The 230,686-nt window shown below is 33.9% G+C and carries 206 protein-coding genes, 2 pseudogenes and 2 riboswitches (2 of these 210 running past the window's edge); of the genes and pseudogenes, 100 read left to right on the plus strand and 108 right to left on the minus strand.

Features of this window, described 5'->3' with window-relative positions:
• Positions 1–1,209: the 3' portion of a glycoside hydrolase family 3 C-terminal domain-containing protein gene (locus ASF10_RS17025; protein ID WP_056251532.1), read on the plus strand. Its footprint begins 1,008 nt before the window's first position; only the last 1,209 of its 2,217 coding nucleotides appear in the window; its start codon lies off the left edge, out of view; it ends in the stop codon at positions 1,207–1,209.
• Between the two features lie 257 nt (positions 1,210–1,466).
• The gene (locus tag ASF10_RS17030; RefSeq protein WP_056251533.1) at positions 1,467–2,609 is read left to right on the plus strand and encodes an acyltransferase family protein; all 1,143 of its coding nucleotides are present in this window, start codon (positions 1,467–1,469) and stop codon (positions 2,607–2,609) included.
• A gap of 144 nt (positions 2,610–2,753) precedes the next feature.
• On the opposite strand, the gene ASF10_RS17035 is transcribed toward ASF10_RS17030, so the two are convergent.
• Both ASF10_RS17035 and ASF10_RS17040 read right to left on the minus strand, forming a co-directional pair.
• Positions 2,754–3,860 (minus strand): NADH:flavin oxidoreductase, encoded by a 1,107-nt coding sequence (locus tag ASF10_RS17035; RefSeq protein WP_056251536.1) that lies wholly within the window; start codon positions 3,858–3,860, stop codon positions 2,754–2,756.
• A 6-nt stretch (positions 3,861–3,866) separates the two neighbouring features.
• Positions 3,867–4,169 carry an ArsR/SmtB family transcription factor gene (locus ASF10_RS17040; RefSeq protein ID WP_055097872.1) on the minus strand — a complete coding sequence of 101 codons (303 nt, stop codon included), beginning with the start codon at positions 4,167–4,169 and terminating at the stop codon, positions 3,867–3,869.
• Between the two features lie 282 nt (positions 4,170–4,451).
• Between ASF10_RS17040 and ASF10_RS17045 the strand changes: the two genes are divergently transcribed.
• The 3 genes from ASF10_RS17045 to ASF10_RS17055 all read left to right on the plus strand — a co-directional run bounded on the left by ASF10_RS17045 (position 4,452) and on the right by ASF10_RS17055 (position 5,927).
• Complete coding sequence (locus tag ASF10_RS17045) at positions 4,452–4,946, plus strand: TlpA family protein disulfide reductase (protein ID WP_056251540.1); 495 nt, start codon at positions 4,452–4,454, stop codon at positions 4,944–4,946.
• 74 nt (positions 4,947–5,020) lie between these two features.
• Positions 5,021–5,425 carry a lysozyme inhibitor LprI family protein gene (locus ASF10_RS17050; protein ID WP_056251542.1) on the plus strand — a complete coding sequence of 135 codons (405 nt, stop codon included), beginning with the start codon at positions 5,021–5,023 and terminating at the stop codon, positions 5,423–5,425.
• 22 nt (positions 5,426–5,447) lie between these two features.
• Positions 5,448–5,927, plus strand: a complete 480-nt coding sequence (locus ASF10_RS17055) for a hypothetical protein (RefSeq protein WP_056251545.1) — start codon at positions 5,448–5,450, stop codon at positions 5,925–5,927.
• Between the two features lie 87 nt (positions 5,928–6,014).
• On the opposite strand, the gene ASF10_RS17060 is transcribed toward ASF10_RS17055, so the two are convergent.
• Complete coding sequence (locus ASF10_RS17060) at positions 6,015–6,404, minus strand: hypothetical protein (RefSeq protein WP_056251548.1); 390 nt, start codon at positions 6,402–6,404, stop codon at positions 6,015–6,017.
• 223 nt (positions 6,405–6,627) lie between these two features.
• Here ASF10_RS17060 and galA point away from each other — a divergent pair, with 223 nt between their 5' ends.
• From galA to ASF10_RS17090, 6 genes are all read left to right on the plus strand, one after another.
• Complete coding sequence (galA, locus tag ASF10_RS17065) at positions 6,628–9,459, plus strand: beta-galactosidase GalA (protein WP_056251550.1); 2,832 nt, start codon at positions 6,628–6,630, stop codon at positions 9,457–9,459.
• A 549-nt stretch (positions 9,460–10,008) separates the two neighbouring features.
• Positions 10,009–10,881 carry a helix-turn-helix domain-containing protein gene (locus ASF10_RS17070; protein WP_056251553.1) on the plus strand — a complete coding sequence of 291 codons (873 nt, stop codon included), beginning with the start codon at positions 10,009–10,011 and terminating at the stop codon, positions 10,879–10,881.
• Between the two features lie 281 nt (positions 10,882–11,162).
• A complete protein-coding gene (locus tag ASF10_RS17075) occupies positions 11,163–11,486 on the plus strand; it encodes a cupin domain-containing protein (RefSeq protein WP_241774973.1) in 324 nt (107 codons plus the stop codon).
• A gap of 96 nt (positions 11,487–11,582) precedes the next feature.
• Positions 11,583–11,987 carry a cupin domain-containing protein gene (locus tag ASF10_RS17080; RefSeq protein WP_056251557.1) on the plus strand — a complete coding sequence of 135 codons (405 nt, stop codon included), beginning with the start codon at positions 11,583–11,585 and terminating at the stop codon, positions 11,985–11,987.
• Between the two features lie 228 nt (positions 11,988–12,215).
• Positions 12,216–13,088 carry an AraC family transcriptional regulator gene (locus ASF10_RS17085; protein WP_056251560.1) on the plus strand — a complete coding sequence of 291 codons (873 nt, stop codon included), beginning with the start codon at positions 12,216–12,218 and terminating at the stop codon, positions 13,086–13,088.
• Positions 13,089–13,206: 118 nt separating this feature from the next.
• Positions 13,207–14,568 (plus strand): amidohydrolase, encoded by a 1,362-nt coding sequence (locus ASF10_RS17090; protein WP_056251562.1) that lies wholly within the window; start codon positions 13,207–13,209, stop codon positions 14,566–14,568.
• Between the two features lie 251 nt (positions 14,569–14,819).
• Here the strand turns inward: ASF10_RS17090 and ASF10_RS17095 are convergent, their stop codons facing one another.
• Positions 14,820–15,407 (minus strand): DUF4142 domain-containing protein, encoded by a 588-nt coding sequence (locus ASF10_RS17095; protein ID WP_056251565.1) that lies wholly within the window; start codon positions 15,405–15,407, stop codon positions 14,820–14,822.
• A gap of 174 nt (positions 15,408–15,581) precedes the next feature.
• Here ASF10_RS17095 and ASF10_RS17100 point away from each other — a divergent pair, with 174 nt between their 5' ends.
• From ASF10_RS17100 to ASF10_RS17130, 7 genes are all read left to right on the plus strand, one after another.
• Positions 15,582–16,481, plus strand: a complete 900-nt coding sequence (locus ASF10_RS17100; protein ID WP_056251567.1) for an XAC2610-related protein — start codon at positions 15,582–15,584, stop codon at positions 16,479–16,481.
• Positions 16,482–16,866: 385 nt separating this feature from the next.
• Entirely contained in the window at positions 16,867–17,205 is a 339-nt protein-coding gene (locus tag ASF10_RS24180) for a hypothetical protein (RefSeq protein WP_131726550.1), read from the plus strand.
• A gap of 374 nt (positions 17,206–17,579) precedes the next feature.
• Entirely contained in the window at positions 17,580–19,256 is a 1,677-nt protein-coding gene (gene tssD / locus ASF10_RS17110) for a type VI secretion system tube protein TssD (protein ID WP_262487337.1), read from the plus strand.
• Complete coding sequence (locus tag ASF10_RS17115) at positions 19,234–19,767, plus strand: hypothetical protein (protein WP_131726551.1); 534 nt, start codon at positions 19,234–19,236, stop codon at positions 19,765–19,767. The genes tssD and ASF10_RS17115 overlap by 23 nt, the downstream gene beginning before the upstream one ends.
• A gap of 37 nt (positions 19,768–19,804) precedes the next feature.
• Complete coding sequence (locus ASF10_RS17120) at positions 19,805–20,362, plus strand: hypothetical protein (protein WP_056251579.1); 558 nt, start codon at positions 19,805–19,807, stop codon at positions 20,360–20,362.
• Positions 20,363–20,398: 36 nt separating this feature from the next.
• Complete coding sequence (locus ASF10_RS17125; RefSeq protein WP_131726552.1) at positions 20,399–20,941, plus strand: hypothetical protein; 543 nt, start codon at positions 20,399–20,401, stop codon at positions 20,939–20,941.
• Positions 20,942–21,016: 75 nt separating this feature from the next.
• A complete protein-coding gene (locus ASF10_RS17130; RefSeq protein ID WP_131726553.1) occupies positions 21,017–21,421 on the plus strand; it encodes a hypothetical protein in 405 nt (134 codons plus the stop codon).
• A gap of 93 nt (positions 21,422–21,514) precedes the next feature.
• On the opposite strand, the gene ASF10_RS17135 is transcribed toward ASF10_RS17130, so the two are convergent.
• Positions 21,515–21,748 (minus strand): hypothetical protein, encoded by a 234-nt coding sequence (locus ASF10_RS17135; RefSeq protein WP_056251593.1) that lies wholly within the window; start codon positions 21,746–21,748, stop codon positions 21,515–21,517.
• A gap of 444 nt (positions 21,749–22,192) precedes the next feature.
• On the opposite strand from ASF10_RS17135, the gene ASF10_RS17140 reads away from it, so the two are divergent.
• The 4 genes from ASF10_RS17140 to ASF10_RS17150 all read left to right on the plus strand — a co-directional run bounded on the left by ASF10_RS17140 (position 22,193) and on the right by ASF10_RS17150 (position 24,760).
• The gene (locus tag ASF10_RS17140) at positions 22,193–22,432 is read left to right on the plus strand and encodes a hypothetical protein (protein WP_055097844.1); all 240 of its coding nucleotides are present in this window, start codon (positions 22,193–22,195) and stop codon (positions 22,430–22,432) included.
• Between the two features lie 234 nt (positions 22,433–22,666).
• Complete coding sequence (locus ASF10_RS17145) at positions 22,667–23,752, plus strand: DNA topoisomerase IB (RefSeq protein ID WP_056251596.1); 1,086 nt, start codon at positions 22,667–22,669, stop codon at positions 23,750–23,752.
• A gap of 109 nt (positions 23,753–23,861) precedes the next feature.
• Complete coding sequence (locus ASF10_RS23975; RefSeq protein ID WP_082421327.1) at positions 23,862–24,023, plus strand: DUF1328 family protein; 162 nt, start codon at positions 23,862–23,864, stop codon at positions 24,021–24,023.
• Between the two features lie 89 nt (positions 24,024–24,112).
• Complete coding sequence (locus tag ASF10_RS17150) at positions 24,113–24,760, plus strand: DUF5661 family protein (protein ID WP_056251599.1); 648 nt, start codon at positions 24,113–24,115, stop codon at positions 24,758–24,760.
• 180 nt (positions 24,761–24,940) lie between these two features.
• Here the strand turns inward: ASF10_RS17150 and ASF10_RS17155 are convergent, their stop codons facing one another.
• Together ASF10_RS17155 and ASF10_RS17160 are read right to left on the minus strand one after the other, a co-directional pair.
• A complete protein-coding gene (locus tag ASF10_RS17155) occupies positions 24,941–25,459 on the minus strand; it encodes a hypothetical protein (protein WP_056251602.1) in 519 nt (172 codons plus the stop codon).
• Between the two features lie 193 nt (positions 25,460–25,652).
• A complete protein-coding gene (locus ASF10_RS17160; protein WP_056251605.1) occupies positions 25,653–25,961 on the minus strand; it encodes a hypothetical protein in 309 nt (102 codons plus the stop codon).
• Positions 25,962–26,147: 186 nt separating this feature from the next.
• Between ASF10_RS17160 and ASF10_RS17165 the strand changes: the two are divergent.
• The 4 genes and pseudogenes from ASF10_RS17165 to ASF10_RS17180 all read left to right on the plus strand — a co-directional run bounded on the left by ASF10_RS17165 (position 26,148) and on the right by ASF10_RS17180 (position 28,909).
• Positions 26,148–26,721 (plus strand): annotated as a pseudogene (locus tag ASF10_RS17165) (ferritin-like domain-containing protein).
• A gap of 76 nt (positions 26,722–26,797) precedes the next feature.
• A complete protein-coding gene (locus ASF10_RS17170; protein ID WP_056251607.1) occupies positions 26,798–27,529 on the plus strand; it encodes a DNA-formamidopyrimidine glycosylase family protein in 732 nt (243 codons plus the stop codon).
• Positions 27,526–28,239 carry a DUF72 domain-containing protein gene (locus ASF10_RS17175; RefSeq protein WP_056251610.1) on the plus strand — a complete coding sequence of 238 codons (714 nt, stop codon included), beginning with the start codon at positions 27,526–27,528 and terminating at the stop codon, positions 28,237–28,239. The genes ASF10_RS17170 and ASF10_RS17175 overlap by 4 nt, the downstream gene beginning before the upstream one ends.
• A 361-nt stretch (positions 28,240–28,600) precedes the next feature.
• On the plus strand, positions 28,601–28,909 hold the full coding sequence (locus tag ASF10_RS17180; protein WP_056251613.1) for a GIY-YIG nuclease family protein: 309 nt from the start codon (positions 28,601–28,603) through the stop codon (positions 28,907–28,909).
• A 351-nt stretch (positions 28,910–29,260) separates the two neighbouring features.
• Here the strand turns inward: ASF10_RS17180 and ASF10_RS17185 are convergent, their stop codons facing one another.
• On the minus strand, positions 29,261–29,761 hold the full coding sequence (locus ASF10_RS17185; protein ID WP_056251616.1) for a pyridoxamine 5'-phosphate oxidase family protein: 501 nt from the start codon (positions 29,759–29,761) through the stop codon (positions 29,261–29,263).
• Positions 29,762–30,019: 258 nt separating this feature from the next.
• On the opposite strand from ASF10_RS17185, the gene ASF10_RS17190 reads away from it, so the two are divergent.
• Complete coding sequence (locus ASF10_RS17190) at positions 30,020–30,451, plus strand: response regulator (RefSeq protein ID WP_056251618.1); 432 nt, start codon at positions 30,020–30,022, stop codon at positions 30,449–30,451.
• An 8-nt stretch (positions 30,452–30,459) separates the two neighbouring features.
• Here the strand turns inward: ASF10_RS17190 and ASF10_RS17195 are convergent, their stop codons facing one another.
• Positions 30,460–33,666, minus strand: a complete 3,207-nt coding sequence (locus tag ASF10_RS17195) for a PAS domain S-box protein (protein ID WP_056251620.1) — start codon at positions 33,664–33,666, stop codon at positions 30,460–30,462.
• 224 nt (positions 33,667–33,890) lie between these two features.
• Here ASF10_RS17195 and ASF10_RS17200 point away from each other — a divergent pair, with 224 nt between their 5' ends.
• Positions 33,891–34,229: a hypothetical protein gene (locus tag ASF10_RS17200; protein WP_056251624.1), complete on the plus strand. Its 339-nt coding sequence runs from the start codon at positions 33,891–33,893 to the stop codon at positions 34,227–34,229.
• Positions 34,230–34,541: 312 nt separating this feature from the next.
• Complete coding sequence (locus tag ASF10_RS17205; protein ID WP_056252239.1) at positions 34,542–35,372, plus strand: hypothetical protein; 831 nt, start codon at positions 34,542–34,544, stop codon at positions 35,370–35,372.
• A gap of 152 nt (positions 35,373–35,524) precedes the next feature.
• Here ASF10_RS17205 and ASF10_RS17210 read toward each other — a convergent pair whose 3' ends face one another.
• Complete coding sequence (locus tag ASF10_RS17210; protein WP_056251625.1) at positions 35,525–35,785, minus strand: SemiSWEET family sugar transporter; 261 nt, start codon at positions 35,783–35,785, stop codon at positions 35,525–35,527.
• 212 nt (positions 35,786–35,997) lie between these two features.
• On the minus strand, positions 35,998–36,846 hold the full coding sequence (locus ASF10_RS17215) for an SDR family oxidoreductase (protein WP_056251627.1): 849 nt from the start codon (positions 36,844–36,846) through the stop codon (positions 35,998–36,000).
• Positions 36,847–37,154: 308 nt separating this feature from the next.
• Between ASF10_RS17215 and ASF10_RS17220 the strand changes: the two genes are divergently transcribed.
• The 5 genes from ASF10_RS17220 to ASF10_RS17240 all read left to right on the plus strand — a co-directional run bounded on the left by ASF10_RS17220 (position 37,155) and on the right by ASF10_RS17240 (position 43,909).
• A complete protein-coding gene (locus ASF10_RS17220) occupies positions 37,155–38,369 on the plus strand; it encodes a response regulator (RefSeq protein WP_056251631.1) in 1,215 nt (404 codons plus the stop codon).
• Positions 38,370–38,384: 15 nt separating this feature from the next.
• Positions 38,385–41,954, plus strand: coding sequence for a response regulator (locus ASF10_RS17225; protein ID WP_056251633.1), 3,570 nt, complete (start codon positions 38,385–38,387; stop codon positions 41,952–41,954).
• Positions 41,955–42,157: 203 nt separating this feature from the next.
• Complete coding sequence (locus tag ASF10_RS17230; RefSeq protein WP_056251636.1) at positions 42,158–42,523, plus strand: response regulator; 366 nt, start codon at positions 42,158–42,160, stop codon at positions 42,521–42,523.
• Positions 42,524–42,530: 7 nt separating this feature from the next.
• The gene (locus ASF10_RS17235) at positions 42,531–43,340 is read left to right on the plus strand and encodes a CheR family methyltransferase (RefSeq protein ID WP_056251638.1); all 810 of its coding nucleotides are present in this window, start codon (positions 42,531–42,533) and stop codon (positions 43,338–43,340) included.
• On the plus strand, positions 43,322–43,909 hold the full coding sequence (locus ASF10_RS17240; RefSeq protein WP_056251641.1) for a chemotaxis protein CheB: 588 nt from the start codon (positions 43,322–43,324) through the stop codon (positions 43,907–43,909). Before ASF10_RS17235 ends, ASF10_RS17240 begins: the two co-directional genes overlap by 19 nt.
• Positions 43,910–43,912: 3 nt before the next feature.
• On the opposite strand, the gene ASF10_RS17245 is transcribed toward ASF10_RS17240, so the two are convergent.
• Positions 43,913–44,686 (minus strand): porin family protein, encoded by a 774-nt coding sequence (locus ASF10_RS17245; protein ID WP_056251643.1) that lies wholly within the window; start codon positions 44,684–44,686, stop codon positions 43,913–43,915.
• Positions 44,687–44,696: 10 nt separating this feature from the next.
• Positions 44,697–45,818: a hypothetical protein gene (locus ASF10_RS17250; RefSeq protein ID WP_056251645.1), complete on the minus strand. Its 1,122-nt coding sequence runs from the start codon at positions 45,816–45,818 to the stop codon at positions 44,697–44,699.
• 318 nt (positions 45,819–46,136) lie between these two features.
• On the opposite strand from ASF10_RS17250, the gene ASF10_RS17255 reads away from it, so the two are divergent.
• The 5 genes from ASF10_RS17255 (at position 46,137) to ASF10_RS17275 (ending at position 54,750) form a co-directional block, all read left to right on the plus strand.
• A complete protein-coding gene (locus ASF10_RS17255) occupies positions 46,137–46,460 on the plus strand; it encodes a DUF6660 family protein (RefSeq protein WP_241774974.1) in 324 nt (107 codons plus the stop codon).
• Positions 46,461–46,555: 95 nt separating this feature from the next.
• Positions 46,556–49,708, plus strand: coding sequence for an efflux RND transporter permease subunit (locus ASF10_RS17260; protein WP_056251648.1), 3,153 nt, complete (start codon positions 46,556–46,558; stop codon positions 49,706–49,708).
• Between the two features lie 11 nt (positions 49,709–49,719).
• On the plus strand, positions 49,720–51,072 hold the full coding sequence (locus ASF10_RS17265) for a TolC family protein (RefSeq protein WP_082472453.1): 1,353 nt from the start codon (positions 49,720–49,722) through the stop codon (positions 51,070–51,072).
• A gap of 2 nt (positions 51,073–51,074) precedes the next feature.
• Entirely contained in the window at positions 51,075–52,316 is a 1,242-nt protein-coding gene (locus ASF10_RS17270; RefSeq protein WP_056251651.1) for an efflux RND transporter periplasmic adaptor subunit, read from the plus strand.
• A gap of 427 nt (positions 52,317–52,743) precedes the next feature.
• Complete coding sequence (locus ASF10_RS17275) at positions 52,744–54,750, plus strand: heavy metal translocating P-type ATPase (protein ID WP_056251653.1); 2,007 nt, start codon at positions 52,744–52,746, stop codon at positions 54,748–54,750.
• A 260-nt stretch (positions 54,751–55,010) separates the two neighbouring features.
• On the opposite strand, the gene ASF10_RS17280 is transcribed toward ASF10_RS17275, so the two are convergent.
• From ASF10_RS17280 to ASF10_RS17320, 9 genes are all read right to left on the minus strand, one after another.
• The gene (locus ASF10_RS17280; RefSeq protein ID WP_056251655.1) at positions 55,011–55,412 is read right to left on the minus strand and encodes a tautomerase family protein; all 402 of its coding nucleotides are present in this window, start codon (positions 55,410–55,412) and stop codon (positions 55,011–55,013) included.
• A gap of 112 nt (positions 55,413–55,524) precedes the next feature.
• On the minus strand, positions 55,525–57,096 hold the full coding sequence (locus tag ASF10_RS17285) for an arylsulfatase (RefSeq protein WP_056251658.1): 1,572 nt from the start codon (positions 57,094–57,096) through the stop codon (positions 55,525–55,527).
• Between the two features lie 206 nt (positions 57,097–57,302).
• Positions 57,303–57,956 (minus strand): VOC family protein, encoded by a 654-nt coding sequence (locus tag ASF10_RS17290; RefSeq protein ID WP_056251661.1) that lies wholly within the window; start codon positions 57,954–57,956, stop codon positions 57,303–57,305.
• Positions 57,957–58,260: 304 nt separating this feature from the next.
• Positions 58,261–59,403, minus strand: a complete 1,143-nt coding sequence (locus tag ASF10_RS17295; protein WP_082472454.1) for a cytochrome-c peroxidase — start codon at positions 59,401–59,403, stop codon at positions 58,261–58,263.
• Positions 59,404–59,548: 145 nt separating this feature from the next.
• On the minus strand, positions 59,549–61,012 hold the full coding sequence (locus ASF10_RS17300; protein ID WP_056251664.1) for a hypothetical protein: 1,464 nt from the start codon (positions 61,010–61,012) through the stop codon (positions 59,549–59,551).
• Positions 60,999–62,459, minus strand: a complete 1,461-nt coding sequence (locus ASF10_RS17305) for a RagB/SusD family nutrient uptake outer membrane protein (protein WP_056251668.1) — start codon at positions 62,457–62,459, stop codon at positions 60,999–61,001. The genes ASF10_RS17300 and ASF10_RS17305 overlap by 14 nt, the downstream gene beginning before the upstream one ends.
• A gap of 4 nt (positions 62,460–62,463) precedes the next feature.
• A complete protein-coding gene (locus tag ASF10_RS17310) occupies positions 62,464–65,817 on the minus strand; it encodes a SusC/RagA family TonB-linked outer membrane protein (protein WP_056251672.1) in 3,354 nt (1,117 codons plus the stop codon).
• A gap of 10 nt (positions 65,818–65,827) precedes the next feature.
• Positions 65,828–66,931: a FecR family protein gene (locus tag ASF10_RS17315; protein WP_056251675.1), complete on the minus strand. Its 1,104-nt coding sequence runs from the start codon at positions 66,929–66,931 to the stop codon at positions 65,828–65,830.
• Positions 66,932–66,998: 67 nt separating this feature from the next.
• Positions 66,999–67,598 (minus strand): RNA polymerase sigma-70 factor, encoded by a 600-nt coding sequence (locus ASF10_RS17320; protein ID WP_056251679.1) that lies wholly within the window; start codon positions 67,596–67,598, stop codon positions 66,999–67,001.
• A 274-nt stretch (positions 67,599–67,872) separates the two neighbouring features.
• Between ASF10_RS17320 and ASF10_RS17325 the strand changes: the two genes are divergently transcribed.
• Positions 67,873–70,077 (plus strand): alpha-galactosidase, encoded by a 2,205-nt coding sequence (locus ASF10_RS17325; protein WP_056251682.1) that lies wholly within the window; start codon positions 67,873–67,875, stop codon positions 70,075–70,077.
• A 55-nt stretch (positions 70,078–70,132) separates the two neighbouring features.
• On the opposite strand, the gene ASF10_RS17330 is transcribed toward ASF10_RS17325, so the two are convergent.
• From ASF10_RS17330 to ASF10_RS17355, 6 genes are all read right to left on the minus strand, one after another.
• Positions 70,133–71,479 carry a DUF3526 domain-containing protein gene (locus ASF10_RS17330; RefSeq protein ID WP_056251684.1) on the minus strand — a complete coding sequence of 449 codons (1,347 nt, stop codon included), beginning with the start codon at positions 71,477–71,479 and terminating at the stop codon, positions 70,133–70,135.
• A gap of 1 nt (position 71,480) precedes the next feature.
• Positions 71,481–72,932, minus strand: coding sequence for an ABC transporter permease (locus tag ASF10_RS17335; protein WP_056251687.1), 1,452 nt, complete (start codon positions 72,930–72,932; stop codon positions 71,481–71,483).
• 5 nt (positions 72,933–72,937) lie between these two features.
• Positions 72,938–75,232, minus strand: coding sequence for a TonB-dependent siderophore receptor (locus tag ASF10_RS17340; protein WP_056251689.1), 2,295 nt, complete (start codon positions 75,230–75,232; stop codon positions 72,938–72,940).
• Positions 75,233–75,262: 30 nt separating this feature from the next.
• Positions 75,263–75,958, minus strand: a complete 696-nt coding sequence (locus ASF10_RS17345) for an ABC transporter ATP-binding protein (RefSeq protein WP_056251692.1) — start codon at positions 75,956–75,958, stop codon at positions 75,263–75,265.
• A gap of 331 nt (positions 75,959–76,289) precedes the next feature.
• Positions 76,290–76,607, minus strand: coding sequence for a hypothetical protein (locus ASF10_RS17350; RefSeq protein WP_241774975.1), 318 nt, complete (start codon positions 76,605–76,607; stop codon positions 76,290–76,292).
• Positions 76,608–76,785: 178 nt separating this feature from the next.
• Positions 76,786–77,217: a DUF1810 domain-containing protein gene (locus tag ASF10_RS17355; RefSeq protein ID WP_056251696.1), complete on the minus strand. Its 432-nt coding sequence runs from the start codon at positions 77,215–77,217 to the stop codon at positions 76,786–76,788.
• 581 nt (positions 77,218–77,798) lie between these two features.
• Between ASF10_RS17355 and ASF10_RS17360 the strand changes: the two genes are divergently transcribed.
• The 3 genes from ASF10_RS17360 to ASF10_RS17370 all read left to right on the plus strand — a co-directional run bounded on the left by ASF10_RS17360 (position 77,799) and on the right by ASF10_RS17370 (position 80,482).
• The gene (locus ASF10_RS17360; RefSeq protein WP_056251699.1) at positions 77,799–78,548 is read left to right on the plus strand and encodes a 4-hydroxy-tetrahydrodipicolinate reductase; all 750 of its coding nucleotides are present in this window, start codon (positions 77,799–77,801) and stop codon (positions 78,546–78,548) included.
• Between the two features lie 162 nt (positions 78,549–78,710).
• Complete coding sequence (locus ASF10_RS17365; RefSeq protein ID WP_056251702.1) at positions 78,711–79,151, plus strand: MarR family winged helix-turn-helix transcriptional regulator; 441 nt, start codon at positions 78,711–78,713, stop codon at positions 79,149–79,151.
• A 2-nt stretch (positions 79,152–79,153) separates the two neighbouring features.
• A complete protein-coding gene (locus tag ASF10_RS17370) occupies positions 79,154–80,482 on the plus strand; it encodes a S41 family peptidase (RefSeq protein ID WP_056251705.1) in 1,329 nt (442 codons plus the stop codon).
• A gap of 97 nt (positions 80,483–80,579) precedes the next feature.
• Here the strand turns inward: ASF10_RS17370 and ASF10_RS17375 are convergent, their stop codons facing one another.
• From ASF10_RS17375 to ASF10_RS17385, 3 genes are all read right to left on the minus strand, one after another.
• Positions 80,580–83,495, minus strand: a complete 2,916-nt coding sequence (locus ASF10_RS17375) for a PQQ-dependent sugar dehydrogenase (protein WP_056251706.1) — start codon at positions 83,493–83,495, stop codon at positions 80,580–80,582.
• 155 nt (positions 83,496–83,650) lie between these two features.
• A complete protein-coding gene (locus ASF10_RS17380) occupies positions 83,651–84,754 on the minus strand; it encodes a hypothetical protein (protein WP_056251709.1) in 1,104 nt (367 codons plus the stop codon).
• Positions 84,755–84,891: 137 nt separating this feature from the next.
• Positions 84,892–85,254 (minus strand): winged helix-turn-helix transcriptional regulator, encoded by a 363-nt coding sequence (locus tag ASF10_RS17385; protein ID WP_056251712.1) that lies wholly within the window; start codon positions 85,252–85,254, stop codon positions 84,892–84,894.
• Between the two features lie 156 nt (positions 85,255–85,410).
• Here ASF10_RS17385 and ASF10_RS17390 point away from each other — a divergent pair, with 156 nt between their 5' ends.
• Positions 85,411–86,022 carry an FMN-dependent NADH-azoreductase gene (locus ASF10_RS17390; protein ID WP_056251714.1) on the plus strand — a complete coding sequence of 204 codons (612 nt, stop codon included), beginning with the start codon at positions 85,411–85,413 and terminating at the stop codon, positions 86,020–86,022.
• 238 nt (positions 86,023–86,260) lie between these two features.
• On the opposite strand, the gene ASF10_RS17395 is transcribed toward ASF10_RS17390, so the two are convergent.
• Positions 86,261–87,541: an acetyl-CoA C-acetyltransferase gene (locus ASF10_RS17395; RefSeq protein WP_056251716.1), complete on the minus strand. Its 1,281-nt coding sequence runs from the start codon at positions 87,539–87,541 to the stop codon at positions 86,261–86,263.
• A 227-nt stretch (positions 87,542–87,768) separates the two neighbouring features.
• Here ASF10_RS17395 and ASF10_RS17400 point away from each other — a divergent pair, with 227 nt between their 5' ends.
• Complete coding sequence (locus tag ASF10_RS17400; protein ID WP_241774976.1) at positions 87,769–90,207, plus strand: TonB-dependent receptor; 2,439 nt, start codon at positions 87,769–87,771, stop codon at positions 90,205–90,207.
• A gap of 233 nt (positions 90,208–90,440) precedes the next feature.
• On the opposite strand, the gene ASF10_RS17405 is transcribed toward ASF10_RS17400, so the two are convergent.
• The 3 genes from ASF10_RS17405 to ASF10_RS17415 form a co-directional block, all read right to left on the minus strand.
• A complete protein-coding gene (locus tag ASF10_RS17405) occupies positions 90,441–91,463 on the minus strand; it encodes an LLM class flavin-dependent oxidoreductase (RefSeq protein ID WP_056251723.1) in 1,023 nt (340 codons plus the stop codon).
• A gap of 159 nt (positions 91,464–91,622) precedes the next feature.
• Positions 91,623–92,030 carry a DUF1634 domain-containing protein gene (locus ASF10_RS17410; protein ID WP_082472456.1) on the minus strand — a complete coding sequence of 136 codons (408 nt, stop codon included), beginning with the start codon at positions 92,028–92,030 and terminating at the stop codon, positions 91,623–91,625.
• Positions 92,017–92,853 carry a sulfite exporter TauE/SafE family protein gene (locus tag ASF10_RS17415; protein ID WP_056251726.1) on the minus strand — a complete coding sequence of 279 codons (837 nt, stop codon included), beginning with the start codon at positions 92,851–92,853 and terminating at the stop codon, positions 92,017–92,019. The genes ASF10_RS17410 and ASF10_RS17415 overlap by 14 nt, the downstream gene beginning before the upstream one ends.
• A gap of 245 nt (positions 92,854–93,098) precedes the next feature.
• On the opposite strand from ASF10_RS17415, the gene ASF10_RS17420 reads away from it, so the two are divergent.
• Both ASF10_RS17420 and ASF10_RS17425 read left to right on the plus strand, forming a co-directional pair.
• Entirely contained in the window at positions 93,099–93,557 is a 459-nt protein-coding gene (locus tag ASF10_RS17420) for a peroxiredoxin (protein ID WP_056251729.1), read from the plus strand.
• A gap of 57 nt (positions 93,558–93,614) precedes the next feature.
• Positions 93,615–94,196 (plus strand): Crp/Fnr family transcriptional regulator, encoded by a 582-nt coding sequence (locus ASF10_RS17425; protein ID WP_056252252.1) that lies wholly within the window; start codon positions 93,615–93,617, stop codon positions 94,194–94,196.
• An 88-nt stretch (positions 94,197–94,284) separates the two neighbouring features.
• On the opposite strand, the gene ASF10_RS24255 is transcribed toward ASF10_RS17425, so the two are convergent.
• From ASF10_RS24255 to ASF10_RS17485, 13 genes are all read right to left on the minus strand, one after another.
• Positions 94,285–94,449 (minus strand): hypothetical protein, encoded by a 165-nt coding sequence (locus ASF10_RS24255; RefSeq protein WP_157849069.1) that lies wholly within the window; start codon positions 94,447–94,449, stop codon positions 94,285–94,287.
• 182 nt (positions 94,450–94,631) lie between these two features.
• Entirely contained in the window at positions 94,632–94,850 is a 219-nt protein-coding gene (locus ASF10_RS17430) for a hypothetical protein (RefSeq protein WP_056251732.1), read from the minus strand.
• 247 nt (positions 94,851–95,097) lie between these two features.
• On the minus strand, positions 95,098–95,529 hold the full coding sequence (locus tag ASF10_RS17435) for a DoxX family protein (protein WP_056251734.1): 432 nt from the start codon (positions 95,527–95,529) through the stop codon (positions 95,098–95,100).
• Between the two features lie 40 nt (positions 95,530–95,569).
• Complete coding sequence (locus tag ASF10_RS17440) at positions 95,570–96,646, minus strand: hypothetical protein (RefSeq protein WP_056251737.1); 1,077 nt, start codon at positions 96,644–96,646, stop codon at positions 95,570–95,572.
• Positions 96,643–97,920 carry a glutamate decarboxylase gene (locus ASF10_RS17445; protein WP_056251740.1) on the minus strand — a complete coding sequence of 426 codons (1,278 nt, stop codon included), beginning with the start codon at positions 97,918–97,920 and terminating at the stop codon, positions 96,643–96,645. The genes ASF10_RS17440 and ASF10_RS17445 overlap by 4 nt, the downstream gene beginning before the upstream one ends.
• Before the next feature lie 34 nt (positions 97,921–97,954).
• Positions 97,955–98,773 (minus strand): hypothetical protein, encoded by an 819-nt coding sequence (locus ASF10_RS17450; RefSeq protein ID WP_056251745.1) that lies wholly within the window; start codon positions 98,771–98,773, stop codon positions 97,955–97,957.
• A 17-nt stretch (positions 98,774–98,790) separates the two neighbouring features.
• Positions 98,791–100,026, minus strand: a complete 1,236-nt coding sequence (locus ASF10_RS17455; RefSeq protein WP_082472457.1) for a TolC family protein — start codon at positions 100,024–100,026, stop codon at positions 98,791–98,793.
• Positions 100,027–100,048: 22 nt separating this feature from the next.
• Positions 100,049–100,261 carry a hypothetical protein gene (locus tag ASF10_RS17460; RefSeq protein WP_056251749.1) on the minus strand — a complete coding sequence of 71 codons (213 nt, stop codon included), beginning with the start codon at positions 100,259–100,261 and terminating at the stop codon, positions 100,049–100,051.
• Between the two features lie 104 nt (positions 100,262–100,365).
• Complete coding sequence (locus ASF10_RS17465; RefSeq protein WP_056251752.1) at positions 100,366–100,758, minus strand: hypothetical protein; 393 nt, start codon at positions 100,756–100,758, stop codon at positions 100,366–100,368.
• A 31-nt stretch (positions 100,759–100,789) separates the two neighbouring features.
• Positions 100,790–101,245, minus strand: a complete 456-nt coding sequence (locus ASF10_RS17470; protein ID WP_056251755.1) for a DUF2589 domain-containing protein — start codon at positions 101,243–101,245, stop codon at positions 100,790–100,792.
• Between the two features lie 19 nt (positions 101,246–101,264).
• Positions 101,265–101,546, minus strand: coding sequence for a hypothetical protein (locus ASF10_RS17475; RefSeq protein ID WP_056251759.1), 282 nt, complete (start codon positions 101,544–101,546; stop codon positions 101,265–101,267).
• Between the two features lie 27 nt (positions 101,547–101,573).
• Positions 101,574–102,242, minus strand: a complete 669-nt coding sequence (locus ASF10_RS17480) for a DUF2589 domain-containing protein (protein WP_198529601.1) — start codon at positions 102,240–102,242, stop codon at positions 101,574–101,576.
• A gap of 54 nt (positions 102,243–102,296) precedes the next feature.
• A complete protein-coding gene (locus tag ASF10_RS17485) occupies positions 102,297–102,896 on the minus strand; it encodes a hypothetical protein (RefSeq protein WP_056251760.1) in 600 nt (199 codons plus the stop codon).
• Positions 102,897–103,965: 1,069 nt separating this feature from the next.
• On the opposite strand from ASF10_RS17485, the gene ASF10_RS17490 reads away from it, so the two are divergent.
• Positions 103,966–104,712 carry a LytR/AlgR family response regulator transcription factor gene (locus ASF10_RS17490; protein WP_056251763.1) on the plus strand — a complete coding sequence of 249 codons (747 nt, stop codon included), beginning with the start codon at positions 103,966–103,968 and terminating at the stop codon, positions 104,710–104,712.
• A 78-nt stretch (positions 104,713–104,790) separates the two neighbouring features.
• Here ASF10_RS17490 and ASF10_RS17495 read toward each other — a convergent pair whose 3' ends face one another.
• Positions 104,791–105,099 carry a winged helix-turn-helix transcriptional regulator gene (locus ASF10_RS17495; RefSeq protein ID WP_241774977.1) on the minus strand — a complete coding sequence of 103 codons (309 nt, stop codon included), beginning with the start codon at positions 105,097–105,099 and terminating at the stop codon, positions 104,791–104,793.
• Between the two features lie 141 nt (positions 105,100–105,240).
• Here ASF10_RS17495 and ASF10_RS17500 point away from each other — a divergent pair, with 141 nt between their 5' ends.
• Positions 105,241–106,119, plus strand: a complete 879-nt coding sequence (locus ASF10_RS17500; RefSeq protein ID WP_056251765.1) for an NAD(P)H-binding protein — start codon at positions 105,241–105,243, stop codon at positions 106,117–106,119.
• A gap of 160 nt (positions 106,120–106,279) precedes the next feature.
• Positions 106,280–107,293 carry a zinc-binding alcohol dehydrogenase family protein gene (locus ASF10_RS17505; protein WP_056251768.1) on the plus strand — a complete coding sequence of 338 codons (1,014 nt, stop codon included), beginning with the start codon at positions 106,280–106,282 and terminating at the stop codon, positions 107,291–107,293.
• An 89-nt stretch (positions 107,294–107,382) separates the two neighbouring features.
• Here ASF10_RS17505 and ASF10_RS17510 read toward each other — a convergent pair whose 3' ends face one another.
• On the minus strand, positions 107,383–108,870 hold the full coding sequence (locus ASF10_RS17510) for a hypothetical protein (RefSeq protein ID WP_056251772.1): 1,488 nt from the start codon (positions 108,868–108,870) through the stop codon (positions 107,383–107,385).
• 47 nt (positions 108,871–108,917) lie between these two features.
• Positions 108,918–110,729, minus strand: a complete 1,812-nt coding sequence (locus ASF10_RS17515) for a T9SS type A sorting domain-containing protein (protein WP_056251774.1) — start codon at positions 110,727–110,729, stop codon at positions 108,918–108,920.
• A gap of 106 nt (positions 110,730–110,835) precedes the next feature.
• Between ASF10_RS17515 and ASF10_RS24260 the strand changes: the two genes are divergently transcribed.
• Complete coding sequence (locus ASF10_RS24260; RefSeq protein ID WP_157849070.1) at positions 110,836–111,012, plus strand: hypothetical protein; 177 nt, start codon at positions 110,836–110,838, stop codon at positions 111,010–111,012.
• 591 nt (positions 111,013–111,603) lie between these two features.
• On the opposite strand, the gene ASF10_RS17525 is transcribed toward ASF10_RS24260, so the two are convergent.
• The 16 genes from ASF10_RS17525 to ASF10_RS17600 all read right to left on the minus strand — a co-directional run bounded on the left by ASF10_RS17525 (position 111,604) and on the right by ASF10_RS17600 (position 131,855).
• Complete coding sequence (locus ASF10_RS17525) at positions 111,604–112,008, minus strand: response regulator (protein WP_056251780.1); 405 nt, start codon at positions 112,006–112,008, stop codon at positions 111,604–111,606.
• Positions 112,008–113,264: a sensor histidine kinase gene (locus ASF10_RS17530; RefSeq protein WP_056251782.1), complete on the minus strand. Its 1,257-nt coding sequence runs from the start codon at positions 113,262–113,264 to the stop codon at positions 112,008–112,010. The genes ASF10_RS17525 and ASF10_RS17530 overlap by 1 nt, the downstream gene beginning before the upstream one ends.
• A gap of 1 nt (position 113,265) precedes the next feature.
• Positions 113,266–113,565, minus strand: coding sequence for a circadian clock KaiB family protein (locus ASF10_RS17535; protein WP_056251786.1), 300 nt, complete (start codon positions 113,563–113,565; stop codon positions 113,266–113,268).
• Positions 113,566–113,571: 6 nt separating this feature from the next.
• Positions 113,572–113,868, minus strand: a complete 297-nt coding sequence (locus tag ASF10_RS17540) for a circadian clock KaiB family protein (RefSeq protein ID WP_055092894.1) — start codon at positions 113,866–113,868, stop codon at positions 113,572–113,574.
• 6 nt (positions 113,869–113,874) lie between these two features.
• Complete coding sequence (kaiC, locus tag ASF10_RS17545; protein ID WP_056251789.1) at positions 113,875–115,545, minus strand: circadian clock protein KaiC; 1,671 nt, start codon at positions 115,543–115,545, stop codon at positions 113,875–113,877.
• Positions 115,546–115,734: 189 nt separating this feature from the next.
• Positions 115,735–116,976 carry an RNA polymerase sigma factor gene (locus ASF10_RS17550; RefSeq protein WP_056251791.1) on the minus strand — a complete coding sequence of 414 codons (1,242 nt, stop codon included), beginning with the start codon at positions 116,974–116,976 and terminating at the stop codon, positions 115,735–115,737.
• A 223-nt stretch (positions 116,977–117,199) separates the two neighbouring features.
• On the minus strand, positions 117,200–117,538 hold the full coding sequence (locus ASF10_RS17555) for a YciI family protein (protein WP_056251794.1): 339 nt from the start codon (positions 117,536–117,538) through the stop codon (positions 117,200–117,202).
• 113 nt (positions 117,539–117,651) lie between these two features.
• Positions 117,652–118,104, minus strand: a complete 453-nt coding sequence (locus ASF10_RS17560) for a carboxymuconolactone decarboxylase family protein (protein ID WP_056251797.1) — start codon at positions 118,102–118,104, stop codon at positions 117,652–117,654.
• 121 nt (positions 118,105–118,225) lie between these two features.
• The gene (locus ASF10_RS17565; protein ID WP_056251800.1) at positions 118,226–118,870 is read right to left on the minus strand and encodes a hypothetical protein; all 645 of its coding nucleotides are present in this window, start codon (positions 118,868–118,870) and stop codon (positions 118,226–118,228) included.
• A gap of 696 nt (positions 118,871–119,566) precedes the next feature.
• Positions 119,567–120,325, minus strand: a complete 759-nt coding sequence (locus ASF10_RS17570) for a LytR/AlgR family response regulator transcription factor (RefSeq protein ID WP_056251803.1) — start codon at positions 120,323–120,325, stop codon at positions 119,567–119,569.
• Positions 120,326–120,384: 59 nt separating this feature from the next.
• A complete protein-coding gene (locus ASF10_RS17575) occupies positions 120,385–121,704 on the minus strand; it encodes a RagB/SusD family nutrient uptake outer membrane protein (RefSeq protein ID WP_056251806.1) in 1,320 nt (439 codons plus the stop codon).
• A gap of 11 nt (positions 121,705–121,715) precedes the next feature.
• Entirely contained in the window at positions 121,716–125,051 is a 3,336-nt protein-coding gene (locus tag ASF10_RS17580; protein ID WP_056251809.1) for a SusC/RagA family TonB-linked outer membrane protein, read from the minus strand.
• Between the two features lie 25 nt (positions 125,052–125,076).
• Entirely contained in the window at positions 125,077–127,677 is a 2,601-nt protein-coding gene (locus tag ASF10_RS17585; protein WP_056251811.1) for a zinc-dependent metalloprotease, read from the minus strand.
• A gap of 106 nt (positions 127,678–127,783) precedes the next feature.
• Positions 127,784–129,241, minus strand: a complete 1,458-nt coding sequence (locus ASF10_RS17590; RefSeq protein ID WP_241774978.1) for a sensor histidine kinase — start codon at positions 129,239–129,241, stop codon at positions 127,784–127,786.
• A gap of 499 nt (positions 129,242–129,740) precedes the next feature.
• Positions 129,741–130,952 (minus strand): NO-inducible flavohemoprotein, encoded by a 1,212-nt coding sequence (hmpA, locus tag ASF10_RS17595; protein ID WP_056251818.1) that lies wholly within the window; start codon positions 130,950–130,952, stop codon positions 129,741–129,743.
• Between the two features lie 348 nt (positions 130,953–131,300).
• Positions 131,301–131,855, minus strand: a complete 555-nt coding sequence (locus ASF10_RS17600; protein WP_056251820.1) for a GNAT family N-acetyltransferase — start codon at positions 131,853–131,855, stop codon at positions 131,301–131,303.
• Between the two features lie 600 nt (positions 131,856–132,455).
• Between ASF10_RS17600 and ASF10_RS17605 the strand changes: the two genes are divergently transcribed.
• Positions 132,456–133,430 (plus strand): ribonucleotide-diphosphate reductase subunit beta, encoded by a 975-nt coding sequence (locus ASF10_RS17605; protein ID WP_056251824.1) that lies wholly within the window; start codon positions 132,456–132,458, stop codon positions 133,428–133,430.
• A 16-nt stretch (positions 133,431–133,446) separates the two neighbouring features.
• Positions 133,447–135,144, plus strand: a complete 1,698-nt coding sequence (locus tag ASF10_RS17610) for a ribonucleoside-diphosphate reductase subunit alpha (RefSeq protein ID WP_056252255.1) — start codon at positions 133,447–133,449, stop codon at positions 135,142–135,144.
• Between the two features lie 314 nt (positions 135,145–135,458).
• On the opposite strand, the gene ASF10_RS17615 is transcribed toward ASF10_RS17610, so the two are convergent.
• From ASF10_RS17615 to ribB, 8 genes are all read right to left on the minus strand, one after another.
• A complete protein-coding gene (locus tag ASF10_RS17615; RefSeq protein ID WP_056251827.1) occupies positions 135,459–136,673 on the minus strand; it encodes a hypothetical protein in 1,215 nt (404 codons plus the stop codon).
• 68 nt (positions 136,674–136,741) lie between these two features.
• Positions 136,742–137,545, minus strand: a complete 804-nt coding sequence (locus ASF10_RS17620) for a 5'-nucleotidase, lipoprotein e(P4) family (protein ID WP_056251830.1) — start codon at positions 137,543–137,545, stop codon at positions 136,742–136,744.
• A 54-nt stretch (positions 137,546–137,599) separates the two neighbouring features.
• Positions 137,600–138,532: a DUF4625 domain-containing protein gene (locus ASF10_RS17625; protein WP_241774979.1), complete on the minus strand. Its 933-nt coding sequence runs from the start codon at positions 138,530–138,532 to the stop codon at positions 137,600–137,602.
• A 1-nt stretch (position 138,533) separates the two neighbouring features.
• Positions 138,534–140,729 (minus strand): TonB-dependent receptor, encoded by a 2,196-nt coding sequence (locus tag ASF10_RS17630; RefSeq protein WP_056251833.1) that lies wholly within the window; start codon positions 140,727–140,729, stop codon positions 138,534–138,536.
• 9 nt (positions 140,730–140,738) lie between these two features.
• A complete protein-coding gene (locus ASF10_RS17635) occupies positions 140,739–141,212 on the minus strand; it encodes a DUF4625 domain-containing protein (RefSeq protein ID WP_056251835.1) in 474 nt (157 codons plus the stop codon).
• A gap of 472 nt (positions 141,213–141,684) precedes the next feature.
• Complete coding sequence (locus ASF10_RS17640) at positions 141,685–142,035, minus strand: hypothetical protein (RefSeq protein WP_056251838.1); 351 nt, start codon at positions 142,033–142,035, stop codon at positions 141,685–141,687.
• A gap of 153 nt (positions 142,036–142,188) precedes the next feature.
• The gene (locus ASF10_RS17645) at positions 142,189–142,761 is read right to left on the minus strand and encodes a Crp/Fnr family transcriptional regulator (protein WP_198529602.1); all 573 of its coding nucleotides are present in this window, start codon (positions 142,759–142,761) and stop codon (positions 142,189–142,191) included.
• 3 nt (positions 142,762–142,764) lie between these two features.
• A complete protein-coding gene (gene ribB, locus ASF10_RS17650) occupies positions 142,765–143,427 on the minus strand; it encodes a 3,4-dihydroxy-2-butanone-4-phosphate synthase (protein WP_056251843.1) in 663 nt (220 codons plus the stop codon).
• Positions 143,428–143,544: 117 nt separating this feature from the next.
• Positions 143,545–143,777, plus strand: a riboswitch (cobalamin riboswitch).
• A 303-nt stretch (positions 143,778–144,080) separates the two neighbouring features.
• Here ribB and ASF10_RS17660 point away from each other — a divergent pair.
• Entirely contained in the window at positions 144,081–145,715 is a 1,635-nt protein-coding gene (locus tag ASF10_RS17660) for a PKD-like domain-containing protein (protein WP_056251849.1), read from the plus strand.
• A gap of 76 nt (positions 145,716–145,791) precedes the next feature.
• Here ASF10_RS17660 and ASF10_RS17665 read toward each other — a convergent pair whose 3' ends face one another.
• Positions 145,792–146,358 (minus strand): cysteine hydrolase family protein, encoded by a 567-nt coding sequence (locus ASF10_RS17665; RefSeq protein ID WP_056251852.1) that lies wholly within the window; start codon positions 146,356–146,358, stop codon positions 145,792–145,794.
• A 75-nt stretch (positions 146,359–146,433) separates the two neighbouring features.
• Positions 146,434–147,456 carry a GlxA family transcriptional regulator gene (locus ASF10_RS17670; protein WP_082472460.1) on the minus strand — a complete coding sequence of 341 codons (1,023 nt, stop codon included), beginning with the start codon at positions 147,454–147,456 and terminating at the stop codon, positions 146,434–146,436.
• Positions 147,457–147,692: 236 nt separating this feature from the next.
• Between ASF10_RS17670 and ASF10_RS17675 the strand changes: the two genes are divergently transcribed.
• From ASF10_RS17675 to ASF10_RS17685, 3 genes are read left to right on the plus strand one after another with little or no spacing between them, the layout of a single operon-like run.
• A complete protein-coding gene (locus tag ASF10_RS17675; RefSeq protein WP_131726554.1) occupies positions 147,693–148,454 on the plus strand; it encodes a Swt1 family HEPN domain-containing protein in 762 nt (253 codons plus the stop codon).
• Between the two features lie 10 nt (positions 148,455–148,464).
• Positions 148,465–149,265 carry a GIY-YIG nuclease family protein gene (locus ASF10_RS17680; RefSeq protein ID WP_056251862.1) on the plus strand — a complete coding sequence of 267 codons (801 nt, stop codon included), beginning with the start codon at positions 148,465–148,467 and terminating at the stop codon, positions 149,263–149,265.
• A gap of 46 nt (positions 149,266–149,311) precedes the next feature.
• On the plus strand, positions 149,312–149,698 hold the full coding sequence (locus tag ASF10_RS17685; protein ID WP_056251865.1) for a hypothetical protein: 387 nt from the start codon (positions 149,312–149,314) through the stop codon (positions 149,696–149,698).
• Between the two features lie 118 nt (positions 149,699–149,816).
• Here the strand turns inward: ASF10_RS17685 and ASF10_RS17690 are convergent, their stop codons facing one another.
• Entirely contained in the window at positions 149,817–150,230 is a 414-nt protein-coding gene (locus ASF10_RS17690; RefSeq protein WP_056251867.1) for a helix-turn-helix domain-containing protein, read from the minus strand.
• A gap of 440 nt (positions 150,231–150,670) precedes the next feature.
• Between ASF10_RS17690 and ASF10_RS17695 the strand changes: the two genes are divergently transcribed.
• The 5 genes from ASF10_RS17695 (at position 150,671) to ASF10_RS17715 (ending at position 157,103) form a co-directional block, all read left to right on the plus strand.
• Positions 150,671–151,417 carry a hypothetical protein gene (locus tag ASF10_RS17695; RefSeq protein ID WP_056251871.1) on the plus strand — a complete coding sequence of 249 codons (747 nt, stop codon included), beginning with the start codon at positions 150,671–150,673 and terminating at the stop codon, positions 151,415–151,417.
• On the plus strand, positions 151,417–152,499 hold the full coding sequence (locus tag ASF10_RS17700; RefSeq protein ID WP_056251876.1) for a PAAR-like protein: 1,083 nt from the start codon (positions 151,417–151,419) through the stop codon (positions 152,497–152,499). Before ASF10_RS17695 ends, ASF10_RS17700 begins: the two co-directional genes overlap by 1 nt.
• A complete protein-coding gene (locus ASF10_RS17705; RefSeq protein ID WP_056251879.1) occupies positions 152,496–153,305 on the plus strand; it encodes a hypothetical protein in 810 nt (269 codons plus the stop codon). Before ASF10_RS17700 ends, ASF10_RS17705 begins: the two co-directional genes overlap by 4 nt.
• Positions 153,306–153,562: 257 nt before the next feature.
• A complete protein-coding gene (locus ASF10_RS17710) occupies positions 153,563–154,330 on the plus strand; it encodes a methyltransferase domain-containing protein (RefSeq protein ID WP_056251882.1) in 768 nt (255 codons plus the stop codon).
• Positions 154,331–154,688: 358 nt separating this feature from the next.
• Entirely contained in the window at positions 154,689–157,103 is a 2,415-nt protein-coding gene (locus tag ASF10_RS17715) for a TonB-dependent receptor (RefSeq protein ID WP_198529603.1), read from the plus strand.
• Between the two features lie 418 nt (positions 157,104–157,521).
• Here the strand turns inward: ASF10_RS17715 and ASF10_RS17720 are convergent, their stop codons facing one another.
• A complete protein-coding gene (locus ASF10_RS17720; protein WP_056251886.1) occupies positions 157,522–158,640 on the minus strand; it encodes a LytTR family transcriptional regulator in 1,119 nt (372 codons plus the stop codon).
• A gap of 332 nt (positions 158,641–158,972) precedes the next feature.
• Between ASF10_RS17720 and ASF10_RS17725 the strand changes: the two genes are divergently transcribed.
• The 5 genes from ASF10_RS17725 (at position 158,973) to ASF10_RS17745 (ending at position 162,747) form a co-directional block, all read left to right on the plus strand.
• Complete coding sequence (locus tag ASF10_RS17725; protein ID WP_056251889.1) at positions 158,973–159,929, plus strand: heme-binding domain-containing protein; 957 nt, start codon at positions 158,973–158,975, stop codon at positions 159,927–159,929.
• 2 nt (positions 159,930–159,931) lie between these two features.
• Positions 159,932–160,405 (plus strand): hypothetical protein, encoded by a 474-nt coding sequence (locus ASF10_RS17730; protein WP_056251892.1) that lies wholly within the window; start codon positions 159,932–159,934, stop codon positions 160,403–160,405.
• A gap of 33 nt (positions 160,406–160,438) precedes the next feature.
• Positions 160,439–161,197 (plus strand): alpha/beta fold hydrolase, encoded by a 759-nt coding sequence (locus ASF10_RS17735; RefSeq protein WP_082472461.1) that lies wholly within the window; start codon positions 160,439–160,441, stop codon positions 161,195–161,197.
• 401 nt (positions 161,198–161,598) lie between these two features.
• Positions 161,599–161,967 carry an STAS/SEC14 domain-containing protein gene (locus ASF10_RS17740; protein WP_056251895.1) on the plus strand — a complete coding sequence of 123 codons (369 nt, stop codon included), beginning with the start codon at positions 161,599–161,601 and terminating at the stop codon, positions 161,965–161,967.
• A 9-nt stretch (positions 161,968–161,976) separates the two neighbouring features.
• A complete protein-coding gene (locus ASF10_RS17745) occupies positions 161,977–162,747 on the plus strand; it encodes a Ku protein (protein ID WP_056251898.1) in 771 nt (256 codons plus the stop codon).
• Here the strand turns inward: ASF10_RS17745 and ligD are convergent.
• The 4 genes from ligD to ASF10_RS24640 form a co-directional block, all read right to left on the minus strand.
• Positions 162,744–165,308, minus strand: a complete 2,565-nt coding sequence (gene ligD, locus ASF10_RS17750) for a DNA ligase D (RefSeq protein WP_056251901.1) — start codon at positions 165,306–165,308, stop codon at positions 162,744–162,746. The genes ASF10_RS17745 and ligD overlap by 4 nt on opposite strands.
• Complete coding sequence (locus ASF10_RS17755) at positions 165,295–165,777, minus strand: hypothetical protein (RefSeq protein ID WP_056251904.1); 483 nt, start codon at positions 165,775–165,777, stop codon at positions 165,295–165,297. Before ASF10_RS17755 ends, ligD begins: the two co-directional genes overlap by 14 nt.
• A gap of 109 nt (positions 165,778–165,886) precedes the next feature.
• Positions 165,887–166,360, minus strand: a complete 474-nt coding sequence (locus ASF10_RS17760; RefSeq protein ID WP_056251907.1) for a hypothetical protein — start codon at positions 166,358–166,360, stop codon at positions 165,887–165,889.
• 21 nt (positions 166,361–166,381) lie between these two features.
• Positions 166,382–166,507: a hypothetical protein gene (locus ASF10_RS24640; protein WP_262487333.1), complete on the minus strand. Its 126-nt coding sequence runs from the start codon at positions 166,505–166,507 to the stop codon at positions 166,382–166,384.
• 297 nt (positions 166,508–166,804) lie between these two features.
• Between ASF10_RS24640 and ASF10_RS17765 the strand changes: the two genes are divergently transcribed.
• The 3 genes and pseudogenes from ASF10_RS17765 (at position 166,805) to ASF10_RS17775 (ending at position 169,290) form a co-directional block, all read left to right on the plus strand.
• Positions 166,805–167,260, plus strand: a complete 456-nt coding sequence (locus ASF10_RS17765; protein WP_056251912.1) for a hypothetical protein — start codon at positions 166,805–166,807, stop codon at positions 167,258–167,260.
• 188 nt (positions 167,261–167,448) lie between these two features.
• Positions 167,449–168,293, plus strand: a pseudogene (locus ASF10_RS17770) (oxidoreductase).
• A 217-nt stretch (positions 168,294–168,510) separates the two neighbouring features.
• Positions 168,511–169,290 (plus strand): polysaccharide deacetylase family protein, encoded by a 780-nt coding sequence (locus ASF10_RS17775; protein ID WP_056251915.1) that lies wholly within the window; start codon positions 168,511–168,513, stop codon positions 169,288–169,290.
• 120 nt (positions 169,291–169,410) lie between these two features.
• Here the strand turns inward: ASF10_RS17775 and ASF10_RS17780 are convergent, their stop codons facing one another.
• Complete coding sequence (locus ASF10_RS17780) at positions 169,411–170,352, minus strand: proline dehydrogenase family protein (RefSeq protein WP_056251919.1); 942 nt, start codon at positions 170,350–170,352, stop codon at positions 169,411–169,413.
• Between the two features lie 523 nt (positions 170,353–170,875).
• Between ASF10_RS17780 and ASF10_RS17785 the strand changes: the two genes are divergently transcribed.
• A complete protein-coding gene (locus ASF10_RS17785; RefSeq protein WP_056251921.1) occupies positions 170,876–173,056 on the plus strand; it encodes an HAD-IIB family hydrolase in 2,181 nt (726 codons plus the stop codon).
• Between the two features lie 151 nt (positions 173,057–173,207).
• Positions 173,208–174,716 carry a glycosyl hydrolase family 32 gene (locus ASF10_RS17790; RefSeq protein ID WP_056251925.1) on the plus strand — a complete coding sequence of 503 codons (1,509 nt, stop codon included), beginning with the start codon at positions 173,208–173,210 and terminating at the stop codon, positions 174,714–174,716.
• A 22-nt stretch (positions 174,717–174,738) separates the two neighbouring features.
• Here ASF10_RS17790 and ASF10_RS17795 read toward each other — a convergent pair whose 3' ends face one another.
• From ASF10_RS17795 to ASF10_RS17810, 4 genes are all read right to left on the minus strand, one after another.
• Positions 174,739–174,987 (minus strand): hypothetical protein, encoded by a 249-nt coding sequence (locus tag ASF10_RS17795; RefSeq protein WP_082472463.1) that lies wholly within the window; start codon positions 174,985–174,987, stop codon positions 174,739–174,741.
• A gap of 415 nt (positions 174,988–175,402) precedes the next feature.
• Positions 175,403–175,792: a RidA family protein gene (locus tag ASF10_RS17800; protein WP_056252266.1), complete on the minus strand. Its 390-nt coding sequence runs from the start codon at positions 175,790–175,792 to the stop codon at positions 175,403–175,405.
• A gap of 173 nt (positions 175,793–175,965) precedes the next feature.
• Positions 175,966–176,529 (minus strand): Crp/Fnr family transcriptional regulator, encoded by a 564-nt coding sequence (locus ASF10_RS17805; RefSeq protein ID WP_056251927.1) that lies wholly within the window; start codon positions 176,527–176,529, stop codon positions 175,966–175,968.
• Positions 176,530–176,602: 73 nt separating this feature from the next.
• Complete coding sequence (locus ASF10_RS17810) at positions 176,603–177,031, minus strand: hypothetical protein (RefSeq protein ID WP_056251930.1); 429 nt, start codon at positions 177,029–177,031, stop codon at positions 176,603–176,605.
• Between the two features lie 294 nt (positions 177,032–177,325).
• Between ASF10_RS17810 and ASF10_RS17815 the strand changes: the two genes are divergently transcribed.
• The 6 genes from ASF10_RS17815 to ASF10_RS17840 all read left to right on the plus strand — a co-directional run bounded on the left by ASF10_RS17815 (position 177,326) and on the right by ASF10_RS17840 (position 182,686).
• The gene (locus tag ASF10_RS17815; protein WP_056251932.1) at positions 177,326–177,958 is read left to right on the plus strand and encodes a ferritin-like domain-containing protein; all 633 of its coding nucleotides are present in this window, start codon (positions 177,326–177,328) and stop codon (positions 177,956–177,958) included.
• Positions 177,959–178,400: 442 nt separating this feature from the next.
• Positions 178,401–179,231 carry an STAS domain-containing protein gene (locus ASF10_RS17820; protein ID WP_056252269.1) on the plus strand — a complete coding sequence of 277 codons (831 nt, stop codon included), beginning with the start codon at positions 178,401–178,403 and terminating at the stop codon, positions 179,229–179,231.
• 19 nt (positions 179,232–179,250) lie between these two features.
• Entirely contained in the window at positions 179,251–179,649 is a 399-nt protein-coding gene (locus tag ASF10_RS17825) for an STAS domain-containing protein (RefSeq protein WP_056251937.1), read from the plus strand.
• The gene (locus ASF10_RS17830; protein ID WP_056251939.1) at positions 179,630–180,046 is read left to right on the plus strand and encodes an anti-sigma regulatory factor; all 417 of its coding nucleotides are present in this window, start codon (positions 179,630–179,632) and stop codon (positions 180,044–180,046) included. The genes ASF10_RS17825 and ASF10_RS17830 overlap by 20 nt, the downstream gene beginning before the upstream one ends.
• Positions 180,039–181,052, plus strand: a complete 1,014-nt coding sequence (locus ASF10_RS17835; RefSeq protein ID WP_056251944.1) for a SpoIIE family protein phosphatase — start codon at positions 180,039–180,041, stop codon at positions 181,050–181,052. Before ASF10_RS17830 ends, ASF10_RS17835 begins: the two co-directional genes overlap by 8 nt.
• A gap of 5 nt (positions 181,053–181,057) precedes the next feature.
• Complete coding sequence (locus ASF10_RS17840; RefSeq protein WP_056251947.1) at positions 181,058–182,686, plus strand: sensor histidine kinase; 1,629 nt, start codon at positions 181,058–181,060, stop codon at positions 182,684–182,686.
• A gap of 263 nt (positions 182,687–182,949) precedes the next feature.
• Here the strand turns inward: ASF10_RS17840 and ASF10_RS17845 are convergent, their stop codons facing one another.
• Together ASF10_RS17845 and ASF10_RS24645 are read right to left on the minus strand one after the other, a co-directional pair.
• Positions 182,950–183,690, minus strand: a complete 741-nt coding sequence (locus tag ASF10_RS17845; protein WP_056251950.1) for a transporter — start codon at positions 183,688–183,690, stop codon at positions 182,950–182,952.
• A gap of 4 nt (positions 183,691–183,694) precedes the next feature.
• Complete coding sequence (locus ASF10_RS24645) at positions 183,695–183,820, minus strand: hypothetical protein (RefSeq protein ID WP_262487334.1); 126 nt, start codon at positions 183,818–183,820, stop codon at positions 183,695–183,697.
• 294 nt (positions 183,821–184,114) lie between these two features.
• Between ASF10_RS24645 and ASF10_RS24375 the strand changes: the two genes are divergently transcribed.
• Positions 184,115–184,285, plus strand: a complete 171-nt coding sequence (locus tag ASF10_RS24375; RefSeq protein WP_198529604.1) for a hypothetical protein — start codon at positions 184,115–184,117, stop codon at positions 184,283–184,285.
• Between the two features lies 1 nt (position 184,286).
• Here ASF10_RS24375 and ASF10_RS17850 read toward each other — a convergent pair whose 3' ends face one another.
• The gene (locus ASF10_RS17850) at positions 184,287–185,360 is read right to left on the minus strand and encodes a BamA/TamA family outer membrane protein (protein WP_056251952.1); all 1,074 of its coding nucleotides are present in this window, start codon (positions 185,358–185,360) and stop codon (positions 184,287–184,289) included.
• Positions 185,361–185,832: 472 nt separating this feature from the next.
• Positions 185,833–185,932, plus strand: a riboswitch (SAM riboswitch).
• 251 nt (positions 185,933–186,183) lie between these two features.
• Here ASF10_RS17850 and ASF10_RS17855 point away from each other — a divergent pair.
• The 7 genes from ASF10_RS17855 to ASF10_RS17885 all read left to right on the plus strand — a co-directional run bounded on the left by ASF10_RS17855 (position 186,184) and on the right by ASF10_RS17885 (position 197,569).
• Entirely contained in the window at positions 186,184–189,354 is a 3,171-nt protein-coding gene (locus ASF10_RS17855) for a SusC/RagA family TonB-linked outer membrane protein (RefSeq protein WP_056251955.1), read from the plus strand.
• An 18-nt stretch (positions 189,355–189,372) separates the two neighbouring features.
• Positions 189,373–190,830, plus strand: a complete 1,458-nt coding sequence (locus ASF10_RS17860) for a RagB/SusD family nutrient uptake outer membrane protein (RefSeq protein ID WP_056251958.1) — start codon at positions 189,373–189,375, stop codon at positions 190,828–190,830.
• Positions 190,831–190,944: 114 nt separating this feature from the next.
• The gene (locus ASF10_RS17865) at positions 190,945–191,934 is read left to right on the plus strand and encodes a TlpA disulfide reductase family protein (protein WP_056251962.1); all 990 of its coding nucleotides are present in this window, start codon (positions 190,945–190,947) and stop codon (positions 191,932–191,934) included.
• 145 nt (positions 191,935–192,079) lie between these two features.
• A complete protein-coding gene (locus tag ASF10_RS17870; protein WP_056251965.1) occupies positions 192,080–193,324 on the plus strand; it encodes a M14 family metallopeptidase in 1,245 nt (414 codons plus the stop codon).
• Between the two features lie 12 nt (positions 193,325–193,336).
• Positions 193,337–195,505: an alpha/beta hydrolase family protein gene (locus ASF10_RS17875; protein ID WP_056251966.1), complete on the plus strand. Its 2,169-nt coding sequence runs from the start codon at positions 193,337–193,339 to the stop codon at positions 195,503–195,505.
• Positions 195,506–195,531: 26 nt separating this feature from the next.
• Positions 195,532–197,013: an aminotransferase class V-fold PLP-dependent enzyme gene (locus tag ASF10_RS17880; RefSeq protein ID WP_056251969.1), complete on the plus strand. Its 1,482-nt coding sequence runs from the start codon at positions 195,532–195,534 to the stop codon at positions 197,011–197,013.
• A gap of 109 nt (positions 197,014–197,122) precedes the next feature.
• Complete coding sequence (locus ASF10_RS17885; protein WP_241774980.1) at positions 197,123–197,569, plus strand: VOC family protein; 447 nt, start codon at positions 197,123–197,125, stop codon at positions 197,567–197,569.
• A gap of 161 nt (positions 197,570–197,730) precedes the next feature.
• On the opposite strand, the gene ASF10_RS17890 is transcribed toward ASF10_RS17885, so the two are convergent.
• The 8 genes from ASF10_RS17890 to ASF10_RS17925 form a co-directional block, all read right to left on the minus strand.
• Complete coding sequence (locus tag ASF10_RS17890) at positions 197,731–198,321, minus strand: hypothetical protein (protein WP_056252272.1); 591 nt, start codon at positions 198,319–198,321, stop codon at positions 197,731–197,733.
• Positions 198,322–198,503: 182 nt separating this feature from the next.
• Positions 198,504–198,938 (minus strand): META domain-containing protein, encoded by a 435-nt coding sequence (locus tag ASF10_RS17895; protein WP_056251973.1) that lies wholly within the window; start codon positions 198,936–198,938, stop codon positions 198,504–198,506.
• Between the two features lie 99 nt (positions 198,939–199,037).
• Positions 199,038–200,504, minus strand: a complete 1,467-nt coding sequence (locus tag ASF10_RS17900; RefSeq protein ID WP_056251976.1) for a glycoside hydrolase family 130 protein — start codon at positions 200,502–200,504, stop codon at positions 199,038–199,040.
• Positions 200,505–200,883: 379 nt separating this feature from the next.
• Positions 200,884–201,894 (minus strand): TQO small subunit DoxD, encoded by a 1,011-nt coding sequence (locus ASF10_RS17905; RefSeq protein WP_056251978.1) that lies wholly within the window; start codon positions 201,892–201,894, stop codon positions 200,884–200,886.
• An 82-nt stretch (positions 201,895–201,976) separates the two neighbouring features.
• Positions 201,977–202,333, minus strand: a complete 357-nt coding sequence (locus ASF10_RS17910; protein ID WP_056251981.1) for a hypothetical protein — start codon at positions 202,331–202,333, stop codon at positions 201,977–201,979.
• A gap of 97 nt (positions 202,334–202,430) precedes the next feature.
• The gene (locus ASF10_RS17915; RefSeq protein ID WP_056251983.1) at positions 202,431–203,345 is read right to left on the minus strand and encodes a phytanoyl-CoA dioxygenase family protein; all 915 of its coding nucleotides are present in this window, start codon (positions 203,343–203,345) and stop codon (positions 202,431–202,433) included.
• A 21-nt stretch (positions 203,346–203,366) separates the two neighbouring features.
• On the minus strand, positions 203,367–203,933 hold the full coding sequence (locus ASF10_RS17920) for a contractile injection system tape measure protein (protein WP_056251987.1): 567 nt from the start codon (positions 203,931–203,933) through the stop codon (positions 203,367–203,369).
• A 96-nt stretch (positions 203,934–204,029) separates the two neighbouring features.
• A complete protein-coding gene (locus ASF10_RS17925; RefSeq protein ID WP_056251990.1) occupies positions 204,030–204,572 on the minus strand; it encodes a GNAT family N-acetyltransferase in 543 nt (180 codons plus the stop codon).
• A gap of 126 nt (positions 204,573–204,698) precedes the next feature.
• Between ASF10_RS17925 and ASF10_RS17930 the strand changes: the two genes are divergently transcribed.
• The 3 genes from ASF10_RS17930 (at position 204,699) to ASF10_RS17940 (ending at position 207,331) form a co-directional block, all read left to right on the plus strand.
• Positions 204,699–205,283 carry a Crp/Fnr family transcriptional regulator gene (locus ASF10_RS17930; protein ID WP_056251992.1) on the plus strand — a complete coding sequence of 195 codons (585 nt, stop codon included), beginning with the start codon at positions 204,699–204,701 and terminating at the stop codon, positions 205,281–205,283.
• Positions 205,284–205,367: 84 nt separating this feature from the next.
• A complete protein-coding gene (locus tag ASF10_RS17935; RefSeq protein ID WP_056251995.1) occupies positions 205,368–206,468 on the plus strand; it encodes an SDR family oxidoreductase in 1,101 nt (366 codons plus the stop codon).
• A 479-nt stretch (positions 206,469–206,947) separates the two neighbouring features.
• Positions 206,948–207,331: a GreA/GreB family elongation factor gene (locus tag ASF10_RS17940; protein ID WP_056251998.1), complete on the plus strand. Its 384-nt coding sequence runs from the start codon at positions 206,948–206,950 to the stop codon at positions 207,329–207,331.
• 84 nt (positions 207,332–207,415) lie between these two features.
• On the opposite strand, the gene ASF10_RS17945 is transcribed toward ASF10_RS17940, so the two are convergent.
• From ASF10_RS17945 to ASF10_RS17955, 3 genes are all read right to left on the minus strand, one after another.
• Positions 207,416–208,957: a hypothetical protein gene (locus ASF10_RS17945; protein ID WP_056252001.1), complete on the minus strand. Its 1,542-nt coding sequence runs from the start codon at positions 208,955–208,957 to the stop codon at positions 207,416–207,418.
• 427 nt (positions 208,958–209,384) lie between these two features.
• Positions 209,385–210,122 carry a hypothetical protein gene (locus ASF10_RS17950; protein WP_056252003.1) on the minus strand — a complete coding sequence of 246 codons (738 nt, stop codon included), beginning with the start codon at positions 210,120–210,122 and terminating at the stop codon, positions 209,385–209,387.
• 223 nt (positions 210,123–210,345) lie between these two features.
• The gene (locus tag ASF10_RS17955; protein ID WP_056252006.1) at positions 210,346–210,729 is read right to left on the minus strand and encodes a hypothetical protein; all 384 of its coding nucleotides are present in this window, start codon (positions 210,727–210,729) and stop codon (positions 210,346–210,348) included.
• Between the two features lie 520 nt (positions 210,730–211,249).
• Here ASF10_RS17955 and ASF10_RS17960 point away from each other — a divergent pair.
• Together ASF10_RS17960 and ASF10_RS17965 are read left to right on the plus strand one after the other, a co-directional pair.
• Positions 211,250–213,484, plus strand: coding sequence for a DUF6055 domain-containing protein (locus ASF10_RS17960; protein ID WP_056252008.1), 2,235 nt, complete (start codon positions 211,250–211,252; stop codon positions 213,482–213,484).
• 289 nt (positions 213,485–213,773) lie between these two features.
• Positions 213,774–214,802 (plus strand): rod shape-determining protein, encoded by a 1,029-nt coding sequence (locus tag ASF10_RS17965; protein ID WP_056252011.1) that lies wholly within the window; start codon positions 213,774–213,776, stop codon positions 214,800–214,802.
• 156 nt (positions 214,803–214,958) lie between these two features.
• Here ASF10_RS17965 and ASF10_RS17970 read toward each other — a convergent pair whose 3' ends face one another.
• A complete protein-coding gene (locus tag ASF10_RS17970) occupies positions 214,959–216,293 on the minus strand; it encodes a lytic transglycosylase domain-containing protein (RefSeq protein ID WP_056252014.1) in 1,335 nt (444 codons plus the stop codon).
• Between the two features lie 410 nt (positions 216,294–216,703).
• On the opposite strand from ASF10_RS17970, the gene ASF10_RS17975 reads away from it, so the two are divergent.
• Complete coding sequence (locus ASF10_RS17975; RefSeq protein WP_117611389.1) at positions 216,704–217,348, plus strand: GNAT family N-acetyltransferase; 645 nt, start codon at positions 216,704–216,706, stop codon at positions 217,346–217,348.
• Positions 217,349–217,420: 72 nt separating this feature from the next.
• Here ASF10_RS17975 and ASF10_RS17980 read toward each other — a convergent pair whose 3' ends face one another.
• On the minus strand, positions 217,421–218,206 hold the full coding sequence (locus ASF10_RS17980) for a hypothetical protein (protein ID WP_056252017.1): 786 nt from the start codon (positions 218,204–218,206) through the stop codon (positions 217,421–217,423).
• A 329-nt stretch (positions 218,207–218,535) separates the two neighbouring features.
• Here ASF10_RS17980 and ASF10_RS17985 point away from each other — a divergent pair, with 329 nt between their 5' ends.
• The 5 genes from ASF10_RS17985 (at position 218,536) to ASF10_RS18005 (ending at position 223,728) form a co-directional block, all read left to right on the plus strand.
• Positions 218,536–219,057 (plus strand): RNA polymerase sigma factor, encoded by a 522-nt coding sequence (locus ASF10_RS17985; RefSeq protein WP_056252019.1) that lies wholly within the window; start codon positions 218,536–218,538, stop codon positions 219,055–219,057.
• 46 nt (positions 219,058–219,103) lie between these two features.
• Positions 219,104–219,313 (plus strand): hypothetical protein, encoded by a 210-nt coding sequence (locus ASF10_RS17990; RefSeq protein ID WP_056252022.1) that lies wholly within the window; start codon positions 219,104–219,106, stop codon positions 219,311–219,313.
• Between the two features lie 11 nt (positions 219,314–219,324).
• On the plus strand, positions 219,325–220,167 hold the full coding sequence (locus ASF10_RS17995) for a FecR family protein (RefSeq protein ID WP_056252278.1): 843 nt from the start codon (positions 219,325–219,327) through the stop codon (positions 220,165–220,167).
• A gap of 98 nt (positions 220,168–220,265) precedes the next feature.
• The gene (locus tag ASF10_RS18000; RefSeq protein ID WP_056252025.1) at positions 220,266–222,884 is read left to right on the plus strand and encodes a TonB-dependent receptor; all 2,619 of its coding nucleotides are present in this window, start codon (positions 220,266–220,268) and stop codon (positions 222,882–222,884) included.
• A 4-nt stretch (positions 222,885–222,888) separates the two neighbouring features.
• Positions 222,889–223,728, plus strand: a complete 840-nt coding sequence (locus ASF10_RS18005) for a DUF4249 family protein (RefSeq protein WP_056252281.1) — start codon at positions 222,889–222,891, stop codon at positions 223,726–223,728.
• Between the two features lie 90 nt (positions 223,729–223,818).
• On the opposite strand, the gene ASF10_RS18010 is transcribed toward ASF10_RS18005, so the two are convergent.
• Both ASF10_RS18010 and ASF10_RS18015 read right to left on the minus strand, forming a co-directional pair.
• Complete coding sequence (locus ASF10_RS18010; protein ID WP_056252027.1) at positions 223,819–224,247, minus strand: hypothetical protein; 429 nt, start codon at positions 224,245–224,247, stop codon at positions 223,819–223,821.
• A gap of 24 nt (positions 224,248–224,271) precedes the next feature.
• Positions 224,272–227,559 carry a chemotaxis protein CheB gene (locus ASF10_RS18015; protein ID WP_056252030.1) on the minus strand — a complete coding sequence of 1,096 codons (3,288 nt, stop codon included), beginning with the start codon at positions 227,557–227,559 and terminating at the stop codon, positions 224,272–224,274.
• 171 nt (positions 227,560–227,730) lie between these two features.
• Between ASF10_RS18015 and ASF10_RS18020 the strand changes: the two genes are divergently transcribed.
• Positions 227,731–227,967 carry a hypothetical protein gene (locus ASF10_RS18020; RefSeq protein ID WP_056252032.1) on the plus strand — a complete coding sequence of 79 codons (237 nt, stop codon included), beginning with the start codon at positions 227,731–227,733 and terminating at the stop codon, positions 227,965–227,967.
• 45 nt (positions 227,968–228,012) lie between these two features.
• Here the strand turns inward: ASF10_RS18020 and ASF10_RS18025 are convergent, their stop codons facing one another.
• Complete coding sequence (locus ASF10_RS18025; RefSeq protein ID WP_056252034.1) at positions 228,013–228,387, minus strand: response regulator; 375 nt, start codon at positions 228,385–228,387, stop codon at positions 228,013–228,015.
• A 694-nt stretch (positions 228,388–229,081) separates the two neighbouring features.
• Positions 229,082–229,324, minus strand: a complete 243-nt coding sequence (locus ASF10_RS18035) for a hypothetical protein (RefSeq protein WP_056252040.1) — start codon at positions 229,322–229,324, stop codon at positions 229,082–229,084.
• A gap of 363 nt (positions 229,325–229,687) precedes the next feature.
• Here ASF10_RS18035 and ASF10_RS18040 point away from each other — a divergent pair, with 363 nt between their 5' ends.
• Complete coding sequence (locus ASF10_RS18040; RefSeq protein ID WP_056252044.1) at positions 229,688–230,266, plus strand: Crp/Fnr family transcriptional regulator; 579 nt, start codon at positions 229,688–229,690, stop codon at positions 230,264–230,266.
• A 168-nt stretch (positions 230,267–230,434) separates the two neighbouring features.
• Positions 230,435–230,686, plus strand: the 5' portion of a protein-coding gene (locus tag ASF10_RS18045; protein WP_056252047.1) for an SDR family oxidoreductase. Its footprint extends 606 nt past the window's final position; only the first 252 of its 858 coding nucleotides appear in the window; the start codon lies at positions 230,435–230,437; its stop codon lies off the right edge, out of view.

Below are 230,686 nucleotides of genomic sequence, written 5' to 3' on the forward strand. Positions count from 1 at the left end.
ACTACAATGGATAGAAACAGACCTTTTGGATCTTTTGGTACAGAAGAACACGCAAAAGCAGGTTTGAAAATTGCTGAAGAAGGAATTGTATTGCTTCAAAACAACAATAATATTTTGCCAATTAATCTTTCTAAAACAAAGAAAATCGCTGTTATTGGAGAGAATGCCATCAAAATGATGACTGTAGGCGGAGGAAGTTCTTCGCTTAAAGCAAGATATGAAATTACGCCTCTTGAAGGATTAAAGAAAAGAATTGGTAATCAGGCTGAAATCGTTTATGCCCGTGGTTATGTTGGAGATCCAACAAGTAATTATAACGGAGTTATTGCGAAAGTAAGTTTAGAAGAAAAACGTTCTCCGGCTGAATTGACTGCAGAAGCTCTTCAAGTAGCCAAAGATGCAGATATTGTAATTTTTATTGGAGGTTTGAACAAAAGCGAAAATCAGGATGACGAAGGACATGACCGTAAACAACTAGGTTTGCCATATGGTCAGGATAAATTAATTACAGATTTAGTTAAAGTAAATAAAAATGTAGTTTTTGTAAATATTTCAGGAAATGCTGTGGCAATGCCGTGGGTAAAAGAAGTTCCGGGAATATTACAAGGATGGTTTTTAGGTACAGAAGCAGGAAATGCTTTAGCAAACGTTTTGGTTGGAGATGTAAATCCTTCGGGAAAATTAACGTTTACTTTTCCTGTAAAATTAGCAGATAACGGAGCACATGCTTTAGGAGAATTTCCTGGTGGAGACGAGGTAAAATATAACGAAAGCATCTTTGTAGGATACCGTTGGACAGACAAACAAAAAGTAAAACCGTTGTTTTCTTTTGGTCACGGATTAAGCTACACGACTTTTGAATATGGAAAAGTAACAGCTGACAAAAAACAAATTGCTTCCGGAGATCAAATTACATTTTCTGTTAAAGTAAAAAATACAGGATCAAGAGAAGGTTCTGAGATTGTTCAGCTTTATATCAGCGATCTAAAATCTTCATTGCCACGTCCGGTAAAAGAATTAAAAGGATTTGATAAAGTTTCGCTTAAAGCAGGAGAAGAAAAAACAGTGACTTTTACAATAGACAAAACAGCATTAAGCTTTTTTGATGATAAAAAACACGACTGGGTTGCTGAACCGGGTGCTTTTGAAGCAATCGTTGGAGCATCTTCTACAGATATAAAATCTAAAGTAAGTTTCTCACTTCAATAATTTCATTATTTCTAAATTGGTTGGTTGTAAAGCTGCAATTGTAAAAAATTGCGGCTTTGCTTTTAACATTCAAATATAAAAATAAATTTTACCATTAAAAGATTAAGACAATTAATCCGGTTTTGATTAAACTTTTTAATGACGGTGTTTTAGATACTTTATGCTTAAATCATTACATATAAAAATTGTCTAAAAAATACTACTTTAGCTTACGCCAAAAAAATAAACCTAACCTTTAACCACCAAAAAATATTTTTATGAGTTCACCTTCTATTGATATTAAACCAAAAAAACATTATGAAATTCTGGACGGATTACGTGGAGTAGCCGCAATTTTAGTAGTTATTTTTCACATATTTGAAGCACATAACGGAGGAAGCCGATTTGCACAGATTATCAATCACGGGTATCTTGCTGTAGATTTCTTTTTTCTTTTATCAGGATTTGTAGTTGCTTATGCTTACGATGATCGCTGGGGGAAAATGTCTCAATGGGAATTTTACAAACGACGCTTAATTCGTTTACAGCCCATGGTTATTATGGGAATGATCGTTGGCGCAATTTTTTACTATTTTCAGGCTTCGGGTATATTTCCGCAAATTGCCGGAATGGAAGTTTGGAAAGTTATTTTAACAATGGTTATTGGTTTTACTTTGCTCCCAATTCCACCATCATTAGAAATTAGAGGCTGGGGCGAAATGCATCCGCTTAACGGACCTGCGTGGTCATTGTTTTTTGAATATATTGCCAACATTTTGTACGCTTTATTCTTCCGTAAATTTTCGAATAAAGTTCTTGGAATCTTTGTTTTCATTTTTGCGTTAATGTTAATCAATTATACAGTTTATGGACCAAAAGGCGACGTTATTGGCGGATGGTCTTTAAATCTTGAACAATTGAATGTTGGTTTTACCCGTTTATTATATCCGTTTTTTGCCGGAGTTTTACTTTCCAGATTAGGAAAATTAATTCATATAAAAGGCGCTTTCTGGGTTTGCAGCATTTTGATTATTGTTATTTTTTCGATACCAAGAATTGGTGGTGAAAACAGCTTGTGGATGAATGGTTTGTATGAGTCTTTCAGTATCATTATATTGTTTCCTATAATCGTTGCGATTGGTGCAGGAGGAGAGATAAAAAATGCACTTTCGATTAAAATATGTAAAGCACTGGGAGATATTTCATACCCAATTTATATTACACATTATCCGCTAATTTATTGGTATACGGCTTGGGTTATCGATAATAAAGTATCGCTAAAAGAGGGTTACCTTACTGGAATCGGAGTTTTAATTGCCAGTATTTCTATTGCTTTTTTATGTTTGAAATTCTACGATGAACCTGTACGCAATTGGCTTCAGAATAAATTTCAAAAAAGAAAATCGGTTACAATAGAATAATGAAATTGAATTTCTAATTTGTTAGTTATTAGCTATTAAAAAAAAAGGGATGAAACATTATTTGTTTCATCCCTTTTATATTTAGTTCAATAAGGAAACCTTTGTTCCTCTAAACCTTAGCGTCTTTGTACCTTTAAAAAAAACTTATTCTAAAACCAAAGCCCCTAAAGCTTCTTTACTGAATCCTTTTAACTCATCAGTTTTTCCGGCTTTAATTTTTGCAACCCAATTCGGGTCAGATAAAAGAGGTCTTCCTACAGCAACCAAATCAAAATCGCCTCTGTCGAAACGTCTGTTTAATTCCTCTAAAGAAGTTGGTTGAGAACTTTCTCCGGCAAATGCACCAAAGAAATCTCCGGATAAACCAACAGAACCTACAGTAATAGTTGGCGCTCCCGTAACTTTTTTAGCCCATCCTGCAAAGTTCAAATCAGATCCTTCAAATTCAGGTTCCCAGAATCTACGTTGAGAACAATGCAAAATATCTACTCCTGCATCAACAAGAGGAGTAAGCCAAGCTTCTAATTCTTGCGGATTATGTGCTAGTTTATAGTTATAATCAGAAGGTTTAAATTGAGAAAAACGCATAATCACAGCGAAATCATTACCTACTTGTTTTCTAATTTCTTTTACAACTTCAATAGCAAAACGATTACGTTCCGGTAACGTTTTCCCGCCGTATATATCTTCACGTAAATTAGTTTCGGCTCTAAAGAACTGATCGATTAAATAACCGTGAGCTCCGTGAATTTCGATAGTATCAAAACCTAGTTTTTTAGCATCAGCGGCAGCTTTACCAAAAGCAAGAATCGTGTCTTCTATATCTTTTTCAGTCATTGAAACTCCGTTTCTAAAATCCGGACGGTTTAATCCTGATGGTCCTTCAAAAGGAACCGGCGGTACCCATCCTGAATGGTGATTATCCATGATTCCCATATGCCAGATTTGTGGTCCCATTGAACCTCCGGCAGCGTGAACTTCATTGATTACTTTTTTCCATCCGTTTAATGCTGCTTCGCCATAAAAATGCGGCACATTTGCGTCGTTTGATGATGAAGCTCTGTCAATAACAGTTCCTTCAGATAATATTAATCCAACTTCGCCTTCAGCTCTTTTTTCATAGTAAGAAGCTACTTCATCAGTTGGAACTCCGTTTGGAGAAAATGAACGCGTCATAGGCGCCATTACGATTCGGTTTTTAAGATTTAACGTTTTTAAGTTAAATGGCGAAAACAGGTTGTTTGTACTCATAGTAATTTACAAATTAGATTGAATTAAGTTACTGAGTGCTTCAAAGGCACCTTCGTTACGTTTATAGTAAGTCCATTGTCCAACACGCTTAGATTCTATAAATCCTGCGCGTTGTAAAATAGAGAGATATTCAGAAACAGTTGATTGCGTCAAACCAGCCTTAGCTTGAATTTGTCCAACGCAAACCCCGTGCTCAAATCCTGCATGCTGGAGTTGATCCGGAAAATTGATTTCAGGTTCTTTTAACCATTCCAGCATTTGCAATCTGGATTTGTTAGAGAGTGCCTTAAAGATTTCTATTGGTTCCATGGCGCAAATATATCGACTTTTCCCGATATACCAATCTAAAGAAAAATATTTAGCAAAAAATTAAGATAGAGGAGATATATTTATTTGAGAAGTATATATATTTGTTTGCTACTAATATCGCAAGTTCAGACACAATATTGTCATTTCGACGAAGGAGAAATCTTCGAAGAAACTCCGTAAAGAAAAGTCAAACTTTGTGTATTTTCGAGACAATTCAATCTAATTTGAAAATAAAATTAAAACCAAATAGCCTCAATTTATCTAAATAAACTTAATCAAACTATGAAAAAAACTTTACTTATTTTAGGATTTTTATGTTGTGTAATCACAAGCACAAAAGCACAGGTTGTAGGAACTGATATTGGTGATATTGCTCCTGAAATTGATCTTCCGGATACAAAAGGAAATAACGTTGTACTTTCTTCATTAAGAGGAGAAATTGTTTTGGTTGACTTTTGGGCTTCCTGGTGCGGACCGTGTATTAAAGAACAACCGGAATTAATAAAATTATACAATACTTACGCAGGTAAATTTTCGATCTACAGTGTTTCTATGGATACAAAAAAGCCACTTTGGTTAGCTGCAATCGCAAAGCAAAAACTTCCGTGGACACAAGTAAGTGATTTAAAATACTGGCAATCTCCGGTTATTGGCGATTACATGCTTCAATCTGTACCATTAAACTTTTTAATTGACAAAAACGGAATTATTCTGGCAAAAAATATTCACGGAAATGCATTAAATGAAATGCTTAAAAGTTTGTTGCCGGCACAGTAAAATTTGAAACTTATAAAACTTTGATTATATTGCTATTGTGAAACTAAACCGTCAATAATAAAATTCAATTAATCATGATAAAAAAGTCGCTGCTATTATTTGTTCTCTTCTTTTCATTTTATTGTAATGCACAGACCATAGAAACAATTAATAAATTAAAAAATACTTATCATCATTGCTTAGACAGCGGAAGCGGCATGAAAGATTGTTCGATTGGGTATTATAATCAATCAGATAGTTTACTGAATGTTTCATACAAGAATTTAAAATTAAAATTGAGTTCTAAAGAGCAATCAAAGCTAAAAAAAGAACAATTAGACTGGTTAAAAAAACGTGATTTGTATTTTGAAAAAGTATATTCAGACACTAAAAAAGAAGGTCATTTTATAGAAGGAAGCAGCGATTTTGATATGGTAGTTTTTGATGAAAAAGCAAATTATGTTTTTGCGAGAGTCAAAGAACTTATAAAAAGAATATAGTTTGCCCGAAATAATTACTTAAATGGAATCAAAGCTCAGTTTATCTGAATTTCGTAGAAGATTAGAAAACAATACAGAAATTGGTTCTCTAAAAGTAAACTTAAGTCTCTTTAGAATATTTCCCCGTTATGGAGAGACAAAGCCTTTTTATGGACTTTTTGATGAAAAAAGTTTTAGATTAACTATCAACTCAAGAACATCGCCAACTTATTTTATTATAAGAGGAAACTACAAGAATATCAATAATATAGTTAAAGTAAGTTATATCGTTGAGCCCAACAGTAAATTTCAGTTAGTCTGGACACGATTTTCTCCCGTAGTATTTCTGATCGCAATTAATGTATTCTTTCTTTTTTTTGGAAGAGGACTTAGAAGAGCAACAACAATTGTTAGTTTGTTTCTGCTTATTATCATTTTCTATTCGAGATGGAAAGAGGAAAGAAAAAGGAAAAAATTAGAACAAAAATTCATAAGGATTTTTGAAATTAAAAGAGACTTATAAGTATTTAGACCAGCTTTTTCAAAGTTGAAACTTTGAAAAAGCTAACCTGAAACCTGAAACCTGAAACCTGAAACAAAAAAACTAATGTTAATTTAATCTTTCTTCGTGATTTCTTACACCTCCAAAACTATTCTTTAATAATTCTCTAACCTGAAATTGTGTTTTGTTTCGGGTGATATTATTCCATTCCTTAAAATCAAAAATATGTATTTCTTTTGCATTCGGATTTGTAACAAACGAAAGCCTTGCAATCGAATACTTATAATATTTTAATTCGTGCGATATATGTCTATTGGGTACGACAACAAGTATGGTTTCCCATTTTAAGAAATCTGCAGCCGGTGGAATATCTTCTCTTTCTGTTAAGCCAAGTGATTCAAAAAAAGCAATTATTTTTTGATCATTTAGTTTGTCAATTTTTTGATCAATGCGCTTAATAGTGTTAAGAAGTGTGTTTTCGTCTTTAATAACACTCATGTGATTGTACTTTTTAGTTGAATTAAAGATTAAAATTACATTAAAACAGAATAAATTCAGAAACTATAGCCCGTAGAATGATTCTAAATTTTTACCCACTAATTTTTAATGATACTTAGAAAAGTTTATTCGATCATATTTTGATAAAATACTATTATTTTAATCAGGCTAAAAACAATATTTTTATCGTTACTTGCTAACCATTTTTGCTAACCACATTATTATGAAAATTATTTCTACCAAAGAAATACTGTTGTATTTTACTTTTTTGCTATCTATCACCTTATTTGCCCAAAATAAATCAGATCGGGAATTGATTTTAATCGATAAAGACTGGCGTTTTTCGCTTGGTCATTTGTATGATACCCAAAAAGATTTTGGTCATGCCGAAGGTTACTTTTCCTATTTAGCAAAAACCGGTTTTGGTGATGGTCCTGCAGCGCCGGGATTTGATGATCGCGCCTGGAGAAAACTAGATCTTCCGCACGATTGGGCCGTAGAACAATCTTTTAGCGAAAAGGCAAGTTTTAGTCACGGATTTAAAACAGCCGGAAAAGGTTTTCCTGAAAAAAGTATTGGCTGGTACCGAAAAAAAATCACAATTGCGCAAAGCGATCAGGGAAAAATCATTTCATTAAAATTTGATGGAGTTTTTAGAAATTCGAAAGTGTTTTTTAATGGTCATTTCCTCGGAACAGAAGAAAGCGGTTATAATGGTTTTGAATATGATGTTACGGCATATGTAAATTATGGCGGAGAAAATACGATCGTTGTTCGCGCAGATGCTTCGATGGAAGAAGGTTGGTTTTATGAAGGCGCAGGGATTTACAGACATGTTTATCTCCAGAAAACAAATCCGTTATATGTGATACAAAACGGAACCTATGTAACTTCTGAAATTAAAAATGATACAGCAGAAGTTACTGCTGAAGTTACAATAGAAAATAAAGGAAATTATAAAGGAAATATTGAAATAGTACAAACCATTTTTGATGCTTCGGGAAAAGATATTTCGAATACTGTAGAAAATGCAGCAGCACCGGATTTCTATAAAACAGCAAAATACACCTCAAAAATTAAAGTAAGAAATCCATTATTATGGGATCTTGATACTCCAAATTTATACCGTTTGCTTACTGAGATAAAACAAGAAGGCAAAGTTATAGACAGTTATGAAACTAATTTCGGGATAAGAACGATTAAGTTTGATCCGGAAAATGGTTTTTTCCTTAACGGAAAATCGGTTAAACTAAAAGGCACAAACAATCATCAGGATCATGCCGGAATAGGAACAGCTCTGCCTGATGAATTGCAATATTACCGTATAAAAAAACTCAAGGAAATGGGATCGAATGCGTATCGTTGTTCTCATAATCCGCCAACTCCTGAATTGCTTGATGCGTGCGATAAGTTGGGAATGCTGGTTATTGACGAAACCCGTTTAATGGGAATTAACGATTATCATCTCAATGATTTAAAGCGCTTAATCGAACGTGATCGCAATCATCCCAGTATATTTTGCTGGTCTGTAGGAAATGAAGAATGGAATATCGAAGGCGGAATCGTGGGTGAACGCATTACCAATATAATGCAGGGATTTAGTAAAAGCATAGATCCTACGCGACCTGTAACGGTTGGAATTAGCAGTGGTTTTAAAAGCGGAATATCTTCTGTTGTAGAAATTATGGGCTATAATTATATAGGTAATGGCGATATCGACGCGCATAGAAATGAATTTAAAAATCAACCCGGAATGGGCACAGAAGAAGGTTCTACTTTTGCAACACGAGGGATTTATTTTACAGATGATGCCAAACATTATCAAAGTGCTTATGACAAAAAGCCTAGACCAACTTTTTATAGTATCGAAGAAGGCTGGAAATTTTATGCATCACGTCCGTATCTGGCAGGAATGTTTATCTGGACCGGTTTTGATTATCGCGGAGAACCAACACCTTATGGCTGGCCATCTGTAACGTCTTATTTTGGAATGATGGATGTTTGCGGTTTTCCAAAAGACAATGTTTTTTATTTAAAATCATGGTGGAAAAACGAACCTGTTTTACATCTTCTGCCACATTGGAACTGGAGTGGGATGGAAGGGAAAGAAATTGATGTCTGGGCTTATTCTAATTGTGATGAAGTAGAACTTTTCCTGAATAAAAAGAGTTTAGGCAAAAAGAAAATGGAACAATACGGGCATTTAGAATGGAAGGTAAAGTACGAACCCGGAACTCTGGAAGCAATTGGATACAAAAACGGAAAAAAAATCCTGACCGAAGTTCAAAAAACAACCGGAAATCCTGAAACGATAAAGTTATCCTTAGATCAGGAAAGTCCTTCAAAAGCTACTGTTTCTGTAATAACTGTTGAGGTTATGGATAAAAATGGTTTGCATGTTTCTACAGCAAATAATGAAATTACATTTTCTATAAAAGGCGGAAAGATTTTAGGGGTAGGAAATGGCGATCCAACATCATTAGAAAAAGATCAGTTTCTGGATGATATTAATCTTGTTCCCATTACTAATTTCGAAGAAAAAAAGAATGTATCGGGTGACAATGCAAATCAATCTGCTTTGAATGATGAAAAAGATTGGAAAGAAGCTTTTAAAGACCGAGATTATAAAAATCAGGCGTCGGCATATATTTATAGAGGAAGATTTGAGTTGAAGAATAACCTGCAATCTAATATTGTAGATTTCTTTTATAAAAAAATTGGTGCAAACGAGTCCGTTTTTGTCAACGGAAATTTAATTAATGCAAGTACAGATGATCCTCAAAAATACCATCTTGATAAAGCTGTTTTAAAAGAAGGAACCAACGTTATTAGTATAAGAGCTTCGCCTTTGCAAAAAATAAAAGATTGGGACGTTATGAATACAGATCCCGGAATTATCAGGATAATTACACCATCGCAACCCTGGAAACGTAAACTTTTTAATGGTTACGCACAGATTATTATTCAGAAAGGTGAAAACGAAAACGCAGCCGAAGTAATTTTATCGGCTTCCGCCAAAGGATTACGCGCGGGAAATAGCTTAAAGTTGAATTAAAGTTTTGAGGATAAAATTTTACCGCGAAGTGCGTAAAAAATTTACCGCAAAGTGCGCAAAGATTTTATAATAGATTGTGCTTAAAAACGCAAAGAACGCAAAGCTTTGAGGATAGAAATTTTACCGCAAAGTGCGCAAAAAATTTACCGCAAAGAGCGCAAAGATTTTATAATAGATTGTGCTTAAAAACACAAAGAACACAAAGCTTTGAGGATAAGAAATTTACCGCAAAGTGCGCAAAAAATTTACCGCAAAGAGCGCAAAGATTTTATAATAGATTGTGCTTAAAACGCAAAGAACGCAAAGCTTTGTGGATAAAAAATTACTGCAAAGTGTAATTTATATAAATTATATTAAAAACTATAGTCATCATAAAGCTTTGCGCTCTTTGTGTTTTTTTAAACCTTACATAATAAAATCTTTGCGCTCTTTGCGGTAAAATTCCAGATTCCAGATTCCAACTTTCTCACTTCAAACCTGAAACCTGAAACCTGAAACTTCGAACCAAAAAAAATCCTAAAACTTATTTGATTTTCATAACTTTGCATTATGAAGGATCAATTAGAATTTCAGGCATCGGAACTTGGTTTAAACGATTTAAAACTAAAAGGTTTTAAAGTATATGAGGTAAATGGTGATGTTAGTAAAATCCCAACATACAATCGCAGGGATTTTTATAAGATTTGTATAAATACCAGCGAGAGTCTGATTCATTACGCAGACAGAGGTATAGAAACCAACGGAACTATATTATTTTTTGGAAATCCTCATATTCCATATTCGTGGGAAATTATTTCTCCGGTTTACGAAGGATATGCCTGTGTTTTTACCGAAGAATTCCTAAAAGTAAACGACCGTTCTGAAAGTCTTCACGAATCGCCTTTGTTTAAAATTGGCGGAACACCTATTTTTTCGTTATCACCTGAACAAAAAGTCTTTATCGATTCTTTATTTAAGAAAATGATAGAAGAACAAGACACTGATTATGTCTTTAAAGATGATTTAATACGCAATTATATCAATCTTATTTTACATGAATCAATGAAAATGCAGCCTTCAGAGAATTTCTTTAAACACAAAAATGCTTCATCCAGAATTACATCGTTGTTTTTAGAATTATTAGAAAGACAATTTCCTATTGAGACAAAAAACGAACCTTTGGCATTAAAAACTCCGCAGGATTATGCGCAAAGTCTTGCTGTACATGTCAATCACCTCAATCGCTCCGTAAAAGAAATAACAGGAAAATCAACAACTGCACATATTACCGAAAGGATTATTGGCGAAGCAAAAGCATTGTTGCAACACACAGACTGGAGTATTTCTGACATTGGTTATTCCCTTGGATTTGAATATCCAAGCTATTTTAATAATTACTTTAAAAGACTAACCGGAACGATTCCGAAATCGTTAAGAATGTAAATTGTTTCATATTCTTAATTTTTTGTTTGATTATTGTTATTTCTGATTGTCATTGCTAAAGTAATTTTGCCCTGAAATAATTAGTATTAACCACCTATCGGTTTTTTGCTGACTAAATATAACTTCTATAAAGCGCATTCCAGCTTTCAAATTTAGTTTCCGGCACTGATACATAAAAACAAATAATTATAAAAGCAACTCAAAATCAATTACAAGACACCATTTTTCCTCAAGGAGATTTAGCATCTGCAGATTATTTTACAGGAAAAGCATGGGTAAAAATGCTGGTTCCTAACGATCCTGTTTTAAATACAGCCGTTGGTAATGTCGTTTTCGAGGCTGGGGCAAGAAACAATTGGCACACACATCCCGGAGGACAAATCCTGATCGTAACACAAGGAACCGGATATTATCAGGAAGAAGGAAAACCAATTCAGTTGCTTAACGAAGGCGATGTGGTAAACATTCAGCCAGAACTAAAACATTGGCACGGAGCTTCTCTTGATAGCGAATTTACTCATATCGCAATAAGTACAAATACTGAAAAAGGTATTGTAGACTGGCTTGAACCAGTAACAGACGAACAATACAATAGCATTAAATAATTAAGGTAAAGGTGTTGTTTGTCGATCTGATAAATAAGTAACGGCTTTTTATTGGATCATTTTAAATAAAAAATCAATCTCAAAAAATAAATTTTTATGTCAACACTTTATACTTCTGTTATTGAAGAGGGAAAAATCCCGAACACCTATATGACTGGCGATGTTTCGTATAAAAAACAAACCAGCAACATTCATCCCGATAATACGGTTATTAAAGAAGTTTCTTTTGAGCCGGGTTCAAGATGCAAATGGCACGTTAATCCCACTTTACAATTATTTATCGCAATAGACGGAATTGGCTATTTTCAGGAAAAAGGCTCGTCGATACGATTACTTCATAAAGATGAGGTTGTAACCATTTTACCAGGCGTAGAACACTGGTATGGCGCAACACCGTTTAGTAGATTTTCACATATTTCAATCATTACAGAAATTGATAAAGGAACCGGAATTTGGCTGGAAAGCGTAACGGATGAAGAATATAATAATTTTGGAAAATAGCTTTAAAAGGTTCTAAGGCTCTGAGTGACTAAGTTGCTCAGTTTTTAAAACTTTGTCTTTGTGATTTAAAACAAGCTCCAAAATAAAGGACAAAAAAGGTTTGGCTTTCAATAAAAGTCAAACCTTTTTTGTTTTGAAAGTTATTCTAATTAGAAAAAAAGAATGGGTTTCAAACTTTATAAATTTTAATTCTATAATTTTGAAATTGAATAATCAACAACACTTGTTTTGGACAAACAATCGATTCCTGTTTTATCTGTTGGCAATATACTTGGAGAAGAAACTTTGGGTATTACTTTATTTCGCCATAGCGTAAAAGGGAGAAACGAATTCGAACAGCCACATAAACATGATTTTTATATGGTGTTTTTTGTCGAAAAAGGTTCAGGAGTTCATAATGTCGATTTTACACAATATAATGTAGCGGATTATCAGGTTTATTTCATCCGTCCGGGTCAAGTGCATAACTGGTCACTTGATGTTGATACAACCGGTTTTCAGCTGATGCTTTCAACAGAAGTAGTTACTGTTTTTTCGAATCTGGGACAATTTCCTTTTTTTGGACAAAATGTTCCGTCTTGTCTTTCTTTGACTAAAAAGGAATTTCTGGAATTTAGAAATCATTTACATGAAATAGAAATAGTCCTTGCTGATACTGATATCCTTATTAAAGAAATCGTTTTACTGCGTTTGCACTTACTTCTAAAACTATTGCAAAAGGATTATTTAGTACAATTTCCGGAGCATGATTCTTCTACTAAACCCGAAAAGATAATTAAAAACTTTACTGCCTTTATCGATGAATATTTTAACCACGAATCTTCGGTAAATTTCTATGCTGATAAATTAAATATTACACCAAATTATCTTAATATCCTTTCCCAGAAATATTTAAAAATGCCCGCTGGCGATGTCATCAAAGAAAGAACTATTCTCGAAGCAAAAAGATTGCTAACCAGTACCGATTTATCTATAAAAGAAATCGCCTATCAACTTGGTTTTAATGATAATGGCTATTTTACAAAAGTATTTAAAAAATACGCCGGTAAAACTCCGGGTGATTTTAAAGAAAGTTATAATTTTTACCATCCTTATCCGTAATATTACTATTATAGGTTTTAGTTTATAAACGATTTTTGCAATGCAATAAATACTGTAATACTATTAAAGTGTTATTGTAAAAATCTATAACAAACTCAAGGCAAGTAAAATATAATTTATGGAAGACAATAAAATAAGCAGAAAAAAATTCTTAGGATTAGGCGCTGCAGCAACCGGAGCAGCTTTATTTTCAGGAATTGGCGGAAATGCAATGACCCAGGTATTGCAAGATAATAATAGCGCGGCCTTAAAAGAATATATTTTAATTAATGTGCGATTAGAAGATGGTTTTGAATACAATGAAAAAAATGAAGTAATTGCCACCAAAACAGCTTTATACAACATTCATATTTTAGATGGTAAAATTAAAAGTATCACCACCGGAAAATCAATTTTGAAACTAAAAACAATTGATGCCAAAGGACTTTTGATGCTACCGGGATTAAGAGATATGCACATTCATATTGATAAAACCTATTATGGAAGCGGAACCTGGAATGCAGCGCCACGAAAAGGATATACTGTAAAAGACATGATTACGCTGGAGCAAAAGTTAATCCCGCAATTATTACCGGATTCTCAGCACAAAGCCGAAGAAGCAATCAAACTAATGCAAAGTCAGGGAAGTTATTTTGCGCGTTGCCAATGTAATATAGATCCTGTAAGCGGATTAAAAAGTCTGGAACATTTACAGGCAGCTTTAGATAAAAACAAAGATAGTTTTGGTTGGGAAATTGTTGCTTTTCCGCAACACGGAATTTTATATTCAAAGTCAGAACCTTTATTAAGAGAAGCGGCAAGTATGGGAATTGATTTTATTGGCGGGCTTGATCCAACAAACGTCGATGGCAATATGGAAAAATCTCTTGACGTAATGTGTCAAATTGCTTTAGATACCAATAAAGGAATCGATATACATTTGCATGAAGCGCCACCGTCTGGAAAAGCAGCAATTGAATATATCATCAAAAAAGCCGAAGAAAACAAACAATTACAAGGCAAAACGTATATAAGTCACGGTTTTGCTTTGGCAAAAATGGACCCAAAAGATCTGGAAAAAATAGCAGAACAAATGGGAAGTCTGGGAATAGGAGTCGTGTCAGGAATTCCGATTGGGAAAACAATAATGCCAATCCCCACTTTAAAAAATTATGGTGTAAAACTAATGACAGGAACAGATAGTATTGTCGATCACTGGCAGCCTTTTGGTACTTGCGATATGCTTGAAAAAGCAAAATTATGCGCGCAGCTTTATGGCTGGACAGACGAATATAATTTAAGCCGAGCGTTGCATATTGCAACAAAAGACGAGATTTTACCACTTAACGATTCCGGAACAAGAGTTTGGCCCGCAGTAGACAATGAAGCAAATTTTATTTTGGTAAAAGCAACCTGTTCTGCCGAAGCCGTTGCCCGTTTACCCAAAAGAGAAGGCGTTTTTTATAAAGGAAAAATGATTGCCGGCACAATAGGTTCATAGATGTAGTCAAAGGGACAAAGGTTCAAAGGCAGAAAGGTTTTCCCGTAGAGACGCACAGCAGTGCGTCTACATTCCAATTGAAAAGGCACAAAGGCACAAAGGTTTTTCCATAGAGACGCAATGCGTTTACATTCCAATAGAAAACCTTTGTCCCTTTGCAACTCTGCACCTCTGAACCTAAAAAAAGAAAACCCCTTAAGCAATTCAACTCTTAAGGGGTTTTTTGAAAAATAAATAATAACCAATTAAATTTATTTTTTATCTAAGTCTTGTTTTAGCAATTTCGCATGCTCCAAATGAGCTGTTAGCGGTGCTATATTATTTGATGCCCAAAGTTTAACATCTTGGTCTTTTGCATCTTCTGTAGCTTTTTGCAATTTATCAATCGCTTTTTGATGTCCGTCGATCATCATATCAGCGAACTTTTTATCAAAGTCAAGACCTGATTTCTCATTCAGTTTGTTGTATTCCTCTTTTCCATCTTCGGTAAGTGAAGAAGGTAAAGTGAAGTTTTTAGCTTTAGCCAAAGCACTTACTTCAGAAGCCGATTTGGTATGCTCATCAACAAGCATTTTTCCAAATTTCTTAACCTCAGGATTTGTACTTTTTATTTGTGCCAATTTTCCAATTTCGATTTCAGCAAGATTTACTTCTGCGATATCAACTAAAAATTCCGAATCATCTTTTTTATCATCAATTGAGTCAAATTTAGCTTCATTACTATCTTCAGCAACTTCTTTTGGATCTTCTTGTTTAGTTTCATTTTTACAAGAGTTCAGGGAAATGATTAATAATCCTGCTCCTAAAATTGCTTTTCCGGCTAATAGTATTTTTTTCATGATTTTATAGTTTAAATGTTATAATGTAAAATTATTCAGATTGTGTGAAGAATGTCTTACAGTATTTTTGGATAATTTTATATGATTTGGATTTGTGAAAAATTAATATGTAATACAATTAGTATTATATTCGCAAAGCAAAAAATAATCATACCTATATATAACCAACCCTTCATGATTGCTAAAACCCGGAATACAGTAAACCGAAAAATTATAATAACATTACTTTTTTTAATTTCAATTCATCTAACTGCACAAACCACTTATACTGGATTTATTGATAAATACCCAATAGAATTTGTTACTGATGTTGATTCTGATGGTTCAGGAAGTGCTATTTATGCGTATTCAAATTATGATACACCAATCCAAGTACGCGGCACGCTAAAAAATAAAGTATTGACTTTTTTCGAAAAGGATAAAATGGATAAGAAAACTGCTAAAATAGTTTTTGAGAACTTCAACCCTAAAAGCAAAAAACTGGAAGGAACCTGGATTGATTTAAATACCAAAAAAGAACTTAAAATAAGTTTGACAAAAGTATTTGATATCGATTATGGAGATAAAATCGAATGGAAAAACAGAGAAATTCTACAGGCTGTTTCTCTAAAGGGAAAATATTTTAAACTGATTGTTTCAAAATCAAAAGACGATTTTTATGCAAGAGTTACCGGATTCAAAATTCTGGAAAAAAAGACTGATAAACTCCTGCAGCAAATAGATGTGGAATGCCAGCTTTGGGGTTTAAACAATATAAGTACGGACGATTATAATTTTGACGGAATCGAAGATTTCTCTGTTTTCGAAGCAAGTGCTGCCGGACCTAATACTACGAGTTTGTATTTTTTATATAACCCAAAGACAGGAAAATATTTCGAAAGCAGTTTTAGCGGCACTTCATTAGAGTTCGACAGTAAAACCAAAAGAATTCATGAATACAATCAATGTTGTGCCGGAGCAAGCCAGATGAATGCTGAGTACAAAGTGGTGAATAATAAATTGGTTTTGATAAAGAAAAGCTGCCTTGAATTAGATATTAAATCCGGAAAATTGAAAAAGGTAAAATGCGATTAATATTTAATGTGTGAATGAAAAAATAATAAAAGTATCAGCTTAAATTCTGTAAAAAATATAGAATTTGATACAAAAGAAACTAAAACAATCTATTAACTAAAGAAGCTATCACAGATATTTTGAATCATAATAAAATTGGGATATTCTTTAGAGGTCAAATAAAAATAAATATTAAGTAATGAGAAAAATATCAAGATTTTCGGTATTGAGTTTTATTTTTTGGTCATCTTTAATATTGATAAACTTTTTTTACTTTCAACCATTTGTAGATAATACTTATTTTCATTCAGATGTTTTGTTTTTTAAAAATGATTCATGGAAATATTCCATTATAGTTTTTATTTTAATTTTAATAGTTTTTGTTGTTTATGGTTTTAAAACGAATATGATTAAAATAAGAATTTGGAATTTTGCTTTACTAGCCTTATTCTCATTTTTTCTTTCTAGTTTGCTTAAAAATTTTACAGATAATTTTTTACTCTATATAAATAAAAAAATAAGTCACAAAAGCATTTTAATTGTTTATAAAGTAATTGAAAATAAAGAAAATGAAGTTTTTGAATTATATGATTATAAAAACTTTATCACTTATAAAGAAGAATTAGATAAAATCAATAATCAAAGAATCAACAATAACCTTAAATCGGTTTATGATTATAAGAATAATGACACTCTTCAAGTCAGTTTTAATTATGGCTTCTTAAAAGTTAAATATCTTGAATAAAAACAAGGAAGATATTACTTACTAAAGCTGTTATTTTTTGCTCGCGCGAGCGTCTCGCTCGTGAACGCAATCCTGTCTCGTCCTGAAATAAGTTTACAGATTTAGATTTAATCCTAAAAACAGATTCTACATCTCAGATTCTTGCCCGTTTTTAACGAGTGGTCGAGAAGCTTAATGAACCATGCAGAAACAATTTAGCTCGTAATTGTAGTTTGTATTTATTAAAACATCTCTTATTTGTATTAGATTTTATCCTAAAACTGTTAATTTTCAAAGGTTTGTCTTAATCTAATAGTTTAATGTCTTATACAGCCTGTTGTCGAAAAACCATCGGAGTAATTTTATTGGATTATGATTCAATAAACCATAAAATTATGACATCGGCTAAGCTATTTATGTTCGGAGAAGAGCGCGAATTATTGTGGGTATATACCAATTATTACAGACATATACATGTAAATGGAATGCCAACCAGTGATACCGAAGGAGGTTTTCTTACTTTTGGTTTTACATCGCAGGAAAGCGATGATTTATTCTGGCGCAATATGACTAAACCTATCGAAAAACATACAGACCGAATGGAAAAAGGAGAAATCCGTTTTTACAGCAAAGGTGAAAAAGATATTGCCCATAGAATATATAAATTCAACGACGCTTATGTTGTGCGTTATTCAGAAACATTCGATGCTTATGACACCGGAAACATGCAAACTGTTGTAATGTTGTCGCCGGCGATTCAAAATTATGGTTATACACATGATTTTGTAAAATATTGGCAAATATCCCAAGTTCCCGTAGAACCAGTTTATTATGTACCTAAAAAAGAGGAGAAACAAACCAAGGTAAAAACAATACAATTAATGACTACGCTGGATTTGGGTTCTGCAAATGATAATTCAGGAACAGAAACCCAGGAAGGAATGTTGTATGGCAATACATATGAATTTAAAGTTGTAGCTTTTACCGAGGAAACTCCCGCAGATAAAACGGTAATAAATTGGATGTATAAATACCACAGTTTATCTGAGAATAAATGGATCGAGAAAAAACTTGCAGTAACAGGCGACACGCTAAAGTTTACACTAAACGAAAAAGACATGTGCGGACGCGTCATACATATGCGTGCTTATATTAAAGATCCGGAAAACGAAGGAGAACTTAAAGTCTGGAAACATAACAGGTTTAGATGGTTTGACAGAAAGAAAGTGCACAACCAAATAAAGAATCGTATCAATGATCCGTGGAAAATTAATCAGGCACAAACTTCGCTTTGCGGTATGGCTGCACTTTATTATGCCATGATAAAAAGAGATGCAAAAGCATATGAGAAACTGGCAAAAGAATTGTTTAGAACCGGAGAATATACAATTGGCAGTTATGTGATAAAACCGCATGAAAAAGCCTTAAGCATGTATGAAGTCAATACAAGTTATGACAATTATATTGCCTTAGAAATTGCAGAAATAGACTGGATCGTACTTGCCACAACCCGAAGTAAGGAAAGTTTAAACAGCCAGTTTGTATATAACGGATTTGAAAATGACGAAATTGACATGCTAAAAGGAGCAAACTGGCCAGAAATGCTGACCAGAATGTGTAAGGAAGTTGCAGGATTCACCTCTGCTGAAGCGATTGATTTAGGAATGCTTCAAATTTCAAACAAAAAAGGAATATCCGGAAAATTAAACGATGCTATTGGAGGTTTTGATATTATGCACCTTAAAATTATAGATAGAAAATACAAACAAGGACATACTATTTTAATGATGATTGATAGTGACATGATTAAGGATAAAGTAAATTATGACCTGAAAGCTTTAACAACAAATGTACATTGGGTTGTTTATGAAGGAGGTTTAAGTTTTATTGATGTAGGGGAAAGTAAGTTTGTAGGTTTTAGTATTTATACTTGGGGATTAAATCCTATAACACAAAAAAATGAAGTAGGACTTTCTGATGAAAAGCATAAGCGACCTCTCATTTATAAAAAACAACGCATTTCTATTGAATCTTTTAAAAGTAACTATTATGGATACATTGAAGTTTATTAGTGTTATTATCTTAAGTTTCTTTTTAATTAATTGCAGACGAATTACTTATGAAAAAAGTGATGAATCTTTTTATTATATTATTTTAGAAAATTGGAATTCATCAAAATGCCCTAAAAAAATCGTCTATGAACGATATGTTAAGAATTCAAATTTTAAAAATAAAATTAAAAGTGATTCTGACTTTACCATTAATTGTGATGATGATTCTTCTAATAATAATCAAAGAATATTATTTCCTAATAAGATTTATATTGGGAAGATTGATTATGATATCAGACTAATTATTGATGACAGTATTGAATATAAAATAACAGAGATACAAAGCAAAATTGATACTGTTTTTTTAGGTGGTCGACCTGGAGATAACACTATAACGAATAGCATAAAATCATTAATTGTAAATGAACATCAATTGGATAACTCGATAGTTAAACAATCTGTTATTCATTTACCAAGTAAAGTAAGTATCTATATCCCAACAAAAATAGGAAAGGTTATAAAGAAAAAATAAAGATGTATTTCTATTCAATCTTTTTCAAGTAATTATTATGGCTATATTGACATTTCTTAAATATTCTTCAATATTATTAATGATTACTTCTTGTAATAAATACGAAGAAGATACAAAGATTTATGATTTTATTGCCATAAAAAATTGGGAGACTAAAATTGCGGACAATGAAAAGGGGTTGATAAATATTAATATTAAATCCAAATTATTCTATTACGAGAAAAATACGAATTTTAAAAAACTAACAAAAATAGATTCGATTTTTGAAGTAACCAGAGAATTAGATAGCGGTACAGAAAAGAATCCCACAAAATCATATTCTTTGATAATTACTCCAAAATTTGAAAATGATAAGTCAATTAATGATGACATGATTCTTTTATTAAATGATAGCATTGAATATCGATTTACTAACGTTTGTTTTATTAAAGACACTGTAAAAAGACCAACCTTTATTGGATATAAATTCACTATCAGATATAATCTTAAAGCAACAGTTAATGATAAGCAAATAAATTATGCAGATACTTTGAAATCAGCACATCAGTCCTCATATATATCATTAGATGCAACATTAGGAAAAAGAATTAAATAGATAAAAACAATATTAAGTCTTAAAAAAACAAGTATTATGGTTAAGTTCAAGTTCATTACCACATTTTGTATTGTATTTATATTCATCAGTTGCCATGAAACTGAATATGCAACAAAAGATCAATCATTTAATAATATTTATCTTAGAGGTTGGAATTCAACAAGATGTCCGTCAAAAATTGTTTTTGAAAAATATGAAAAAAAATCAAATTTTAAAAATTTGATTGATAGTACTTCTGGTTTTGATATAAATATTAACTGTTTGCCAAAATATGATAAGTTCAATAATATAATACCAACTTCACCTTATAATGACCAAATGATACTAACTCCTTATGTTCCTTATAATGGTAAAATAAACTACGATATCAAATTAGTCATTGATGATAGTCTTGTGTATAAAATAACTGATATAAAAGATGGAATTGATACAGTTTCAGCAAGGTCTGGTCCAGGAAAATGGATAATAATGAATAATATAAAATCACTAGTTGTAAACGGTAAAAAGTTAGATAATAAAAATGCACCATTAAGCATTGAAATCCCAACAAAATTAGGGAAGGTTATAAAGAAAAAATAAAGACATATTTCTATTCAATTTTTAAATGTAACTATTAAAGCTATGTGTAAGGGAAATAAATTTATGATTTTACTGATGATTATTTTTACAGGCTGTAATAAGAATGTTGAATGTAAAGAAGAAGGTATTAATGAGATATATTTTAAAGGCTTTAATATTTTAAAAATAAAAAAAATTTCATTTGAAGATTTAAAAGACAGTAAAAACAATTTAGAATACATTAATCCAAATTTTGATTCTACAGATCTTGGAATAAAAGAATTCAAAACCAATCAACTCACATCGCGCTTCATGGTGAATGGTTTTATCGTTACAATTAATGACACTATTAAATATAAAATAAGCAATATAAAAATGGAAGAAGTTTATATAGAAAAGAAAACTATGTGGAATGCAAAATTATATGGATGTAGTTTAAAAGAATATGAGCTAAATGATTCATTGATTCAAACTCACTCAGATATAGTAATATATAAATAAAACGTAATTTTAATTCAAGCATAAATTGTTGCTTAATAAAAAACCCTCGATCTTTTTAGATCGAGGGTTTTTGTTTATTATAAGCATAGGGTTTTATTCTACATCCAGATAAGGATTTAAAATTTCGGCTAATTCGTTGAGCCAGTAAAAACTGCTTTCTAATCTGGTTACTTCTTGCTGAAGCGTTTCGTTTTCCCTCATAATTCCTAAAGCCATGACGTAGTTTACTTGTCTTAAGGCTTTTGCCATTCCTTTTGGGTCAATTTTGTTGTTGAAGAAATTCATTAGCCTTGTTTCGGCTTCTTTTGAAAGGGTGTTTGTACTCATATCTTGACATTATTAGTGAATATAAAACCTTTGTTATAAAATTTGGTAGGTTATTAATTAATACCGTTCTCCTGTTACAAAGGCAAAGTTTATTAATTCTTAATGTGAAGATTTAAGAATGGTAAATATAATGAAAATCTTTATTTTATAATAATTTTCTTATGTAAATAGTACCTAGCCCTGATTGGAGTGAAAATCCTTTTTCTTGCTTCTTTAGCAAGTAAAAGATTTGGAAGGAAAGCAGGAAATAGCTCCTAAACAATAACAGATTCAGGCAAAGCAAACAGTTCCTAAATATTCTAAATAATTATAATTCCTGAAAACGTTCTAGGGTAGAGTTAATTATGAAAATAAATCAAAGAATTGTATAACGCCTTATTCTTACTTTTTGAGGAATTTTGATATAATAATTTTCTGAATCACTAACCTCAAAATTTTTCAATCATGCCAGATGCAAGAATTAAAAACGAAAAGCAATATCAAGCACTTTTAGAAATAGGATATAGTAAAGAAAAAGCAGCTCGAATTGCCAATACGCCTGATGCAGGTGAAAAAGGCGGAAATGCAAAACCATACAACGAATGGACAAAAGAGGAATTGTACCAACAGGCCAGAAAAGTTGGAATTTCAGGACGTTCGTATATGAGCAAGAAAAATCTAATCGATTCATTGCGTAATAACTAAAATCCTTTCAAAGCGATATTATCACTAAAAGTAAAACAGCCAGGAATTAAAGATTAAAAGAAATCTGCCTAATCTGCAAAATCTGCGAGAGAAAATATCAGCAAAAGAAAATAAGTACGCAACCAAATAATTTTTTGAAACAATAAATGCCACAGATGACGAAGATGGATAGAATATATCGGAAAAAATCTTTTAAATCTTTTAATCTGTGGTAATATAAATAAAGAAACGACCATGAATGCAGCAGCAAAGACCGAAAAACTAATGAATCAATTGATTAAGACACCTCATTTGGTGATCGAAAAATTAGATTTAGTTTATATCAACAATCAAAGGCTGCCAATAGAAAGATGTAAATGCGAGGATGGTTTTGTTTATAAAAAAAACGGACGCTGCATAAAACGAAAAAGCGATTTAAAACGCATTAGCAGTTTGGTGCTTCCGCCGGCTTGGGTAAACGTTCAGATATCTGATTTGCCAAACGGACATTTGCAAGCAGTAGGTTTAGACGATAAAAACAGAAAACAATACAGATATCACCCAAAATGGAATTTGATCAGAAATCAAACTAAATTTTATAAAATAGCTGAATTTGGAACAAAATTACCTTTGATTCGAAAAAAAGTCGACGAAGATCTTGAAATAAAAGAATGGTCGAAAGAAAAAGTTGTCGCACTCGTGATTCGGTTAATGGAAGAAACCCATATACGAATTGGAAACGAAAAATATGCGAAAGACAATAAATCATACGGACTTTCGACTTTAAGAAAACGCCATATCAATATCAATAAAAATTCTTTGAAATTTGAATTTACCGGAAAAAAAGGAGTAAAGCACACGATTACAACCAGAAACAAACAACTGGTAAAATTGGTTAGCCGCTGCGAGGAAATTCCGGGTTGGGAAGTTTTTAAATATTATGATAAAAACGGCGAACGAAAAGTGCTCGACAGTCATATGGTAAACGAATATTTACATGAAATATCAGGCGAATATTTTAGTGCAAAAGATTTTAGAACGTGGTCAGCATCGATTGTATTTTTCGAAACCCTGATGGAAATAGGAATTACAAGCGACGAAAAAGAAATTAAAAAGAATATTTTGACCGCTTTTGATGCGACTGCCCAAGCGCTGGGAAATACCAGAAATGTGTGCAAGAATTATTATGTACATCCATTATTGGTTTCGACTTATGAGGACGGTTCTATCCAGCAATATTTTGACAGGGCAAAAAAATGCCGAAGCAATAAAGAGCATTTTTCGCATAGCGAAATTGCGTTTTCAGAATTAATACAAAACTATCAGATCAATTTATCATAAATAAGGTTTTATAGTGCTAACAATATAATGTTTAGAGTTAATACATCTCTTTAAAAAGTATGAAATTTGAGTAACAAACAAAATCATTATTAACTAAAATCACAAGCTTATGTTACGTTATACAGTCATTTTTATTATTCTTGCAATCATTGCCGGAATATTTGGTTTTGGTGGAATTGCTGCCGGAGCCGCAAGTATCGCTAAAGTTTTATTCTTCATATTCTTAGTCTTATTTATTATATCTCTAATTAGCGGAAGAAAAAGTATTTAAACAGCAAATAAAATAACAATTAAAAAAACGACACATATATCCAGGTAAATGTGTCGTTTGTATTTTCAATAAAAAATAAAAATAAAATTATGGGAACTAAAAGCGGTGCTTATCAGGACGTTTATATCAAAAGAGACGATGCAATGGTGAGCTTAAAAAACGATGTAACAGATTTCTGTGAAAAATATATAAAACCTGTTCATCCTGAAAATTGGGATTGGTCGATACGTGATTTCGATAATCCGGATAATGACCCAACCGTTGCCGAAGCCAGAGCAATAGGAAACGTGGTTTTTAATGATCTAAGCGAAAACAAAGAAACAGATGTAGATCTTTCGACCATGAACAATGTCGAGGCGATAAAAGCATATTTAAATCCTCAGAGCAAATACGAAGCTTTTAATATGGAGGAATTTGCTTTTGCCTTGAAAGTCGAACTCGAACACGGTAAAATTAAAGATGTAAATGTTACCAATAATCATCCGTTTTTAACCGCAATGATTGCATTGGCACACATGACCGAAAGTTTAACCTATTACAAAAGACTAAAAGTAATGGAAGCGGAAGGTGAGATTTACGAAATCATGCGTAAAATCGAAAAAGTAACCACAGGAAAAGACAAATTGCTAGAAGATCTTATAGCTGCCGAAGAAGAACTAAAAGAAGCAAGGGCAGGACTCGCAGAGCGCCTGGAAAAAATGGATGATATCCCAGTTCTGGAAATCATTGGGGATTAGGTTAAAAAAGGTTCAAAGGAGCAGAGGTTCAAAGGAACAAAGGTTTTGTTGAAGGTTTTAGAGTTTTTTAAACTGATAAAAAAAAGGTTCAAAGTTGCAGCGCTACTTTGAACCTTTTTTTCTTCTATACTCTTTATTCTATAGTCTTTAATCTTTCTTCTATAATCTTTACTCTTTCTTCTAAAATTTTCTAGGATCGTTATCCGGATATTCTACATCTTCTTCTTCTTCCTGAACATCATCTTCGATATATTCGCTTTCGTCTTCCTCATCTTCCTCGTCATCGATATCTTCAAGATCATCTTCGGTTTCGTTAAAATCATCTTCGATATCTGCAATATCAGATGGGTTATCAAGTTCGTCGTTTACATCATCGACATTTTTGCCGTTCATATCCAGTTCCTCTTCGTATAAATCATCGTTGCTCGACTTAAGATCATTCTCGCTATGAAAATCATCCGTCAGGTCATCTTCGTCATCGGTAAGTTCGTCAGGATTTGGTTTATTAGGATCAAAACCATTTCGAACCGTATAACCGCGCTCTGCGATTTCGCTGTTGTCATTATCGCTTTCTTTCATATCATCGATATCATACAATTCTTCGTTCATAAGATTGTTTTTATCCGTCGTATTTTGATTCTGATTTCCAGGAACTCTGTTTCCTCTAATCATGCTGTCTTTTTGGTCTGTAGTATTCATGATAATTAGCTTTAAATAGTTTTATAATACAAATCTAATCATGATAATAACCAATTGCCTTATAGAATTTTAAAACGTAATTGTATAATTAACAGCTATTTATAATAATAGCCCAAACATTGGTTTTTGGGCATAAAAAAACCGTCATTGGCAATAACGGTCTTTAAATTTTGGCTTTAGAAAGTAAAAAACATTAATTATCGTTTCTTTCTAAATCGTCATCGTCAAAATGATCTTCATCCTCGATATGTTCCTCTTCGTCATTATCAACGTCGATGATTTCAAATTCCTCATCAGGATTATTCGTGATATAATCATCCTCGTTAACAACTTGCTCCTCATTTGGGATATTTTCGTTTCTGGCAATATTATCTCTTTTAAGAAGTGTATCGATAGCCTTATCAATCAACATTGCAGTATCGATATCGAGATGACCTCTTTGGTATTTTTGTTGAAAGTAAATTTCTGCTTCTTCGTATGTATAGTCAGTGTAAGTTTCCATTATAATATATTTTTAATTCTATACTACAAAGCTATCCCGCATTACAAAAAAAACTCTTATAGAATTACAAAATGTAGTTGCATAATATACAGGTGCTTAGAATGAAATTTATACGAATAATGATATAACTCGCCTGATAATCAAGATAGTAATTTTAACCTGTATTAATTATCAAAAACTATTACCATGAAAACTACAGATAGTAAAAAAGAAACCACTCCTAAAGAAGAAGTGAAAAAAGGAGTAACAAAAACCAAAATCAAATGCCGCATCCGGACTAACAGAATTGTTTGAAGATGGACTGAAAGACATTTACTGGGCAGAGAAAGCATTGACAAAAGCTTTACCATTAATGGCAAAAAATGCAACCTCACCGGAATTGATCGATGCGATAAACAATCATCTAATCGAAACAGAGGAGCAAATCGCGCGTTTAGAGAAGGTTTTTGAAATTATAGGTAAAAAGGCATCGGCAAAAAAATGCGACGCCATGGAAGACTTAATTGAAGAAGGAAAAGGAATTCTTGAAGAAACCGAAGTTGGAGTAGTGCGTGATGCCGGAATTATTGCCGCAAGCCAAAAAATCGAACACTACGAAATTGCTACTTACGGAACTTTGAGACAATTTGCAGAAACACTGGGTTTACCTGAAGCTGCCGCATTATTAGAGGAAACTCTTGATGAAGAAAAAGGAGCCGATAAAAAACTAACAGAAGTTGCTGTAAATGCCGTAAACCTTGAAGCTGCAGAAGCAGATTAATCTATCAAATCTACCAACTAAAAAAGTGCAGCTGTAAGTTGCACTTTTTTTAGCTTAAAAACCTAAAAGTTATATTATGCCAGAAGGACCATCGATATTAATATTAAAAGAAGAAGTGCAGCAATTTGCAGGACATAAAATACTTTCAGCTTCCGGAACCAGCCCAATAGATATTCAGCGATTGGAGCATAAAAAAATCTTGGAATTTAAAACCTGGGGAAAACACTTCCTGATTTGCTTTGATGACTTTACCGTCAAAATTCATTTGCTCATGTTTGGAACTTATCGCATTAATGACCGAAAGGAATTACAGCCCAAACTAAGTATGTTTTTTACAAATGGTGAACTTAATTTTTATACCTGTTCCGTAAAAATCCTCGAAGGTGATATTAACAATCATTATGAATGGAGCGAAGATGTAATGAGCGAAATGTGGGATCCTAAAAAAGCAAAAAATAGTCTTGACGAAATTCCGAAGGACATGATTTGCGATGCCATATTAGATCAGAATATATTTTCAGGAGTAGGGAATATTATTAAGAATGAAGTTTTGTACAGATGCAGGATTCATCCTGAATCGCTGATTGGAAAAATCCCATCTAAAAAATTAGATGAACTCATTTCTGAATGTTCAATCTATAGTTTTGAATTTCTTTATTGGAAGAAAAAAAACGAATTAAAGAAGCATTGGCTCGCTTATAGCAAAAGTACATGTAAGCGTTGTAATCTTCCCATCGAAAAGAAGAACACCGGAAAGAGAAATCGCAGCAGTTTTTTTTGTACCAATTGTCAAAAGTTACACATATGAAAAATCAAATTTTAATAGGCTGTTCCAGTTACAATAATAGGTTTTGGAAGGGAATTTTCTACCCTGACAACCTGTCATCTTCGAAGTGGTTTGAGTTTTATTGCCAGTACTTTAGCACGTATGAGTTCAACGGAAGCTTTTACAAGTTTCCAACAGTAAGAATATTTGAAAATTGGTATAAAAAAACGCCTGAAAATTTTATTTTCTCTGTAAAAGCGCCAAAAGAAATCACTCATTTTAAAAAATTTGTTGATTGCCAAGACCTAATTTCAGAGTTCTATAATGTATGCGAAACTGGTTTAAAAGAGAAATTAGGCTGTATTTTGTTTCAGTTTCCGCCCAGTTACCATTTTACAGCAGAAAAACTGGCACAAATTATCGAAAACCTGGATTTAAAATTTAAAAACGTAGTCGAATTTCGTCACGAAAGTTGGTGGAATCAAGAAGTGTGGAATGCTTTCAGAACGAACAATATTACGTTCTGCAGCGTTAGCCATCCGCAATTACCCAACACAATTTTTACCGATTTCCCCCTAATTTTCATCAGACTTCACGGAACTCCCAAGATGTTTTACTCCAGTTATTCACCTGAAGAATTACTTTATATAAAGAATGCAATAGATTCAAAATCAGCATTTGTTTATTTTAACAATACAGCAAGTGAAGCAGGTATTCTCAATGCTTTAGCGTTAAAACATATGTTGGAATAACCTGTTTTTGGAAATTTTTAATTAACTCGGTTTGTCATTTCGACGAAGGAGAAATCACATCCAAATATTCCACAATTTTTATAATCTAGTGTGATCTCTCCTTCGTCGAGATGACAAAAACTAGCGTGTATTCTAGATAAAAAAAGCAAATTATTTTAAGGGTTTTTAACTCAGTTTGTCATTTCGACGAAGGAGAAATCGCATCCAATATTCTACAATATTTTATAATCTAGTGTGATCTCTAGTTCGTCGTGATGACAAAATAAGACTCCTAATTATTGCGAAATAACTATAAAAAGAAGAATCAATTTTAAAATAAAGTCTATAGCTATTATAGGTATATTTGTGTTAAAATTTAATCATGCTAAATTCGCAAAAAGGCTTTCATTCCTATTATATTTATATTTTAACAAACAAATATCGATCAACTTTTTATATAGGAGTAACCAATAATTTAAAATTAAGATTGCAAAAGCACAAAGAAAATATTGAAACAAAAGCCAATACTTTTGCAGCAAAATACAACATTGAATTCTTGGTTTACTACGAAAAATTCATCTGGATTCATGAAGCAATTGCAAGAGAAAAAGAACTGAAAAAATGGAGAAGAGATAAGAAAATTGAACTTATTAAAGAATCAAATCCAACTTTTGAATTTCTTGATTTTTAAGTTTTTTAACTCAGTTTGTCATTTCGACGAAGGAGAAATTCAATCCAATATTCCACAATATTTTTATCATCTAGTGTGATCTCTCCTTCGTCGAGATGACAAAAACTAGCGTTGTATTTAGGTCAAAAAACGTAAATCATTTAAAGGGTTTTTAACTCAGTTTGTGATTTCGACGAAGGAGAAATTCAATCCAATATTTCACAATATTTTTATCATCTAGTGTGATCTCTCCTTCGTCGAGATGAAAAAATAACGCTACATTCAAGCAAAAAAAACGCAAGGTTGCAAAGAAATAAATCTTTGCAACCTTACGTTAATTATAGTAAACTTGTGGTAAAATCTAAAAAAAAACTACAATTTCAAGTTTCCTTCGATACCATCATCCATTGTTTTACCGCTTACAAATGCAGCGGCCATTTTTGCAATAGCGACCATTTTTCCGTTTTTATTATTCCAGTAATAACCATCTTCCGGAACTACTTTTATAACACTTAAATTTGGATCATCTTCGCCTCCTGGCATCCATACTTTTACAATTGGATCCCATAATTCTTTAATTTTTTCTCTATCATATGAGATACTTGCGCTCCCGTGTAAAGTCAGGAATTTATCGTGTGGCTCAGAGAAAAATAATTCAACTTGTGGATTAAGACTTATTTCAGCATTTTGACTGCTGTTTCTGTCTGATAAGAACCAAAGCTGCCCCAAATCATCAATTTTCTGAACAGACATTGGACGCGATTGAAGTCTGTATTCGTTATAAGTACAAAACATACACGTTTTAATGTTTTCTGCAAGGTCTTTTATTTTATCTACAGCAAATTCGTTTGTAAGGTCTTTATGATCTCCCATGGCTTTATATTTTTAAAATTTATACAATGATTTTTTTATAAATTCTCATTTTATGATCGTTAAAATCAAGTATATGATGAAAATTATACTAATAGTAAAGTTGCCATTTTTATGCTTTTTGGGCTTACATAATTAAATTTTTAAATTATGAGATTTCAATTATTAATATTTTGGGTCATATTCAAAAAGCTATTGATTTTATCTATTAATTTGGTTACCTTTGATGAGGAAAAAAAATCCTAATTCACAAGATACCACATGACTGATTTTACTATTTTTTATACTGATGATGATGAAGACGATTTGAGTATTTTTGCAGACGCAGTAGAATCGTTACCTAAAAAAATCAGACTTCAGACTTATAGCGGTGGAGAGAAATTATTGAATGCAATTTACAATCCGCCACCAACTCCTCATGTAGTTTTTTTAGATTTGAATATGCCCGGTAAAAATGGATTTGATGTTCTTACGGAACTTCGAAATTCTGAGGTAAAAAATGATATTCCCGTGATTATTTTTTCGACATCAAATGAGCCAAGTATTATAGAAAAATGCCGCACTTTAGGCGCTAATTTATTTATTACAAAGCCAATTTTGATGAAAGATATTATAAAATCTATTGATCATGCACTCGAAATCGATTGGAAAAAATTTACTCCAACCGATAAAACCTTTGTTTACAAGTCATAATTAAGCTCTTATAACTCCGGAATATAAATATCAAAAGTTGCCCCTTTGTCTTTTATCCCACTGGCAGTAATGATTCCTTTATGGTTTTCTACAATCTTTTTTACAATTGCCAGTCCAATTCCGGTTCCGGAAAATTCACTTTCAGTATTTAAACGTTGAAAAACTTCAAAAATACGCTCGTTGTATTCCGTATCAAAACCAATTCCGTTATCTGAAATTTGAAGATGATAATACAGTTTATCCGGAAAATCAACGGCTTGTTTAATCTTATATCCTTCGATTAAATTTGCTTTTACCTTGATTACAGGAGTAACGTCATTCTTAGTGAATTTGAGCGCGTTTCCAATCAAATTATGTAATAACTGTCTAAACTGAAACGGAATAATTGTTGCTTCGCCCAAAGGATCAAAATAAATCTGGGCATTTTTTTCTTCAATGCGCTCAGAAAAATCACTTTTTATTTCCTCGGCAATATCGTCAAGATTTGATCTTACAAAAACTCTGTCGGCAGAATTTGTTCTGGAATATTCCAGTAAATCCTGAATTAAATTCTGCATTCTTTTGGCAGAAACCTCAATTCGGTTTAAATATGTTTTGGCTTTCGCCGAAATATTTTGTTCGTCCAAATCAGATAATCGGCTTGCAAAAGTCTGGATTTTTCTAAGAGGTTCCTGTAAATCATGACTCGATATATAGGCAAAAGACTGAAGTTCGATATTCATATTGATCAAATCCCTGTTTTTGCTTTCCAGTTCTTCCGTACGTTCAGAAACTTCTTTTTCTAGTTGATCGGTAAAATTCTTCTGATCCTGAATATCAGTACTTGTACCAACCCACATCTGAATCCTTCCTTCGGCATCTTTTTGTGCAATTGCACGGCTTAATTGCCACCTGTATTCACCATCATGACGTCGAAAACGATGTTCTGTTAAAAAGTCATTTCCTGTTTTTACAGCTTCCATCCACGCATTTATATTTTCTTCGCGATCATCAGGATGCACAATTTGAAGCCAGCCGTATTTGTCAACTTCTTTTTGTTTTATACCGGAATAGGTAAAAACAGATTTATTAAAATAATTAAGATTTCCCATTGGATCGCTTGTCCAGATATGCTGAGGCATAGAATCAGCAAGAAGCCTGAATTTTTCTTCGCTTTTTATCAAAGTTTCCTGATTGTTTTTTTCATCAGTAATATCCATGACCGTACCAAGCATTTTTACCGGCTGCTTATTTTCGTCAAAAAATATCTTGCCATGCGCTCTGATCCACGCAATAGAATTATCAGGTTTAATAAAACGCGATTCATATTTGTAAATACTTGTGATAAGGGCACGATTATATGCTTCTTCTACTATTGGTATGTCATCAGGATATATTTTACTACGGATTTCCGGACGTGTAAGTTTTGTTGTCTTTTCATAACCAAAAACGGTAGCCAGATTCTCTGAATAAATCAATTCCTGAGTAGCAACATTCAGGTCCCAGGTTGCAATTTGGGCAATTTCTGAGGCTAAACGAGCACGTTCCTCTGCATCTTCTACTTTTTTGCGGGCTTCTACTTTTAAGGTTACATCGTTTACGGTAACCATAACCCCTGATGCTTCACCATCTTTTTCAAGAAGCGGAGTATATTGATAATCCAGATAAAACTTTTTAAGTTCGCCTTTGACATTGACATAAGCCAGTGATTCATTTTCCCGAACAATTTTTTTATTCTGAACAACCTGATCCAGTAATTCAGGATATTTTTGTTCCAGTAATTCCGGAAATACCTCCAGGATTGGTTTTCCAATGGTTTCGCTTTTCTTTTTTTGCCAAATTGTTTTTCTCATGGCATCATTTGCCATTTCGATAATATGATCTTTTCCTCTAAAAATTGCCATCGCAATAGGGGAGCCCATTACTAATTTTCTAAATGCTTTTTCGCTTTCCGTTAAAAGGTGTTTGGCTTTTACAGCTTCTGTAACCTCATGAGTCACAATAATAACACCTTCAATAGTATCATTTTCGGCTTTTAAAGGATGAAAAACTAAATTAAAATAGCAAAGTTCCTGTTTGCCGTATCGATTTAAAGTCACCTCTAATTCATCTGTATAATACGGAATTCCGTCTTTATAAACCTTTGCCAGTAAAGGATAAACGGTATCTTTAGCTTCAGGAACAGAAGAAAAAACAGGTTTATTAAGGATTTCCTCTTCCGTTTTATCAATAATTTGAAGGTAAGTAGTATTAGCCATTTCGATAACTAAATCAGCCCCTTTAAGAATCGCTATTCCCAATGGAAGCTGCTTTACAGTATGCCTGAACCTTTTATCACTTTCTTCAACCGCTGTTCTCGCAATAACCTGTATCGTAACATCATTTGCAATTGCGACAATTCCTGAAATTGTTCCGTCAGGTTCTTTTAATGCTTCATAAACAACATTGATAAAAGTATTTTCGACTTTACCATTACGAGTCAGTTTAACCGGAAGTTCATAAGCTGTAAACCGTTCACCTGTTGTATAAACATTAAGCAAAATTTCTTCCAGACCCTGACCGGTAACTTCTGGTAAGGCTTCAAAAATGGGTTTGTTTATAACCTGATCTATTTTTCGCTCCCAAATTTCGAGCATTAATTCGTTTGCTATTTCGACTACATAATTTTTACCCCTAAAAATGCACATCGCATTTGGAGTCTGTAATATATTGTTTAAGTAACGTTCATTGCTGTTTTCCAGATTTTTAAGTATAGATAAGTTTTCTGTAGTTTCATTACAGATTACAAGTACGCCATCTATTTTTCCCTGATCATTATTAACCGGACTATAACTAAATGTCCAGTAAACATCTTCCATTTTTCCGTTTCTGTAAATAGGCAAAAGTTGGTTTTCATGCCAGGTTGCTTCACCGTGAGTCAAAACCTGATCGATTAATGGTTGTATAAAGTCCCAGGTTTCCTGCCAGAAATCAGCACCTTTTTCTCCTAATATTAAAGGATGTTTTCCGTCGTTTCCAAGACTGGGGCGATAGGCATCATTGTAAAAACAAATATGATCCGGTCCCCAAAATAAAAACATCGGAAATTTTGAGTTCAAAAGAATTCCTAATGTTGTACGCAAACTTTGAGGCCATAATTCAGTTGAACCAATTGGGGATTTATTCCAGTCTTTGGCTCGCATTAAAGCGCCCATTTCGCCTCCATTAGCAAGAAAGTCTTGATTTGTAGTACTCATTAAAAAGGTATTTCGTTTTTGGTTAAAGCTAATAAAGCTAAGGATTGATAGGATTATTTATAAGCCAATTTTAGATAGTTGTTAAAATTACTAAAATAATTATTGATTTTATTTTGAATTTTTGAATGAGCTAATTTTTAAATCAATTGAGTTAATTTTATCTGTTAACATTGATGAAATTTGAATAAGTAATAGATTTTAAAAAATCTTAATTCAATGAAATCATGAAAAAGGAACAAAAACACGAAACCGACTATATAAAGAAATATCAGGACGAAGGGTATATGACAAATTATTTGTTTGACAATGGCTGCCTAATCGATTCAGAATCAAAATATGCCTATAAGCCGGACGAGATTTTTATTGTAGCCCATCATCGATACGAAGGTATGAGCGATCCTGATGATATGTCGATTTTATATGTAATAGAAACAAAGGATCAGAAAAAAGGAACTCATTTAATAGGATACGGTCCAATCGCAGATCTGGAAGAAGCCGAATTTTTTAAAGATATACCGAAGGCAAATTATTCTAAAAATGCCGACATAAACGAACTTACATAGATAAGTATTTTTTATTTTGCTGGGGAGCAGTTGTTTCAGATTTATCTGGGGCAGCTGCTTTTTTTTGTGGTCATACGCCAAAACGCGCTGGTTTACTATTTTTTTATTGGATTGATACATTCTGTCAATATATATATAAGTGTTCAGAAGGTAAAAATGGGCTCTGTAATAATTATGAAAAATCTCACTGAAATTGTATAATAAATTGATTAGCAATATGTGCGAAATTTGAATTATCAAAATAAGATAAAAAACCAAAACTAAAATTTGTACGTAAATAAATACAAACCAGTTTTATTAAACCAGACCAACATGAAAAAACTATACTTAAATACAGGAAGATTTGATACTATTTTTAATGATCTTAAAGATAGTTTTGATGGTGAGTTGATCACCAATAATAACGAATACAATTTGATCATAAAATCAAAATGGGCAAAAGGAACTATTAGCGGAGTTTGTTTAAATAACAGAATGTCGCATTTGAGTTTTGACCTTGTATTAAATCAGGATGTAAGCTTGAGTATGGAATCTTTTCAATCTGCGCCAATATTTTTTGTGTATTGCGAAAACGGAAAACTAGCACACAGTTTTGGGGCAAATGGAGAGAAAAAGAGCCTTAAAAACAATCAAACAGGTATTTTGAGTAATACTTCGGTTATAAACAGTGTATTGTATTTTGAAAGCCACAAACGTATTCAGTTCTCATTAATAGGAGTGCCAACCGAAGCAAATATTGAAGATGAGAATTTTGAAATGATCTCTCAGTTAAAAAGAAGATTCATGACGCAATCCGGAAACTATATTTATACAGGATCTGAGAATTTTAAAATTGCCGAAAAATGGCAGGAACTTAAAGCGCTTCCTCAACAAGGAATCGTTAAAAATTTACTTAAAAAAGTAATATTAAAAGAAATTGTAGATATGGAGGTAGCGCAACATAGTTATAACTATATCAAGACATTTGAACCTATTTTAAACTTGGCAACAAAGCAAATCAACGAGATTAAAAGAATTTCGAATATCAATATTTCTGATGTTATAAATGCCGCTGGATTAGCCGGAAGACACTATTTGCCACGTATTTTTAAAGAAAAATACCATTTATCATACAAGCCATACAATCAAAAACTAGCTAGCTAATAAGCATCATATATCACTTCTACATTACGAAAAAACAGCTTTTACGGGCTGTTTTTTTATTTAATATATTTTCAAAAAAAGGATTTTTAAATACAATCTCTCAGAATCTCAGTCTCTCAGAACCTTAGTAACTTAGTACTTTTTCAATAAACTCACTCCTTTTCATAATAAATAATAAAATAAACCATGATTAAATTCAGGCATAATGAAACGCTGTTGGTTAGTATAATGGGTAAATCTTCTTTTAAGATGCCATAAATAATCCAGATTAGTATTCCAAAAGTAAGGATACCAAAGGTTTTAAGCGAAATTTGCTTTACCTTTTTAGTTTTCCAAACTTTTATAATTTGCGGAATTACGGATATCGTAACACAAGTTCCGGCAAAGAGTCCAACAACATCTATTAAATTCATTTTTTAGTTTTTTTTAGTTTCTAAGTGACTAAGTTTTTTTAAATCGCATAATTCAGATGTTTATTCAGGAGCAAGATTGTCTTTTTAATTATATGAGTTTATCTAAAAGTTAGTAAGAAAAAAAACTTAGCAACTTAGTATCTAAGAACCTTAGCATCTCAGAACCTTAGCAACTTAGTATCTAAGAACCTTAGTAACTCTAAAAGAAAACCTTATCCGCCAATCATTTCACCTCCATTAATATGAATAAATTGTCCCGTGATGTAACTACTGTCCTCGCATGCCAGGAATACATAAGCAGGACCAACTTCTGAAGGCTGACCGGCTCTTTCCATAGGATTATCTTTTCCAAAATCAGCTAAGTTGTCAAAACTGGCAACGATTAGCGGTGTCCATATCGGACCGGGAGCAACGCCATTTACTCGTATTTTCTTTTTGGCAAGCATCGTCGATAACGATCTGGTAAAGCTTACAATTGCGCCTTTTGTACTGGAATAATCTGCTAAATGTTCACTGCCTCGATAGGCTGTAACTGAACTTGTATTGATTATGGTATCGCCTTCTGAAAGAAATGGCAATGCAGCTTTAGAAATATAAAAATACGGATAAATATTGGTTTCGAATGTTTTATGAAGCTGCGCAGCCGTGATGTTTTCTAATTCGTTTTGAGGAAATTGTACGGCAGCATTATTTACTACAATGTTTATTTTTTTAAATACACTGTGGCATTTTTTTATGGCACTTTTACAAAATTTCTCCTCCTTTAGATCTCCGCTTATAATAAGACATTCGCGTCCTTCTTTCTCGATAAGTGCTTTGGTATCCTTGGCGTCTTTATCTTCTTTAAGGTAAACAATGGCAATATTAGCACCTTCTCTGGCAAAATGTACGGCAACACTACGGCCAATACCACTGTCTCCGCCAGTTATAAAGGCAACTTTACCTAAGAGTTTTCCGCTTCCAACATAATTTTCTCTAATAATTTCAGGCTCAGGATTCATTTGATGTTCGTTACCCGGAAGATTTTGCTTTTGTTCCGGAAATTTTTTTATCGTTTTCATAGTACTTACTTTAGAGTTAATCATACTTTAAAAATAACGATTACATGCCTAAACTATTAACTGAAACAAATCTAAAATTGTCTCAATAAAACTTATAGAATTATCATTTACAAAGGTTATTTAACATGGGAATTATGTAACTAATTTCATATCCAATAAAATTTCTTTCTCCTTTTTTTTTATAAATTTGAAGGTTTTGCCACAGGCGCTAATACTAGGATCAGATAGTGTTAAATGTCATTTTATAAAATAATACAAGACTAAAAAAAACAAATTTTATTCATAAAACTTTACTCCCCCACGACAGTATGGTATTAATCGTAGACGATATAAAGGCAAATATTATTGCCCTGAAAAAAACATTAGAGCTGCATAATATTGAAGTAGATACTGCTGAATCCGGGGAAGAAGCCCTGAAGAAAATTCTTAAAACAAATTACTGTCTTATTATAATGGACGTTCAAATGCCGGGACTTGACGGTTTTGAAGTAGTAAAAATTCTTTCAGGCAATAAACGCACAAAGGATATACCGGTTATATTTTTATCAGCATTAAATATCGAGAAAAAATATATTTTTAAAGGATATGAAACCGGTGCGGTAGAATATATTACGAAACCTGTAGACACAGATTTACTGATTTTAAAAGTAAAAACTTTCCTGAAAATCTACGAGCAGCAAAATGAATTAAAAGGAATAAAAGAATTACTGTCTAAAGAAATAAAAATCAGGAAAGAAGCACAGGATAATCTCGAAATTAAAATCGCCGAAAGAACCAAGGAACTGGTTTCGAAAAACGAAGAATTAGAGATGAAAAATCACGAATTGCAGCAATTTTCATGGGTTGTATCGCATGATTTAAATGAACCCATCCGGAAAATCCAGATTTTTATAAAAATCATCAAAGAGCTTTATCTCGCAGATGATGCAAAAGCGGTAGATTATGTAGATCGTACGATTAAATCAGCAGAAAGAATGCAGACTTTAATTACCGATTTATTGGCATATTCAAGATTATCATCTCAGGTAAAACCGGAATCTACAGACCTGAATGTGGTTTTGCAGGAAGTACTTTCTGATTTTGATTATCTTATCGAAAGAAAAAATGCTACCATAAAAACCAGTGAACTTCCTACCATAGATAGTATTCCGAGCCAGTTGAGGCAGGTTTTTCAGAATTTGATCGGGAATGCATTGAAATTCTCCGGAAATTCACAAAAACCTTTGATCGAAATTACATCTGAATTAATTTCAGAAAAATCCTTTGAAAGTTCAACTTCTCCGGAAGGAAAATTTTGCCGAATCACGGTAAAAGATAACGGAATAGGTTTTGATGAAATTTACCTCGATCGGATATTTATTATTTTCCAGAGTTTAAACGATCGCCAATCTTATGAAGGAACCGGAATTGGATTAGCAATCGCTAAAAAAATCATCGAAAAACATAACGGATTAATCACAGCAAAAAGTCAGGTTGGACATGGTGCCAGCTTTATTATTATACTCCCTTTAAAATACGAATAATTATAATTTAAATGTATGAAGAGCAATTTTAGAAGAAATTTACTCATAAGTTCTACTGTTTCATTACTGGTTTTAATGATCAGTTCTACAGCTTCTTATCTAAGTATAAAAAGCTTATTAAGCAGTAATTTTTGGGTCAATCATACCCAGGAAGTAATTTATAACCTGAACGAAGGTTCAGCTATAATTACAGAGGCACAAACCAGTATGCGGGGATATTTGATTACCGGCGACGAGCAATTTGTGCAGCGCTATAATGATGCAGAGATAAAATCGAATTCGTATTTTGAAAAAGTTAATGAACTTACTGTAGATAATCCGTCGCAGCAACAGCAGTTAAAAGAATTAAAAACGCAAAGAAGTAATTTTTTTAAATATCTCAACAATCAAATTGTAAAAAAACGATTAGGAAAAGATGCCGTAGTATTTGATCTCAACGAGGGGAGAACAATGATGAACGACTTGCGTTCTCAAATTAAAACAGTCGAAAATACAGAACAAAATCTTTTAAAAGAACGCAACCAAAACTCAGAACGATACGGAATGTACAGTATCATTTTGATTATTGTTGCTTTTATAGTCGCTTTTCTGATTTCGATTGTCTTTTTAATCCGAATTTTAAAAGATTTTAATGAGCGTGCTTTACTTCAAAACGAATTAGAGAGAAAAGACATAGAAACAGCGCAGAGAATTGAGGCGATTAGTACAATAGCGAGTAATATTTCGAGCGGAAATTATGATATTCGTGTAGATGATACAAAAGCTGATGCATTAGGCAGCGTAGGTGAATCGCTGAATAATATGGGAGTTTCCCTAAAAAGTTCTTTTGATCTGTTATCGCAAAAAGAATGGATGCAAACTGGTGTTGCGAATCTTAATAATGTCATGCTGGGAGATAAAACGCTTCAAAAACTATCAAAAGATGTTATTGAATTTGTTTGTCAATATACTAACAGCAGCGCGGGAGTTTTGTATGTTCTGGAAGAAAATGAACTTTATGTAAGCGGAGGATACAGTTATATCCCAAGTAAAAACCGCGAGCGTATTCAAAAAGGGGAAGGCTTAATTGGGCAGGCAATTATTTCAGGAAAATTATTGGAATTAAAAACATTATCACCGGACGATATTCACATTAATTATGCATTAGGACAAATAAAACCAACTCATATTGTGGCAGTTCCATTGTTAGATACAAGGATAGAAGGCGCTCTTGAGCTGGCAAGTATTTACGGATTTTCTGACTTGCATTTAGAGTTTTTAAGAACGGTTTCGAATAATATTGGAATCGCAATTAAATCTACTCAAAACAGAAAAAGGGTAATGGAATTATTAGAAGAAACCAAATCCCAGTCTGAAGAACTTCAGGTTCAGCATAGCGAATTAGAAGCTATTAATGCAGAGTTGGAAGCTCAAACAGAAAAACTGCAAGCTTCTGAAGAGGAACTAAGAGTGCAACAGGAAGAGTTGGAACAAACCAACGAAGAATTGTCTGAAAGAAGTGTTTTACTGGAAGAAAAAAACAACGAAATCCAGAAAAAATCTGAAGCACTTGAACTTACAACACGTTATAAGTCAGAGTTTTTGGCAAATATGTCACACGAATTAAGAACACCTTTAAACTCAATCCTGCTTTTAAGCCGATTGTTATCTGAAAACAATAACAAAAGCATGGTTTCTGAAGAAATTGAGTTCGCCAAAGTAATTCAGAGTTCAGGAAACAGTTTATTGGGATTGATCGACGAGATTCTGGATTTATCTAAAATTGAAGCAGGTAAAATGGAACTTGAATTCCTGGATGTTTCAACAAAAGAAATCACAGATACTTTATGGAACTTATTTAATCAGGTTGCTAAAGAAAAAGGAATTAAGTTTGAAATTATTTCTAAAGATGCGCCAGTTGTCATTAAAACAGACAAAATGCGTTTAGAACAAATTCTAAAAAACCTGATTTCCAACGCTATTAAATTCACGGAAAAAGGAACAGTTAGTATAGAAATAAAAATAAATACTGACGATGATAAAGTGATTTGCTTTATTGTAAAAGATACCGGAATAGGAATTCCGTTAGACAAACAGCCTTTAATTTTCGAAGCTTTTCAACAAGCAGATGGTTCAACAAAACGTAAATATGGCGGAACCGGTTTGGGATTATCAATCAGCAGGGAATTAGCAAAACTGCTTCGTGGTGAAATAATCCTGCACAGTAAAGTAAATCAGGGAAGTACGTTTACTTTATGCCTTCCTGTTTTTGGATCTGCAATGCATAAAATCAATGTAGAAAAAATTCCTCCAACAGAATTTACTGAGGTGTCAGAAGAACAAGAAAAACCTGTAAAGAGAAAATACATAAGCGAGACTATTCCGGCTGAAATCGAAGACGACAGAGATTCAATTGAAGATGGAGATAAAGTAATCCTTATTGTAGAAGACGATATTAACTTTGCCAAATCACTTTTGAGTTTTACCAGACAAAAAGGATATAAAGGTGTTGTTTCTGTTCGTGGTGATTATGCCCTGAACTTTACCTTACTTTATAATCCGGTTGGTGTTTTGTTAGACATCGAATTACCAATAAAAAGTGGCTGGGAAGTACTGGAAGAATTAAAAAATCATTCAGAAACCAAACATATTCCGGTTCATATTATGTCATCGCATAAACTAAAACAGGAAAGTTTACTAAAAGGAGCAGTTGATTTCTTAGATAAACCGGTTGCGTTTGATAAAATTCCGGATGTGTTTTTAAGAATTGAACACATCATAAATAAAGACGCACAAAAAGTCCTGATTATCGAGGACAATCCAAAACATGCTAAAGCATTGGCATATTTCCTGGAAACATATAATATCAACTCTGAAATAAAAAGTGAAGTTTCGCAAGGATTAGAAGCTTTAAATAAAACAGAAGTAGATTGTGTTATTCTTGATATGGGAATTCCGGATAAACACGCTTATCAAATTTTAGATGGTGTAAAAAAATCTCCGGGATTAGAAAATCTTCCGGTAATTGTATTTACAGGAAAAAGTTTGTCGATGAAAGAAGAAGTGAAAATTAAAAAATATGCGGATTCGATTATTGTAAAAACGGCGCATTCTTACCAAAGAATGTTAGACGAAGTATCACTTTTCCTTCACTTGGTAGAAGATAAAAAAGATGGAAAAGACAAAAAAGAAAGCCATAAAAAGCTAAATTTACTAAACAATATCCTGCATGATAAAAAGGTATTGATTGTAGACGACGACGTTCGTAACATTTATTCTCTGACAAAAGCGCTTGAAGTCTTTAAAATGAACGTTATTACCGCTTTTGATGGTAAAGAAGCAATTAAAATTTTAGGTGAACATCCTGATACTGATGTTGTTTTACTGGATATGATGATGCCAAATATGGATGGTTATGAAACAGCCGAAAAAATTAGAAGCATTCCTAAATTTTTAAGCTTACCATTAATCGCCGTAACAGCCAAAGCAATGACAGGCGACAGAGAAAAATGCATCAAAGCCGGAGCATCAGATTATATTACAAAACCGGTAGATATTGATCAGTTACTTTCGCTATTGAGAGTTTGGTTGTATGATAAAATCTAGATAAGAGGAAAGAGGAAAGATTATAGAATATAGAAGAAAGAAGAAAGAGTAGAGAATAAAGAGAAGTGCTGCAGATTAATTTAAAAAATCTTTTGAATCTGTGAAATCTGTGGCAAAAGAAAAATTAGCTACACAAACATTAAAAAAATAATTCGTGCAAATTCGTGGAATTCGTGGCGTAAAAAAAATAAAAGGTGGACGAAATGAATAAAAAAAGACTCTTAATTATTGATGATGATTCTAGAAATATTTTTGCTTTAGAACACACTTTACGTGCAAAATCATACGATTGTTTGTCTTGTTTAAGTGCTGAAGAAGCTTTAAAAATATTGAGTACAGACGAGCCTGTCGATGCAATTTTAATCGATATGATGATGCCGGAAATGGATGGCTACGACGCAATTCCTATAATTAAGGCAATTCCAGAAAGACGATCTGCCTATATTGTTGCTGTTACAGCGCAGGCAATGATAGGCGATAAAGAAAAATGTCTGGAAGCAGGAGCAGATGCGTATATCTCAAAACCGGTAGATGTAGATAAATTACTTGCTATTTTGAGCAAAATTTGAGGAGATTATGATTGAGGATATCGAATTAGAAACACTTATTAATGATGTATACGAATATTATGGATTTGACTTTAGCAGTTACTCCCGTGCTTCATTAAAAAGGCGTGTAAACAGAGTAATGCATTTAGATGGATTTACCCATTTTCATGAATTTCTTTCTAAAGTTCGTTACGATCAGGAATATTATAAAAGGATGGTCGATGAAATTACCGTAAATGTTACGGAGATGTTTCGCGATCCTGCTTTTTATACCATCGTTAGAAATGAAATTTTACCCCTTTTAGGCACAAAACCTTTTATTAGATTGTGGCATGCAGGATGTTCTACCGGCGAAGAAGTGTATTCTATGGCTATAATGCTAAAAGAAGCAGGTTTGCTGCATAAATCCTTAATTTATGCAACAGATATTAATGCAACTGTATTAGAGACAGCAAAAAAAGGAATTTTCCCTTTGCGAATGATGAAAGAATATTCAGAAAACTATAGGGATTCCGGCGGGCTCGAAGATTTTTCAAGTTATTATATTGCCAATTACGGTATCGCTAAATTTAATGCTGAACTGGCTGAAAAAATGGTTTTCTCACAGCATAATTTAGTTTCAGATACATCATTCAATGAATTTGATATGATATTATGCCGCAATGTTTTAATTTATTTTGATAATAACCTTCAAAAAAGAGTTATTAATTTATTCGATGAAAGTTTAGCCACTTTAGGTTTTTTAGCACTTGGTACAAAAGAAACCATAAAATATTCTATTAGTATGAGTAAATACAAACAGTTGGATAAAGAAAAAATATGGAGGAAGATAAAATAACAATATCAAACTGTAAAGTACTTATTATAGGCGGATCTGCAGGAAGCTTAAATGCTTTAATGCAAATCCTGCCTGATTTGCAAAATATAAACGGGTTTGCAATCGTAATCGTATTGCATCGCAAAAGCACAGATGATCAGACATTAGAAGAGCTTATTATACTAAAATCGAATATTGAGGTTAAAGTAGTCGAGGACAAAGCGCCACTTCTCGCAGGATTTATCTATGTTGCTCCGTCAAATTATCATTTATTATTCGAAAAAAACGAAACACTTTCTTTAGATATTTCAGAAAAAATCAATTACAGCCGTCCCAGTATAGATGTTTCATTTGAGTCAGCCGCAGAAATTTACGGCGATTCCTTAGTGGGAATTTTATTATCAGGATCCAATACTGATGGAACGTATGGTTTGAAAGCTATTAAAGCCGCAGGAGGAAAAATTGCGGTTCAAAATCCTCTTTCTGCAGATATGCCTTTTATGCCCAACAACGCTATTTTAAATGCAAATCCTGATTTTGTTTTAACAAATGAAGAGATCCTGACATTTATTAGTAACATCAATACTTAAGATTTATTTTTTAGGTTTCACTTCTTCATCCTCCGGAAGGATTACTTTATTCAATTCTGCTTCTTTTTCAGCCCTTCTTTGTGCTGCTTTTCCTTTACCAATAGGTAAACCAGCCGTTACATACAAAGACCTGTTGTATACATTAGGTCCGTCGCCCTTCATAACGGGAACAAGTCCGTAATAATATTGAACCGTTACATTGAGTCCGTTTCCAACATTCATGTGATAGCCTACGCCAAGAGCAACCCCGGCATCAATAACCCGTATTTGATCGCGAATATTCTTTTTATAAATCACATCATCTTTATCGTATTCTTGCTTGAATTCATCAAAAGCCTTGGCAAGTAAGCCCAATTGAGGCCCGGTTTTAAGATAAATATTATTTTTAAACTGATATTTAATTAAAATAGGCACATTAAAATAGCGTATTTCACGATTTACACTTCCTCCCGCAAATGTATTATCCAGATTAACATCGTTTAAAGAATAAACCGGAATTCCGTGCGCACCCATAGGAGATTTTACAATTACGCCCGTATTAATCATCCAGGCAGGATTTTTTTTAGAACGAATATCAAAATAAAAACCCAGATTAAAACCTACATTAGTTCCTGAAGATTCCAGATCAGAAATTGTAGAGAAATTTACCCCGCCATCCAGACCAAATTCAAGAAAAGGAGAATTTAGTTTGTCTCCAAAAATTAAGGAAATTAAAACTTGCGAGCGTGCCGTAGAAATGCAAAACAATGCGATAAGTAATAATAAACCTTTTTTCATATAATGAGAATTAAAGTCCAAAGCGATATTGCAGACCGGCTAAATATTGTGTACGAGAACCCAAAAATCCAGCTTCGAGTCTAAACATGATATGTTTATTGTATTGAAATTGAGATCCAACAATAAAGTTCCACATATCTTTAGGTGATTTTTGTAATGAATATTGTACCGTTGATGATCCTGCAGTACTCAAAGCACCATCAAGAGTCGTTAAAAAAGTTCCAGCAGATTCTAAAGCTCTGTTTGCCGTATTATGTTTCGCAATATTGGCGGGATTTTTTTGCTGAGACGCCGTTAATCCGTCCCACCAGGTATCTACTTTTGTTTGGTTTTCAGACACTTTTGTTAATCCGGTATCTACTTTTTCCTGAGCGTTATCCAGATTCAAAACATCAGATAAAGCGATGTTTCCCTGCGTGTTTCCTTCAATATGAACTCGGAAACCACCAACCCAGACTGCAATATTTCGTTCCGGTTTACGCAGTTTGAACGTTTTACCTAATCTTGGACCAAAAATATACGAGAAAGCAGGTTTATCCAGAGCACTAACATCACTCCAGGACATATTCATATCCAGCGCCAGCCATCCTCCGCCAATACCAATTGTAGGCGTTAATCCAAAACCAAATGTAGTGGCATCAAAATTAGCTTTAGTACTAAAACTGGCAACTTGAGACCAGTTATTATCCGCGTCAGGAATCCAGATTCCCGCATTTATCTTAGTTGTAGGTTTTGCTTTTCCAAAAATTCCGTACACATTTAAAAACGGAAGCAGCCAAATATCTGGTCGGATAGTAATCGCTCCAACTTCGACAGAAGATTTATCAAAACGTACAATTTCATCCAGGTTATATAATGGTCCGTTATTAAAACCAACTTGCAGATTTTTGATGTTTATTTCAGAATCCTGCCAGAAATAATTTACTGAAAGCCCCGCAGAATAAGGCAATTTATATCCTTTTTGAGCTACTTTTTGTCCCCAAATAGGTAAAGCATATGGATATTCCTCGACTTTAAGACTGTCTTTTAATTCCTGATTTTTCGCTCCTACAATTTTTTCAGTGTATACCTGTCCAAAAATCTGCATACTTAAAAATAAAAAAAAGACTGATAGTAGTGTATTATATTTCATTGACTTTCGTTTTTAAAATTGTTAATTAATAGAAATGCGTAAAATAAACAGGGACTAATAGATTTTTAGCGGAAGTGGCGTTTAAGTTTTTGTTTTATAAACAATTAGGAATTTTGGCTTTAAAAGTATGAACTGAATTTATATGTTAATTATTGTTAAAGTTAACTAAATTTTCTTACCAGTTCTAATATTTTTTTAAGAAAGTATATTTTTAGGAAAATGCATTTTAATGAAATCCGAAGGAAGTTTATCCTTTTTCATTTCCATCATTTTCAATTATTTAGATTTTGTATTAGAAATAAATACTATTTTTGTTTTGTGAAATGGATTACAATTATATTGTCACTTTATTTAATCGCGCTTTCAAATATGCCTTGTGCAGATATGGAAGTAGATAGTGCTGTACATAAAACTGCTCAGTTTTCATCAGAAGCAAATCATACGCATGATAAAGACAATGATTTATGTTCGCCGTTTTGTGCCTGTAATTGCTGCGGAGCACAGGTTTTAAGTTATCAAAGCACAGTAAGTTTTGATTTTCCTGCTGCATATACCATTATTTCAATCCCATTACCCAATTATAATTCTGTTTTTGCTTCTAATTTCTACGGAAGCATTTGGCAACCCCCACAAATAGCATAATGATGCCTGATTAAATTCAGGTTAGAGAGTTGTGGATTTTCCACAAAAGTAATAGACAAACCTTGTCTAATTTCTCACGCCATTATACCATTAAAATGTTAGATAAAATCATACAGTTTAGTATACGGAATAAGTTCGTCATACTATTACTTACCCTTGTATTAATAGCTTGGGGAAGCTATTCGCTCAAACAATTACCACTAGATGCCTTGCCGGATATCACCAATAATCAGGTGCAGATCATTACGACAGCGCCTACATTGGCAAGTCAGGAAGTCGAACAATTAATTACATATCCGCTGGAACAAGCCGTAAAAACAGTTCCGGATATTATAGAACTTCGCAGTATTTCGCGGTTTGGATTATCAGTTGTTACCGTTGTTTTCGAGGACGACGTAGATATTTATTGGGCAAGAGAACAAATATTTCAACGCTTAAAACAAGCCGAAGAAAATATTCCCGCCTATGCCGGTTCACCAGAATTAGCGCCAATTACCACAGGTTTAGGAGAAATTTACCAATACGATGTTTATGCCAAAAAAGGGTATGAAAACAAGTACGACGCCATAAAATTAAGAACCATTCAGGATTGGATTATTATTCCGCAATTGCAAGGCGTTAAAGGTGTTGCAGATGTGAGTACCTGGGGCGGAAAACTAAAACAATATGAAATCGCCGTAAACCCAAATACCCTTAATAGTTTGGGTGTTACGATTACAGAGATTTTTAATGCCTTAGAAAAAAACAACCAAAATACAGGCGGCGCTTATATCGAAAAAGATCAATTAGCGTATTTTATTCGTGGTGTAGGAATGGCAAAAGGAACGAATGATTTAGGAAATGTGGTCGTTAAAAACCGAAATGGTTCACCCGTTTTAGTCCGTGATGTTGCCGAAGTCCGCGAAGGTGTTGCCCTGCGTTACGGCGCATCAACAAAAGACGGAAAAGGAGAAATTGTTTCCGGAATGGTTTTAATGCTAAAAGGAGAAAACTCCAGCGCCGTTGTCGACAGAATCAAGGAAAGAATGATCCAGATTAATAAAAGTCTGCCCGAAGGGGTAGTTGCCGAAGCTTTTATTGATAGAGGAAAACTAGTCGATAATGCAATAGGAACCGTTACAAAGAATTTATTAGAAGGCGCTTTAATCGTGATTTTTGTCCTGATTTTGTTTTTGGGGAATCTTCGTGCAGGATTAATCGTTGCCTCGGTAATTCCGTTGGCGATGCTTTTTGCTGTTATATTAATGAATGCTTTTGGCGTAAGCGGAAATTTAATGAGCTTAGGGGCAATCGATTTTGGAATCATTGTCGATGGAGCCGTAATTATTGTCGAAGCCACCATGCATCATTTACAACAACTGAAACGCAAAAAAAAATTATCGCAAACCGAAATGGATGTCGAAGTGTATAATTCGGCTTCAAAAATCAGGAATAGTGCAGCTTTTGGAGAAATCATCATTTTGATTGTTTACTTGCCAATTCTCGCTTTGGTTGGTACCGAAGGAAAAATGTTCAAACCCATGGCAATGACCGTTGGTTTTGCCGTTGCCGGAGCTTTTATCCTTTCCCTGACTTATGTGCCTATGATGAGCGCTTTGTTCTTATCTAAAAATACTGAGCACAAAGAAAATTTCAGCGACAGAATGATGGCTTGGCTAGAGTCATTTTATACGCCATTATTAGAAAAAGCGTTGCAATTTAAAAAGATCGTTTTAGGAATTTCACTTGGTTTGTTTGCATTCGGATTAATTGTTTTTAATAGTATGGGAGGAGAATTTATCCCAACTATCGAAGAAGGAGATTTAGCTATAAATGCGACTATTATGACCGGAAGTTCGCTTACGCAGATGGTAGAAACGACCACAAAATACGAGCAGATATTAAAAGCAAAATTTCCCGAGATAAAAACCATTGTAACCAAAATAGGAAGCGGGGAAATCCCGACAGATCCCATGCCTATAGAAAGTGGTGATTTGATTATTGTTTTGAAAGACAAAAAAGAATGGGGACGAAAATATCACAATTGGGAAGAATTGGCAAATGCCATGAAAGAAGAAATGGAAGTAATTCCCGGAGCCAATATTGAGATTTCGCAACCCATACAAATGCGTTTCAACGAATTAATGACCGGAAGCCGAAGCGATATTGCCATTAAAATTTTTGGTGATGACTTAGAAATTCTGGATGCTAAAGCAAACGAGTTAATTTCGAAGATTAAAAGCATTGAAGGCATTGGAGATTTAAAAGCGGATAAAGTAACCGGATTGCCTCAAATTACCATTAAATACGATTACAATAAAATTGCTTTATACGGATTGAATATTTCAGACATCAATCAAATTATTCGTTCGTCGTTTGCCGGAGAAAGTGCCGGAAAAATCTATGACGAAAGCAAAAGATTTGATGTCGTAGTAAGAATGAATCAGGACAATCGCGCAGATATTACAGATGTAAGTAATTTGTTTATTCCGTTGCCAAACGGACAGCAAGTACCGCTTTCGCAAGTAGCAACGGTCGATTATGAGCAAGGTCCGGTGCAGGTCACGCGTGAAGACGGAAAACGCAGAATTACCGTTGGTTTAAATGTTCGTGGTCGCGATATTAAAAGTGTTGTAGAGGAAATTCAGCAAAAATTAGATAAAAATTTTAAACTTCCTGCCGGTTATTACGTAACCTATGGGGGTCAGTTTGAGAATTTAATCGAAGCGACAAAACGACTTTCGATCGCATTGCCAATGGCGTTAGGTTTAATCTTGGTTTTGCTTTATTTCACCTTTAAAAGTTTCAAACAAGCGGCATTGATTTTTACTGCAATTCCGTTATCCGCAATTGGAGGTGTTTTTGCACTCTGGATGCGCGGAATGCCGTTTAGTATTTCGGCAGGAATTGGTTTCATTGCTTTATTCGGAATTGCCGTTTTAAACGGAATCGTATTGATTTCGTATTTCAATCAACTCAAAACCGAAGGAATTTTGGATCCGTTGCATAGAGTTTTAATAGGGACCAAAACGAGATTACGTCCTGTTTTAATGACTGCGGCTGTTGCCTCTTTAGGATTTTTGCCAATGGCATTATCAACGAGCGGAGGAGCAGAGGTTCAGAAACCTTTAGCAACTGTAGTAATTGGTGGTTTATTTTCTGCAACATTATTAACGCTGATCGTTTTACCGATTTTGTATTTGCTTTTAGAGAAGAAGTTTAACCGCAAAGAGCGCGAAGATTTACGCGAAGAACGCAAAGAAGATTAAAAAGAGACAAGATGAAAGACACAAGATATAACTTAGACAAAACAAACTTTGCAATAATTCCTTTGCGAACTTTACTTTTAAAACTTTTATTACTGCATTCAAAAGAAAAAGCCTTTGCGAACTTTGCGAATCTTCCTTTGCGCTCTTTGCGGTTAAACACGCTCCAATTGGCCAATAAAACATTGTGGTTAATTGCATTTCTATTGATCACTACATTTTCGCAAGCACAAGGAAAAATCAGCTTAGAAAAAGCAATCGAACTTGCCAAATCAAACAACATCGATTTAAAAATTGCCGATAAAGAAATAGAAAAACAAACCGTTCTAAAAAAGACAGCATTTCAGCCGGAAGCGCTTCAGGTGCAATATCAGGGCGGACAATTTAATAGTGTAGATTTTGATCATAATGTTTCGATTCAGCAGTTTTTCCCGATAGGAAACATCACAAAAGCCAATCGTCAATTGCAGGAAGAACTGGTAAAACTAGCCGAAAAACGAAAAGCATTATCTTCTTATGAAATAGAAAAAGCCGTAACGTTATCGTATTATCAATATTTATATGGCGTTTCGATTCAGAAATTAAACTCGGAACTCAATGATATTTACACTAAGTTTTTAAAGAATGCAGAACTGCGTTTTCAAACCGGAGAAAGCGGAAACATTGAAGTTATTAGCGCTAAAGCGAAAGTAAAAGAGATCGAAACGCAAAAAGCACAATTAGAATATGATTTGGCGATTTACCAAAAGCAATTGCAATTTTTTGTTCAGACCAATGAAAATATCATTCCTGACGATCAAACATCGTTGCAATATACCGTTCTAAAAGAACAGGAAAATACGAAAGCAGAAAGTTTATTGACGGATTATTATGAGCAGCAAATCTCGGTTTATCAAAAAGAAGCCAATACGTATAAAGCCATGCGAACGCCAAAATTAGGTTTGGGTTATTTTGCTCAAACTATTAATACTCAATCCTTGTTTCAGGGTTTTACCGCCGGATTGCAAATTCCGTTGTTTGGTGGTGTGAATACCGCAAAAGCTCAGGCATCGGCAATTAGTATTTCGCAATCACAGTTGGCTTTGGATAAAAATAAATTAACGCTGAACCTGCAAAAACAAGAATTGCAAAACAATTTTGCCAAGCAGCAAAAAGCATTAGAATATTATCAAAATGAAGGTTTGCAATATGCCGATCAGATTATTAATACAGCACAAAAAAGTTATGCGAATGGCGATATGAGTTATTGGTCGTACATCAGTTTTTTGAATCAGGCAATTGATATTAAAAAACAATATACAGAGGCAACTCATACTTTTAATCAAAGCGCTATAGAACTTCAATTTCCAATCCTCAAAAACAATTAAAAATGAAAATAAATTTAACCGCAAAATTCACAAAGATTGTATCGCAAAGTTCGCAAAGAAGATTAGCTTATAGCTTATTGCTTATAGCCTACAGCGGAATATTAATTTCCTGCAATGAAAAGAAAACAGAAGAACCTCAGGAAGAAGAAAAGTCCCAAACAGAAGTTGCCTTAAACGAATCTCAATATAAAACTGTTGGGATCGAAACTGGATTTGTAGAGAACAGAAACCTGAATAAAGTCATAAAAGCAAATGGTTACACAACCGTTCCGCCACAAAATTCTGCCGAAGTTTCGACTTTGATAGGAGGAACTGTAAAGGATATTTTTGTTCTGGAAGGCACTTTTGTCAACAAAGGAAAAGTTTTGGCTACGATTCAGAATCTGGAAGTTATCGAAATGCAGGAAGATTATCATTCGGCTACAGCCAATATTGAATATTTGCAATTAGAATACAATCGCCAGAAAACCTTAAGCGATGAAAATGTAAATCCGAGGAAAGTTTTTCAGGAAGTAAAATCAAAATTGGCGGCAGAAAGAGCCAGAGCACAAGCCGCAAAAAACAAATTAGATGCTTTGCATGTGAGTACAAAAGGCAGTACTTCGTTAGTGCCAATTGTAGCGCCAATTAGTGGTTATGTGGGTAATATAAAAATCGCAAAAGGCGCTTATGCACAAACCGGAGTTGCCTTGTTTGAGGTAGTAGATAATAGCCAGATGCATCTGGATCTAAATGTTTACGAGAAAGATTTAGGTTCTATCTCGATTGGGCAGATAATTGATTTTGTGCTCACAAATCAATCAAACAAATCGATTAAAGGAAAGATATTTGGAATTAATAAATCCTTTTCTAACGAAAGTAAAACGGTCGCGGTTCATGCTAAAATCGAATCGGCAGATGCAAAAGGATTGATTCCCGGGATGTACGTTTCGGCGAATATCAACATCACAAATGCCACCGTTCCTGCGTTACCAAAAGATGCCGTGGTTCGAAATGCTGATAAGTATTTTGTTTTTGTTCAGGAAGATGAACACGCAGAACATCAGGAAAATAAATCTGAAGAGGGAAAAGCTCATGAAAAAGAAATTCATTTTAAAGCCATTGAAGTGATTCCCGGAACGACAGATTTAGGGTTTACAGAAGTAAAGTTTGTAGACAAAATTGATTCTGATGCTAAAATTGTGACAAAAGGAGCTTTTTATTTACTTTCTGCAATGAAAGGCGGAGGAGAGCACGGGCACTGATTTTTTTTAAGGTTCTAAGTTACTAAGATTCTAAGGTGCTGAGGTTTTTCTATCTTACTTATATTTACCGCACTATTTGTCATTTCGACGAAGGAGAAATCTTCACGAGAAGCTCGACAAAGATTGAATTATTTTTTAATTCAGCGGTTGATAAGCCGCTGGCTTTAGCCAAAACATTTCAACTAAAGCCTCCCAAATTGATTTGATAAAATCTCCAGCTAAAGCTGAAGGCAATTTAATTATAGTTTTGAAATCAGTGGAAACTTAAAAACTTTGTGACTTTGCGTCTTTGGGAGATTAAAATTGTTCAACTTGAAAACATTTGCAACAAAAATTGTAAATTTAGAAAGTATTTTAATGGCTGTTAAAACAACTATTACAGGTAAACTTGAAACAAAGAAAACCTGAAACCTGAAACAAATTTTTTATGGAACATACACATACAGAAGAAAAAATAATAAAAAAGAAACCAAAACAATCCAGTTGCTGCTGTTCGCATGAGGAACCGGTACATAATGAAAATGACGGACACGATCATGGACACGATCACGATCATGAACATAATGCAGAAGGAGGATTATTCAAAATGTTCTTGCCGGCGATTATCTCATTTGTCTTATTGCTTATAGGTATTGGGTTTGACAACTATTTTCCGCAAACCTGGTTTACCGGTTATGTTAGAATTGCCTGGTATATTGTGGCATATTTGCCTGTAGGATTACCGGTTTTGAGAGAAGCGTACGAAAGCATTACAAAAGGCGATGTTTTCTCAGAATTTTTCCTGATGTGTATTGCTACGATTGGAGCTTTTGCCATTGGCGAATTTCCTGAAGGTGTTGCGGTTATGCTGTTTTATACCATTGGAGAAAACTTTCAGGGATTGGCGGTAAGTCGTGCAAAATCGAATATAAAAAGTCTACTCGATCAGCGTCCGGACGAAGTCAGCGTTTTAGAGAATAATGTTGCCACAAAAGTCAAAGCGGCTGATGTTGCCATAGGATCGATTATTCAGCTTAAAGCGGGAGAAAAACTAGGTTTAGATGGAGAATTATTATCAGATACAGCTTCGTTTAATACGGCTGCTTTAACAGGCGAAAGTAAACCTGATACCAAGGTAAAAGGAGAAACGGTTCTTGCAGGAATGATCAACGGAAACACGATTGCACTGGTAAAAGTAACAACGGCATATAAAGACAGTAAACTTTCTAAGATTTTAGAAATGGTACAAAATGCGACGACCAAAAAAGCGCCAGCCGAATTGTTTATCCGCAAATTTGCCAAGATTTATACGCCAATCGTAGTATATCTGGCAATTGCGATTTGTTTGTTGCCATGGCTTATTGTAGATAATTATGTCTTTAGCGATTGGTTATACAGAGCTTTGGTTTTCCTGGTAATTTCATGTCCTTGCGCTTTGGTTATTAGTATTCCGTTAGGGTATTTTGGCGGAATTGGCGCTGCAAGTAAAAACGGAATTCTGTTTAAAGGAAGTAATTTTCTGGATAGTATTTCGACGATTCAGAATGTGGTGATGGATAAAACCGGAACCATGACCGAAGGTGTTTTTAAAGTTCAGGAAGTCATTATTCAGGAAGGTTTCGATAAAGAAGAAATCTTAAAATTAGTCAACGTTTTAGAAAGCCAAAGTACACATCCGGTGGCAACGGCAATTCATAATCATGTAGGTAAAATTGATGCTTTAATCGAATTAAAAAATGTAGAAGAAATTTCAGGGCATGGTTTAAAAGCGGTAATAAACGGAAAAGAACTGCATGTTGGGAATTTTAAATTAATGGATAAATTCAATATAAAATATGATTTAGATCCCAATGAAGTTGTCTATACCACAATTGCAATTGCTTACGATAATAAATTTGCCGGATATCTGACTATTGCAGACGAAATTAAAGAAGATGCACAAGAAGCGGTGAATAAACTAAAAGCCTTAGGTGTTAAAGTAACAATGCTTAGTGGTGATAAAACGAATGTTGTACAGTTTGTAGCTGATAAATTAGGAATCACAAATGCGTACGGAGATTTACTTCCGGAAGATAAAGTGAATAAACTAAACGAGATTAAAGCCAAAAATGAAACCGTAGCTTTTGTGGGCGATGGTGTAAATGATGCTCCGGTAATCGCTTTAAGTACGGTGGGAATTGCAATGGGAGGTTTAGGAAGCGATGCTACAATCGAAACTGCCGATGTGGTGATTCAGGATGATAAACCAAGCAAAATTGCAATGGCAATAAACATTGGGAAACAAACGAAAAAAATCGTCTGGCAAAATATCACTTTAGCTTTTGTCGTAAAAGCTTTTGTACTAATTCTTGGTGCCGGCGGACTTGCTACAATGTGGGAAGCTGTTTTTGCCGATGTTGGAGTCGCATTATTGGCAATATTAAACGCTGTGAGAATCCAGAAGATGAAGTTTTAATTCAGCATTTCATTATAAATATAAAAATCCCAATTCATTTGTTTGAATTGGGATTTTCTATTTATTATAATTAAACTGTTGGATGTAATCCAAAAAAAATAATTAAACACATAGAAACATAGGTTTTAGATGTTTAAAAGAGTGTAAAAAAAGAAACTAGTTTCTTCACACATACCTATGTTTGTTAATGTGAGTGAAACGCCTTTTATAAGTTTACAGAATCTATGGTTCTATGTGTTTTAAAAAAAAGATTCAAGGGGTTACAACTTCTTCAAATGTTTTTGTTCCTGAATTTCTCCATTACCAAAAGACCAATTCTCCAGACCATTATTTTCTAATAAAACAATGATCACGTTATTAATCAAAATTTGGGTCGATGCAGCAATTCTGGTCACAATTTGATGGTATAATTTCTTTTTTTGTTCTAAAGATCTTCCTTGTCCTGCTGTAATTTGCACATAAATAATTTCATCAGAATGTGAAATCCCAAGGTAACTTTCAGGATATTTTATTTGATGCGTTTCCAGTTCTTCAATGACATGAAAATAATCAGCTGCGGGAATATTAAATTCTTGTATTAAAGATTGATGTATAGCTTGAGAGATATTGTTTTTAGTTTCAAGTGAAAGTTTTTTAGGAAGGCTTATTCTAACAAATGGCATTTTAGTATAATTTAATAATGTACTAACAAAGATAAAGGCTCTTTTTGAAAGAGTAACACCATTTAAAAGAAAACCCCGAAATATTACTTTCGGGGTTTTGTATTTAGAGCTATTATCGTTCGATTTGTGGTTTTGGCAATTTGGCAATAACTTCATCTATTGAGAATGTTGCCGGCGCCTGACGCGGTGGAAATTTACGGTAGGTTTCCAGATACGCAGCGACTTTTGATACTGCGGGTAAAATCAAAAATGCACGATCAATCATCCATTTTTCATATCCTATAGAGCCATCAACGGCATATTCAAAAGGATCTGCTAATAAATCAATTATAAACGGACCTCTTAATTTGACCATTGGGTCGCGCCATATTTCCATTCCTTTTGCATATTGAGCCGCAAAAGTATATTTAAAACGATCATCACGATAAGCCACCAAATTACCATCATCATCAAAATAGATAAAATCATGGCGATTACTTGCAGTTTGACCTTTTAGATACGATAATTGATTGTAACCGTCTAAATGCACTTTGAAGTTTTTACCACCTTCCTGAACACCATTTTGTGCACTTTGCACTAAGTTTTGATCACCTCCAGCTGCAGCAACAAGAGTAGGCAGCCAATCTTCGGCAGAAAATAGTCCGGTTAAATTGCTTCCGGGTTTAATAACTCCTGGCCAGCGAACAACGGCGGGAGCACGATAAGCGCCTTCCCAGTTCGTGTCTTTCTCAGAACGAAAAGGAGAAGAGCCTCCGTCAGGCCATTGATTTTTCATTGCGCCATTATCTGTAGACCAGATTACGATGGTATTATCGGCAATTTTAAGATCGTCTAATAATTTTAAAAGTTCGCCTACCATTGCATCATGTTCCACCATTCCGTCAGCCTGAGTTCCAAGACCTGTTTTTCCTAAAGATGAAGGTTTTAAATGGGTAAAAACGTGCATTCTGGTACTGTTAAACCAGGTAAAAGATGGTTTTCCCGCTTTAGCTGATCGTGTAATAAAATCTTTGGCAGCAGCTAAAAATTCTTCATCAACCGTTTCCATTCTTTTTTTAGTCAGCGGTCCTGTATCTTCTACTTTTCCTCCTGCAGTTGCTTTTAAAACTCCACGAGGACCAAATGCTTTTTTAAATTCTGCACCTTTTGGATAATCCGGATTTTCTGGTTCTTCTTCAGCATTTAAGTGATATAGATTTCCAAAAAACTCATCAAATCCATGTTCTGTTGGCAAATATTTATCCTGATCTCCAAGATGGTTTTTACCAAACTGGCCGCACATATAACCTAATGGTTTTAGGAATTCGGCAATAGTTGGATCTTCTTTCTGCAAACCAACAGGCGATCCCGGTAATCCAACTTTCGTTAATCCGGTTCGATAAGGAGATTGTCCTGTAATTAGTGCTGCACGACCTGCAGTACAGCTTTGTTGGGCATAATACTGTATAAAAACAGCTCCATCATTACCTATTTTGTCGATATTGGGAGTTGTAAATCCCATTAATCCACGGCTGTAGGCGCTTACATTTGTAACTCCAACATCATCACCAAAGATGATAAGAATATTGGGTTTTGATTTGTCTTTTTGTGCAAGACCATCTATTGAAATTCCGAATAACAATAAAGCCATTAACGCAAATTTCATTATTGATTCGTTACGTTTTAATCTTTTAAATAAATTCATAAAATTGTTTTTAAGAAGTTTGTAATGGAAAATATGGGGAAGCAAAAGATGTAAAAGAGTAGATGTAAAGTTATCTTTTTTAAGTAATTGGCTTATTAGAAAGTATGTTCCATTTTATAAAATGAAACAAAAAAAGTTAGAAAATGAAACATAAAAAAAAGCCTGATACTTTAGAATCAGGCTTGCAATTAAAAATATTTTATTGATCAATCAAAAGACAGTTCAACATGGTTTTTGTCGTTTTCTATTCGAATATCTGTTTTATTATTTTCAGATGGTGTTAGCGTAGGATACCAGTTTCTATTAGGCTGTACCAGAATCAATAAACCTTCATCATCGCCAACGGCAGCAAAAAAATCGCTATTGGCATTTTTAGAAAAAAACTCTAATCCGTGTTTTGCGATTAATTGTTTTCCCAGTTCTAATGGATTTTCATTCACGATTCCGATCTCGCTGATATTCAAAATAGATTTAGAACTAAAAGCTTCCGTTTGTGCATTATTGAGATCATGTCTGGCAATAAATTCTAATAAATTACCATTGTTGTCATAGAAATAAACGGCGTTTGCATTCCAGTTTTCAAAATTGGTAATGACTTTTTGATCTTCAATAATAATTAATTCTACTTTACTTTTGCACCAATCAATGGCTTCATCAAGTTTGTTTTCCGGAATATTAAAAGCAAAATGATGAATAGATTTAAACTGAAGATTTTTAATAAATTTTAAAGTTGAATTTCCTGCCTGAATTGTAACTGAATCTGAGGTTTTTTCTATAGTTGGAAGTTCAAGAATATCTTGATAAAATGATGCTGTTTCTTGAATATTGTTTGTCTGGATCTGGATGTGTTGTAACTTCATGATGGTATTTTTTATAAAAGAAAAAAGACTTCTTTTCGTTTTAAACAAATTTAAAAAATGAATACCGGATTACGATTGACAAGCTATTTTATACTTCAATGAAAGAATAGTAAATTATGATAAGAATTTCTCTTATTGTAACACGTTATTTTTTAAACATATAAAATTTATTTGGAGTGAAATGTCTTCTACATTTTATTTGAACTAGTTTCTATGTGTTTAAAATAAAAAAAGCCCATTTCATAAAGAAACGGGCTTTACAGATCTGCAATTTTGGGGGCAATGTACAAATCGGTTATTAAGTTTATTTTGGCATTTCAGGCACCATAATTCTTCTTGTTGGCGTACTTAAAGTTTCTATAAAGGCTAATAAATCGCTTATTTCGTCTTTGCTTAACTCTAATTTTTTAAGCATAGGATCTACTTTCGGGATTAGAGAATCTCTTGGCGTTCCCAGATATTTTTTCTGGACGGGTGAAGGATTTCCCAAATTGTATAACTCGACAACATCTAATAAAGACGGAAAATGTCCGTGATGCATCCACGGTTTTGTATTGGCAACTTCACGAAGCGTTGGCGTTCTGAATTTGCCAATATCTTTTACATTTTTTGTGACATTATAACGTCCAAAATCTTCATTTTTTGTTCCAAATAAAGTCTGACCGTCGTTATGAAACTGATTGTCGCTAAAATAAGGCGTATTATGACAATTGATGCATTGCGCTTTTGTCCTGAACAAATGCAGTCCTTTTACCTGCGAATCTGTATAAGCTTCAGATTTTCCGCTAACGAAGTTATCAAATTTACTTTTTGGGCTGTTTATTGATCTTTCAAAAGTGGCAATTGCATATTGTATGCGTTGCAGATTGACTTTTTTATCTCCAAAAGCCGCTTTAAAAAGTTCGTTATATCCTTTTATTTTGGCAATTTTATCAACGGCAATAGTCAGTTTTTCGTTCATTTCAAGAGGATCTCCAATCGGGAACTGCGCCTGATCTTCGAGACTTGAAGCGCGTCCGTCCCAAAATAAAGAGGTGGCATACGCCGAGTTTAAAATCGTCATCGAGTTTCGTTTGCCCGTTTGGCGATCGTGACCAAAAGAACGTGTTAGATTATCTGTCCAGCCCAATTCAGGATTATGGCACGAAGCGCAGGCAATTTGTCCGCTGGTCGATAATCTTGGATCAAAAAATAATATTTTGCCCAGACTTTCTTTCTCTTTCGAATACGGGTTATAATCCGGATACGGAACCGCAGGAAGAACGCCAATATCCTGAAATGTTTTTTTATCGATTCTTGCATTCAAATCTGCCGCTGGCCATTTTGATGAATCTCCACTCGAATATAGCTTTCGCAATTCCTGAATATCAATATAATCTGGTTGTTCGACACTTTTATATGCCGTTAAACTCAGCAAAAGCAGAATAGGGAAGATGAGTTTTTTCAATTTTTGTCTTGTTTAGTTTTTTTTGTTTCAGGTTTTAAGTTTTAAGTTTCAAGTTTTCAGTCTCAGTTTTCAGGCTTTCAGTAACTTTTTCATAGTTTTAAACTTTGAAAAAGTTACTGCGACTGCGACTGCGACTAAAAACTCTTTAAAGCGTAACTTCTTTCGGACACGGAATGCTTAATGCAGCAGGTTTTGGATAAACTCTGTTGTTATACATTCTGTATTGTGTCGAAACTGTTCCTCCAAAAAGTTTATCGTTTGTTAGTTTTAACTCAAATGAAATCTCATATAAACCTGCACTGATTTCTTTGTATGTTCCGTCGCCGGAAATGGCAATTACATGCGTATTTGTTGCGCTTGAACCAATCGTAATGTCTTGCGGAATCACTAATACTGTTCCCTGGGTTTTGCTGTTTCCGTTTGCCGGGAAAAATTCTAATGCTGAGGTGATATTAAATCCGGGAGAAACGGCAGCCGAATTATTCTCATTAGAAAACCATCTTTTTAAACCAAAAGAATTGATTGTATTGGTTCCGGTTGCAACATTAAAACCAATTTTGAAGGCATCGTGATACACATCATCATTTGGGTTTGTCGTTCCTTTATCGCTGTACAATATAGCATTTTCGTTGTCTTTTGTTACCACAACCGGAAATGTCAAAGCATTAAAAGTCTGCCACGAACATGTACCGTTGTTATTAAACCAATGTTCTCCATAAGTTAAATAAAACGCATTTGTTGGGTCAGAAAATTTAGACGCAGGATTTGCCAGAATATCTCGCGGAGATTTTATAGGTTTTACAATTGTCAGGTTGATGTTTCCGGCAGCAGTATAATTTGGAGCATTGATTAAGGTTATTTTAGATTCGTAACGCGCATCATCGTTCTGAATATCTTCCAGAAGTTTTAAATGGTAGGTTATTGAACTTCTGTTATCGCCATAATCATCATGCGTTAATGAATATTCAAAGCCATTTTGGAATTTAAAAATAGAAGCTTTTTCTATTTCCGAAGGGAAAAACCCGTTAGGGAAATTAACTTTAAAATCGATTGTTTCGCCAACTTCTCCTTTTAGAAGATATTGCGTTACCGGAAAAGTATAAAAAGTTGAAATTGTTCCCAAATCTATCTTGAAAGTATCATTGGGATATTCTGTATTCAGGTTTCCAATATGAATTTCCGGATCTGATACCGTCTCTAATTTTAAACTAATGCTTTGATTTGCAGTCCATCTTTTATCAAAAGAGACAAAAATAGTATCTGTTATTTTACTGCCTTCAAATACCAATTGATTAACCGGATTTACAGTAAAACTTTCATTATCATTTGTTGACGATACAGCGCTAAAATTGACCGTTACAGGACTTTTTAGGGAACTGGTTGTTAAAGCCACAGGAACTTTCAAAGTTTTTATGGAACTGTTGAGATACGTTGATTGTGGCAATATGCTTCCGTTTACGGTAGGATATTCTAAAGGGATATTATCTTTTGTTAGAAAATTAAACCTTATAAACGGATCTATTTCAGTACCTAATCTATAATCGTCTTTCGAGCAGGAATTGAATAACAGGGCTATAAACAATATGCTTAATATCTTAATACGATTCATTTTGTTGTAAGTTAGGGTTAAGATTGGTGTTGTATGTTGGTATTGGCAGTACAAATTTTAAAGACGGATAAATCAAACTGCACGTAGAGGAAATACAACCGTCGATTCTGGAAATGTTTTTATGATTGCGTTTGAGATCAAAGAATAACTGACCTTCAAAACAAAGTTCTTTTCTTCTTTCTAAAAGAATATTTTCCTTCAGATTCGTTGTACTGGTTAGTAAAGTCGCATTTGCACGTGCACGAATACTATTGATATCTGCCAGAGCTACGTCGTTTCTGTTGGTTTCTAAAGCTGCTTCGGCACGAATTAGATACATTTCACTTAATCTAAAAGCGACATAACCGGCATTATTCTGGAACTTTTTAGTAAAATTATAATTTACATTTGTAAGAAGCCCGTTTACCAAAGTCTGAAGCGGTTGTGTAAGGAACAATTGCTTTCTTAAATCGGCATTTTCATATAGATTAAACAAATCATTAGACGCTGCATAAGCCTGATAGCTAGTAGCCGAAGTATAACCATAAACCTGCGACATTGAGGATGAAACAGAACCTTCTGAATCTTTTTTAAGAGCAAATTCCAATAAGATTTCAGAAACTGGAAGATCTGCTTTTTCCCATTCCGAAATTAGATTTGCCTTGTTTGTTAATGCCACACCAGAATTTGTAATCACATCATTGGCAGTTTCATAAGCATTATTCCAGTCGTTTTTTTGCAGATAAACTCTTGCCAGTAACGCTTTTGTATTATTTTTATTAAAAAGAGAATACGCGGCACCTGTTAGCAGGGATTTATCACCATAATTATCAATTGCCGTTTTTAAATCGGTAATGATAAGATTGTACGTATTGGCGGCAGTTTCTCTGACAGGATATTGTATTCCGGTTTTAATTGATTTTGTGTTGTAAACAATCCCTAAATGCGAAGCATCTGCGGTATAACTATAATCCTGACTGTACACCTGAGATAAAAGAAAGTGCGCATACGCTCTTATGGCTAATGCTTCTGCCTTAATCTGATTTTTTTCCTGTTCCGTTGCATCGGTTAGGGAAGGCGTATATTCTAAAATTAAATTAGCCTGATTAATGATATTGTAGCTTTCATCATAAAATGTCTTGAAATTGCTTGTCTGTGCCATATCTGCAAAAGAATAGACTTCTCTGGTATTTAATGCCGGAGAAATTTGACCTCTGCTGCTTCCGGAAGCGGTTGGCGTAAATTTTATATTTCCTCCTTGTAAATCTGCATAAACGGCAAAACGTTCTCCTCGCACATTTTCTTCAAGTTCTGTATAAACTCCTGTTAGAGCAGTTAATACGCCTTGTTTATTTTGCAAAAGTTCGTCTATAGAGGTTTGTGTTCCTGGTTCTTGTTCGAGAAAATCACTACAGCTCTGTAACGAGAAAATCAGGAAAAAAACTGTTATGTATTTTGAATATTTCATTTGTTTAAAATTTTGCGTTAACTCCCAGCGAGATCGTTCTTGCCTGTGGATAGATAAAACTGTATTCACGTACGCCGTTCATGCCTTTTGGACTTTTTGATTTGTACCAATATGCCACGTTCGAAGCATCTGCAAAAACAGTAAGAGCATCCAGAAAAGTATTTTTGAGCGGAACATTATAACTTAAATTAATATTGCTGATTCTTGCATAAGTCCCGTCATAAACATATTTGCTTAAATTAGGAATAATAGGAGAAGTTACAGCTGCTGACTGAGATACGATATCACCCGGATTTCTCCAGTGATCATTAGCATTTACAGAAAGATTTCTATTTATGGTATTCGAATATTTATCGATCAAAGCATCAGTAACAAATACATCGCCACCAATTTGAAAATCTCCTCTCACAGAAAGTGTCAGGTTGTTATAAAAGGTAAAATTGTTATAGAAACCTCCATATGCATCTGCTTGCGAGTCACCAATAGGTTCCCAGTCTGCAACAGTATACAGATCATTATAGGTTTTGGCATCATATGTTTTTCCGCCTTTTTGCACCAGATCACGACCTGTTGCAGGATCGACTCCAATCCATTTTACGCCCCATAATGTCGTTGTGCTGTAGCCTATTTTTTGTGCGAGTGCTATATTTCCTAATGCATAATCACTTCCTAAACCTTTTAGGTCAGTCACTTTATTTTCTACTGTAGAAATATTGAATGTCGTAGTCCACTTAAAAGCATTACTTTTTATCCATTTGATTCTTGTAGTAAGTTCCCAACCTTTATTGTACATACTTGAAGCGTTTAATTGTACAGAACTATATCCTGTTTCAGTAGGAATATCTCTTGTAGTAATCAAATCGGTTTTGTTATCGTAGTAATATTCTAAGGTTAATTCGATTCGTTTAAAAATATTAAAGTCAAAACCAACATTGAATTTTGTGTTTTTTTCCCAGCTTAAATCCCCATTTGGAGCTGCTCCTGTAGTGGCTCCAACTGCGCCATTATAATAATTTTGGTTAATGTTGTAGATACCTTTTGATCGGTAAGAACCAATTCTTGAATTTCCTGTAGAACCATAACTGGCTTTAAATTTCAGGAAATCAATCCATGTGTTCGACTGCAGGAAATTTTCGTTGCTTGTAATCCAGCTTAAACCCGCGCCGCCATTCAGGGCAACATTTGTATCATCGCCAAATACAGAGCTTTCATCACGTCTTAAATTGGCTAAAACATAATAGCGTTTTTTATAATTGTAATTTACCTGAGATAAAAATGAAACTCTTGAGTTGTAACTAATCTCGCTTCTGTAACTTTGTCCGCCTTTTGATTCATCGACTAAAGGAGTTGCCGGATTGTCGTCTCTAATGGCATCAGTTACTTTATTAATTTGATTTGGATTAACAAATCCTACTCCTGATTTAAAATTAAAATCTGTTTTATCTTCAGATAATTCAAAACCCGCAACACCATCAATTTCATGATTTTCATTCAATTGTTTATTAAATAAAACCTGTCCCTGCCAGTTCCATTTTGTAGCATTTCTTTGGTTTAAAAGGCGTCTTCCCCATGCAGGATACAAAATTCCGTCAAGTGTAAAAGAGCCATTAAACTGACCGCTTTCGTTTTGACCAGAAAAATAACGATCTTGCTCCTTATCCGTATAATCCATTCCAAAAAGTGTCGAAAACTTTAGGGCTTTACTAAGCTGGTAAGACAAATTCAAACTTCCAAGAAGACCAAATGTCCTGGCTTGGTTTTTATTTTGTTCAATAGCAGCCATCGGATTTCCTCTTGTAATACCGCTTACGCCTAAATCTGCATACGAACCGTCCGGATTGTAAACAGCAAGAGTAGGCAAATAAGCAAAACTCGAAAAAATATTGGGTGCATCTTTTTCTACATAACTTGGATTCAGCATTAAGTTTACGCTCCATTTACCGGAATTGAAACCCAAATTAATTCCTGCGTTTAATTGTTTGGTATCATTACCCAATTGAGGTTCATCAATTTTTAAATAACTAACATTTGTACGATAAGAGAATTTTGAAGTTGATCCTGAAACATTAAAATTGTATTTGTTGTAAATACCGCTTCTGTTCAAAATCTCGAACCAATCTGTGTTTACGCCGTTGTAAGCAACAGGCGTATAGTTTGTTGTGGTATTTTTCATGAACTCATTTCTAAGTTCCGTAAATTGTTCTCCGTTAAGATATTTAATTCTGTTAATCGCAGATGATATCCCAAGTTGATTCGAAAATCCGAATTGTGTTTTTCCTTTTTTTCCTTTTTTTGTAGTAATCAAAATTACACCATTTGCACCATCGGCACCATAAATACCTACGGCAGCGGCATCTTTTAGAACAGATATAGTTTCGATATTTTCAGGAGCAATTTTCATTAACGGGTTGGCTAAATTTTCTGCCGTATCACCACTTCCGTCAAAAGAACTGCTGTCAATTGCATATTCTTCGCTCATTACCACACCATCAATAATTATTAACGGTTGTGTCGAAGTTCCTGTTTTTGCTCCGGTCAAAGATGATAACGTTCCCTGTCCTCGAATATTGATTTTTACCGGACCACCAACACCAGACGTATTTTCGACCATAACGCCGGCAATTTGTCCCGTGATCATTTTATCGATACTTTCTGAGGCTTGTTCTACAGCTATATCTTTTGCATTTATAGTCGAAATACTCCCAACAATTTCCTCTTTTAATTTTGTTGTACCATAAGACGAAGTGATTACAACCGGATTTAATTCATCTGTTATTTCCTGCAGATAAAAAATAAACTGCTTTTTATCATCTGCTTTTTGCGATTGCGTCTGCATGCCTAAAAATCCAACTTCAAGTACCAGATTATTAATATTATTGCCTTTTAATTCATAGACAAATTTTCCGTTAAAATCAGTTATAGCGCCCATTCCCGTACCTTTTATACGAATTGTGGCTCCTGGAAGCGGTTGTTTGTCTTTGGCATTATAAACGATTCCGCTTATGAATCTTTCTTTTTCATCAGGATTTAATGTCGAAGCAGGAGCAGAGTTGGTCAGTAAAACCTGTTTTTTCTGGATGTAAAACGAAATGTTTTTTCCGGCAAACAATTGCGTCAAAGTAGTTTCTAAACTCGCCTTTACAACATTAATATCTGCCAATTGATCGGCGTCAATTTTTCTGGCATTATAAATAATCCTAAAATCAGTTTGTTCTTCAATCGATTTAATAATCAGGCTTATAGGTTTGTTTTTTAACTGTAATGTTATTCCATTATTCTGAGAAAAACCTTTAAAACAAGATATGAAAAGGGCTAGGAAAAATAGAATTTTCCTTAAATTGGGTATCGTAAAAGTCATGTTTATTTAGTTATGGAAGATTGGTAATGGTAATAGTATTTTCTTTAATCGAATAATTAAACGGCGTGTCACGTTTTAGAAGTTCCAGAATGTTTTCAACACTTGATTCACTGATATTGATCGTACCCGTAAAATTCTGTTTGGCCAAAACAGTATTTTCATTGATAATTTCGACATCATAAGTACGCTGAATTATTTTAGCAATTGTTGAAAATGGAGTATCCTTAAAAGCAAGTTCCCCTTTTGTCCATGCTGAATAAAAAGTAGGATCAACTGCTTTTGTTGTAATTTTTTTAGAGTTATTATTCCAGGTTGCCATTTGGTTTGGCTTAAGCAAAACTGCATTTAGTTTGTTTTCGACTTCATACATTTCGATACTTCCTTCGACCAAAGTACCGTTAACACTTGGATTTTCAGGATAAGCACTCACGTTAAATTTGGTTCCAAGAACTTCAATATCAACCTTATTGGCGTTAACAATAAACGGATGTTCCTTGTCTTTGGCAACTTCAAAAAAAGCTTCTCCGGTCAGGTAGACATTTCTTTTTCCGTTAAGTCCAAATTGCTCCGGATAACGTAAAGTCGTTCCTGAATTTAAACTTACAACAGTTCCGTCAGAAAGGATAAGTTTGAATTTTTTACCGTACGGAACTTTAAGTGTATTGTAAACGACTTGCTGATCCTCGACTTTTCCGAAATAAATAATTTGGTTTGGAAATTTTTTGGCAATCAAATCGCCTTTATCGTTTACCAATTGGGTTTGGTTCTCTTTTGAGATATTTTCTGAGCGACCGTCTGCTAGTTCCAAAATAATTTCTTTTGATGAATATTCTTTTTGACTAAAATCGAAAGCTAATTTTCCTAATCCGCATAAAACCACAAAAACAGCAGCATATTTTAAATACTGAATTGTTTTATTTTTTGACTTAATTGAAATTACCGGAGTATAATCGCTGGAAACCTCACCGGAAAGTGCCGCTAAAGCCCAGGTTTTCTTTAAAGCGATAAATTGTTTTTTGTTTTCTTCAGAAGCATCAATCCATTCAAAAAGAGTTTGAACTTCTTGTTCTGAAGCTTCGTTAGAAAGGTATTTATCAATAATTTCGGTAATCATATTTTGGTTTTTAAACTTCTGGTTATAGTAAGTACACTTCAGAAATAAAATACCCTACCTTTTATTTTTAATTATTACAAATAAGAATAAAAATTAAGAACAAATAATCGGATAATTTCGTTTTTAAAATCTTCAAAGCCTTTGTCATATGGGCTTCGACAGCTTTTAAGGTTACTTGCATTTCTTCGGCTATTTCTGCATTTTTTTTATTCTCAAAACGTTTTTTTATAAAAACTTCACGAGTTTTTGGCGGAAGATCGCTTATGGATTCGTGAATTAAACGTTCTAATTCTGTTAATTCTAAAGTGTCAAATTGCACCGAGTTCAGGATTTCGATATCCAGTTCTCTTTCTTTTTGATTTAAAACATCGTTCTTGAATTTATCCTTCACTTTATTGTGTCGGATCATATTCAGGCATTTTGATTTGGCATACGTATACAAAAAAGATTGTATGCCGTTAATAGATTCTACAGCTTCTCTGGTTTGCCATAAATGCAAAAGAGCTTCCTGCGCGAGATTTTCGGCTTCGTCCTGATCATAAATAAACTGAACGCTAAAAGATGTTATTCTGCGAAAGTATTTGTCGTAGAAATAAGTGAAAGCAGTTTCATCTCCTTCTTTGAAAGATTCAAAAAGATTTAATTCGAAACTGTTATTGTTGTTCATCAAACGAAATTTACTTAGAAAGAGCAATATTGGTAAATATAAAAAACTACCAAGATTTGCCGGGAAAGCGGCAAATATAAAAGTTTATTTATATTAATTCTAAATAAAATTCAAATAAAGATTGTTTGAAAAAATATTATTCAGAATAAGTGTAAATTTTTTACATTCGGTATGTTATAGTATTAAATTTAAAGCTCGGATTCAGTTCTATAGGTTTATTGAAAAGCTCAAATTAAAAAAACGGCTTTAATGTGAACGCAAATAAATAATAAAAATGAAAAAAAACAGTATCACTTTAAAGGAATCTTTTGCGATTGCATTTTTTATTCTGGCAAGTTATTGCAACCCAATTTTGGCTCAACAGATTATCACCGTAAAAACAAAAAGCAATGCGCTTGTTTTGCAGGTAACTCCGGGAAAAGAAGTGAACACCATTTATTTTGGAGAGAAATTAGCAAACGATTTTGATTACGCAAAAGTAGAAAACCAGTTTCGTCAGGGAACAGATTATACAGGAATTTACAACTCTGCTTATACGCCATCAGGTTCAAAAAACTTGTTAGAGCCTGCAATTGCCGTAACGCATATTGATGGTAATACTTCGCTGGATTTGTTATATGCAGATCATAAAACGACAACGATTAGCGCAGGAGTTTCTCAAACCGAAATTACTCTTAAAGACAATGTTTATCCTGTTGAGGTTCATTTGTTTATCCTGGCTTATTATGATACTGATGTTATCGAGCAATGGACAACGATTAAGCATAACGAAAAGGGAAATATTGTTTTAAACAAATATGCTTCGGCAAATTTATATTTAAAAGGGTACAGTAATTTCTGGCTGAATCAATATCACGGAGAATGGGCAAAGGAAATGCAGCCCGAAGAAACGAAACTGACTCACGGCATAAAAGTTTTGGATTCTAAACTGGGAACCCGCGCGAACTTATTTCAGCCATCAGTATTTATGGTATCCTTGGATAAACCAGCTACAGAAGACGAAGGAAAAGTGTTGTTTGCGGGATTAGAATGGTCCGGTAATTTCAGGACAGATCTGGAACTGGATCCCTTAAATAATCTTCGTGTTATTTCCGGAATTAACAATGCCGCAGCAGCGTATACATTGCCTAAAAACGAAGTATTTATAACGCCTAAATTTTGGTACACGTTATCGACAAAAGGAAAAGGAAATGCAAGTCGTAATTTGCACGATTGGTCCAGAAATTATAAAATATTAGAGGGTAAAGGAAGCCGTTTAACGCTATTGAACAATTGGGAAGCTACTTATTTTACTTTTGATGAAGAGAAACTGAAAGTGCTTATTGGCGATAGCAAGAAATTAGGCGTAGATATGTTTTTACTGGATGACGGTTGGTTTGGCAACAATTATCCGCGTAATAATGACAATGCAGCTTTAGGAGATTGGGAAGTCAATAAAAAGAAATTACCAAACGGAATTGGAACTTTGGTAAAAACGGCAAAAGACCATCAGGTAAAATTTGGGATCTGGATCGAACCGGAAATGGTAAATCCGGCGAGTGATTTATATAAAAAACATCCGGAATGGATCATTAAACAACCCGGAAGAGCAGAGCATTATTTTCGTAATCAACTGGTTTTAGACCTGTCGAACCCACAAGTTCAGGATTTTGTTTATGGCGTTGTAGACCATCTTTTTACTGAAAACCCGGAATTGGCGTACATCAAATGGGATTGTAATGCTGTGATATACAATGCATATTCTACTAATTTGAAAGACAAACAGTCTAATTTTTATACGGATTATGTAAACGGACTTTATAAGGTTTTAGAACGCATTCGTGTAAAATATCCAAAAGTGCCTATGATGCTTTGCTCCGGCGGCGGCGGAAGGGTAGATTATGCCGCTTTGAAATACTTCACGGAGTTCTGGCCAAGTGATAATACAGACCCGTTAGAGCGTGTTTATATACAATGGGAATACTCGTATTTTTATCCTGCGCTAACTCTTGCAGCTCACGTAACAGATTGGGGAAAACAGCCTATAAAATACCGCACGGATGTTGCCATGATGGGCAGACTTGGTTTTGATATTGTGGTTAAGGATTTAAACGAAAAAGATTTGGCTTTTTGCCAGCAGGCAATAAAAAATTATGGCGCATTGAGTAACACAATCTGGCAAGGAGATCAATACCGTTTACAAAACCCGTGGTATAATGATGCTGCAGCTGTAATGTTTGTGAATAAAAATGGTAACGAAGCCGTGGTATTTAATTATGCTGTTAATTCCCGTTACGATGCAGGAACACATCTTCCGGTAAAATTAAAAGGTTTACAAGCCACACAAAACTATAAAGTAGAAGAAATAAATGGCTATCCGGACAAAAAACCGGCAATAGAAACAGCTGTTTATTCCGGTGATTTTTTAATGCAGATTGGGATTAACCCAAATATAAATGCTGGAAATACAAGTGTTGTATTAAAAATTACAAAAGCTTAAATAAAAGTCCTGACAGGTTTCTAAAACCTGTCAGGACTTTGTTATAATTTTAAATCTAGAAACCGTTACGGTTAAAATTCCTCCATCCAAAACCTATCAATAATAAATTGAAAAGTAGCAATGGTAAAAATGCTTTGGCAAAGCTTATTTCTGATGGATCATTGAATGTTTCAACCTTAAATTTAGACCAGTTTTCTTTATTTACGGCTGTATTATCAAAGATTTTTGGATAGAAATACAAACGCATTTTTTCATGAAATTGCTTTGTTGCTTTCAAAAACAAAAGCTGGTTTCCTAAATCAGATTGGGCAATTTCATTGAGCTGAAGCTGAGTATGCAAAGTAGGAATAAATTGCGCAATAAGCTGACTGGCTTTGTTTCGCTGGTACAATTTAGTTTCTAATTCCTGAGATTGTTTGGCTGAGTCATCGTCGCCGGCTTGTTGCATGGCATAATACCAAAGCCAGCTAAACTCAGTATTTGGCAACGGATAATGTGCAAATTGAGGATAATGCTGATAGAACTTATCCATCGTAAATTTTTTATCCATATCCCATTTTTCATGATATGCATTTCGTTGTTTTACAGTAAGTTCCAAAGCTTCTGGAATTGGATATTTATTAACGATATACGTATTGATTATAGCCGGTAAAATAATAATCAGAAACAACCAGATCGTCAGTAAAATAACAGCATTGAAGTTGGAGTTTTTCTGTAACGAAACAATAAAAAAACTGATGGCAAACCAAAACAGAATGTATAAAATCCCAAGCCCGTAAAAAGTAAAAAGCGATTTATTAAACGGAAGATTCAGAAATAATACAGCAATAAAAAGCACGATTGTTAGTACTACAATCAAGCTTAAAATTCGGATATAGAACAATTTAATGATGTATAAAAAAGTGTTTTGGCTTTGAGTTGCGACAATTTTCCAGGTGCCGCTTTCTTTTTCTTCTGAAACAAGATTGTACGAAAATGCAATAATCAAAAGCGGAAATAGATAAATCAAAACAAAACTAAAATCCATATTTCCGGATAACAGATTGTTTGGGTTATTAAGTTCTGCATCATATTTCTGACCTTCAAGTCCACGAATTGTAACACTTTGTATCGACGGGTTTACATCTCTCTGACCAATTGCCAGACTATTAACCGGCAAGGTTTTGTTTACCAGTGAAAACTTGATGTAATAGAGCAGAAGCCCAATTTCGTCTTTATGAAAAGCAGCATTTCTGGCAATATGTTCTTTTTGGTAAATTGCTGTTTCCCTAATATTGTTTTGCTGTTTTTGCTGAAATTGCTGTCCAATTAAAAGACTTATAAAACAGGTAATTAAAAGAAAAATCAGTCCAATTTTAGTTCCCTTGGATCGTATAAAATTTTTAAAAAGTAATGCTAACATATTAAATGGCTTTAAGGTTTTTAGCTGCAATTCGAATCAAAACAAACAGCATAATAATCCAGAGAGTAATAGAAAGAACAGAGACAATTTCGGATTTTAAAACATCCCAAATTCCTTTTGGTTCATAATGAAATTCAGCCACATCAGCCCAATGTTCTTTGTTGATTGTTAAAGGTTTATCATTAGGTCCAGGTTTTTTGTTGCTGATGTATTTTACCTGCAAAGCATTCATTTTTTGCGCCATATTATACCTGTAATCTTCGGCTTGTTTCTGGAAATCGATATACGAATCATAATCTGTATTTGATAATCCCATCGATAAATTCTTCATTGCGATATAAGGATTTATAAACGAAACAGTCTTAGAAAAACTGTTTTGCTTTTCGTAAACCTGAAGTAAAGCGGCCAAATGCTGGTTGTATATTTTAGAACTTATTCTCTCGCCTTCAGTCATGATAAATCCCGAATAATTAAAAGGAAGTTTCTGTACAGAATCGACTTTGTAAACACGCAAAAGCGAATCCTTTATGGCTTTATAATGGAAATCATTTGGGTTATGGCTGTCTCCCTGCTTGAGAATATCCTTCTCGATATCGCTCTGAAACTGAACTTTAGACGGAGCTTCATAGATATAAGCGCCAATTGCCTGAGTCGTTCTTGGCAGGATTATCGTAAAAACCAACCAAATCCCAATTAAGGTAATCAATGCTTTTTTTGATGTTTTACTTGATGCAGAAACCAGGACAGCGATAACACAAAAGAACATTAGATACATAAAATGAAACCCGATAAACAGAAGCATTTTGATGGTTTCATCTCTCGAAATACTAAAATCCTGAAGCAACAGCCAGATAAAAACAAGAACAATAATAGTGGGAACAAAAAGAAGCATGATAACGCTTGCAATGCCCAATGTTTTACCAATTAAAAGTTGTTTCCAGTTGATTCCCTGACTTAAAAGGAGTTTTAAAGTTCCGTTTTCTCTTTCGTATGCGATGGCATTAAATCCTAGAAAAAAGATCAATAAAGGCAGTAAAACCTGTAAAACCATTGCAATACTAATTTCTCCAAAACGAAGCATACTATTCGAAAATCCGGCTTCAGAGAAATTGGCGGTATTTTGTTTGTGCGCTTCCAGAAAAATAGCATTCCCAAAAAACGGTTCCATTCCAAATTCAAAAACACTTAAAGGCGTACTTTTTCTAAAGGCAAAATTACCGTAATGTGCCATTCGGTGTGGATTTTTATCCGGATTTTTTAGCCAGTCTTCTCTGGATTCGTGTTGGTATTTTTCGCTGGTTTCATTTTGATTGGTGTAATTTTTCCAACCTGAAAATGCAGCATAAAGCAAAATAATCCCAATAAAAAGTGTGATAATAAAAACTGCCGAATTCTTAAAAACGGAGTTCTTTAAATGTTTGGCGATTAAAATTTCTTTGTGTAATGATTTCATACCAATTAAAATTTATAAGTTACAGTCAGGCTAAAATTTCTTGGAGCTCCGGGAAACAATCTCAAATAATTTTGTGCGCCTAACCAATAGGTTTTATTGAATAAATTACCAGCATTCAGCGCAATTTGCATGTTGCTTTTGTTGGGTTTATAATAAACAGCGGCATCAAAAACGGTAAAATCAGGAAGTGTAAAATCACGGGTAAACCAAGGCACTTTGCTGCTTTGATATTGCATCCCGAAACCAATTCCTAAATCTTTTAAGGCAGAGTCTGAATTAAAATTATAGCGTGTCCATAAATTCGCGCTGTTTTTTGGCGTGTTTTGTTTTCTCGCGCCAATTAAGGAAACATCGCGATCGTTGGTAATTTCCGCATCTATGTAGCTGTACGAAGCATTTATTTGCCAGTCTGCAGTGATATAACCCGCTAAATCACACTCGAAACCACGACTTCTTTCAGCGCCTCTGGTTACGAGTAAATCAGGATTTGCAGGATCATTGGCATTCATCAGGATATTACGTTGATTGATTTCGTAAATCGCAGCATTAAAACTCATCGAATTATCGAAGAAAGTCGCTTTTATTCCAACTTCTTTAAGATTACTTTCAAGCGGATCAAACAAACTTCCGGCAGGCAAAGAGCCCGTTTGAGGCATTAAAGTCACCGTATTCGATTGTGGCTGATAACCTTCGAGATATGTCGTGTAAACATTGATTTCGTTATTTACAGCATAAGTTACTCCCACACGAGGCAATAAGGCTGATTTTTTGACTGTTAACTCATTATTCGATTCGTAATTAGTAATATCTTCAAACCAATCTTGTCTTAAACCCAGTAAAAAAGTAAATTTTTCCCACTCAATCTGATCCTGAATATAAAGCGCATTTGTAGTCGTTAAAGCTGATGGCAGAGCCGTTCTCACATTCAACGTATAATCATTGGCACTTGTTACCGTATAAGTTGGATTGTTTAGGTTGAAATAAGTAACATTTGGTTTTGGCAAAACTACACCGTCAATTGTTGTGGTTTGATAATTAGCAGCATTTGCTACAACAAAAGTACTTGCCACAGTTCCGTCCTTTAATAGATAACCTCTTGCTGCATTTTGTCCGCCGCCTTTGGTTTTATTCCAGGCACTTAAATCGTATCCAGCCAATAATTTATGTTTAAGTTTTCCGGTTTTTAAATTAAAATTAAAATAAGTACTCAGGTTATCAACGTCCCAATATTGCTGGCGCTGTACAAATTGCATCATTGCCAGACTCGTTACAGGCTTATTGTTCATATCAACTGCAAAACCGTTTGTAGTTCTGTGTTCCTGAAGATTTTCTGTCCAGGATTGTTTCATGTATTGCGCATTAAAACCAATCTTAGAGCTGAATTTATGTGCGAAACTCGTTGTAAAAATCATTTCTTTAGATTTAAAAAAATCACTTGGCGCACCCAGATTTAAACTGATTGGTGTTTTATTTAAATTTGTAACTCCGGCAACAGCGCCAAATATAGGCTGACCTCTGTCGAGAATTCCGGTCATGTCGCTTAAAATCAACTCTGTATTTATAGCCGTTTTTTCGTTTGGGATATAACTAAAAGACGGAGAAATCAAAAACGACTTATTACTTACCAAATCCCGAAATGATTTCGCTTCCTGATAAGCCCCGTTTATACGATACAAAAGAGTTTTTGATTCGTTAAGAGGTCCTGTAAAGTCTAAACTTCCTCGAAAAGTACTAAAACTCCCAACGCTCAGACTAACTTCTTTTCGATCAATTGCCAAAGGTTTTTTGGTAACCAAATTGATGCTTCCGCCTGGATCTACAGAGGAAAATGTGGCACTCGACGGTCCTTTAATCACTTCTACACGTTCGATATTATTGGTCAAAGGCTGTAAAAAGTAATATTGACGCGTTCGCATTCCGTTTATAATCTGACCTTCCTCATTTTGACTAATTCCGCGAATTGTGTATTGATTGTAATAACTCGCCGGAATCACGCCGCTTGTCATTTTTACAGCATCGGCAAGATAAAAAGCACCTTTATCTGCAATTAATTCTTTGGTAATCGTCGATATAGATTGCGAAATATCTTTGTTGAGTGCCGCAGTTTTTGTCGCAGCAAACGAATAATCGCTGTTGTATTTTTTTGATGAACGGCCTACGATTTCAACCGTTTGCAATTCATTTCCTGCCATTTTTATGGAATCGGAAACAATACTGTCAGCTACTTTTTTATTAACAGTTTGGGATTGTGAATATTGTGTTCCAATAAGTAATAATAAAAAGGGATATATGTGTTTCATTTTTATGATGATGGAAAATTATACTTCCTTTTATACCGTTTGTAAATACAAATCTTCCAGTTCGTTTGCTGAAATTTTATCAGCTTCGATCACCGTTACTAAGTTTCCTTGTTTCATGATCCCAATATGAGACGCTACTTCTCTGGCTCTGAAAATATCGTGTGTTGCCATTAAAATAGCGGTTCCGTCTGCAGAAAGTTCCTTCAGGATTTGAGAAAACTCATTTGATGCTTTAGGATCTAAACCGCTCGTAGGTTCATCTAACAACAACACTTTTGCTTTTTTTGCAATCGCAATCGCAATACCCACTTTTTGACGCATTCCTTTAGAATATCCGCCCAGATTTTGGTCGTGTGCCGCAACTTGCAATCCTGCTTTGGTCAGGAAATAGGTGAGTTCTCCGGTAGAATATTTAAATCCGGCAAGCGACGAGAAGAATTTCAGATTTTCTAAACCCGTTAGATTTGGGTATAACATTACGGTTTCAGGAATATAAGCGACATATTTTTTGGTTTCCTGCGCGTTATCAATTACAGATATATTGTTGATTTTCAGTTCTCCGTCTGTTGGTTCAATAAAACCGAGAAAAAGGTTAATTGTAGTGGTTTTTCCTGCACCATTTTGACCTAAAAGGGCAAAGATTTCACCTTCTTTAATTGTCAGGTTCAGTTTATTTAAAGCAGTATGATCGCCATAATTTTTGGTCAGATTTTCAGCTATAAGCATAGTTTTTATGTATTTGGAGTTATTGTTTTAATTTTTTGTCTCAGTCTCAGTCTCAGTGACAGTCTCAGTGACAGTCTCAGTCTCAGTCTCAGTCTCAGTCTCAGTCTCAGTTTAGTCTTAGTGACAGTAATTGTGGGAATAGGGATGTTACTACGGTTCTGTAGAAAGAAATTTATTGATATTTGAAAATAAGAATAGCCTTGTCGTTTATTCGAAACGATTTCTTGTAGGGATAAAGCGCGTCAAATAAAAAATGCAATTCATTTCCTTTTCCAATTATGACAATAGGAAAGAGGGTAATTTTAATTTTCGAAAAATAAAATGTAGTAAACTAAATTAAAGCTGGAGGCGCTCTAAGCGAAAAAAGACTTCCTTTAAAAAAAGCTGAAACACTTTTTGTATAAAAGAATACATAAGAAGTCTCAATAGTTGCTTTATAAAAGGATAAAGCCTGAAATGTGTTTGGAATAAATGTACTAAAAGCAAAGTGGCAAACGTGGCAATTTGTATCAACACTATGACTGTGCGTAATTTGCTTTTGACCTTCAACATATTGATGATCACAACGTTTCTCTGTTAATTGCCTGTAAACATGCTCGTAAGAATGTAGCGTCTGAAACAGCATTGCGAACAATACGGTTAGAGACATAAAAAGATTAATTAAGAGAAATTTCTTTTTCATTCTTGTTTAAAAATCCCTGTGTTTAAAAGGACTTTCTGAGTTTTTATCTAATGCAACTTGGTTGCAAATATAAATATCTTATTTTGAAATAGCCTAAAATCGGGTAATATTTTAAAATTATTTCAACTTTACTTGTACTGAATGTCTAGAAATTATACAACAATTGTAAGGTATGAAAATCTGAAGATCCATCAAAATACTTGTCTAATACGTCATTAAATACAGGTTCAGAATTTTGAATGCTGGCAAATAAAGTCATACACGATTGCAGTTTTTCATTATCAGGATTTCCGAAAATTTCTTCTGCTGTTTTTTCGTCAGTTTTGATTAATTCGGCAGTAATTTCGATCAGATGTTTTCCCAAAATAGGATGTTCTAAAAAGGCTATGGCTTCATCAGCATTTTTAATCTCGTAGAATTTAGAAGTATCGCAAGATCCAAGCCCTTTTATTTGTGGAAAAATAAACCACATCCACGGAGATTCTTTCTTCCCTTTTTTAATTTCTGAAAGTGCAGACAGGTATAATTTATTTTGCGCGTCTAAAAAGCGAACTAATTCTTTAGTATTGTAAGCCATTATTTACTGATTTTATTTGGGACAATCAGGTCGTAAATCTACTGAAAATATATGTAGTTGTACATTTCTAAAGTTTTTTTTACGTCTATTTTTTTCTATATATTAAGCGAATAAAAAGCTGTAGTATTTATCGGAAATTTTTGTTGAATTCCTAAAAAGAGAAATTAAAAATTAGAGAAAAATCAGGAAAAAATTAATCTCGCTTTCGTCATCCTGAGCGAAGTCGAAGGACACATAAGTAACTCCGTAACGAAAGTCAATTTTTGTAGATTAATTTATGCGATTAACTTCATCTGTTCGCTATCGCGTCGTATAATTTCAAGAAGAACAAGATTACTATAAAGAAAATCCATTAGCATAAAATTTCAGCAAACTAAAAATTTCACATTATTATTCCTGTTAACAAGACTCTGTATTGTTACAAATCTCAGTAATTTCTAGACATCACGTTATAATATTTCTATTTTTACGAATAGAGTGTCATTATCAACTTAGATAATAATTAAATTTTTGAATTGACATTAGTTTCAAAAAATGTCAATTTCTGTTAACGGGCGTTCTGTCCAATAAAAAAATAAATTATGAAAATAGGATTAATCGGATTCGGGAAGACTGGAAAATCAGTAGCATCAATACTACTGGAAAACAAGAAATTTTGTTTGGAGTGGGTTTTAAGACAAAGCACTGTTTTAGAACATAGATCAGTTCCCGAATTTTTTGGAATTCAGTCAGACGAACCCGGATTAATATATTCCAGTTCTAAAACCACAATGGAAGAGTTGTTAGACAAACATCCGGTTGATGTAATTATCGATTTTTCGTCTAATGAAGGGATTTATACTTACGGAGAACTTGCAGCAAACCGAAATATTAAAATAATATCTGCAATTTCCCATTATAAAGATAAAGAGTTGCAATTGCTTAAAAAGCTGGCTCATAAAACCACCGTATTTTGGTCTCCAAATATTACGCTTGGTGTGAATTATTTACTTTTTGCTGCTAAATTTCTAAAGAAAATTGCGCCTTGGGTTGATATCGAAGTGAACGAAGAGCACTTTAAAAAGAAAGAAGGAACATCCGGAACAGCCGTGAAAATTGCAGAAGCTTTAGATATTGATAAAGAAAATATCAATTCAGTCAGGGCAGGAGGGATTGTTGGTAAACATGAAGTAATCTTTGGTTTTCCTTATCAAACCGTTCGATTGATTCACGAATCGATTTCCAGGGAAGCTTTTGGAAACGGAGTTGTTTTCGTTGCAGAAAATTTAGAACACAAGCAAAAAGGATTATACAATTTTGAAGATATTCTGACTCCTTATTTTACCGTTTAAAACATTTAGCATTTAAAGATACTGATTTAAACATTCCAAACCCGACAGGTTTTTAAAACCTGTCGGGTTTATTGTATGGATAAAATTTAAATAAATACTTGATATATCAAATAAATAATTATATTTGATATATCAAATAAATTTAAAGCTAAGGAATTTAATATGAGTCTGAAAACCCCAACCGGAACGGTTCTTTATACGATAGAACAAGCGATAAAAGAATATAGAAAAGTTTGTCAAAAAAATATCCAGAAAGTGGTAAGCGATATTACTGTTGACCAGTGTTTGGTGTTAATTATCTTAAATGATAATGCAAAAATTTCTCAAATAGAGATTGCCAGACTAATTTTTAAGGATAATGCATCGGTTACAAGAATAATTGAATTGATGGTTAAAAAAGATTATCTGACACGAGAAACTGATGAATTGGATAAAAGAAAAACAAAGCTGGAAATCACTGAAAAAGGAAAAAAAACGATTGTATTGCTAACTCCTGTTTTTAAACTCAATCGTAAAACTGCTCTTGACGGATTATCACCTGATGAAATCGAATTACTGGACAAAATCTTAAATAAAATAATTTTAAACTGTAAAACTTCATAATGATGAAAAAACTATTAGCCTTATTATTTCTAACATTTTCAATTGGTTCTTATGCCCAGGAGTCCATTCTTAAAGAAGATCTTAATCTTACGGAATCAAATAAAAAACAAATTATTGATTCACTGACAAAAGAACTGGAAGGGTTTTATATCCGACCAAATGCTGTTGGGGATATTAAAAAGAAACTGAATGAGAATTACAAAAAAGGGCTTTATAAAGACATTGGCAAACCAAATGAATTTGCCCGTAAACTAAGCGCAGATCTTATTGAGGTTAGTAAAGACTTGCATTTTTCAGTAATGTATGATCCGGAATGGTCAGAAAACCAGCTTAAAAAAGAAGATAATGAAGTACAGAAAAAAATTAAAGCAGAGGAATTATCAGAAGCAAAAAAGAAAAATTTCGGGTTTCAGCAAGTGCGAATTTTAGAAGGAAATATAGGGTACTTACAGTTTGATTATTTTCAGGATCCTGCGATAGCAAGCGAAAAGGCAGCGTCTGTAATGCAGTTTTTAAACAATACAGATGCCCTGATTATAGATTTGCGCAGGAATAATGGAGGCGCTATGGAAATGGGACAATTTCTAAGCAGTTATTTTTATTCTGATAAAGAATTACCGCTTTATAAATATTATTATTACGAGAAAAACAGGAAAAAGGTAGAAAGAGAAATGTGGTTACTGCCTTCAGTTCCCGGGAAACGTATGGAGGATATCGATATTTATATTTTGACAAGTTCAGTTACATTTTCGGCTGCTGAATGGATGAGTTATTCTCTTCAAAATTTAAAACGTGTTACAATTGTGGGAGAAAAAACGGCTGGCGGAGCGCATCCAATAGATCGAAAGGTATTGCCAAATGGTTTTTCTGTAAATATTCCGTTTGGAGAAGTAAAAGATCCAATTACCAACACAGATTTTGAAGGAAAAGGGGTTGTGCCGGATGTTTTGTGCAAAAGCGAAGAAGCTGTAAATACATCTCATTTATTGGCTTTACAAAAATTAGCATCAAAAAATAAAGACGAAGCAAATAATCTGAATTGGTTTATTCCTATCGTTAAAAACAGACAAAAACCGGTAACTATTGACAGTGCAATTTTAAAATCATATCAGGCAAAATATGGCAAATCTGAATTGAAATATGAAGACAATAATTTGTATTATAACTGGAATAATATAGCGACTTTTTTATTGGTTCCTCTTGAACAGGATTTATTTAAGATTGATGGAATTGACGAATTTAGAATAAAAGTAATTTTAGAAAATAATGCTGTCACAGGAATTAAAAGAATCTATCAGGACGGACAGGAACGAATTTACAAAAAAGATTAATCGTGAAATGGCTTAATTTATAAGCACAAAAAAAATCCTAAATCTTCATTAGATTTAGGATTTTTGCTTTTATACAAAAGTTTGTGCCTTTTGTTTACTATTGTTTACTAATCGAAATTGCTTTGCTTCCGGCAGTTGTTTTTACAAAATAAATACCTGACGGATGTTCTGTAATAGAGATTAAATTGCCTGATCCTTGTTTAACTTTAATTCCTAAAGGTGAATAAACGGTCCATTCTAACTCTTTTGATATATGAAATATTCCGGTTGAAGGATTAGGAAAAATGCTGATTTTATTCGATTCCTGATTTGGATCCGTGATACCAAGATTACAATTATGAATCATGTATGCGGTTTCTTTTTTATTGTTTCCAATTGTGTTGTTTACGGTCAATGAAACGGTTTTTGTTCCTTCGGTACCATAAATTACAGTATGAGGACCAACTCCTGTGGCGGTTGCAGGTTGTGCACCTTCGCCAAAATTCCAAACATAATTATCAACATTTCCTATAGAAACTGAGGTAAAAGTAACAGCCGTATTCAAACATCCCATTTGTGTATTTACTTCATAATCTGCAATTGGGGCAGCTGTACTTCCTGTCAGGACAAATTCCATTTTATTGATATTGATATCATTTTCTTCAAAAAATAAGGTAACAACATGCGTTCCTGAAGTTAACGGAATATTAGGAATTGCGGTAGTTTGCCAGGCCTGAAAACCTCCTGTATTAGGAATATTGACAGTTCCGGTTACATTTACACCATCAACTTCAAGATGTAATTTTCTATTGGCATAAGGCGATGAAATTCTTAAATTAATAGTATAATTGCCTGTCGTGTTTACTTTTGTGGTGTATTTAAGCCATTCGTTTCTGGCTACATATGCCAGATTAAATCCGCCTTCGTTACAAACTTCGGTACCAACACCGTCTCCGGCTCTGTAAGCAGTATCTCCGCCGCCATTACTATCAAAATAAGCATTTGGACCCATGTCATAATTTTCAGCTTCAATAATACCCGGAATTTGCGCTGCAATTCCTAGATATGGTGCATTCGGCAAAGTTGTAGCGGTGTAAACTGCTGTATAAGTTATAGTTCCTGTTGCAGGCGCTTTAAAAGTCTGATTGGCAGCTCCGCCATGATTCCAATGGTCAAAATCATATCTTATGTTTTCTATGTATTGCGGTGTAGGAGCATTTAAAGTCTGCAAAGCAGCATTAGCAACAACTGGTTTTGTCGATGGTGCCGCAACTGCTTTTTGATTGAATTCTAAACCCAGTAAAGCCGGAGAACTCGTTACCGTAACATCAACCAGATTGGGTTTTACATCTACAAATGCAGTTCCTGTTAAACCATTGCTGTCCGTAACTTTTACAGTAAATCGATACCATACATTTGGTGTTTTCTCACCTTGATTCGAGGCAGTAAAATTTCCGGATTTTACCCCTTGCGGACTGGCACCGGGATGCGAATGTCCTGCTCCGGGAATATCTTCATGAAAAAGATCCATATTCCATGAATACGCGCTTGCAGGCAATGTTCCGTCTTCGATATCATTACCATTCGCTTCAAAATGAATCACATCATCAGCATTCCATTTTAAAGTTGGCAATGGCGAAACAATCGAAACTGTTGGTGCATTGCTAAAAGGAGTTACGGTTAATGTTGCAGGATTACTGGTGGCATTACCGGCAGTATTAGTTACGATAACTCTGTAAGCACCAGCATTTGCCGGCATAACACTTGGTATGGTATAACTTATTGCATTTGCTCCCGGAATATTTACATTATTAAATTGCCATTGGTAACTAAGTCCCACGCCACTTGCAGAAACTGTAAAAGTTACAGGTGTAGTTTGCATAATCGACTGCGAAATAGGGTGATTTACGATTGTAGGAGCCGCAGTTGCAATATAATCCAGTTTAATTAAAGCTCCATTATTACCATAAGCACAATAATAAATAAAGCCATCATTGCCTAACATCATACCAAGTGCCTGTTGTTGCGGAGCCGAGAAAAATTCTGTTGATTCCGGATCAGCAATATTCGGGTCAAAAGAACGGATTTCATTTCGAACAAAATCTTTGATAATAAATTTGCCGTCAAGATTAGGATATCGCGGTGTAGTTGGGTTATAGAGAACACCGTTTGTTAAAGCGTTTCCAATACTTCCGGTTGCATACGTAAATATAGGATTGGTAAATAAATCAGTTTCGGTTTGTTTTCCGTCGCCGCCTTGTGGATGTCCCCACGCATAATTGCGAATCGCAGGATTACTGATTTCATTGATTTCTTCCCAAGAAGTTCCAACATCCAGAACAAATAGTTTATTGGCTTTTTTATTGGCAACAAGTCTCCACGGATTTCTAAAACCATAAACCCAGATGCTTTGTCTTTGTACAGAACCACTTCCGTAAAACGGATTTCCCGGTGCAGGCTGTCCGTCTTCTGTAAGTCGGAGGATTTTTCCTTTATACGTATCTAAATTTTGAGAATTAGTATTTTGCTGGCTGTCCCCAACGGTTACATATAGAAATCCGTTAAAGAATTTTAGATCGCCACCATTGTGAAAACCGCCGCCAATAGGTTCTAATAATAAAATTTCCTGTCTGTTTAAGACCTGATTGGCATTGTCGATTTGTATCCTTTCGATTCGATGTCTGATTACGCCGTCATTGATCGAATAAAACACATAAATGTATCCATTTGTCTCAAAATCAGGATGCAAAGTCAATCCAAGTAAGCCTTGTTCATTGTCTGTAACAGTAGTTACGGTAAAAACGTTTGAAACGGTATTGTTTTGAAAAACTTTTACAATTCCGGCTCTTTCTGCTATAAATATTCGACCGTCAGAAGATTGCTCTAGCGAAAGTCCTTCTTTAATAACAGCAGTAGGAGCAAGGTTTTGTGTAATGTACTGGCAATTTGCCTGCCATGAAAGCAATAAGAAAAAAGCATAGAATAGATGCTGAAATGACTTCTTTTTAAATTTTTTGAGTAGGTTTCTTTTCATAATTATTAAGAATGGGTTTATAATTTGGGTAATCAAATTTAACATTTTTCTTTATAATTATTTTAGTTCTTGATATTATCTTTATTGTGTAAAATATTGATTATTAATTGTTTTTGTGATTTTGTGTAAGGATTTGATGTATTCTTTAGTCAAAATTATTGTTTGATAAATTTTTCTACATTCGGAATTTTCTGTAATGATTTTGTGTTTTCTTCGAGAATTTTAGCCGCAACTTCATTTATTTTTTTTGATGGAATTGCCTTCCATTTCTCTAAATCTTTTTCGTAATCGTTTTGAAATAATACTCTCGATAAATCTCTGATGACACAAAAAGCGGCAATCGAATGACCATTTTCGCTATCGTAATTACCATTATTAATAAAAAACTGAATTCTTTTATAAAGTCCATCGGGAGAGTAAAGAGACAATTCAGTCAATTTTCCGCGGTATTCTAAATCTGCAGAACCGACTCCTTTTAAATTGGGAAATAATTTATAATCAGCAAAATGCCTTCCTTCATGACCAATATAACTTACTCTAAAGTTTTCTGATTTTAAGTCGTATGATTTTTTTACGCAAAACAAAGCTTCTTTAGTGGCCCAGCCAGCAGGATAATAACGTCCTAAAGTGGCATATTCGCTCCAGCCCAGCGTTATAAAATCATCCATAAAATAAACTTTTACAGGAGTTTCTTTTCCGTCATAATTGAGTTTATAGATGGTGTCTTTTTCTGTTTTCCAAACCAATAAATCATAAAGACCTCCGGTTTTCCCAAATCCTGTTGTATGATAACCTAAACTGGCGATGTATTTTTTTTGATACACATTGATGCTGTCTTCGTTTAGAGTTAGTTTTTTTGCGGATGGAAAGTTTTTTCTAAGAAAATCAGATACATTTTTCATGATCAGCGTGTCGTTTTTCTTTTCTTTATTTAAAAATGAAAATCGCCAGTAATCTCTGTAGATTTTTAATAATTGATCTATTTTAGATTTTCGGGTTTCCAGAAAATCACTTTGGTCGTCTTTGAACTTAAAACGGTTTTCAAAATTAGTTTTGAATTGTAAGTCCCTTGCTGCTATTTTTTTTGATGGATCTATTTGTATTAATGGCAAAGCCAATACAGGATTTCCGTCTAATGCGAGAGAATAAATCTTGGTATAATCGAGTTTTATACTATCATTCTGAGTCGATTGAGCATGTATTTTCGAAAATGAAATGAAAGTAAAAAGAAGTAAAGTAACTGATTTTAAGGTTCTCATAATAAAGGATATAAGGTTGATTTTATAATGACTTTTTTACTATAGAGACTTATTTTTTGATTTTGTTACAGTTTTTATTAAAAAATTAAACCCGACAGGTTTTTAATACTTGTCGGGTTTAGATCTTCTGAAATTATTTAGTGACCAATAATTTCTTTGCGGTGTAAAGTTCCCCAGTCTTTTAGCGCCATAATAACATCAGACAAGGATTTACTGTGTTCTGTTGATGCGTATTCTACTGTTGGCGGGAATGTATCGTAAACAGTTCTGGTAACAAGTTTGTTTATTTCAAGGTCTTTCAGCTCTTTCGAAAGCATTTTATCCGTTATTCCTTTAATGTCTTTCGAAATTTCCTTGAACCTTTTTGGTCTGTTTGATAAAGCGATCAATATGGGTAATTTCCATCTTCCGCTTAAAACCTCTAATGCATCTCTTACCGGACGCAATGCTGCCAGGCATTCTTCTGGCTCACAAGCTAATTCTTTTGTTTTTGCATTCATAATCAGCAAAGGTATTAAGGTTTGATAAACTTTTATCCGGTATCGTTTTAATTTTATGCGTTACTATCCTCAAGGATAGCGCTATCCTTGAGGATAGTACTATAAAAGAGATAGCAAATGTAGATAAGTTTGTATCATAATCAAAACATACGACACATGAGCAAAAAGATTCTGAATATAATAACAAGCATCAAAGGAGATGCTTCATTTAGCAACCAATTATCAAATGCTATTCTGGAAAAACTGAAGGCAGAATATAGAGAAACACAGGTTGAAACCCTTGATCTTTCAAAAACGCCTTTGCCTTATTTGAATGCAGTAGATATTAGCGCGTTTTATACACCTGCAGATCAGCATAGCGAAGCGCAAAAAGAAGCACTTAAATATTCTGATGCGGCAACAAAAGAAGTTATCGAAGCGGATATTATTGTAATTGGTGTGCCACTTTATAATTTTGGAATTCCGGCTGTATTAAAGGGCTGGATCGATCAGGTTGCAAGGGCTGGAAAAACATTTAGTTATGATGAAAATGGCCCAAAAGGATTGTTGACAGATAAGAAAGTATTTTTATCTATTGCCTCAGGCGCCATATTTTCTGAAGGACCGTACAAAAGTTATGATTTCTCAGAAACATATTTACGCACCGTTTTAGGCTTTCTTGGAATAACAGATGTTACTACTTTTCGTGTAGAGGGAACTGCAATTCCTGATTTTGCCGAAAATGCGTTGCCAAAAGCTTTGACTGCTGTTAAAGAATTTGCACTTTAAATAGAAAACAATAATACGATAGTTGGACATTTTCGTATTTAAATAAACCCGACAGTCTTTTTCATTAGAATTTAGGACTGTTGGGTTTTAAATTGTTTAAAAAAAGATTGTTTGTCACGAATTTTACAAATTTTCACAAATTTTTAATCACATCGTTTTAAAAATAATTCGCGAAATTGCTGTAATTGCTTCGCCTGTTCGCTGTCGCTCGGGTCGTGGCTAAAAAAAATCCATCTTATTATTTCTCGATTATCATGGTAACTCCTTGACCTCCGGCGGCACAAATAGAAATAAATCCTCGTCCTGAACCTTTTTGGTTTAATAATTTTGCCATAACACCAATAATTCTTCCTCCGGTTGCGGCAAAAGGATGCGCTGCTGCAAGGCTGCTTCCTTTTACATTTAATTTTTCTCTGTCAATAGCTCCTAAAGCTTTCTTTAAACCTAATTGCGCGCTTAGTTCCGGACTTTCCCAGATTTTTAAAGTTGCCAGAACCTGTGCGGCAAAGGCTTCGTGAATTTCATAATAATCAAAATCCTGTAAAGTCAGTCCGGCTTTATCGAGCATTTTACTGGCAGCAAATAAAGGCGCTAACAATAGATTTTGTTGGTTTTTTACATATTCGATCGCAGCAACTTCGGCAAAAGTAATATAAGCCAAAACAGGAAGTCCTTGTGCTGCCGCCCATTCTTCGCTGGCCAAAAGTATACAAGATGCGCCATCTGTAAGTGGTGTCGAATTTCCGGCAGTAAGAGTTCCGTTTGCTTTATCGAATGCAGGATTTAATTTTGCAAGTTTCTCGATAGTACTGTCTTTTCTCAGGTTATTATCTTTTTCAAGACCATTAAAAGGCGTAATCATATCATCAAAAAAACCTTCGTCGTACGCTTTTGCCATATTCAAATGACTTTTAAGTGCTAGATTATCCTGGTCTTCACGGGATATTTTATAGTGTTTTGCTGTGATTTCAGTATGTCCGCCCATCGAAAGTCCGGTTTGCGATTCTTCATTTCTGGGAACCAAAGGCGTTAAATCTTTTGGGCGTAATTGTAGAAAGAGTTTTATTTTTTCGCCTAATGATTTTGCTTTTCTGGCGTTCAGTAAAATTTTTCTCAGCTTTTCGCTTACTGCAATCGGCATATCACTGATTGAGTCGACTCCGCCGGCAATTCCGGATTCTATTTGACCAAGAGCAATTTTATTGGCAATATAAATAGCACTTTCTATTCCGGTATCACAGGCTTGTTGTAAGTCACAAGCGGGAGTTGCAGGATCCAGAGAGGTTTTCATGACACATTCTCTAATCAAATTATTGTCGTAAGTATGCTTGATTACGGCTCCTCCGGCAACTTCGCCTAATAATTTTCCTTTCAAATTGTATTTATAAATAAGCCCATCAAGAGCGGCGGTCATCATTTGCTGGTTTCCAACTTCGGCATAGGCAGTATTTGCTCTTGCAAACGGAATACGGTTGTAGCCTACGATAGCTACTTTTCTAATTGTGGTGGTATTATTCATATTTGATTTTTGGTTTTGGGAGACAATTTTATTTTGACAGATTAAAGATAAGCAGACTTATTTGTAATCAGATATTTTCTAAATAATATATTTTAAAATTTTAGTGCCTTTACTATTAATTCGGAAAGGCGTTTAAATTTATTTAGAATGATTAAAAATAATTTGGAAAACAGAATTTTAGCCATTACTTTTGCCAGCGAAATCAAAACCAAACAATAATGAATATCATGTCTATAAAAAAAGTTTTATTTTGCCTGATGTTTTTGACCTCACTAACAATGATGGGTCAGGAATTAGGAAAAGTAATCGGAAAAGTTTCTTTAAGCGGTAATGTGCCTGCAGAGAATGTTTCTGTAGTTTTAAGAGGAACAAAGTATAGTGCTGTAACCAATGAAAAGGGACAGTATGAAATTAAGAATGTGAAACCGGCAAGCTATACTATTAGTATTCATGCTGTTGGGATTCATTCAGTTGAAGACCATATTGTTGTTAATGCAAAGCAAACTACGACTAAAAACTTTATGCTTTCTGAAAGTCAGGAAGATCTTGAAGAAGTAGTGATTACAAAAAATAAGTACAAACAGGATAAACCTTCTTTGTCATTGCGTCTTCAGACTCCTGTACTTGAAATTCCTCAAAACATTCAGATTGTAAGTGGTCAGACTTTAAAAGACCAGCAAATTATTAGTATGAGCGACGGAGTTATTCGTAATGTGAGTGGCGCTGTACGTTTAGAGCATTGGGGAGATATGTATACCAATATTACGATGCGTGGCTCTCAGATTCAGGCTTTTCGTAACGGTTTTAATGTAGTTTCGTCTTTTTGGGGACCATTAACTGAAGATATGAGCTTTGTAGACCATATTGAATTTGTAAAAGGACCGGCAGGATTTATGCTTTCAAGCGGTGATCCAAGCGGACTTTATAATGTGGTGACTAAAAAACCAACCGGAATTACCAAAGGTGAAGCAACTGTAATGGCAGGAAGTTATGATTTTTACAGAGCAAGTGTTGATCTTGACGGAAAATTTGACGAAAAAGGTAAATTCTTATACCGATTTAATGGTGCTTTTCAGAAGAAAGGATCTCATCGTCCTTTTGAACATAATGATCGTTACGTAATCGCTCCGGTACTTTCTTATCAAATAAATGATAAAACAAAAGTTACTTTAGAATATAATTATCAAATGGCAAACATGACTGAGGTAGGTTCGTACTATGTTTTTGGTGCTGATTCAGGAGGTTATGCTACAACACCGGTAGATTTTACAATGACGCAGCCGGGTGTTCCTGATACAAAAATAAATGATCATAGTGGTTACCTTGTATTCGAACATAAATTTGATGACAACTGGAAACTGACTGCTCAGACTACTTATTTTAAATATCTTCAAAAAGGATATAGTTCATGGCCAACTTCTGTAGGTCCTGGTCCTGTTGATTCAGATTTTGACGGTATTCCGGAAGGAACTCTTGCAAATGGTGAAATTATTAGAAATGTTGCAATATGGGATTCTGAAAGTAATATGTACTTAGGTCAAATATTTGTGAACGGAAAATTTAATACAGGTTCTGTAAGCCATAAATTGTTGGGTGGAGTAGATATGGGAAGTAAAGATTACAAGGCCGACTGGGGTCAGTCTCATAATCTGGATACTGTTGATAATCCTTTTAATGTAAATGCGCCTAATTATGGACCTCCGGCTAACGGAATGCCTAATTTTGACAGAGAAACTCCTCTTTCTGTAAGAGCTGCTGCAATAGGCGGATTAATGAGTTCAGAATATGCTGCCGGTTATGTTCAGGATGAGTTGGGATTTTTTGAAAATAAACTAAGATTAACTCTTGCAGCACGATATACCTGGATTAGCCAGGCAAGTTGGGGTGGAGCTCCAATTGCTGACTCTCATATCACGCCTCGTGTTGGTATAAGTTATTCTCTAACAGAAAGTCTTGCGGTTTACGGATTGTACGATCAGGCTTTTACGCCACAATCAGGTCTTATTAAAAATGGCGATAAGGTAAAACCTCTTACAGGTAACAATGTCGAATTTGGTATCAAAAAAGATTGGTTTGATGGTTCATGGAGTACAACTTTAGCAGCCTACAGTATTTTAAAGAAAAATGAACTTACATCAGATCCTGCAAATAGTCCGGGAGAACAATATTCTGTTGTATTGGGAGAAAAAAGAGCTCAGGGTATTGAGTTAGATTTAAGAGGAAAAATCTTCGACGGTCTTAATCTTATTGCAAATTATGCGTTTACAGAATCTATCGTAAATAAAGTTGATCCTGCAGTTTCTGCTGCAACCGGAATCAAAGTTGGAGATATCGTACCGGGTTATTCTAAACATGTTGCAAATGCATGGTTGAATTATACCGTTCAAAGTGGTACAATTAAAGGATTTGGAGCTTCTATTGGTGGAACTTTCCTTGACGGACGCCAAACGGATACGTGGAGTGTAGGACTGCAAAAATTACCAAGTTATTTTAAACTTGATGGAGGTTTATCTTATGAAATTGGAAAAATTAAAGTTACAGCGAATGTTTTCAATATATTGGATAAATACCTTTACAGCGGTTCTTACTATTCTTATCTTAATGCTTATTACTGGCAAACAGAGCAACCAAGAAACTTTAGAGTTGGTTTGACTTATAAGTTTTAAAAACAGTTCTACTTTCATTGAAAAGAGTTAATTTACATAAAAAAAGCATCCGTCATTTGGCGGATGCTTTTTATTATTTAAGATTTTAATCTAGGATTTTGAATGATTTAACGGATTTTCGCTGGTTTCTTTAAAGAGAAAGTGATTAAAAATCATTTTAATTTGTGGCAAAAAAACTCTAATACTAAATAAACCAGCGAAAATCCGTTTATGTGTTCTAGCTGTAACTAAACTTATGCTTTCTGAATTAAAGGAATAACTTTTGAACCAATAAGTTCTATAGCATTCATTAATTGGGTGTGCGTAAGTCCTGCATTATCCATTTGGAAGGTAAATCTCGAAATTCCGCCAAGTGATTCGCTGTGGCGTAAAATTTTCTCGGCAATACGCTCCGGATCACCAACAACCAAAACGCCCTGATCATCAATAAGCCCGTCAAATTTGTCTTTTGTTACAGGTGGCCAACCGCGTTCTCTTCCTAATTTTGTCCAAAGTTCAGCATAACCCGGGTAATATTCCTCGATTGCTTTTGCAGTTGTACTGCCAACAAAACCAGGCGAATGCAAACCTACTTTAAGTTCTTCGGGTTTGTAACCTGCAGCTTTCCCTGCTTCACGATACAAATCGACCAGCGGACGAAAACGATATGTTTGTCCGCCAATAACGGCAACCATCAAAGGCAAACCTAAAGATCCTGCTCTGATAAAAGACTCTGGAGTTCCGCCAACACCTAACCAAATAGGAAGTTTTTCCTGTAAAGCCCTTGGGTAAATGGGAAGATTATTCAAAGCCGGACGAAATTTTCCTGACCATGTTATAAATTCATTATCTCTAATTTGAAGTAAAAGGTCTAATTTTTCACTAAAAAGTGCATCGTAATCATTTAGGCTAAAGCCAAAAAGGGGATAAGCTTCAATTGCTGATCCACGGCCTACGACAATTTCTGCTCTTCCTTTTGATATTAAATCGAGCGTAGAAAAATTTTGATACAATCGAACAGGATCAGCAGCGCTTAAAACCGAAACGGCACTTGCTAACCTGATACGTTTTGTTCTTGCTGCGGCTGCACCTAATATTACGGCTGTAGCCGAATCTAAAAATTCTTTTTTATGATGTTCCCCAATCCCAAAAACGTCAAGTCCCGCCTGATCTGCCAGTTCAATTCTTTGCAGTAATTGTTCCATCGCATCGACGCTGCTCAAAGTATTGTTGTCTCCGTACATTGCCGAAGCAAAACTGTCTATTCCTATTTCCATTTTTTTTAGCTTTAGGGTTTATGCAATAAGCTTTAGAAAGCGTGTGGCTTATTGCGTTTAGCAATTATTTGTTTGTAGCGCTTTAAGCTTTTTTATAAAGCGCAAATAGTGATAACTCAGAGCAATTATTGGTGCTTTTTAAAAGCTTAATATCCATATTTAATGTGAAAACCCAAACGAAACACTAATCAGAATTATTAAAATTACGATTAAAGTGATTACTACATACAGATAATCTTTTTCGAGAAGAAAAGAAAATAAAGAGAGTAAAACACGTAATACAGGCGTTAGAAAAAGCAAGATGATTCCAACAAATATCAACGATTCTCCTTTTCCCAGAATTGCACCATTATAGATTGCTGTTATAACTTCAAAAATATTACGGTCATTTTCCTTAAAGACTGAGTAGTTTTCAATGTCGCTGCTGTGTCCCATTAAGTAAACAACTCCTCCAAGAAATGCTACAGATAATGAAATCCAGACTCCGTAGCGCAATAAATTACCAATAATGGATTGAAAATCTTTTTCTCCAAATTTTTCGTGTTGCATAACTTTAGATTTTTCCATTAAGTCCGTTATATATCATGTTTACTGCAAGCACAAAAATCAGGCACGCAAAAAATATTCTTAGTTTTTTAGGGTTTGTTTTTACCAGTACTTTCGCTCCCGCCATAGCGCCAAACAAAACGCCAATAACAACAGGCATACAAATTCCGGGTTCGATATATCCTTTCTGAATGTAGATTACAGAACTTGCCATTGCAGTAACACCCATCATAAAATTACTGGTAGTTGTAGAAACCTTAAACGGGATTCTCATAATATTGTCCATTGCAATTACTTTAAAAGCTCCGGAACCAATACCTAATAGTCCGGACATCATTCCGGCAATTCCCATCATACCAAAACCACCAACTACGTTTTTAGTTCCGTAACTAATCACTTGTCCATCGTGCGAAGGATAAGTTCCTTCTAATCTGAGTTTTTTAGCTAATGGACTTGATTCTAAAACAATATGTTCTTCTTTTTTTCGAAGTGAATTAATAGCCGAGAAAATTAAAGTAAGTCCAAACAAGACTGCAATGAATGAAGTAGGAGCAATGGTAGAAAGTAAAGCACCGCAAACGGCGCCAATTGTTGTAGCAATTTCGAGAAAGATTCCCAGTCGCATATTTGTAATTCCTTCCCTGACATAAGCAGCGGCAGAACCTGATGAAGTTGCAATTACAGAAACTAATGCCGCACCAATTGCATAATGTATATCAACGCCAAGAATGACTGTTAAAAGGGGAATTATGATAATTCCGCCACCCAAGCCTGATAATGAACCAATAAAACCTGCTAAAAAAGCACCAAGAATCATAATCAGGGTAAATGTAAGTACTGTCATTCGGATAAATTTTTATTAGGGCTAATTTACGAATTGATATTAGTTTCTGGAAAAATTACGACCTTAATAATACCTTAAAAATGAGAAGTACGATATTTAAACGGTAATAAAGCTTTTAAAAACAGACGAATAAGAATGTTTGTTTTTTGTAAAACTGATTTTTTTGAATATAGATTAACTTAAGTTAATTCGGGCAGTTTTATTTAGAATCAAATTTGCAGTATAAAATTTAAACCAAAATAAAAATGATAAACGAATTAAAAGTAGGAGATAAAATACCATATTTTACCCTTCAGGATCAAAACGGAAATAATTTTAACAGCAGCACTGATACTATTGGTATTACGACGGTAATTTATTTTTATCCAAAGGATGAAAGTGGCGTTTGTACAAAAGAGGCTTGCGCTTTTCGAGATAGTTATCAGGATTTTACAGATGCCGGAATACAAGTTTTAGGTATTAATGCTGCAAGTATAGAAAGTCATAAAACTTTTGCCGAAAAAAACAGATTGCCTTTTAAATTATTAAGCGATCCGGGAAATAAAGTTATTAAGCAATTTGGCGTAAAAAAGGCATTGTTTTTAACAGGCAGGGAAACTTTTGTTCTAAACGACGAGGGAATTGTAATTTATAAATTCAGGGACTTTTTTAAAGGTGCTGCGCATGCAAAAGAAGTATTAGACTTTTTAAAACAAGCAAAGTAGTACTTTATTTTCATACTTTTAAACCCAGCTTAGTAAGGCTGGGTTTAGATGTTTTATATGGATGATAAAAAAGTATTGTTTGATTTTTTAAATGATTTTTCCAATCTTTCTGCACCAGATTTTGACAAGGGAAATCAATATTGGTATACAAGAACCATTAAAAAAGGAGAATTTTTTAATATGCAAAATTTTGTTTGCTCTGATCTTGGTTTTATACGCAAAGGTATTTTTAGAATCTATTATTATGATGAAAAAGCAATGGAGGATCGAAATATGTTTTTCTTTTCAGAAGGGCAGTTTATAGTTTCTTTTGCCAGTTTTGTTTATCAATATCCGTGTGTATATTATGTCGAAGCGCTGGAAGATTCTGAGTTATATGCTATAAAATATAAAGACTTGCAAAACTTGTATGATATTAATAAAGGCTGGGCAAATACAGGAAGGATTTTGGCTGAATTGTTTTTTATCTACGCGCAATCCAGAATGGAAGCGCTTCTTTTTAATAATGTCGAACAGCGCTATACAAAATTACAAAAAGAACAACCTGAAATTCTTAACCGTATTGCCTTATATCATATAGCTTCTTATCTGGGTATTACAAGTCAGTCTCTTAGCAGGATTAGAAAAAGATTAGGATAGTTTTATAATAATTTCTCAGTATATAAAACGGAGACATCTTAAAGAAACAGGATAAAAAAAGGAGCTTAAAGCTCCATTTATATATTATTTAAAAAGTTAATTCTAATTTATTTACGATCTTGTTTACTTCTTCTATTTTATTTGAAACAAAATTTACGTTTTTAATTTGATCTAATTTTTTGTCAGTAGATATAGTCGAGTTAATCTTTGAAAGATTTTTATTTACAGTTATTTTTTTATCTAATTTTTTCATTATCATTTCCTTTTAATTAAAAACCCAATAAAATTTGTATCATTTCTAAAAGATACATTATAATATTTTCCTGTATGAGAATTTTGTAATATACCAAAGATAAAGAAAGTTTTTGCTAATTGATTATAATTTCCTAACAGGTTTTTTTAACCTGTTAGGATAATATAAAAAAAAAGTATATTCTATTTTTTAGCTTTAGCGATAGAATCTCTTCTTACAGTTGCTGTATCAACAAGTACTGCTGTGGTGTCTACAGTAGTATCTACACTGTCAATTGCAGTTTCTGTAGAGTCAACATAGGTATCTGTATCAGCTGAAACGGGTTCGTTTTTCTTGCATGAAAATGAAAGTCCGATTAAAATAAAAAGAAATGCAATTTTGGTTTTGAATAGAGTTTTCATAATTTTTATTATTTAGTTAATAATTAATTACTTCAAAATTAGATGTTTAACATTTTAATACTTTACATTATTCTTAATTTTGTTTTATAAAATACTCATTGTTAGTTCATTGTAGCATTTAACTTTCTTAGTTCCAAAAAATTTTTTCTAGCCCGGACAGGAGCGACATCCTTTTGCTGCCTTCTTTAGGCAGGAAAAGATATAGCGGATGGCCGGATTAGCTTCTAATCAAAAAAAATATTTCAATTTATTTATTGTCTACAGAAAAAGAAGTTTTGCCAATTGCAGCAAGTAACAATGCCGCTGCAGAACTTGTTAGAACAGAATAATCGAATGGTGCTTTTATGGAAACCGAAATTGCCATGCTAAGCGCAAAAAGCAACATTAGAGCTGAGGTTCCTAAAGCTATGATTCGGGTTTTGAATCCGATGATTAGGAAAATACCAAATACAATTTCGAACGATGTTGCTAAAATGCCTAATATTCCGGCAATAGATTTGCTCACAAAAGGGTTTAGGGTGTGGGTATAAGCGATAAAATTTTCCCAATTTCCCCATGCTACTCCAGGATCACCCGGAGCGCCCCAAAGTCCAAAACGGTCTGCAACGGCAGATAACATTGTGATTCCTAAAATTATTCGTAAAATTAAACCTGCTTGTGGTATTGATATGTTTTTCATTTGGATATATTTTACGTAAAAATAATAAGATGTTTGCCAATTAGACAGTCCAGTTTTTATAAATACTACAGCCCAGATTATTGGTAAAATTGCTCTTAAAAAAGATGATATAAATACAAATCATGATATAAAGAATGTAAAGTAAAGGAAAAAATATCTGAAAAAAGTTATTGATTTTCAGGGTTGTTTTATCATTTTTAGAATAGGCATAAGTAAAAATTATAGCTATTAATGTCAGGAAAATAGAGATGTAACCGGATATTATTACAAGTTCTATAAACGTGTTATAGGGTAATGTTGGTAATAATGATGAGGTGAAAAAATTGAAAGTTACCATTGTGAGCATTAGTGTAAAAGAAATATTTAACTGGTTTGCAAAATCTTTTACCCAGAAAACCAGCCATGAAGCCACAACCAGAATCCCAATTGGTAATATTACTTTCCAGATGTAATATTCTATTTTTCTCTGTGCGTAGATTTCAAAATTACACCTTGAAAATTCTTCTCCTTTTTTACTGGCGCTTAAGTGATTATAAACCATTTTATTGACATAATCACGTTTGCCTAAAATATTCCATTCTTCCATATATGATTGATCGAGTTCTTTAGGAAAAAGCTGTGGATTTGTAAATACAAGATCCTTTTTTTCCATAGAGAAAGATTCCAGTTGTATTGTAAAACACTGTTTATCATTGGGATATTTATGAAAATCCATGATAGAAGTAAACCTGCCATGAAAGCGTTCGTTATAAATTAATGTTTTATCAGGATTTATGATTAATCGTTTATTGATGATTTCTCGATTGCCCAGAATGTTAATGAATTCGAATGATGGAACGATTATTTCTCTGGGAAATTCTTCGTTTTCGAAAATTATTTTAGCTTTATTATTTCCTGAAAACATATCCGGAATTGTGGCTTCATGCCAGGATAGGACCAAATACGCATCGATCATGTAGGTTTTGTTTACAGTATTGATATCATAAATTTTATTGAGATGAATCGATACGGTAACCACCAGAGGATTAGTTGATTTTTGGTTTGGCTCCGGTAATTTTGCCTTTAATGAATAGGTTGCTGCTAAAAAAAACAGCATTAAATAGTACAACTTTTTCATAAACGATAGTGTTTTAGGTTTTGGTAAATACCAATAAGATCATCGCATAATAGCGTTGCCATAACGGTGCTGAAATTTTCTTTTACCACTATTCGCATGAGTTTATTGGGTTCAAAATTTCCGGGCATATTATACACGGGAAGCATCCAGTTTTTTGCTCTTAACTGCAATTGAAATTTGTAAATATCAATGTCATTTGTGGTTTTAAGTTTGAATACTACAACTGGTAACGTGCCTTGATCTGCTATTTCGAAATAGCCGGATTGTGTTAGCCGTTCTCTTATTAGATGTGCTGTTTTACAACTTCGTTTTATTGCTTTTTTATAACCCGAAATACCGTTTTGAAGTATCGAAAAATATTGTGCCAGAATCATCGAAGCTCCCTTTGAATAATTAAGCGTATAAGTTTCTATAGGTTTACCAAGATAATGGGAGGAAAAAATTAATTCTTTTGGTAAAAACTGATCATTTCTAAAAACAAGCCAGCCAATTCCGGGATATACCAGTCCAAATTTATGTCCGGATAGATTTATACTTTTAACCAATGGCAAACGAAAATCCCATTCGATATTTTCTTGTAAAAATGGTAATACGAATCCGCCAATTGCTGCGTCGACATGAATACCAACATCCCAGTTATTTTTTAAATTGATTTCGAGTATTTTATCATTCAGTTCTTCGATAGGATCAATGGTTCCGGTATAGGTGTTTCCTGCAATTGCGCCTACGCAAATGGTATTTTGATCTATATTTTTTAGAATTTCTTCTAAAGGATATTGATGCAAAGAGGTGATGGAGATTTTTCTGGGTTCTACATCAAAATATAATGCAAATTTATCCCAGCAAACATGAGAATTGCTGGTATAAACAATATTGGGTTTGGCGGTATTTTGGTTTAAAGAAAGTTGTCTTTTTTTCCAGTTCCATTTATGCGAGAGCAAAGCAAGATGTATCGCTTCTGATGATCCCAAAGTTGCCGTACCTTTTATTGCATTGTGATCGGGAACATTTAATAATCCGGAAAGTATGGCAACAATTCTGTCCTGAATTTTTTTGGTTTGTCCGTATTCAGCATAGTCAATAAAATTTTTACCCAGCTGTTCCATTATAAGTTTATCTGCATACGGATTCATTTTTGTTGTACTAAAACTGCCAAGATCGAGATCTATGTTTCCATCCATAGCCAGTTCTGAGCAAATCCTGTTATAGACTTTTGCAGCTTTATTTCCTTTTTTAGGAAAAGTGTCAGGCGAAATAATACGATTCTTTTTCATGAGAATTGGAGTTTGATCTTAATGTTTAGGAGAATTATAATTGTGCGATTGCCTGAATATTACCATAAAGGATATCAGCAATAAAACCACATACCAGGGCAATAAAAAGATTGTGCAGCAGTGTATCGTCTATAAGATAAGGCGCGAATACTTTTGTATTGATCAATAATATGGCACTTATGCTGCCCAGAAAAATTGCCAACCAGTAAAACGGAATTTTATGAGCGGTTAATGTACTGTTGTTGACTTGTTTTATGAGCTTTGGAAAAAAGTATAACATACTACCCAGAAATGCCGTAGCAACGGTATAAACCTGATTTATGATCAATAAAGCAATATCTGTAAAGGTATATTTACCCGTAAAAATATCTGATTCGAGAAGACAATAACCCAAAATGGTCAAAATGGTACTAACTATAGCAATTATAGTAAACTGGCGAAATGTAGGCAGGCTTAATAAAACAACTCTTGCATGTGTATTATCCCGATATTGGTTTACATAATCAATACTTTTTGGGGTTACAGGATGTATGGCATCCCTACGCATTTCGTGTAGAACTATTTTTTGAGATAATTTTTTGGTTTCGACCAATGAACCTATTTCAGCTATTATTTTTTTCCCTTTTCTAATGCTGAATTGCAGCATTGTATCGATCTCTTTTTCGATTAGTATTTCAAAAGCTGTTTTACTGGTGGCTGCAATTGGTAATGGCTTAGTTTCAACCGGAATAAAAGCATCTTCTTCTATGGGTTGTACTATTATGATCTCTTCCGGCGGATTCTCTATTGTTGATTCCGTGGTTTCTGAAGCATACGGAGAACGATTTTTTACTTTTTCAAATATTGCATTCATACTATTTCGTTTTATAGTTATAAAGTTGTTCCGGTATAAAAGTCAAGAAGCTTTGCTTGCGCAATAGTTTCGTATTTTAAAACAACAGTTTGCAGTGCGTTTTGTTTGTTCCAGTTTCTAATCATTAAATACGATTCATAAGTAGCTTTTCCGGTTTCTAAATTTTTAGTGCTTTCACTTAGTAATAGTGTTGTCTGATTGAGTGTATGAAGCATATTATCGTACATGATTTCTTTGTTTTGCAATTCATTTATAATGAAAATCATGGTGTTTAGTAAAGTCTTTTTTTGATTTTTTAACCGTGTTTCGTGATATTTAAAATAGATTTCGGCACGCTTAATATTAGCATTCGGTCCTTTTAAATTCCCTACCGGAATAGCAACACGTAGCCCCAAATAGTTCTGAAAACCAGTATTATTATTGCTTAAACTATAAAATGAACTTCCCTGAATACTGATCGTTGGAGAAAGAAAACTTTTTGCGATTGTAATATTTTTTGTGGCTATAGCAACGTCGAATTCATTACTGCTGATCGCCGGATCTGCCAGAATCGCTTTAGGAAAAGCTTCTGTTACTGTTGTGTAATCCGGTATAAAAGCTGGAATTTCTTCGATATCAAAATCCGGTGCATTTTCCAGATTAATAAGTTGCCTTATTTTTAATAATGCTTGTTGGTATTGTAAACTTAATGCATTAATTTCCTGCCAGTCTTGCTGTAACAATGTCTCAAAAAAAGTTTTATATTCAGTAAGATCTACTTTATTATTAGATAAGTCAGAGCGCAATTGTAAAGCGTTTTGGTAAAATCTGACACTTGCTAAAAATTGTTCTCTTTTAATTAGTGCATCGGTATAAGCATACAAAACCTGTAACTCGATATCGTTTTGGGCACTTGCAATATTATATTCACTTTGCAGGACTATCATATTGGCTTTTTCAAGCTCTTGTTTTTTTCTTGATCCAGAGTAAATAATTGCATTTGCTTCTAATCCTACACCATATTGCCAGACATAATCAGGCGAATTTTTGATGTATGACGGATTTAATACGGCATTAAATTGAGGCAGATAAAGCGCTTCGATACTTTTTTTATCTTCGATATAAGCAGCATTTAGGATTGTATTTTCTTCGGCCTTAAAACTCCGTTTTCTACCGTAAGCAATACATTCTTTAAGTGTCCATGTTTTTTGTGCCATTACTTTTGGTACAAGACACAGCAATGCCAGGCAAATTAATATAAGATGCTTTTTCATGGTAAAATGATTTTAATAGAGATTAGTATTTGGCTAACTCGTCAAGGTTAATAGCATTGAATATGCTGATGTCTACTTTTTGTTTGATTTCGCAATTAGGGTAGGGAATACCATTTTTTACAGAGAAATCGGCTATTGCATAAATGCACAATTCATCGTCTAATGCTAATTTATTTAATGTGGTTGTATATAATGCTTCTTGTTTTTTCCCTTTTACGATGATTAAACTTCCCATAGTATTATATTTTTAATGAAATAGTACTGATAACCTCATTTACATCCGGATGTTTTTTTGAGGAACTCCAAAAAAGGAGTTTTTAAATCTTAATACTTATGCGATTAAGCTCTTTCGCTGGTTACCAGTTTTTTACTTTTTTTATCGAAATAAGTAATTTTAATGATTTTAGGCGTTCCGTCTAAATTTTGAACAATGTAGAAGTGGAATGCTACATTAGCTGAATTTCTTCCTGTAAAATGCAGGCAAAAACCTCCGCTTGGTAAATCTTCTACCTGATGAGAACCTTGCTCAATTGTGTACGCCTCTGTACCTGAAGCCACAACTGTTCTAATAAAATCTGCCGCTGCAGGATCTGTAAAGCGCGAGTTTGCATCGCTAAATGCCTGCTCGATTAACAAGGGTGTCAAGGTGTCAAGAAAAGCCTGATACTGCCCATATTTGTTTACATACTTTGTTAAGGCAATATCCCAGCCTGTTTTAAAATTAAGTGCCATAATGTTTATATTTAAAGGTTAATAATTAATATTATACCACACTTTTCACGAGGTAATCATTGATTCTTAAAAAAGATTCTGAAGGATCACCGGCTTCAAATGTGATTTCAACGTTTGCAGTGGCTTGTTTTTTTCCAAAAATTCCGCCGCCGCCGCCCATGTCAATATCCAGGCTTGGTCCATTTTTACTATCACCTTGTTCTACCTTGATTTTGCCTAATCCCACTTTAAACTTTAGTTTGAGTTCTTTAATTTTTATTGCCGATGGCGGTAAAAGACTCAATAGCGGAACGCTTAAGGTCGTCATTGCATTAGGATCATCATCAGGATCCAGGGTTGGTACATGAAGTTCTTGTACAATTGGTTTTCCATCTTCGTCAAAATATTTTGCAATTTGCATGATATGCTGCTCTTCGGTTAATTCCTGAGCGCGTAATACTGCACTGTGGATTGCCTGTAGTAAATGGTCAAATCTTTGTTGTGACATGGTTTCAATTTTTTAAATGTTATTTTTCATCCAGCCAATATGGCTTTCTTGTAAAACCTACATGATACGTAGTGCTTTGCATGTTAAGTTCGTGTTCGCCCAGCTTAAAACTCCCAATCGAGATGTCTTTGCCAATTATTACTCCCTTAGGATGTTGAGAAAGACATTTGTTAAGCAACACCAACTGATCTTCCCGCATTTCTTCAGTAAAAGGTGCACTTGGGTTTATAGAACCAACTGTTATTTTTTTTATATATCGTATATCTGCGATCGTGATCTTTTGTGAATTATCTGGTAACATACAGTTGGTGTTAGATTACTTAATCAATTACTCTTTTTCTGTAGATGGCGTTACGTCAGAGCCATCTGCGCTCACCAGTTTACCTTGTTCTTTAGGTTTACCGTCTTCGCCTCTTTCAATCTCACCATCAGCGTTAGGTTTATAAGCCATAATCTGACGTGGTTTTGCGGCATCATTCATAATATCAAGCACTCTTGCCAAACCTTCTGGCAAACCATGATTGGTCGCTTTTACTTCTACATGGTATTTTGCAGAATGGTCTGTCGAACGGGTGTTTTCTTTACTTGATGAAATAGAACCGGATACGCTTGCGTTGATAGAGAAGAACCCTATTTTTGCACTCATCGTTGCACTAAACTCACCTTTAGAAGCAGATGATTCAACAGATTTCGTAGAGCTTTTAACTTCCATGTCAAAAGTGATGTCTACTAAATCTACTTGCAGGTTTGGGATAGGTACAATGGCAAGCATCGGCACCTTCATTTTAACCTCTTCAACTGTAGCATTTCCTTCTTTGTCAATCCCGGGACGTTCAAAAACAAAATCTACCATTCGTGCAGGACCGGGAATAATAAGCCCTTCTGCATCTTTTACTTTTTCAAAACCAATGTCGTTAATAAACGCTGCTGTAGCTTTGGCTAAATCGGTATTCGATTTTACAGCCGCTGATAACGGTCCACCGATCAGGTCTTCCATAGGAAGTCCCTTAAATTGATCTCCAATGTTCATAATAAAATTATTTAAGTGTTATTAATTTGTGATAAAGTCGGCCTCTTCCAGTAAAGTGTAGGTGAAAGAATTGCCATAAAGATTTTTTGATCTGTTGCAGATTCCCATAAAGAATTTAAAATCAGCAACTTTTTTGAAAACGGTGCATCCTGCAGACCATTTTTCGACCGTTTGTGATTCTGAGTCCGGATTACTGCGATGAATGTTGATCCCGAAAATCCCTTCGTGCTGCGTTCCTGAAAAGTCTAAAACGCCGTCTTTGTTAGCATCTCTCCATACTTTAACAGGAGCCTTTTGTACTAAAGCTTCGTATTGCCCTTTGTGAAGTCCAACCTGGTGTGAACCTTTATACTGACCAGGTACTAAAATGGCAGTTCCGCTTACATTCAATGGATTTTTTAACCAAAATAGCCCTGGATCTGTAGTAGCGGCAAAAGTGAATATTTGATGATTAAGGCTTTCGTCTCTAAAGACTAAACACAACGTATCATCAAAAGAATTGGCGATTGTATTTTTACTTCTAATCCCTATAATATTCAGATTATAAGGTTTGTTCTGGTCAAAAAAAGCATATCCCTTTTTGGTAAGAACCGCTTGGATTTCATTAATAGATGGTTTCATATTCCTTATTTTTATTTGATAATTGATTATCAATGATTTACAGGACAATATTACTTCCGTATGTAAGACTTTTTTATTCTAATGGCACAAGTGGTAAATATTTAGGGATGAGTGGTTTAATATGGATTATGTAGGTTTTTATTTCTTATTTTTAGGCATTGTATAACCCCAAAACAAATCATAATTATGACTATTAAAGAAATTAGTATCGAAAGGAGGGTTCTCACATCCTCCCTAAAAATGACGGATTTAAACCGGATTACTTGCTTAAGTACTCGATTTCGATTAAAACAGCATTATAGAAGTGCGGTATTCAGAGTGGTTAAGGGCAAACGTTTTTTATTTTTTAAAACAGAAATTATAAGGAATTTGTGCGAACCCGCGGGAGATTTAACTTGTTTGCCACTTCCATTTTATTAGTAAATGGTTTAAGAGTCAATGAAGAAGTTACCATCATAACTATAGAATATGCTTAAAAGCGGAAGTTAAATTCCTGATTTAATATAGTTTATGATTTACATTACATTAAAAAGAGGAAACCTTACAAGGCTCGATATTACATGTTATTTATACTGAAATAGAAATTAGTTGTTTTATTTTCAATAGTTTACTGTTGAATTTTGAAGTAATATTTATTTAAAATTGACTTTATGCGAAGATTAAAGTCAAAACGCCTGCCATTATTTCAATTATGTGTTTATGACCATTTTCTAAAAAAGGATACAAATTGCTTATTTAATTATGGCGCTATAACTTTTTTAGAAGATTGTTGTCGGCATCTCCCCATTTTTTACTGCTTAATTTCATTTTTGTTTGAGATCCTTCAGCAGAGTTTTCCTCTTTATATTTTACTTTTTAGTCTCGCAAACACTTTTTGCATGGTTTTTCTATGCTGTTTTTTAATAATTTAAAACAGCACTGAAAGATCGTATAATCAAAAATGCGAAACAAAAAGCACGTATTCCAGCATGATTTTTTAATAAATACCTAAAAATATCGGGTTAATGATATTGAAAAAGACAGGTGTAGTAATCCGTGCATTTATAACTTTCAAAAAGATAAAAATATTATGAAAATAAGAATACTAATTATAGAAGATGAAACATTACAGGCTCAATCCTTAAAAGAAGCACTTGAAGAGAGAGGATATGAGGTTACGGCTATTGCCAATAATCTAAAAGATGCATTAGGCTATTATTATGCCCAAAAACCTGATATTGTTATTGTAGATGTATACCTGAACGGAAAACCGGACGGCATTGTTTTCGCGCAACGCATAAATGAAAACCAGTTTACCTTAAAACCTTTTGCTTTTTTAACCAGTTCTATAGATCGCAAGACATTTGAATTAGCGAGAATTACAAACCCATATTGTTATTTGATAAAACCTTTTAATGTTCTGGAATTAGAATTTGCAATCGAACTTGCAATCGAGAAATTTATGGGCATGCAAGGTGTGTTTTCGGGCAGTCAGTCAGGAGCAATTTTAATGGATGGTTTTTTCCTGATCAAAAAAAGAGACACTTTGGTAAAAGTATCTTTCAATTGTATCGAATATATTTATGTAGAAGGAAAATATACGTCGATTATTACCAAAGATGAATCATTTTTGGTCGAAATATCACTGAAACAAATTCAGCAAAAATTACCAGATAAACAGTTTATACAAATACACCGAAATCATATGGTAAATCTGAATGTTATAAAACGAATTCATATTTCTGACAGTCATATCGAATTATTATCCGGTAAAACGGTGTCGATGAGCCGAAGATTCAGGGAGAAATTTGGAGATCATTATTCCATTTTAAAATAGACTAAAATAAACGAAACCGCTACAAAAGACAATACTCTTTATAGCGGTTTCTTATTTTTAAAATGTATTCTTAATAATTTAAGATTCGGTAAATCCGTTCTCTTTATCTTTAAAAGCCCATATTGCCATTGCTTCAATAACGGGCATCAAACCATTTCCGGCATTACTTAATCTATACGTTACATAAGGAGGTACAACAGGTTTTGCTTCTCTAATAACCAGATTATCTGCTTCGAGTTGTTTTAAATGCTGGATCAGCATTTTCTCTGTAACTGCAGGAATCGCTCTTTTTAGCTCGCTGTAGCGTTTGCTTCCGCCAGAAAGATGGTATATAATAATGGGTTTCCAGTATCCTCCAATTTTTCCATTACATAGGTTACAGGGCATTTTTCTAAGGCATATTGCTTATTTTCCTGTATTGTCGATGATTCTTTGATCGCTGTCATTTGAGCATACTTTAGGGTAAGTACTTGTATAAAAGTAAGTACAAATATACCTTTGTTACAGATAATAAAAAAATAATTAGATATGAAAATTACAATCTCAGGTTCATTAGGAAATATTGGAAAACCTTTAACCACAAAATTAGTTGCATCCGGACATGATGTAACCGTAATAAGCAGTAATAATGACAGAGCTCAAGCTATTGAAGCCCTTGGCGCAAAAGCAGCAATAGGTTCTGTAAATGATGTTGCTTTTTTGAAAAATGCCTTTGCACAAGCTGATGCTGTCTTTGCTATGACTCCGCCCAATTTAGGAGGATCTGATATTATTGCCAATACAACAGTTGCGGGTAAAGCCTTAGCAGAAGCTATAGCAGCAGCAGGAGTAAAGCGTGTGGTAATGTTAAGTAGTATTGGTGCAGATTTACCAACAGGAAACGGACCAATTGCAGGACTTTATAATATCGAAAAAATATACGAAACAATACAAAATGTCTCGCTTACTTTTCTTCGTGCCGGATTTTTCTACACGAACTTATATAATGATATCCCTTTGATAAAAGGTGCAGGAATTATAGGTGCCAATTATCAGGCAACAGCAACAATTCCTTTTGTACATCCGGAAGATATTGCGGTTGCGGCTGCCGAAGAATTGCAAAAATCACCTTCAGGTAAAAATATTCGTTATATTATAAGTGACGTTCGCACCACAACTGATGTGGCAAAAGCTTTAGGGGAAGCAATTGACAAACCGCAATTACCATGGGTTGAGTTTACAGATGAGCAATCTCTCGACGGAATGAAACAAGCCGGATTACCGGAAGAAATTGCCGGATTGTATCTGGAAATGGGATCAGGTTTAAGAAGCGGAAAAATTCAGGAACATTTTTTTAGCGATACGTTCCCTGTTGATGGAAAGATCAAACTGGAAGATTTTGCAAAAGAATTTGCTGCTAAATTCTAATTTTTATAAAAAGAGCTGATTCTAAATCAGCTCTTTTTTTGTTTCTAAAATAAATGATTTCGCGTTGACAAAATTATACAGATATACGATCAACTTATACCATTTATAAAATTCAAGGAGCCATTATCTTTGTAATACTAGAACCTTAAAAATTATAAATATGAAAGCTATAGGATTCAAAACATCATTACCAATAACTGAAAAAGAGAGTTTTATAGAATTTGAAACCCAAAAGCCAATTCCGGGTCCAGGTGATTTATTGGTAAAGATTAGTGCAGTATCCGTAAATCCGGTTGATTATAAAATTCGCCAGAATAGTGCAAAAGATACCATATTAGATACTCCAAAAATCATTGGTTGGGATGCAGTAGGAATTGTCGAAGCAGTAGGAGAAAAGGTGCGTTTGTTTGAGGTAGGAGATTCCGTATTTTACGCGGGAGATATTACAAAACAAGGAAGCAATGCTGAATATCAGATTATTGATGAACGAATTGTGGGCAAAAAACCAACAGCACTAAGTATTGAAGAAGCCGCAGCAATACCTTTAACAGGTTTAACGGCTTGGGAAATATTATTTGATCGTATCAGAATCGATCCTGAAAAAGACAAAGGAAAATCTATTTTAATCATTGGCGGTGCCGGCGGAGTGGGTTCAATTGCGATTCAGCTCGCAAAGAAAATTGCCGGATTAACAGTTATTGCAACTGCATCACGTCCGGAAACTATGGATTGGTGCAAACAGCAAGGTGCTGATTATGTAGTGAATCACAAAGATTTAATTACCTCAGTGAGAGAAGCAGGATTTCAATATGTAGATTTTATTTTAGATTTTGTTGATACAAATTTGTATTGGGATGCGATGGTAGAATTAATTAAACCTCAGGGACATATTGCATCGATTACCGGAAGCAGTGATCCTGTGGCTCTGAATAAACTAAAAAACAAAAGTGCCTCATTTTCATGGGAGTTAATGTACACGCGTTCTATGTTTGAAACTGACGATATTGAGGAGCAACACAATATCCTGAATAAAATCGCTGATCTTCTGGATGACGGAACTCTAAAAACAACTTTAAAGGAAACTCTTATTGGGCTTACAGCTGATAATTTTAAAAAAGCGCATGAATTGCTGGAATCCGGCAAAACAATTGGAAAAATTGCAATTAAGTTTTAAATAAAAATTACAAAAAAAAGGCTGTCCGAACAGACAGCCTTTTAATAAACTTATATTCTGGTTACTTTATAAGGATTTTGATGTTTAAATTATTTAAGAGTGATTGCCATATTTGGCGTTATTATATCACCGCCTGCTCCTGAGAAACGTTGTGCAAATATTTCTATAAAATCATTATTTGATAATTCAACAGTACCATTTAAGGGAAGAACGACTATATCATTTACTGCTCCCCCTCTTCCATAAATTTTGTATTGCGTTAAGGGAACTCCATTTTTAGCAATATAAATGATATAGACTGCTACTCCGGGTACCTGAAAAGAAATAGAACCCGCAAGCTGAAAAATTCTTTTCTTTTTACCCATATATCTTAATCTGTTATTGGCGTTTGGCGATGCATCCAACGCAAATCGAAATAAATTATACGATGCTGAATTTCCAAGAACTTTTACTGTATTACTAGGATTCGATGCATTAAAAGTTGTACCCGCTCCAGAGCCAACTGTATAATCCATAGAAAAATCTCCTACAGCATTTGCATCTGCTTCGGTTGGTATTCCTGCAGCTCTAACATTCCAGCTGTTATTAAAGTTATATCCTGTGTAGGTTCCTACGGTATAAGGTTTAACATATCCCGCAGCATTCGAACCTGTAAACACAACTGATTCCAGTACTGCATCGCCGCTTACAGTAGGGTTTGCAGATACATCAAAGCCTATTGCTGAGCCCTCTACCTGGCTAAAACCGCCTTGTTTTTCGACTAATGTAAAGTTTCCTGTCAGTTTTTCGTAAGTTCCTGTATTATTACCAAACCATGCCGTATTACTTAGCAATAACTGCGTGATATTAGTATAGGTTATTCCGTTTGTATTTCCTGTAAAATTCACGATACTTAAAAATACCAATCCAAAACCTGAAACAGTACCTACAGAATTAGAGTTGGCAACAATACTATCCCTGAAAATTAAATTTTGACTTGTTCCGGTAAGGTTAAACACACTTCCGGCTGTAGCAATAAGGGTTACACCTCGAATACTTCCTCCGGTTGCGCCTTCAAAAAGATTTCCTGTAGGTCTTACAATAACATCCTCACTTGCATCTAATCCCTGTACATAAGCATTATTTAAATCAATAGGAAAATTAAAAGTTACAGTACCATTTATTTCGTATAAGGTATTAGAAGTCAAAACATATTTAGATCCTCCTCCGGCAGCAAGTTCAGTTGCTAAAACTGTTGCCAAAACATCTGTAGATTTTATACGTTTAAAGTTAATTCTTCCCGGAGAACCGCTAACAATTGGTACCCATGTTGCTGTTCCTGCTGAATAGTAGTAAAATAATTTAAGGTCAGTATCATAAACCATTAAACCATCTGCGGGAGTTGTAATGGCGTTTCTTTGTGCAGTTGTCATTCTTGGAGTCAGCATTCCTTTTGTTGTTGAGGTAACATCCAGAATAGAGCTTGCATTTGGTGTTGTAGTACCAATTCCAATTTGTGCATTTCCTGTTAAGGTTAAAAGGAAGAAAAATAGCAATAATAATTTTTTATGATTTTGAAGAGTAGGTTTGTTGATCATAATATCTAATATTAGTTTGGTGTATATTTTTATTTAAAGGATATAATTTATTTGCCTGAATTTGAGATTACAATTTTCTCAGTAAGTCTTTCGTTATTGGTCGTTAAGAATTCTGCAATGTAAATTCCGTTACTTAAACCGCTTGTCGAAAAAGTATAATTTTGATCTGTTCCAAGGTCTTTTTTAGACAATACCGTTTTACCTAAAACATCATATAATTTAAATGATTTCAGGGCTAAATTATTCGGGTTTGAAGCTCGTAATTTACTATTGGTATTATCCTGGATGATAAAGAATTGTTTAGAGGTTTCGCTTCCCGTACCAAGAGTTTGCTCGTTTTTGAACGTAATCTTAAATCGGTCAGGATAAACTCCGGGCGCAACGCTAACTTCATAGGTTCCGTTTTTAATGTCATGATAAGAGTTATCAAGCGCATCATACAGGTAAATCATTTGCGAGTTGTCAAAATTGACTACTTCCGGAATATAAAATTTAAAAGTAGCATTTGTAGCTGCTTTTGCTGTAAGCGCTATTTTTTTTGTTTCATCAAAATTGATTCCCTGAATTACATAACTGCCGTTTTCTACCCAAAAAGTTACATCATTGGGCACAGCATCATCCATATTCATCGCATCAATGCCTATATCGATTCCATCTGTTGCCGTTGGTACAAATGCAAGCGCTAATTGTCTTGTAAATTGATTGTCAATAATGGTATTGAATTTAAAATGCGAAACTTCTTCAACTACTTCTTCAGTAGTTTCGGGATCAGAATCTTCTTTTTTGGCAGTATCTTCTTTAGGTGCTTTTCTTTCAAATTGAGAAGAACCTGTTCCATCTTTAATAAATACTCTGTGACTATTTTTGAAAGTTGCAGTTCCGTCAGCGATAGCACTAATAACAAAGCCTTGACCTATAGGAGAATATCTTCTGTTTATTGCGATTCCGGATGACGATCCGGTATTATTTACAGAACCATCTGCATTATAAGAACTAAAAAAAGCAGGTATATATACACCCGGAGAAACCAAATCTACAGGAGCATATGATCCATAACCTCCTTTGTAACTTACAAGCGTGTGAGTATTTACGGTTTTATCCTGTTGCCAAAAGTACGCAACACCTCCGGTTGCGGTATTAGAACCATCTAATAAAAAGGCATTTAAGTGCAAAGCAGATGGATATGGATTACCAGTCAAGGTTGCATTATTGGCTCCTAAATTAATGACGATATTACCATCATTCGGTTTTCCTCTAAAATCATACCTTTGGGCACTTCCGGGATTATTGGTAATTCCAGTTCCCTCAGGATCTGTAGTGTCAGTTCCGCTTGTACCTTTCATAGAAAAACCTTCACCTGGAGCAAGAGTTGTGGCTCCGCCAACAAAAAACCATTGCGAATAATTCGTGGCTTTAACTAATTTATAAATCCACTTAGAAGCGATTGCAAGCGGGCTGGATGTACCGTTAGAATTCGTTGCAGGTAAAATTGTGGCAACAGTCGAAGCAGTTACAGTTGTTGGTCTGCTTAACATGGTAATACCAAAGTTTTCATTTCCGGGAGTAGCAGAAGCATTTCCTACGGGAGAACACCAATAATTATAATCAAAGTTGTCTGAGGTACCTTCCTGATAAACAGATAAGACACCGCTGCCCAGATTGGCAGAAGTTCCTGCAGATCCTTGCAGTAATTGCGAATTATTTCTTAAATACAAATTAGAGGATGCGTCCAGATTTATGTTTCCCTGAACATATAGTACTTCATTTTTTACATACATGTTTGCGTTGGGACTAAAATAAATTTGGGAGATACATTTTGTAGTGGCCAGTATCAAAATAAGTAATGTTGTTTTTTTCATAACTTTCACTTTTAGTGTAGTAATAGAGTAGGATTTTTGCGTTTCATCTTGATTTACATTAGTGATAGATTATGCTGTCGATTTTGAATTTTTAAAGAGAAAAAATATGCCAAGCAAAAGACCACTTGCGAATAATATCCAAATTTCGCTGTCTATTGGAGCCGGATCGCCTACCGGAGGAGGAATTGCTTGTGGTTGTGGAGGAGAAGGAGCGGCAAAACTTTTAAAAGCTATGCAAAAAAATAAGGCTAATAGTAATTTTAATTTTCTGATTTTCATATGATAATTTTAGATTGGGAATAAAATTCATGAATGGATATTATTTTTTACTTTACTAAAAAATGAGCAGGTAAGAATAATTTTATAAAATGTAAGAACGTATTTTAATAAACTTGTATTTTGATGGAAATGAGCACAATATGGATTTTTTTTACTTCGAAATAATAATGGAACAATCTGTTAAATCTTAAAACAATCTTATAAAACATACCTTACAAATAAGATAAAAATTGAATAATTCTCATTTTTTTAACAAATTTGTATTGTAGTATAATTAAGATGATTTTCTAAATATATTGAAAAAAATCTTATATTTTAGAAAACTAAAAATAATAATTTAAGTAATTTCCTATGTTAGCATAGTAAATTGCAAAAAGATTGGCTTTTGATGAAAATGAAGTAAAGAGATGTTTTTAGTAAAGAATATGGGGATAGTACAAAAAAAGAGCTGATCGTTAGACCAGCTCTTTTTGGAGTATGAGATTTTGTTATTTCAGAATAGTTTTGATTACTAAATCAGCTTTGTGAAGAGCTTTAAATAGGAGTAATCTATGAATTTTTTTGTTGTATTTTGTTAGCTTCTAAGAAACTTATGTTATTGTTCAATTATCGAAAGAATACTTTTAGGAATTTCATCAAAACCTTCAATAGAATATGGTTTTATAAGATATGCTTTTACACCCAGCAAGTCGCATTTTTCTTTATAAACAGGATTTATACTAGTTGAATAAACAAAACACGGAATTGTTTTTAAATCATTATTATTCAAAATTTGCTGTAATGCCTCGATACCGTCCAGTATTGGCATATTGATGTCTGTAAGGATAATGTCCGGAGTTTCATTTGAAGTATCTTCTAAATAATTTAAAAGTTCTTCACCATTTGCTACAAGACTTACTTTTGCAAAATCCGGGTTTTTAGTAAAGGTATGGCAGATTATATCGGCATCATCGATATCATCTTCGGCAATAATAATATGTAGATTATTTAAGTGTGGCATTATAATATTGGGAAATAAAGGTTAAACGTGGTGCCCTCATTCGGTTTACTTTCCACAGTAATATGACCGGAATGATTTTCCATGATTTTTTTACAAATTGCCAGACCAATTCCGTTACCGGAATATTCATTTTTGGCATGCAGGCGTTGAAATATGGTAAAGATTTTAAGAAGATGATTTGGTTCCATCCCGATACCGTTATCTTGTATCTGAATTTTTATAAACTGATCCGTTTCATTTGGAATTTCAGCTTCCGAATTATCAATTTGAGAAATCTGAATAAGCGGAGAACTATCTTTCTTGCTGTATTTTATGGCGTTTGAAATAAGGTTAGAAAAAAGCTGACGCATCTGAACTCTGGAAGCTTTTAATATTGGCAGTTTTCCTATTTTGATTTCTGCTTTTTTATCTGATATTATAATTTCCAGATCATCGGTTACGTCTTTTATTACATCGACCAGATTAACTTCTGTTCGTTCTTCCTGCGCGGTATGGGATGAATAACTAACTAAATCATCAACAAGCGAATTTAATCTTAAAGCTGCAGATTTCATTACATTCATAGATTTTGCATCACCTTCAGAAAGATAACTTGCATCTATTCTTCCATTATACATCACGATTTTTCTTAGAGGTTCTTTAAGATCATGCGATATAACATGAATAAATTCCTCCAGATTAGCGTTAATTCTATTTAATTCGTGAATTTTTTCTTCCAGTTCCTTTTGATGGCGTATTAATGCATCTTCGTGTTTTTTCTTTTCTGTTAGATCTGTAATCACAATTCCAATTCCCTGAACGGTAGGTTCAAGATCTGTCACGGCGATATAAGCAGGAAAAGTTTTTCTGTAAGTCCGTGTTTTAAAAACAATTTCGTGCGTCGTAATACCATATTTTAAAGCTTCGATAATTGGAACAAAATTATCCATACTATTAAAGTATTCATAGAGATAGTTTCCAATTATTTTTTCAGCAGGCAAGCCTATAAGCTTAGAAAAATAATCATTACAATATAGTATAAGTCCATTTCTGGAAATGCTCAATGCGCCCTGACCAAATTTTTCGATCAGGAGCCTAAAGGTATAATCTGCAGTTTCGAGCGAATAAAGCTGCGGCGTTCCATTTGTATTTACCACCAATGCATCAACATCTCCCTCTTTTATGGCATCAACAATACTATTAGATTCGTAAAGTTGCTCTTTTAAGAAAGCTATTTCGGCTTTTAGGGATTCTATATTTGTATTATTGTCCTTCAAATTATTTGCGTATGTTTAGGATTCTTAATACCTTTTCTTCGTCTGATAAATCGCCCAGAATAATCCTCCTTGGTTCAGGATAGGTTTTTATCAATGTGGGTATTGCCACTATTTGATGTATTACTGCTTGTTCTGTATCACGGCTAATATCTATAATTTCTAATTCGTAATTATCCGTTAGATACTGATCGCAAATTTTACGGAGGTTTTCTATCGCATGACCTGATTTAACAGACATACCCGAAACAAAAAGCATAAATTTATTTTTGGTTGTACTTGAGCCATCAGATGAATCGTCCATTTTTTTTTAAGAGTTTAAGGGTTTTATATTAAGCCCAACTAGTACTCGTTCTTCATTCGATAAATCACCAATGATCTTGCGAATAGGTTCCGGAAATTTTCTAACTAACGTAGGTACAGCAAAAATCTGGTCACCCTCTGCCAATTGCGGATTTTTAAGCAAATCTACAATTTCGATGCTGTAAATTCCTTTTAAATGTTCCTCGGCATATTTTTTTATATTTTCCAGCGCCGTTATAGATTTAGGCGTCTGACCTGCGATATATAATCGTAATTGCCATTCGGCTACAGCTTCTTTCTTCATTTTATCCTATTTTTTAGAACTTAGTTTATCCTGTAATTCTTCGGTAGCTTTCAGGATACTTAGTTCCTCTTGTGCCGATTCGAATTCAGTTCTAAGTGATTCAATATTAGCTTCAAGAACTTTTCGTTTTCGTTCAATCTCTCTGTCTTTTCTGCTAATTTCGTTTTGAAGTTTAATCTCAGATATGGTTTTCTTTAATTGATGTGATTGTCTTGCAGCACCGGTCAGGATTCCCTGAGGCCCTAATTCTACATCCAGTAATTCTATTCCGTTATTAGTAATCACAAATTCTCTTACCTGATTAGAATGTCCCATTCCTCGGGCTTTTACAATAAAAATTCCGCGGTTTCTTTCGCCAATTCCTTCCATATCACGAACTGTAATCCAGGTGTCTACCAATGATGATACAGATTCTTCGGCAAGATCAGGTCTTAAATTATCTGTTTGTTTATTTAATGACGTAAAAAGCGCCGTAATATTGTTTGCTTTCAGCATATCAATAAGCCTTACCAGCATCGAGCGTACTTCGTGTTCGCTACCTACAGAAATCAAATTACTAATAGGATCGATAATAATAGTAGTAGGCTGAAATTCTCTGATTAATTTGCGAAGTGTAAGCAAATGCAGTTCAAGACCATTAAGAGACGGACGTGAAGAATGAATTTGCAAAATACCGTCGTTGATGTGTTTTTGAAGATCGATACCTATTGATTTCATATTACGAACCAATTGTTGTGGTGATTCTTCGAACGCAAAATAAATTGTTTTTTCTTTCTTGTTACATTGTTCATTGGCAAAATAACATCCAATCGTGGTTTTTGCAGTTCCTGCAGTTCCGGAAACTAAAATATTACTTCCGCGGTAAAATCCACCGCCTTCAAACATCTCGTTTAATCCGGGAACTCCGGTCGAAATCACATCAGATGAAACTTCATTATCCAGTTTTAAGGACGTAATTGGTAATACCGAGATTCCGTCTTCATCAATAAGAAACGGATATTCGTTTGTACCATGTGTTGATCCTCTGTATTTTACAATTCGAAGCCTTCTTGTAGAAACCTGTTCTATAACACGATGATCCAGAACAATAACACAATCAGAAACATATTCTTCTAATCCCTGACGGGTTAAAGTTGCTTCGCCGCGTTCTCCCGTAATAATTGCTGTTACGCCTTTGGTTTTAAGCCAGTGAAATAATCTTCGCAATTCTGCTCTAAGAATCGCCTGATTATCAAGTCCTGCAAAAAGAGATTCTATGGTATCCAGTACAACACGTTTTGCTTTTATAGAATCTATGGCGTGTCCTAACCTGATAAATAAACCATCAAGATCATATTCGCCAGCTTCTTCGATTTCAGATCTTTCGACCCTTACGTGATCTACAACGAGTTTTTTGTCTTTTTTGAGTTTTTCGAGGTCAAAGCCAAGGGATTTTACGTTTAAAGTAAGATCATCCGAAGGTTCTTCAAAAGACATGAAAACTCCGGGTTCGTCATATTCTGTAATCCCTTTAATAAGGAATTGCATCGATAACAATGTTTTTCCGCAGCCGGCACCACCGCAGATTAAAGTTGGTCGTCCTTTCGGAAATCCGCCATCAGTAATCTCATCAAGGCCATCAACTCCTGTAGGAGTTTTGGGAAATATAAAACTATGTGATTTTGATTGTTCTTGCACGCTATTTAATATTCTGTTTACTCAAATATACGTTTTCCTAGAATATTAGCAATTAATATTTATTAAAGATTTAACAGCTGTTCAAAGAATTTTTAAATCTTTTTTTGAAAGATATTGTAGCTAAACAGTATAATAATGGTAAATAAAGATAAAATTTTTAATGCGTGTTTTTGGGTTGTAACCAAAGGATTATAAATTTCTTAAACAAAGCTGTTCCATATTTTTAGTTATGATATTTTTGTCCGAAATCGTTTTGGCTAAACCAAGCGCTGTCTCAAAGTGTTCAAGTGCTTTTTGATTGTCGTAACCCGAATATAAATTGCCCAGTAAAGAGTAATAAAAATGATTATTTGTTAAGTTCAGTTTCTCTGCTTCGGCAATAGATTCTTGCTTGCCTTTTACTTTAGACAACGCATAAGTTCTGTTTAAAGCGACAATTGGAGAATATTCTAAAATAATCAGATTGTTATACAATTCTAAAATATGCTGCCATTTTTCAGGCGTGTCTTTTTTTTGGGTATGCCAATAGGCAATTCCAGCTTCGAGATGGTATTTAGAAAGCGTGTTTCCGATTGAAGACTGGCTCAGAAAATAAGTTCCTTTATCTATTAATTCCTGATTCCAGAGAGATTCATCCTGATCCTGATATAAAATAATTTCACCATTTTGAGTTGTTCGGGCTTCAAATCTCGAAGAATGAAAACACATCAAAGCCATTAATGCATTGGTTGCAGGCAAATTCGTTGTTTCGTTCTGAATTAATAAATAAGCAAGACGCATCGCTTCTGCACATAGGTCTTTTCGTAAAGTCGTGTTTTGAGAAGTAGAGTAGTAACCCTCAGAATATAAAAGATAAATGGTTTTAAGAACCGTATCGATTCGGTCTTTTATTTCTGTGGGATTTGGATTTTTAATCTTAATATTTTCTTCCTTCAGTTTTTCTTTAGCGCGATTTATTCTTTTATAAATCACTTCTTTATTGGATAAAAAAGCATCAGCGATCTCAGTGATTCCAAAACCGCATAATAAATTTAAGGCAAGGGCAATTTGTGCTTCGTCTGAGTTACGAGGATTGCAAACCGTAAAAATCATCGCCAGCTGACTGTCTGTAATATTTTTATCAGATAAGTCAATTTCAATTTCCTGATTATTTTGAGAATTGTTGTATTTTATTTCGGTAACTATTTTCTTTTCGAATACCTCATTTCGCTTAAAATAGTTTTTGGTTTTATTTTTAGCCACGGTATAAAGCCAGGCTGTTGGATTTTCTGGAATTCCCTTAATCGCCCAGGTTTCTGATGCCGTCAAAAAAGTATCACTCACAATATCCTCGGCAATTTCGATATGATGAATACCAAAAAGATTGCATAAAACCGAAACAATTTTTTGATATTCGGTTCTAAATAAGTTGGGGATTAGTTCCTGGTTCATAAATTGAGTTGAGATTTAGTAAAGAGTATAGAGAAAATATAGAGGCAAGAGTAAAGATTTTTGAGTATAAGTTTTAGAGAATAGATTATAGAAGCAAGAGACAAGATTTTTGCGTATAGTCTTATTGTCAGTAATTTATAATAAATATTGTATAAAGAGTATAGGATTTACAATCTACAATCTTGGCTCTTGACTCTTATTTCTATTCTCTTTTCTCTAAATTCTACATTGCCTGACGAATCTCTACATTTCCACCTAAATTCAAAACCGGACATCCTTGTGCAATTTCAGCGGCTTCGTCATAATCTTTGGCTTTTATGATGATTAGTCCGCCAATAGATTCTTTGATTTCTACGAAAGGTCCGTTTGTTACGCCTTTAGATTTGCTTACGATTTTTCCCTCGCCATCCCAGCGTTGCAAAGGTCTTGCAAGTTTATCTTGTGCGGCAAGACCACCAAACCAGTTTTGCCATTGTTGTAAATGCTGCTGCAATTCTTCGGGTGAAGGCTGATTTTCTTTGGTTGTAAAATCTCTTCTGAAAATTAATATGAATTCGTTCATTACTTTATATTTTTAATTTTATCGATTGTTATTTTATCCAATAAAAAAAACTGTCTTTTATCTGAGATATAAATTTAGTGTTTTACATCAGATAAAAGACAGCCTGAATTTATTTATCCAAATTGTCCCACTCTGTAAGTTCCCGGAGTATTAGGAAAAGCAAGATTAAAACGATTCCACGTATTAATTGTTGTGATTACAAGCGTAAGATCGATCAGTTCTTCATCAGAGAATTCGGTTTTTGCAAGCGCATAAACTTCATCATGAACCTCACAAGCAGTAACAGCTTCAGCCCACGCAAGTGCCGCTCTTTCTCTTGAAGTGTAATACGGAGTTTCTCTCCAGGCACTTAAGCCAAATAAACGTTGCGGAGTTTCGCCGGTTGCCAAAGCTTCTTTGGAGTGCATGTCTAAACAATATGCACAACTGTTGATTTGTGATACTCTAAAATCGACTAAATCTAATAATGATTTTTCAAGTCCTGATTTTTTGATATAACCTGTAATAGCAAATAATGTGCTTAAAGCTTTTTGTCCTTTTTCGAATGCATTGATTCTAGTTTCCATAATGTATAATTTTAAATGTTATACCCTAATGACAACTGAACTTTCGAGATTGGACAAAATTTTCAAAAAAAATATTAAATTTTTTAAATTATTTTTAAAAGCCCTGATTTTACAAGGATTCTTAGTTTATAATTAAATCTATATCTTTAGAATAGTTAGACAATAAAGGTTTATTATTAAAGCTATTGGTCATTGTCCACGGAATAAGTTTTCCGTTTTCTATGATTTCTTTTTTAGAATAAACCATGCTGAAATACATTTCGTAATCATCAGGTTTTTTTGGCATACCTTTATTTTTTGATTCTTCGGGAATGTCTTCATAATAATATCGGGATTGCTTTAAAACCGGATATTTGTTCAGTAAATAATCGTTTATAGTAAATCTAGGATCATCGCCTTTATACAAATCTTCAAATAAAATGGGTGTTATAGTGAGACTTTTAATATTTTGTTTTAAACTCTTATATTGATCTGAAGTGGTAGAAAAATCAGATTCTTTTAGATTGTCTTTTTGTGACAATTGCCTGATAACCGAAAGTCGGACATAATCGCCGTCGATTTCGATAACCTTAAATACAAAATAATATTTTTGGTAACTCTGACTTCCGTTAATGCCGGTTTCTTTACTAAAAATAAAACTTCCTAATTGTAGCTGATGTTCTTTGGTATTTATGGCTTTTTTCCACATATAAGGTTTGTAAACCTTTTCTCGAATGAGATAAAAAACGACTAAACTGATAACGGAAATTAGGATTATTTTTTTCATTTGTTTTAAAAGTAGGAGAGAAGTGCTTTTACAAATATCAATAAATTTAATTAGGATTGAAGAAAAACTAATAGCCACAGATTAAAAGTCGTTTCATTTAGAATATTACCGCATAGTATAATTGCGGAGTGGTATGATAATAATAGCCACAGATTAAAAGATTAAAATGATTTTTAAAAATCTGCTCAATCTGCCAGATCTGCTTGAAAAAAATTAAACACATAGATACATAGTTGAGATATATTTCACCCCGCTTTTTCTATAAATATTTCACCCCGCTGGGGCTTTATTTCATGGATTTTTGATTTTCTATAAATATTTCGCCCCGCTGTTTTTTTTTTATAAATATTACGTCCGGATTGGGCTTTATTTCATGGATTTTTGATTTTCTATAAATATTTCATCCCCGCTGGGGCTTTTTCTATAAAATTATGTCCCGCGGTGACTTTATTATCATTAATCTAAAAATAAAAAAGAAAGCTCCAGCGGAGCGATATATGTATAGCAAATAAGAATGCGATTATATCTAAAGCTCCAGAGGACTATAATATTTATAGCAAATATATTCGTAATCATAGTCAAAGCTCCAGCGGAGCGATATATGTATAGCAAATAAAAATGCAATTGTAGCTAAAGCTCCAGCGGAGCGACATATTTATAGAAATTTTTATATTTTAAAATAAATCACACAAGATTCTATGAATCCAGCCAATTCTTGAAATTATTAATTTCTTTTTTGCTTAAAATAATTGGTTCGGTATCTGGAATTGCGACATTTAATAAAATCTCGATTTTCTGGCTCGAATGTTTGACAATTTCCTGAATATGATGACGGTTAATAATATATTTTCGGTTTATTTTAAAAAAGAGAGCAGGATTAAGTTTATTGATTAAATCGGTTAGATTGCTGTTGTATAAATAACTGCTTCCGGAATTTGAGTAAATAAACATGTGTTTTCCTGTGGCAAAAAAGTACGTAATCGAAGTGTCATTTATCGATATGAGTTTATCTCTGTGATTCACCAAAAAGTGATGCTGAATACTGCTTTGATTTTCGATTTCGACCAGAGATTCTACAATTACATTTGTATTAAAGGTTTCTTTGATGTTTTTATATTTCTTTAAAGCTTCTAATAATTCTTCCTCTTCATAAGGTTTTAGAAGATAATCTATGGTAAAATGTTTGAAGACTTTTACGGCATAAGAATCATAAGCGGTAATAAAAATAACCGGACATGAAACCGTGGCTTGTTCAAAAATATCAAGACTTTTGCCGTCTCCTAAATGAATGTCCATAAAAGCAAGGTCAACTGTATTTGACGTAAAAAAAGTAACGGCATCTTTTACAGATTTCAGAACCGTTATTTCATTTATCAAAAGTATATTTTGTTGTTCTAATATCGATTTTAGATAGCTTGAAGCCAGATGTTCATCTTCAATAATAACTATTTTCATTACGTATAATTTTTAGTAAAGTTAAAAAAAAAGCTCCGTTAAAAACGGAGCTGATTCAATTACAATTCAGGATTGTTTAAACGTGCCTCTTGGGGAAATGGCAACGTATAACGCGGATCATTTTCTATAAGGGTGAAATTTTCACCTTTAAACGTATGAATGATTTGTTTTTGATTTGTTCTTCTTAAATCAAACCAACGTTGTCCTTCTGTAACAAATTCACGTTGTCTTTCCTGACCTATAAAATCAAGAAGCTGTGCTTGTGTCATGTCAGCAATTGATGTACTTAACTGAGTAAAACCAGCAGCTGTATATCTGTTTTTGATAAATGACAATACGATTGTTCTAGCCGTTGGAAGATCACTTAACTGAGCTGATGCTTCTGCTTTTGTCAAATACAATTCAGAAGTTCTAAACGTACATTTTTGATTGATATCACCACCTTTTTTAAATCTAAACCTGCTTCCGCTTGCCTGAAAGTACAAAGGAAAACGCAAGTCAGTTGTTTTATTATACGCTCCAATTAATTCAGGTGATACATATGAAGTTCCTTTTAGAAGATTGATAAAAGTATCTTCGAGTGCTAATATTGATTCAGTACCAGTATAAAGATTTGGCAAAACAGCCGTTGTATTCAGGTTAGTCAAAGCACTTTTATAAGTCATTGCTTTATCTGCCGCTTCAATTGCTTTAGCCCATTCTTTTTTGTACAGGAAAATACGGGATTCCATAGTATATAAGGCAACTTTTGAGAAACGATAATTCATTCCGGCTGCCTGAGTATCTAAATTCAGTAATTTTAGTGCTTCGTTATTATCAGAAAGAATCTGATCATAAATTACGGCTACACTTTCCGGAATATAAGCTTGTTCAAGATCTATTTTTAAAGCCAACGGAACACCTTTGTCTGTTGCTGCTGTTGCTGCATTATAAGGTTTTCCAAAAAGGTTAATCAAATCAAAATAAGTTAAGGCTCTTAACGCATAAGCTTCTCCAATTAATTGATCTTTCTCTGCAGAAGGAGCCAGTTTTTGGCTTGCTTCATTGATAATTACATTGGTATAGAAAATCCTGGTGTACAATCCTGCATACGGAAAAACGTTTGTAAGCTTATCAGGATTGGCATCTTTCCAGATAAAAATATCTTTATAGAAAACAGAATTATCATTGTCTTCATTCAATAATAATTCATCGGATCTTAAAGCTGATAATGATTTATGAGCCTGATAAGCCGAATATCCTTTTGTTAATACTGCTCTGTAATCTGTTAAGGTTTCCGGAATTACTTTACCTACCGGCTGAACATCAAGATAATGATCGCAGCTTACTGCCGTGATAGCAACGCTGGCAAAGAATACGTATTTTAATATATTTTTCATTTTAAATCATTTTAAAAAGTTAGGTTACATCCTAAAGAAATTGATCTTGGGATTGGTTGTGCATAGATATTTCCGTAAGTTTCAGGATCAAAATAGCCTTTGTAATCAGAGCTGATCACGAATAGGTTTCTACCTTCGATACTAAATCTAACATTGTCCATATACAAAGTATTTGTTGCTTTTTTAGGCAATGAATATCCTAAACGAACACTGCTTAAACGCATAAAACTCATTTCGTGAACCCACGTATCTAAGTAGTTATACATTTGGATTTGGTTTCCGCCTGAATACCATTGGTACGCCATCCATGAATCTCCAGTTCCGGAAGTCTCACTTGTAATTCCAGGAATGTTTGAGGTTGTATTTGTTGGTGACCATGCATTAAGAGCATCTGTAGTATAGTTTTGACCACGGTCTAAAATGGTACCGTTAAAAGTTGGTTTCTCTACAACAGTTTGTTTGATGTTGAAAGTAGTTGCAATCGTAAGATCAAAATTATGAACCTTAAACGTATTGGTAAAACCTCCTGTAAATTTAGGGTCTAAATCTCCTGCATAAGTAAACAAATCTCTTGTTTCAGCATCTGTAAGTTTTGTTGTAGAAAGTACTCCCGGAAATAATTCTGCATATGGGTCATAAAGGGCAAAAAAGGTTTGTGAGTTTACGGTTTCTCCTTTTTTATTTACAAATAAAGGATAGCCATTTTCATCAATTCCTGCAGTTTTTAATGCGAATACCGCATTAACCGGGAGTCCTTGTCTTGAAGGTAAATAACTGTTTGATCTTATCTCGATACGATCAACATTACTTTTATTGTGAGCGAAATTAAGCGTCGTATTCCATTTAAAATTTGGATGATCAATGTTTCGTGTAGACAAAGCAATTTCATATCCTTTATTGGTTACCTGCGCCCAGTTAGCGTTTGTAAATTCGAAACCGTTTTCAAGAGGAAGCGATTGCAAACCAATTAAGTCTGTACTTTTTCTGCCATAAACATCAGTTACAATATTTACACGATTGTTGAACAAACCAAGATCCATTCCAACGTTTGTATTCGTTGTTTTCTCCCATCTTAATTTATCATTAGGAGGAGAACTTACTGAAATAACAGGTTCTGTTTGTCCCGGTAAAATAACCGTTGTCTGATTTACCCCAACTACATAAGGAGAAGTATTTTTGTCGATATTTCCTTGTAAACCGTAAGAAGCACGTAATCTTAAATTAGAAATTACAGAACTGTCTTTTAAGAAATCTTCTTCAGATACTAACCATGAACCAGAAGCAGCCCATAATGGCAAGTATTTGTATTTAGGGTCTACGCCAAATAAATCTGAACCGTCGTAACGAACACTTCCAAAGAAAGTATATTTTCTGTCATAGGTATAAGATGCCGTTGCAAAAAAGGAAGCGAATGCATTTTCATTTTCACTTTTCAAATAAGTTCTCCAGTTTGCACTTGCAGCTGTATTTGCATTAGGAAAAATGATTTGAGTTGTAGTTAGTGTTTTTGGATCAAAACCAAAACCTTTTGTTGCAATCGAAGTGCTGTTGTTTCTTCTTAATTCATTACCAGCCATGACTTCTATCTCGTGTTTTCCGCCAAGAGTAGTGTTGTAGTTTACCATAGTTTTCCAGTTGTACTGAAAAAAGTCTGTGTTAGAATTTTGAATAATTCCACCTGCCGGAAGGAAATAAGTATCAGCACCGTCTATAAATACACGAGATTTTTCTCTTTCTTTTCTGGTAAAATACGTTTCCTGACCAGCATATTTTTCAGAAGAATTGTTATCAAACTGCAAACCAATTTGTGTACTTGCTTTTAAGCCTTTCGTAATATTATAATCAATATCAAGCAATGCTTTTATAGATCTTGTCGTTAATTCGTAATTGGTATTGGCTCTTTCTTCCAGAATATTAAAAGGAACATAATTTCCTGCATATCCGCTAATATCCTTATCATAATTATAACTTCCGTCAGCATTTAGCGGCGTTAAATATGGATTTACGTTTCTAGAATAATTCGATGGATTTGTATAAGCATCAGCATCTGTAATATAAGATTCTTTCTTGCTTTGTGTACCAAAAATACCAACACCTACATGCAATTTATCTGTTACATCATAGTTGTTTTTTAAAGTAAGGTTGTATCTTTTAAAACCAGTTCCAATAGTTGCACCTTCTTCATCATATGCGCCTAAAGAGAAATAGTAATCAGACCTTTCTCCACCACCGGATAAACTTAATGAGTACTGTTTGTTAATGGCACTTTGGTACAATAAATCACCCCAATTGGTATTATTGTTTCTTAAAGCGTTGATAGAATTTTGTGTTGTTGAACTTAGAGACGAAAAACCTCCCGATCTATAGGCTCCTAATTCATTAGCCTGATTAAGAATACGGGAAATTTCTCCGTTTGCGTCTCTGTAAGTCAAATCTTCTCTTGAAGCCAGCGAAAGTTCAAAATCTACTTTTTGAGAAGAATTCATAAGGTTTAATTTAGAAAAATCAGGTTTTTGAGTCACAAAAGTATTTACGTTAAAATCTACTTTCATGCTTCCTTTTCTTCCTTTTTTAGTAGTTACCACAATAACTCCGTTTGCAGCCCTTGCACCGTAAATTGCAGTCGCAGCAGCATCTTTTAATATGGTAATATCTTTAATATCCTCAGGATTTAATCCTGCGATAGAAAAATTGCTCAATACATCGATATTGTCTTTGTCGTAGTTTTGAGGAACATCATTTCCTTCAAGAGGTAAACCATCAAGAACCCATAACGGATCCTGTGCACCATTTAGAGATGCAGTACCACGAATCCTGATTTTTGAGATTGTTCCCGGAGCTCCCGTTTGCTGCGTTACAGCAACACCCGCAACCTGACCAATTAACATTTGATCTAAACTCGCAACACCCGCTTGTTTAATATCTGCCATATCAACTTGTGCAACAGCCGATGTCAGTTTTCTTTTTTCGATCTTTTGGTAACCCGTTACTACAATTTCTTTAAGTTCGCTTACATCAGATTTTAAAGAAATAGTATAATTATTTTGTGCTGTAATATCGATTGTATACGGTAAGTAACCCATATAAGTTACACGCAGACTTTTGATATTACTGTTTATTTTAAATTCGAATGCACCATCAAAATCAGTTACAGTTCCTAAGCTGGCACTTTGAATAACTCCTTTTTCTTGTGTGTTGTTTGATACAGAAGAGTTCTCAAGAAAAACAGTAACTCCCGGGATTGGCAGTCCGTCTTTAGCATCAAGTACTTTCCCTTTAATAGTCCTTTCCTGCGCATACCCTGATAAGGTAAGAAGGAAACTCAGCATGTAAAATAGATTCTTCATTGGGTTGTTTTTGGATTTGTGTTAATTATAATGTGTTGTTTAAGGCTTTTTCAATACGCTGGATCAAATCGAAATAATGGTTTTTCGTTTCCTGATTACCCACGTTTCTTTTCGTTTTCAATAATTGCAAAATCTGATTTAATTCTCCTTTTTTATCAGATGTAACTTCAGAAACTCTTTTTAAAGACGACTGATTAATGTTACGCGCCATTTTTGATTCCTCCAGATAATCACATAAATGTGGCATGCTCAAAGTTTCTTCTAACTGAATGGTTTTCTTAACATCTGTTTTTTCAAAAAGTTTGTTGGTAGAAACAATCAGTACATCGACATAGTTTTTCTGGGTCATACGCTCCATAATCGTAAGTGATTTATTTTGGATTGTAGCAGCAAAAATGCTTTGGTGTATTGTTTTGAAAAGCTGCGTTACCGTATACACATTTTCTTTAGCTTCATTGCGCTGAAACAATTCGTTTTCAGTAATTCTCAGCAAACGGTCATCGCTTAATAAACTATATAAAATTCCGTATTGCAATTCTCTCGCAAGCGTATAAGGTGTGTATTCATAAGGTCCAAGAGGAGAATCTTTTAAAGGATTTGTCTTGTCTAAAATTGGATTAAAAAACAGCCATTCCGGAAGTTTAATACTGTTGTTTAATAAGTACGAAACCGCTCTTTTCTGGATCGCAGCCGGAACAGGCACATAACTTTGTTTGTTATCACCATGAACCGTCGTGTTCAGGTAAATACCTCCAAAATTGCTTAAAACATGGTAATTATAAAGATTCCATTGCCCAATTGCACCAATATAAAGTTTACCGGTTTGGTAATAAGATTCGTCTTTATCATATGTCCATTCCAGGATTTTACCAACAACTCTTTTTAAGTTTTTAAGTCCGTATTCGCTGGCTTTCATCGCATCATCACCTAAATCTTCAGATTGTGAACGAGGATCAATAGTACTGTCACCGTCTTGTTGTTCTCCATAAAAATAAATGGGATCATTTTGGTGTTTTGCAATCAATGCGTTTAATGAATTGTGCTCTTCGGTTTGGTCAGCGTACCATCTGTAGCCCCATTCGATAGCATATTTATCATATTCGCCAATTTTTGGTGTAATTGCTTCTACATTATCTTCTGGTTGTGCGATATAATTGTAGCGCGCATAATCCATTATTGATGGAGCTGTTCCGCCCATTTTTGCTGTAAAAGCCGGAGATCTTAACGATTCTACCGGATAAGCAAATGAAGCACCCATGTTGTGTTTTAAACCAAAAGTGTGTCCAACCTCGTGAGACGATACAAAACGAATTGCTTCTCCCATATGTTCATCACTAAATTTGTTTCCTCTTGCTTTTGGGTCAATTGCACCGGTCTGAATACGCATCCAGCTTTGTAAAGAAGTCATTACATTGTGCCACCAGATAATATCAGACTCAATGATTTCGCCACTTCTAGGATCTACAACCGCAGGTCCCATGGCATTAGATTTTTGCGAAGCCACATAGGTAATAACCGAATAACGAACGTCGTCAATATCAAAATCAGTATCCTCCTCAGTAGGTTCTTTTGCTATTACCGCATTTTTAAATCCTGCTTTTTCAAAAGCTGCTTGCCAATCGCGAACACCTTCTATAATATAAGAGCGCCATTGTTTGGGTGTAGATGGATCGATGTAATAAACAATAGGTTTTTTTGGTTCTACTAATTCCCCTTTTTTGTATTTTTCAATGTCTTCGTTTTTAGGCTCTAATCTCCAACGTGTAATAAGTTCTTTTTCGAGCATCGCATGTTGGCTGTCGCTAAAATACCAGTGTTTTTCTGAGAAATAACCAATACGTTTGTCAGCAAAACGAGCCTGCATAGGCACTTTATCCAATAAAATAATATTAGAAGTTACACCAAGCGTAACCGATAGCGAAGGACCACCTTCACTAACAGATGTTGTAAGCTGAGATTTAACAACAATGTTTTTAGGAAAAGTTTTCACACCTTCTATATACGAAAGTTCCGATTTTACAGATCCGCCAAAACCAATATTGCTCAAAACATCATTGAAACTTTTTTGTTTTCCGTCAAAAACCTTATTGGCTTTAATAACTATCGAAGTCGAATCATTATTTTTAGTTTCAATGTCAAAAACTTCTATAATAGATTCAGAGAAATTACTGTTTACAGATGCTGTAATGGCATCGCCAATTGGCGATGATACCTTTGGAACAGATGATTTTACCCAAACTTTTTTAGCAATAAGATCTTTATGAAACGTGATGATTTTATTTTCATAATTCATTCCTTTATTCAATCCTGCATCATTAACCGGCAACGGAACATTTGAAATTTTATTGACAACCAGAAATTCTCTCTGAAAAAGCGAATCATTAATTTCCAGATACAAATCTGTTTTTACCTGAATCGTATTGAACAATCCTTTTTTGAATGTTCCTTTTTTTATAAGATCGTCGTATTTTTGTCCTTTCGAATTTTTTATCGAATCCTTAACTTGTTCTGTTTTGTCTTCTTTATTCTTTTTGTTCTTTTTTTGAGAAATCACAGTACTCGTATTCAGCACCAATATCAATAAAGCGATATTTTTTAGACTTCTCAACATTGCCTTTTCTCTCATAGAAAGTTAAGTTTAGGTTAATTTTTTGCTAAAAATATTGCACGGATTACGTTAAAAAAAGGTGAAATGGAGTGAGTGGCTTTTTTTCGGGAGTGAATGTTTTTTTTTATCCAATTAATGGTAAAATGCAAGTAAAATCACCGCCTTTTTTGTAGGCTTTAAAATCATTTTTAGAATAGTATTTATAGATACTTTCTAAGTATTTGTGACCAAACTTGGATTCTTTCTCGAAGTTTTGCTTTTCGTTTAAATTATTGGTAATAATTACAACGTTTTCTTTAATGTCGATTGTAATCGTTAAAGGGTTTTCTTCCGAAGCAATATTGTGTTTTATGGCATTTTCTACCGCAATCTGAAAAGCCAGATAAGGCACTTTTTTCGCCAAAATACTCTCGTTTTCGATCGTGATAGTAAAAACAAATTCTGCTGTAAATCGGGTTTGCTGTAAAAAAATGTATTTCTCGATAAAAAGCAATTCTTCCTGAACCGTAACAATATTATTGATAGGAGGATTAATAAGGTATCTGTAAATTTTAGAAAGGTTCAATGTAAATTTTCGTGCTACTCCCGTATTATTCTCAATAAGCATATAAAGGGAATTCAGCGAATTAAAAAGGAAATGCGGATTTATCTGTTCCTTTAATTGTTGCAGCTGGATCAGCGCTTTTTCTTTATTGATCATTTCGTTTTCTAACAGAAGCTTGTTTTTTTCCTGCGACAAGATTTCCTTTTCCTGAAAAGTTCTTCGGGTAAAAATGGTAAACAAATAGAAAAACACAATTAAAATTGCCGTTGTAATAAAGTAAATCAACGAAGCGTACTTTTTTACGGCATCTACATCTTCCGTAGAAACCTTATTAGGGAAATTGACACACAAATACCAATCTGTACCTTTTATATTCAGTCGTTTTGTATATCGCACAATGTCAAGACCTAAATATTCTGAAAGGGCTATTTTTCTGCTAAAACTATCAATGTCCGTAAAAGTGGTATCGCGGGCGGTTATATCAGTAAGTTTAAAAATATTCTTTTTCAGTAATTTTATTTCGGGATGATAAATAATAGTTCCCTTTTTATTAAAGACAAAAGCATAGTTGGGCGCTTTCTGGTCAATCGTCGAGAAATAAGATTGTAGTGCTTGCAAATCAATATCATATCCGTAGCGAATTACAGTACCATTTTTAGCAACATATTTATAGTAAATGCGCCAGAAAAAGTCCTGATCATTTTCGATAATACTATTAGACTGATTTAGATTTCCGTTTTTAAAAACACAGTCTTTAATCGAAGTTTTTAAATTTTTAGATTTACTAGAAGTAGTAAATTCTATTTTTTGATTATTAATCTGAAACCAATTATTTTTTACAAGGCTATCATTGGCATGAATTGCACTTAAAACCTTTAAATTCTCAGGCAAATTTTTGGCATTACTCATTTCGACAACGCCCTTTAACTCATTTTGAGTTTCAAGAAATCGGGACAATTCCTGCGCCATAACTTCTTGTTTTTTAAAAAAGCCACGCTGTTCAGTTGCCGTATTTGATTTTTCGGTAATTTGAGTCATTAAGCCACTCAATATATAAATAGAAAGCAAAGTGAGAACAACGAAAATGATTCCTAAAATGAAAAAGTTTCTGCCGGAAAAGGTATTTTTAAAAGTAAATCTCAAAAGTAATTATTAAAAAATAAGACCTATTAAAGTTCTTATTACAATGTGGTATTCGTTTTTTTCGTGCGCAAATATAAAACTTTTTGTCTGATACCCTTTTAGTTATGAAAATATAGCGCAAATTTCGCAGGCTCGTTTAGTAAAAATCTTGTTAAGAGAGAAAAGGGTTTAAAATTTGTTTAAAGTTTGAGGTTTCAAGTTTGAAATGAACTTAAAGATTGCGTAAATTTTTACCGCAAAGTCCGCAAAGATTTTATCAAGCAATTATTTTATAAAACACAAAGTTCGCAAAGCTTTGTACTAACTTAAGCTTTGCGAACTTTGCGGTAAATTATAAAGTCTTTCTACTCACATTTCAACCTGAAACCTGAAACTTCAAAACCTGAAACAAAAATCAGTTCAAATGAATAAGCTGTGGTCCAAATTCTTCATAAAATATATTCTTCTGGTTTACCTTAAGATCGATAAGAGCATCGTATTGTGCTTTTATAAACACTTCCGGTCCACAGATGTAGAATTTCGCATTCTCTAATAAAATCGAATCTTTGCACTTGCTCAGATCAACGCGGCCTTCGATAATTGAGTTTACCGAATCATCGGGATTATCTAATGTATCATAAAAAGTAAACGTTTCCAGCCATTTTGCTTCTTTTTTTAAGGCAGCAATCTGATCTTTAAAAGCATGAACAGATTCATTTCTGCAACCATGAACCCAAACTGTCTTTTTATTCTGGATCGCATTCAGATTCGTTTCCAGCATACTTAGCATTGGCGTAAAACCAACACCGCCACTAATAAGTACCAACGGATTTTCAGAGTCTTTTTCTAAGTGAAACAATCCCGTCGGAGCAGATATTGCAACAACATCACCTTCGGATTTTGCATGAAGTGTATTCGAAACCAATCCCGATGGATTTGAAGCGATTCCGGTTTCTTTTTTAACCGAGATTCGATAATATTCAGGATTAAAAGCACTTGATAAACTATATTGTCGCGGTTGCAGGAGACCTAATTCTTCAACAAAAACCTGAAGACTTATAAATTGACCCGGATAAAAATTGGTGATTTCTTTCCCGTCTTCCGGATAAAGATAAAAGGATTTGATTTCGTTTGATTCCGCTACTATTTTTTTGATTATAAAGTTTCTCCATCCATTCCAGCTGCCCGGTTTCGCGGCATTTTCCAGATACATTTCTTTTTCGATATCGATCATAATTTGCGCAAGCTCATAATAAGCAACCGTCCAGGCTTCGAGAATTTCCGGTGTTGCAGCTTCGCCCACAACTTCACCAATCGAAGCGACCAATTGTGTTCCTACTATTTTATATTGTTCTGGTTGAATATTTAAACTTCTGTGTTTGGTACCAATTCCTTTTAGAACAGGAATCAAAACACCGGGATTATCGATATTTTCAGCATAAGCCAAAACAGCATTTGCCAAAGCAGATTTTTGTCTTCCGTTTGCCTGATTTCCCATATTGAATATGTTTTTTAATTCAGGATGATTCTTAAACATTCGGGCATAAAAATAAGTAGTAAGAACTTCACCGTTTGATCTTAAAATAGGAATAGTAGCTTTGATAAGCTCTTTTTGATGTGGATTCATTTATTTGGATTTAAATTTTTAAGTGTCTATAAACTCTTTCAGAATTTATTTTTCACAAATTTAAACCTCGTATAAAGCTCTGTTTTATGATTCAAATCATAAGATCTCAATTTAGTTAAAACATATTTGTTTTGAGTTGCTTTTAAAAATGAATGCTGGTGTAAAATTTTACCGCAAAGCACGCTAAGATTTTTTATTTACTATACGATTAGTAAACACAAAGTTCGCAAAGCTTTGTGTTGAAACAGCTTTGCGAACTTTGCGTAAATCTTTGCGCTCTTTGCGGTAAAAATCATAAAGTAATTCTCATTTCAAACCTGAAACTTGAAACCTGAAACAAAAAAAACTTTAAGAAATCTGAAGATGTTCCAGCGTTTTCCCAACCAGAGTTTTCACGCCAACGACTTTAAAACCTAATTTTAAATATAACTTCTTAGCATTTGGATTTTCCACTTCAACCAATAAACCCAAAGTCAGATTATTTTGAGTTACAAACTCTTCGATTAAAAATTGCAATAGTTTAGAACCAATGCCTTTTCCCTGATGATTTGGACTTACACCTAATGAATCAATATAAAATTCACCACTTTGGGTTTCGTTTTCGGGATCAAAATCAGGATTAAAATTTAGCTGCACATAATTTACAATTGGTTGTCGCAATTCCTGTAATTTTCCGCCTTCATAAATCGAAACAGCACCTACAATTTCGTCATTCTCTTCTGCTACAAAACAGTTTTGATACGAGTATTGGTTTTTTTCTGTTTCAACAAAATGAAGCAGAAAATAATAAGCCGTTTTTGGATCTTTTTCGCCAATGAATTTATAGATAATTTCTTCCATTGCTAACAATAAAAGTGCGGCTATAGATTCTGAATCTTCAATTGTTGCTTTTCTAATAATCATGATTTCTCTTTTAAGATTGGACAAAATTACGGTAACTTTTAAATATGAGCGATTTTCATTGAGATAATGCTGAAAATAGTAGCTTTTTTTAGGTTTTAATCAAAATATGAGGAATTAAATCTAATTACTTTTTAAAGTTAAATATCTTTAAATCAGATTGTTAATTGTTTTTAAAAGTAAGAAATAATCAAATTTTATGGCACACAGCATAATTTTAAAAATGGACGATTAAGCCATAATTATTTTTTCAATTTTGATTATTTTGTAGTAAAAATATTAATTTTTCGAACTTACCTGTTGATAACTGTTTTTTCGAAAAAGCATATTCGAGGACTTTTTTATGTTGATAACTCTATTTAGATTTAGTATAAATAGCTGATGCGTCGATGATTAGGAGATATTTTACTGCTGTTGATAAAAACGGATTTCTGATCGATTTTAACAGTCTCTTACCTGTTGATAATTGCATGGTTTTTTAACATCAAAACTAGGTCAAAAGAAGAACTGTGGGTTAATTTTGCAGTTATAGAAATGTCGCTAAAATCCCCCAATTATCGAATCATTTTTACTCAGAACAAGTCACCATTTAATACTATACATATGTCTATTTTCGATAAAAGAATCAATTATAAACCTTTTGAATATCCAGAGGTCTTACAATTTACAGAAGCTATAAATAAAGCCTATTGGGTTCATACTGAAGTTGATTTTACGGCTGATACCCAGGATTTTCATTCGCATTTGAATGCTGCTGAAAAAACGGCTATCAAAAATAGTTTACTGGCAATTGCGCAGATAGAAGTAGCTGTAAAAAGTTTTTGGGGAAATATTTACGAGCATTTTCCAAAACCGGAATTCAACGGTTTAGGAAGCACTTTTGCCGAATGTGAATTCAGGCATTCTGAGGCTTATTCCCGTCTTTTGGAGGTTTTAGGGTATAATGATGAATTCGAAAAACTAATGGACATTCCGGTAATCCGCAAACGTGTTGATTATTTATCAGATGTGCTTAAAGATACAAAATCACAAGACAACAAAAAGTATGTCGTTTCCTTGATATTATTTAGTATCCTGATCGAAAATGTATCCCTTTTTAGTCAGTTTGCAATCTTATTGTCTTTTACGAGATTTAAAGGATACATGAAAAATGTAAGCAATATTATTGCGTGGACTTCTATAGACGAACAAATTCATGCTAATGGCGGAATTTATATCATCAATAAAATACGAGAAGAATTCCCGGACTTTTTTGATGAAGAAACTTTAGCTCTTATCAGAGAAACCGTTAAGCATTCTATCGCTGTAGAAGCAGATATATTAGACTGGATATTTGAAGAAGGTGAAATCGAAAGTATCAAAAAAGCTGATTTGGTGAACTTTATGAAATTTAGATTAGACGAAAGTTTAACCCAAATAGGCATTGAAACCGTATTTAATGTTCCGCCAGATGATTATAAAGCGATGGCATGGTTCGAAGAAGAGGTTTTTGCCAACAGTCTGGATGATTTCTTTGCGAAAAGACCTGTAGAATATACCAAACATGACAAAAGTATTACCGCAAACGACCTTTTCTAAACAGCAAATTACAATTATGAATACAATAGATACAATTTCAGGAAATAGCGCTCCTTTGAGCGAAGCAGATAATAAAATGTGGTGGAAAAACTCTGAAAGTGAGCAAATTTTAAATCGTGGATATCTTTTAAAAGGTGAAACTGTAGAAGGTGCAATTGACAGAATTTGTACTGCTGCAGCAAAAAGATTGTACAAACCTGAGTTAAAAGATTCTTTTGTAGAAATGATCGAACGTGGCTGGATGAGTATTAGTTCGCCGGTGTGGGCAAATATGGGAACAGAACGCGGATTGCCAATTTCGTGTTTTAATGTTCACGTTCCGGATGAAATCGAAGGAATCACACATAAATTGGGTGAGGTAATCATGCAAACCAAAATTGGCGGAGGAACTTCAGGATATTTTGGAGAATTAAGAGAAAGAGGAAGCGCCGTAACTGATAACGGAAAGAGTAGTGGAGCGGTAAGTTTCATGAAACTTTTTGACACTACGATGGATACGATTTCTCAAGGTGGAGTTCGCCGCGGAGCTTTTGCCGCTTATCTGGACGTAGACCATCCGGATATCGAGGAATTTTTGAAGATAAAAAGCATCGGAAACCCAATCCAGAACCTGTTTACCGGAATTTGTGTACCGGATTACTGGATGCAGGAAATGATTGATGGAGACGGTGATAAAAGACAAATCTGGGCGAAAGTTCTTGAAAGCCGTCAGCAAAAAGGATTACCATACATCTTTTTTAGTGACAACGTAAACAAGAACAAACCACAAGTTTATAAAGATAAAAACCTGCGAATTAACGCGAGTAATCTTTGTAGTGAAATCATGTTGCCATCAAGTACTGATGAATCGTTTATTTGCTGTTTATCATCCATGAACCTGGAACTGTACGAAGAATGGAAAGATACTGAAGCCGTAAAACTGGCGATCTTTTTCCTGGACGCCGTATTACAGGAATTCATAGAAAAAACAGAAGGAAACTATTACTTGGCAGCTGCGAATCGTTTTGCTAAAAGACACCGTGCGCTTGGACTTGGAGTATTAGGATGGCATTCGTATTTACAGAAAAATATGATTCCGTTTGAAGGTCTTGAAGCCAAAATGAAAACAACAGAAATATTCAAACATATCAGTGATAAAGCCGACAAAGCAACGCAGGATTTAGCCCGAATTTATGGCGAACCTGAATTGCTAAAAGGATACGGAAGACGTAATACAACAACAATGGCAATTGCTCCAACAACGTCATCATCGGCTATTTTGGGACAAACTTCGCCTGGTATTGAGCCTTTTAGTAGTAATTACTATAAAGCGGGTTTAAGCAAAGGTAATTTTATGCGTAAAAACAAATACCTAAAAACATTATTAGAAGAAAAAGGTCTTGATAATGAAGAAGTTTGGAGAGAAATTATGCTAAATGGAGGAAGCGTTCAGCATATGAGCCAACTAAGCCAAAATGAAAAAGACGTTTTTAAAACCTTTAAGGAAATTAGTCAGTTAGAGATTGTGCAGCAAGCATCAATCCGTCAGAAATATGTAGATCAGGGTCAAAGTATCAACCTGAATATTCCTTCGGATTTACCAATTAAAGAGGTAAACCGTTTGCTTATCGAAGCATGGCAATTAGGAATCAAAAGTTTGTATTACCAACGCAGTCAAAGTGTATCTAAAGAATTAGTTACGAGTTTGGTTACTTGCAGTAGTTGCGAATCATAAAAAAGGAAAGCCGGATTTTATCCGGCTTTTTTTTGTGGTAATTTTTGCCCACGGATTATGCGGGTTAAACGGGTTTTCGCTGGTTTTTTTTAATGTATGGGTATCTTTGTAAAAGTTGCTATCCGTAATCTTGTCATGCCGACCAGAGGGAGAGATCACACTCGAAACTCTACAAAGATTGGCGATTTTCTTTAAGGAATTGATAATGCGATCTCTCCCTTCGGTCGAGATGACAAACATTATGCTACAATTAGGACGAAAAAAAAAGACTGCCTTTTTAGGGGCAGCCTCTCCATAAACAACCTCCCTAAATTTTAATGACTTTTACTATTCTCAAAACCCAGAATAGTAATCATATATGGCGTGTTCGAAACCTTGATTTTCTTTACAATTGTCATTGTCGATAAGTTCAGCTGCAATAATTCTCCTGTAGTTGGCGAAGTGATGTATGCAAAATTCTCTGTTAACTGAATCTGTGGTTTTAAAGCGGCATCGCTTGCTGTTTCCGGAATTATTTTTGCTTCTTTTTCAACTTGTAAACTGGTTAAATTGAAAACTTTAAATTCACCAGAAAGCAATAAAATTCCTAATTTACTCGCGTTGTAACTTACTTTACATTGCGTAATTGTTGTGCTTTGCAAAATTGGTTTTATGGTTGCATTTACAACATCAATTAAATAAGCTCCTTTTGCGGCAGTGAATCCTATAAATTTTCCTTTGGCTTTTGTTTCTAAAATACTTCCAAACCAAGCAGTTCCAAAATCTTCAGGAAGAGTAATCAGTTTTTGTTTTCCGGAACTTTCTACGACAAGAACACCGCTTGCAGAACCAAAAACAGCGTAAGTTCCGTCAGAAGCATTTCCGTGGATTCCTTTTGTGGCAACAGTAGATTCGAACAGCGTTTTTCCCGTATTATCAATAATTTTTACTTTTTCAGGCAATGTTCCTGCAACCGAATTGTCTTTTTGGGTAATGGCATAAGTTCCGTTAGAAAAAGTTGCCATAGCACCGTGATGCGCCAATAAACCGGCATTTATTACTTTAAACTTTGCTCCGGCAGTATTAATTTCAGATTCTTTGGCAACAGATAAAGTACCGTCTCCGTCATTAAAAGTTAATAGTTCCCCGATTTTACTCTTAAAGTGAGTCGGCAAAAGCGATTGTCCTGTTAAGGCTCCAAATTTAGGATTTCCTTCAACGTCAACGTGATCGCCGTGACCTTCGAAACCGCTGTCAAAAGTTTCAACTGTATTATCTGCACGGTGTATAATTCCGGCATATCGACCTGATTCAGTTGTATAAAGAGCTGATTTTGCAAATTTTGCATTAAAAGAACTTATTGTCGCATCAACCGGATTTACGAGTGTAACCTCGGTAGTTTTTTCGTCAGAAAGCAGTACTCTCAAATATTTGTATTCGGCAAGGGTTTCTTCGGGTGTTTCAGCAGTATTATCGTCGTCATTACTACACGATACTGTAAAAGTTGCTAAAGCAAATAGGAAAATCAGTTTGAAATAATTGTTTTTCATTGTAAATTGGGATTAATGGTTAAAAAAAATATGGATATTGTTTTTAAAACAATAGTTTAAATGCCGAACTATTCTACAAGAAGATTCAGACGATTTTGTTCTCTTTCGGATTCTGTTTTATTTTGGACATAATTATAAAGTGCATTTTCCCATTCACCATAAACAGGATTTGGAAGCACAATAAATTTTTTGCCCCATTGATTTTGTTCCTTATCCGTTTCCGTGAGGCGTTGCGGAATATTCTTTTTTTCAAAAGCAGCTGTAAAATCATTTAAATTATCACCAAGAAGCATGATAAGATTATAATTTTTTTCAACTGCCAATCGTCGTTCTTCTTTAGAAGATGATTCTTTTTTAAAGAGGCAATGTTGCGCATCTGCATTTGGCAATTTGAGTTTTTGTAAATTAATGATAGTACTCTTTACCGCACTTGTATCTCTATTTGAAACATAGAAAATAGTAATCCCCATTTTACTGGCTTCCTGCAAAAAAGATACAGCTCCGGGTACTGCTAATGCTCTTGATTGATCTGTCCAGAGATTCCATTCACGGTCGCTGATTGCTATTTTTTCTTTAATCAAATGCGCTTCAAAACCACTGTTATCCAGTATAGTTTCATCCAGATCAGTGATAATGGCTAAGTTTCGTTTTTTAATTTGTTGGTTGGGAATTTCTTTAAGACGAAGCGAAGCTAAATTAAAGGCCTGATAACATAATGCCCGATATTCTGCTGAGGTTTGCTGCCATAAAACAGGCAATATTTTTATATTCGTTTCTTGTGTTTGCTGCTGTCCAAAGCTTTGTTTTGAACTTAGCAACAACAAAAGAATTATCGCTTTAAAATAAAACGGAATCATTTTTTTTGTTTTCATAATCAAACTCTTTTTATCAGATTTTTGAATTCCCGGCAGGAGAAAGCATACTGATTAATAATTAATAGTAATAGGCATTGATTTGTAAACGCTCATATTATAAGTCGTGTTTTTATAGAGAATCACCCAATTGTATTGTCCGGATTGCCACGATTTGTCTGCAGTTGTTGGATTTCCTTCCGCATCTTTGTCTGCGCCAACAACGATACTTTCGCCTCCCCAAACATCATTGATCTTTTGTAACGTAGCAATTTTAGAAGCTGGTGCAAGTCCTTTGTGTTCTACTTTTGTGATCACGATAACTTTCTTTAAATCAAGATTATCGATGCTTTCCGGATGATAATTAAGACTCTTTTTTATTAAAACAGAATACAGGATTCCGTCACCCATAATCTGGCTTACTTGGGCATGTGCCGTAATATTATCATTCTTTTTGAAGATTAATTCCGGTTCTGTCCAGGTTTCCATATAATAAATCAGATCGTCATTTCGCGATAGCATATCGCGCCCAATTAGCGGGTCAGCAGGCATATTTGCAGGATCTGTAATGGTAAGTTCTTCCTTGATTTCGAGTTGCAATCCGTTTTCATCCAGCACGATAAACGAGAAATCGTATTTACCTTCAGGAGCATCGGCAGGAATATTAAAATGTTTATGGACATTGGTATTTTTTGCGCCTTTATATTCAATCCACGACAATTCAAACTTCCAGTCTTTGGTATAGGTTTCTCCTTTTTTAGGCAGTATTTTTAGTTGTACATCGGCGATTTTATCTCCTGCAATTACATCGGCATTAAAATGAAAATCGCGACCAATTAAGGCTCGTTTGTTATTGGCGGTTCCAATTTCCACATTAGTGGCGGTTGGTTTCAAAACTTCGTTGTTGTCATCGTTATCACAAGCTGTAAATGCAGCAGCGACAACAAAAAACAGCAGAAATAATTTTGCTCTTTTCATAAGGGTTTGGGGTTTGTTAATTGAATTCATATTAAATTGATTTATGTATTAAAAAGGGAATTTTTACAGATACAATAATGTTTCGGCTTGCTTCAGGAAGTTCGATCAATCTGTAAAAACTGGTATGATTGAGGTATTTTGTATTAAACAAATTCTGAACCTGCATACTTATAATAAAATCCTGTTTTCCGGCTTTTAATTTTGTTCCCATAGCAATGTTGAACACATTACTGCTGGCAGTTTTCTTTTCTGGCGGAACGATTTGATTTTGTTGCGCCGTATAGCGATAATCGAGCGAAAAATAAGTGTCTTTTAAATGTTTTATTTCCGGATTATAGGTTAAACCAAATAAAACCGAAGCTGGCGGAGAAAAGGGAAGTGTATAACCCTTTTTGCTTCCTGATAATTGTTCAGAATAAAGATATTCAGCCAGAATTTCACCGCTTAAATTCTTCAGAAACTGATAACGCGTTTGCAATTCACCGCCATAACGCATGACTTTACTTTGCTCGTATTCAAATACCTGATTGCCTGCTCCATAATAAATATCATGTTGCGAAGTAGGATTGAGGTAAATGTAATTGGGGAAATAATTAAAAAACGGACTCAGTTGCACAGACCATTTATTTTGCTGCCAATCGATACCCAGATCTAATTGATACGAACGTTCTGCCGATAAATTTGGATCTCCTTTTTCGAACCTGAAATAATGGTAATTCACACCATTTGAAGCCAGTTCTTTGGCAATTGGCATTCTAAAACTCGTTCCCATATTGGCTTTAAGCGACCATTGTCCCGGAGTATAATTTACGCCCGCTGACCAGTTGAAACTATCAAATGTTCTGGTAAGTTCTTCAGATCGTTTTAAATATTGCTGCGTAGTTTGTCCGTTTTCTGTGATTTCGCTTTGAAACCAATCTGTATATTCTTTCATTTCGATTCGACCATGATCCAACCGAATTGCGCCATGAATTAACCATAAATCATTGAGCTGAAATTTATCATACATAAATAATCCGGCGTTTGATTGTTTAAAAGCAGGAATCAAAAAACTCCATCCGTTAATTGCATTTTGCTGTTGTTCGCCATTTAAACCTGCTGTAAATTGATGCTGACCTATCGAAAATTCATCTTTTATCGCAACAGACAAAACTTCTTTATCATACTGTCTTTCCAAGTCTTTTGGTGCATACATATCATCCGGATAAATAGGCGGCATATAACCATGATTGACATAATGGCTCCATTCGCGACGAAAGTTTTTCTGAAAACCCAATTGTGTTTCCAGTGTATGATTTCCTAAAGAAAATGAGGTTGTATTGCTAATTTTAGTATGCGTAACTTCCTGAAAAGGCATGAGAATATCACGGCTCGATTTATCATGAAGTTCCATATCAACGTTTCGGGGTTCGAGCCCGTGGGCGTTGGCAAAAAAGCCGCTTTTGGTATAAACAGAACTTGCATAAAAAACCGATTTAAACCGAGCCGTAACATAACCCAAACTTCCGTGCAAATCCAGTTCTCGCCCGGCTGTATTACGCAAATGATTTTTGTAAAGCGGAACGGTGTAGTTGTAAACCTGTACTATATCAGTAGGAACACGGTAATCGCCATATTCCATAGCGGTAATTCTGGTATCGAAAAACCATTTTTTATTTCGACCAAATAAATTAAATGATCCTCCAAATTGTTCGTTGTTGCTTTTTCCTGTAAAATCAAGGCTTCCGCCTAAAACATTTTGGGAAGGAAAAGGGACAGGTTTTATATTAATTGCGCCACCAATAGCATCAGATCCGTACATAAACGAAGACGGTCCTTTTATAATTTCCACCCTGTTTACTGCATATTGATCGATTTCCAGACCATGATCTGCGCCCCATTGCTGTCCTTCGTGTTTGATACCATTTTCGACAACAATAACCTGATTAAAACTGAGTCCGCGAATTAAGGGTTTTGAACCTCCGGAACCTATAGAAATAGTTTTAACTCCCGGAAGTCTTTGCAACGATTGCATAAGGCTTCCGCCGAGATTCCGCTGAATAAAACTACTGTTAACGGTTTCGATATTAAGGGATTCTTCTTTTTTACGGCGTTTTTCATAGTCCTCTTTAATCACTACTTCCTGCAATTCTTTTACTTCAGATTGTGCAGAAACTTTTGTAATTATGGCCAAACAAGATAGCAACAGATAAAAAATCCGTAATCGATTCGATTTGTTTTTGTTCATCAAAACCAACTATAAAATTTTAATACTTAAACCTTTAATTGTCTGCCAGCCTTCTTTATCGGTTAAGCGAATCATGAAATGATAATCGCCCGGATCAATATCTGCTGGAATGGTAATTTCCTGAACCGCTTCGTAACTTTTTTGATCGTTTGCAATCGTAACCGAATTAATGTACAACAACGGATTCACTGGTTTTTTGATAGGATCTGCCACACAATTATTCACTTCGGTGCTGTGTGTATGATGATCAAAATTGTGGTGAATGTCCAGACTGTAAGATCCTAAAGCTGTATTATCTGTGAATTTTGCCCGGAATGTAATTTTTTGTCCGCGTTTGATTTCACTGCATTGTATAGGAAATGCATTTGCAGCCGAAACATCTATTACCGGATATTCCGTATCGATTTCGTTATTGTCACTGCTGCAAGATGCAAGCGCAATGAAGCATATAAAAACAGCGACGAGAAAGTTGGTTCTTTTCATTTTGTTGATTTAAAGGTTCGTATGTATAAAATTTGAGTTACGGAACGGGAATCTTCTTTACAGGAAAAAGAAAAAGAATGTTGACTTTACGCCATAGCAACAGGGCGTAAAAGGGATTTCTTTTATCGATTTTAAATAGTAAATAAGAAAGTGGTAAAAAAGTAAAAAGTAAAATGCAAAACGATTAGAAACAGCGTTTAGCAAGGTCCAATTTGTTGATATTGAATTTAATAGCGATAGAAAGTAATGTGTAATACTAAAGTTTTTGATCTGATTTTGAGCACAATAGTTTTATTCCGAAAAGGGAAAAACTTTACAGTATCAGAAAAAGAAAAAGCTGTTTTCAGGCTATAATTGCGAGAAAACTAAATAGTATGGATTTTGAAAAAGCGAATTGCTTTTTCTACAGTATTGAATCTAAAACATATAAATGCACATCAAGCCAAAATTGAATTGATTTACTTTTATGGTTTTAGAAAATAGGAGGTGCTCGAAGGGAAAATAAAGAACCTTTAAAAAACTCAGAAAGTGATTTTGAGTAAAAATTTACAGTATGAATTAGTGTACTGTTTTTATAGGATTGAAAAGTTTCGAAAGAAAAAGTTCCAACCGGACTAAATTTAAAATGACAAATCGCACATTCTTCATTTGAATGATCGAGTACTTTAAATTCACTTTTATCAGAATGATATAACTGCTTTATATTTTTATGCGTTGCAGTATGAATCTGAATATGTTCATAAGAATGCAGCACCGGAAATAGTATAGCAAATACTACTATTAGCGGCATAAAGATATTAAGTAATATAAATTTCTTTTTCATTCAGATGAATTGACATTGATAATGCAATGTTGTTGCAAATATAAAATTCTTATTTATAAATGCAACACTGTTTCATTAAAAATATTTTGAATTTAATAAAGTTAATTCAGGTGAATTAAAGTTGATATGTGCCTAACGGCACGAATTATAAACTCAAACCTTAGATTTTAACCTGCTCAATGTTTCCTGTGAGACATTAATGTACGAAGCCACAATTTTATTCGGCAAACGCTTTACAATAGTTGGATTTATTTTGAGTAACAACTGATATCTTTCCAGCGCATCCATTGTGGTAAACGACATGAGCCTGTTGGTATTATTGACATACGCTCTTTCCAGATAACGGCAATAAAACGGCATCCATTCCGGAATGGTTTGAAGCAAATGATTAAAATCTTCATGACTAATATACAAAAGTTCCGATTTTTCGATCACCTGAATATATTCTGCCGAAGGTTCTTTAGTAATAAAACTGACTAATGCTGTAGCGATTTGGTTTTCGAAAGCGATATATCGGGTTACATCTTTTCCTTCTTCATTGATATAATAAATCCTTAAACAGCCTTTGCCCACAAAATAAGTGTTCTGACTGGTTTGTCCAGCCGAAACCAGCAGTTCGTTTTTATCGTGTTTTAAAGGCTTAAAATAAGATAAAATCGTATTGAGGTTTTCATCAGAAACCTCAATACGATTTTTTATATAATCAGCAAGTTGCTCGTATATCATTTGTTACATATAATCTCTCACAAATTTGCGGTAATAAATAATATCTTCTATAGACAATACTACCAAATCGTGTTGTTCTGCAAAGCTAATGATTTTGTCAAGTTTAGCCATGCTGCCGTCTTCATTCATTAACTCACATAAAACAGCTTCGGGTTTTAAACCTGCTAATTTCATTAAATCAACACTGCCTTCTGTATGTCCGTTGCGTTCCAAAACTCCGTTATTTTTAGACCTTAACGGAAAAATATGTCCCGGTCTTGCCAAATCAGATGCTTTTGCATTTATTGCCGACGCCGATTTTATAGTTGTGATTCGATCTGCTGCCGAAACTCCGGTTGTAACGCCATTTTTTGCTTCGATTGTAATGGTAAAAGGCGTCTGGAAACTGCTTGTATTTTCCTTCACCATATACGGCAGTTCGAGTTGATCTGCTTTTTCGTTTGTCAGACATAAACAAACAATTCCGCTGCATTCGCGGATCATCATGGCCATATCGCGAACACTCATATGTTGTGCTGAAAAAATTAGGTCACCTTCGTTTTCGCGGTTTTCATCATCTGTTAGTAAAATCCCTTTTCCGTTTTGTAAATGTTGTAGTGCATTTTCTACACGTTCTAAGCTGGTTAAACCAAATTTTTCCAGCGGATATGTTAGTGTGTTTATCATTTTATTCTAAATGCTTTTGAAATTAATAAGCAGCAAATCTAAAATTGTTTCACACGCAAAAGTTTGATATAGGTCAATAAAACGAGTTTTTGATTTTTTTTAAAGTCCTTGTTGTTTTACATTTGCCACCGCAATGGTTTGGCTGCATTTTTTCGAATGTAGTCGACGAAGAGGGAATCAGGTGCAAATCCTGAGCAAGCCCGTTACTGTAAGTTCCATGCAACATTTTGGCAGATTCAAATTCTTTTAAAGTATTACAATCTAATCTTTTGCCACTGCATTTTAAAATGTGGGAAGGCTGATCAAAATGGGAATAAGTCAGGAGACCTGCCAATGCAAATAATTTCAAACTTTCGTGGACCAGAGTTTTGAAACCAATACAGTTATCAAATTAACATTTGATTTTAATTTTCCGTCAATCGCTATTTAATAAATAGGGTATTTTGTTGTGCGCTTATGTAAGCATTATTTTTTGCTGCATTCGTGTATCATGCCTTATTTATAGAAAGCTTTTTTATGGAGTTATTAAAGAGTCAGATTTTTTAATACCGGCATTTATGCATCAGATTAAAAATGATTGTGATTTGATTAGCTGCATTATGCCTTTGGAACAAAAAAATAATCAAAACTAATTAACCCTTAAAAATTCTAAAATGAAGAAAATTTTACTTGTATTGTCGGTTGTCCTGCTTTTGTCAGCCTGTTATAAAGATGATATTAATGACCTGAAAAATGATGTCAACGACTTGAAAAACAGAATGGCACAATACGAAAACCTGCTTGATGTACTTAATAAACGCCTTTATGTAACTAGTTATGAAACAAAAGACGGCAGTTATGTTATTACAATGAGCGACGGCACTAAACTTTCTGTTCGTAATACTTCGTCATTTATAAAAATTGGAGAAAATGGCAATTGGTGGATAGATGGTATTGATACCGGAAATCCTGCAAAAGGAGACAAGGGAGCAAATGGCGAAAATGGAAGCAACGGTCAAAACGGTTCGAATGGAACTGATGGCGCAAACGGAGCAGACGGCGCAAAAGGTGATGCTCCAAAAATTGCTATTGGAAGCAACGGAAACTGGATTATAAACGATGTAGACAGCGGAATATCTGCCTCTGGACAAAAAGGAAAAGATGCCGCAGAAATTACGGCTGTAGCAATTGCAAACGGTATTATGACTTTTACTTTTGCTGACGGACGTACGATTAGTATTCTGGCAAGCGCGCCCGAAATCGCAATTGCAGTTCCAACAGGCGGTTTTACGATAGATAAAATGCAATGGTTCAGAGTTCAGCCTCAATTAACAAATGCTGGGGGAGCGACTTATAAATGGTTCATAAACAAAGAAGAAGCGGGTACAACGACTGATTTATTTTCGGTATTTGCAACGCCGGGAACTTATAATGTTGAGTTTAAAGCAAAAAACGGAGTAGGCGAAAACAGCAAGACTTTTACTGTTGTTGTAACAGATAAAACCTACCTGAACCGCATCACGCAAGTATTTGAGTTTCTTCCTGCACCGGGACAATTTACAAATTCACTTCCGGCTGCAACAGCTGCAGATACTGACGAAACGATGCGTGTAAAAGCCGAAACAGCTTTAACATCAGGAAGTATGGTAAGTCTTGGAGGATTTGGAGGTTACGTACAATTTGGTTTTGACCATACGATTATCAACAAAGACGGGAACGATTTTGTAGTTCTAGGAAACGCTTTTACAGATTGGTCAGAGCCTGGAATTGTAATGGTTTCGTATGATGCAAACGGTAACGGAAAAGCAGATGATGAATGGTTTGAAATTGCGGGTTCTGAACATGGAAAAGCAACGACGATCAAAAATTATGAAATGACGTATTACAAACCAGATGCAGAACCTGCGAACCCAAACGAACCTAATTATATTCGATGGACAGATAATCAGGGACAAAGCGGTTATATTGCTAAAAATACGTATCATAAACAAACCTATTACCCAATGTGGAAAGGGGCAAGTTCGATTACTTTTAAGGGAACTTTCCTGAAATCGAATATCTATGATAAATCAGGAACAGGAAGCAATTGGGCAAATCCTCCATATGATTGGGGATATACAGACAACTGGGCAAATGCTGATGTAAGAGGGCAAATTGACCTTAACTGGGCTGTAAATGCAAAAGGGGAATCTGTGAAACTAAAAGGAATTAATTTTATAAAAGTATACAATTCTAACCGTGCAGATGGTGGCTGGCTGGGAGAAGTTTCTACAGAAGTTTCCGGATTTAAAGATTTGAATTTACCGTAATTTAAGTTTTATCTCCAATAGAATAACAAAAACCAAAATCCTCTAAATTATCATATTTAGAGGATTTTTTTTATTTTTAAACTAATTCAAGCAATGTTTGGGTATTCATAACTTCTGCAAATTCACGATGTAAACTTGCAAGCGATACTTGATGCACCAACTCCGAATCATATTTTTCGCCGTTGATACCAATTCGGTCAAAGGTTGCGGTTGCATCAGCAATTAAATAAACGTCAAACCCTAAATTTCCCGCCATTCTGGTCGTCGTAGAAACGCAATGATTGGTGGTAAGACCCACAATAACCAGTTTCTGAATTCCCATTGCGTCTAATTGCTCTTTTAAATCTGTTCCTATAAATGCGCTGTTGACATTTTTTGTAATTACAGGTTCGCCAGGAATAGGTTTTACTTCGTCTTTTATTTCGAATCCCGGATTTGAATTGTGCAATCTCGAATCCGGATGTACAGAACTGTGAACGATATGAAAAACAGGCAGTTTATAATTTCGCCATTCTTCGAGAATCTGGGACATTTTCGTTTCGGCATCTTTATTATTTCGATTTCCGCCCCAATAATCCTCTTCATTAAAACCTTTTTGAACATCAATTAAAATCAAGGCAGTATTTTGGTCTCTAAGCTTCATCTTTTTATAAATTAGATTGTTAGACGCAAATTTACTTTTGTATTCTCAATCAAAAAAGGACAAACAATAGTCGTTTTAAGACAATCTGTTTTTTATCGTTGTAGGCAAAGCATCCAGATGGGTTTCGAGAACAATACGCAATTGTTTAGAGGTTTTATAACCGCATAAATGTGCAATATGTTCTATTTTATAATCTGTATTAGTGAGCAGACTTTTGGCTTTTTCGATTCTTAGTTTTGTTCGGTATTCGGCGATAGTAATTCCGGTTTGTTTCTTAAAAATGCGGGTCAGGTTTCTGGAACCAATATGTATTAAATCAGCAAGAAAATCAATTGTCGACGTTTTATCGATATTCGAAATAATCCAGTCCTGAACAATATGGATTTTTTCGTCGTGATGGTTTCGGTTTTGCAAATAAACACTTTCCTGTTCGTCATTTCCGTGTCTTCTTTTATAGACCACCAATTCTTTGGCAATTACAGCGGCAGTTTGTTTGCCGTGGCGTTCTTCGATAATATGCAAAGCCAGATCAATTCCGGTTGTGATTCCGGCGCTGGTATAAATATTTCCGGATTGCGAGAACAAAGTATTGTTTTGCGTTTGTGTAAGCGGAAAATCTTTTTGGAGTTTATCAACAAGTTTCCAATGCGTTGTAGATTGTTTGTGATCTAAAAGTCCGGCTTTCGCCAAAAGAAACGCTCCGGAACAAATACTGCAAATCGTGATTTGATTGGCGTTTATTTCCTGAAGCCATTCAAAAAAAGAAGGATCTTCATGATTCAAATCGATTTGGTGCGTACTAAATCCCGAAATAAAAATAATATCCTCTTTCTGCGGTTTTGTTTTAGAAAAGTGAGTAAGCGACGCCAATTCTAATCCCGAAGAACAAATTACAGACGATTGACTGCTGATAAACTGTAGCTTATATTCGAACCCTAAAAGTATCGCTTCCTGAAATACCTGCAAAACGCCACTCAAATCAAGTAAAGTAACTTGCCTGGGAATGTAAAAATAAACCGTAGATATCGCTTTTTCCATTTTAGAGTTTCTAAACGCTTTTAGTAGAAACAAAAATAATGGTTTAATTCTGTTTTTCATGCTTCTTTTAAAACCCGTATAAATACGTATTGTTAGGTTTTTATTTAGTTGTTATACTTGTTTAAAATAAATTTTAGTGGATTATGGATTTCCGTAAAGTAGGGAATTGGTGAATGCTGATATTTGTTTCTTTTAAATGATAAGATGTAACAAATAATAATAAATAAATTATCTAATCTAAATCTAAATCCAAATATTAAAATATTAAAAAGAAATAATTATTTAGAATAATAAAAATGATGAATTACATTGAAAAAATTGAGAGATTAAAAAATCTATTGAATAGTATTTCCACAGATGTTATGATAGATAATGATAAAGAAGAAGAGTATACATCATTAAGAAAAGAATTAGGATCTGTATCAAAATATATGGCAAACAGGCCCAAAGAATTAAAAACTTGTACATCGCTTAAAGAATTTAGGAGAGAAATGCAGGAAAAAGGTGGGTATGCAGAAAGGCGAAAATACATTAATCAAATTTTTTATCCATTAATTAATGAAAATGATTCTTTATTGGACTCTATTCAAGAAATTGAACAAAAAGTTAATTTTGGTCATTTAAATTTACTTCCCCAAGATATACAAGATAAAGGAAGAGAAATGGCAGAAATTTATTTATACTTATATTGTATTGAAAATTCTCTAAGAATTTTTATTGAAGAAATAATGAAATTAGAGGTCTTTTCTATTCCTAAAAAAGTGCAGGAAACTATTAACAAATTAAAAAAAAGTGAAAATGAAAGTAAATATCTCCCTATAAGAGGTGGAAATAATTTGTTTTATTGCGATTTTATTGAGTTAGGTAAAATTATTATATCAAATTGGGCAGTTTTCGGAAAATATTTTCCAAAACAGAATGAACATTGGCTAAATGTAATGATTGAAGAATTATATAAAGTTAGATGCTTAGTTGCTCATAACAGTTATGTTGGTCAAGATGAAAGAGATTCTTTAAAAGTATTTTATAAAATAATAACAACTCAATTAAAACTTTAAACTGATATTTATGAAAGATACCGATATTGTAGATAGATTCAATGAAGTTTGCTTTACCTTATCATCGAATGATATTTTCCAATTTGATAGAATTGATAATGGTCAAATAAATAATGTTTTAACAAAATTAGAAAGACATTGTTTTGTAGTTGAACTTATTGATGATGAAATTGGTCTTGCGACAAGGATGGCTTACATTAATAATGATAAGAAATTAAAAGGTGACATTATTTGTTTGAATTTGGATGATCAAGATTATTTTCAACTTCTTTTTCGTTTTTGTAATATGCTTACTGATAATTACGATGATTTAGATACGATAGATACTTTCAATACATTTCAATCACAATTAAGAACATTTTTAGAAAAAACAGGTTTTTTTACGATAACGTCTATTGAAGTACAAAAATTCGAAGGGAAGGAACTTTTATTTATAGGAAACCCAAAACGAGGTTTTCAAAAATTGGAACTAATTGATAAAGTACAATTTTATAGAGATTTTTTTAATAATAATTATAAAATAGCTCCTCTAGACGGTAATGATTATGTTTATTTAATGATAAATAAAGATACATCATTAATTAAAATAGGCACTAGTAAAAAACCTTTATACAGAGAAAAAACTCTTCATTCACAAGAACCTAAGATACATCTAATTGCTTTATGGTGTTGCAATAAAGAAATTGAAAAAAAATTGCATAAAAAGTATAACGATAGAAGAATTCGGGGTGAATGGTTTAAGTTAACTCTTCAAAATTTAAAAGAAATTGAAGATTATATGAATTTTACAAACTATAATTCATTACCGTGAATATGTTATGAGTATTTAAACAGTTGATAAAAATAAAGCAAAATAAATGAAATTAATAAAATTGTTAGTTTTAATATTTATCTCTAATTCGATAAATGCACAAGAATTAAAATCAAGTTCTCTTTTAATAAAAGAATTGGAAGTTGTAAGTAAAGATCGTGAAATGAATATTTTAATAAGTGAATCAGAAATAGTCTTAAAGAAATATCTTGATAATAATCGAAAAGATTTAATAAGAAAAATTGAAAAGATCGAGGAGAAGTCTTATAATGGAATAAATTGTATTTGGTATTATTGCATTTCTACTGAAAAAGACATTTTTAGAAATGATTATCGAAAAAGTATTTTTATTTATGACAAATTAAATAGAAATCTATTATTTGCGGATTTTGCATCAGAAGTAGATGTATTTTGGACAAAGTTTTTCTTTTAATTTCTACATCCTGATAACCCGCATTTACAATCCATTCCAAAAAACTAAATCAAACAATCCCGCATAAAAAAAGAGACCCACAAGTCTCTTTTTCTTTTATATATGTCTTTACAAAGTATTATTTATTGTTTAATATATTTTGTAAAAATTCAACTTTGTCTTTTTCAGCCTGAACTAAACGTTCATAAAGTTTTTTATTTTCTTCGTAAGATTCAACCAACTTATCTAAAGGATTGAACGTACAATGATTATTGAAGGTTGTAGAAGTATTATCATTAAAGTTATTAAAGCTATTGAAATAATTAATTATGCCTTCATCTGAAAAGCTTTTAATCGCTTCAACACTTACTCCCAAAGCATTTGCTACATCTAAAAGTTTATCATCGTCTATAGTTTCGCTGTTTTCCAGAGCAGATATCGTTTGCTGACTTATCCCTAAAGCCTGTGCCAAAGCTTCTTGTTTCATATCACGAAGTTCACGAATACGGCTAATTTTTCGCCCTATATGATTTTGTTTTGTTAGTGTGCTCATAATTCAAAGATAATATTAAGGGTAATAACAGGCAATATATAAAAAACATATTTTGCCGGGTACGATACAAGCAAAATGATTTGGTATAAACAATTTTCTGCTAAACAAAAGTACGATTTTTGAGACATGAAATGGTTAAAAGCCAAAAAGTTAAAGCTTTTTATCTAATCGGCAACTGTCAAAATGATTTGTTACATCACAATTTGTTACTTCTTTCTGTAAAATCCAAAATGCGATTGTAAGATTTAATACAGTTTTAAAGGTTAAATTATCTATATTATTTTATCTGAAAAATACCGTATTCTGTCGTTCATATAACTTCTTCTGGCCAATTAAAGCATTTTGTTTTTTGAGCTTTACTTAATTCTTATTTGTAAAAATGATATTGATAAATCATCATCATACAGGTAAAAAATTATCAAGATCAAAACCAAAAAAAGATGAATTATTTAGACTACAATATTATCCTGCCGGAACTTGATAAAACAAATGAATTTTTATTTGAAAACATCTCTACAGACTTTTCAAATCCTAAAACGGTGAAAAAAATAAATTATACAAGGAACGTTTCTATTACCAGATTCAAACGCGACGGAAATGATATGCTGCTTCAGTTGTTTATTTCGGATATAAAAATCAAAAGTAATATGTCTACAGGAAACATTTTTTTTCTTGAAGAAGTAGGATCCGTTTTCGACGAAGTAGAGGTAGAAATAAATGATTACGGAAAAATCATCAGCATCTTAAATTTTAAAGAATTACAGGATCGATGGAAAACGATGCATACAAAGTTGGCAATCGATAACGAAGGCCGTACTGTAGAAACATATATGCAAAATATTACAGATTTATTAAAAGAGGAACGACGACTGATTTCCTTTTTTTCGGACCTTAAAATCTACGGATTGTATTTTTCGAGCTTATACAGAAACTCTTATGATATTGAGCAAAAAAGAAAACTAATTGATTGTGGAAAAACATTGATGACAGAACGCTTTTATCCAAAAGACGAAAAATTCATTACGTATGCAATAAAAGGAGCACCGGTACAGAGCAATGAAAATAGCAACTTTATAAAATATCAGGGCATTATAGAATATAGAGAAGATCAAATAAATTTTGCCACAATAGAAATAGAAAAAGAGAAAAACACTCTTGTATATAACCTTTATAAAACATCAGTGTAATGGCAAAACCGGATAATAATTTACGACGAAAGGAAAGAGAGGAAAAGCAGGAAGCTAAAAATGGTTTAAAATTTGTTATTAACGGTGCCAAAATTAAATGCAATTCCTGTACTATTCCTGTGGGAGATTTAAAGGCAAATTATGATACGCCAAGTATACAAGAAAAACGTGTTGTTACAGTTGTCGAGAAAGATATGAGAAGCTTGATATTTAAGGGTAATTGCAAAAAAAGCTTTATGAATTCCAGCCCTTGCGCCTCTGTAATGAAACTGGGAGAATGGAAAAATCCCGGAACCGTTTATTTTCAGGATGAACTGGCAGTACTTTTACGCAGCACTATAAAATGCGAATACGGAGGAGTTGACATCACGATTTGGGATTGCGGACAACGAAATGTAATTACAAATCTGGATACTTTGTGCGCGCCGGTTCCTGAATATACACCGATAGTATATGTAAATGGATATTTTTATAGTAATGATGGAATTTATTTAGGTAAAATAAGTTCAGGTGAAAATGTTTATATTACGGATCAATTATCATTTTTAGAATTGGAAAAAGGAAAGAATGTTGAGAAAGAAAAAGTCATTTATTTCACTGAAAAATATGGATTGAATAATACTCAGCTTTTAGATAGGGCAAATTGGGCCTACGCAGAAGGAAAAGGTTACATACCAGAATATTATGCATATGCAATGAATAATTTCCAGAAAGTAGCCAAAAGTGAAAAAAACATGTATTTCTACGGTATGCAAGATACTGATCCCGTTACACAAAAAGTAAGAAGATTAGATAAAGATAAGTACTTGTCAGGAGGATATGAAAATCAAAGTGGTAAATCATTTTGGGATACAAGAAAAGATTTTTCAAAAATGACTTCTGATATGATTGGAGAAATTGCGGCAGTATTCAAAACACAATTACAGCCTGACAATGATCCAACAAATGGTTCCAACCAATGGCGCGGAGGAAAAGGTTCTGGCGAGATGCAATTAAATCTGCCTATAGGATCAAAGTATTGGCATAGATTTTTTAAATTAAAAAAACAATATACAGGACAAGCTAAAATTATAACATTATGAAAGATTTTAATATAAAGAGAATATATGTATTAGTAAGTCTAGTTTTTATATTTTTTTTTAGCAATTTTACTCAACACAAATATTATCAGGAATTTAGTTTTGATAAGTTAAGAAATGAGAAAATAGTATTTAAAGATATAAGCTTAGGAAATGGATATCAAATTTACGATGATCGAATTTCAGCTATTGTTGAGGCTAAAAATATTGGATCTAAGATTTATTCTATAAAAATAAGTGACACTTTCCCAATATACCATGGTTGTTATGATTCTATTCCAAATAGCTTAGATGTCGGAAATGGAGAATATATTCAATTTTATGATAAAAAAATAAATATCAGTTCACTTTTAAAAATGAATTTAGATAAACTAATAAACTCAAATGAAGTTTATATTGTTTTTACAAGTAGCATTGATTTCTTTAAATTTAATGGACAAGATTTTATTTTATTATCAGCAAAAGATAGAAGATTTTTTAGAAACTTAGAACGAAATTATTGGATTTTATTACAGGTAGAAAATAAAGACATTGTAAATTCTTTTGCTTTTATTGATGGATATACATCGAATAATGATTGTTTTGGAGATTTTAATAATGATGGTTTGTTAGATTATATGAATTGGGATTTCAATAAAAGAAAAATCACTTTACATTCTTTAAGGAATGATAAATTTGAAATTGATAAAGAGCATTATGTGAAGTTAAAGCAATCAAAAGAACAAACAGAGTTGGTAAAAGAAACAGGTATTATAATGCTTTATGATTTATTTGATAGAAAAAACTCAAAATGGTTTTATAAACTTTAATGGAATATTTGATTACTATTATATGAAAACAACAAAAGAATTCAAAAATTTTTGATTAGAAAGTAATCATAAGGAAGACAGATTTATATGTAGGAATATGCTATGAAAGCCCAATTTGGGAACAGCAGTTTAGAGATTATATAAAAGATACGAGACAAGATATATAGTAAACAAATTTTGTATCTTAGTCATAATAACCCAGTTTTGGTTTGATCGGGAACTTTTATCAGATCAAAATAAAAAATAAATAGAGACAAATGCCTTGGAATCCAGAGATTTATAATAAGTTTAAAAATATTCGTTATCAGCCATTTTATGATTTGACCGAATTTATTAAACCCGTAAATGGAATGAAAGCGATTGATTTGGGTTGCGGAACGGGCGAACAAACAGCTATTCTAGCGGATAAATTTAAAGATGCAGATTTTCTGGGCGTCGATTCTTCGATAGAAATGCTCGAACAATCAAAGGCTTTAGAAACGGATAATTTGCATTTTAGAAAAACAACTACAGAAGAAACAATTGCATCTGGCGAAAAATGGGATCTAATTTTTAGTAACGCCGCTTTGCAATGGTCCAACGATCATGAAACATTGTTTACAGAATTGATAAAATTGGTTAATCCAAAAGGGCAATTTGCAGTTCAAATGCCTGTTCAGCCGGAAAATATACTTAATAAAATACTGTCTGATTTGGTTGATGAAGAGCCTTTTAAATCTTATCTAAAAGGTTACAAAAGAGATTCTCCGGTTTTGAGTATTGATAATTATGCACAAATCCTCTTTGATGGCGGACTCGAAGAGCTGCAGATCCTGCAAAAAGTATATCCTATAATCGCGAACGATCACGAAACGCTTTATAATTTTATTTCGGGTTCTGCTTTGATTCCGTATATAGAACGTTTGGAAGGCGAGCAGAAAGCACTTTTTATCCAGATTTATAAAGAGAGAATCGCAGAATATTTTCCAAAGCTTCCGGCAATTTATTCTTTTAAAAGGATTTTGCTTTACGGCAGGAAAGGGTAGTGGTTTGCTTAATCTGTGTGAGTTTTTTAAACACATAGAAACATAGCTTTTAGGATTGTTTAAAAAAGGCGTTTCACTTGTAATAATACCGCATAGTTTGAAATCGTGAATTGATGCGAATTATCTGCTTAATCTGTCAAATCTGCGAGAGAAAAATAATTAAATAAAAACATAGTCTTTCAGCACACACCAATCTTTTATTAAAGTAATAAAATTCTTAAATACTTGTTTGAGTTTGGTTTCAACGTTTCTTTAAATGTAACTTTTCTGCAAAAAAATTACACAAATACAGTTGATATATAAGAAAAAATATTGTTCATTTGCGCTTCAATTTAGAATCAGTTTAAATAAGAATTGCATGACAACAATACTACTATCAAAGATCTCTTTTAGGAGAACTTTTAATTCAATATTTTTTGCATTAAAACAAAAAAGCGCTTTCATCACTATGCTGCTTTCGCTTTTATGCGGAGGATTTCTACAAGCTCAAACCGAACAAACCGGACAAATTTCGGGAAGTATTATTACCAATGACGGAAATGCGGGTCAGGGTGTTATTGTAAAATTAATCGAGATTAATAAAAGCGCTGTAACCAATGTTTCCGGTAATTATGAGTTTAAAAAAGTGCCTTTGGGAACTTATACTCTTGAAGTTACAATGTCAGGATATGCATCCTCTACAGAAACTGCCGTAATTAGTGCGGAAACTTCATCAGTTGTGGTAGATATCAGAGTAAATTCATCTGTTGAAAATCTTGAAGATGTTGTAATTCGAACTGGAGGAAATCGTTTTGCGAAGAAAGAAAGTATCGATGTGGCAAAAATGCCTTTAAAGAATATCGAAAATTCACAGGTTTACATCATTGTAAGCAAGGAATTAATGAAGGAGCAAGTAATCACAGATTATAATAGTGCTTTTAAGAATGTTCCCGGTGCAGGTATTGCTGAGGTGAGAAACCAAGGTCGTACAACTTCTATATCAAGAGGTTTTCCAACGCCACAAGTGGTTAGAAATGGGGTAGGAAGTTTTACGTATACTACAATCGACCCATCAAATCTGGAACGTATCGAGGTAATCAAAGGACCATCTGCAACGCTTTTTGGGAGTACATTATCTTCTTTTGGCGGATTGTTTAACCGTGTGACGAAAAAACCTTTTGATACTTTTAAAGGTGAAATATCCTATTCTGCTGCAAGTTGGGATCTAAACCGATTAACGGCTGATATAAATACGCCAATAAACGCCGATAAAACTGCTTTGTTAAGAATAAATACGGCTTTGCATAGCGAGAGAAGTTTTCAGGATGCGGGATTTAATAGAAACTTTTCTTTTGCTCCAAGTTTTTCGTATGAAATAAACGATCGTTTAACGCTTTTAATCGATGCTGAATTTAGTATTTACAAAGCGACTTCGCCAACCAGACTGGCACCGTTTGTAGTAAAAGGAACAGAAAGCAGTATTGAACAGCTTGAGATTCCGTATAAATTATCATTTGCTAATAATACGATCAATTATACAAGCCAGCAATACAATATTTTTGCTCAGTTAAAATATAAAATGTCAGAGCAATGGACTTCTCAAACTGTTTTATCCAGAACCAGATCATCTTCTGATGGTTATGTTGTGGCTTTGCAAATGATGTCTGCAACAACATTAAGACAACAGGTTACGTATCAGGAATCTCCTTTTTACGGAACGGATATCCAACAAAATTTTATTGGAAATTTTAAAATTGGCAAACTTAAAAATAGGGTAGTTGCCGGTTTGGATTTTTATAGTTTGCGTGCGACACGTAACGATGCAATTGTAAATATGCCTGCACTGAATTATAAAAAACCGGGTGACGCTTATAACAATTTTAATCTGGAAAAAGTGGCGCCAATGTTTGCTAATGCCAAATTCAACAATTTTGTATCGAATGATGAAAACACCTATAGCGCCTATGTTTCTGATGTTTTGAATGTAACAGACAGATTACTGGCAATGGCTGGTCTTCGTGTGGATCGTTACGAAAATAAAGGAACATATTACCCAAGCAAAGATTCTATTGCAGGGAACTACAACCAAACGGCATTATCGCCAAAATTTGGATTGGTATATCAAATTATGAAAGATAAAATCTCTGTTTTTGGTAATTACATGAACGGATTTAGTAATGTTTCCGGTTCTGATTTTAACGGAAACACGTTCAAACCTAATCAGGCGAATCAGTTTGAGGGAGGTTTTAAATTTGATTTAAGCAAAATATCGGCTACGCTTAGTTATTATGATATTAGTGTTACAGACATTACACGTGATGATCCGGATCATGCGAACTTTTCGATTCAGGACGGAACTCAGGTCAGTAAAGGTTTTGAAGCGGAGTTGATCGCCAACCCAATTTCCGGATTAAATATTGTCGCCGGTTATACGTATAATGACAGTAAATACGAGAAAAGTAATGCCAGTGTTCAGGGTTTACGTCCCACAACGGCCGGATCGCCAAGAACGGCAAATTTATGGGCAAGTTACAGGGTTGTAAATGGTGCTGCGCAAGGTTTGGGATTTGGTTTTGGAGGTATTTATGGCAGCGAATATTACCAGACGAATACAACGACTTTCAAATTTTCTATTCCGTCATATACGGTATTAGATGCGTCACTTTTTTACGATCAGCCGAAATACAGAATTGGTCTTAAAGTAGATAATTTAACGAATGAAAAATATTGGTCTTACAGACTTGCGGCTCAAAATCCAACACGTATTACGGCAAACGTAACATTTAAATTCTAAGGTTAATAATTCTAAAATAATAGAAAAAGGGGAATATTTCATTTTTGAAATATTCCCCTTTTTATTTTCTATAAATATGTCGTCTTCTATAAATATGTCGTCCCTCTGGGACTTGAAAATGAATATGATTTTTTATTTTCTATAATATGTCGTCTTCTACAAATATGTCGTCCCTCCGGGACTTGAAAATGCTTATGATTTTTTATTTTCTATAAATATTTCGTTTTCTATAAATATGTCGTCTTCTATAAATATGTCGTCCCTCTGGGACTTGAAAATGATTATGATTTTTTATTTTCTATAAATATTTCGTTTTCTATAAATATGTCGTCTTCTATAAATATGTCATCCCTCCGGGACTTGAAATGATTATGTTTTTTTTATTTTCTATAAATATTTCGCCCCGCTGGGGCTCTTTTTATTTATTCAGCCATGCTTTAAATTCGGCGGCTTTGTTTTTACTGATGATTACATCGATCGCAGATTTTGGTATAACTTCAATTTTCAATTGATTGTTGCCATATTTTAAAATCTTATCTATAGATTTTATGGCGAGAATAAATTGTCTGTTTGCCCTAAAAAAGATCGTGTTGTCTAATTCGCTGTAAATTTCTTCGAGACTACTGTTACTGGTAGAGATTTTTCCGTTTGTATCTTTCACGTAAGTGATCGTATTTTCCATATAGATATAAGCGATTTGTTCTATTTCGAGCGTGACGATTTCGTTTTTCAGATTCGTTAAAATCCGTTTTTTATTTGAAGCAGGAGCAGAGACATCTGTAGTTTTTGACTGCTCATTCGATTCTAGTTTCGATTTGTAACTCGTCAGGTCATAATTGAGTTTCGAAAGGCTTAAAACTTCATTAAAGAGGGTTTCATTTTTCTGCTCCAGTTTTCTTTCGTAACGGCTTCCAAAAATTCGGATCATAAAAAAAGAAAGCAAGACAATCAAAGCTCCGGTACTGATGTAAACGATAATAAAGTAGAATTTTAAATCCTGAACTTGTTTGTTAATGCTTTGAAGATTGGCGTGCGAGGCGATAATCCAATCGGTGTTTTTAACGGGATAGAGGTAAATAATTTCAGAATTGATCTCAGGATTATTAAAATTCCGAACTCCGCCGCCTTCTGTTTTATTTTTTAAATAGCTATAAAAGTCCTCAGAGTTTACTTCGTTATGCGTTTTAGAAATATAAGATTCATTAGGCAATGTCATCGCGCCAATTCTTGCCGGATTAGGGTGACAAATCTCTTTGCCGTTCTGGTCAAACATACAGATAAAACCGGTTTGCATGTCGGTTTTTTCAATGCTTCTCTGTACGTTATTGATAATGACTTGTTTATCTTTGTTTTGTTCTGCCTGATACGAAATCAGATTTGCCATTTCTTTGGCTTCTCTTTTACTGGATTCGATCTGTATTTTCAAAAATTGTTCTGTACTTAAACCTACGAGATAGTTCATGCTAAAATAACCGCAGATGTAAACGACAATGATTAAGGATAAAAAAGTAAAAAGATAAAGTTTGTCTTTTTTCATGGGAAGGTTTTGTATTCAACAGCCAAATTTAATTAATAATAATGGGTTGGATGCAATTATTTTTAAGGTAAAAAAGCAGCAAAAATTTCAAAAGAGAGATTAAAATTTCACGAATTATTATTTTGGGGATAAAGCCAATTCTGTTCCCTTCTTTTTATTCCCTTTTAAGTTCATTTTTTCCCTTTCGCGTAGTTTTCTTTGATTTCAGGCGGTAAACAGTCGTTCATTTGCAGTATCAAATTTCAAAACGAGATCATTTTTATTCTCTCTGATTTTGATTTTTAAAGGTTAAATCAAGTTTCAATTTTAGTGATTACATAAAAACCAACGATATGAAAAAGCAAAAAATATACAAAAGAAAAGTTGTCATGATTCCTTTAGCCATATTGGTTGTGATTTTTGCGGCAATACAATTTATACATCCTGAAATTACAAATCCACCGGTTACTGGAGATTTAAAAGTACCACATGAAGTACAAACTATTTTAAGAAACTCTTGTTACGATTGTCATTCTAATGAAACTAATTTAAGTTGGTATGATAAAGTAGTTCCGGCTTCTTGGTTGGTAGCACAACATATAAAAGACGGCAGAAACGGACTTAATTTTTCTGAATGGGATAAATTATCACCGGCAGATCAAAAAGCAAAACTATGGGAATCTGTCAATCAGGTTTCTCAGGGAGCAATGCCATTAGAGAGTTACACATTTGCACATCCAGAGGCAAAAGTATCTCAAAAAGACCTGAAAGTGCTTCAAAATTATATTTGGAGTTTAAGGGTGAATAATAAACCTCAGGATACTGCAAAAATTAATGCATTACAACAGCAGACAAAAGGTATAAAGAAAGCTCAAAAACTGGCACAAATACCAAAAGCTCCAAACGGAATCGCTTATATAGCCAATTATAAAAACTGGGCGGTGATAAGTACAACGCAACGTCTTGATAATGGTACAATGCGTATAATTTTTGGTAATGATATCGCCGTAAAAGCAATCAGGGAAAAGAAAATTAGTCCGTGGCCGGATGGTACTATTATAGCCAAAGCTGCGTATGATGAAATTGAAGATGAAGACGGCAATATTTCTCAGGGCACTTTTAAACAAGTAGAATTTATGATTAAGGATCATATTAAATACAAGAAAACAAATGGTTGGGGATTTTCGAGATTCAAAACAACAGAATTGATTCCGTATGGTAAAAGTGCTGATTTTGTTATCGAATGTATGAATTGCCATAAACCTATGGAGAAAAACGATTATGTATTCACACTTCCAATACGTCAATAAATATGAAAACGATATTATATTTTACAGCAATTTTTTCTTTATTTTTTCTGTTTTCCTGCTCAGATAAAACGAGTAATAAGGGTTTGAACAACGAAGCTTCACTTCCGGATGCTTTACTGAATAAGGTTTCAGGTCTGCATGTTATAAATTCTTCTATCAATATTAAAAAACAGACAACATCACTATTGTACGGAAATCAAATTGCAATAGAAAGAATCAGAGCTAACAAAAGGGATTTAAAAAAAGGCGAAAAATTAGTACGGATTACTTGGCAGCAACAATCAGATCCTAACTGGATTGGTGCAATTATTCCCGGAAAATTATTAGCTCTGGAGATTTTAGAATGGCTGCCGGAAAATCAAAATTCCAGTTATCAAAAATTTGAAGGAAATAGAATGTCTCTTAAAAATGACACGCTGGGAAATAATCACAGCATTAAAATAATACTTAAACAAAAAATGGCAATCCTGCCATAACTATAAATAAATTAAACACTAAATAATTAAAAAATGAAAACAATTAAAATTTTAGCTTTCGCACTTTTGGTCTCTTTTAGTACAATTAAAATGTATTCGCAAGAAGCATCATCTACTAAACCAACTATTATTTTTGTACACGGAATCTGGGCTGACGGATCCTCTTTTACAAATCAAATTGTCGCTTTGCAGGCAAAAGGATATCCGGTAATTTCAGTTCAAAATCCAATTACTTCATTAGCTGATGATGTTGCTGCTACAAAAAGAGCAATCGCTCAGGCAAAAGGAAATGTAATTTTAGTAGGGCATTCCTGGGGAGGTTTTGTAATTACACAAGCCGGAAATGATCCTAAAGTAAAAGGTTTGGTTTTTGTAGCCGCTTTAGTTCCTGATTTAGGAGAAACACTTCCATCATTATCTGCGCAAGGTCCGGCAGTTACTTTGAGTAATTATCTGGAACCGGTTGATGGTTTTATTTATTTGTCTAAAGAAGGAGTAAAAACCGTTTTTGCACAGGATCTTAAAGAAAAAGACCAAAACCTGATTCATGCAACTCAAACTCCTACAGCACAAGGTGTATTTGCTGATAAAAGTGGAGAACCTGCATGGAAAACAAAACCAAGCTGGTATATTTTAGCAAAAAGCGATAAAGCAATAAGCCCGGAACTAGAAAGATTTATGGCAAAAAGAGCTAATTCTAAAACTACAGAAATCGAAGCAAGCCATGTTGTAATGCTTTCGCACCCAACAGAAGTTTTACGTATTATTGAAGAAGCTGCAGCAAAGAAATAATTTTTTATAAAGGTTAATTTAAAAGCTCCAAAGTCGGTTTGATTTTGGAGCTTTTTTATTTTTAAACACATAGTGACATAGCTTTTAGGGATTAAAAAAAAGGTATTTCATTTTTAATAATACCGAATAGCTGTTTGAAACTATTTATCTTTTCTAATTAATAAAGTTTTCACATAGATTTAAAGGATTTATGCAGATTCGAGCGGATTATTATTGAAATAAAATCTGCTGTAATCTGCAATGTCTGCTTGAAATAATCTTGCAATGTTTTCCTGATAAATACATTATTGAAGTTTTGTAATCTCTGCCCATAATCGTGTAAGATTTTCTGATGGGTTGTGAATTAATTTTAACCCTCTGTAAAAGAAAATATTAGAACAACAAAACATACCATAATCATTATGATACACAAGATAGAAACGGCTGAAAATTTAATTGCTTTTAGAGCACTTGGTCAGGTTACAACTGCTGATTTTAAGAATGTTATATTACCTGAATTAGAAGGGTTATCGAAACAGTCTAATGAAATTAATTTTTTATTTGCGCTGGATACGGATGTTCAGAATTTTACTGAAAATGTTTGGTTTCAGGATGCCGTTCTGGGATTACAGCAATTTGACAACTGGAACAGGGTTGCCATTGTTTCAGATTCTGAAGAAATTAATTTTAATGACGGATTTACATTCAATACGACGGGTGAATTACGTGGTTTTAAAAAGTTAGCTTTCAATAAAGCCTTAAAATGGGTCGAAGGAAATTCAATTTTATAAAATAAAGTTATGAGAGCAATATGGACGGGATCAATTAGTTTTGGGTTAATTAATATTCCCATTAAAATATTTTCTGCGGTGCAGGAAAGCAGTATTGACATGGATATGCTGGATGAAAAGGATCATGCAAACATTAAATTTAAAAGGGTAAATGAAAATACGGGCAAAGAAGTTGCTTATGCCAGTATTGTAAAAGGCTATAAAATTGATGATAAATATGTGATTCTTGAAGATGCTGATTTTGAAGCCGCCGATGCCGAAAAAACAAAGACTATTAATATCCAGAGTTTTGCTTTAGAAACAGAAATTAATAGTATTTACTACGAACAACCGTATTATCTTGAGCCTGATAAAGGCGCCATGAATGCTTATGCTTTGCTTAGGGATGCGCTTGAAGCATCCGGCAAAGTAGGAGTAACGAGCTTTGTTTTGCGAAACAAGGAAAGTCTGGCGATTTTAAAACCTTATAAAAATGTGATTTTATTAAACAGAATCAGATTTGAACAGGAAATCAGGGATCCATCAGATTTAAAACTTCCTGCAGCTTCAAAAAAAGCGACAAAAGAAATGGATATGGCCGAGAAACTGATCGATCAGCTTACAGAGAAATTTGATATTAGTGCTTATAAAGACGAATATACTGCGAAGCTTTTGCAAATTATAAAAAACAAAGCCAAAGGCAAGAAACAAGCCGCTCCAAAATTAAAAGTCGTGCATAAACAAAGCGATGATTTAATGGCGATGCTTAAAGCAAGTCTGGAAAAAAAGAAATCCTCTTAATCGGGATTTCTATTTTCCAGTTTGTGTAATATCTTTTTGATATTGGCACCTTTACCTAAAACGGGCTGCCATAAATCTCCTTTTTTCTCAAAACGTTTCATCACATTTTTAATGGTAAATTGCGACGGATGCAGTTTCAGGTTTACTTCGCTCCATTCTAACGGTGTCGAAACTGTTGCTCCCGGTTTTGGTCTTACAGAATATGGCGCTGCGAGCGTTTGTCCGCGTCGGTTTTGTAAATAATCAATATATATTTTATGCTTTCTTTTCTTGATACTTCGTTCCAGAGAAGTTGTTTCAGGCAAACGCGATTGTATTTCTGTTGCCAGTAATTCGCCTAAAATTTTGATAGAATCGTAGTCATATTGCGCTCCAAGCGGAATATAAACATGTAATCCGGTTGCGCCAGAAGTTTTGCAGTAACACTCAGTTTCCAGTTCATCCAGCACTTCTTTTACGGTTAAAGCTGTTTTTACAACTTCTTCAAAATTATCTTTTTCAGGATCAATATCTATAACAAGCCAATCCGGATTTTCGATGTGTTTGATGGTTGAATTCCACGGATTCATTTCGATACAGCCTAAATTCGCCATATACAATAGTGTTGCTTTATCATTGCAAAGCAGGTAATTAAGATATTCTTCGTTTGATTCTGAGAAAACTTTCTTGGTTTTTAGCCAGGCAGGGACTTTATCAACATCGACATCTTTTTGATAAAAACTGGCACCGCTGATTCCGTTAGGAAAACGATTCATAGATTGCGGACGATCTTTGAGATAGGGAAGGATCAAATCTGCCACTTCATTATAATATTGCACAATTTCTCCCTTGGTAATTCCGTTATCAGGAAAATAAACCTTGTTTTGATTAGTAAGATGCAAAGTGGTTTTTCCTATTTTCAAATCATAATCGTTTTCTGTATTTTGAGTTGGTTTATCTTTCATTGTATCCTCTTTTAAATTCGTTTCCGGTGCAACATCAGATTTAATGTTCGAAGGCACAAAAACCTCATTCGGTTTTTTATCAATTCGTAAACCCAGATATACAGGATGTCTCAAATGTTTGTCATTTGTCCATTCTGAGAATTTAACCTGACAGACTAATTTAGGTTTAACCCACTGAATTTCATCTTTCAGGGCAATTTTTTCGTTGAGCGGAGATTCATTTACAAAATAAGGTTTTAAGCTCGTATACAATTCCTTAAGAGTAGAATCTGTAAATCCAGTTCCGCATTTTCCAATAAACTGAAGTCTTTTTCCATAATATTGTCCGAGTAAAATCGCACCAAAATATTTTCTGGATTTCTTAGGTTCAGTAATTCCAATAATTATGGCTTCTTCTTCATTCGAAATTTTAATTTTAAGCCAGTCTGTACTTCTTTTATTAGAAATATAAGTGCTGTCAGTTTTTTTTGCAATTATTCCTTCGCCTTTGCTTTTTATCGAAAGATCAAATTGATTCAACCCTTTTTCGACGGTATGTTCTGAGAAAAAAACATTTTTAAAACCATATTTATTCAGCAAAATTTTAAGTAATTCTTTTCTTTCCAGTAAGGATAAATCGGTAATTAGGTTTCCGTCTAAATTCAGTAAATCAAAAACATAATATTTTAAAGTTCCCAAACCCGTTTTAAGATAGTTTTGAAGCAACTGGAAATTTGCTTTTCCGTTTTCATCTTCCACAACAATTTCGCCGTCTAATACTGCAATATGATCTATTTTCTGTAATTCATCTGCAATGGGTTTGAAATTGGTGTTAAAAGATAGTTTATTTCGGCTAAATAATTGCACATCAGCAGGATTAATTACAGCTATTGCGCGATAACCATCATATTTATTTTCGAAAACCCAATGAGAATCATCAAATGCTTTTTCGCGTATTGTGGCAAGCATGGGTTTAATGAAAACAGCCGGTTCCAGAGCAGAATCATCCTCTAAAGCCTTTTCTTTTTTGACGCTTTTCTTTTTCTCGATGGTTTCGTTTAATTTTTTGGAATTTTTCTCCAGTTCTTCTAATGTTCTTTGAGAAAGAACTGATTTATTTTTATTCAAAACATCACTTTCAGAAGCATGCGGATCACTTTTTTTAAGCAGTAACCACGCATTTTCCTGTTTTCCTTTGAGTTTTATTAAAGAGAATTCTCCTTTGAGTTTTTTTCCTTTTAGAATAAAACTTAAATGTCCTTTTTTAAGATCGCTTAAGAGTGTTTTTTCAGGATTTGCTGTTTTTTCATCCGGAGTATAAGTACCATTATCCCAAACGATAACATTTCCGGCACCGTAATTTCCGGCAGGAATTGTTCCTTCAAAATCTTTATAACTGTACGGATGATCTTCGACCATCATCGCCAGACGTTTGTCATCAGGATTCATTGACGGGCCTTTAGGAATCGCCCAGCTTTTAAGAACGCCGTCCATTTCAAGCCTAAAATCATAATGCAAATGCGAAGCAGCATGTTTTTGAACTACAAAAATCAATTCGCTTGCTGATTTTTCGACTTTGCCTTTTGGTTCCTGAGTTTGTTTAAAATCTCTTTTTTGATTGTATTTAGACAGTGACATATGTTTTCGCTAATATTAATATTGTTATAGAAAGGGAATAAACCGCCGTTGCGACAAGACCAAAAACGATGTGGGCAAGCAACAGCTGAAAATAATATCCTTTAAAATCGATTGCAGGTTTATGATCACTTAGTTTAAACATAATCATCCAGCCCAGAATACCAATAACCCCACTTACAAATCCTAGTAAAAAAGCAGTTAAAAATGAAATAGGCAAAATATCCCTTATCCATAAAAAATAATACGCCGCTACAAAAAGAAAACCTATAAAATAATGGAGTATCCAGGCTAATGTTGCCTTTGTTTGCTCCGGTAATTTAATATTAAGTTTAGTTAGCATAAAGGTGAGCAAAACGGGTTCTTTATACAATTCCCGAAAGCTTGCAGATGCTGCGTAACTAAATAATGTCATGGCAGATGTTGCTGCGATCGAAACTATTATTAGTTGTAAAAAAACATAAATATCCATAGTAGATTGATTTATAGATTTATAATTTTTTGATCATTTTGTCAGGTGTTATGAGGTAAAATAAAATAAACCATTCGTTGCGAATGGTTTATTTTTTAAAGCACAATGCTTAAAATTTTCTGGGATTATTTACAGGATCTTTTTCTTCCAGATCCTGATCAATGTCGTATTCCTGATCGAGTTCGTCCTGCTTGAGGCTATCTGTGGCAAAGCTGTCAGGATCACGATCATTTTCATCATAATCTTCTATAAGATCATCGTCTAAATCGCTTTCGTCCAGGTCTTCATCCAGATCATCCTTTTCAGAATAATCGTCATCTTCGTTTTCCCTGTCAAGTGCATTTGAGAAATTTTCATCTAAATCATCCTCATTTTCATTCTGGGTCTGATTAAAGATTTCTTCATCGTCTTCGTACTCTTCATCGTTTCTTTTTTGATATTCATCTACATAACTTTCGTCGGTATTGTGACTTGAAGCATAAATATCATTTTGTTTTTTATCAGGTTTCTGACGGATATCATCTTCGGGATGATAAAAATTACGGTCATCCCGACCGTAATTCTCACTATTTCCTATTATCATATTATAATGATTTAGAGGTTTTTACTTTTTAGTCGTTGGAGACTTTTTTGTATCAGCAGATTTTGTAGTACTTTTTGAAGTACTCGTTTTTTTATCTGTTGCTTTTGTACCTGTTGTACTGCTGTTTTTGTGGTTTGAAGTGTTCATAATATTAGATATTAAATTAATAGTTAATTAAAGTTTCCTTTTATTTTCATTTAGTTGAATGTTAAAAGGTTAAACCAAAATTACCATCAATACGTATATATTTACTTATACGATTCTGCAGAGTAATTATATAATTTTCAGCATATTAAGATATGGGTTTTTAAGTGCTTATAATGAAAATTATATAATTTGAAAAGAGGATTTTGTAAGTAGTTTTTAGTTAATTTTTAAATATTTACATAAGAATTTATGCCTGTAAACAGCGCATATTTTAAATAAGAATTTAAACTTATTACTATGAATAAAAAAGGACCTATAGTAATAATCGAGAATAAGCAGGAAGACCGTAAGTTATTTATTGAAGTTTTTATGGAACTAAATTACTCTAACTCGATTATATATTTTAATACTGCCGAAGCGGCGTGCAGTTATATGTTGCGGAATAAAATAAAACCTTTTTTGGTTTTCTCTGATATTGTGTTGCTTAATGTGATGAATTACAAGGTTATGGAAACTAATCCTGACAATGGTGTAGGAACAATGTTCAATTGCCCGTATTTGTTCTTTACAACACTATTTGAACAGAGTTTTGTGATCGACCCTTATTCGCTGCCCACGCACAGCTATTTTGTAAAGCCTTTTGATTATACTAAATTTAAGCAGGTAATCAAGACGATTGTAGAGTATTGGAGTAAACCAAAATCTATTGCGCAATACAATAAAATAGAAATTAAATCAATAAAAATTGAATAGTAAAAGAAAGATATCGTAATGGGTATCTTTTTTTTTTAGTGCTATATCGCTATCTTTTTGAAATTCATTGCGATATCTAATTATAATTTTCTGTATAATTTTCATAAGTAATTGATTTTTAATTGTTTAAACACAGGTATTGTTTTCGCTTGTTTATTTTATCATACATTAACTAAAAAAATATAAAAATGGAAAATGATAAAAAAACATGGTTTATTACTGGAACTTCTCAAGGAATTGGGCTTATTTTAGTACAGCAATTATTAGCGCAGGGGTTTAATGTGGCGGCAACTGCAAGAGATGTTGATTCGCTCAAAAAAGCAGTTGGTATTTCGTCAGTTCAATTTTTGCCTTTGCAGGTTGATTTGATTAATGAAAACAGTGTCAAACAAGCTGTAAAAGAGACCGTAGGACAATTTGGATCTATACATTATTTAGTAAATAATGCGGGATATGGCTTAATAGGAGGAATAGAAGAAAGCTCTGATGCTGAAGTTCGCGCTAATTTTGATGTAATGTTTTTGGTTTACTCAATGTCACCAGAGCCGTTTTGCCTTATATGCGAAACAATAAATCTGGGCATATAATCAATCTTTCGTCGGTTTTTGGATTATTAGCCGGAGCAGGCTGGGGAATTTATTGCAGTACTAAATTTGCAGTCGAAGCTATTTCTGAGGCATTGGAACAAGAGGTTAAGCCTTTTGGAATTAATGTTACGATTATTGAACCGGGTTATGTGCGTACTAATTTCTTAAACAGCAGTTCTCTTATCACAACAAAAGCTCCTTTAGAAGAATATACGGCTATTCGCGAAGCTGTGCGCAAACATCAGGAAGATATTCCGGGCAAACAGTTGGGTGATCCTGATAAGGTGGCGGCATTAATTATAAATATTGTACAAAATCCTGAACCGCCTTTGCGTATTCTTACCGGATCAGATGCGTACCAGTTTGCCAATTATAAAATTGATTCCCTTAAAACTGAAATCGAAAAAAATAAAGAACTTACATTCTCAACCGATTACTTGGTTTGAGAATTTCATAAAAAAATTTCCCAGTTTCAAACCGCATGAAACTGGGGAATTGTAGAAAAATAAAAACACAAACGTGAGGCTAATTAAATCGCCTGTAGCAACTCTGTTTTATATTAAAAATTTACGGGAACTAGAATAAATGCTGTGCCGGAATGTTATATATTTGAGGTATATAAGTATGTTTTTAAGAGCCAAAACCATTAATTACGCGTAATATATGAAGCTATTCTACACTAAAGCAATGCTATTTTTACTGTTCTTAACTTTCTCTTCGTGTGAAACCAAAAAAGAAAAACCAGAATCAAAACCTTATAAAGCCGGCGTGCTTTTATCTTTTGATGATGCTTATGTTGATGAATGGTATGAAGCCGATCTGGCCTTGAAAAAATACGGATGGAAAGCCACTTTTAATGTCTGCAGAATAGATTCTATTGGAGCTCCGCAAATAAAAAAACTTCTTGAAATGCAAAAAGAAGGACATGAAATTGCCGGTCATGGTTATCATCATTATAATGCGGTTAAGTTTGTAAAGCAACACGGGATTGATGCTTATATGAAACAGGAAGTAGATCCTATGATTGTGTCAATGAAAAGGCTTAATTTTAAAGCTACTTCATTTGCGTATCCTTACGGAGAAAGATCTGATGCACTGGATAAAGCATTATCTAATGATTTCAGGATCATAAGAGGAAGAGCTTTTGGAGGCGAAGCACCTGAAAAACAAGATAGTTTTTTTAATAATTCAAAAATTGTTTTTGCTTTTGATATAGACAACAGCCATATTCATTTTAGTATTCCGTATGTTTTAGAATTGCTGGATTATGCTAAAAAACACAATAAAATTCTACTATTATGCGGTCATAAACCCGTAAAAAATGTGACTGAAAATTATCAGACCAAAATAGAAACCTTAGAGTTTATTTGTAAATACATGAAACTTAATGATCTTAAGTTTTATAAATTGTCTGACTTAGATGATTTACTTCCGGAACAATAAAATTCTCTGTTTTTTAAATTGAAATAAAAAATCCTATTTTATTATGAAATAGGATTTTTTGTTTTTTAGAAATTTTTACAGCCAAATTAAAATCTGCAAAATATATTGAAAATAAGAATCTTAGCTAACAACATCATGTAAAGCCTGAAATATATTCAAAGGATATTCGGCGATTCTGTTGCACAGGTACAAATACCATTCTTTGCCATATACAAAGTAAATTTTTGTTGGATAACCTTGCTCTTTTAAGATTCTTAATTGCTCATTTTGAATACCATACAAACTTTCAAATTCATATAAATCTTTATTGGGCTTGTAATTTTCGATCATTGCCACAACTTCTTTCTGAATTAGATCATGATGCGTGGCAATAGCACATTTATGCTTTCTTGAAAACAGTTGGTCTATATAATATAAATAGCGTTCATCCAGTGCGTTACCTCTGGCAATCGAAACGCCTTCAGGTGTAGCAAAAGCTCCTTTTACGATTCTTATTCTGCCGTTTTGTTGCACCAAATCTTCAAAATCATCTTTTGATCTGTGCAGGTACGCCTGTAAAGTGATAGAAACGTTATCATATGTTTTAGAAGCAGTTTTGTATAGATCGATAACAGCATCTGTTACTTCGATATTTTCTGCACTAATTGTTACTTCAATATTCTCTTTTTTAGCCTCTTTACAGATCAAATCTAAGTTGTTTAAACACAGTTCTTTTGATAGAGATAATCCGATGTGCGAAAGATCGAGGGAAAAAGTAGAGTTCAGTTTTTGTTTTGAAATCTCCTGTGCAATCCTGACAAATTCCTGAGATGCCTCAAAAGCCTCTTTTTCAGTCAGCGTATTTTCGCCCATGAATTCTATAGAGGTTTTAAAACCTTGTTTGTTTTGGTCCTGAACCTTAACAATGGTTTCTTCTAATGTTTCACCACCAATATATCGGTCTGCCGCTTTTTTGATTGTTTTAAAAAGAATTTCGTTAGAAAGAATGTACTCTTTTGCCTGTTCGTTTAGCGCCGCTTTTCTTAAAGCACTGGCACCCATTAGTAATAAATCCTGTTGCATTATAATTGTTTAGTTTTTAGTATCAATATAAAAGTTATGCTTTAATAAATTATAAGGATCACAAATAAAAGTATTGTAAGAAGCTTTAAATGACTTTTAAATCTTAGTTTTAATTTTTCCCGACTAATCAAATAAGGTAAAATTGGGTATTGCGAAAAAACTGTTTTTATGCTGTATATAAAATCAGGAACATTTACCTTTTTTTAGAAAAATTATTTGGGTTCTTTAAACGATAAGTCCGAATTTAATGCTAGAATATCATGAAACACAAATGTAACAATTACATATTAAATCAGGTTAATTTGTAGGATCGTTATTGTACTTTTTTTGATTGAAAAAAGCATTTATAAATACTTTTTAAGCGAAGATTAGAAAATATTGAGAATTGTTAAAAAAAGATTTTAAAGGACTATCATTCTTACAGTTTTGTTATTAAATGTTAAGAATCCTGTTATTTTTTTTATGAGCCCGGGCAAAACTGCTCGATTTTTCGTACCTTAAAATTTCTAACAAATAAAGTACAATGATGACAAAATTACGAATTTCATTAATCAACATTCACGGACTCTTAAAAGGTTCAGGTTTGGAGATTGGTAGAGATGCTGATAATGGCGGACAAACAAAATATGTATACGAACTTGCTGAGTTTTTATCACAACATGAAGATGTAGAACATGTTCATGTATTTACAAGATTAATTGATGATCCCAATCTTTCTCCGGAATATGCAGTACCTATCGAAATCATTAATGATAAATTAGACATAAGGCGTATCCCTTTTTTGGGAAAAAAGTATAAGCCAAAAGAACAATTATGGGATGGTTTGGACACTTTTGTAAACGGAATTGTCCAGCATATCAAACTTCATGATATATTCCCAAACTGGATTCACTCCCATTACGGAGACGCAGGATATGTCGCCAGTGAATTATCAACAATATTAAATATTCCATTTGCGCACACGGGACATTCACTGGGTTTTCATAAAAAGAAAAAATTACTCGAAAGTGGTGCAAGTGAAGAAGAAATTGAAAAGAAATTTAAGTTCATTCAAAGAATTGCTGCCGAAGAAAAAACACTCGAATTATCTGAATTTATTGTAACCTCGACAGAGCAGGAAATTGAAACTTATAAACCCTATCTCAACTTTGATTTAGGTAAATACCACGCCATTTCCCCGGGAATTGATACCAGTAAATTTGTTCCTTATTATCATAGAGAACAAGACTCTGACAAACAAATGGAAGAGGAGCAAAGAAAATATTGGGTGGCAGAAACTATTTCTAAATTTTTAATCAATCCGCATAAGCCTTTTATTCTGGCACTTTCCAGACCTGACCGCCATAAAAACCTTCATACACTTATCGAGGTTTACGGCAAGGACAAGGAACTGCAAAGTATTGCCAATCTGGTAATTTTTGCCGGAATCAGAAAAGATATTTCGAAAATGCCGGAATCTGAGAAGGATGTACTGACAGATTTATTGCTATTGATGGACAAATATGATTTGTACGGAAAAATGGCAATTCCAAAGAAGCATGATGTAGAAAATGAAGTTTCTATTATTTATCGTTATGCGGCAGAAAAAAGAGGTGTTTTTGTGAATCTGGCTTTGCATGAAAATTTTGGTTTAACCGTAATTGAATCCGCAAGTTCAGGTTTGCCCGTTGTAGTAACAAAAAACGGAGGACCGTCTGAAATTATTCCAACATGCCAGAACGGAGAATTGGTGAATCCGCTGGATGAAAATGAAATCAAAAAAGCATTGCGAAACATTTTGACCAACGAAAACCAATGGAAATATTACTCGAATAACGGAGCCATTAATATCCAGAAACATTATAGCTGGTTAAGCCATGTTAATCAATATGTTGAGTTGGTAAATGAAAACTTATCGGCATCGTCCGGTTCAGGAATAAAAAAACAGCACTATCCTAATATTAATATCGAAAGGTTAAAAAGGAAAGTTGCCCATTTATTTGTTTCGGATATTGACGGGACATTAATAGAACCAAAATTAAATAATCCAGGACTCGTCGAGCTAAAAGAACATTTGGTAAACCGTACCGATAAAATGGCATTTGCATTGGCATCCGGACGAAATTTAGCTTTGGTGAAGCAAGTTATCGAAGAAGAACAATTTCCGTTGCCGGATTTTATTATTTGCTCTGTAGGTACTGAAATTTATTATACAAACGGAAAGGATTATATTCTGGACAAAGGCTGGGCTAAGTTTTTAGCCGGACGCTGGAAAAGAGACGATATTGTCAACCGTTTAAAAGAGATTCCGTGGTTGCGAATGCAGGAAGAAGAAGCACAAAATCCTTATAAAATATCTTACTATTATGAGAAAGAAAATTACGATTATGATCAACTGATTGCAGTTTTGGGTGTAGGATGGTACAAAATAAACATTATACCAAGCCACGGAGAATTTATTGATTTTATTCCAAAAAGAGCGTCAAAAGGAAATGCTATTAAATTTTTGTGCCGCAAATGGTCCATTCCGTTATCGAATGTTATTGCGGCAGGAGATTCAGGAAACGATATCGATATGTTCAGAGGTTCTATAAAAGGAATAATCGTAGGAAACCGAAGCGTAGAATTAGCCAATTATGAAACTACAAAAAGTATTTATGTGGCCAAAGATTCTGCATCTTCCGGTATTCTGGAAGGATTAAAACATTATAAAATTATAAAATAAATAAGTTCCGGAGGAACGATTCATATTGTAGCAAGGGATTTTAATCCCTTGAAATATGGAAATTAAAGATTGGCGATTTTGTTTGCGATCCTTCGACTTCGCTCAGGATGACAAAAATGACACAATATGTTAAATAATAAAATAGGTTAGTATGTATTCAGGTTCAGGATTTAGCAATTGGGAAATAGGAGACGTAGATGTATTTATCGATGAAAGTGGAGTACACCATTTATTTCATCTCATTATTCCCAATCACGATTATATTGCGCATGCAGTATCAAAAGATGGTCTTTCTTGGAAAAGAGTAAAAAATGCTTTGTTTGTAGGCGATCCCGGAGAGTGGGATGATGATATGTTATGGACAATGCATGTGAGTAAAAATTCTGCCGGTGAAGGTTACGAAATGTATTATACAGGTCTCAAACGTCAGGATAAAGGAATTACGCAAAAGGTAGGCCGCGCAGTTTCTCCGGATTTAATTCACTGGACAAAAGACAATCAATACGGTTTGCCTTTGCGAAGTGATGCCCCTTATTATGAAAGCCGCGATAATAACCCGCGCGAATGGCTGAGTTTCAGGGATCCTTATAAATACGAATTCGAAGGAGAAGATTATCTGCTTATTTGCGCACGAAGTGCAGTAGGACCAACATATAGAAGAGGTTGTATTGGTGTTGCAAAAAGAGGCGAGAAAGGTTTCGTGCTTCAAAAACCGCTGCATGTGGCGTATGTATATGATGATATTGAATGTCCTTGTGTGGTAGAAATAAAAGGAATGCATTATTTGCTGGGCTCAATTCGGGAAGATATAAAAGTTCGTTATTGGTTTTCGCCGGATTTTAAAGGAGAATATCATGCCTTTCATAATAATGTATTAATGCCACAAGGTAATTATGCCGCCAGAATTGTAAAAGAAGGCGACTACTATTTGATTTATAACTTTTATTTTGTTGGAGGAAATGTAAACACACTTCGCGTAATTCCGCCGCCAAAACAGTTAGACGTTGATAGTAATGGCAGATTATTATTAAAAACCTATCACCATTGGCGAACCCTTTATCAAAGAACTATTCTACAGAGAAACTTACCGGTTCCGGTTCCTATTTTAGGAAATCCGTCGGCAAATTTTGAAATAGAAAATGAAAATAAATGGCGAATTGGCTGTAGAAGCGGATACGAAGTTTTTTGTTTTGAAAAACCTTCAGAAAATTTTGTTTGGGAAGGAACTCTTGCGGTAGAAGGAATGGGAAAAACAGGTTTTGTTATCGAATGCGATGATGAAGGAACAGCCTATTACATCTCAATTGATTTTGTAAATGGTTTTGTGCAATTCAGAGCTTGGGGATTTAATGAAAAAGATGTGAAAAATAATTTTGTTTTCGAAAATATACAAACCAATCAATTTGAAATTGTCGAAAACAAAGAGATTTATTTTAAGATCATTCGATACGGAAATTATTATGAACTTTCGATCAACGATATTGTCAAACTAACGTTGTTGGACTATAAATACAGCGAAGGCAAAATTGGTGTATATGTTTGTTCTGCAATAGTTTCGCTCAGTGATTCAAAAATTCACGTTATTCCGGAACCTGAAAACGAATATGCAACCGCAGATCCTAATAAGGCATTTGATGAATATAATAAAATAGCACAGTAGTATTTATGGACAGATTGTGTATTTATTGAAGAGAATTACTGTCGATAATGCTTTTTACACTTTGAATAAAAGTTTCGGTATTGTTGATTTCGCCTTTTATATAAACATCATAATCTGTCAATTTAAATTGCTCCAGCATATCTTTTTTAAGATATTTTATCATCGATTCAATGCTTCGGGTATCACTATCATTTTGTCTTTTTAGTTCCCGTTGTTTGCTTTCCAGGTAAGTTAAAGTCTTTTTTAATCTTTGTACGTTAATTTTGTCCACACTTAATTTTCTTTAATTTAATAAAAAATAAACGATAATCAGGAATAAGATAAAATTCAATATTTTTCCAAAAACGTTACAGTGAATTGAATTTATCTTATTACAAGACTATCGTTTCATGTAATTACGTAATATTGGATTTTTTAGTTTTGAAATATAAGGCAAAAAATTAAAAAAAATTGTAAGAATTAAAAAGTAATTTATGTAAACCATTGAAATGCTTTTGTTTATCTGGTATTTAGAAAGTTTGCCCAATTTGATTTTTCTTTAAAAATATTTGAAAAAGAAAATTATAAAGGTATTTTTTAGTTTTAAAAAAGTAAGAAAACAACAATCGAAGAACTATTATAAAACAAAATAAGCTGCATTTTTTCTAATCAGAAACAATACAGCTTATTTTAATAGTAGTAACATGTTATTTTACGACAGTAGCTTCTAATTCGACTTTTAAAGTTTCAAAAAGACTTTTGACTTCCAGTAAAGTAGTGGCTTGTTTCATGTCGTGTTTGGTAACCCAATCCTGAATAATAGCAAAATGAGGCCAAAGTTCACTCGTATTTGTCGTGTAGATATTTAACCTTACGATTCCTTTGCATTCATAGCCGGATTCTGTGATTACCTGTTCCAGATTTTTTAGCGCAAGGATAATCTGCGATTCCATATTTTCATTGCTTGAAACTCCATTTGCATCAATAGCAGTTTGTCCTGAAACATATAATGTTCCTTCGGGATTTTTTACTTCTACGGCTTGTACATAACTTCGCTGATCCTGCCATTGCCAGGGATTAATTGCTCTTTTTTCCATTTGTTTCGCTTTTTTAGATTGTGCCAATATTGGCATAGTAATTAATAATAATAACGCTAAAAATTTTGCTCTTTTTTTCACGATTACAGTTTAAAATTATACTGCAAAATTGAGAATAACAGTTGGAAAGAAGTCTTGACATTTCTCACGAATTTAATGTGAGATATGTCACATCAGGAAGATAATCTGCTGAGGGTTTCGCGCGATACACCCAGATATGAAGCAATAAGGCTTTTGGGAACTCGCTGAATAAGTGACGGATATTGTTTTAAAAGCTGTTCGTATCGTTCTTTAGAGTTTGATGTTTGCCAGGATATAATGCGACGCTGTGATCCCAGAAAACCAAAAGTAGCTTTGTTGAGAAAAAAACGTTCCATTTTTTGCAGGCCTTCACAGAGTTTTTTATAATCTTCAAGAGTACAGCAAAGAACCTCTGTATCTTCAAGACAATGTAATGACATTGTAGCTTCGGTTTGAGTAAAGAAAGCATAATAATCGCTTTCCCACCAATCTTCAAGGGCAAAAGAAACTATATGCTCTTTTGCCTTATGATCTGTATAAACCAATTTTAAAAGCCCTGAAATTATAAAGAAAGAATATTTGACAGGATCACCTTCCTGAATCAAAAATTGATGTTTTTTAAACTTTTTGGTTGTAAAGTGACTGTACACAAAGGCAAATTCATCATCTGTCAATGGTATTATTTTTTCGATATGTTCTCTAAGGTTTGCCTGCATATTAGAATTCAAAGTTATTCAAATTTTAATAATCAGGAACATGTTTTATAATTTAACCTTTAGAAATAATACTTTATAATACACGGGCCAATTTTTCTTTGATATATTCAAGTGCGCCGGTAGACCATAATGTTACAACAATCAAAACAGGCTGAAAAGCCAGTCTAATTAATCTTGCCTGATCTGTATCAAGACCAAAAGCATCTGTACCATTCATATATTGAGCAATATTACCCGGGAAAACCAGCACATAGAAAACAGCCAACGCCAATCCGGTTTTAACTTTATGCTTTGTTAAAAAAACCATCGCAAGTCCCAAAGCGATCTCTACTATACCGGAGAGTATAACAACAAGATCTTTATCAAGAGGAACCCAATTAGGAACTTGCGCCTGAAAATCTTGTCGCTGAAAAGTAAAATGTCCAATAGCGGCCATTATCATAAAAAGACCTAATAGGATTCTGAAAAAGTTTTGTGTTTTAGTGGTTGTATAATCTGTCATAATAAGGAGTTGTGTTTACAAAAATATTTTTATTTGATTTGAATGTGGTACTAAGTTAAAGCAATAAAAAACAAAAAGCGGATATTGCTTAGAGATACCATATTATACTCAAATGTAAAAGAAGCACGCAATTTTAGAATTACATAATTATAGGCGTTTGTTATACAATTAAAACTTTGTTATGTGTTTGATTTGTAGTTGTTTAAATGATGTAAGATTCGAATTTAATTCTATAAGATTGTCAGAAATATCAGTTATACATTTGACTTATAAAATTTTAAAGAAAAAACTATCATGAAAGATTCAAACACAAAAACACCGGCTAAAAAAACGACAACTGCGTCAAAAACAACATCAAAAACTACAGCAGCATCTAAAACTGCAAGTACATCAAAAACTACAACACCAAAAGGAGTTGTTAAAGCAAAATCATCTGCAGCAGAAGGATTAAGAGATTTATTCGTAGATTCATTAAAAGATATTTACTGGGCAGAGAAAGCTTTGACAAAAGCGCTTCCTAAAATGGCAAAAAATGCAACTTCTCAAAATTTAATTGACGCGATCAATGAACACCTTACTGTTACAGAAAATCAGGTAACAAGATTAGAACAGGTTTTTGCATCTATTGGAGAAAAAGCAACAGCAAAAAAATGTGATGCCATGGAAGGTCTTATTAAAGAAGGCGAAGGAATTATGGAAGAAACAGAAGTAGGAGCAGTACGTGATGCAGGAATTATCGCAGCGTCTCAAAAAATTGAGCACTACGAAATTGCTACTTACGGAACCCTTGCCGCTTTTGCAAAAACTTTAGGAGAAGATGAAGCAGTAGAATTGTTGGTTCAGACTTTAAACGAAGAAAAAGAAGCTGACGTAACCCTTACTGAAGCGGCTTATAACACGATTAATTTTGATGCTACAGAAGAGTAAAATCAATTTAGGATTTGGCCTTTATAATAAAAAAACCTGCAATTTTTTAATTCGCAGGTTTTTTTACTTTTAGCAAGAAAATTATTAGTAGATTTGACTTTTAATTTTTATAGCATTAAGTTAAATTAAGCATGTTAATACTGTAAGATTATGCGATAATTTTGTAAAATTGTTATTAGCGTGTAATATACATTTGATATGCATTTTAGAGTATGGGACATATTTTTTTTTGAATAAACTTATATTAAAAGCGAAGCATTACGTGCTAATTTTTAAAATAAGAATTAAAAAATGTAAGTTGTTTATTTTAAGGTTGCTATAATTTAAACCAATTAATAATATCATAAAAAGTATTATTGAATAATGGTTTTAAGCATTTTTTTGAATTTAATAAATCCACCATAATATAATATTGTTTCATCCAAATCCAAATTTAAAACAAATGCAAAATAATGTCCTAAGCAGCTTAAAAGAGCACGAAAACAAATTACTTACCACATGGTCTCAGCTTCTTCTTGAAAATGGATCAACAGACGGTTTAACAGAAGAAGAAGAATCAAAGGAATTTACATCTCTTTTATTAGATGCTTTAAGTACCTCAAATAACTACAATCAGAATTCAGAACAATTCGAGAAAGTACATGATTTACTTATCGGAATTTCCAGTTCAAGAGCAAAAAGAGGTTTTTCGCCAAGAGAAAATGCTCAATATCTTATTTCATTTAAAGAAGCGGCTTCGCAAATACTTTCAGAATTAGAAAGTGATCCTGCAAGACTTTATGATGCTAATTTACAATTAGGCACTGTTATAGACAACATGACAATCATGACTTTTGAAGCTTACATGAAAGGTCGTGAGGATGTAATTTCAAGACAAATCGACGAAATTAGTGAGATTTCGACTCCGGTTATCAGAGTTTGGGACGGTGTTGTTGCTTTACCAATTATAGGAACGCTTGATAGTTCAAGAACTCAGGTTGTTATGGAAAATCTTTTGCAACAAATAGTTGATACAGGAAGCTCTATTGCTATTCTTGATATTTCAGGAGTACCTGCAGTAGATTCTTTAGTAGCACAGCATTTAATAAAAACGGTGAGCGCTACACGTTTAATGGGTGCAGAATGTATCATAAGCGGTATTCGTCCTGAAATTGCTCAGACTGTTGTGCATTTAGGAATTGATCTTACCGGAATTATCACAAAAGCATCACTTGCAAGTGCGCTTCAAACAGCATTTGATATGCTTCAGCTTACTGTGGTAAAAAGAAAATAATTCAATAAGATTTTAGAACATGGAAAGAATTCCTATACTTAAGATGGGGGATTTTTTGCTGGTTACCATACAAGTTGATTTGTATGACCAATTAGCAGAAAACCTGGAATCAGACTTAATAAATACTATAAATAAATTCAGTTCAAAAGGTGTACTAATTGATATATCTGCAGTTTCTATAATCGATTCGTTCATGGGACGTATCCTTGGGAATATTGCTGTTATGTCTAAAATTATGGACGCACAAACAGTGGTAGTTGGCATGCAGCCTGCAGTTGCTATTACCCTTGTAGAACTTGGATTATCCTTAAATGGTGTTATAAGTGCCCTGAATGTTGAAAAAGGCATGGATCTGCTTCGCGCAAAAATGTACAATGGCGATAATCAGGAGCAGACTTATGACGACGACAGCGAATAACAAAGAAGAAATACCTATTGTAAAAGAACAGGACGTGGTGCCATTGCGTAATCGCGTGCGGGACTATGGCGTAAAAGTTGGAATGAGTATTTTAAATCAAACCAAGTTAATCACTGCTACAAGTGAGCTTGTTCGTAACCTTTTGAAATATGGAGGCGGCGGAAAAGTCATTATAGAATCTGTCAGCAATGGTCGCGACAACGGTGTACGTGTTACTTTTATTGATAATGGTCCTGGTATACCAGATATTGATTTAGCCATGAAAGACGGATTTAGTACAGGAAAAAGTTTGGGTCTTGGCTTGCCGGGCACAAAAAGACTTGTAAATGAGTTTGATATTAAAACAGAACTGGGAAACGGAACAACTGTTACCATAACAAAATGGAAAAATGGATAATACATTTTCGAGTTATAAAATCGACGATAGGAGTCTTATCGCTTTTATAAAACGAGAAATACATAATTTGGCGCTTCAGTTGGGTTTTACACCCCACAGAGCGGCAGAGACAGATATAATAGTTGCAGAACTAACCTCTAATTTAATTAAATATGCACAAGGCGGTGAACTCTTATACAGGGCACACCACGCTGATGGACATAATCAGATCGAAATTTATTGTCTGGATAAAGGAGTAGGGATTGATAATGTTAACAAAATAATGAATGACGGTTATTCTTCATCCAATACGCTTGGACAAGGATTAGGCGCGATTAAAAGATTAAGTAATGATTTTCAGATTTATTCCCTGAGAAATTGGGGAACTGTACAGTACATAAAAATTTGTGATAAGGCAGATTTCGAAGTTCCATTAATGCCAAGCGGATTCAATTTTTCTGCCGTTAGTGTAAACTATCCGGGAGAACGCGTTTGTGGTGACGGATATTACATTAAATATTCAAAAAAAGGTTTCTATATTTTTGTAGGAGACGGTTTAGGGCACGGAGCAAATGCTCATGAAGCTGTAGAACAAGCTATAAAAGTATTCAAACAAACTACAGAGCATGATCCTACGGCTATACTTAGGGAAATTCACGATAAAGTAAAAAAAACCAGGGGATTGGTAGCAACAATTGCAACAGTAGATTATAAATCCGAGAGCTGGAACATTTGTGGTGTGGGCAATATCAATACACGTATTTATCGTGGTTTGGAGAATAAAACCTATACACCGTATAATGGGATTATTGGGCATAACATTCCGCGTACCTTAAACAGTACGATTGTCCCTTACGAAAAACACCAGCTTATAGTAATGCATAGTGACGGATTGCGCACCAGATGGAACTTAAACGATCTTACTTCGATCATTAAGCAAAATCCGGGTGTTATCGCTTCCTCTTTATATAAAGATAATATCAGAGGTACTGATGATGCGACAGTTCTTGTTGGAAAAATAATTTAAGTGCTATGAAAGAGATTGTAAAAATTAATCTTGATAATGAAATGGACTTAATTCTTGCCCATAAGCGAGCAATGAAAATTGCAGAAATGTGCGGCATGCCATCCTCAGCTCAGACAAGATTTTCGACAGCCGTATCAGAAGTAGCGAGATGTTCTATTGCTAAAGGAAAAAACTCAGTACTGGTTATTGGGATAAATGTAATCAGACCAACTCAAAAAGAGATATTGGCGATACTTACAGATACTGTAGATTTAAAAAAATGCAGTCCGGAAGCATTTGAATATGCTTCAAAAATAACAGGCAATATTGAATATACCTATTCAAATAATCAGTCTGTTACTAAATTGAGCCAACCCGTATCAGCGCCCGGACTTTTGTCTGATATAAAGATAAAGAGCTTAGTAGATTATTTTAAATACGAACCTCCTTTGTCGCCTTATGACGAGATTAGAAAAAAGAATATTGAGCTTATAGCACTATCAGAAAAACTAGGCGAAAGCGAGAACAGATACAGGCAATTGGCCAATACACTTCCGGTTTTAATATGTATTGTTAATGAGCGAAATAATGTTTTGGTTACCAATGATTCACTCAAAAACTATTTGCAATTGCCATTAACCGTTTTTGATAAAAAAGAGTTAGGCAATTTTATTCATCCTGATGATCTTGATGCAATAAGCGAAGGATGGAGCAGGGCAAAGAAAACAAGATCTGACTTTTTTGGAGAAACCAGAATCAAAAAAGATGCTGCTTATATCTGGCATCTTATTTCGATTATACCCAATAAAGCCGAAGATGGCTCTTTTAATAGCTGGCTTATTTATTTTGTTGATATAAATGCTCAAAAAACTGTAGTAGAAACACTTAAGGATAATACTGAATTAAAAATGATTCAGCGTGAACTGGAAAGCGCCAATTCAAAATTATTGTTTAAAAACAAAGAACTCGAACAATTTGCCTTTATTGCCAGTCATGATTTACAAGAACCACTTCGTAAAATTATGATTATGCTTTCGCGTGCAGGAGAACATTTGTCAGAAGAACAGCGAAAACAATATTATTTTGACAGAATTAGTCTTGCAGCCGGAAGGCTGTCTGATCTGATTTCTGACGTTTTAAATTATTCCAGAATAGACAATAAAATACACCAGCTTACTAAGGTTGACCTTAACGAAATTATCGCAGAAACCTTAAATGACCTGAGCATGGTTATCGAAGAAAAAAATGCCCTGATTGATATAGGTCCATTGCCGGAAGTTACAGGACTAAATACCCAGCTTCGCCAGTTGTTTTATAACCTGGTCAATAATGCACTTAAATTTAATTCGGAGCAACCATCTGTTTGTATTTCTGCAACAACTTTCTCTGCAAATAGCTCCGTTCCGGATAGTAAGTTAATTCCGTTTGGAGAATACCACCTGATCTCGATTGCCGATAATGGTATTGGGATGGACAGTGATTATTCAGGCCGAATATTTGATATGTTTCAAAGACTTCATCAACGCGATCAATATGGCGGTAACGGAATTGGTCTTGCCTTATGCAAACGAATCATAGAAAATCATAATGGCGCAATTAATTTTACCAGTAAACTCGGTGAAGGAACCACGTTTTACATTTATCTGCCAAAATAATTATTCTATTTTGCATGGTATATATTATGTAAAGGTTTTAATGAATGATGTAAAATATTTAATAATCAGTCTTTTAACTTTGTCAAATATTCAGAAATTAAAAAAGAATACATAAATTACTATTCAAGAATAAAATTCAATTTTGTCTTCTAAAGAAAAAAAATAGGCGTTAAATAATTAACTGAAGCTTTGTTTAATGCCAAAAAAAACCTGTAGCAATTGTTACAGGTTTTTTATTATAATGTATTATTTACTGTTAGAAATTATATTCGGACAGAAAACCCTACTTCGGCAAATTTTTCTGAATTGGCGTGCATAATTCCTGTTCCCGTTATAAAATCCAATTGTATATTTTTATTCACAATAAATAATAATCCCGTATCTACTGTGTTTTCTGCATGATGTTGAGGTACTGCAAAACCATAGGATTCTACAAATAGTTTAATTTTTTTAGTCAGGGAATGATCCGCAGAAAGCGTGTAAACATATTCAGGCTGTAAAGAATCAGGCAACCAGTGAATGCCTAAATTATATCCCAAACGCGTAACTTTTGTTAGTTCATGCTGGGCAAGCACTCTAATTTCAGGACTGTAATATTTTTCCTGATAGGCATTATCTGCCATCCACGGAATACTTACGCGGGCAAGAACACCAATATCCGGAACAGCGCCTTTGTGATCTGTAATATGGTATTTAGCGCCCAATACAACAGGTTGAATGCCGAAGAGATTACTATCATCTTCATGAGCTATTTTTAAAGCAGTTTCTACACGAACTTCAAAATTTTTAATGATTCCGTAGCGCAATACAAGTTCCGGAATTTCAAAAGTTTTATCACTGTGATCCTGTTCAAACGAAAATCCGCTTTCTATTTGTAAATGTTTAGCCAGAACAGTATTTGGACTTTCGGTTTCATTAGGGCGGTCAGTTTGTATTTGCTGCGCCAGAATTTTAGGAGAAAAACAAAAGAAGGTTACAGCAATAAAAGAGTAAAATATTTTCATGGTTTTAAATTTGACTGGTAATTAGTTCGTCCACAACAGACTTTATAGTCTCAGTTTCTTTATTGTTTGTGCGTAAATGAGTTTGCATAAATGCCGGATTTTCTGTAAAACGGCGGGATATATCAGTCATAATATTATCTGTTTTAATGAAGGTTTTGAAACTGTAAAATTATCAGATTACAGCCTGGCGCCTTTATACAATCTATTGCAGATTTTATAAAATTTAAAACAAACATCCAGAATCAAAAAATTTCTAAATAATTAAAATATTGAAGAATAGAACTTAAGCAATATCAAATTTTAATAATATAAAAGGATTCTGTAATTGTATAAAATACAGGACAGTAACTGCTATTAATTTTGCTATTACAGCAACTAAGAATGAGAAGCTGAATATTTTATACTAATTTAAAAACTTGATATTATGTTTAAGAAAGGACAAAATGTAAAACAGGAATTTGGCAATCAGGTCATGAAAGTAATTGACTTTGAGCCAGAGTTGATCGAAAATATTATTACCCAGTGGGAAGATGAAATGGGAAATATCATGACCGGAAAATTTACAGAATCACAGCTTACAGCCGCAGACGAATAATCTAGAAAGCTTCTCCAATCCTGAAATACAATCCCCAGTCGCCTTTGCCTAAAGCAGCATCAAGGCCAATATTAAATTTTTCGTGTTTAAACGCCCTGTAGCGATATCCTACACCGGCTCCGGGATATAATCCCCAATTAAAATCACTGGTATCAGAACCGTAAATGGTTGCCAAGCCTGCAAAGCCAACAAGTCCCATTTTTTTATTAAAATTATACCTGTATTCTGCTTGTAAAGCCATAAGTCCGTCACCGCGATATTTTCCTTCAGAATATCCTCTGATATCTTCATTGCCAATTGTTACTTGCTGTTCAAATGCAATATTGCCCAAGCCAAACTTACCTGAAAAACGGGCAGCCAGAACATCAGTTCCGTTTTGCATTGGAAAATATTTATTGTATTCAGACAGGATTTTATTGGCATTGGCATCGTTTCCAAACCATGTGGGATAAGTAAGCCATCTTACTTTTATTTTATCTCCTTTCGTAGGATAATAAACAGCATCGCGCGTATCATACATCACATTAAGTTGCAAACCATTTGTTTGCGTCACGGCTGATGGTTCTATATCATCCTGATATTTTGTGTCATAATGCGCATACGAATATCCAAGTCCTGCATATAACGCTTTTATTACCTTACGCTGGATGCTAAAATTTATCATACTCGATTTGGTCGCATAATCGTAAAAATCAGGCATATCGATATCATCTACATAAAACTGTGCATTTTGGTTTCCAGTCACTAAAAATAATTGTGCACGCCAGGTGTCTTCTTTAAAATACCATTTGTTGAATGAAGCTATAAAATATGATTTATTGTTTGTATAAACGCCTGATAAACCAGACAAAGATTTAGGCGAAATCGTATCAGTTTTGTTTATTTTGTACATCATCATTGGGATAGCGCCAAACATAAAATCAAGAGTACGATTGTAATTAAGATAAGGCAAAACATTAAAATCAATATTTTTATCAGCCTGAGGTTTCGAAATGCTGTTTTTTGATTTTGTTTGTGTCCATGCAACTGAACACCAAAAGAAAATGATTAATATGAAAGGAAATATTTTCTGCATTTTGAATTATTTTAAGTTAGGCATTATAAACCAGAACGTATTCTAAATTGCATGGAGTAAGATGATTATAGAATGATACAAACATTTTAATTTACCCTTCATAAACCTTAAAGATAAATCTTTTTTTCTAAAGTTGTAAAATAGGGAAGGACAAGAACTTGAAAAACAAGTGTTAGCAAACGTTCAAATTCTTAAAAAAAGCGATTTTTTTGTAATCTTTTTTTTGCTTTGCAAGTCATTGCTTGAAAATGAAGCATAAATTTTTCGCCATTCAGTTTTAATGAATTAAATACTTTTCTGTTTTTTAAATAGTTGATAATCTTATGTTTATTACAACATTATTTGTCTCATTTTATCTGTGATAGTAAAGTATTTTAGAGCAAATTGATAAAAACTTTAGAAAAATAATTTTAAACTCTACTAATTACATAGAATTTATGTATATATTTGCAGAGTAGAAAAAATCTACGTGAACTTATCCAGAAAGACTGAGGGAGTAGGCCCAATGATGTCTTAGCAACCTGTTGCCAAATAAGGTGCTAAATCCTTCCGCTGCGGCGGACAGATAAGAAAGATTTCTTTAGTAAATCTGAATAAGATCATTATTAGTAAATCATTTATTTTTAAGAATGAAAACGGAATTATTATTACACGCCATTACTGAAAAAAGCAACCAATTTTCAAGACAAGAAAATCACTTTAAGGTTTTCCGAATGCAATTCATTTAGATTTTTTTAAACCACTCCCTTTTTATCGATCAATGATAGGCCATTTTAATAGTGGTCCGGGAATTTCTATGTCCAATTTTTAACAACCAAACTCAATGAAAAAAATCTTACTAAACTTAATTTTTCTGTTTACCATACTTTCCGGTGTGTTACACGCACAAGAACGAACGATAAGCGGGACCGTCAAAGGTTCTGATACCGGAGTACCTTTGCCCGGAGTTACCATTATTGCTGCCGAAAGCGGTAAATCGACGATTAGTGATGGTAACGGAAAATTTTCTCTTTCGATAACTCCACAAGATCATACTATCTCTATAAATTATGTAGGTTACGAAACGCTCGAAAAAAGAGCCGGTTCATCGTTTAATGATATTAGATTAAATCCATCGAATACAGCTTTAAAAGAAGTTTTGGTTGTAGGTTACGGAACTCAGAGTAAAAAAGAATTTACGGGATCAGCCGCCAGAATAACTTCAAAAACCATAAAAGATATTCCGGTGCAAAGTTTTGAGCAGGCGCTTATTGGTAAAGCTTCCGGAGTAAATGTTTCTACACCAAGCGGCGTATTAAACGATCCGCCGGTAATCAGGATTCGCGGTGTCAATTCAATTTCGTTAAGTACTTCTCCTTTAATAGTTATTGACGGAATCCCGGTTAATTCAGGCGATGTATCCACAACAAATTCTGTGGCAAATAATCCGTTATCAGATATTAACCCATCAGATATTGAGTCTATTGATATCCTGAAAGATGCGGCATCAACTTCAATTTACGGTTCACGTGCAGCAGGCGGAGTTATTTTGGTTACGACCAAAAAAGGAAAAGCAGGTAAAGCAAAAGTAACCTACGATTCGTGGGTTGGAATCACCAGAGCGACCAGATTACCTGATCTTTTAAATAATACACAATATGAAGACATTAAAAATGAAGCGGTATTAAACAGCAAAATATTAAGCGGTAACGAAAATAATGCTGCTGTAGCTTCGGCACTTTTTTTCCCGTCTTATAATGCAGATGGTTCACGCGTGAGTACAAACTGGCAGGATCAGGTGTATCGTGATGCCGTTTCGCAAAATCATAACCTTAGTATTTCCGGAGGAACAGATAGAACGAGATATTTTTTCTCCAGTAATTATTCTAAGCAAGAAGGAATTACAAAAGATAATGAGTTCGATAGAAAAGGAGCAAGGTTCAATATTGACCATGATGTAAACAGCTGGTTAAAATTAGGCGGAAACCTGTCTTACAACAATACTTTTAATCAGGCACAAAACACAGGTTCCTTGAGCAGCAGCGGATTATTGTTGATTGGTGCAGCACGTTTAGCTTTATCATTGCCGCCAAACGTAGCTGCTTACAATGCAGATGGTTCTTATAACTTAAGCGCTACAGGAACTGCAAGCCCGGGAAATAACTTGTTTACCAATACCTTATGGCATCCCGGAGCATTGTTTGAAAACAGTAAATACACAAGTTCAAACGATCATATTGTTGGAAATATTCATGCTACAATTACCTTTTTTGAAGGATTTAAATTTGATAGTAACTACGGTATCGACAGATTAAGAGCCGAGAATATAACCTATTTGAGTCCTAATCTGGGATCTTCGGCGTATGCTACAGGTGGTTCTGCAACAAATATTGCCGCGCTTAGAAATAATTACAATTTTACAAACAGTTTTTCTTTCGACAGGCGTTTTGGAGCGAATCATCATATTGCAGCATTAGCTGGATATGATGTTCAAAAATATGAAAATTCCTCCTGGGGCGCGAATCAAACCAATGTTTCTGATCCTTTTTTCGAAAATTATCAAGGAACCTGGGGAACCATCAGATCATCTGGAAACAGCTTGTCTGAAAGGCTTTTCCTTTCTTCTTTCTTTAGATTATCATATGATTACGGCGGAAAATACTTCATTACCGGAAACTTTAGAAAAGACGGAAATTCGGCTTTAGGATTAAATAATAAATACGGAAATTTTGGCGGTATATCTGCCGGATGGTCTTTAAGCGAAGAAGCATTCTTTAAAAATAGCGGAATTACAGAATATGTAAGTTCGCTGAAACTAAAAGGAAGCTGGGGAAGAGTAGGTAACGGAAACCTATCATCAGCATATGCGTCGCAAAATCTTTACGGAGCATCTATTTACGGATCAGCATCGACATGGGCAATTTCTCAGGCAGGAAATGAAAATCTGGGATGGGAAACCAGCGACCAGACCAACATTGGGCTTGAAGCAGGTTTCTTTAAAGACAGATTGCAATTTACCGCAGATTATTTTAATAATGATGTCAATGGTTTGATCTTAAGCACGCCGCAATCTCCGTCTAAAGGAATTCCGGGAGACGCGATTCTTTCAAACGTTGGTTCGATGTACAATAGAGGTCTTGAACTTGGACTTAGTGCAACGATAGCAAACTCTGAAGATTTTCAATGGAAAGCTTCCTTCAATTATACCCATGTAAAAAATAAAGTTACGGCTCTTGCCGAAGGAAATACAGACATTATTGGTTATACGCAGGTAACTACCGAAGCCAATAATATTACAAGAGTAGGATATTCTGCCGGAAGTCTTTACGGTGCGGTTAGCGGCGGTGTAAATCCGGATAACGGACGCAGGATTTTCATCAATAAAAACGGCGAAAAAGTACAATACAGTGCGGCAGTTCCTTCAGGACAAAGCAACTGGACGTATTTAGACGGAACAACTGCTGCGGCAATTACAGTTGCAGATTATCAGGTTTTGGGTAATGCATTGCCGGTTTGGTACGGAGGTTTAACGAATAATTTTCAATATAAAGCCTTTGATTTTACGATTGGTTTCACGTATTCAGGCGGAAATAAAGTAATGAATAATACCAGAGGAACTCTTTTAGACCAGCGTTTTTACAACAACTCGACAGAAATTTTGAACCGTTGGACCACTCCGGGACAAGTAACTGATATTCCGAAATTAGTTTATAACGACGTTATTTCAAATGGATCAAGCGGTTTTGCAATTTCTGAAAATGCAGAAAAAGCAGATTTCTTAAGATTACAACAACTGACAATTGGTTTTTCTCTGCCAAAAAATATTTTAGAAAAAGCACAATTATCATCCGTTAGAATCTATGCACAGGCAACCAATCTTTTCCTGATTACCTCTTATACAGGATCAGATCCTGAAACGTCTTCAAACGGAGCTTCGACTACATCAATGGGAGTCGAAAAAAATTCTGTGGGACAAGGAAAAACGTTCACATTTGGTCTAAACGTCGGTTTTTAATAACTAATAAAAATTATAATGAAAACATATTTTAAATCACATAGAAAATCAATTGCAACCGTATTACTGCTCTCCGGAATATTATTTACGTCTTGTGAAAATAATGAAGATCTGAACATAGCACCCGAAACTACCGTTTCTGACAAGGATATTTTTAAAACTCCAGCAAGAATCGAAGGTTTGGTAAACGGAATTTACAAAGCTTTTAAAGGTGCGAGTTTATATGGCGGACGTTTCCTGTTGTATCAGGATCAGCGTGGTGAAGATTTTATCAATATCACAGCGAATAACTTTACAGGTTATGAAAGCTGGAACAACTCGTACAGTTCAGGATCAAATGATATTAATAATTTATGGTCAGCCGCATATTCAGCAATTAACAATGCCAATATTTTAATCGAAGGACTGGCTGTAAATCAAGATATTATTACCGAAGAAAAAGCAAAGCAATACATTGGCGAAGCAAAATTAGTAAGAGCATTGGCGTATTACAGTCTGATTATCAGTTACGGACAGCCTTATAATAAAGATGCGGGAGCATCAAAAGGAGTTCCGTTACGATTAAAAGCAGAAACCGGTCCGGCTAATAATGATTTGGCAAGAAGTTCTGTTGCTGAGATTTACGCACAAATCCTGAAAGATTTGGATGAAGCCGAAACAGCATTGCCGCAAAGTTATGCAACCGCAGACCTTAACACAACCAGAGCGCACGTAAGTACTGCAATTGCTATAAAAACAAGAGTTTATTTATCGATGAACAATTGGGCAAAAGTAATAGAAGAAGCTGCGAAATTAGCGCCTCAGGTTCAAGCACCATTTTCGACAACGGCAAGTGATGTAAAACATGCTTTGCAACCGGATATTACAGTTGTGTTTTCATCCAATTACAGTACGGTAGAATCTATTTTTAGTATCCCAATGAGTTCTTTAGATTCTTATACCGGACAATCTTCTATCGCTTATATCTACAATACAAATTTAGAATATTATCTAAACCCAACTGGTATTTTGGGCGATGCACAATGGAGAACAGCAGATAAACGCCGTGATTTAACGAGAACTGTTTCCGGAAAACAATACTTTAAAAAGTATGCAAAACCATCGCCATTTCTCGATTATATCCCTGTTATCAGGTATTCAGAGGTTTTACTGAACTATGCCGAAGCAGCTGCAAAAACCGGAAACCTGACACTTTCTGCTAATTTACTAAAAGCAGTTCACCAGCGATCAGATGCTTCTTATGTTTTTGCCCCAACTGTACTTGCAGATCCAAATTTATTAATTGATGCAATCTGGAAAGAACGCCGAATTGAATTGTTGGGTGAAGGTTTCCGCGGACCGGATTTACTAAGAAATCTTCAGACGCTTCCTGCCAAAGGCGATAGCAAATTACAAACGCCCGCAGTAACGCCATCTGATGCTAATTATATATTCCCGCCCGCAAATACAGAACTTGCAACGAATAAATTATACTAAATACAACAGCTTTGTCTAAGTATAAAGCATAAAAATACGCAGACTAAAAACTTGAGTCTTTATCAGAGTTTCACTTAAAATTAATGAATCAAATCAACTTAAAAATCAAATAATATGAAAAAAATAATAGTATTTCTGGCTTTATGTATTAGTGCAGCAACAACTCAGGCACAAGAAGCAAATGTGCAGTTAAAAGGAACGGTTACAGACACCGTAGCAAAATATGTTTACCTGCAAAAGTTTCACAATAAGATGTTTACCACAATAGATTCTGTAAAAGTAACGGACGGAAAATTTAGTTTTAAAACGAAAGTAAAGCTTCCTGAATTGTACGGATTAAGCGTGAATACTGCCAATAATCCGTTGTATATCTTTTTAGAAAAAACTCCAATAACTGTAAAACTAAGTCCTGTTAAATATTACAGTACATCTGTTGTAGAAGGATCTGCATCTCAGGATTTGTTTGATATTTATAGAAAAACCCAAAACGTTGATATAAGTAAATTTATAACAGAACATCCTGGTTCTCTGGTTTCGGCATACGTATTATATAGAAATTGGTCGTATCGATTAACTCCGGAACAGATTACGCAAAACATTGCGTTGCTGGATAAAAGCCAGCAGAATTCTACTTACGTGAAAGAACTACAGGAACTGGTAAAAGTTTTAAACGGATTACAAGTAGGTAAAAAAGCACCGGATTTTGTGTCTAAAGATCCTGAAGGAAAACAAGTTCGTCTTTTAGAAAACCTGAAAGGATATACATTAGTTGATTTCTGGGCTTCATGGTGTGCACCTTGCCGAAAAGAAAATCCAAATATCGTTGCAGCTTATAAAGAATATCATGATAAAGGATTTAATGTATTTGGAGTTTCATTAGACAAAAAGAAAGAAAACTGGATAAAAGGAATTCAGGACGATCACTTAGACTGGTTACAGGTTTCTGAACTTATTTACTGGAACAGCGAAATCGCAAAACTATACGGAGTTAGGGCAATTCCTGCCAATTATCTGGTAGATTCAAAAGGTATTATTGTAGCAAGAAACCTTCGTGGCGAAGAACTTCAGACAACACTAAAAGCACTTTTGAACGCAAATAATTAGTTACTGTTTGTCATTCTGCATTCTGAGGAACGAGGAATCACACTTGAAACTCAACAAAGATTGAGATTTTTAATGCGGAATTTCTAATGCGATTCCTTGTTCCTCGGATTGACAAACTTGATAAATACAAAAAAATAATAATAAAATGAAGACGAAATTATTTCTTTCAACAGCTGTTTTACTTGCCATTACAACTAATGCACAGGTAAAAGGCGGCTTTAAAGGACAAGATCCCATCACGGCAGTTTCGACCGTAACGCGTCCTGTTGAAAAACAATGGAAAGGAGTTTTTGATAAAACGGGCGATGAAGTTTTCTTTGGGAATGATTTCGCCGGAGCAAGATTAAACGGCGTTGTCAAAATTGATGAAAATACTTTTAGCGTTCTGATTACTCCCGAGAATACACCAATTAACGGAAGTCCGTGGTATGCTTTTAAAGTCTGGTCTAAAACCAATAAAGAAATCAAGATCAGGTTTGATTATCCGCCAAATGTAAAGCACCGTTATAATGCAAAAATCAGCGGAGACGGTAAAAAATGGCAAGCTTCTGAAAGTGGGACTTTTGTAAAAAGAGAAAAAGATTCCAATTATGTTTTGACCGTAAAAGTGAGCAAAGACACAACCTGGATTGCTGCGCAGGAACTTAAAACTTCTAAAGATATCAAAGAGTGGATTTCGGCTTTAAAAAATAAAAATAATACCGCAGAAGCTTCTATCGGATTAACTGCCGAAGGACGAAAAATACCTGTTTTTAGTATTGGGAATCCTTCTGCCAAAAATAAAATCCTGATTTCTGGACGCAATCATCCGCCGGAAGTTACGGGACATTATGCTCTTGAAGCTTTTGTTGAAACGTTGACAGCTGATACGCCACTGGCAAAAAAGTTCAGAAAGAAATTTGAAGTTTATGTGATTCCGTTACTAAATCCGGATGGAGTAGACGGCGGATTCTGGAGACATAATTCAGGAGGAATCGATTTAAACAGGGATTATAACGAGTTCAATCAGCCTGAAACCAGAGCCGTTCGTGATTTTCTAAAAGCAGAAATCAAAGACGCCAATAAACTCCTGTTTTCTATTGATTTTCATTCGACTCACGATGATATTTATTATACCGTAGATCCGGAATTAAAAGGCAATATTCCTGGTTTTGTGCCCAATTGGTTGAGCAAAGTCAAAGACGGAATTCCGGGTTATACGCCACATATAAAGCCATTGTATTTTAAACCGCCCACTTTTACGCTATTCAGTTATTTGTTTGAAACCTATAAAACAGAAGCTTTGGTATTTGAAATTGGTGATAATACACCAAAGGATTTTATCAAAAAGAAAGGAGAAGTTTCCGGAGAAGAATTCATGAAATTGATACTGGAAAGTAGTAAAAACTAAAAGAATATTGAGATGAACAAAATCAAAAATAAAATTTGCATTGTTTTAGCGTTGATCGCATCAGTCTGTTGTTTCAGTCAGCAAAAAAAGGAACCCATTCAGGTTACTGATCTTTTAAAAATAAGAACAGTTGGCGATGTAGAATTAAGCAAAGACGGACAAAACGCTGTTTTTACGGTGAAAAGTATCATTAAAAATCCTGAAAATGCTTTAGATTATGACTATGATACACAACTTTGGATCACAAAAACTTCTGATAAAAGTGCTCCAAGACAATTAACTTTTGGTAAAGAAGGATCTGGTTCTCCGGTTTTTAGTCCTGACGGAAAACAAATTGCTTTTACAAGAAATATAAAAGGAAAATCGCAATTGTTTCTTTTAAATGTAAATGAAGGCGGAGAAGCAGTTCAATTAACCGATTCGAAATATGGTGCAGGAAGTCCAAAATGGAGTCCGGACGGAAAACAGCTTTTGTTTACAGCATCAATTTTAATCAATGAACTGGTAAAAGATTCGGTTTTAAACCCAAAAAAAGAATTACCATTGTGGAGTTTTGAAAAGCCCGGTTTTGCAGCAAATGAAAACCTGAAAATAAACAAAACAAAAGCAGACCCAAACGGAAATCTGGAAGCCATTAGAGCATATCTTGAAATTAACGAAAAGGACAAGAAAGCAAAAGTAATGGACAAACTGCAGTTTCAAACTGAAACAGGACTTAGCAGCGAACTTAGATTTACGCATATTTTTATAATCGATGCCAAACCCGGCGCAAAAGAAACCGCAATTACAAAAGGATTTTACTCGTATTCAAACCCTTATTTTGTAAACAATACTAAAATAGCTTTCAACGGAAATGTCAATGAAAACAGACATCCGGACAGGGTTCTCGAAAGCAGAATCTACACTATCAATACAGACGGAACAAATGTTACTGAATTGCTTGGCGCAGAAAATCTGGTGTTTCAGCTTTTGGCAGTTTCTCCATCAGGAAAACAATTGGCTTATCAGGAAAGTATCATTAATAACTTATCTGTTCCGGTTCTTAAAATCTTCAATTTAGAAAATCCTTCGGCAAAAAGTAAAGTGATTGATTATGATCGAAATAACAATAATGTAAGGTTTTCTAAAGACGAAAAACAGCTTTATTTTACTTCATCGAGCAATGGCGGATATGTTCTTGTAAGCGTTGCGCTTAATACTCTTAAAATCGAAACTCTTAGTACTGTAGATCAGGGAATAACGGATTATGATGTTAATAATAGTGTTGTGGTTTTTGCCAAAACTGCTGTAGCAAATCCATCTGAATTGTATGTTTCTGATTTAAAACTAAAATCCCCAAGATTAGTATCTGATTTTAATACAACCTGGCTTCAAAACAAAGAAATCAGCTTTCCTGAAAAAGGCACTTTTACCAACGAAAAAGGGCTTGAAGTACAATATTGGATCATGAAACCAACTCGTTTCGAACAAGGAAAAAAATATCCTTTACTGACCGAAATTCATGGTGGACCTGCCTCAATGTTTGGTCCCGGAGATGTTAGTATGTGGCTGGAATATCAGTTTTTTTGTGCGCAGGGATATGGCGTAATTTACAGTAATCCAAGAGGTTCATCAGGATATGGCGAAACATTCCTGCGATCAAACATTAACGATTGGGGAACCGGACCTGCAAGCGACGTACTTACTGCAGTAGATAAAACTGTTGCACAAGGCTGGACAGATACCAATAGATTATTTATAACCGGAGGATCTTATGCGGGTTATTTAACAACATGGATTATTAGCCACGATCAGCGATTTAGAGCCGCTTCAAGTCAGCGTGGGGTTTATGATTTCGGAACTTTTTTTGGCGAAGCAAATGTATGGAGAATGATTCCCAGATACTTTGGCGGTTATCCGTGGGAAGAAAAAACGAAAGCAATCTTAGAACGCGAATCACCAATTAATTACGTAGAAAATATCAATATTCCGTTTTTGATTATTCATGGCGATAACGACAATCGTACGGGAGTTTCGCAAAGTCAGATGCTTTATAAAAGCCTAAAAGTTTTGGGTAAACCGGTAGAATATGTTAGACAGCCCGGAGCAAGCCACGAAATTACCAGAAGCGGAGATAATCGTCAAAGAATAGATCAATTGCTTCGCACTTATGAATTCTTTGAAAGATTCAATCAAAAATAAAACAAGTTAACTTAAATGATACGGAAATGAATGCTATAGATAAGAAAACGAAACCAAGTAAGTTAGAACATTATTTTTCTAAGTTCAGAAAAAATACAATTGGAGTAAATCACACATTCGAATCCGCTTACGGCGAACAGAATTTGCTGTATGCAGATTGGGTTGCGAGCGGTAGATTGTATATTCCTATAGAAGATATCATGCTCAATAAAATAGGTCCAATGATTGCCAATACTCATTCTTTTTCGAGCGAGACGGGCAAGGCATCTACATATGCGTATAATCATGCCAGAGCAGTAATCAAAAAGCATGTAAACGCTAATGAATCTGATGTTTTAGTCGCAACAGGAACCGGAATGACGGCTGCTTTATCAAAACTGCAGCGCATTATAGGTTTGCGTCATGCCAAAAACACGAATGAAAACGACAGACCGGTAGTTTTTATCACGCATATGGAGCATCATTCTAATCAGGTTTCGTGGTATGAATCTAATGCCGATGTTGTGGTTTTACAGCCTGATAAAAATAATTTGGTTGACCCGAAGAGTCTCGCACAAGCACTTGAAAAATATGCAGACAGAACCCTGAAAATTGGTTCTTTTACAGGTTGCTCAAATGTTACGGGAATCATAACGCCGTATCATGAACTGGCTAAAATAATGCATGCGCACAATGGATTTTGCTTTGTTGATTTTGCAGCTTCGGCACCGTATGTTGCAATCGATATGCATCCGGAAAATCCCGAAGAACAATTGGATGCTATCTTCTTTTCGCCGCATAAATTTTTAGGCGGACCCGGAACTTGTGGTATTTTAGTTTTTAACGAAAAACTCTATAATTCTGATTTTCCGGATAATCCTGGCGGAGGAAATGTAAAAAGTACGAATCCGTGGGGAGAATATCATTACAGTGATACTATCGAAGTTAGGGAAGATGGCGGAACTCCGGGTTTTTTGCAAGTGATAAGAACGGCTTTGTCACTGAAACTAAAAGATCAAATGGGAGTTGCGAACATTCATAAAAGAGAAAAAGAATTGCTTGATATTTGTTATACAGAGTTTCAAAAGATTCCGGGTTTATCTATTTTAGGAGATATTGAAACAGATCGAATAGGATGTGTTTCTTTTTTGATCGATGATATTCATTATAATTTAATCGTGCGGTTGTTAAATGATCGTTTTGGGATTCAGGTTCGTGGCGGATGGTCTTGTGCGAGTACGTATGCACATTATTTATTTGATATTGATGAAACAAAATCAAAGGAAATAACAAACGAACTGCTGCAGAAAAACCAAACGAATAAACCGGGCTGGGTGCGCTTGTCACTTCATCCTATTATGACAAATGAGGAACTTTTATTTATTTGCGAAGCCATACAGCAAATAGTTGAAAACCATAAAGAATGGCAAAAAGAGTATCAACATAATAGTGCTACAAACGAATATGAAAATCTTCTAATAGAGGAAACCATAGAAGAAAATGTAAAGGAATGGTTTTGGCTGGAATAATTATTATATCCGATTTTTTAAATAGGTAGAAACATAGCTATATATTTAATTTTTTAAACAACCCCAAGAATTTATTAAAAGATAAATTTCAATCAAACAAATAATCAGAATGAATAATAATATAACAGGCTTTCATCATTTTGCGATTAAGGCACAAGATTTTGAAAGAACAGTGCAATTTTACGAAACACTTAATTTTGAAATTGTACACAGTTGGAGTTTACCGGAGTTCAATTTACAAAAATGTGTGATGCTAAAGAACAAAGGATTTGATTGTTATATAGAAATATGCGATAACAATGCCGATTTTCCAACTCAGGGACGTAAAAGAAAGCAGGGCGATCCTTATGTCGAAAATTCACTTTTGCACATTTGCTTTACGGTCGTCGATGCCAAAAAAGCATATGATGAAGCAATAGAAAATGGCGCAAAACCATTATCAGTAAAAGAAACTTTAGAACTTAAAGATCGTAGAAAATCTGTAACAGTAAGTAATAGTCTGGTATATAGCCCGAATGGGGAAGTTATTGAATTTCTGGAATCTGTTGTTTTTTAATGAGTTAAAATAACGTAATACAGAAATCAATAAGAGGAATTATCCTCGCTTTAAACTCCGTCCCTGATCAGGACGGAGTTTTTCTTTATAAAATACGGATATAAAAAAAGTCCAATTCAAATCTGAATTGGACTTTAGTTTTTAGCTTTTATAAGTTTAAATTATTCCTTATATAAAATAATAGTGGCTTTATAACCTGTACCAACATTCCATTGGCTGGCTTCTATAACAGCACCTTTATCATCATAAACCTGAAATTCTGCTGTATTTGGCGAAGCCGAACCTTCGTTTAAAGCTTCAAAATCGATTTTGTTAATTCCGGGAACTAATGTTATTTTAAATCCCTGAAATTCTCCCACTAAATTTACTTCTGGTTCGATAACTTTATCATTAAGAAATACTCTTATTTTATCGCCATCTACAAAAGCGGCATCACGATAACGAACTGTAGAAACGGCTGTACTGGTTACAAAAGCGCCCAGATATTCATTTCTTCTATAAAAAATACCTTCGACATTTGCTTCTTTTTTATACAGGCTGTTGTTTTTATAAAGATCATCCGGATTAATTTTTATAACAGTGGGTTCTTTTACCGGAGGCTGCTCATTTGGAGGAGTCTCAGTTGGCGGAAGTGGTTCTTTCAATTCAGAATTTTTAGCCGGAATAGGTTTGTATTTGTCTTTTAATTCTTTTTGCGAATATCCTTGTAGAGAGAGGCTTAATATAGTGACCAGAAACAATATTTTTTTCATACTTTTTTTCATTTAATAAAACTAATTAGTCGTTAAAACAAAATGCATAACGTCTCTTTATAAAACATTTAATTAAGCAATTTATTGCCTTTATTGGCAATTATTTATACATAAAAAATAAACCCGACGGTCTCGAAGCTTCGGAACTGACGGGTTTAAATCCTGATAAAAATACCAGTTTATTATTTTGTTACTTTTTTAAATCGCATCATTGGGATGTCTTTCATATTCAAATTAAGTTTCCCGTCTTTATCGATAGAATAGCTGTCGATTTTTTTAATGGTCTGTAAAAAAGTTTGTTCGCCGCCGCCTTCACAAAACATCAAAGTTGCCGGACCTTGCTCTCCAAAAGTAAGCGAATTTCCTTTTAGGGTAAATGGTGCACTGTAACCGTTGCAACCCGCATTTCCGTAAACTTCGCCTTTTTCTTTGTCAAACTTTAAATAGGGTTTTTTATCCGGATACAAACCTTGAAAAGCGATACGAGGACCAGAAATATATTCTAATTCCCAGGATGTATTGTAGAGATCATCAGTTTTTGCAGTTTCCTTCATCGTTGTACAGGAATTAAAAGATAGCGTTAAAACAGTAATGAATAGTAGTATGTAATTTTTCATAAAATAAGATTTTAAAATATAAATTTAAAGATTTTTATCAGAATTCAAGTGATAAAAAACGGTTTTTTTAAGACATTATAAGATTATTGAGTAATATAATTATTTACTTTTTTTCAGCGCATCGATTAATTCTACCATATCCACAACGGCATAAGTAGAGGAATAATCAGATACGGCATAAGGTAATATTAGGCTATTGTTATGAATAATTGCTCCGCAGGAATATACCACATTTGGTACATATCCTTCACGTTCGTCTTCGAGTGGCGAAAGCAAAGGTTCTTTAAGTCTTCCTATTTCTTTAGACGGGTCGTCAAGATCAAATAATGAAGCTCCTATGCAATAACGTCGCATTGTACCTACACCGTGAGTGATAACAAGCCAGCCTTCTGTAGTCCAGAGCGGTGATCCGCAGTTTCCTATTTGGGTAAGTTCCCAGGTATAACGTGGTTCTTGTAAAAGTATAGGATTGTTCCATTGTGTAACCCTTTCAGAGTACATAATATAATTGTTTACACCGTCGATTCTGGCTAACATGGCATATTTACCTTTTATTTTTCTTGGAAACAATGCCAGATTTTTATTTTGGGCACCAATACCGTGAAGAGGCATTACTCTAAAGGTGTAAAAATCTTCGGTAGAAATAAGTTTAGGCAAAATCGTGTGTCCGTTATAAGCCGTATAAGTTGCCATAACGCGATTTGAACCATCGTCATCAATAAAACGCACAAATCGTGCATCTTCGATACCGCGGCTTTCAGACTCTGATATTGGAAATATAACGCGCTCCGTAATATCTGAGTCGTGCTTGAATTGCAAATCATAAAAAGAATCAGCCAGCCAAATTATTTCCTCCAGTGCAGTTCTTCTTTCCTGACGGATTGATGGATCGTTTAAGGCTGTATTTACTACACTTTTTAGTACGGCAAATTCAAACTCCTGTGGCAAATCCTGCATAATTTGCGCAATATATTTGTCCTGCGTATGCATTTCTGACAATTTCAATAAAAATCGCTCTTTATTGAATAAGGTTTTATGCTCAATCTCGGCCTTATCAATATTATGACCAATTTTCATGATCTGCAGGTTGTTGTCTTTATCCAGAATTCCTCTTCTAAAAACTATCGAGGAAATATGACCTTCTCCGGTTGCACGAAAAGAAATGATAACGCGTTTTTCGCCAGCTTCAAGACCTGACTGGTCAAAATCTTCTACAATCGAAGGGTTGAAAATAGCAGCAGATTCTATCGCATATTCCATAGTGCAATACGAACCTATAAGCATTTTTCGATCCAGTGAAATAGCTTCATAATCTATTTGCATGGCTTCGATCATATCTCTTATTTTTTCGCAATGCCTGAAAAATATAGCCGAAATATTTCTATGACGCCTTGCAAATTCACGAAGCGTTTGTTCTAATGTTTCTAATACCTGCTTTTCATCCAGCATCATTATCCTGGCAACCATTTGCTGGGTCCGTTCTTCGCCATTCATAAAATATCGTGCAACAACTCTTTTTGAATCTGGTGTGAATTTTATGTTTTTACGGATGACTGATACTCGCATAATTTGTATGTTTTTGTGTTTTTTAGAAAAGTTATTTCAGGTTAAAAAAGAATTGAATTGTACCTGTTTGAAACAATATTAATTCTCCATTTTGTTTCTATTCCTATACAAGTTAATGATTTTGTTAACTAAATAAAACTTTATTTTTAAAATTTTAGCAGACTTTTTACTTATTAATGTTTGCTTTACAATTAAAATGATAGAGCATCAAAGATTCAAAACGGGTATTAAACGTATTACAATAAAAGCCATAAAGACTGAAATAGTTAAATTATAGTAAAAGATGATATAACGCAAAAAAGTGCTAAATGTGTTTATTTAGCACTTTTTATATTTAATTTTCAGATTTTATTTTAAAACCATATATGTAAGATAAATGCTATAAAGCAACTTTTTGTGTCCATTTTTCTCCACTGATATCGATTAATTCCAGCGTATATTTTTCGGTTTTATTCTTGATTGGTGCGATTCGAAAATTCAGTGTGGCTTTTGCGCCCAATGGCAAAATAAGGCTGTGTTTTCCGGATTTTACTTTGGCAACATAATCGTTTTTGATTTGTTCTTTTGCCAAATTAGAAAGTTGTGTCTGATTTTGTTCAAAAATAACATTTCCCTCTTCGTCTTTTACTTTAATACCAATAAGAAAAGAACCATAAACATCTGCTCCTTCATCCCTGAATACCGTAAAACTTAAAGTGTTATTTTCTATAAAACTATTACTGATCGTAACATGTGGTTTTACAGAAAGATTATGTAGTTTGCCATAAACGCCTCCATGAAAATATTGATTGGTAAATAAGGTTAATGCCATTATAAATACAGATCCTGCCAATACAATTTTGCTTGTTGTATGATCTTTTAAGGGTAAAGGTCCGGAACCTAAAAATTTGAATCCTTTTTTAGACGTAAACGGTTTATTTTTCCTGATGAAATATTCGTCAAGAGAATATTTTCCTCCGCCGGACATAAAAATCGTAAAACCTGCTGCTACGCCAAGAATCCCAATTTGCCATTCGTCAAGACAAGTAGTTCCAAGCCATCCGGAACCCAGTAAAATACCAAACGCGAGACCAAAAACGCCTATACTCATTAATCTGGTAAAAAAACCAAGCAGAAATAGAAAGCCAACAATTCCTTCGATAACTGTAAACGAAACCATTGCCCACCAAAGACTTTCCGGATTAGACACAAGATGTTCTATAATAGGTTTTATGCCCAATGCATGAGGAAGAAAATGATTGAATTTTTCGCCAATATATCCCGCTTCATCAGGATTTAATTTATTTTCTAAAATTAGTCTTCTCCAGAAAGCAGAAAAATAAGTCCAGCCTGCCACCCAGCGCAAAGCCGTGGTAAACATTCCGCTATATAAATAGGTTTGATTGTTCATTTTGATATGAATTTAATGATGAAAAATACGTAAAGCCTCAATACAATTAGTATTGAAGCGCGTGTTGCTTGTAATCAAAAAATCAAATCAAATATTGTTCGTGTAATAAATAGACGGGAATAATTTTGAATGTCTTTTTCTCGCGAACAGAAGTTTTGGGTGTTGTAAGTGAAATAACAGTTTGCTGAAAAACAGCAAAACGCGAAGAATAAGTATTTTTTAAATCGTGCTTCTGAAGTAAACCTGAAACTTTCTTAGCGGTTTTATCTATCGTTATAAAACAAACAGACGAATCAGCATTGAGGTTATTTTTTAATTGGTTTATCGGAATATCCAAAACGAGTTTAATTTCTCTTTTGGCGGTGCAGGGCAGGCATACAAAAAACAACATCAATACGATGAGTGTTCTTGATAAAATATTTTTTATGCCATATTGCATTCTGCTATTTTTTTTAGAATCTCAAATATAGCAAAAAAATCCTGTAATGTCAGAAAATAAAGGCTTTGACAAAACGGGAATTACTTTATCACTACAATTAAATCCATTCTCCGGATTCCTTATAATCGTCCGGCAAATAAGTAAGATATTGAACCATTCTTGGTTTTTTGCCTTTGTTTGGCGTTGCACAATGCGGTAATCTATTGTCCCAAATTATAAAATCTCCGGTGTTTCCTAATATTGGCTCGGGTTTTAAGGTTTTAACCGCTTTTTCTCTGGGATTTTCATTCGGTTCAAGAGTATTGAGCCAATGATTTATAATGTTATGAAAACCCGGAACACAATGAAAAGCGCCATCATCAGCACCACAATCAGTAAGATAAAGTAGTCCCTGAAGACCAAAATTTATAGGCTGTTTTAAACTGGTATCCCAATGAAGCGAACTTCCTAAAAAAGTGAATTCGTCAGTTTCAGGAGGGTTAAAACTAACTTTGTCTATTGTTTTGTATATTTTAGAGGAATTATAAAGTTGTTCGTACGCTTTTTTTATCCTTGGCGAAAGCCTGTTTCTATTCAGGGTTTCATGATCAGAAAAATTAAGCATTAATCCCTTTTGTTCCTGATGTCTTTTGTACCACGTTTCTTTTTTGTTGGAATCCATTTCCAGATAATGCCAAATGGCTTGTTGTGTCGCTTCGCAATCTTGCTCAGAGATGGCATTTTTTATAATAACATATCCGTTTTTAGTCCAAAATTCAAGATCTTGTTCTGTAAGTACATCATTTGTAAAATCATCAACAGCCGTATTTTTATTTTGTCTTGCATTGATCCAGATTTTAAAAGTCTCAAAATCAGGTTTTTCAAAATATAGAAATTGAAGTGTTTCCTCCATACTAATCCCTAACAGATACAAGGCTTTAATTTCTTCGTTCCAGTTTTGAGAATTGGCGGCAGAAACGCCGGAAGGATTTAAAGTACTTATCCATAGTTTTTCAAGAATATTCCAAGGCATTTTTTTGCGGTTTTATAGTTTTTAATAAGGCCAGATAACGTGCAATGGTTTATTCATCCAGGGATATTTTATAATGGAAAACGAATAAGGAGATTTATTTAATAAGATATCATAAGCTCTTTTTTCTACGGCAAGTTCCCATATTTCCTCTAATTCTAAAAGTGATCCGTCCCTAACAAGCCAATTGCCTCTAAAACCATTTATAGAGCAGTCACCAATTGCCGGCCAATGAGAAATGGCAGCATTTAGTAATCCTTCCATAAGGCTTTTATTCTCATGTGTAATATCAATTCTATCTGGAATATTATCAGTTATAGACAAACCGCAAAGTACTTTATTTAAGGGTAAATAGATATTTTCTGTTTCCTGTGATCCGGTAACAATATATTGTAAATATTGCACCGCTTTTTTTTGATTTTCTACACTTGTAAAATCATTATCCTTAACGAGACCCAGTCTTTCAAACAGCAAAACGATATAATTGTTTAAAAGAACAATTCCTGCATTTTTTACAGCTATGTTGTTTTTGACTAGAGTTTCATTGATTTTAGATCTTTTTGCAGGTTCATTTTCAGAAGATATTCCCATTTTGATTTTTATTAGTTATGAATACAAAACCAACATAAAATTAAAAATCTTTTATTGATAACAGACTAAGTATTTATACCTGATCTGGTTTTTTAATCATTGAGGATTTCTTAAAGTATACGTGACAAGGTTTTTTATATTTTCATGTGTATTGTTATACTTTTTATCTTCGAATTCAAAATTGAACTTTTTTAAAATGGCTACAGAATTGACATTATCAGCTGATGGAAAGGCAGAAATTATTTTTGCTTTCATGCTGTCAAATGCATATTCTATTATTCTTTTGATGGCTTCACTCATTATTCCTTTGCCTTGAAATTCAGTCAGCATTTCATATCCAATTTCGACAATTTCATTTTCAGTATCAAAATTCCACAAACAAACAGATCCAATCATATCATTGCTTTCTTTTAGTCTTATAATCCAGTAAATGCATTCGCTTTTGTCTGTTAAATTTTGTATTTTAAGGATATATTCCTCTGCTGTTTTCAATGTAGATGAATTATCCCTGCCAACAAATGCATTTACAATTTCATCAGAACGAAGCTTATGAATAAAGACAGCATCATTACTTTCAATATTTCGCAATACTAACCTTTCTGTTGTGAGTTGTGGGAATTTTTTAAAATTTAATACCATTTTTCTAATCTTTAAATTGTTAGAATATTGAAATGAGTGTAATTCTCTGTTTTTTGATTATGAAAGTTAAAAAATAAATAACATACATTTGTTCTACTTCATAATTCATAAAGTAAATATTTTAAAATGTACGATATCATTTTCAAACATCTTGAAGAGAAAGTCTCATTAACTGAAGCAGAAAAGGAACTGATCAAGACTTTTTTTAAGTTTAAAAAATTAAAGAAAAAGCAATTTGTGGTTGTTGAAGGTCACGTTTGCAACTATCTGACATTTGTTTCGAAAGGACTTCTAAAAGCGTATAATGTTGATGATAAAGGCAATGAACATATCAATCAGTTTTCGCCAGAAGGTTGGTGGACATCTGATATGAACAGTTTTTTTAGCGGCGGAATTTCTTTTTACAGTATTGATGCGATGGAGGATTCAGAAGTTTTACTGATTACGAGAGAAGATTTTGAGAATTTAACGATACAAGTTCCAGTAATGGATAGATATTTTCGCTTACTTTTTCAAAATAGCCTAATCACAAAAGAGCGAAGATTAATAAGTTCACATACACATACTGCAGAAGAAAAGTACAGGCATATTTTAGAAAATAATCCCGATTTAATGAAACGAATACCGCAAAACTTATTGGCTTCGTATCTTGGACTTTCTCCTGAAACGCTGAGTCGTCTCAAAAAGAATATAATTTTTGATGCGAAATAATTGATTTAGATCAAGCGAATTTCTTGTTTCAGGTCATCTTTCTGAATATGGTTTGTGAAGTAATTTTGTAAAAAATAATTACTTATGGATTCTAAAAAAACACCAATACAAGAAACAACCGGAAATATAGCCTTAGTAGTAGGGGCAACCGGTATTGCAGGAAGTAATCTTGCAATAAAACTTCTGGAGAACGGATGGACAGTCTATGGACTTTCCCGAAATCCGAAAAATGATATTAAGGGTTTACATTCAATTGCTGCTGATTTACTGGATACCAAATCATTAGAGGTTGCCTTAATTGATTGTAAGCCTACACATGTTTTTTTTACAACATGGATGCGAAATGATACTGAAGAAGAAAACATCAGGGTTAATAGCGCTATGGTTCGAAATTTACTGAACGCATTATCTCCTAAAAAATCAGTAAAACATGTTTCGTTAGTTACAGGTTTAAAACATTATTTAGGACCATTTGATGCTTATGCTACGGCCGGAACTTTGCCGGAAACACCATTAAGAGAAGAACAGCCCAGATTAGACTTGCCTAATTTTTATTATGCACAAGAAGATGAAGTTTATGAAGCTGCTGCAAGAGATGGTTTTACCTGGAATATACACAGACCACACACGCTAATTGGTAAAACGATTGGGAACGCCATGAATATGGGCACAACATTAGCGGTTTATGCCAGTATTTGTAAGCAGGAGGGAACTCCGTTTATATGGCCGGGTTCTGATGCGCAATGGAACGGGGTATCTGATGTTACGGATGCTAAAGTTCTGGCTGAACAAATTATCTGGTCTGCTACAAATCCTGAAGCTCACAATCAGGCTTTTAACATCACAAACGGAGACGTTTTTAGATGGAAATGGCTGTGGCCAAAAATAGCAGAATGGTTTGATATTGAATTTGAAGGATATAACGGAACCGTAAAACCGCTTGAAAGTGTGTTAAATGAAAAAAATGCTATCTGGAAATCAATTGCAAGAGAACATCAATTAATAGAAGACGATTTGGGGCAGCTCGCATCTGCCTGGCATACAGATCTTGATTTAAGCCGTCCTTTAGAAGTTATGACAGATATGTCAAGAAGCAGAAAATTGGGTTTTGCAACTTATAAAGATACCAAAGATTCCTTTTTTGAACTGTTTACGCAGTTACGAAACGATAAAATTATACCTTGAAAAATTAATTAGATAATTTTTAAGTTGTCATAGATAAAAGCGGGACAAGGAAAAGACTTTCTTTGTCCCGCTTTTATATTATTAAATAGGGGTTTTATATTATTTATAAATCTTCAGTATTATGCCATTAACTTTTATTTAGGTTTTTTCTTTCAAAAAAAGAGCTATCTTGCGCAATATTAAAAGCAAGTACTAATGACTATTTCAAATTTTTATTTAACAAATAATCACTTGATGCGCCTTATGGGCACGTTATTATATTTGCATGACGATACTTTCTTAAAAAGCTCTAAGGAGTTTATTTATTAAGCCCTGTCAAAACTCTGGACAGGGATTCCTTCATTTAGACTGCTCAATTATTTAATCTTCAACTTTCATTTAGGATTAGGATATCATTGAATTCAAATTTACACAAGGGCTATAAGCAATTTAGTGATGAGTTATTATTCTACCTATGAAATTGGAGCAAACAGAAAGTTATGTCACAATTACAAAATATCATTTTAACAACAGGAATATACGATTTAATCAAAGATCACGTAAGAAGAAAGAAAGTAACAGTAGAAGAAGAAGTATTATTGCTTCATGAACTTAAAAAAGCCACACAGGTACTAAGAAGAGATTTACCGGAAGATATTGTTTCTGTAAATAGAAGAGTAACTTATAAAGATTGTGCAACCAATGAAGAAAAAACGGTTGTGTTTGTAGGTCCTGAGAGAAATAAAGTAAGTAAAAACAAAATTTCTATTCTTTCTGATGAAGGGATAGCAATGGTAGGATATAAAGAAGGTAATGTGGTAGAATGGCCTGCAAAAAAAGGACATCTGAAACTTGAAATATTAAAAGTAGAAGAGGTCGCTTAAGACACTTCTTAAAATTAAAAAAATCCCATAAAGAAAATTTCTCTATGGGATTTTTTGTATCTATAATAATTAGCTTTTTAAATTTTAATTATCACAAAAAGAACCTATTTGCTGTAAATGTCTTTCTGTTTGGTATTTATTAAAGTTATCCCATTTAGGTGGAGAACTTGTTTTTTGTCCGTACATGGCATCCAAACAAATATTATTGTCTTTGTACATATCGTGCAAAACAGCCAGAATTTTAAAGAAGAATTCATCTAATAAAACGATTGCTTCAAATTCTGATTTTAATGTATTGTAATTAGGATCTGACGGATTCAATAAATGTAATAAATCTAAAACTTCCTGTTTTTCATCTGCATTAATTTCTGTTGAATATCCCATTTTCAGCGTTTTAAAAACAAGATTATTCCAGGCTTTACTATCATGTGCCCATTGTACATCAGGCAGATTTAAGGAATGCTCACAAATTAAAATAATAGAAAAAAGAACATCATTCAGGTATTCAGCCGGAAACTCATCAAAGCTTCTGAATTCAAAACCACTTTGGTACATTTTTTCCTGATTAAAATCAAGACCTAATTCAGATAACATTTCATATTCCATATCTGCTTCGATCTGATCGCGCCACCAAATATTTTCTTCTTTTCCGAATTTTAGTAATTTTCTAAAATCATCAACATTATACGTCAGGATTTTACCTTTTGGCATTGCCTTATTGTACGTTCCTACACCTATATATCTTGACATGGCATTACGCATCGATCCAAGAGTGAATTTTTTATCCAGACTGTATTTGTCACTTATTACGCCCATAATATCCGGACTTCCAAGAGTTGCAATAAAGAATGGCTCAAACCACTGCAATAAATAAATGGCGTTTGCGTGGGTTTTTTCAAAATCATTATAGTCAACAATTCTGCTGTCTTCTGTTAATGATGGTAAAGTAATATGAAAATGGTATGTCCCGTTATTGAACAAAACCAGGTTTTCCTGATTTGTCATGAACATATTAAGCCCGTTGTTGTAATCCGGAAAATTTAATTTTCCGTTTAAAACTGATGATTCATTGATTTTATCAAGGAATAACTTTTTTGTAGCCTTAAGTTCTTTGCAGGATTCAGCAATTGTTCTGTTTTCAAAATATTTGGTTACAAACTCGATAGAATCACCATCAAAATGTACAGAACCCATCGTTTTGTTTCGTTGGGTAATCATACTTTGAATATTATATGGCTGATCTTCAAGGAAAAGCTCCATGATCGATTTTCCTAAATATTCAGGATTTTCAGTAGGTTGTGCGCTTACTTCACCAGTTTCGGTATCGATTAATGGCTTTATGGGCGCGATTGTTTTGTGCTGGTAATTGATATCCAGTTTTTCCAGCGAGTGACTGTTCATCATTCGGCTTACCTTATAGTTTTCATTTAAACCAAAAGCTTTTTTCAAAATAGGAGCTAAGCTTTCCGGTTTATAACACTTTCTATAATCAATACTGTATTTCTCAAAACCAATTTTTTCTTGTATAAACTCACCAGAAACTATTAGGGATTCTTCAAATTGCATGTAGGTTTCGTTTTCCAATCCTATTCCCCAATAATATTTTTTTGTCTGATTGTCTTTCATTTATACTTACTTTCTTTTTTTAAGGTTATTTAATTCTAAAGTTATTTTTATTCGGAAATATAAAATCCAATCTGTTAAAATCAGAGACAGGAAACCTATAACGGATTAAGCATATTGTTGCCTCCATTATAAAAGTTTTCGTTTACTTTTAAAAATATAGGAATTTATATTTTAGATTTTTGCACTTTTATCGACTGAAAGTTCAATTAAGAAGTAAAATTTTATAAAAGGCTTATAAAATTACTAGCGTTATTAATCACTTTTGTATCAATAATTTAAGCACGAGAATAGCTAAATCACTGCTTTTGCTATCCTTGTTTTTTCTAAGTTGCAAAAGTAGTTTTTTATTATGTTATTTCCAAGTGGTTAACTCGTTGATAATCAATATTTTTTTTTGAATGTTTCAACAATTCGGATAATTGTATTTTTATTCATGATAATAAAACACGTGTGAGGAATATAATTCATCATTCCACCAGTCTTTTCTAACCTCTGCAAAGTAGTTGTAGTTTAGTTTTCCTGCCTGTGATTGCAAGGGATAAACTACTACGCCATTCTCGCGATATGCTTTGTGTAAATTTGTTTCAGGAACAACCGGAACAATATGTCCGGAAAGTCCTTTTTCTCTTCTTTTGGCGCAAATTATTCCAACACCGCCATTTTCATTTACTTTATTTTGAATTTCATCAAGACTAAACATTCTTTCCCAGCCAAAACTAACGCCCCATTCTAAGAACCAATCATGAATGGCGCTGGAATAAATGCGATCTACGGTTTGTTCGAAAACAGCTTCTACTTCTTCTCCTTGTAAAACTTTTTCGAGACATTCCGGTGTCCACCAAACTGTTGGGAGATATACTTTAGAAAAATAGCAATAATCATAAGAGTATACATTGCAATATGTGTCTTCTACAGTTCTTTGATATCTGAGGTTTTTTTCGACATCCAGTTTATCAATTAATTGGGCAATGCTTTCTTTTTTAGTCGCAGTATTTGTCAAATCCCTAAACGGAATACTAGAATCCCAAATTGGGGTTTCTTTACTTTCCATAGAATCAAGCTGAGATTCCGGATTCGGTACTAAATCAGCTTTTTTTATTTGACTATTCGATATTGTATTATCATCTAAGGGTAACGATGCTACTGATACAGTATGTTTTTCCATCTTGACTGCTTAAAATTAATTGGCTTAACGGTGCTTAAATTACTTATTAGGACACAATTTTGTCAGCCACGGCGTAAATGTAAGGATTTTAAGTTTCTTAGGAGTTTTAGAAAAAGACAAATTACAGAAAGTAGTATTGTAATCCTCGTTTTGAAACATTTTTAAATACAAAAAAGGCACGCGTTAAGCATGCCTTTTTTATGTTGATCTTGTAATAATCCAGTTATTCCTGATTTTCGTCAGGCTGATTATTCTTTTTAAGATTGTTGATCTCTGAATCTTTATTGGTATTTTTTTCCTGAACTTCCGTTTTACCAGAATTGCTATTGGAATTGTTTTCAATATCGTTTCCTGTATTTTTAAGCTCTTCGATATATCCTTCCTGATATTGGTATGGATCTTCATCTCTGGCATAATTATCAGTATCAACCAATGTATTTTGGTCTATATAATCAGGATCGCTTTCGCCAAATTCTGTACTATTTTCAGTAGTTGGATTGTGCTTAAATTGATCGTCGCTTTCAATGTTATTTCCATCAACTAGCGTATTTTGATCAATAAAATCTGGATCTGTCTGTCCATATTCGTTGTTGTTTTGCTTTTCCATAACGCTGTTTTTTTAAATTAATTTCTATTTCTATCAAGTTGATATTTACAAATTTACTTTAGAAGGAGTTGGTTCTTATTACAGAAAAATAATTTATAGTTGCATAATTAGTAGGTAGCTTTAATTAGTTTTTAAAAATCTTTTTCTGTCCTAATAATAGTAGTCTTATTAGGGATTTATCCTAAATATTCAGGAACATGAATTATAGTTTTCTTTATGAAATTTACCTTTCGTCGTATTAATTTGCACTTAGTCGATTTATTTTTCTTTTTTAATTTATATTAATACGTATATTCGCAACTTTTATTTTAAATGTTGCATTTACATTTAAAGTATTATAGTTTGTTTTAAACCAGATTTTAAGAAAGTTTAAAAGAATAATTAAAAGTCGTTTTTATGAGGATTGTATTTGCAATTAGTTTGCAATTAGTTTGCAATTTGGGAGTGATGTTATAAGTGTCTTTTGATTAAGTGAAAGAAGATTTTTGATAAGTAATTAAACCCCCAAATAAATTAATATATGAAAAAACTTTTATTACAAGTCGTCCTTTTTCTTTGCAGTTATTTTGCAATGGGACAAAAAACGCTGTTCACACCTACAGAATGGAGTAACCCTAACAATGAATTTTATAACAATGTCTCGAATACCAGAAAATACGAGTCTACGAATTTTGTCGTCTATTGGGGCGATAAAGTAGGTACCAATCCTGCGGCATATGCTGATGCGGCATTGCGTTTTACGCCAAAATCTGTTGCAGATACTCTTGAGCACAGTTTTAAGAGGTATATAACCGATTTAAAATTTATCAATAATGCGCCAACAACAAATTTTGGCAAGTACAAAATCATCATCATGATGATGAATACCTGGAACTCTACAGATCCGCGTTTAGAGGCATTTGCGCAGGCGAGTTCTTTTAGTAATACTATTGGCGCTATGTTCGTGCATCCTGAAGCAACCAGAGATGGCGGTGCATTATCGCATGAGTTTGCTCACACGCTGCAAATGATGATGGGTATTCAGGAAAATCCGGGTAACGGAACTGCTTTTGCCGGTTATGACTGGGCAAGTCCGTTTTATGAAGGGCATGCTAATTTTATGCGTGCTCAGGCGTATGCGAAATGGGCAGAAATCGACGGAACGTTAACCAGATGGATACAAACCCGACATTTTATGTGGTCGTCTAATCGTCATCATTACACTAATTTTCATTTGATGTATTATGTGCAGGAAAAAGAAGGTTTTGATTTTACAAGAAGAATGTGGGCAGAATCTAAAAATCAGGAACATCCTCTTGAAACCATAAAAAGACTTAAAGGATTTTCTCAGGAACAGCTTAACGATTATCTCTGGGGATATGCCCAAAGACAACCAGCATTTGATTATCCTATTCAATGGAATTCCCAAATAAACGCAACTAGTAATTTTGGAAAAACAATACGAAATACACATACACTTATAAAAAACAATATGCCTCGATATACCAGCAGGCAATATACATTATTAACAAAGGTAGAAGGTACAACAGATCAGTATTATACCAATAATGACTGGGCACCTCAGGATTACGGTATGAATATAATTCCGTTATACCCAACTTGTACCGGAACTCAGAAAAAAGTAAGTGTAAAATTTAAAGGTCACACAGAGGTTAACCCAACGCAGGCTGGATGGCGTTACGGATTTGTGACTACAAAAGCAGATGGAACTGTATCTCGTTACAGTCCAATGTATAACACAGATGGAGAAGCATCGTTTGAACTGAATTCAACTACTGAAGCAGGAATTTTTCTAGTCGTATTTTCGGCTCCAAAAGTGCATGTAAACTACAATATGGATGTTGGTTATCCAAAACAAAGAAGATATCCTTATGAACTAAAAATTGCAAATGCAACTCCTGAAGGTTTTCAACCGGCGGCTGACTTTAGAAAATTCCTTAAAACAAATGGACGTATTCATAGCAATGGCGGAGGATGGATATCGAATACTGCAAGTGTTGCAGCCTCTGTTTATGTTGGACCGTATGCAATTGTAAGACGTGGTACAATCTCAGGAAATGCGCGTATAGATGGATACGCAATGGTTGACGGAGGTACAATTTCAGGAAATGCAATTGTAAGGGATAATGCGTGTGTCTATAATGCTACTTTATCAAGTAATGCTATTGTAGAAGGAAATGCCTGGATGGAAGGTGGATCAGTAGCAAACACAGCAAATATAAAAGGAAATGCGATGTTGTTTGCCGGAAATTTTGGCGGATCTGTTGTTGTAGGCGGTGATGCAGAAATAGGAAGCTGTTCTACTGCTGGTGTTTATCTTCAGTTTCCTTACTGGAGAAACGGACGTGCAGAATGTGACGGCAAAGGCGCGAGCGATGTTTCTAATATAGATATAAATCCTGCTTTTACAAATTTTTCAGCCGCAACAATGGCTTTTAGTACGACACCTACTTGTACGGCAGCCGCAACATTAAGTGCCACAAATTCAATTCTGGATGAGCAAGTTGATTTAAGTGTTTATCCAAACCCAACATCAGGAAACATAAATATTTCGTTTATGCAAACTGAGCTTCAAAAGGTTACGATTTCATTATTTGACATAAACGGACGTAAGTTAAACGTTATTACAAACCAGACTTATGAAGTGGGCAGAATTGATATTCCGTACAATTGCAGTCAATTGGTAAAAGGAGTTTATTTGTTGCGCATTCAAACAGGAAATACGGTTGTAAATAAAACATTTATCAAGCAATAACGAGTTAGTATTTTAAGAAATCAGCCCTTTCAATTTTATTTGAAAGGGCTTTTTTTTTCGACTTTTTAATTTGAAAATATTCCACGTAAATTGAGTTCATTTTTACTTTAAGAAAAATTTAGGATTCTTTTTTTTAATTCGAAAGATTGGTGTTTAATATAATTTGTGTCTTGATATACAATAACTTAAATATTGTGACAGTTACGGGATTTTTATAGGTACATTCGATTTTTCTTATTTAGAGAGAATAAAACAACAATAATCAACGTTCTTAAACAAAACTATATTTATGGGCTTATTTGATTTTATGATAGTGGAGATAGCTATGGATTTGGGAACTGCGAATACCTTAATAATTTATGACGGAAAAATTGTAGTAGACAGTCCATCGATTGTAGCCAGAGATATTAGAAACGGAAAAATTATTGCCGTTGGTAAAGAGGCAAGTTTAATGCAAGGTAAAACACACGAGAATATTAAAACCATCCGACCACTTAAAGACGGGGTTATTGCAGATTTTGATGCCTCAGAAAAAATGATCAGCTGGTTTATAAGAAACATACCTGAAATAAAGAAAAGCTTTTTTACTCCTGCATTACGAATGGTTGTGTGTATCCCGAGTGGTATTACTGAGGTTGAAATGAGAGCTGTAAAAGAGTCTTGCGAACGTGTAAATGGTAAAGAAGTATTTTTGATTCATGAACCTATGGCTGCCGCTATTGGGATTGGTCTGGATGTTATGCTGCCAAAAGGAAATATCATAGTAGATATTGGAGGAGGAACTACAGAAATTGCCGTTATTGCTCTTGGAGGAATAATTTGTGATAAATCTATAAAAATTGCCGGAGATGTTTTTACCAATGACATTTTGTTTTACATGCGTACACAGCACAACTTGTATATTGGAGACGCTTCTGCAGAGATGATAAAAATTGAGGTTGGCGCTGCTACAGAAGAGCTGGAATATCCGCCGGAAGATATCATGGTTCGAGGAAGGGATTTGCTTACAGGTAAACCTAAAGAGGTAAGGATTACTTTTAGGGAAATTGCCAGAGCGCTCGATAAATCGATATTGCGAATTGAAGATGCAATTATGGTAACGCTTTCTATGACGCCGCCGGAACTTGCCGCAGATATTTATAATACAGGATTGTATCTTGCCGGAGGAGGAGCGATGTTGCGTGGTCTTGATAAAAGGATTTCACAAAAAACAGATTTACCCGTTTATATTGCCGAAGATCCTTTGAGAGCTGTGGTTAGAGGTACCGGTATTGTCTTAAAAGATATACCCAGATACAAAAGTGTTTTGGTAAAATAGAATAACTATTAAATTCTGGAAAATAATAAAACCCGACAGTATATTCCAAGTGTTGGACTGTCGGGTTATTTATGGAACTTGCTATAATCAGATTGTTTAAATTCAGGCAAACTTTTGGGGAAAAACTTGCGATGAAAGAAATCTGAATTATGGTTCCTATTTCGTTACTTTTAAGTTTTTTCCTAATGCAAGCATATCTCCGTTTATCTTGTTCCACTTTTTTAAGTCAGAAACAGAAACAGCATATTTTCTTGCAATACTGCCCAAAGTATCTCCTTTTTTTATGGTATAATACGTTGTTTTATCAATCGTTTTGGTGTTTTTAGAACCTGTATTTACAGCGGCAATTGCCATTGAAGTATATAAAGGTTTCTCACGCAAACCAGATTGATGAGCTGCATATGCATAGATTTTATCTTCGTTTGAAGTAAAAACAGCAATTTTATCCTGAGGCAATCTTAAATAATGGTTTTGATTGTCATAAACCGGAATTACGTTTAGTTTATAAGAAGGGTTTAGCAATTCTAATTGCGCTATTGGAATGTCGATTAAATCAGAAATTTGTTTAAAACTCATTTTCTTTTTAATCATGATTGTATCTGTGGCAAAATGTTTTACCAGCGCTTTTTCCGGCTTAATCCCATGTTCTGCATGGTATTCATAAAGATACATTGTAGCCAGAAAAGCAGGAATATAACCTTGTGTTTCTTTGGGAAGTTGTTTTCTGATGTTCCAGTAATTTCTTTGTCCGCCGGAACGGTTAATTGCTTTAGAAACATTTCCGGGTCCTGAATTATAAGCTGCTAAAACTAAATCCCAGTCACCAAAAGCTTTATACATACTCGTCATATATTTTGCGGCAGCCTCAGTCGATTTTAAGGGATCATGTCGTTCATCTACATAAGAATCGATTTTTAGTTTGTATTGTTTTCCGGTATGATACATAAACTGCCAAAGTCCGGTTGCGCCCATTTTTGAAACTGCTTTTGGATTTAAAGCTGACTCAACTACGGCTAAATACTTAATCTCTAACGGAATATTTTCTTTAGTCAATGCTTCTTCAAACAAAGGAAAATAATATTCAGAAATAGCCATTAAACGTCCAAAGGATTTTTTTCTGTATTTAAGAAACGACTTTATAACATTTTCAAGCTGTTCGTTGTATTCAATATTAAAAGGAGATTTAGAATTCATTTCGGCTAATCTCGCTTTCAGTAATTCAGTAGGCAATTCCAGATCTACTTTTTGGTCTGTAATGTTTTCAATATCAGTAGAAAAAGCATTAAAATTATCCAGACTGGTTAATTCTTTCATCCATAAACTGTCAACACGTGCAGTCATTTTATTTTTGACAAATGTCTTTTTTATAGAATCCAGGTAAAAAGTATTATTGTCTTTTACTTTAGCTACTTTGTTTTGAGCAACTGCCTGCGTAAAAAAGGGAATTAAAAATAAGATATAAAAGTAGAGTGTGATATTTTTAGTTTTCATATTTCAATAGTTAATGTGTTGTTTTATAGCTTATTACTTGCGTAAATAGCTCTTTATTAGAACGATGCAAAAGTACCATTCATTTGTCTCTACGGTAACCAGTAAAAGTTGTTATAGTGTCATAATCAGACTTTTATTACTCTGAGTTTCTTTGCTAAAACAAACAGTTATTTGGTTTTAAATAAAAATAGGAGGGATGCATCAAAATGATAAAATCGTATCATTTTGATAAAGCAGTCAAAAAATCACAAATAATGATTACCGTTTGTTAATCAGTTATATAGAAGGTTTGTAACTTAAAATTTCACGGGGATATTAGCATTGGTATGTAATTTGGCAATAGTCTTATGTGTTTCCAAACAGTAGTTATTTGGTATTATTAATAAAACCGGAAATGCGACACCTTAAATATGAAAACCCAGCAACTTACAAAAGATTTTTCTTTACCTGATTCCATCTTAGAAAAAGCAATATTAATCGAAAATCCTATATCTGAGCAATTACCTGATTTTAAGATTGAAATTACCAATTCAAGCCATATTTTTTGGCTAAAAGAAATTTGCGAAACTACGTTATCATCGGCTTTAGCGAGAGGAACTGGTATTTCTGGACGATCTGCTGAATTACTGGAAAAAAAAATGAAAAATGGAGATGCAATTATTGCTTTTTCGTCAGACGGAAAATGGGCAGGGTTTTCTTTTATCTCGTCTTGGGATAATGGACAATTTGTTTCTAATTCCGGATTGATTGTAGCGCCGCAATTCAGACATACCGGTCTTGCAAAAAATATTAAGAGAAAAATTTTTGAATTAAGCCGTCAAAAATATCCGGAAGCAAGCATATTTAGTTTAACAACTGGTCTTGCAGTAATGAAAATGAATCACGAACTTGGTTTTGAACCCGTCACATATTCTGAGTTGACCACAGACGAACTTTTCTGGGACAACTGCAAATCGTGCGTCAATTGCCCGATATTAATCAGTAAGGAAAGAAAAAACTGTTTGTGTACAGCAATGCTTTATAAGCCTAAAAAGAAGAGTTTAGATATTTTGTAAATACATATTTAATAAAAAATAAAAAATCCCATTTGTTGTAAATGGGATTCGATTCTATAAAGGCTAAAAAATTTATCTTTTGGATTGTTTAATAATTTCTTGCAATGACAGCCATTTTTCGTCTTTAATGCCCATTTTTCCGCTTTCTTGTGTATGATGTCCGGTGAAAAATAATACCGGCATTTGTTTCTGAAATTCAGGATCAGATTCTTCGTTTCCATCTCTAATTATTTGATGGTTTAAGGAACAAAACAATTCAATATTGCTTCCGTTTTTTCGTGCTATTATATTTTGAATGTCCCACGGATAACCCCAATATTTTTTTTGATTTTCGATTAGTACAGGATTAATATACAGTAAGATGCTGTCTTTTCCTGAAACTAAATTTTGATCCATAATTGTGTAATCCGCTCCATCTTCGTCACCATTTGCAACAAACATTTCAGGTTCTGGATCATGATCTAAATTTATAAACCAGCGATAAGAAAAACCATCTCCATAGTATTTTACCTTTTTTATTGTTTTGTATTCAGATGAAATCCAGTATTCGTTTCCAATTCCTAAAGTATCAATTGTGGTTTTGCAAATATAGTCAGGAACTTTATCGCCTGTAAAGTCGACACTTTCGACACTTTCAATTTTTTCTGTAATGTATTTTCTAAGTTCATTTGTGGCAGCTGTCTTTTTTGACTTTATAAAATAAACAGCAGTTTTTGATGAATCTGCGACTTTAGAAACTGTATTTTTTGCTTCTTGATTGGTGTTTTTTGGCTTTGTAGAATTGGTTTCTTGTTTTGGACTGTCTTTGCAGGAAACCAAAAGTGCCGTTAAAATTAATAGTAAAAATTTCTGTTTCATTTGAAGGTTTATAAAAATGTTTCCGGCTTTAACGGTCTCTTTTTGATGGGTTTTATATTTTTTTAGTGAATCAAAAATAACAAAAAAAGAATTAAGTTTTTGGGTAAAAAAAATCGAAAAATAAACTGTTTTAAAGTAAATGTTAAAGGAAAAAACATGATTTTTTCAGACAATACTTTTCAGGTTCGGTTATCTTTAAATAAAATTTCTGTTCTTTGCGTCTTAAATGTTTTATCAAAAAAAGGTAACTAAGTCTACGTTTTAACGACCAATTTAAAATACAATATTATTAGGTAATTTAAGTTAAGACTAATCATCGTATTTACGTTATGGACAACAAGAAGTTTATTTTAAGTTTAAAAAAAGGTAATGAGGTTTCTTTCAAAGAAGCATATCTCAACTACTACGATAAACTGATAAACATTGCCAAACGATTTGATTTTACCGTTTTAACCCCACAAGATTTTGTTCAGGAAACTTTTTTGAGACTTTATAATAAAAGAGAATTGCTTAATGAAGAAGTGTTGTTTGATAAACAATTGTTTACCATATGCAAGAACATTATTATCAATCACGTTAACCGCGAAAATAAAATAATTCAGCTTGATACCTTGCCGTTCGAAATGGAACAGGAAGATACTGAAACAGGAATTTTTGAAGAGAGAAAAGAAAAATTATATAATTTCATTAATCAACTTCCTGAACAGCAACAAAAAATATTTACTTTACATAAACTGGAAAACCTTAGCTATAAGGAGATTGCAGCAATTACAGATCTTTCTGAAAAAACTATTGCCAATCATATTTATCTCGCCAGTAAATTTATTCGAAAAAAAATCGAAGAGCATTAGGAACTTTTAGTTTCTCGTTTGTTATAGATATAAACGGAAACATAAAATGCATATTGAGTCTTATAAAACTGATGTTACTACAAAGGAGGATGCAAAATTTATTGTAGTACTTCTGCAGTTCATCATTTCTGATTGTATCATGAATTTTGATTTAGAGAATAACGATCGTGTTCTAAAAATCGAAACCAACAGGGATATTAAGGAAATGGTTTATGGTGTTTTTAATAAACAGGGATTTTATTGTCAAAAACTTTAGTATCAAAAGATATGGACGAAAATAAATTAGAAGAAGAGTTGAAAAAAATCTGGGATGAAACTCCCATTTCACATTCTGATAGCGAGAAAGAGATTTCCTGGCAGGAATTCCAGTCAAAAGCATTCTCGTCGAAAAAGCAAAAAAATAAACCATGGCGTTATTATGCAGCTGCGGCAGTATTGGTTTTTGGTCTTATTGGGACCGGACTGTATTTTAATAAATCTTCTGTAAATACTGAAATTAAGCTTACAGAAAATATAATCGAAAATACGTCTTCGGTAATAAAATACATTGCCTTACCGGATAGTTCGAAAGTAGAACTGAGTCCGAATTCTAAAATTGTCTATGCTAATAATTTTGGAAGCAACAGAAAGATTGAAGTTTTTGGAGAAGCTTATTTTAAAGTTAAAAAAGATAAAAAACACCCTTTTCAGGTTTTTTGCAATGAAACTACAACAACGGTTTTAGGAACTTCTTTTACCGTTACCGAAAATAATCGTGAAGAAGTTACGGTCGCACTTTATGAAGGAAGCGTTGAAATGACTGTAAAAGACCAGAACAAAAAATGGATATTGAAACCCGGAGAAAAATTTACATACGGCAACAATACAGCTCTGGTAACTGATTTTAACAGGTTTGTAGATTTTGAGAACGAAAAACTAAGTGTTGTAAATACTTATATCGAGTCTAATTACGGATATCATGTAACAATCCCAAAGGAATATTACAACCAGAGAATTACGGTGAGAATAAACAAAAAAGAAGATTTAAATACGATAATCGAATTAATATCAGAAATGTATAACCTAAACTATGTAGTAAATGACAATCTAAAGCAGATTACTTTTCAATAGAAAAGAAAAGGATGTCCTAGCCGCGAAACTAAACATCCTTCCCATATTCAGGATAGTATAAAACTATCTATTTAATAATATCAAAAATACAAAATTTCATGAAGCATATAATTTCAGCATGCTTTTTTTTATTCAGTTGGTGTATGTTTTCTCAAAACGTAACCGTAACGACAGACCAGACTGTAACATTAAAAGAATTTTTTAAGCAGATAGAAGGTCAAACGGATTTTAAATTTGCTTTTACGGATCAAATTAATACAAGTCAAAAATATTTTACCCAAAAACGCACCTTTACAAATACCGAAATAAAAGAAATAATCAATGAACTGAACAAGAGTGCATCGATTCAATTCTCGATTGTAGGCAATAATATCTTTGTAAAGCAAAAAACTACAAAAGCGGCATCAGCTAAAAAAAAAAACACGCTAACAGGTCAGGTTCTTGACGAAAATAGAGAACCGGTTATTGGTGCTAATGTTTTTATTAAAGAAACTTCTACCGGTGTTATAACGGATGCAAACGGATATTTTTCTATAGAACTTGATAATGGCAGTTATACTGTTGAGATTAGTTATGTTGGTTTAAAAAATAAAGAAAAGCAGATTACGATTTCTGACGATGAAAAAATGAAATTTAGCATGGAGTCAGACAGTCATGAATTAGAGCAGGTAGTTATAACAACAAGCAAGGCAGTTGATGTAAAAAATACTCAAATGAGTGTGAATAAACTTTCGATGGCTGAGATTAAAAGGCTACCGACTGCAATGGGCGAACCGGATCCTTTAAAATCATTACTGACTTTGCCGGGTGTTACAAATGCCGGCGAAGCTTCGTCAGGATTTAATGTTAGGGGAGGTGCTGCTGACCAAAATTTGATTCTTTTAGACGGTGCTCCGGTTTATGGAGATTCTCATATGTTTGGATTTTTCTCTATTTTTAATGCAGATGTCGTAAGCGGACTGGATTTATACAAAGGCGGAATTCCGTCTAAATTTGGCGGACGCGTTTCCTCGGTTCTTGATGTAAGTCAGCAAACCGGAGATCTTACGGATTATAAAGTAAGCGGAGGTATTGGTCTTATCTCAAGCCGACTTATGGTGCAAGGGCCTATAAAAAAAGATGTTGGTTCGTTTATTATTGCAGGACGTGCTTCTTATGCGCATTTATTTTTAAAACTTACAGATATCAAAAGTTCTGTTATGTTTTATGATATTAATGCCAAGTTCAATTACCGATTGGGCGCCAATAATACAATTGCTTTTTCCGGTTATATGGGAAATGATTTATTTGATATAAACAATTTTTTCAATACCACTTACGGGAATACAATGGGAACGTTTAGCTGGAAACATAAATTTTCAGACAATTTAAACACGAACCTTTCTGTTTTTTACAGCGATTATAAATTTAATCTGCAAATACCATTTCAAAAATTTGAATGGAATAGTAAAATTACCAACTACGGATTTAAATACAACTGGAATCAAACGATATCAGACAATTTTAAACTTAACTATGGTATTGATGGTTTGTATTATGATTTTAATCCGGGAACTATAAAGCCTTATGGCAGTGATTCGGCTTTTAATTACAATCAATTAGACAAAAAATATGCTTTAGAAACGTCTGCTTATCTGGATGTTGAAAATCAGATTACAGAAAAACTGAATCTTCGTTACGGTCTTCGTTACAGTATGTTTTATCGCTTAGGTAACGAAAATATCAGTACGTATGAAAACGGACAATCTGTGGTTTACAATCCTTTATATCATATTTATGAAGAAGGAACACCAACCGGAAGTAGTTATTACGGAAAAGGAAAAACCATCAGTAAATTTGATAACCTTGAACCACGATTGGCATTGTCTTATGCTTTTAATGATGAAACTTCTGTAAAGGCAAGCTACAACAGAATGGCGCAATACATTCATATGTTAGCAAATACCCGCGCTCCGTTGCCTATGACGATCTGGACACCAAGCGGACCTTTTACAAAACCACAGTTGCTGGATCAATATGCAGTAGGATATTTCAGGAATTTTAAGGAACGTGTGTACTCTTTTGAAGGTGAATTATTTTATAAAAAGATTCAAAACCGTATCGATTATATTGATGGCGCAGACTTATTAGGTAACAATAATATCGAACAGGACATCCTGAACGGAGAAGCCAGATCATATGGTATGGAGTTGTTATTTAGAAAAAATACCGGTCGTTTTACAGGATGGGTTTCGTATACTTTATCCAGAGCTGAACAAAAAACGCCTGGCAGAACTCCAGAAGAACCGGGTATCGCCAATGGTCAATGGTATTTATCAGGATACGATAAATTGCATAATCTAAATGTTACTGCAAATTATGAGTTTAATCCTAAATGGTCTTTTAATGCTAATTTCTCTTTACAATCAGGTCAGCCGGTAACATATCCAAACGGTTATTATGAATTTGGAGGAAGAAATATACCTAATTATACGTTGAGAAATGCGAACAGGCTTCCTGCATATCATCACCTGGATGTTGGCGCAACTTATACGCCTAAACCGGATAAAAAGAAAGGATGGCAAAGCTATTGGGTATTTAGTATTTATAATCTTTATAACAGGCAAAATGCTGCATCGATGACGTTCTCACAAAATGAAGATACGGGAGTCAATGAGTCCAGACAATTATCTATTTACGGATTAGTACCTGGTGTTTCTTATAATTTTAAATTTTAATAGTATGTTACGATTAAAAAAATACAATTTAAAAAGTAAAGCATTTACTTTATTTAGTCTTCTGTTTGTTTTACTTTTTTTGTCCTGCGATAAGGTTGTTGAACTTGATTTAGAAGCCGGAGATCCCAAAATAGTGATCGACGCTGAGATAATGTGGGAAAAAGGAACTGACGGCAGCCAGCAATCTATAAAAATAACAAGAATGGCACCTTATTACAGTGCCGAAGTACCAAAGGTTTCAGGAGCACAGGTAAGGGTCGAAAATATTAACGGGGATATTTTTACATTCAATGAATCTGAACCGGGCTTATATGTCTGTACGAATTTTGTTCCGGTAATTAATATGGAATATAAATTATTTGTACAAGTTGATGGACAAAGTTTAACCGCTACAGAAAAATTAGTTTCTGTATCGCCAATAGACAAAATAGAGCAGGAGTTAATGCCGGATATAACAGGACCCGATTTTATTGTAGTATCATTTTATTATAAAGATCCGGCAGATCAGGTCAATTATTATCTGACGGATTACAAAGCAGATTATCTGGGTTATCCGGAACACAATTTATCAAATGATGAATTTGTGAATGGAAATGAAATAAACGAAAAATTTGGAGGTACTGATTTAAAACCGGGAAAAATTATGGAAATAACCCATCGCGGTGTTTCCAAGAACTTTTATAATTACATGAATTTAATTTTGCAAGCGGCAAGTTCGAACCCTTTTGGTGCGGTACCGGGCAATATTAGAGGCAATATAATTAATACAACTGATACGGATAATTTTGCATTGGGCTACTTCAGGTTATACGAAGCCAATCATGTTCTCTATACAGTAAAATAAGAATTTAATTGAAGGTTGATTTGTAAATACATCTGGCATAAAACGCATGTCAGGTGTATTTTTTTTTGCCTGATAATAATAAGGCAGTTTCTACACAGATTCTTTTTGCTTTTTAAGCTTCAGATCAATAAAATTAGTCCATTTATCGTTTTCTTTCACGAACCATTTTCCAATTAATTCGGTGCTTTCCTCATTAAATTTACCTTCAAATCTCATGTCAGAACTTCTAATTTTAAAAATATTTTTGGTCAGGTAACCGGTCATGGAACCACTTTGACCTTTAGAATTGTAGTATTGCATTTTTGCCCTTGTTGGAGAATTTCCCAAAGAAATAATTTCGAAAGTCTGACTTCTTTCATTACCCATTTTTACATCAGCTTTATGCAGAATATAATTTCCGTTCAAAATATATTCATAAGTATCAATACCAATTAACTCTGCATTGTCAGCTAAAATAGTTCCTTTAGTTACCCAAATTCCAATAAGCCGGCTAAAATTGCTTGTTTCTATCTTATTCATATTGTTTAATTTGCGTTGATTATTTTATAGCTGCATGGGTAAATAAACATAAAATACAGTTCCTTCGTTTACTTTACTTCTCACTTTAATAAATCCGTGATGATTGTCTGTGATTTTTTTTACTAAAGTTAATCCAAGTCCACTTCCGTGATATTGGTTATTGTTGTGCAAGCGATAAAAAGGTTCAAAAATTTTAGCATCAAATTCCTGATCAAACCCAATACCATTATCGCTTATAGAAATTTTGAGATAATCAATATCCTTGTTTCCTCCAATCTCCAGAATTTCATCTACTGAAGATTTTTGCGTTTCGATTTTAATTTGAGGCACAACGCCTTCTTTTGTATACTTAACAGCATTGAGAATTAAATTGGTAAAAAGCTGTTGTATTTGATACGGTATTACTTTTAACTGCGGAAACGGCGCAATCTCAATCACAGCATTTTTTTCTAAAACAATATCCTTAATATCAGACATTGTTTTCTTTAAAAGTACATTCAGATCTGTTTTTTTATACTCTTTTTCTACAAAGTTTATTCGGGTATAATCGATAAGATCAGCAATTAACTGACTCATATTCGTTACCGCAAATAACATTCGGTCCAGATTGTGCTTACTCGTTTCTGACAAGTTTTTTTCATGATCGATAATTCGCTGGCAAAATATATGAATCTTACGAAGCGGTTCCTGCAGATCATGACTTGCAGCAGAGCTAAACGTTTCGAGCTGTTCGTTATATTTTTGTAATTCCTGATTTTTAATCGTCAGCTGTTCATTCGCAATAACAACATCAGTGGTATCTTCCAGAGCCAGAAGAATCATTCCGGCGGGTTTTGCGTTTAAAATTCGTCTGGCATTTACCATCATGATTTTTTTGCCAATTCCTTTACACATTGTATGAACCTGAAAATCTTCGATTGATGCTTTTTCTCCCAGCATTTTAACGATTAGATCCTTAAATTCCGGAATATCCCATTGACAATCCCCAATTTCAAAAAAAGAATGCCCTTCGGTTTCTTTTTCTGTCGTTTGAAAGTATTTGTAAAAAGCAGGATTGGCACTTTTTACAAAAAAATCCCTGTCAATGATTAATAAAGGTTCCCGAATAGTTTTAAAAATAGAATCAGAATAATTTCTCATCGAAATCAATTGTTCCTGACGATCTACTAATTCGTCATTGACACACATTAATTCCTCATTATTCGATTGCAATTCTTCCGTTGAGGTTTCCAGTTCCTCATTCATCGCCTGCAATTCTTCACTGCTGCTCAGTAATTCTTCATTCGTAGATTGAAGTTCCTCAAAGGCAGTTTGCTGTTCTTCGGTTACACGTTTGATATCTGCGCGAAGCTGTATCAATTCATTTTCTAACTCAACAATTCGCTTTTGATTAGAATTTTTTCTTGTGGTTTTATCCCCGTCTACTAAATTAGCAATTGTTTTTTTGTAAAAAAGAATCATTATATGCTCTTCATCATCAGGAATTAAAACGACTTCAAACGAAGCTGTATAAGGCTGATTTTTGACAATTATATTCTCCTTAAAGACGTTTTTCTTGTATTTTTTTATATTTAAAATGGCATTACGAAGTTCAAAACTAATTCCTTCACGAGCCATTTTCAGCACATTAAAATTAGGTTTTCCCGGCGAAGGCAGCAAGTAAAAACTGGTATCTCCGTGAAAATGTACAATTTCGAGCTGTTCATTTATAATAACGCTTGCCGGAGTATATTGTAAAAATAAAATATCAGAAGCAATTTTTCTAAAATCAGTTTCAGCCGAATTCCTTTTTTCAAATGATTCGATTTCACTGTTTATACTTAGATTTATGGGTTTTAAAGCATCAGGAACATATCTGGTAAAAGCAGATTTACGAATGTATATTTTTTCATTTATCCCAATAGGTTCAAACAAACTATGCGCGTTGTATGCAGTTTCTGATTTTCCAAGAAATAAAATTCCCTTTTCTTTTAGTGAATAATGAAAAGAACTCAATACTTTATTTTGCAAAAAAGGATTAAGATATATCAATACATTTCTGCAGGAAATTAAATTAATACGTGCAAAAGGCGGATCTTTTATAAAATTGTGAACTGCAAAAATGCACATTTCGCGTATTACCTTATTGACATGATAATTTCCGTCATGTTTTGTAAAATAATTTTGAAGCCTACTTGGCGAAACCTGTTGTATATCCTGTGCCGAATAAATAGCAGTTCGGGCTTTTGAGATGAATTTTTCAGAAATATCCGAGGCAAAAATCTGAACCTTTATATCCTTATTATTTTTTTCGGCAAGAAATTCATGAATACTTATGGCGATAGAATAGGCTTCTTCACCAGTGGCACATCCTGCAACCCAAATGCGTATATTATTGTTGGATACATTCTGGATCAGCTGCGGATAAACCAATTCCGGCAAAGAGTCAAAAAAACTGGTATCCCTGAAAAAATACGTAACCGGAATCAAAAAATCATTAAAAAGTAGATCTTGCTCTGTTTTGTCATTTCTAAGATAATAGTAATAATCCTGTAAAGTGTCTTTGCGGGCGATCACCATTCTTCTGGAAATGCGGCGTCTTATTGTAGGACGTTTATAATGACTGAAATCATTTCCGGTTCTTAATAAAATAAGATTCGTAATTAAGTTTAATACTTCTTCTTCATTTTTTAATACATGGTCCTGTTCGGTGTACGCATGGTTAATCTTGTAGCTTTTTTGAATCTCAATTAATTGCTGCGGTATCAGCTCAGGCGCAAGTATATAATCGACAGTATCTGCTTCAATAGCACTTTGGGGCATTCCTTTAAAAGCAGCAGTTTCAGGATCCTGAGCGATTGTCACACCGCCAAGTTCCTTGATTTTTTTTAATCCAAAAGTCCCGTCAAAAGCGGTACCCGAAAGAATTATACCAATCGCAAAACTCTTATGAACTTGCGCCAATGATTCAAAGAAAATATCAATCGAGGCATTTTTTCTTTCATTTCTCGTTCTGGGATGTATTTTTAAAATACCATCTTCTGCAACCAAATTGGTGTTTTCCGGGATTATGTAAACGTGGTTGGGTGCCAGATTGATATCATTGATAATTTCATGTACCGGAATGTTAGTATGTGGTGATAAAATTTCGACCAGATTACTGGGATGATCCGGTGATAAATGCTGTACCAGAACATATGCCATTCCCGATTTATCCGGTATTGCATTTAATAATTTTTTAAAAGCATCCAATCCTCCGGCAGATGCGCCGATACCAACAACAGGAAAATCCTGTTTAGACTTTTTAGGTTCTTGATTGTCAGGTGATTTCATGAGGTGTTACTATTTTAAATCAAAGTTATAAAGTCTTTTATAATAATAATATTCAAAAAATGGGAATCATGTAAAATCTGCGTAAAATTATATAAAATTAAGGTTTTGATATTTATAAAATTTGCGAATATCAAGGATCTTAAAACGTGTAATTAATTAAAAATCAATGCTATGAAAAATATGCTTATTACAATCGCAATGTTAGGAGTTATGGGATATGGTTTTGCCCAGGAGACTACCAAAACAACAAAAAAAGCAAAATCTAAGCCAGATACAATTGTTAATCGTACTACGAAAACTAAGGTTGAAAAAAAATCGACTTATAAAACTGATTCAATAAAAACAAAACCGGCGAAAAAGCATAAAGCTAAAACAACCACAATCGGAAGAGATTCAATTCCGAATTAATATCTGTCATAGAGATTTTCGAAAACCTGTGTTTTACAGGTTTTTTTATGTCAAATTTTTTAATAGATTTTTCAGTACTTTAAAATCATTGGGTTTAGTATAAAAATCTATTGCGCCTAAATCTCTTATTTTGGTTTTTATATCCAGAGGTATCGATGTCGAAAATATGATTACCGGAATGTTTTTTATTATTTCTCTCTTTTTTATTTCAGTCAATAGTTCCATGCCATTCATAAAAGGCATATTGATATCAAGAAAAATAAGATCAGGACGAATTTCATTATTTATAAGTTGTTGCAAAGCATTAACCGGATTATGAATTGCTGTATAAGCAGCTGCAGAAACTTCTTCAAGTGCCTCTAAAAAGAAATTGCAGTCATCATAATCGTCATCTATTTGTAGAATGTTTTTATATTTCATAATGATTTGATTGTTGATTTTAGCACAATTTGCAAGGGGTAATTCTTTAGAAACTTGTGGTCAAATAACATAATTCTGTTATGAGGAATCAAAAACTTACACAGGAGGGATGAATAGTAAGAATATTTTCATAATTATTGATTTTAAGGGGTAAAAAAAGCTTGTTATATGGCACAACAAGCTTTTCCTAAAAAAATTGTAGAGAAATTAATCCACTATGGTTACGTAAAGTGAATCCTTTTGATAATGTGCAGCCTCTTGTTTATCGCGTGCGTAATCTTCGTCATCGCAATGTGGGGCACAGTTTGCATTTAAAATTGTAATTAAAATAATGGTCAAAATAATCTTAATTTTTAGCATTTTCATAATTCCTTTCTTAAAGTTATTTTCAATTAATTTTCGTAAATGTAAAATCATGACTAAATACGAGTTTATATAATTTCATTTTTTTGTTATATAATTTCCATGTTTTTTTTGCAAGAGGAGTGAATAGGAGAGAGTATAGAAGAAAGAGTAAAGAAGAAAGAGTATAGAGGGAAGATTTTTAGAAATGAGATTATAGAAGAAAGAGTAAAAAGAATTAAGATTATAGAGAAAGATTATTGATTAGGAAAAAAATACTTCCCCTATCCATGGATTATTAGTAGATAACTAGGAGGGTTTATATTTTTATGCAAGGTAAAATCGCAAATACTTATAAGTCGCATGTGTCTTTACGATCAAAATTATCGTCATTTTTAGGTTTAAATAAATCTTCATCATCCCATTTAATAGTATTACATTTATTTTTGAAATGTCTACAAATTTCATGTTCACCTCCAATAGTTATGGAATGATATAAGGAAGAAGAATTTAAATCATTAGTTCTTGTACTTTTTTTAATTTTTTGAAAATCCTTATCATGCCGATTGTGATTTTCTTTTTCTTCATAATTCATGCTACATTTATTTTAAGTTACTTTTTGTATGAGAAACAACTGTTTTTACTACAAGTTTTAGTCAGTCACAATATGATTTTGTCATAAATATAATTGGGTTGCATGAATTTATTTTACATTTAAACACTTAAAAAGTTATATAATTTACAGGTTATTACAAAAAATCTGGTTAAGATTATTCAGGATATTAGCATTAAATCACAGATTGATTTTTAGTATATATCAACTTGACAATCTTATGATGTCTCTGAATCTTTCACTTATAATGAAGTTTTATTTTACGAAAACAATTTCTAATTTTTTTTACAATTCCTGAAATAATCCTAATGACAATTCAGGAACTTTTATATAATTTTACGGTCTATGTATGAAATATTTCAAAAATATATTGACGATAAAACAACGCTGACACCATCAGAGTCAGACTATATAAAGTCATTTGCTATTATAAAAAAGCTTCGTAAAAAACAATATCTGCTGCAAGAAGGGGATATCTGGAAATATGATGCTTTTATTACACAAGGTTGTCTGCGCACTTATTCGGTAGATGAAAAGGGGAGTGAACATATTAATAGTTTTAGCATAGAAAACTGGTGGACAGGCGATCGTGAAAGTTTAATGTTTCAGCAGCCATCACGTTTTAATATAGATGCTATCGAAGATAGTGAACTTGTATTGTTTACACATGAAAATTTTGAATTGCTTTGTCGCGAAATACCAGCCTTTAATACTATGGTACAAACAATTTTGCAAAAAAGCTTTATAGCAGCACAAAATAGAATTCAGGCATCGTTAAGTTTTACTGCCGAAGAAAAATATTTGAACTTTATAAATAAATATCCGGGATTTGCTTCGCGTATTCCGCAAACTATGATTGCCTCTTATCTGGGCATGACGCCGGAAACATTAAGCCGTATCCGGAAACAAACCGCAAAAAAATAGTGATAATGTATCAGGAGCTTCTAAGCTCCTTTTTTTATGCTGTATTTCGATGACTTGATCTATATCAAGTTTTTACTTATTTCTAATCAATGTACAGGTTTTGCAATCTGCGCAACTTTGTAATGTTCAAAAGAAACAAACTTTATAAACATTTAAAAATTAGAAATCATGTCAAAAACAATTTTCATTACAGGTACAAGTACAGGCTTTGGTAAACTTACAGCTATAACATTAGCAAATGCAGGGCATTCAGTAATTGCAGGAATGCGCAACACAAAAGATAAAAATGCTGACGCAGCAAAAGAAATGGCTTCATTGCCAAATATTGAAGTAGTCGATATTGATATTACAGACGACGCCTCTGTAAACAATGCCTTTGAAAAAGTACTTAGTAAATACGGCAAAATCGATGTCCTTATA

The sequence above is a fragment of the Flavobacterium sp. Leaf82 genome, assembly GCF_001422725.1.
Taxonomy (GTDB): Bacteria; Bacteroidota; Bacteroidia; order Flavobacteriales; family Flavobacteriaceae; genus Flavobacterium.

Excerpts from the sequence above, each read along its gene's own strand:
- ASF10_RS17030 (WP_056251533.1), top strand. The coding sequence starts at position 1,467 with ATGAGTTCACCTTCTATTGATATTAAACCAAAAAAACATTATGAAATT.
- ASF10_RS17035 (WP_056251536.1), bottom strand. The coding sequence starts at position 3,860 with ATGAGTACAAACAACCTGTTTTCGCCATTTAACTTAAAAACGTTAAAT.
- ASF10_RS17040 (WP_055097872.1), bottom strand. The coding sequence starts at position 4,169 with ATGGAACCAATAGAAATCTTTAAGGCACTCTCTAACAAATCCAGATTG.
- ASF10_RS17045 (WP_056251540.1), top strand. The coding sequence starts at position 4,452 with ATGAAAAAAACTTTACTTATTTTAGGATTTTTATGTTGTGTAATCACA.
- ASF10_RS17050 (WP_056251542.1), top strand. The coding sequence starts at position 5,021 with ATGATAAAAAAGTCGCTGCTATTATTTGTTCTCTTCTTTTCATTTTAT.
- ASF10_RS17055 (WP_056251545.1), top strand. The coding sequence starts at position 5,448 with ATGGAATCAAAGCTCAGTTTATCTGAATTTCGTAGAAGATTAGAAAAC.
- ASF10_RS17060 (WP_056251548.1), bottom strand. The coding sequence starts at position 6,404 with ATGAGTGTTATTAAAGACGAAAACACACTTCTTAACACTATTAAGCGC.
- galA (WP_056251550.1), top strand. The coding sequence starts at position 6,628 with ATGAAAATTATTTCTACCAAAGAAATACTGTTGTATTTTACTTTTTTG.
- ASF10_RS17070 (WP_056251553.1), top strand. The coding sequence starts at position 10,009 with ATGAAGGATCAATTAGAATTTCAGGCATCGGAACTTGGTTTAAACGAT.
- ASF10_RS17075 (WP_241774973.1), top strand. The coding sequence starts at position 11,163 with ATGCTGGTTCCTAACGATCCTGTTTTAAATACAGCCGTTGGTAATGTC.
- ASF10_RS17080 (WP_056251557.1), top strand. The coding sequence starts at position 11,583 with ATGTCAACACTTTATACTTCTGTTATTGAAGAGGGAAAAATCCCGAAC.
- ASF10_RS17090 (WP_056251562.1), top strand. The coding sequence starts at position 13,207 with ATGGAAGACAATAAAATAAGCAGAAAAAAATTCTTAGGATTAGGCGCT.
- ASF10_RS17095 (WP_056251565.1), bottom strand. The coding sequence starts at position 15,407 with ATGAAAAAAATACTATTAGCCGGAAAAGCAATTTTAGGAGCAGGATTA.
- ASF10_RS17100 (WP_056251567.1), top strand. The coding sequence starts at position 15,582 with ATGATTGCTAAAACCCGGAATACAGTAAACCGAAAAATTATAATAACA.
- ASF10_RS24180 (WP_131726550.1), top strand. The coding sequence starts at position 16,867 with ATGATTAAAATAAGAATTTGGAATTTTGCTTTACTAGCCTTATTCTCA.
- tssD (WP_262487337.1), top strand. The coding sequence starts at position 17,580 with ATGACATCGGCTAAGCTATTTATGTTCGGAGAAGAGCGCGAATTATTG.
- ASF10_RS17115 (WP_131726551.1), top strand. The coding sequence starts at position 19,234 with ATGGATACATTGAAGTTTATTAGTGTTATTATCTTAAGTTTCTTTTTA.
- ASF10_RS17120 (WP_056251579.1), top strand. The coding sequence starts at position 19,805 with ATGGCTATATTGACATTTCTTAAATATTCTTCAATATTATTAATGATT.
- ASF10_RS17125 (WP_131726552.1), top strand. The coding sequence starts at position 20,399 with ATGGTTAAGTTCAAGTTCATTACCACATTTTGTATTGTATTTATATTC.
- ASF10_RS17130 (WP_131726553.1), top strand. The coding sequence starts at position 21,017 with ATGATTATTTTTACAGGCTGTAATAAGAATGTTGAATGTAAAGAAGAA.
- ASF10_RS17135 (WP_056251593.1), bottom strand. The coding sequence starts at position 21,748 with ATGAGTACAAACACCCTTTCAAAAGAAGCCGAAACAAGGCTAATGAAT.
- ASF10_RS17140 (WP_055097844.1), top strand. The coding sequence starts at position 22,193 with ATGCCAGATGCAAGAATTAAAAACGAAAAGCAATATCAAGCACTTTTA.
- ASF10_RS17145 (WP_056251596.1), top strand. The coding sequence starts at position 22,667 with ATGAATGCAGCAGCAAAGACCGAAAAACTAATGAATCAATTGATTAAG.
- ASF10_RS23975 (WP_082421327.1), top strand. The coding sequence starts at position 23,862 with ATGTTACGTTATACAGTCATTTTTATTATTCTTGCAATCATTGCCGGA.
- ASF10_RS17150 (WP_056251599.1), top strand. The coding sequence starts at position 24,113 with ATGGGAACTAAAAGCGGTGCTTATCAGGACGTTTATATCAAAAGAGAC.
- ASF10_RS17155 (WP_056251602.1), bottom strand. The coding sequence starts at position 25,459 with ATGAATACTACAGACCAAAAAGACAGCATGATTAGAGGAAACAGAGTT.
- ASF10_RS17160 (WP_056251605.1), bottom strand. The coding sequence starts at position 25,961 with ATGGAAACTTACACTGACTATACATACGAAGAAGCAGAAATTTACTTT.
- ASF10_RS17170 (WP_056251607.1), top strand. The coding sequence starts at position 26,798 with ATGCCAGAAGGACCATCGATATTAATATTAAAAGAAGAAGTGCAGCAA.
- ASF10_RS17175 (WP_056251610.1), top strand. The coding sequence starts at position 27,526 with ATGAAAAATCAAATTTTAATAGGCTGTTCCAGTTACAATAATAGGTTT.
- ASF10_RS17180 (WP_056251613.1), top strand. The coding sequence starts at position 28,601 with ATGCTAAATTCGCAAAAAGGCTTTCATTCCTATTATATTTATATTTTA.
- ASF10_RS17185 (WP_056251616.1), bottom strand. The coding sequence starts at position 29,761 with ATGGGAGATCATAAAGACCTTACAAACGAATTTGCTGTAGATAAAATA.
- ASF10_RS17190 (WP_056251618.1), top strand. The coding sequence starts at position 30,020 with ATGACTGATTTTACTATTTTTTATACTGATGATGATGAAGACGATTTG.
- ASF10_RS17195 (WP_056251620.1), bottom strand. The coding sequence starts at position 33,666 with ATGAGTACTACAAATCAAGACTTTCTTGCTAATGGAGGCGAAATGGGC.
- ASF10_RS17200 (WP_056251624.1), top strand. The coding sequence starts at position 33,891 with ATGAAAAAGGAACAAAAACACGAAACCGACTATATAAAGAAATATCAG.
- ASF10_RS17205 (WP_056252239.1), top strand. The coding sequence starts at position 34,542 with ATGAAAAAACTATACTTAAATACAGGAAGATTTGATACTATTTTTAAT.
- ASF10_RS17210 (WP_056251625.1), bottom strand. The coding sequence starts at position 35,785 with ATGAATTTAATAGATGTTGTTGGACTCTTTGCCGGAACTTGTGTTACG.
- ASF10_RS17215 (WP_056251627.1), bottom strand. The coding sequence starts at position 36,846 with ATGAAAACGATAAAAAAATTTCCGGAACAAAAGCAAAATCTTCCGGGT.
- ASF10_RS17220 (WP_056251631.1), top strand. The coding sequence starts at position 37,155 with ATGGTATTAATCGTAGACGATATAAAGGCAAATATTATTGCCCTGAAA.
- ASF10_RS17225 (WP_056251633.1), top strand. The coding sequence starts at position 38,385 with ATGAAGAGCAATTTTAGAAGAAATTTACTCATAAGTTCTACTGTTTCA.
- ASF10_RS17230 (WP_056251636.1), top strand. The coding sequence starts at position 42,158 with ATGAATAAAAAAAGACTCTTAATTATTGATGATGATTCTAGAAATATT.
- ASF10_RS17235 (WP_056251638.1), top strand. The coding sequence starts at position 42,531 with ATGATTGAGGATATCGAATTAGAAACACTTATTAATGATGTATACGAA.
- ASF10_RS17240 (WP_056251641.1), top strand. The coding sequence starts at position 43,322 with ATGGAGGAAGATAAAATAACAATATCAAACTGTAAAGTACTTATTATA.
- ASF10_RS17245 (WP_056251643.1), bottom strand. The coding sequence starts at position 44,686 with ATGAAAAAAGGTTTATTATTACTTATCGCATTGTTTTGCATTTCTACG.
- ASF10_RS17250 (WP_056251645.1), bottom strand. The coding sequence starts at position 45,818 with ATGAAATATAATACACTACTATCAGTCTTTTTTTTATTTTTAAGTATG.
- ASF10_RS17260 (WP_056251648.1), top strand. The coding sequence starts at position 46,556 with ATGTTAGATAAAATCATACAGTTTAGTATACGGAATAAGTTCGTCATA.
- ASF10_RS17265 (WP_082472453.1), top strand. The coding sequence starts at position 49,720 with ATGAAAGACACAAGATATAACTTAGACAAAACAAACTTTGCAATAATT.
- ASF10_RS17270 (WP_056251651.1), top strand. The coding sequence starts at position 51,075 with ATGAAAATAAATTTAACCGCAAAATTCACAAAGATTGTATCGCAAAGT.
- ASF10_RS17275 (WP_056251653.1), top strand. The coding sequence starts at position 52,744 with ATGGAACATACACATACAGAAGAAAAAATAATAAAAAAGAAACCAAAA.
- ASF10_RS17280 (WP_056251655.1), bottom strand. The coding sequence starts at position 55,412 with ATGCCATTTGTTAGAATAAGCCTTCCTAAAAAACTTTCACTTGAAACT.
- ASF10_RS17285 (WP_056251658.1), bottom strand. The coding sequence starts at position 57,096 with ATGAATTTATTTAAAAGATTAAAACGTAACGAATCAATAATGAAATTT.
- ASF10_RS17290 (WP_056251661.1), bottom strand. The coding sequence starts at position 57,956 with ATGAAGTTACAACACATCCAGATCCAGACAAACAATATTCAAGAAACA.
- ASF10_RS17300 (WP_056251664.1), bottom strand. The coding sequence starts at position 61,012 with ATGAATCGTATTAAGATATTAAGCATATTGTTTATAGCCCTGTTATTC.
- ASF10_RS17305 (WP_056251668.1), bottom strand. The coding sequence starts at position 62,459 with ATGAAATATTCAAAATACATAACAGTTTTTTTCCTGATTTTCTCGTTA.
- ASF10_RS17310 (WP_056251672.1), bottom strand. The coding sequence starts at position 65,817 with ATGACTTTTACGATACCCAATTTAAGGAAAATTCTATTTTTCCTAGCC.
- ASF10_RS17315 (WP_056251675.1), bottom strand. The coding sequence starts at position 66,931 with ATGATTACCGAAATTATTGATAAATACCTTTCTAACGAAGCTTCAGAA.
- ASF10_RS17320 (WP_056251679.1), bottom strand. The coding sequence starts at position 67,598 with ATGAACAACAATAACAGTTTCGAATTAAATCTTTTTGAATCTTTCAAA.
- ASF10_RS17325 (WP_056251682.1), top strand. The coding sequence starts at position 67,873 with ATGAAAAAAAACAGTATCACTTTAAAGGAATCTTTTGCGATTGCATTT.
- ASF10_RS17330 (WP_056251684.1), bottom strand. The coding sequence starts at position 71,479 with ATGTTAGCATTACTTTTTAAAAATTTTATACGATCCAAGGGAACTAAA.
- ASF10_RS17335 (WP_056251687.1), bottom strand. The coding sequence starts at position 72,932 with ATGAAATCATTACACAAAGAAATTTTAATCGCCAAACATTTAAAGAAC.
- ASF10_RS17340 (WP_056251689.1), bottom strand. The coding sequence starts at position 75,232 with ATGAAACACATATATCCCTTTTTATTATTACTTATTGGAACACAATAT.
- ASF10_RS17345 (WP_056251692.1), bottom strand. The coding sequence starts at position 75,958 with ATGCTTATAGCTGAAAATCTGACCAAAAATTATGGCGATCATACTGCT.
- ASF10_RS17350 (WP_241774975.1), bottom strand. The coding sequence starts at position 76,607 with ATGTCTCTAACCGTATTGTTCGCAATGCTGTTTCAGACGCTACATTCT.
- ASF10_RS17355 (WP_056251696.1), bottom strand. The coding sequence starts at position 77,217 with ATGGCTTACAATACTAAAGAATTAGTTCGCTTTTTAGACGCGCAAAAT.
- ASF10_RS17360 (WP_056251699.1), top strand. The coding sequence starts at position 77,799 with ATGAAAATAGGATTAATCGGATTCGGGAAGACTGGAAAATCAGTAGCA.
- ASF10_RS17365 (WP_056251702.1), top strand. The coding sequence starts at position 78,711 with ATGAGTCTGAAAACCCCAACCGGAACGGTTCTTTATACGATAGAACAA.
- ASF10_RS17370 (WP_056251705.1), top strand. The coding sequence starts at position 79,154 with ATGAAAAAACTATTAGCCTTATTATTTCTAACATTTTCAATTGGTTCT.
- ASF10_RS17375 (WP_056251706.1), bottom strand. The coding sequence starts at position 83,495 with ATGAAAAGAAACCTACTCAAAAAATTTAAAAAGAAGTCATTTCAGCAT.
- ASF10_RS17380 (WP_056251709.1), bottom strand. The coding sequence starts at position 84,754 with ATGAGAACCTTAAAATCAGTTACTTTACTTCTTTTTACTTTCATTTCA.
- ASF10_RS17385 (WP_056251712.1), bottom strand. The coding sequence starts at position 85,254 with ATGAATGCAAAAACAAAAGAATTAGCTTGTGAGCCAGAAGAATGCCTG.
- ASF10_RS17390 (WP_056251714.1), top strand. The coding sequence starts at position 85,411 with ATGAGCAAAAAGATTCTGAATATAATAACAAGCATCAAAGGAGATGCT.
- ASF10_RS17395 (WP_056251716.1), bottom strand. The coding sequence starts at position 87,541 with ATGAATAATACCACCACAATTAGAAAAGTAGCTATCGTAGGCTACAAC.
- ASF10_RS17400 (WP_241774976.1), top strand. The coding sequence starts at position 87,769 with ATGTCTATAAAAAAAGTTTTATTTTGCCTGATGTTTTTGACCTCACTA.
- ASF10_RS17405 (WP_056251723.1), bottom strand. The coding sequence starts at position 91,463 with ATGGAAATAGGAATAGACAGTTTTGCTTCGGCAATGTACGGAGACAAC.
- ASF10_RS17410 (WP_082472456.1), bottom strand. The coding sequence starts at position 92,030 with ATGGAAAAATCTAAAGTTATGCAACACGAAAAATTTGGAGAAAAAGAT.
- ASF10_RS17415 (WP_056251726.1), bottom strand. The coding sequence starts at position 92,853 with ATGACAGTACTTACATTTACCCTGATTATGATTCTTGGTGCTTTTTTA.
- ASF10_RS17420 (WP_056251729.1), top strand. The coding sequence starts at position 93,099 with ATGATAAACGAATTAAAAGTAGGAGATAAAATACCATATTTTACCCTT.
- ASF10_RS17425 (WP_056252252.1), top strand. The coding sequence starts at position 93,615 with ATGGATGATAAAAAAGTATTGTTTGATTTTTTAAATGATTTTTCCAAT.
- ASF10_RS24255 (WP_157849069.1), bottom strand. The coding sequence starts at position 94,449 with ATGAAAAAATTAGATAAAAAAATAACTGTAAATAAAAATCTTTCAAAG.
- ASF10_RS17430 (WP_056251732.1), bottom strand. The coding sequence starts at position 94,850 with ATGAAAACTCTATTCAAAACCAAAATTGCATTTCTTTTTATTTTAATC.
- ASF10_RS17435 (WP_056251734.1), bottom strand. The coding sequence starts at position 95,529 with ATGAAAAACATATCAATACCACAAGCAGGTTTAATTTTACGAATAATT.
- ASF10_RS17440 (WP_056251737.1), bottom strand. The coding sequence starts at position 96,646 with ATGAAAAAGTTGTACTATTTAATGCTGTTTTTTTTAGCAGCAACCTAT.
- ASF10_RS17445 (WP_056251740.1), bottom strand. The coding sequence starts at position 97,920 with ATGAAAAAGAATCGTATTATTTCGCCTGACACTTTTCCTAAAAAAGGA.
- ASF10_RS17450 (WP_056251745.1), bottom strand. The coding sequence starts at position 98,773 with ATGAATGCAATATTTGAAAAAGTAAAAAATCGTTCTCCGTATGCTTCA.
- ASF10_RS17455 (WP_082472457.1), bottom strand. The coding sequence starts at position 100,026 with ATGAAAAAGCATCTTATATTAATTTGCCTGGCATTGCTGTGTCTTGTA.
- ASF10_RS17460 (WP_056251749.1), bottom strand. The coding sequence starts at position 100,261 with ATGGGAAGTTTAATCATCGTAAAAGGGAAAAAACAAGAAGCATTATAT.
- ASF10_RS17465 (WP_056251752.1), bottom strand. The coding sequence starts at position 100,758 with ATGGCACTTAATTTTAAAACAGGCTGGGATATTGCCTTAACAAAGTAT.
- ASF10_RS17470 (WP_056251755.1), bottom strand. The coding sequence starts at position 101,245 with ATGTCACAACAAAGATTTGACCATTTACTACAGGCAATCCACAGTGCA.
- ASF10_RS17475 (WP_056251759.1), bottom strand. The coding sequence starts at position 101,546 with ATGTTACCAGATAATTCACAAAAGATCACGATCGCAGATATACGATAT.
- ASF10_RS17480 (WP_198529601.1), bottom strand. The coding sequence starts at position 102,242 with ATGGAAGACCTGATCGGTGGACCGTTATCAGCGGCTGTAAAATCGAAT.
- ASF10_RS17485 (WP_056251760.1), bottom strand. The coding sequence starts at position 102,896 with ATGAAACCATCTATTAATGAAATCCAAGCGGTTCTTACCAAAAAGGGA.
- ASF10_RS17490 (WP_056251763.1), top strand. The coding sequence starts at position 103,966 with ATGAAAATAAGAATACTAATTATAGAAGATGAAACATTACAGGCTCAA.
- ASF10_RS17495 (WP_241774977.1), bottom strand. The coding sequence starts at position 105,099 with ATGCCCTGTAACCTATGTAATGGAAAAATTGGAGGATACTGGAAACCC.
- ASF10_RS17500 (WP_056251765.1), top strand. The coding sequence starts at position 105,241 with ATGAAAATTACAATCTCAGGTTCATTAGGAAATATTGGAAAACCTTTA.
- ASF10_RS17505 (WP_056251768.1), top strand. The coding sequence starts at position 106,280 with ATGAAAGCTATAGGATTCAAAACATCATTACCAATAACTGAAAAAGAG.
- ASF10_RS17510 (WP_056251772.1), bottom strand. The coding sequence starts at position 108,870 with ATGATCAACAAACCTACTCTTCAAAATCATAAAAAATTATTATTGCTA.
- ASF10_RS17515 (WP_056251774.1), bottom strand. The coding sequence starts at position 110,729 with ATGAAAAAAACAACATTACTTATTTTGATACTGGCCACTACAAAATGT.
- ASF10_RS24260 (WP_157849070.1), top strand. The coding sequence starts at position 110,836 with ATGCCAAGCAAAAGACCACTTGCGAATAATATCCAAATTTCGCTGTCT.
- ASF10_RS17525 (WP_056251780.1), bottom strand. The coding sequence starts at position 112,008 with ATGCCACACTTAAATAATCTACATATTATTATTGCCGAAGATGATATC.
- ASF10_RS17535 (WP_056251786.1), bottom strand. The coding sequence starts at position 113,565 with ATGGACGATTCATCTGATGGCTCAAGTACAACCAAAAATAAATTTATG.
- ASF10_RS17540 (WP_055092894.1), bottom strand. The coding sequence starts at position 113,868 with ATGAAGAAAGAAGCTGTAGCCGAATGGCAATTACGATTATATATCGCA.
- ASF10_RS17550 (WP_056251791.1), bottom strand. The coding sequence starts at position 116,976 with ATGAACCAGGAACTAATCCCCAACTTATTTAGAACCGAATATCAAAAA.
- ASF10_RS17555 (WP_056251794.1), bottom strand. The coding sequence starts at position 117,538 with ATGAACGAATTCATATTAATTTTCAGAAGAGATTTTACAACCAAAGAA.
- ASF10_RS17560 (WP_056251797.1), bottom strand. The coding sequence starts at position 118,104 with ATGGAAACTAGAATCAATGCATTCGAAAAAGGACAAAAAGCTTTAAGC.
- ASF10_RS17565 (WP_056251800.1), bottom strand. The coding sequence starts at position 118,870 with ATGAAAAAAATAATCCTAATTTCCGTTATCAGTTTAGTCGTTTTTTAT.
- ASF10_RS17570 (WP_056251803.1), bottom strand. The coding sequence starts at position 120,325 with ATGAAAATAGTTATTATTGAAGATGAACATCTGGCTTCAAGCTATCTA.
- ASF10_RS17575 (WP_056251806.1), bottom strand. The coding sequence starts at position 121,704 with ATGAAAAATATATTAAAATACGTATTCTTTGCCAGCGTTGCTATCACG.
- ASF10_RS17580 (WP_056251809.1), bottom strand. The coding sequence starts at position 125,051 with ATGAAGAATCTATTTTACATGCTGAGTTTCCTTCTTACCTTATCAGGG.
- ASF10_RS17585 (WP_056251811.1), bottom strand. The coding sequence starts at position 127,677 with ATGAGAGAAAAGGCAATGTTGAGAAGTCTAAAAAATATCGCTTTATTG.
- ASF10_RS17590 (WP_241774978.1), bottom strand. The coding sequence starts at position 129,241 with ATGACTCAAATTACCGAAAAATCAAATACGGCAACTGAACAGCGTGGC.
- hmpA (WP_056251818.1), bottom strand. The coding sequence starts at position 130,952 with ATGAATCCACATCAAAAAGAGCTTATCAAAGCTACTATTCCTATTTTA.
- ASF10_RS17600 (WP_056251820.1), bottom strand. The coding sequence starts at position 131,855 with ATGATTATTAGAAAAGCAACAATTGAAGATTCAGAATCTATAGCCGCA.
- ASF10_RS17605 (WP_056251824.1), top strand. The coding sequence starts at position 132,456 with ATGTCTATTTTCGATAAAAGAATCAATTATAAACCTTTTGAATATCCA.
- ASF10_RS17610 (WP_056252255.1), top strand. The coding sequence starts at position 133,447 with ATGAATACAATAGATACAATTTCAGGAAATAGCGCTCCTTTGAGCGAA.
- ASF10_RS17615 (WP_056251827.1), bottom strand. The coding sequence starts at position 136,673 with ATGAAAAACAATTATTTCAAACTGATTTTCCTATTTGCTTTAGCAACT.
- ASF10_RS17620 (WP_056251830.1), bottom strand. The coding sequence starts at position 137,545 with ATGAAAACAAAAAAAATGATTCCGTTTTATTTTAAAGCGATAATTCTT.
- ASF10_RS17625 (WP_241774979.1), bottom strand. The coding sequence starts at position 138,532 with ATGAATTCAATTAACAAACCCCAAACCCTTATGAAAAGAGCAAAATTA.
- ASF10_RS17630 (WP_056251833.1), bottom strand. The coding sequence starts at position 140,729 with ATGAACAAAAACAAATCGAATCGATTACGGATTTTTTATCTGTTGCTA.
- ASF10_RS17635 (WP_056251835.1), bottom strand. The coding sequence starts at position 141,212 with ATGAAAAGAACCAACTTTCTCGTCGCTGTTTTTATATGCTTCATTGCG.
- ASF10_RS17640 (WP_056251838.1), bottom strand. The coding sequence starts at position 142,035 with ATGAAAAAGAAATTTATATTACTTAATATCTTTATGCCGCTAATAGTA.
- ASF10_RS17645 (WP_198529602.1), bottom strand. The coding sequence starts at position 142,761 with ATGATATACGAGCAACTTGCTGATTATATAAAAAATCGTATTGAGGTT.
- ribB (WP_056251843.1), bottom strand. The coding sequence starts at position 143,427 with ATGATAAACACACTAACATATCCGCTGGAAAAATTTGGTTTAACCAGC.
- ASF10_RS17660 (WP_056251849.1), top strand. The coding sequence starts at position 144,081 with ATGAAGAAAATTTTACTTGTATTGTCGGTTGTCCTGCTTTTGTCAGCC.
- ASF10_RS17665 (WP_056251852.1), bottom strand. The coding sequence starts at position 146,358 with ATGAAGCTTAGAGACCAAAATACTGCCTTGATTTTAATTGATGTTCAA.
- ASF10_RS17670 (WP_082472460.1), bottom strand. The coding sequence starts at position 147,456 with ATGAAAAACAGAATTAAACCATTATTTTTGTTTCTACTAAAAGCGTTT.
- ASF10_RS17675 (WP_131726554.1), top strand. The coding sequence starts at position 147,693 with ATGATGAATTACATTGAAAAAATTGAGAGATTAAAAAATCTATTGAAT.
- ASF10_RS17680 (WP_056251862.1), top strand. The coding sequence starts at position 148,465 with ATGAAAGATACCGATATTGTAGATAGATTCAATGAAGTTTGCTTTACC.
- ASF10_RS17685 (WP_056251865.1), top strand. The coding sequence starts at position 149,312 with ATGAAATTAATAAAATTGTTAGTTTTAATATTTATCTCTAATTCGATA.
- ASF10_RS17690 (WP_056251867.1), bottom strand. The coding sequence starts at position 150,230 with ATGAGCACACTAACAAAACAAAATCATATAGGGCGAAAAATTAGCCGT.
- ASF10_RS17695 (WP_056251871.1), top strand. The coding sequence starts at position 150,671 with ATGAATTATTTAGACTACAATATTATCCTGCCGGAACTTGATAAAACA.
- ASF10_RS17700 (WP_056251876.1), top strand. The coding sequence starts at position 151,417 with ATGGCAAAACCGGATAATAATTTACGACGAAAGGAAAGAGAGGAAAAG.
- ASF10_RS17705 (WP_056251879.1), top strand. The coding sequence starts at position 152,496 with ATGAAAGATTTTAATATAAAGAGAATATATGTATTAGTAAGTCTAGTT.
- ASF10_RS17710 (WP_056251882.1), top strand. The coding sequence starts at position 153,563 with ATGCCTTGGAATCCAGAGATTTATAATAAGTTTAAAAATATTCGTTAT.
- ASF10_RS17715 (WP_198529603.1), top strand. The coding sequence starts at position 154,689 with ATGACAACAATACTACTATCAAAGATCTCTTTTAGGAGAACTTTTAAT.
- ASF10_RS17720 (WP_056251886.1), bottom strand. The coding sequence starts at position 158,640 with ATGAAAAAAGACAAACTTTATCTTTTTACTTTTTTATCCTTAATCATT.
- ASF10_RS17725 (WP_056251889.1), top strand. The coding sequence starts at position 158,973 with ATGAAAAAGCAAAAAATATACAAAAGAAAAGTTGTCATGATTCCTTTA.
- ASF10_RS17730 (WP_056251892.1), top strand. The coding sequence starts at position 159,932 with ATGAAAACGATATTATATTTTACAGCAATTTTTTCTTTATTTTTTCTG.
- ASF10_RS17735 (WP_082472461.1), top strand. The coding sequence starts at position 160,439 with ATGAAAACAATTAAAATTTTAGCTTTCGCACTTTTGGTCTCTTTTAGT.
- ASF10_RS17740 (WP_056251895.1), top strand. The coding sequence starts at position 161,599 with ATGATACACAAGATAGAAACGGCTGAAAATTTAATTGCTTTTAGAGCA.
- ASF10_RS17745 (WP_056251898.1), top strand. The coding sequence starts at position 161,977 with ATGAGAGCAATATGGACGGGATCAATTAGTTTTGGGTTAATTAATATT.
- ligD (WP_056251901.1), bottom strand. The coding sequence starts at position 165,308 with ATGTCACTGTCTAAATACAATCAAAAAAGAGATTTTAAACAAACTCAG.
- ASF10_RS17755 (WP_056251904.1), bottom strand. The coding sequence starts at position 165,777 with ATGGATATTTATGTTTTTTTACAACTAATAATAGTTTCGATCGCAGCA.
- ASF10_RS17760 (WP_056251907.1), bottom strand. The coding sequence starts at position 166,360 with ATGATAATAGGAAATAGTGAGAATTACGGTCGGGATGACCGTAATTTT.
- ASF10_RS24640 (WP_262487333.1), bottom strand. The coding sequence starts at position 166,507 with ATGAACACTTCAAACCACAAAAACAGCAGTACAACAGGTACAAAAGCA.
- ASF10_RS17765 (WP_056251912.1), top strand. The coding sequence starts at position 166,805 with ATGAATAAAAAAGGACCTATAGTAATAATCGAGAATAAGCAGGAAGAC.
- ASF10_RS17775 (WP_056251915.1), top strand. The coding sequence starts at position 168,511 with ATGAAGCTATTCTACACTAAAGCAATGCTATTTTTACTGTTCTTAACT.
- ASF10_RS17780 (WP_056251919.1), bottom strand. The coding sequence starts at position 170,352 with ATGCAACAGGATTTATTACTAATGGGTGCCAGTGCTTTAAGAAAAGCG.
- ASF10_RS17785 (WP_056251921.1), top strand. The coding sequence starts at position 170,876 with ATGATGACAAAATTACGAATTTCATTAATCAACATTCACGGACTCTTA.
- ASF10_RS17790 (WP_056251925.1), top strand. The coding sequence starts at position 173,208 with ATGTATTCAGGTTCAGGATTTAGCAATTGGGAAATAGGAGACGTAGAT.
- ASF10_RS17800 (WP_056252266.1), bottom strand. The coding sequence starts at position 175,792 with ATGGAAAAAAGAGCAATTAATCCCTGGCAATGGCAGGATCAGCGAAGT.
- ASF10_RS17805 (WP_056251927.1), bottom strand. The coding sequence starts at position 176,529 with ATGCAGGCAAACCTTAGAGAACATATCGAAAAAATAATACCATTGACA.
- ASF10_RS17810 (WP_056251930.1), bottom strand. The coding sequence starts at position 177,031 with ATGACAGATTATACAACCACTAAAACACAAAACTTTTTCAGAATCCTA.
- ASF10_RS17815 (WP_056251932.1), top strand. The coding sequence starts at position 177,326 with ATGAAAGATTCAAACACAAAAACACCGGCTAAAAAAACGACAACTGCG.
- ASF10_RS17820 (WP_056252269.1), top strand. The coding sequence starts at position 178,401 with ATGCAAAATAATGTCCTAAGCAGCTTAAAAGAGCACGAAAACAAATTA.
- ASF10_RS17825 (WP_056251937.1), top strand. The coding sequence starts at position 179,251 with ATGGAAAGAATTCCTATACTTAAGATGGGGGATTTTTTGCTGGTTACC.
- ASF10_RS17830 (WP_056251939.1), top strand. The coding sequence starts at position 179,630 with ATGACGACGACAGCGAATAACAAAGAAGAAATACCTATTGTAAAAGAA.
- ASF10_RS17835 (WP_056251944.1), top strand. The coding sequence starts at position 180,039 with ATGGATAATACATTTTCGAGTTATAAAATCGACGATAGGAGTCTTATC.
- ASF10_RS17840 (WP_056251947.1), top strand. The coding sequence starts at position 181,058 with ATGAAAGAGATTGTAAAAATTAATCTTGATAATGAAATGGACTTAATT.
- ASF10_RS17845 (WP_056251950.1), bottom strand. The coding sequence starts at position 183,690 with ATGAAAATATTTTACTCTTTTATTGCTGTAACCTTCTTTTGTTTTTCT.
- ASF10_RS24645 (WP_262487334.1), bottom strand. The coding sequence starts at position 183,820 with ATGACTGATATATCCCGCCGTTTTACAGAAAATCCGGCATTTATGCAA.
- ASF10_RS24375 (WP_198529604.1), top strand. The coding sequence starts at position 184,115 with ATGTTTAAGAAAGGACAAAATGTAAAACAGGAATTTGGCAATCAGGTC.
- ASF10_RS17850 (WP_056251952.1), bottom strand. The coding sequence starts at position 185,360 with ATGCAGAAAATATTTCCTTTCATATTAATCATTTTCTTTTGGTGTTCA.
- ASF10_RS17855 (WP_056251955.1), top strand. The coding sequence starts at position 186,184 with ATGAAAAAAATCTTACTAAACTTAATTTTTCTGTTTACCATACTTTCC.
- ASF10_RS17860 (WP_056251958.1), top strand. The coding sequence starts at position 189,373 with ATGAAAACATATTTTAAATCACATAGAAAATCAATTGCAACCGTATTA.
- ASF10_RS17865 (WP_056251962.1), top strand. The coding sequence starts at position 190,945 with ATGAAAAAAATAATAGTATTTCTGGCTTTATGTATTAGTGCAGCAACA.
- ASF10_RS17870 (WP_056251965.1), top strand. The coding sequence starts at position 192,080 with ATGAAGACGAAATTATTTCTTTCAACAGCTGTTTTACTTGCCATTACA.
- ASF10_RS17875 (WP_056251966.1), top strand. The coding sequence starts at position 193,337 with ATGAACAAAATCAAAAATAAAATTTGCATTGTTTTAGCGTTGATCGCA.
- ASF10_RS17880 (WP_056251969.1), top strand. The coding sequence starts at position 195,532 with ATGAATGCTATAGATAAGAAAACGAAACCAAGTAAGTTAGAACATTAT.
- ASF10_RS17885 (WP_241774980.1), top strand. The coding sequence starts at position 197,123 with ATGAATAATAATATAACAGGCTTTCATCATTTTGCGATTAAGGCACAA.
- ASF10_RS17890 (WP_056252272.1), bottom strand. The coding sequence starts at position 198,321 with ATGAAAAAAATATTGTTTCTGGTCACTATATTAAGCCTCTCTCTACAA.
- ASF10_RS17895 (WP_056251973.1), bottom strand. The coding sequence starts at position 198,938 with ATGAAAAATTACATACTACTATTCATTACTGTTTTAACGCTATCTTTT.
- ASF10_RS17900 (WP_056251976.1), bottom strand. The coding sequence starts at position 200,504 with ATGCGAGTATCAGTCATCCGTAAAAACATAAAATTCACACCAGATTCA.
- ASF10_RS17905 (WP_056251978.1), bottom strand. The coding sequence starts at position 201,894 with ATGAACAATCAAACCTATTTATATAGCGGAATGTTTACCACGGCTTTG.
- ASF10_RS17910 (WP_056251981.1), bottom strand. The coding sequence starts at position 202,333 with ATGCAATATGGCATAAAAAATATTTTATCAAGAACACTCATCGTATTG.
- ASF10_RS17915 (WP_056251983.1), bottom strand. The coding sequence starts at position 203,345 with ATGCCTTGGAATATTCTTGAAAAACTATGGATAAGTACTTTAAATCCT.
- ASF10_RS17920 (WP_056251987.1), bottom strand. The coding sequence starts at position 203,933 with ATGGGAATATCTTCTGAAAATGAACCTGCAAAAAGATCTAAAATCAAT.
- ASF10_RS17925 (WP_056251990.1), bottom strand. The coding sequence starts at position 204,572 with ATGGTATTAAATTTTAAAAAATTCCCACAACTCACAACAGAAAGGTTA.
- ASF10_RS17930 (WP_056251992.1), top strand. The coding sequence starts at position 204,699 with ATGTACGATATCATTTTCAAACATCTTGAAGAGAAAGTCTCATTAACT.
- ASF10_RS17935 (WP_056251995.1), top strand. The coding sequence starts at position 205,368 with ATGGATTCTAAAAAAACACCAATACAAGAAACAACCGGAAATATAGCC.
- ASF10_RS17940 (WP_056251998.1), top strand. The coding sequence starts at position 206,948 with ATGTCACAATTACAAAATATCATTTTAACAACAGGAATATACGATTTA.
- ASF10_RS17945 (WP_056252001.1), bottom strand. The coding sequence starts at position 208,957 with ATGAAAGACAATCAGACAAAAAAATATTATTGGGGAATAGGATTGGAA.
- ASF10_RS17950 (WP_056252003.1), bottom strand. The coding sequence starts at position 210,122 with ATGGAAAAACATACTGTATCAGTAGCATCGTTACCCTTAGATGATAAT.
- ASF10_RS17955 (WP_056252006.1), bottom strand. The coding sequence starts at position 210,729 with ATGGAAAAGCAAAACAACAACGAATATGGACAGACAGATCCAGATTTT.
- ASF10_RS17960 (WP_056252008.1), top strand. The coding sequence starts at position 211,250 with ATGAAAAAACTTTTATTACAAGTCGTCCTTTTTCTTTGCAGTTATTTT.
- ASF10_RS17965 (WP_056252011.1), top strand. The coding sequence starts at position 213,774 with ATGGGCTTATTTGATTTTATGATAGTGGAGATAGCTATGGATTTGGGA.
- ASF10_RS17970 (WP_056252014.1), bottom strand. The coding sequence starts at position 216,293 with ATGAAAACTAAAAATATCACACTCTACTTTTATATCTTATTTTTAATT.
- ASF10_RS17975 (WP_117611389.1), top strand. The coding sequence starts at position 216,704 with ATGAAAACCCAGCAACTTACAAAAGATTTTTCTTTACCTGATTCCATC.
- ASF10_RS17980 (WP_056252017.1), bottom strand. The coding sequence starts at position 218,206 with ATGAAACAGAAATTTTTACTATTAATTTTAACGGCACTTTTGGTTTCC.
- ASF10_RS17985 (WP_056252019.1), top strand. The coding sequence starts at position 218,536 with ATGGACAACAAGAAGTTTATTTTAAGTTTAAAAAAAGGTAATGAGGTT.
- ASF10_RS17990 (WP_056252022.1), top strand. The coding sequence starts at position 219,104 with ATGCATATTGAGTCTTATAAAACTGATGTTACTACAAAGGAGGATGCA.
- ASF10_RS17995 (WP_056252278.1), top strand. The coding sequence starts at position 219,325 with ATGGACGAAAATAAATTAGAAGAAGAGTTGAAAAAAATCTGGGATGAA.
- ASF10_RS18000 (WP_056252025.1), top strand. The coding sequence starts at position 220,266 with ATGAAGCATATAATTTCAGCATGCTTTTTTTTATTCAGTTGGTGTATG.
- ASF10_RS18005 (WP_056252281.1), top strand. The coding sequence starts at position 222,889 with ATGTTACGATTAAAAAAATACAATTTAAAAAGTAAAGCATTTACTTTA.
- ASF10_RS18010 (WP_056252027.1), bottom strand. The coding sequence starts at position 224,247 with ATGAATAAGATAGAAACAAGCAATTTTAGCCGGCTTATTGGAATTTGG.
- ASF10_RS18015 (WP_056252030.1), bottom strand. The coding sequence starts at position 227,559 with ATGAAATCACCTGACAATCAAGAACCTAAAAAGTCTAAACAGGATTTT.
- ASF10_RS18020 (WP_056252032.1), top strand. The coding sequence starts at position 227,731 with ATGAAAAATATGCTTATTACAATCGCAATGTTAGGAGTTATGGGATAT.
- ASF10_RS18025 (WP_056252034.1), bottom strand. The coding sequence starts at position 228,387 with ATGAAATATAAAAACATTCTACAAATAGATGACGATTATGATGACTGC.
- ASF10_RS18035 (WP_056252040.1), bottom strand. The coding sequence starts at position 229,324 with ATGAATTATGAAGAAAAAGAAAATCACAATCGGCATGATAAGGATTTT.
- ASF10_RS18040 (WP_056252044.1), top strand. The coding sequence starts at position 229,688 with ATGTATGAAATATTTCAAAAATATATTGACGATAAAACAACGCTGACA.